This is a genomic window from Lacisediminihabitans sp. H27-G8 (assembly GCF_046156175.1).
In the GTDB taxonomy this organism is placed as follows: Bacteria; Actinomycetota; Actinomycetes; order Actinomycetales; family Microbacteriaceae; genus Lacisediminihabitans.
The window spans coordinates 1-230686 of the sequence record NZ_JAYLVL010000003.1 but is presented as its reverse complement, the minus strand read 5'-3'; the positions used below and the strand labels follow the sequence as shown (position 1 = coordinate 230686).

General features: G+C 66.6%; 211 protein-coding genes and 2 tRNA genes (1 of these 213 cut by a window edge). 153 read left to right on the top strand and 60 right to left on the bottom strand.

From position 1 onward, the window contains the following. A protein-coding gene (locus VLI63_RS10405; RefSeq protein WP_409156793.1) for an Ig-like domain-containing protein crosses the window boundary here: on the top strand, nt 1-1085 show its 3' end. Its footprint begins 4540 nt before the window's first position; 1085 of the gene's 5625 nt are visible here — the last part of the coding sequence; the start codon falls outside the window, past its left edge; the stop codon is at nt 1083-1085. Between the two features lie 94 nt (nt 1086-1179). Further along, nucleotides 1180-2889, top strand: coding sequence for a copper resistance CopC/CopD family protein (locus VLI63_RS10400; RefSeq protein ID WP_409156792.1), 1710 nt, complete (start codon nt 1180-1182; stop codon nt 2887-2889). A 50-nt stretch (nt 2890-2939) separates the two neighbouring features. On the opposite strand, the gene VLI63_RS10395 is transcribed toward VLI63_RS10400, so the two are convergent. Both VLI63_RS10395 and VLI63_RS10390 read right to left on the bottom strand, forming a co-directional pair. Continuing rightward, the gene (locus tag VLI63_RS10395) at nt 2940-4046 is read right to left on the bottom strand and encodes a sensor histidine kinase (protein ID WP_409156791.1); all 1107 of its coding nucleotides are present in this window, start codon (nt 4044-4046) and stop codon (nt 2940-2942) included. Next, the gene (locus VLI63_RS10390) at nt 4021-4683 is read right to left on the bottom strand and encodes a response regulator transcription factor (RefSeq protein ID WP_409157234.1); all 663 of its coding nucleotides are present in this window, start codon (nt 4681-4683) and stop codon (nt 4021-4023) included. The genes VLI63_RS10395 and VLI63_RS10390 overlap by 26 nt, the downstream gene beginning before the upstream one ends. A 242-nt stretch (nt 4684-4925) precedes the next feature. On the opposite strand from VLI63_RS10390, the gene VLI63_RS10385 reads away from it, so the two are divergent. Continuing rightward, nucleotides 4926-5099 (top strand): hypothetical protein, encoded by a 174-nt coding sequence (locus VLI63_RS10385; protein WP_354575132.1) that lies wholly within the window; start codon nt 4926-4928, stop codon nt 5097-5099. Nucleotides 5100-5196: 97 nt separating this feature from the next. Here VLI63_RS10385 and VLI63_RS10380 read toward each other — a convergent pair whose 3' ends face one another. Further along, nucleotides 5197-5991, bottom strand: coding sequence for a hypothetical protein (locus VLI63_RS10380; protein ID WP_409156790.1), 795 nt, complete (start codon nt 5989-5991; stop codon nt 5197-5199). Nucleotides 5992-7236: 1245 nt separating this feature from the next. On the opposite strand from VLI63_RS10380, the gene VLI63_RS10375 reads away from it, so the two are divergent. Both VLI63_RS10375 and VLI63_RS10370 read left to right on the top strand, forming a co-directional pair. Beyond that, nucleotides 7237-7590 carry a hypothetical protein gene (locus tag VLI63_RS10375; protein ID WP_409156789.1) on the top strand — a complete coding sequence of 118 codons (354 nt, stop codon included), beginning with the start codon at nt 7237-7239 and terminating at the stop codon, nt 7588-7590. 85 nt (nt 7591-7675) lie between these two features. Then, on the top strand, nt 7676-7921 hold the full coding sequence (locus tag VLI63_RS10370) for an antibiotic biosynthesis monooxygenase family protein (RefSeq protein ID WP_409156788.1): 246 nt from the start codon (nt 7676-7678) through the stop codon (nt 7919-7921). 123 nt (nt 7922-8044) lie between these two features. Here the strand turns inward: VLI63_RS10370 and VLI63_RS10365 are convergent, their stop codons facing one another. Further along, a complete protein-coding gene (locus tag VLI63_RS10365; RefSeq protein WP_409156787.1) occupies nt 8045-8701 on the bottom strand; it encodes a histidine phosphatase family protein in 657 nt (218 codons plus the stop codon). A 294-nt stretch (nt 8702-8995) separates the two neighbouring features. Beyond that, nucleotides 8996-9067: transfer RNA gene (locus VLI63_RS10360), tRNA-Arg, on the bottom strand. Between the two features lie 68 nt (nt 9068-9135). Here VLI63_RS10360 and VLI63_RS10355 point away from each other — a divergent pair. Both VLI63_RS10355 and VLI63_RS10350 read left to right on the top strand, forming a co-directional pair. Further along, on the top strand, nt 9136-9798 hold the full coding sequence (locus VLI63_RS10355; protein WP_409156786.1) for a pyridoxal 5'-phosphate synthase: 663 nt from the start codon (nt 9136-9138) through the stop codon (nt 9796-9798). 165 nt (nt 9799-9963) lie between these two features. Continuing rightward, nucleotides 9964-10758: a transglutaminase-like domain-containing protein gene (locus VLI63_RS10350; RefSeq protein WP_409156785.1), complete on the top strand. Its 795-nt coding sequence runs from the start codon at nt 9964-9966 to the stop codon at nt 10756-10758. A 3-nt stretch (nt 10759-10761) separates the two neighbouring features. Here the strand turns inward: VLI63_RS10350 and VLI63_RS10345 are convergent, their stop codons facing one another. After that, nucleotides 10762-11373 carry an arginyl-tRNA synthetase gene (locus VLI63_RS10345; protein ID WP_409156784.1) on the bottom strand — a complete coding sequence of 204 codons (612 nt, stop codon included), beginning with the start codon at nt 11371-11373 and terminating at the stop codon, nt 10762-10764. Nucleotides 11374-11483: 110 nt separating this feature from the next. Here VLI63_RS10345 and argS point away from each other — a divergent pair, with 110 nt between their 5' ends. The 9 genes from argS to prmC all read left to right on the top strand — a co-directional run bounded on the left by argS (nt 11484) and on the right by prmC (nt 23272). Then, nucleotides 11484-13145 carry an arginine--tRNA ligase gene (gene argS, locus VLI63_RS10340; protein ID WP_409156783.1) on the top strand — a complete coding sequence of 554 codons (1662 nt, stop codon included), beginning with the start codon at nt 11484-11486 and terminating at the stop codon, nt 13143-13145. 3 nt (nt 13146-13148) lie between these two features. After that, entirely contained in the window at nt 13149-14018 is an 870-nt protein-coding gene (locus VLI63_RS10335; RefSeq protein ID WP_409156782.1) for a DUF2993 domain-containing protein, read from the top strand. Then, nucleotides 14015-15430 carry a diaminopimelate decarboxylase gene (lysA, locus tag VLI63_RS10330; protein WP_409156781.1) on the top strand — a complete coding sequence of 472 codons (1416 nt, stop codon included), beginning with the start codon at nt 14015-14017 and terminating at the stop codon, nt 15428-15430. The genes VLI63_RS10335 and lysA overlap by 4 nt, the downstream gene beginning before the upstream one ends. Continuing rightward, nucleotides 15427-16746 carry a homoserine dehydrogenase gene (locus VLI63_RS10325; RefSeq protein WP_409156780.1) on the top strand — a complete coding sequence of 440 codons (1320 nt, stop codon included), beginning with the start codon at nt 15427-15429 and terminating at the stop codon, nt 16744-16746. Before lysA ends, VLI63_RS10325 begins: the two co-directional genes overlap by 4 nt. Then, a complete protein-coding gene (gene thrC / locus VLI63_RS10320) occupies nt 16746-17828 on the top strand; it encodes a threonine synthase (protein WP_409156779.1) in 1083 nt (360 codons plus the stop codon). Before VLI63_RS10325 ends, thrC begins: the two co-directional genes overlap by 1 nt. Next, nucleotides 17825-18793, top strand: a complete 969-nt coding sequence (gene thrB, locus VLI63_RS10315) for a homoserine kinase (protein WP_409156778.1) — start codon at nt 17825-17827, stop codon at nt 18791-18793. The genes thrC and thrB overlap by 4 nt, the downstream gene beginning before the upstream one ends. A 198-nt stretch (nt 18794-18991) precedes the next feature. After that, nucleotides 18992-21277, top strand: coding sequence for a transcription termination factor Rho (rho, locus tag VLI63_RS10310; protein ID WP_409156777.1), 2286 nt, complete (start codon nt 18992-18994; stop codon nt 21275-21277). A 5-nt stretch (nt 21278-21282) separates the two neighbouring features. After that, nucleotides 21283-22380 (top strand): peptide chain release factor 1, encoded by a 1098-nt coding sequence (prfA, locus tag VLI63_RS10305; RefSeq protein ID WP_409156776.1) that lies wholly within the window; start codon nt 21283-21285, stop codon nt 22378-22380. A gap of 19 nt (nt 22381-22399) precedes the next feature. After that, nucleotides 22400-23272 carry a peptide chain release factor N(5)-glutamine methyltransferase gene (gene prmC, locus VLI63_RS10300; RefSeq protein ID WP_409156775.1) on the top strand — a complete coding sequence of 291 codons (873 nt, stop codon included), beginning with the start codon at nt 22400-22402 and terminating at the stop codon, nt 23270-23272. 142 nt (nt 23273-23414) lie between these two features. On the opposite strand, the gene VLI63_RS10295 is transcribed toward prmC, so the two are convergent. The 3 genes from VLI63_RS10295 to VLI63_RS10285 are packed head-to-tail and all read right to left on the bottom strand — an operon-like array spanning nt 23415 to nt 24960. Next, nucleotides 23415-24047 (bottom strand): hypothetical protein, encoded by a 633-nt coding sequence (locus VLI63_RS10295; RefSeq protein ID WP_409156774.1) that lies wholly within the window; start codon nt 24045-24047, stop codon nt 23415-23417. 2 nt (nt 24048-24049) lie between these two features. Continuing rightward, nucleotides 24050-24664: an HAD-IA family hydrolase gene (locus tag VLI63_RS10290; protein WP_409156773.1), complete on the bottom strand. Its 615-nt coding sequence runs from the start codon at nt 24662-24664 to the stop codon at nt 24050-24052. Further along, nucleotides 24664-24960, bottom strand: coding sequence for a hypothetical protein (locus VLI63_RS10285; protein WP_409156772.1), 297 nt, complete (start codon nt 24958-24960; stop codon nt 24664-24666). The genes VLI63_RS10290 and VLI63_RS10285 overlap by 1 nt, the downstream gene beginning before the upstream one ends. Before the next feature lie 95 nt (nt 24961-25055). On the opposite strand from VLI63_RS10285, the gene VLI63_RS10280 reads away from it, so the two are divergent. From VLI63_RS10280 to VLI63_RS10220, 13 genes are all read left to right on the top strand, one after another. Further along, entirely contained in the window at nt 25056-25736 is a 681-nt protein-coding gene (locus VLI63_RS10280) for an L-threonylcarbamoyladenylate synthase (protein ID WP_409156771.1), read from the top strand. Further along, nucleotides 25733-26962 (top strand): MraY family glycosyltransferase, encoded by a 1230-nt coding sequence (locus tag VLI63_RS10275; RefSeq protein WP_409156770.1) that lies wholly within the window; start codon nt 25733-25735, stop codon nt 26960-26962. Before VLI63_RS10280 ends, VLI63_RS10275 begins: the two co-directional genes overlap by 4 nt. Continuing rightward, nucleotides 26959-27417 (top strand): hypothetical protein, encoded by a 459-nt coding sequence (locus tag VLI63_RS10270; protein WP_409156769.1) that lies wholly within the window; start codon nt 26959-26961, stop codon nt 27415-27417. The genes VLI63_RS10275 and VLI63_RS10270 overlap by 4 nt, the downstream gene beginning before the upstream one ends. Before the next feature lie 81 nt (nt 27418-27498). After that, a complete protein-coding gene (atpB, locus tag VLI63_RS10265; RefSeq protein ID WP_185204005.1) occupies nt 27499-28332 on the top strand; it encodes a F0F1 ATP synthase subunit A in 834 nt (277 codons plus the stop codon). A gap of 84 nt (nt 28333-28416) precedes the next feature. Then, a complete protein-coding gene (gene atpE / locus VLI63_RS10260; protein ID WP_147784898.1) occupies nt 28417-28656 on the top strand; it encodes an ATP synthase F0 subunit C in 240 nt (79 codons plus the stop codon). Nucleotides 28657-28658: 2 nt separating this feature from the next. After that, nucleotides 28659-29222 (top strand): F0F1 ATP synthase subunit B, encoded by a 564-nt coding sequence (locus tag VLI63_RS10255; protein ID WP_185203274.1) that lies wholly within the window; start codon nt 28659-28661, stop codon nt 29220-29222. A gap of 2 nt (nt 29223-29224) precedes the next feature. Then, the gene (locus tag VLI63_RS10250) at nt 29225-30019 is read left to right on the top strand and encodes a F0F1 ATP synthase subunit delta (RefSeq protein ID WP_409156768.1); all 795 of its coding nucleotides are present in this window, start codon (nt 29225-29227) and stop codon (nt 30017-30019) included. 66 nt (nt 30020-30085) lie between these two features. Beyond that, on the top strand, nt 30086-31723 hold the full coding sequence (gene atpA, locus VLI63_RS10245) for a F0F1 ATP synthase subunit alpha (RefSeq protein WP_409156767.1): 1638 nt from the start codon (nt 30086-30088) through the stop codon (nt 31721-31723). A 153-nt stretch (nt 31724-31876) separates the two neighbouring features. Next, nucleotides 31877-32776: a F0F1 ATP synthase subunit gamma gene (locus VLI63_RS10240; protein WP_409156766.1), complete on the top strand. Its 900-nt coding sequence runs from the start codon at nt 31877-31879 to the stop codon at nt 32774-32776. 43 nt (nt 32777-32819) lie between these two features. Further along, on the top strand, nt 32820-34280 hold the full coding sequence (atpD, locus tag VLI63_RS10235) for a F0F1 ATP synthase subunit beta (RefSeq protein ID WP_185203281.1): 1461 nt from the start codon (nt 32820-32822) through the stop codon (nt 34278-34280). A 2-nt stretch (nt 34281-34282) separates the two neighbouring features. Further along, complete coding sequence (locus VLI63_RS10230; RefSeq protein WP_409156765.1) at nt 34283-34567, top strand: F0F1 ATP synthase subunit epsilon; 285 nt, start codon at nt 34283-34285, stop codon at nt 34565-34567. Nucleotides 34568-34588: 21 nt separating this feature from the next. Further along, the gene (locus tag VLI63_RS10225; RefSeq protein WP_409156764.1) at nt 34589-35098 is read left to right on the top strand and encodes an AAA family ATPase; all 510 of its coding nucleotides are present in this window, start codon (nt 34589-34591) and stop codon (nt 35096-35098) included. Continuing rightward, nucleotides 35098-35844, top strand: coding sequence for a YaaA family protein (locus VLI63_RS10220; protein ID WP_409156763.1), 747 nt, complete (start codon nt 35098-35100; stop codon nt 35842-35844). Before VLI63_RS10225 ends, VLI63_RS10220 begins: the two co-directional genes overlap by 1 nt. A gap of 100 nt (nt 35845-35944) precedes the next feature. Here the strand turns inward: VLI63_RS10220 and VLI63_RS10215 are convergent, their stop codons facing one another. Both VLI63_RS10215 and VLI63_RS10210 read right to left on the bottom strand, forming a co-directional pair. Next, on the bottom strand, nt 35945-36541 hold the full coding sequence (locus VLI63_RS10215) for a DNA-3-methyladenine glycosylase I (RefSeq protein ID WP_409156762.1): 597 nt from the start codon (nt 36539-36541) through the stop codon (nt 35945-35947). After that, on the bottom strand, nt 36538-37074 hold the full coding sequence (locus VLI63_RS10210; RefSeq protein WP_409156761.1) for a methylated-DNA--[protein]-cysteine S-methyltransferase: 537 nt from the start codon (nt 37072-37074) through the stop codon (nt 36538-36540). Before VLI63_RS10210 ends, VLI63_RS10215 begins: the two co-directional genes overlap by 4 nt. A gap of 111 nt (nt 37075-37185) precedes the next feature. On the opposite strand from VLI63_RS10210, the gene VLI63_RS10205 reads away from it, so the two are divergent. Continuing rightward, nucleotides 37186-38157 carry an aldo/keto reductase gene (locus tag VLI63_RS10205; protein WP_409156760.1) on the top strand — a complete coding sequence of 324 codons (972 nt, stop codon included), beginning with the start codon at nt 37186-37188 and terminating at the stop codon, nt 38155-38157. Nucleotides 38158-38171: 14 nt separating this feature from the next. Here VLI63_RS10205 and VLI63_RS10200 read toward each other — a convergent pair whose 3' ends face one another. Beyond that, the gene (locus tag VLI63_RS10200; RefSeq protein ID WP_409156759.1) at nt 38172-39086 is read right to left on the bottom strand and encodes an NADP-dependent oxidoreductase; all 915 of its coding nucleotides are present in this window, start codon (nt 39084-39086) and stop codon (nt 38172-38174) included. A gap of 56 nt (nt 39087-39142) precedes the next feature. Here VLI63_RS10200 and VLI63_RS10195 point away from each other — a divergent pair, with 56 nt between their 5' ends. The 3 genes from VLI63_RS10195 to VLI63_RS10185 are packed head-to-tail and all read left to right on the top strand — an operon-like array spanning nt 39143 to nt 43439. Further along, nucleotides 39143-39727, top strand: a complete 585-nt coding sequence (locus VLI63_RS10195; RefSeq protein WP_409156758.1) for a TetR/AcrR family transcriptional regulator — start codon at nt 39143-39145, stop codon at nt 39725-39727. Nucleotides 39728-39729: 2 nt separating this feature from the next. Then, on the top strand, nt 39730-41463 hold the full coding sequence (locus VLI63_RS10190; RefSeq protein WP_409156757.1) for an ABC transporter ATP-binding protein: 1734 nt from the start codon (nt 39730-39732) through the stop codon (nt 41461-41463). Beyond that, nucleotides 41460-43439: an ABC transporter ATP-binding protein gene (locus VLI63_RS10185; protein WP_409156756.1), complete on the top strand. Its 1980-nt coding sequence runs from the start codon at nt 41460-41462 to the stop codon at nt 43437-43439. Before VLI63_RS10190 ends, VLI63_RS10185 begins: the two co-directional genes overlap by 4 nt. Here VLI63_RS10185 and VLI63_RS10180 read toward each other — a convergent pair. From VLI63_RS10180 to VLI63_RS10165, 4 genes are all read right to left on the bottom strand, one after another. Then, the gene (locus tag VLI63_RS10180; protein WP_409156755.1) at nt 43436-44494 is read right to left on the bottom strand and encodes a hypothetical protein; all 1059 of its coding nucleotides are present in this window, start codon (nt 44492-44494) and stop codon (nt 43436-43438) included. The two genes, VLI63_RS10185 and VLI63_RS10180, sit on opposite strands and share 4 nt — an antisense overlap. 144 nt (nt 44495-44638) lie before the next feature. Further along, nucleotides 44639-46030: an NAD(P)/FAD-dependent oxidoreductase gene (locus VLI63_RS10175; RefSeq protein ID WP_409156754.1), complete on the bottom strand. Its 1392-nt coding sequence runs from the start codon at nt 46028-46030 to the stop codon at nt 44639-44641. A 109-nt stretch (nt 46031-46139) separates the two neighbouring features. Next, complete coding sequence (locus VLI63_RS10170) at nt 46140-47570, bottom strand: aspartate aminotransferase family protein (RefSeq protein WP_409156753.1); 1431 nt, start codon at nt 47568-47570, stop codon at nt 46140-46142. A gap of 5 nt (nt 47571-47575) precedes the next feature. Further along, the gene (locus tag VLI63_RS10165) at nt 47576-48043 is read right to left on the bottom strand and encodes an Lrp/AsnC family transcriptional regulator (RefSeq protein ID WP_185203306.1); all 468 of its coding nucleotides are present in this window, start codon (nt 48041-48043) and stop codon (nt 47576-47578) included. A 123-nt stretch (nt 48044-48166) separates the two neighbouring features. Here VLI63_RS10165 and VLI63_RS10160 point away from each other — a divergent pair, with 123 nt between their 5' ends. The 10 genes from VLI63_RS10160 (at nt 48167) to VLI63_RS10115 (ending at nt 67656) form a co-directional block, all read left to right on the top strand. Next, nucleotides 48167-49603, top strand: a complete 1437-nt coding sequence (locus tag VLI63_RS10160; protein WP_409156752.1) for a gamma-aminobutyraldehyde dehydrogenase — start codon at nt 48167-48169, stop codon at nt 49601-49603. A gap of 53 nt (nt 49604-49656) precedes the next feature. Beyond that, on the top strand, nt 49657-50415 hold the full coding sequence (locus tag VLI63_RS10155) for an FHA domain-containing protein (protein WP_409156751.1): 759 nt from the start codon (nt 49657-49659) through the stop codon (nt 50413-50415). A gap of 38 nt (nt 50416-50453) precedes the next feature. Then, nucleotides 50454-51293 (top strand): PP2C family protein-serine/threonine phosphatase, encoded by an 840-nt coding sequence (locus VLI63_RS10150; protein WP_409156750.1) that lies wholly within the window; start codon nt 50454-50456, stop codon nt 51291-51293. Between the two features lie 170 nt (nt 51294-51463). Continuing rightward, nucleotides 51464-52909, top strand: a complete 1446-nt coding sequence (locus VLI63_RS10145) for a serine/threonine-protein kinase (protein ID WP_409156749.1) — start codon at nt 51464-51466, stop codon at nt 52907-52909. 10 nt (nt 52910-52919) lie between these two features. Then, a complete protein-coding gene (locus VLI63_RS10140) occupies nt 52920-58814 on the top strand; it encodes an Ig-like domain-containing protein (RefSeq protein WP_409156748.1) in 5895 nt (1964 codons plus the stop codon). A gap of 36 nt (nt 58815-58850) precedes the next feature. Continuing rightward, nucleotides 58851-59822, top strand: coding sequence for an AAA family ATPase (locus VLI63_RS10135; protein WP_409156747.1), 972 nt, complete (start codon nt 58851-58853; stop codon nt 59820-59822). A gap of 77 nt (nt 59823-59899) precedes the next feature. Further along, entirely contained in the window at nt 59900-61258 is a 1359-nt protein-coding gene (locus tag VLI63_RS10130; protein ID WP_409156746.1) for a DUF58 domain-containing protein, read from the top strand. After that, a complete protein-coding gene (locus tag VLI63_RS10125; RefSeq protein WP_409156745.1) occupies nt 61255-63657 on the top strand; it encodes a transglutaminase domain-containing protein in 2403 nt (800 codons plus the stop codon). The genes VLI63_RS10130 and VLI63_RS10125 overlap by 4 nt, the downstream gene beginning before the upstream one ends. A 48-nt stretch (nt 63658-63705) precedes the next feature. After that, nucleotides 63706-64665: a double zinc ribbon domain-containing protein gene (locus VLI63_RS10120; RefSeq protein ID WP_409156744.1), complete on the top strand. Its 960-nt coding sequence runs from the start codon at nt 63706-63708 to the stop codon at nt 64663-64665. A gap of 96 nt (nt 64666-64761) precedes the next feature. Next, nucleotides 64762-67656 (top strand): FtsK/SpoIIIE domain-containing protein, encoded by a 2895-nt coding sequence (locus tag VLI63_RS10115; protein ID WP_409156743.1) that lies wholly within the window; start codon nt 64762-64764, stop codon nt 67654-67656. 31 nt (nt 67657-67687) lie between these two features. Here VLI63_RS10115 and ald read toward each other — a convergent pair whose 3' ends face one another. Continuing rightward, nucleotides 67688-68803 carry an alanine dehydrogenase gene (ald, locus tag VLI63_RS10110; RefSeq protein ID WP_409156742.1) on the bottom strand — a complete coding sequence of 372 codons (1116 nt, stop codon included), beginning with the start codon at nt 68801-68803 and terminating at the stop codon, nt 67688-67690. A 324-nt stretch (nt 68804-69127) separates the two neighbouring features. Here ald and VLI63_RS10105 point away from each other — a divergent pair, with 324 nt between their 5' ends. The 5 genes from VLI63_RS10105 to VLI63_RS10085 are packed head-to-tail and all read left to right on the top strand — an operon-like array spanning nt 69128 to nt 74651. Then, the gene (locus VLI63_RS10105; RefSeq protein WP_409156741.1) at nt 69128-70315 is read left to right on the top strand and encodes a PotD/PotF family extracellular solute-binding protein; all 1188 of its coding nucleotides are present in this window, start codon (nt 69128-69130) and stop codon (nt 70313-70315) included. Then, complete coding sequence (locus tag VLI63_RS10100) at nt 70315-71514, top strand: ABC transporter ATP-binding protein (protein ID WP_409156740.1); 1200 nt, start codon at nt 70315-70317, stop codon at nt 71512-71514. The genes VLI63_RS10105 and VLI63_RS10100 overlap by 1 nt, the downstream gene beginning before the upstream one ends. 4 nt (nt 71515-71518) lie before the next feature. Beyond that, complete coding sequence (locus VLI63_RS10095; protein WP_409156739.1) at nt 71519-72430, top strand: ABC transporter permease; 912 nt, start codon at nt 71519-71521, stop codon at nt 72428-72430. Nucleotides 72431-72462: 32 nt separating this feature from the next. Further along, entirely contained in the window at nt 72463-73296 is an 834-nt protein-coding gene (locus VLI63_RS10090) for an ABC transporter permease (protein WP_409157233.1), read from the top strand. Beyond that, nucleotides 73296-74651, top strand: coding sequence for a transaminase (locus VLI63_RS10085; protein WP_409156738.1), 1356 nt, complete (start codon nt 73296-73298; stop codon nt 74649-74651). Before VLI63_RS10090 ends, VLI63_RS10085 begins: the two co-directional genes overlap by 1 nt. Nucleotides 74652-74899: 248 nt before the next feature. Here the strand turns inward: VLI63_RS10085 and VLI63_RS10080 are convergent, their stop codons facing one another. From VLI63_RS10080 to gabT, 3 genes are all read right to left on the bottom strand, one after another. Continuing rightward, nucleotides 74900-75796 (bottom strand): endonuclease domain-containing protein, encoded by an 897-nt coding sequence (locus tag VLI63_RS10080; protein WP_409156737.1) that lies wholly within the window; start codon nt 75794-75796, stop codon nt 74900-74902. A 260-nt stretch (nt 75797-76056) separates the two neighbouring features. Beyond that, nucleotides 76057-77028 (bottom strand): asparaginase, encoded by a 972-nt coding sequence (locus VLI63_RS10075; protein WP_409156736.1) that lies wholly within the window; start codon nt 77026-77028, stop codon nt 76057-76059. Continuing rightward, entirely contained in the window at nt 77025-78374 is a 1350-nt protein-coding gene (gene gabT, locus VLI63_RS10070) for a 4-aminobutyrate--2-oxoglutarate transaminase (RefSeq protein ID WP_409156735.1), read from the bottom strand. Before gabT ends, VLI63_RS10075 begins: the two co-directional genes overlap by 4 nt. Nucleotides 78375-78412: 38 nt before the next feature. Between gabT and VLI63_RS10065 the strand changes: the two genes are divergently transcribed. The 3 genes from VLI63_RS10065 (at nt 78413) to VLI63_RS10055 (ending at nt 81051) form a co-directional block, all read left to right on the top strand. Then, on the top strand, nt 78413-78886 hold the full coding sequence (locus tag VLI63_RS10065) for an OsmC family protein (protein ID WP_409156734.1): 474 nt from the start codon (nt 78413-78415) through the stop codon (nt 78884-78886). A gap of 67 nt (nt 78887-78953) precedes the next feature. After that, on the top strand, nt 78954-79931 hold the full coding sequence (locus VLI63_RS10060) for an FKBP-type peptidyl-prolyl cis-trans isomerase (RefSeq protein WP_409156733.1): 978 nt from the start codon (nt 78954-78956) through the stop codon (nt 79929-79931). Nucleotides 79932-79968: 37 nt separating this feature from the next. Further along, on the top strand, nt 79969-81051 hold the full coding sequence (locus VLI63_RS10055; protein WP_409156732.1) for a 1-deoxy-D-xylulose-5-phosphate reductoisomerase: 1083 nt from the start codon (nt 79969-79971) through the stop codon (nt 81049-81051). On the opposite strand, the gene VLI63_RS10050 is transcribed toward VLI63_RS10055, so the two are convergent. Then, complete coding sequence (locus tag VLI63_RS10050) at nt 81048-81425, bottom strand: hypothetical protein (protein WP_409156731.1); 378 nt, start codon at nt 81423-81425, stop codon at nt 81048-81050. The two genes, VLI63_RS10055 and VLI63_RS10050, sit on opposite strands and share 4 nt — an antisense overlap. A gap of 8 nt (nt 81426-81433) precedes the next feature. Beyond that, nucleotides 81434-82714, bottom strand: a complete 1281-nt coding sequence (locus tag VLI63_RS10045; RefSeq protein ID WP_409156730.1) for a serine/threonine-protein kinase — start codon at nt 82712-82714, stop codon at nt 81434-81436. A gap of 77 nt (nt 82715-82791) precedes the next feature. Between VLI63_RS10045 and VLI63_RS10040 the strand changes: the two genes are divergently transcribed. The 7 genes from VLI63_RS10040 (at nt 82792) to rbfA (ending at nt 92451) form a co-directional block, all read left to right on the top strand. Then, nucleotides 82792-84168, top strand: coding sequence for a M50 family metallopeptidase (locus VLI63_RS10040; protein ID WP_409156729.1), 1377 nt, complete (start codon nt 82792-82794; stop codon nt 84166-84168). A 44-nt stretch (nt 84169-84212) separates the two neighbouring features. Continuing rightward, on the top strand, nt 84213-85361 hold the full coding sequence (ispG, locus tag VLI63_RS10035; RefSeq protein ID WP_409156728.1) for a flavodoxin-dependent (E)-4-hydroxy-3-methylbut-2-enyl-diphosphate synthase: 1149 nt from the start codon (nt 84213-84215) through the stop codon (nt 85359-85361). 163 nt (nt 85362-85524) lie between these two features. Beyond that, nucleotides 85525-87315: a proline--tRNA ligase gene (locus VLI63_RS10030; RefSeq protein ID WP_409156727.1), complete on the top strand. Its 1791-nt coding sequence runs from the start codon at nt 85525-85527 to the stop codon at nt 87313-87315. Nucleotides 87316-87600: 285 nt separating this feature from the next. After that, the gene (gene nusA, locus VLI63_RS10025) at nt 87601-88596 is read left to right on the top strand and encodes a transcription termination factor NusA (protein ID WP_354575211.1); all 996 of its coding nucleotides are present in this window, start codon (nt 87601-87603) and stop codon (nt 88594-88596) included. After that, nucleotides 88523-89077, top strand: a complete 555-nt coding sequence (locus VLI63_RS10020; RefSeq protein ID WP_409156726.1) for a YlxR family protein — start codon at nt 88523-88525, stop codon at nt 89075-89077. Before nusA ends, VLI63_RS10020 begins: the two co-directional genes overlap by 74 nt. Before the next feature lie 107 nt (nt 89078-89184). Beyond that, entirely contained in the window at nt 89185-91878 is a 2694-nt protein-coding gene (infB, locus tag VLI63_RS10015; protein WP_409156725.1) for a translation initiation factor IF-2, read from the top strand. Between the two features lie 129 nt (nt 91879-92007). Then, nucleotides 92008-92451, top strand: coding sequence for a 30S ribosome-binding factor RbfA (gene rbfA, locus VLI63_RS10010; RefSeq protein ID WP_185203355.1), 444 nt, complete (start codon nt 92008-92010; stop codon nt 92449-92451). Between the two features lie 58 nt (nt 92452-92509). On the opposite strand, the gene VLI63_RS10005 is transcribed toward rbfA, so the two are convergent. Next, nucleotides 92510-93370, bottom strand: a complete 861-nt coding sequence (locus VLI63_RS10005; protein ID WP_409156724.1) for an Fpg/Nei family DNA glycosylase — start codon at nt 93368-93370, stop codon at nt 92510-92512. 32 nt (nt 93371-93402) lie between these two features. Continuing rightward, a complete protein-coding gene (locus VLI63_RS10000) occupies nt 93403-94272 on the bottom strand; it encodes an A/G-specific adenine glycosylase (protein ID WP_409156723.1) in 870 nt (289 codons plus the stop codon). 56 nt (nt 94273-94328) lie between these two features. Here VLI63_RS10000 and VLI63_RS09995 point away from each other — a divergent pair, with 56 nt between their 5' ends. Further along, entirely contained in the window at nt 94329-94988 is a 660-nt protein-coding gene (locus tag VLI63_RS09995) for a uridine kinase (protein ID WP_409156722.1), read from the top strand. A 37-nt stretch (nt 94989-95025) separates the two neighbouring features. Here the strand turns inward: VLI63_RS09995 and VLI63_RS09990 are convergent, their stop codons facing one another. Further along, nucleotides 95026-96021, bottom strand: a complete 996-nt coding sequence (locus VLI63_RS09990; RefSeq protein WP_409156721.1) for a ketopantoate reductase family protein — start codon at nt 96019-96021, stop codon at nt 95026-95028. A gap of 250 nt (nt 96022-96271) precedes the next feature. Here VLI63_RS09990 and VLI63_RS09985 point away from each other — a divergent pair, with 250 nt between their 5' ends. The 5 genes from VLI63_RS09985 to VLI63_RS09965 are packed head-to-tail and all read left to right on the top strand — an operon-like array spanning nt 96272 to nt 99647. Beyond that, nucleotides 96272-96916 carry a TetR/AcrR family transcriptional regulator gene (locus VLI63_RS09985; protein WP_409156720.1) on the top strand — a complete coding sequence of 215 codons (645 nt, stop codon included), beginning with the start codon at nt 96272-96274 and terminating at the stop codon, nt 96914-96916. Continuing rightward, nucleotides 96913-97842 carry a tRNA pseudouridine(55) synthase TruB gene (gene truB, locus VLI63_RS09980; RefSeq protein WP_409156719.1) on the top strand — a complete coding sequence of 310 codons (930 nt, stop codon included), beginning with the start codon at nt 96913-96915 and terminating at the stop codon, nt 97840-97842. Before VLI63_RS09985 ends, truB begins: the two co-directional genes overlap by 4 nt. Beyond that, a complete protein-coding gene (locus VLI63_RS09975; protein ID WP_409156718.1) occupies nt 97839-98207 on the top strand; it encodes a hypothetical protein in 369 nt (122 codons plus the stop codon). The genes truB and VLI63_RS09975 overlap by 4 nt, the downstream gene beginning before the upstream one ends. Nucleotides 98208-98217: 10 nt before the next feature. Further along, entirely contained in the window at nt 98218-98685 is a 468-nt protein-coding gene (locus VLI63_RS09970; protein WP_409156717.1) for a hypothetical protein, read from the top strand. Beyond that, a complete protein-coding gene (locus VLI63_RS09965; protein WP_409156716.1) occupies nt 98682-99647 on the top strand; it encodes a bifunctional riboflavin kinase/FAD synthetase in 966 nt (321 codons plus the stop codon). Before VLI63_RS09970 ends, VLI63_RS09965 begins: the two co-directional genes overlap by 4 nt. A gap of 28 nt (nt 99648-99675) precedes the next feature. On the opposite strand, the gene VLI63_RS09960 is transcribed toward VLI63_RS09965, so the two are convergent. Beyond that, nucleotides 99676-100608 carry an ROK family protein gene (locus tag VLI63_RS09960; protein ID WP_409156715.1) on the bottom strand — a complete coding sequence of 311 codons (933 nt, stop codon included), beginning with the start codon at nt 100606-100608 and terminating at the stop codon, nt 99676-99678. Then, nucleotides 100605-100943 (bottom strand): hypothetical protein, encoded by a 339-nt coding sequence (locus tag VLI63_RS09955; RefSeq protein WP_409156714.1) that lies wholly within the window; start codon nt 100941-100943, stop codon nt 100605-100607. The genes VLI63_RS09960 and VLI63_RS09955 overlap by 4 nt, the downstream gene beginning before the upstream one ends. A 42-nt stretch (nt 100944-100985) precedes the next feature. Between VLI63_RS09955 and VLI63_RS09950 the strand changes: the two genes are divergently transcribed. From VLI63_RS09950 to VLI63_RS09915, 8 genes are all read left to right on the top strand, one after another. Beyond that, a complete protein-coding gene (locus VLI63_RS09950) occupies nt 100986-101501 on the top strand; it encodes an SRPBCC family protein (RefSeq protein WP_409156713.1) in 516 nt (171 codons plus the stop codon). A 122-nt stretch (nt 101502-101623) separates the two neighbouring features. After that, the gene (locus VLI63_RS09945; RefSeq protein ID WP_409156712.1) at nt 101624-102595 is read left to right on the top strand and encodes a sugar-binding transcriptional regulator; all 972 of its coding nucleotides are present in this window, start codon (nt 101624-101626) and stop codon (nt 102593-102595) included. 3 nt (nt 102596-102598) lie between these two features. Continuing rightward, on the top strand, nt 102599-103618 hold the full coding sequence (gene deoC / locus VLI63_RS09940; RefSeq protein WP_409156711.1) for a deoxyribose-phosphate aldolase: 1020 nt from the start codon (nt 102599-102601) through the stop codon (nt 103616-103618). A 3-nt stretch (nt 103619-103621) separates the two neighbouring features. Continuing rightward, entirely contained in the window at nt 103622-105139 is a 1518-nt protein-coding gene (locus tag VLI63_RS09935; RefSeq protein ID WP_409156710.1) for an aldehyde dehydrogenase family protein, read from the top strand. After that, nucleotides 105136-106002, top strand: coding sequence for an aldehyde dehydrogenase family protein (locus tag VLI63_RS09930; protein ID WP_409156709.1), 867 nt, complete (start codon nt 105136-105138; stop codon nt 106000-106002). Before VLI63_RS09935 ends, VLI63_RS09930 begins: the two co-directional genes overlap by 4 nt. A 69-nt stretch (nt 106003-106071) precedes the next feature. Then, nucleotides 106072-106983, top strand: coding sequence for a CAP domain-containing protein (locus VLI63_RS09925; RefSeq protein ID WP_409156708.1), 912 nt, complete (start codon nt 106072-106074; stop codon nt 106981-106983). 72 nt (nt 106984-107055) lie between these two features. After that, nucleotides 107056-108564, top strand: a complete 1509-nt coding sequence (locus tag VLI63_RS09920; protein WP_409156707.1) for an SDR family oxidoreductase — start codon at nt 107056-107058, stop codon at nt 108562-108564. A 103-nt stretch (nt 108565-108667) separates the two neighbouring features. After that, nucleotides 108668-109261, top strand: coding sequence for a GDSL-type esterase/lipase family protein (locus tag VLI63_RS09915; RefSeq protein WP_409156706.1), 594 nt, complete (start codon nt 108668-108670; stop codon nt 109259-109261). Nucleotides 109262-109307: 46 nt separating this feature from the next. Here the strand turns inward: VLI63_RS09915 and VLI63_RS09910 are convergent, their stop codons facing one another. Then, on the bottom strand, nt 109308-110633 hold the full coding sequence (locus VLI63_RS09910) for a M20/M25/M40 family metallo-hydrolase (protein ID WP_409156705.1): 1326 nt from the start codon (nt 110631-110633) through the stop codon (nt 109308-109310). Nucleotides 110634-110691: 58 nt separating this feature from the next. On the opposite strand from VLI63_RS09910, the gene VLI63_RS09905 reads away from it, so the two are divergent. From VLI63_RS09905 to VLI63_RS09895, 3 genes are all read left to right on the top strand, one after another. Next, nucleotides 110692-111060, top strand: coding sequence for a DUF6804 family protein (locus tag VLI63_RS09905; protein WP_185203395.1), 369 nt, complete (start codon nt 110692-110694; stop codon nt 111058-111060). A gap of 156 nt (nt 111061-111216) precedes the next feature. Next, nucleotides 111217-111657 carry a hypothetical protein gene (locus tag VLI63_RS09900; protein WP_409156704.1) on the top strand — a complete coding sequence of 147 codons (441 nt, stop codon included), beginning with the start codon at nt 111217-111219 and terminating at the stop codon, nt 111655-111657. A 226-nt stretch (nt 111658-111883) separates the two neighbouring features. Continuing rightward, on the top strand, nt 111884-113443 hold the full coding sequence (locus VLI63_RS09895) for a stealth family protein (RefSeq protein WP_409157232.1): 1560 nt from the start codon (nt 111884-111886) through the stop codon (nt 113441-113443). A gap of 22 nt (nt 113444-113465) precedes the next feature. Here the strand turns inward: VLI63_RS09895 and VLI63_RS09890 are convergent, their stop codons facing one another. Then, nucleotides 113466-114428 (bottom strand): phosphodiesterase, encoded by a 963-nt coding sequence (locus tag VLI63_RS09890; RefSeq protein ID WP_409156703.1) that lies wholly within the window; start codon nt 114426-114428, stop codon nt 113466-113468. A gap of 366 nt (nt 114429-114794) precedes the next feature. Here VLI63_RS09890 and VLI63_RS09885 point away from each other — a divergent pair, with 366 nt between their 5' ends. Then, nucleotides 114795-117002 carry a DEAD/DEAH box helicase gene (locus VLI63_RS09885; RefSeq protein ID WP_409156702.1) on the top strand — a complete coding sequence of 736 codons (2208 nt, stop codon included), beginning with the start codon at nt 114795-114797 and terminating at the stop codon, nt 117000-117002. Nucleotides 117003-117049: 47 nt separating this feature from the next. Here the strand turns inward: VLI63_RS09885 and VLI63_RS09880 are convergent, their stop codons facing one another. Continuing rightward, nucleotides 117050-118459 carry a maltokinase N-terminal cap-like domain-containing protein gene (locus tag VLI63_RS09880; protein WP_409156701.1) on the bottom strand — a complete coding sequence of 470 codons (1410 nt, stop codon included), beginning with the start codon at nt 118457-118459 and terminating at the stop codon, nt 117050-117052. 351 nt (nt 118460-118810) lie between these two features. Between VLI63_RS09880 and VLI63_RS09875 the strand changes: the two genes are divergently transcribed. Next, the gene (locus tag VLI63_RS09875) at nt 118811-119215 is read left to right on the top strand and encodes a hypothetical protein (RefSeq protein ID WP_409156700.1); all 405 of its coding nucleotides are present in this window, start codon (nt 118811-118813) and stop codon (nt 119213-119215) included. 45 nt (nt 119216-119260) lie between these two features. Here the strand turns inward: VLI63_RS09875 and VLI63_RS09870 are convergent, their stop codons facing one another. The 4 genes from VLI63_RS09870 to VLI63_RS09855 form a co-directional block, all read right to left on the bottom strand. Next, entirely contained in the window at nt 119261-120151 is an 891-nt protein-coding gene (locus tag VLI63_RS09870) for an aminodeoxychorismate lyase (RefSeq protein WP_409156699.1), read from the bottom strand. A gap of 16 nt (nt 120152-120167) precedes the next feature. Then, nucleotides 120168-121643, bottom strand: coding sequence for an MFS transporter (locus VLI63_RS09865; protein WP_409156698.1), 1476 nt, complete (start codon nt 121641-121643; stop codon nt 120168-120170). Nucleotides 121644-121712: 69 nt separating this feature from the next. Next, complete coding sequence (locus VLI63_RS09860; RefSeq protein ID WP_409156697.1) at nt 121713-123011, bottom strand: DUF2510 domain-containing protein; 1299 nt, start codon at nt 123009-123011, stop codon at nt 121713-121715. Nucleotides 123012-123107: 96 nt separating this feature from the next. Continuing rightward, a complete protein-coding gene (locus VLI63_RS09855; protein ID WP_409156696.1) occupies nt 123108-124460 on the bottom strand; it encodes a DUF2510 domain-containing protein in 1353 nt (450 codons plus the stop codon). Nucleotides 124461-124891: 431 nt separating this feature from the next. Here VLI63_RS09855 and VLI63_RS09850 point away from each other — a divergent pair, with 431 nt between their 5' ends. After that, the gene (locus tag VLI63_RS09850; protein ID WP_409157231.1) at nt 124892-126358 is read left to right on the top strand and encodes an aspartate ammonia-lyase; all 1467 of its coding nucleotides are present in this window, start codon (nt 124892-124894) and stop codon (nt 126356-126358) included. Between the two features lie 59 nt (nt 126359-126417). Here the strand turns inward: VLI63_RS09850 and VLI63_RS09845 are convergent, their stop codons facing one another. After that, nucleotides 126418-127893 carry an AlkA N-terminal domain-containing protein gene (locus tag VLI63_RS09845; protein ID WP_409156695.1) on the bottom strand — a complete coding sequence of 492 codons (1476 nt, stop codon included), beginning with the start codon at nt 127891-127893 and terminating at the stop codon, nt 126418-126420. A 92-nt stretch (nt 127894-127985) separates the two neighbouring features. On the opposite strand from VLI63_RS09845, the gene VLI63_RS09840 reads away from it, so the two are divergent. The 5 genes from VLI63_RS09840 (at nt 127986) to VLI63_RS09820 (ending at nt 134276) form a co-directional block, all read left to right on the top strand. Beyond that, entirely contained in the window at nt 127986-128909 is a 924-nt protein-coding gene (locus tag VLI63_RS09840; protein WP_409156694.1) for a ribokinase, read from the top strand. Further along, on the top strand, nt 128906-130267 hold the full coding sequence (locus tag VLI63_RS09835; protein WP_409156693.1) for an FAD-binding oxidoreductase: 1362 nt from the start codon (nt 128906-128908) through the stop codon (nt 130265-130267). Before VLI63_RS09840 ends, VLI63_RS09835 begins: the two co-directional genes overlap by 4 nt. 77 nt (nt 130268-130344) lie before the next feature. Further along, entirely contained in the window at nt 130345-130737 is a 393-nt protein-coding gene (locus tag VLI63_RS09830) for a hypothetical protein (protein WP_409156692.1), read from the top strand. Next, complete coding sequence (locus VLI63_RS09825) at nt 130730-131929, top strand: PrsW family intramembrane metalloprotease (protein WP_409156691.1); 1200 nt, start codon at nt 130730-130732, stop codon at nt 131927-131929. The genes VLI63_RS09830 and VLI63_RS09825 overlap by 8 nt, the downstream gene beginning before the upstream one ends. Nucleotides 131930-132011: 82 nt before the next feature. Beyond that, nucleotides 132012-134276, top strand: a complete 2265-nt coding sequence (locus VLI63_RS09820) for a HelD family protein (protein ID WP_409156690.1) — start codon at nt 132012-132014, stop codon at nt 134274-134276. 78 nt (nt 134277-134354) lie between these two features. Here VLI63_RS09820 and VLI63_RS09815 read toward each other — a convergent pair whose 3' ends face one another. After that, a complete protein-coding gene (locus tag VLI63_RS09815) occupies nt 134355-135683 on the bottom strand; it encodes an MFS transporter (protein WP_409156689.1) in 1329 nt (442 codons plus the stop codon). A gap of 40 nt (nt 135684-135723) precedes the next feature. Here VLI63_RS09815 and VLI63_RS09810 point away from each other — a divergent pair, with 40 nt between their 5' ends. Both VLI63_RS09810 and VLI63_RS09805 read left to right on the top strand, forming a co-directional pair. Continuing rightward, the gene (locus VLI63_RS09810; protein WP_409156688.1) at nt 135724-136884 is read left to right on the top strand and encodes an acyl-CoA dehydrogenase family protein; all 1161 of its coding nucleotides are present in this window, start codon (nt 135724-135726) and stop codon (nt 136882-136884) included. 210 nt (nt 136885-137094) lie between these two features. Next, nucleotides 137095-137745, top strand: coding sequence for an alpha/beta hydrolase (locus tag VLI63_RS09805; protein WP_409156687.1), 651 nt, complete (start codon nt 137095-137097; stop codon nt 137743-137745). Nucleotides 137746-138056: 311 nt separating this feature from the next. Here the strand turns inward: VLI63_RS09805 and VLI63_RS09800 are convergent, their stop codons facing one another. Both VLI63_RS09800 and VLI63_RS09795 read right to left on the bottom strand, forming a co-directional pair. Next, nucleotides 138057-139379: an aspartate aminotransferase family protein gene (locus tag VLI63_RS09800; protein WP_409156686.1), complete on the bottom strand. Its 1323-nt coding sequence runs from the start codon at nt 139377-139379 to the stop codon at nt 138057-138059. Nucleotides 139380-139388: 9 nt separating this feature from the next. Beyond that, nucleotides 139389-140450 carry a phosphotransferase gene (locus tag VLI63_RS09795; protein WP_409156685.1) on the bottom strand — a complete coding sequence of 354 codons (1062 nt, stop codon included), beginning with the start codon at nt 140448-140450 and terminating at the stop codon, nt 139389-139391. A gap of 254 nt (nt 140451-140704) precedes the next feature. Between VLI63_RS09795 and VLI63_RS09790 the strand changes: the two genes are divergently transcribed. Next, on the top strand, nt 140705-141607 hold the full coding sequence (locus VLI63_RS09790) for a nuclease-related domain-containing protein (protein WP_409156684.1): 903 nt from the start codon (nt 140705-140707) through the stop codon (nt 141605-141607). A 186-nt stretch (nt 141608-141793) separates the two neighbouring features. On the opposite strand, the gene VLI63_RS09785 is transcribed toward VLI63_RS09790, so the two are convergent. Further along, nucleotides 141794-142573, bottom strand: coding sequence for an SDR family NAD(P)-dependent oxidoreductase (locus VLI63_RS09785; RefSeq protein ID WP_409156683.1), 780 nt, complete (start codon nt 142571-142573; stop codon nt 141794-141796). A 76-nt stretch (nt 142574-142649) separates the two neighbouring features. Here VLI63_RS09785 and VLI63_RS09780 point away from each other — a divergent pair, with 76 nt between their 5' ends. Then, on the top strand, nt 142650-143447 hold the full coding sequence (locus tag VLI63_RS09780) for a dienelactone hydrolase family protein (RefSeq protein ID WP_409156682.1): 798 nt from the start codon (nt 142650-142652) through the stop codon (nt 143445-143447). 12 nt (nt 143448-143459) lie between these two features. On the opposite strand, the gene VLI63_RS09775 is transcribed toward VLI63_RS09780, so the two are convergent. Further along, nucleotides 143460-144641: a MarP family serine protease gene (locus VLI63_RS09775; RefSeq protein ID WP_409156681.1), complete on the bottom strand. Its 1182-nt coding sequence runs from the start codon at nt 144639-144641 to the stop codon at nt 143460-143462. Nucleotides 144642-144769: 128 nt separating this feature from the next. Between VLI63_RS09775 and VLI63_RS09770 the strand changes: the two genes are divergently transcribed. Beyond that, nucleotides 144770-146221, top strand: coding sequence for a phytoene desaturase family protein (locus VLI63_RS09770; protein ID WP_409156680.1), 1452 nt, complete (start codon nt 144770-144772; stop codon nt 146219-146221). A 109-nt stretch (nt 146222-146330) separates the two neighbouring features. On the opposite strand, the gene VLI63_RS09765 is transcribed toward VLI63_RS09770, so the two are convergent. Next, a complete protein-coding gene (locus tag VLI63_RS09765; protein ID WP_409156679.1) occupies nt 146331-147014 on the bottom strand; it encodes an RNase H family protein in 684 nt (227 codons plus the stop codon). A 424-nt stretch (nt 147015-147438) separates the two neighbouring features. On the opposite strand from VLI63_RS09765, the gene VLI63_RS09760 reads away from it, so the two are divergent. From VLI63_RS09760 to VLI63_RS09750, 3 genes are read left to right on the top strand one after another with little or no spacing between them, the layout of a single operon-like run. Next, nucleotides 147439-149136: a glycosyltransferase gene (locus tag VLI63_RS09760; RefSeq protein ID WP_409156678.1), complete on the top strand. Its 1698-nt coding sequence runs from the start codon at nt 147439-147441 to the stop codon at nt 149134-149136. Continuing rightward, complete coding sequence (locus VLI63_RS09755; RefSeq protein WP_409156677.1) at nt 149133-149864, top strand: HlyD family efflux transporter periplasmic adaptor subunit; 732 nt, start codon at nt 149133-149135, stop codon at nt 149862-149864. Before VLI63_RS09760 ends, VLI63_RS09755 begins: the two co-directional genes overlap by 4 nt. A gap of 25 nt (nt 149865-149889) precedes the next feature. Beyond that, the gene (locus VLI63_RS09750) at nt 149890-151935 is read left to right on the top strand and encodes a glycosyl hydrolase (RefSeq protein ID WP_409156676.1); all 2046 of its coding nucleotides are present in this window, start codon (nt 149890-149892) and stop codon (nt 151933-151935) included. Here VLI63_RS09750 and VLI63_RS09745 read toward each other — a convergent pair. Beyond that, nucleotides 151919-152713, bottom strand: a complete 795-nt coding sequence (locus VLI63_RS09745) for a lysophospholipid acyltransferase family protein (protein WP_409156675.1) — start codon at nt 152711-152713, stop codon at nt 151919-151921. The genes VLI63_RS09750 and VLI63_RS09745 overlap by 17 nt on opposite strands. A gap of 169 nt (nt 152714-152882) precedes the next feature. On the opposite strand from VLI63_RS09745, the gene VLI63_RS09740 reads away from it, so the two are divergent. The 6 genes from VLI63_RS09740 (at nt 152883) to VLI63_RS09715 (ending at nt 157769) form a co-directional block, all read left to right on the top strand. Continuing rightward, nucleotides 152883-153548 carry an NERD domain-containing protein gene (locus VLI63_RS09740; protein WP_409156674.1) on the top strand — a complete coding sequence of 222 codons (666 nt, stop codon included), beginning with the start codon at nt 152883-152885 and terminating at the stop codon, nt 153546-153548. A 107-nt stretch (nt 153549-153655) separates the two neighbouring features. Then, complete coding sequence (locus tag VLI63_RS09735; protein ID WP_409156673.1) at nt 153656-154807, top strand: nuclease-related domain-containing protein; 1152 nt, start codon at nt 153656-153658, stop codon at nt 154805-154807. Between the two features lie 39 nt (nt 154808-154846). Then, complete coding sequence (locus VLI63_RS09730) at nt 154847-155359, top strand: SOUL family heme-binding protein (RefSeq protein ID WP_409156672.1); 513 nt, start codon at nt 154847-154849, stop codon at nt 155357-155359. Nucleotides 155360-155388: 29 nt separating this feature from the next. Then, nucleotides 155389-156768: an MFS transporter gene (locus VLI63_RS09725; protein ID WP_409156671.1), complete on the top strand. Its 1380-nt coding sequence runs from the start codon at nt 155389-155391 to the stop codon at nt 156766-156768. Nucleotides 156769-156879: 111 nt separating this feature from the next. Continuing rightward, nucleotides 156880-157149, top strand: coding sequence for a 30S ribosomal protein S15 (rpsO, locus tag VLI63_RS09720; protein ID WP_147783080.1), 270 nt, complete (start codon nt 156880-156882; stop codon nt 157147-157149). Nucleotides 157150-157325: 176 nt separating this feature from the next. Continuing rightward, nucleotides 157326-157769 carry a hypothetical protein gene (locus tag VLI63_RS09715; protein WP_409156670.1) on the top strand — a complete coding sequence of 148 codons (444 nt, stop codon included), beginning with the start codon at nt 157326-157328 and terminating at the stop codon, nt 157767-157769. A 54-nt stretch (nt 157770-157823) separates the two neighbouring features. On the opposite strand, the gene VLI63_RS09710 is transcribed toward VLI63_RS09715, so the two are convergent. Next, nucleotides 157824-159215, bottom strand: coding sequence for a cation:dicarboxylate symporter family transporter (locus VLI63_RS09710; protein ID WP_409156669.1), 1392 nt, complete (start codon nt 159213-159215; stop codon nt 157824-157826). A gap of 123 nt (nt 159216-159338) precedes the next feature. Here VLI63_RS09710 and VLI63_RS09705 point away from each other — a divergent pair, with 123 nt between their 5' ends. The 8 genes from VLI63_RS09705 (at nt 159339) to VLI63_RS09670 (ending at nt 165654) form a co-directional block, all read left to right on the top strand. Beyond that, nucleotides 159339-160958: an ATP-binding protein gene (locus VLI63_RS09705; protein WP_409156668.1), complete on the top strand. Its 1620-nt coding sequence runs from the start codon at nt 159339-159341 to the stop codon at nt 160956-160958. Then, on the top strand, nt 160955-161641 hold the full coding sequence (locus VLI63_RS09700; protein WP_409156667.1) for a response regulator: 687 nt from the start codon (nt 160955-160957) through the stop codon (nt 161639-161641). The genes VLI63_RS09705 and VLI63_RS09700 overlap by 4 nt, the downstream gene beginning before the upstream one ends. A gap of 53 nt (nt 161642-161694) precedes the next feature. After that, a complete protein-coding gene (locus tag VLI63_RS09695; protein ID WP_409156666.1) occupies nt 161695-162123 on the top strand; it encodes a hypothetical protein in 429 nt (142 codons plus the stop codon). Nucleotides 162124-162319: 196 nt separating this feature from the next. Next, nucleotides 162320-163003, top strand: a complete 684-nt coding sequence (locus tag VLI63_RS09690; protein ID WP_409156665.1) for a hypothetical protein — start codon at nt 162320-162322, stop codon at nt 163001-163003. 56 nt (nt 163004-163059) lie between these two features. After that, nucleotides 163060-163698: a hypothetical protein gene (locus VLI63_RS09685; RefSeq protein WP_409156664.1), complete on the top strand. Its 639-nt coding sequence runs from the start codon at nt 163060-163062 to the stop codon at nt 163696-163698. After that, nucleotides 163695-164360 (top strand): hypothetical protein, encoded by a 666-nt coding sequence (locus VLI63_RS09680; protein WP_409156663.1) that lies wholly within the window; start codon nt 163695-163697, stop codon nt 164358-164360. Before VLI63_RS09685 ends, VLI63_RS09680 begins: the two co-directional genes overlap by 4 nt. 122 nt (nt 164361-164482) lie before the next feature. Further along, nucleotides 164483-165136, top strand: a complete 654-nt coding sequence (locus VLI63_RS09675) for a hypothetical protein (RefSeq protein ID WP_409156662.1) — start codon at nt 164483-164485, stop codon at nt 165134-165136. An 83-nt stretch (nt 165137-165219) separates the two neighbouring features. Further along, nucleotides 165220-165654: a VanZ family protein gene (locus VLI63_RS09670; protein ID WP_409156661.1), complete on the top strand. Its 435-nt coding sequence runs from the start codon at nt 165220-165222 to the stop codon at nt 165652-165654. A gap of 6 nt (nt 165655-165660) precedes the next feature. Here VLI63_RS09670 and VLI63_RS09665 read toward each other — a convergent pair whose 3' ends face one another. Further along, nucleotides 165661-166701, bottom strand: a complete 1041-nt coding sequence (locus VLI63_RS09665; RefSeq protein WP_409156660.1) for a glycoside hydrolase family 6 protein — start codon at nt 166699-166701, stop codon at nt 165661-165663. 447 nt (nt 166702-167148) lie between these two features. Here VLI63_RS09665 and VLI63_RS09660 point away from each other — a divergent pair, with 447 nt between their 5' ends. Continuing rightward, nucleotides 167149-169461, top strand: a complete 2313-nt coding sequence (locus VLI63_RS09660) for a polyribonucleotide nucleotidyltransferase (RefSeq protein ID WP_409156659.1) — start codon at nt 167149-167151, stop codon at nt 169459-169461. Between the two features lie 132 nt (nt 169462-169593). On the opposite strand, the gene VLI63_RS09655 is transcribed toward VLI63_RS09660, so the two are convergent. Further along, nucleotides 169594-170556 (bottom strand): NAD-dependent epimerase/dehydratase family protein, encoded by a 963-nt coding sequence (locus tag VLI63_RS09655; protein WP_409156658.1) that lies wholly within the window; start codon nt 170554-170556, stop codon nt 169594-169596. A 333-nt stretch (nt 170557-170889) separates the two neighbouring features. Continuing rightward, the gene (locus VLI63_RS09650) at nt 170890-171393 is read right to left on the bottom strand and encodes a YbhB/YbcL family Raf kinase inhibitor-like protein (RefSeq protein ID WP_409156657.1); all 504 of its coding nucleotides are present in this window, start codon (nt 171391-171393) and stop codon (nt 170890-170892) included. Between the two features lie 530 nt (nt 171394-171923). Here VLI63_RS09650 and VLI63_RS09645 point away from each other — a divergent pair. Next, nucleotides 171924-172853 (top strand): aldo/keto reductase, encoded by a 930-nt coding sequence (locus VLI63_RS09645; RefSeq protein WP_409156656.1) that lies wholly within the window; start codon nt 171924-171926, stop codon nt 172851-172853. Nucleotides 172854-172969: 116 nt separating this feature from the next. Here the strand turns inward: VLI63_RS09645 and VLI63_RS09640 are convergent, their stop codons facing one another. After that, entirely contained in the window at nt 172970-173596 is a 627-nt protein-coding gene (locus tag VLI63_RS09640; protein ID WP_409156655.1) for a TetR/AcrR family transcriptional regulator, read from the bottom strand. Nucleotides 173597-173903: 307 nt separating this feature from the next. On the opposite strand from VLI63_RS09640, the gene VLI63_RS09635 reads away from it, so the two are divergent. Together VLI63_RS09635 and VLI63_RS09630 are read left to right on the top strand one after the other, a co-directional pair. Further along, a complete protein-coding gene (locus tag VLI63_RS09635; RefSeq protein ID WP_409156654.1) occupies nt 173904-175259 on the top strand; it encodes a M16 family metallopeptidase in 1356 nt (451 codons plus the stop codon). A gap of 39 nt (nt 175260-175298) precedes the next feature. Further along, the gene (locus VLI63_RS09630) at nt 175299-175901 is read left to right on the top strand and encodes a histidine phosphatase family protein (RefSeq protein WP_185203492.1); all 603 of its coding nucleotides are present in this window, start codon (nt 175299-175301) and stop codon (nt 175899-175901) included. Between the two features lie 65 nt (nt 175902-175966). Here the strand turns inward: VLI63_RS09630 and VLI63_RS09625 are convergent, their stop codons facing one another. Together VLI63_RS09625 and VLI63_RS09620 are read right to left on the bottom strand one after the other, a co-directional pair. Continuing rightward, the gene (locus tag VLI63_RS09625) at nt 175967-176785 is read right to left on the bottom strand and encodes a hypothetical protein (RefSeq protein ID WP_409156653.1); all 819 of its coding nucleotides are present in this window, start codon (nt 176783-176785) and stop codon (nt 175967-175969) included. A gap of 106 nt (nt 176786-176891) precedes the next feature. Then, complete coding sequence (locus VLI63_RS09620) at nt 176892-177368, bottom strand: GNAT family N-acetyltransferase (protein ID WP_409156652.1); 477 nt, start codon at nt 177366-177368, stop codon at nt 176892-176894. Between the two features lie 39 nt (nt 177369-177407). Here VLI63_RS09620 and dapB point away from each other — a divergent pair, with 39 nt between their 5' ends. Both dapB and VLI63_RS09610 read left to right on the top strand, forming a co-directional pair. Further along, nucleotides 177408-178187, top strand: a complete 780-nt coding sequence (gene dapB, locus VLI63_RS09615) for a 4-hydroxy-tetrahydrodipicolinate reductase (protein ID WP_409156651.1) — start codon at nt 177408-177410, stop codon at nt 178185-178187. Further along, on the top strand, nt 178184-178627 hold the full coding sequence (locus tag VLI63_RS09610) for a tetratricopeptide repeat protein (protein WP_409156650.1): 444 nt from the start codon (nt 178184-178186) through the stop codon (nt 178625-178627). The genes dapB and VLI63_RS09610 overlap by 4 nt, the downstream gene beginning before the upstream one ends. Before the next feature lie 18 nt (nt 178628-178645). On the opposite strand, the gene VLI63_RS09605 is transcribed toward VLI63_RS09610, so the two are convergent. Genes VLI63_RS09605 through VLI63_RS09590 form a run of 4 tightly spaced genes read right to left on the bottom strand, consistent with a single transcriptional unit; the run spans nt 178646 to nt 181055 of the window. After that, nucleotides 178646-179611 carry a TIGR01777 family oxidoreductase gene (locus tag VLI63_RS09605; RefSeq protein ID WP_409156649.1) on the bottom strand — a complete coding sequence of 322 codons (966 nt, stop codon included), beginning with the start codon at nt 179609-179611 and terminating at the stop codon, nt 178646-178648. Then, nucleotides 179611-180036 carry an OsmC family peroxiredoxin gene (locus VLI63_RS09600; RefSeq protein ID WP_409156648.1) on the bottom strand — a complete coding sequence of 142 codons (426 nt, stop codon included), beginning with the start codon at nt 180034-180036 and terminating at the stop codon, nt 179611-179613. Before VLI63_RS09600 ends, VLI63_RS09605 begins: the two co-directional genes overlap by 1 nt. 9 nt (nt 180037-180045) lie before the next feature. Then, a complete protein-coding gene (locus VLI63_RS09595) occupies nt 180046-180594 on the bottom strand; it encodes a DUF4395 domain-containing protein (RefSeq protein WP_409156647.1) in 549 nt (182 codons plus the stop codon). Between the two features lie 26 nt (nt 180595-180620). After that, complete coding sequence (locus VLI63_RS09590) at nt 180621-181055, bottom strand: TlpA family protein disulfide reductase (protein WP_409156646.1); 435 nt, start codon at nt 181053-181055, stop codon at nt 180621-180623. Between the two features lie 717 nt (nt 181056-181772). Between VLI63_RS09590 and VLI63_RS09585 the strand changes: the two genes are divergently transcribed. The 12 genes from VLI63_RS09585 to VLI63_RS09530 all read left to right on the top strand — a co-directional run bounded on the left by VLI63_RS09585 (nt 181773) and on the right by VLI63_RS09530 (nt 193237). Beyond that, nucleotides 181773-182249, top strand: a complete 477-nt coding sequence (locus VLI63_RS09585) for an endonuclease domain-containing protein (protein WP_409156645.1) — start codon at nt 181773-181775, stop codon at nt 182247-182249. Continuing rightward, nucleotides 182250-182405, top strand: a complete 156-nt coding sequence (locus VLI63_RS09580) for a hypothetical protein (RefSeq protein WP_409156644.1) — start codon at nt 182250-182252, stop codon at nt 182403-182405. Nucleotides 182406-182408: 3 nt separating this feature from the next. Next, entirely contained in the window at nt 182409-183386 is a 978-nt protein-coding gene (dapA, locus tag VLI63_RS09575) for a 4-hydroxy-tetrahydrodipicolinate synthase (RefSeq protein WP_409156643.1), read from the top strand. 54 nt (nt 183387-183440) lie between these two features. Beyond that, nucleotides 183441-185117, top strand: a complete 1677-nt coding sequence (locus VLI63_RS09570) for a ribonuclease J (protein WP_409156642.1) — start codon at nt 183441-183443, stop codon at nt 185115-185117. A gap of 234 nt (nt 185118-185351) precedes the next feature. Then, entirely contained in the window at nt 185352-186359 is a 1008-nt protein-coding gene (locus VLI63_RS09565) for a hypothetical protein (protein WP_409156641.1), read from the top strand. After that, nucleotides 186356-187081, top strand: a complete 726-nt coding sequence (locus VLI63_RS09560) for an ABC transporter ATP-binding protein (RefSeq protein ID WP_409156640.1) — start codon at nt 186356-186358, stop codon at nt 187079-187081. The genes VLI63_RS09565 and VLI63_RS09560 overlap by 4 nt, the downstream gene beginning before the upstream one ends. Continuing rightward, a complete protein-coding gene (locus tag VLI63_RS09555) occupies nt 187078-188304 on the top strand; it encodes an ABC transporter permease (RefSeq protein WP_409156639.1) in 1227 nt (408 codons plus the stop codon). Before VLI63_RS09560 ends, VLI63_RS09555 begins: the two co-directional genes overlap by 4 nt. A gap of 108 nt (nt 188305-188412) precedes the next feature. Next, nucleotides 188413-191142 (top strand): DNA translocase FtsK, encoded by a 2730-nt coding sequence (locus VLI63_RS09550; protein ID WP_409156638.1) that lies wholly within the window; start codon nt 188413-188415, stop codon nt 191140-191142. Between the two features lie 5 nt (nt 191143-191147). Further along, nucleotides 191148-191810 (top strand): CDP-diacylglycerol--glycerol-3-phosphate 3-phosphatidyltransferase, encoded by a 663-nt coding sequence (gene pgsA / locus VLI63_RS09545; protein ID WP_409156637.1) that lies wholly within the window; start codon nt 191148-191150, stop codon nt 191808-191810. A 3-nt stretch (nt 191811-191813) separates the two neighbouring features. Then, a complete protein-coding gene (locus tag VLI63_RS09540; RefSeq protein ID WP_409156636.1) occupies nt 191814-192317 on the top strand; it encodes a CinA family protein in 504 nt (167 codons plus the stop codon). 201 nt (nt 192318-192518) lie between these two features. After that, complete coding sequence (locus VLI63_RS09535) at nt 192519-192827, top strand: helix-turn-helix domain-containing protein (RefSeq protein ID WP_185203510.1); 309 nt, start codon at nt 192519-192521, stop codon at nt 192825-192827. A gap of 179 nt (nt 192828-193006) precedes the next feature. Then, nucleotides 193007-193237, top strand: a complete 231-nt coding sequence (locus VLI63_RS09530) for a DUF3046 domain-containing protein (protein ID WP_409156635.1) — start codon at nt 193007-193009, stop codon at nt 193235-193237. A gap of 9 nt (nt 193238-193246) precedes the next feature. Here the strand turns inward: VLI63_RS09530 and VLI63_RS09525 are convergent, their stop codons facing one another. Beyond that, nucleotides 193247-193933, bottom strand: a complete 687-nt coding sequence (locus VLI63_RS09525) for a phosphatase PAP2 family protein (RefSeq protein WP_409156634.1) — start codon at nt 193931-193933, stop codon at nt 193247-193249. Between the two features lie 321 nt (nt 193934-194254). Here VLI63_RS09525 and recA point away from each other — a divergent pair, with 321 nt between their 5' ends. From recA to dapF, 5 genes are all read left to right on the top strand, one after another. Beyond that, on the top strand, nt 194255-195448 hold the full coding sequence (gene recA / locus VLI63_RS09520) for a recombinase RecA (RefSeq protein ID WP_409156633.1): 1194 nt from the start codon (nt 194255-194257) through the stop codon (nt 195446-195448). A gap of 3 nt (nt 195449-195451) precedes the next feature. After that, nucleotides 195452-196210, top strand: coding sequence for a regulatory protein RecX (locus VLI63_RS09515; RefSeq protein ID WP_409156632.1), 759 nt, complete (start codon nt 195452-195454; stop codon nt 196208-196210). Nucleotides 196211-196296: 86 nt separating this feature from the next. Then, on the top strand, nt 196297-197853 hold the full coding sequence (gene miaB, locus VLI63_RS09510) for a tRNA (N6-isopentenyl adenosine(37)-C2)-methylthiotransferase MiaB (protein WP_409156631.1): 1557 nt from the start codon (nt 196297-196299) through the stop codon (nt 197851-197853). Between the two features lie 5 nt (nt 197854-197858). Beyond that, nucleotides 197859-198770, top strand: coding sequence for a tRNA (adenosine(37)-N6)-dimethylallyltransferase MiaA (gene miaA, locus VLI63_RS09505; protein WP_409156630.1), 912 nt, complete (start codon nt 197859-197861; stop codon nt 198768-198770). Next, the gene (gene dapF, locus VLI63_RS09500) at nt 198763-199638 is read left to right on the top strand and encodes a diaminopimelate epimerase (protein WP_409156629.1); all 876 of its coding nucleotides are present in this window, start codon (nt 198763-198765) and stop codon (nt 199636-199638) included. Before miaA ends, dapF begins: the two co-directional genes overlap by 8 nt. On the opposite strand, the gene VLI63_RS09495 is transcribed toward dapF, so the two are convergent. Then, complete coding sequence (locus VLI63_RS09495; protein ID WP_409157230.1) at nt 199628-199984, bottom strand: DUF664 domain-containing protein; 357 nt, start codon at nt 199982-199984, stop codon at nt 199628-199630. The genes dapF and VLI63_RS09495 overlap by 11 nt on opposite strands. 25 nt (nt 199985-200009) lie before the next feature. Further along, a complete protein-coding gene (locus tag VLI63_RS09490; RefSeq protein WP_409156628.1) occupies nt 200010-200618 on the bottom strand; it encodes a class I SAM-dependent methyltransferase in 609 nt (202 codons plus the stop codon). Nucleotides 200619-200660: 42 nt separating this feature from the next. On the opposite strand from VLI63_RS09490, the gene hflX reads away from it, so the two are divergent. From hflX to VLI63_RS09470, 4 genes are all read left to right on the top strand, one after another. Then, on the top strand, nt 200661-202190 hold the full coding sequence (hflX, locus tag VLI63_RS09485) for a GTPase HflX (protein ID WP_354575304.1): 1530 nt from the start codon (nt 200661-200663) through the stop codon (nt 202188-202190). Between the two features lie 202 nt (nt 202191-202392). Then, nucleotides 202393-203391 (top strand): methylenetetrahydrofolate reductase, encoded by a 999-nt coding sequence (locus VLI63_RS09480; protein ID WP_409156627.1) that lies wholly within the window; start codon nt 202393-202395, stop codon nt 203389-203391. Next, nucleotides 203388-205703, top strand: a complete 2316-nt coding sequence (gene metE, locus VLI63_RS09475) for a 5-methyltetrahydropteroyltriglutamate--homocysteine S-methyltransferase (protein ID WP_409156626.1) — start codon at nt 203388-203390, stop codon at nt 205701-205703. The genes VLI63_RS09480 and metE overlap by 4 nt, the downstream gene beginning before the upstream one ends. Before the next feature lie 94 nt (nt 205704-205797). Next, complete coding sequence (locus tag VLI63_RS09470; RefSeq protein ID WP_409156625.1) at nt 205798-206592, top strand: DUF4184 family protein; 795 nt, start codon at nt 205798-205800, stop codon at nt 206590-206592. Nucleotides 206593-206776: 184 nt separating this feature from the next. Here VLI63_RS09470 and lexA read toward each other — a convergent pair whose 3' ends face one another. Continuing rightward, nucleotides 206777-207496, bottom strand: a complete 720-nt coding sequence (gene lexA / locus VLI63_RS09465) for a transcriptional repressor LexA (protein WP_409157229.1) — start codon at nt 207494-207496, stop codon at nt 206777-206779. Nucleotides 207497-208029: 533 nt separating this feature from the next. Between lexA and VLI63_RS09460 the strand changes: the two genes are divergently transcribed. The 20 genes from VLI63_RS09460 (at nt 208030) to VLI63_RS09365 (ending at nt 225076) form a co-directional block, all read left to right on the top strand. After that, nucleotides 208030-208386, top strand: a complete 357-nt coding sequence (locus tag VLI63_RS09460) for a LysM peptidoglycan-binding domain-containing protein (RefSeq protein ID WP_409156624.1) — start codon at nt 208030-208032, stop codon at nt 208384-208386. Between the two features lie 150 nt (nt 208387-208536). Beyond that, complete coding sequence (locus VLI63_RS09455; RefSeq protein ID WP_409156623.1) at nt 208537-209652, top strand: histidinol-phosphate transaminase; 1116 nt, start codon at nt 208537-208539, stop codon at nt 209650-209652. Beyond that, nucleotides 209649-210254: an imidazoleglycerol-phosphate dehydratase HisB gene (hisB, locus tag VLI63_RS09450; RefSeq protein WP_409156622.1), complete on the top strand. Its 606-nt coding sequence runs from the start codon at nt 209649-209651 to the stop codon at nt 210252-210254. Before VLI63_RS09455 ends, hisB begins: the two co-directional genes overlap by 4 nt. 2 nt (nt 210255-210256) lie before the next feature. Then, nucleotides 210257-210889 carry an imidazole glycerol phosphate synthase subunit HisH gene (gene hisH / locus VLI63_RS09445; protein ID WP_409156621.1) on the top strand — a complete coding sequence of 211 codons (633 nt, stop codon included), beginning with the start codon at nt 210257-210259 and terminating at the stop codon, nt 210887-210889. A 65-nt stretch (nt 210890-210954) separates the two neighbouring features. After that, nucleotides 210955-211704 (top strand): bifunctional 1-(5-phosphoribosyl)-5-((5-phosphoribosylamino)methylideneamino)imidazole-4-carboxamide isomerase/phosphoribosylanthranilate isomerase PriA, encoded by a 750-nt coding sequence (priA, locus tag VLI63_RS09440; RefSeq protein WP_409156620.1) that lies wholly within the window; start codon nt 210955-210957, stop codon nt 211702-211704. Between the two features lie 25 nt (nt 211705-211729). Next, complete coding sequence (locus VLI63_RS09435; RefSeq protein WP_409157228.1) at nt 211730-212464, top strand: SseB family protein; 735 nt, start codon at nt 211730-211732, stop codon at nt 212462-212464. Nucleotides 212465-212512: 48 nt separating this feature from the next. Continuing rightward, complete coding sequence (locus VLI63_RS09430) at nt 212513-214216, top strand: CTP synthase (RefSeq protein WP_409157227.1); 1704 nt, start codon at nt 212513-212515, stop codon at nt 214214-214216. A 2-nt stretch (nt 214217-214218) separates the two neighbouring features. Then, nucleotides 214219-214863, top strand: a complete 645-nt coding sequence (locus VLI63_RS09425) for an NUDIX domain-containing protein (RefSeq protein ID WP_409157226.1) — start codon at nt 214219-214221, stop codon at nt 214861-214863. Beyond that, nucleotides 214820-215788 (top strand): site-specific tyrosine recombinase XerD, encoded by a 969-nt coding sequence (gene xerD, locus VLI63_RS09420; RefSeq protein WP_409156619.1) that lies wholly within the window; start codon nt 214820-214822, stop codon nt 215786-215788. Before VLI63_RS09425 ends, xerD begins: the two co-directional genes overlap by 44 nt. Before the next feature lie 1027 nt (nt 215789-216815). Continuing rightward, nucleotides 216816-217706: a ParA family protein gene (locus tag VLI63_RS09415; protein WP_409156618.1), complete on the top strand. Its 891-nt coding sequence runs from the start codon at nt 216816-216818 to the stop codon at nt 217704-217706. Continuing rightward, nucleotides 217690-218511 (top strand): segregation and condensation protein A, encoded by an 822-nt coding sequence (locus VLI63_RS09410; protein WP_409156617.1) that lies wholly within the window; start codon nt 217690-217692, stop codon nt 218509-218511. Before VLI63_RS09415 ends, VLI63_RS09410 begins: the two co-directional genes overlap by 17 nt. Beyond that, entirely contained in the window at nt 218501-219109 is a 609-nt protein-coding gene (locus tag VLI63_RS09405) for an SMC-Scp complex subunit ScpB (RefSeq protein ID WP_409156616.1), read from the top strand. The genes VLI63_RS09410 and VLI63_RS09405 overlap by 11 nt, the downstream gene beginning before the upstream one ends. Continuing rightward, nucleotides 219099-219902 carry a pseudouridine synthase gene (locus VLI63_RS09400; RefSeq protein WP_409156615.1) on the top strand — a complete coding sequence of 268 codons (804 nt, stop codon included), beginning with the start codon at nt 219099-219101 and terminating at the stop codon, nt 219900-219902. Before VLI63_RS09405 ends, VLI63_RS09400 begins: the two co-directional genes overlap by 11 nt. Further along, nucleotides 219902-220264 carry a chorismate mutase gene (gene aroH, locus VLI63_RS09395; protein ID WP_409156614.1) on the top strand — a complete coding sequence of 121 codons (363 nt, stop codon included), beginning with the start codon at nt 219902-219904 and terminating at the stop codon, nt 220262-220264. Before VLI63_RS09400 ends, aroH begins: the two co-directional genes overlap by 1 nt. A gap of 33 nt (nt 220265-220297) precedes the next feature. Continuing rightward, a complete protein-coding gene (locus VLI63_RS09390) occupies nt 220298-221389 on the top strand; it encodes a prephenate dehydrogenase (RefSeq protein WP_409156613.1) in 1092 nt (363 codons plus the stop codon). Continuing rightward, complete coding sequence (cmk, locus tag VLI63_RS09385) at nt 221386-222057, top strand: (d)CMP kinase (protein WP_409156612.1); 672 nt, start codon at nt 221386-221388, stop codon at nt 222055-222057. The genes VLI63_RS09390 and cmk overlap by 4 nt, the downstream gene beginning before the upstream one ends. Nucleotides 222058-222089: 32 nt before the next feature. Next, nucleotides 222090-223613 carry a ribosome biogenesis GTPase Der gene (gene der, locus VLI63_RS09380; protein ID WP_409156611.1) on the top strand — a complete coding sequence of 508 codons (1524 nt, stop codon included), beginning with the start codon at nt 222090-222092 and terminating at the stop codon, nt 223611-223613. Nucleotides 223614-223762: 149 nt separating this feature from the next. Continuing rightward, entirely contained in the window at nt 223763-224251 is a 489-nt protein-coding gene (locus VLI63_RS09375; RefSeq protein ID WP_409156610.1) for an NUDIX domain-containing protein, read from the top strand. 125 nt (nt 224252-224376) lie between these two features. Next, the gene (locus VLI63_RS09370; RefSeq protein ID WP_409156609.1) at nt 224377-224922 is read left to right on the top strand and encodes an MOSC domain-containing protein; all 546 of its coding nucleotides are present in this window, start codon (nt 224377-224379) and stop codon (nt 224920-224922) included. 80 nt (nt 224923-225002) lie between these two features. Then, nucleotides 225003-225076 (top strand) — tRNA-Pro (locus VLI63_RS09365). Nucleotides 225077-225309: 233 nt separating this feature from the next. Here the strand turns inward: VLI63_RS09365 and VLI63_RS09360 are convergent. The 3 genes from VLI63_RS09360 to VLI63_RS09350 all read right to left on the bottom strand — a co-directional run bounded on the left by VLI63_RS09360 (nt 225310) and on the right by VLI63_RS09350 (nt 228936). Beyond that, nucleotides 225310-227223, bottom strand: a complete 1914-nt coding sequence (locus VLI63_RS09360; RefSeq protein ID WP_409156608.1) for a hypothetical protein — start codon at nt 227221-227223, stop codon at nt 225310-225312. A gap of 2 nt (nt 227224-227225) precedes the next feature. After that, nucleotides 227226-228218, bottom strand: coding sequence for a hypothetical protein (locus VLI63_RS09355; RefSeq protein WP_409156607.1), 993 nt, complete (start codon nt 228216-228218; stop codon nt 227226-227228). Between the two features lie 100 nt (nt 228219-228318). After that, nucleotides 228319-228936, bottom strand: a complete 618-nt coding sequence (locus VLI63_RS09350; protein WP_409156606.1) for a hypothetical protein — start codon at nt 228934-228936, stop codon at nt 228319-228321. A gap of 779 nt (nt 228937-229715) precedes the next feature. Between VLI63_RS09350 and VLI63_RS09345 the strand changes: the two genes are divergently transcribed. Then, complete coding sequence (locus tag VLI63_RS09345) at nt 229716-230306, top strand: hypothetical protein (RefSeq protein ID WP_409156605.1); 591 nt, start codon at nt 229716-229718, stop codon at nt 230304-230306. Nucleotides 230307-230686: the final 380 nt, after the last annotated feature.

Sequence of the window (230686 nt, the reverse complement as noted above, 5' to 3'; positions counted from 1 at the left end):
CGCTGGCGAACGTCACCACCTACACGGACATAACCGCGGGGACCGGGCAATATGCCTACCGGGTCACGGCGTGGAACGCGGCGGGGAATACGGTGTCCGCACCGGTGCTCACCGCAGCCACTTCGCCGCAGGTGACAGCTCGGAACCCCCTGCCCGGGGCGACCGGGGTGGCGACGAGCATCCGTCCGACAGTGACGTTCAACGAAGCCGTCACCGGCGTCAGCAACGCCACATTCACGCTCAAGCAGGGCGCCACCGCCGTTCCGGCGACGGTGACCTACAGCGCGGCGACCCGGACGGCTACGCTCACCCCAACGAGGGCTCTGACCGCTGACAAGCCCTACACGCTCTCGCTGACTACGGCCATCAAAAACGTGTCCGGAGGCTCGGTCGCGGCGACGAACTGGAGCTTCCTCACCGGACCCAGCCCGACGGTCACCACCACCAACCCTGCCGCCGGAGCCACCGGTGTCAGTCTGGGTACGACCACATCGAGGACTCCGCTGAGTGCAACGTTCAGCGAGACCGTCACCGGCCTGCCCACCACCGGTATCAGCACACCGAACTTCATCCTGAAGCTGGGGACGGCAACCATCGCCTCGAAAGTGACGTACAACACCTTCACCCGCGTTGCGACGCTGACCCCGGACGCGCCGCTGGTCGCAGACAGTAGTTACACCCTGTCGCTGAGCAATGCGGTCACGGACGTGGCAGGCAACCCCCTCACCGCTAAAACGTGGACCTTCATCACCGGTCCCGCCCCCGTGGTCACGTCTCGGACCCCCGCGGTGAACGCCACGAGGGTCAGCCGCACGGCGAACATCACCGCGACATTCAGCGAGGCGGTAACCGGCCTTCCCGCTACGGCTGCGGCGAGTGGGAACTTCACCATCACGCGAACGTCGAACGGCGTCGCCTTCCCGGCGGCCGTCAGCTACTCCGGCATCACGCGCGTGGCGACGCTCAACCCGACTGGCACTCTGCGGGCCAATACCCAATACACCGTCACCCTCAGCAGCGGAATAAAGGACACCGCTGGCAACCTACTGGCTCCCGTGACCTGGAATTTCACGACGGGCAACTAGCGCCTCCCAACCGCACACCGCCGCCCGGAAGTCGGGACCGGCGGCGGTGTGCCCGGCACACGGCCGCACCGTTACGGCGGACTAGGAGGGGATCATGTCCGGAATGAGTTCCCGCGCTGCGCGGGTGGAGCAACGCCGAGCACGGGGACCGCTGGTCCGTCGGCTGCTCGGCCTGCTCGTGGCAGCTGTGACTCTCGTGCTGATTCTGCCTTCGTCCCCTGCCTGGGCGCACGCCGAATTATTGACCACGACGCCGGCTGACGGTGCGGTTCTCGCCGATGCACCGAGCTCAGTGGAATTCGTGTTCGATGAGCCGGTATTTCTTGTTCCCGACGGCTTCCAGCTCTACGGCGGTGGCGCTGGCCACCGTACGGTTCCTGCCGAGGCTGTGGATGCGACAGTGCGGGTGACGCTGCCGAAGGGCCTGGCCGAGGGAAGCTATGTGTTGGGCTGGCGAGTGATTTCCGACGACTCCCACCCAGAGTCCGGCGTGCTGTCGTTCGCTGTGGGTCATGCCGACGCATCGGTCCCGACGGTCGTCGAGCGGGACACCCGACCGGTGGATATCCTCTACGGCGTGCTCACCGCTCTCGGCTATCTGGGCCTCTTCTGCCTTGCCGGTCTCACGGTTTTCGACCTCTGGGTCGCCCGCACCATCGCGCCGGGACGTCGGTTGCCCCGTCTGGCCGCGATTGTCGCCCTCAGCGCGTACCTGATCCTCGTTCCCCTCACCTCGGTTCGGGAGCGGGGCTTGAGCCTGGGTTCGCTTCTCGATCCGGCGGTCGTCACCACCGGGTGGTCCGGGGGCGCCGCGGTCGTCCTGGTCCTCGCGGCCTCGGGGGTCGTGCTGATGCTGCTCCGAAGGCGACTGTCCCGCCGGGCGGCCTTCTGGGCCGGGATGGCGGGGGCAGCGGCCGCGCTCGCCTCGGTGCTGCCTGTGGGCCATACCCGCACATTCGAACCCCTCTGGCTCGTGATGACCGCCGACATCATCCATGCCGCGACCGCGGCAGTGTGGCTGGGCGGTCTCGTGGCGTTGATTGTGCATCTCGCCCGTGCTCGACGCCGGGACGGCGACCCTGCGGAAGCCGCGCTCGTACTGGGCCGGTTCTCTACGCTGGCCGGTGGCCTCGTCGTGTTGCTGGGTATTACTGGTGCCGTCCTGGCCGTGGTGATCGTCGGCTCTGTTCCTGCTCTCGTCGGCACCGCCTATGGTCGGTTGCTGCTCATAAAGATCGGTGTCGTGGCGGTGATCGGTCTCCTTGCGGCGTGGAACCGGTTCGGTCTCGTCCCTCGCCTGGCGCGAGAGAGAATCACGGGGAGGGCCTGGCGCCGGCTGGCAGTGACGATCCGGCTCGAGCTGCTGGGGCTGGTGCTGGTCGTGGGGCTCGCCACTGCCCTGACGCTGCAGAACCCGCGGGCGACCGACGTGCCGGCTGTGCCGGTATCGGCCGCGACAGACGTGCTGACATCGGCGGGGATTCCTGTTGCGGCAGACCTCGGCACCGGCCATGTGACCGGCCGGTTCGGCCCAGGCAAGCCGGGGATCAATGTCATCGTGTTCGACCTCACCGATGCTGGTGGTGTTCCCATAGTGCCGATCGATCTGCCGGAGGTGAGTGTGTCCGAGCCGACCCAGAGTCTCGGGCCGCTGCCCGCGACGGTCGAACCAGGTAAAACACCGGGCAGCTACCGTGCCGTGGTCGTGCTGCCCGCTGCCGGGCAGTGGAAGATCACCGCCGCCGTCCGGGTGAACGAGTTGGAGCGGCCTGCGGCCGTCATCGATGTGGTCGTAGTGCGCTGACACACACCGGTCGGACTGCGGGGGCGGGTCACAGGGAGGTGTTCGTCGCGTCAGCCGAGGACATCGACGAATTCACCCCGGGGATCGCGGTCAGCCGTGTCGAAGGCGGGCTCTCCGAGGGGGAGAGCAGGCGACTCCGTTAGGGGGAGTCGAAGCGTGAATGTCGTGCCGCGACCCAGCGAGCTGTCAACCGAAACGGTGCCGCCGCGGGCTTCGGTGGCCGCTTTGACGATGGCGAGTCCCAGCCCGCTGCCGCCCCGCTCGCCCGCGGTCGATGCCGTCCTGAAGATCTCGAATACCGAGTCGATGTCTCCCACGGGAATACCCGCGCCGGTATCCCGGACTGTCAGTACCAGCGAGCGGTCCGAAGCATCCGCCGTCATTGCGATCGTGTCTCCCGTGCTGGTGAACTTGACCGCGTTCTCGAGGAGGCAGTCCAGCACAGCCTCGAGTCGCTCGCTATCACCCTGCACCACCCCGACAGCACTCTGTGCACTCCAGTTCCGGTCGGCAGTGACCGACCACCGGCGCAGGACGTCGGCCAGCATTCGGTCCACATCCACCGCCTTCGTGGCCGACGGCTCCACGACCCGCACCAGGGTGAGCAGGTTGGTCGCCAAGGCCGAGGCTTTGACGAGTTCCGCCACCACCAGCTGGGCATCCTCCCGCACGATCGGTTCGGCCGACTGGTCGGCGATGAGTTGCGCATAGCCCCTGGCGATGGTCAGGCGGGTGCGTACCTCGTGCGAACCGAACCGGGCGGCCGTCTCGCGCTGTTCACTGCGGTGTCGGTCTGCCTCCTGCAACGCCCGCAGCCCTTCCTGCGCTGCCCATTGCCGGTTCACATGCCACATGAGAAGCGCCAGAATGGCGCCCATCAGGATGGTCTCGGTGCATTCTTCCCATCTGATGATCCCGGCCATCGCATGACGGACGAGCGCGATCCCGGTCACGGCCGAGATGATGGCGAACACGACCCGGGTCGCGCGCCGCGGCCACGGGCACAGCCCGTAGAGCAGCGCAAAACTGGCCCAAACGAGGTGATACGGGATCGTCTCGTTGCCGGGCAGCGCAAACGTCAGGTAGCAATTCACCCCCGCGAAGACGGCCCACGCGGCTGCGAGGAGAACCTTAAGCCGAAATCCGATACCCGACATTGCGCACCGTTTCAATCTTGTCGTTGGACAGTTTCCATCGAAGCCGGCGCACGCACACGTCGATGACGTTCGTGCCGGTGTCGAATTTCGTTCCCCAGACACGCTCGAGCAGCTCGGCTCTGGTACACGGCTCGGGCGCTCGCTGGAGGAGTAATGACAGCAGCACGAACTCTCGCTGCGTCAAAGGGATGCGGCGATTGTCCACAACCAGCTCCCGTTGCAGCACATCGATCTCGATGCCCGCGCTGCGTAGGTACCGAGTGGCCCTCGCGATCGACGCCTGCGTCGATACCGGGGTTCGGATGCGGGTGCTGACCCGGGCCAACAGCTCGGCGTTGTCGAAGGGTTTGGCCAGAAAATCGACCGCACCACCTTCCAAGACACCCACCCTCGTCTCAATCTGGGTCATCGACGACAGCACGAGGATCCGACTCGACGGGCGGAATCGCATGACTTCGGCGAGGACGTCCTCGCCTCGTCCATCCGGGAGGATGAGGTCGAGGATGATCAGCTCCGGGTCGACGGCGCGGATCGCGGCAAGTGCACCCGCGGCCGTGCCGACAACGGTGACCGAGTAATCGGACCCACCGAGGATTCGTTCGAGGAGGCGGGCCAACACGGGCTCATCCTCGACCACCACGATGCGATTCACAGCGGCATCCGTCTCCACCCGAGCATTTTGGGCAGCGGCAGGGACGCCACTGGGTGAGCAGATCACAGCAGTTCAGTTCTTCTGCGCCCCAGAGTCGGGTTATCTGGGACTTGTGAGAAATATACCGGTTTGGTCCCCCTAATGGGGGACTGCTCTGGCCCCCAAAAGGGGCACATATCGCCATCGTGAAAACGTGTTTTCCTGAGCGCATTGGATAGGCTCGGAGCATGGCTGAGTTCATCGAAGACTGTGACGTTTATGCTGCCTCCTCCTATGCCGTCGCCGTGTCACACGGGCATCGCGTGAAGCAGAAGATCGATCTCAAGGCGCGGGTCGATACGGCAACCGGCGAGGTCACGTTTTACGTGCCTCTGGACAAGATCGACACATTGCGCGACTGACCGCCACGGTCGCTGTTCGGAGCAGCGGGTGATCGTCTGCGGTCAGTCGTCGTCGGCCGGGAGGACCTCTAGAGACCCTAATGGCACGATCCCTTTTCTAGAAGATCATGTCCATATATCGGAACCCCTGGGTCCAGGAATAGCAGGCGTCGTAAACGTAGTAGATGGCAAGTCCGGCGATGATTGCGACTCCGACGCCTCCGGCGATTGCTCCAAACCCTCCTCCGACGATGAGATTTCCTGCCCAGGAGGCACCGAGAATGGTGCTTGCCAGAGTGACACCGGCTTCCTGGTTTCCATGTTTGATGTAGCTGTATCCGCTCTGGAACTGCTCCGAGCGTGCGTCTGTCGCTGCGACGTCCTTGTCTCGCCAGTAGTTGCTGTCGCCGTCGTACCAAAATATTCGGTAGCGCAGTTCGCCTCCGGAAGTGCGGTATTTGACGAACTGCGCTCCTCGCGTGGCCTCGCGATACAACTCGGAGGCTCCTGACGGAAGATCGTAGGGCTGGAACGACGACAGCCTGCGGCGGTCTTGTTCGCCCATGGCCGTCGTCTGATCGGTGAGGAATTTGCCGCCTCCGTCCCAAACCTTCACGTCGTTGCCTGATTTCACGCAGATGTATTCGACGTATGGCTTCAGCCTCTTGATGTCATCGACCGAGTAGTACTCGCCATAAAACATCCGCGAGCGGCGCGTGCCGGAGGCATCGCCCGGTAGATGAAAAGTGGCCAACGTTCGCGGTGCGTTGAAGCCGGCAAAGATGGGCTTTGTCAGCAGGCTTACTCCTACCGCATTGGTGGGCAGCCCTTGGTAGGTCGATGCGCTCGCTTGCTGCGGAGAACTGACGACGCTGGCGCCGACAACCGCCGCACCCACCGCCATCGCGGGCATCAGATGGAGCACTGTGCGCCTGGGGATGTTAGGCGAAGCGAATTCTTCACGGGGTTGGGACATGTTCTCGACTCCTCTGTCTTCCTTGACATCGAACCGCCCGATCAGTGCCTCGAATCTCGTTCAATATTCGCGACCTCGCGAGCGTAGCCCGGTATATCGGACCTAAACAAACAAAAAAGCTGTTTGAATGGGTTTATATAAGCTTGATTGTGTCCGCTTGTCAAGCATTTTTGCACTAGAAGTTCTAGTGCCCACGTTCGCGAATGTGCCTTTTTGGGGGAGCGATGTCAGTTGCCCATGACCATTCCACGCTGTACAAGCGGATTCCCTGGCACCTTCAGATTGCGCCCCGACCTTCCGACTGCCTTCTCTGAAAACGGGCCATCCCGACTCGCGGTCAGAGGCCAGCCTCGCTGAAGTTTGGTCGGCTCGCGTTGCGTCTTCGTTCGCGGGAGGTTGAGAGATACTTCCGAGCCTGAATCGGATACCATCCCAAAACCATGGCGGTGCCCGTAGGAGAGCTTCCGGGAGTAAATCGCTCATCACGCCTTTGTTCGTCGCGGCCCTCGTTCCAACCAGCCCCGGAGTTGTTCGAGTCGTCGCATCTTGGTCAGGCGGATGATGCGGAGCTCCCGACCGGGTCCCCAGAAAACGATGATTGGGGTCCACCTCCGACTGTTCGCGTTGGTTCGCCAACTGAGAGATGGAAAGCCGGCCATATCGGTGTTCGCAGAGGTGATGGCACTTTTGGCGATCGTCTGTGTGTGGAGGAGCCCAAAAACTAAGACCTCTGACTCGGTGCACCGCACACCCATCCGGTACCCGCGGATCATCAAAATCATCCCGACGGTGCCAAGCGCAAAAACAGCCCACAGGGCCATGTGGGAAAGCTGCGATGCGGCGACCACAACAACACCCAGACCAGGAACAGCATTGGCGAAGCGGTTTGCAATGTGTGGATACAGCGGCATGGCCCCAGCATGGCTCATCAGCCGCACGGATAGCCTCGTTATCACCGCGTGCTGCTCGCCGAAGTCGGACTCAACTTTCGGGTCGTTTCTTCGCAGTGTGTCTGGTTGGGCGCTCACTTCGACGCCCGCAGAGCGGCCAAGCGTTTCACCCCGCAAGACGGAAGTTGACCGCGACAACTCGAGACAACGATTGCCGGGCTCGCGGTCGCGTCACTGGGCAACGCTCGTTGGTCTTGCTGCGACGAACGCAGTTCCCGCTAGCATCCGAAGCATGGAGCTGATCCGCGCAGGGTACTGGAAGTCCGACACAGATGATCGCTGGCCCGATCCACGGAGCATGGTTGATCCTGAGCTCCCCGAGGCCGAGCGAGAGGAAGTCGTGAGCTACTTGCGAAGGGGATTCATAGTTCGCTTGTGGATGGGATACAGCGCTTGCCGAATCTGCGGTGCAGGCAACGGTGACCTCGACGTGACAGACGGTGTTTACATGTGGCCGGACGGGTTGGCCCACTATGTCGACGCACACAACGTTCGACTCCCTACTCGGTTCACCGATCACATCAAGACGAGACTCGACGAATTAGAGAACCCCATCATCGACGATTCTTGGTGGCGCTCGCTCTGACCCATTCAATGGACAAACCGCAAATGGGACACTGGCCAAGTGATTACTGAACACGCCGTACTGCCCGTGATCCCGGGTCGAGAAGATGAATTTCGAGCGCGCCTTTGCCGAGGCGAGACCCATCATCACGTCAATGCCGGGGTGCCGGAGTTTATCGCTGTCACGTTCGATCGAATCGCCGAGCAGCTACCTGTTGCTTGTTGCGTGGGAGCAGTTAGCGGACCACACGATTGGCTTCAGGAAATCCACTCGATATGAAGAATGGCGCGCCCTTCTCCACCATTTCGATGAGCCGTTTCCCTTGGTCGAGCACTACCAAGCCGTTCCTTAACCGGAATTTTGCCGCGACAGGTCGACACAATGATCGCCGGGCTTGCGGCCGTATCACTTAGGAACCTCAACTGGGTCAAACAGGTCGACAGGCGTTTCCGGGATGGCTCACTTCATCGAGGCCTCAGGACTCCGAGGGGACCATGGGCAGCTCGGCTCCGTAGTTCCAGGAAAGGATGGCCGGCTGCTCGCGGTAGAAGCTGAGCACGGACACTGATCCAGCGTCCAGAGTGATCTGGGCCGCGAAACGGGGGGCCATCCGCAGAAACACGGCCGTCAGGATGCGCAGGAAGTGGCCGTGCGCGATCAGGGCGACATCTCCCTCCGCCATCGCGGGCAGCACTCGAGTGAGCACGCGCGAGGCGCGCGCGGCGACCTCTTCCACGGTCTCGCCGGGCGTCTGCCCCCGAATCACGCCGTGGGTGAAAGCACTCCAGTTGTAGCCGAGCTCGCTGCGGATGTCGCGCGAGGTACGCCCTTCGTATCCGCCGTAGTCCCATTCCACGAGGAGCGGATCGACCTCGGCATGCAGGCCCGCCAGTTCGGCGGTCCGCTGCGCGCGTTGCAGAGGCGAGCTCAGGACCAGTGAGAAGTCGTAGCCAGCGACCAACCGACCTGCGCCGCGGGCAAGCTCCTCACCTCGAGCAGTGAGCGGAACATCCGTGAGTCCGGTGTGGCGTCCTTCCTTGGACCACTCCGTCTCCCCATGGCGCAACAAGACCAACTTCCCCGAAGGGTTGTCGGGAGCGGGGCGTTCGGGCAGCGGATCGTTTGTGAGCACCCTCCAACCGTAATCGTGATGGCTCGCATATGGCCGAGACATCGAACCGGCCTACAGAAAAGCGATCCATTGAGAGCGCCCCCAAGCGGGACGGTGAACGCCAATCGGCAGGCAACACAGCGGAACCGTGGGTCCAGATTGGCCGCCGGGTCCGTAAGACCCGCCCGCGAGAGATTCGCGGTGAGGAACGTCAATCGCGAAAGGGGAGTCGTTTAGCGACCGAAGCAGAAGCATCCGCAGGCCGGCTTGTCCGTTTTAGGCGGCAAAATCCGAAACGACTTGGCAAGCGACAGGTGCCCCCAGGCAGATTCGAACTGCCGCCCCTGCCTCCGGAGGGCAGTGCTCTATCCCCTGAGCTATGGGGGCTCAAGTGCAGGTCTACGTTACCAGCCCTCTGCCAGCCGCACTGTCGGGGTGAAACGTAGGCTGCACCCATGACCGATGCTTCCTGGCGAGACCGACTGCGCGCGCTGACCGTCTTCAGCGGACAATTGCCGACCTTCGATACGGATGCCGCCCCCGCAGACCCGTCCGAGCTGCTCACGGAGTGGCTGGGCTTCGCGCTCGACGCTGGGGTGTCGCAACCCCACGCGATGACCATTGCGACCGTGAGCGCAGAGGGCGAACCATCCGCCCGCACGCTGTTGCTCAAGGATGTGACGCCCGAGGGCCTCTGGTTCGCCACCCTGTCCTCGAGCCCGAAGGGCCACGACCTCGAAGCTCACCCGCGCGCAGCGCTGCTGCTGTATTGGCGAGAGCAGGGCCGGCAGATCCGAGTGGTGGGGGATGTGGAGCCCGGGTCGCGCGAACTGGCGCGAATCGACTTCCTGAAGCGCCACCCCAACGCGCGGGCGATCGCCGCGGGCGGGCAACAGAGCCAACCACTGCCGGCCACGGAAGCCGAGTACGAGGCCGCGGTGGGTGCGGCTCGAGAGCGGATCGACGCCGATCCGGACTATGTGCCCGACGAATGGCAGGCCTACCTCGTGAGGCCGGTCGAGTTCGAGTTCTGGCAGGCCGCCCGTGAGCGCGACCAGCTGCGGCTGCGGTATCGCCTGGGCGTCGATGGCTGGACGCGCGACCTCCTCTGGCCCTGAGCGTGCGGGGCCGCACGCCGGCTCGCCGGAACGGGCGATCGGGGACACTCCGGGTCGGCGCATCGGTGCGGACTGTCCGTGATGGCCCGGAAGCGCGCCCGGCGAGCCGAGCCAGGGCAGGGCTCGCGACATCCCGCGGTAACACTCCTCTGGCAGGATCGTCGCATGCTTCGTAACGTCGCCGCCCACCTCGAACTCGACATCGCCGGTCGCACCAACATGGTGCTGAGCCTCGCCGTCGCCCAGGGAGCCGCCCTCGCCTCCGAGCGACTCGACATCAGCCTCGATGGCGTGACCCTCACCCCGGGCGAACTCGTCGATCGCCACGGCTCGCGCCTGCACCAGCTCATCAGCGACAAGGGTCGTATGACCATCGACTATGCGGCGGAGGTGACCGGACAGTCTCTGCCGGCATCGGCCGACGATCTCGACACCATCATCTACCTGCGGCCGAGCCGCTACTGCGAGTCGGACACGCTGCTGCCCACCGCGTCCTCCGAATTCCGCGGCCTCAGCGGGCTCGAACTGCTCACCGCCGTCAGCTCCTGGGTGCATGACCGCTTGTACTACGTTCCGGGATCGAGTCGCGTAACGGATGGCGCGGTGGGCACCCTTCTCGCCCGCCAGGGCGTCTGTCGCGACTACGCCCACCTCGTGATCGCGCTGCTGCGGGCTATCGACGTGCCCGCTCGCATGGCGGCGGTCTACGCTCCAGGGCTCAGTCCGATGGACTTTCATGCGGTCGCGGAAGCCTTCGTCGACGGCAACTGGCACGTGGTGGACGCCACGGGGCTCGCACCGCGCCAGAGCCTGCTGCGCATCTCCACCGGCCGGGATGCGGCGGACATCGCCTTCCTCACCAACCACTGGGCCAATCTCACCCTGCTCGACCTGCAGGTTCTGGCGATCGTGGACGAGCTGCCGGGCGATGACTTCCAGCAGCAGGTGCAGCTGCGCTGAAAACTACTTCAGCGCCCCGAGGGCGGCCGTGACCAGAGCGTTCGCGTCGGCGGCGGCTCCGAAGTAGACGGATGTCGCGACCAGCCAATACGAACCGGTGAAGACGTCGACCCGCCCGGTTCCGCCGCTCGTCGAGAAGTAGGCGGCATCACCGAGCCCCGACGCCGCAGTGCCTTTCGCTGCAGTCGCCTTCAGCGACGCGAGCTCGGGGGCGGCGGGCCGGGCCACCGCGATGGCGAAGGTGTCGCCGCTGGTCTGGTTGAGCCAGCTGCAGGCCGTGCCCTTGTCGGCGACCGCGCTCGCACCCGCAGTTCCGGCCTTCGGCGAGAAGGAGCGGTCCAGTCCGAAGTTGGGGTTGAAGTCGTAGACGGCCTGCGCGGAGACGAGGGTGTTGCACGGAATGTTCGTCGGCGTAGCGCTTGCGGTCGTCGACGGGCTCGACGTTGGTGACGGGCCGACAGACGGTGAAGCGCTCGGTGTGGAGGACGTGCTCGGCCTCGGACCGGTCGTGGACTTCGGCTCCGGGACGCAACCGGAGAGGCCGAGGGCCACGGTCGCGGCAAGCGCGGCCACGATGATGGTCGATCGCAGTCGAGTCTCGACGATGCTGTTCATAGTGTGAGAAGCCCCCCGGTAAGCGTGCCTCTATCTTCACCCAGTCTCATTCCTCGCACCGCGGGGCGCGCCAGCAAGCTGCCCGATGGCGCCCGATAGAATCGTTGCTCGTGACTCCCGCCGAACTCTCCGCCCAGCTGCTCGCCATCGTCACTGGCGCGCTCCAGCGACGGGGAGCGGATGCCTCGAGCCTGTCCCTCGACGATGTGAAGGTCGAGCGGCCCAAGAATCGTGACCACGGCGACTGGGCGTCCAACATCGCCATGAAGCTCGCGAAGCAGGTCGGTACCAACCCCCGCGAGCTCGCCCTGGAGCTCGCCGAGGGCATCCTCTCGATCCCTGGCGTCTCGGCCGTGGATGTCGCGGGCCCCGGTTTCATCAACATCAGCCTCGACGCCGCTGCGGCCGGTGCTCTCGCGAAGGCGATCGTCGAGCAGGGATCCAACTACGGCAACGGCACTCTCTACGAGGGCGTGACGATCAACCTGGAGTTCGTGTCGGCGAACCCCACCGGACCGATCCACCTCGGCGGAGTCCGTTGGGCGGCGGTGGGCGACAGCCTCGCCCGTATCTTCACTGCCGAGGGCGGAATCGTCACCCGCGAGTACTACTTCAACGACCACGGTGGCCAGATCGACAGGTTCGCCCGCAGCCTGCTGGCGAGTTACCTCGCCGAGCCCACGCCCGAAGACGGCTACGGCGGGCAGTACATCTCTGACATCGCCGCCCGGGTCGTCGAGATCGCTCCCGACGGACTCGCCACACTTCCTCGGGACGACCAGCAGGAGACCTTCCGCGCGATCGGCGTCGACCTCATGTTCGGCGACATCAAAGCGAGTCTTCACGACTTCGGCGTCGACTTCGACGTCTACTTCCACGAGAACACGCTGCACGAGAATGGCGACGTCGAGAAGGCGATCGCGCGGCTGAACGACCTCGGTCATATCTATGAGTCCGAGGGAGCGACCTGGCTCCGCACCACCGAATTCGGCGACGACAAAGACCGGGTGGTCATCAAGAGCGACGGCGAGGGTGCCTATATCTCGGGCGACCTCGCCTACTACCTCAACAAGCGCGAGCGGGGTTTCGAACGCAACCTGATCATGCTCGGAGCGGACCATCACGGCTACGTGCAGCGTCTCATGGCGATGACGGCGGCGTTCGGCGACCTTCCGCGGGTGAATCTCGAGATCCTGATCGGCCAGATGGTCAATCTGCTCAAGGACGGCACTCCGCAACGCATGAGCAAGCGTGCCGGAACTGTGGTGGTGCTCGAAGACCTCGTCGAAGCCGTGGGAGTGGATGCGGCGCGCTATGCGCTCGTGCGTTCCTCCAGCGACTCGCAGCTCGACATCGATCTCGACCTGCTGACCAAGCGCACCAACGACAATCCGGTCTTCTACGTGCAGTACGCGCATGCCCGCACCCAGTCGGTCGCCCGAAACGCCGCCGACAGCGGGGTAGACCGCAGCGCCTTCGATGCATCCCTGCTGACGCACGAGACGGAGAGCAGCCTGCTCGGTGTGCTCGCCGAATTCCCGCGCGTGGTCACCCAGGCTGCCGAGTTGCGGGAGCCGCACCGGGTCGCCCGCTACGCGGAGGAGCTCGCCGGCGCCTACCACCGCTGGTATGACAACTGCCGGGTGACGCCCCTGGGGGATGAACCGGTCAGCGATCTGCATCGCACTCGCCTGTGGCTCAACGACGCCACCGGTACGGTGTTGCGCAATGCTCTCGGGCTTCTGGGCGTCTCGGCGCCGGAGCGGATGTAGCCGATGGCGTCACAGGACGGCGAGCAGTACGACTGGAACCTCGGCCGGTCGGGGCGTGAGTACCCGGAAGACAGCGCCGCGAATGAACCGGATCCTTTCCCCTTCGTCGAGACGGAGATCGTGCGTCGGCGTGGGCGCGGTTGGATCGGGCTCGGCGTCTTTCTCGTGATCCTCGTCGTGATCGTCGTCGCTCTGGACGCGGGGGCGCGGTGGTACGCCGGCAACCTGATCGAGGCCAAGGCGCGAAGCTCTCTCTCCATCGCCGACTCGACACCGGTCACGGTCGACATCGCCGGCGCGTCAGTGCTCTACCAGGCGGCAATCGGCAAATTCGAGCGGGTGGATGTCGCGATCGCCAAGCTCGGTGTCGGCGACGTCAGTGGCAAGGCCACCCTCACGGCCACCGGGGTGCCCCTCAGCCAGTCGAAGCCGCTCGAGAGTGCTCGCCTGGCTGTCGTCACCTCACCGGAGGAACTGAAGAAGTTGCTCGCGGGGTTCACCACCCTGCCGGTCACTTCGGTCAAGATCGGGTCCGGAGCCGTGCAGATCGGCACTTCCGTCACCGCCCTCGGCGTAACAGTGCCGGTAGCGATCGCTTTCGTGCCCAAAGCGGTCGACGGCCAACTGGAGTTGACCCCGAAGTCTCTGGTGGTGAACGGTGCGACAGTCACGCCCGATGGCCTGCGATCCACTTTCGGGCCGCTCGCCGACCCGGTGCTCGCGACCCAGAAGATCTGCGTTGCCCGGTATCTGCCGAAGCAGCTTCCCCTCGACTCCGTGATCGTGAAGGGCTCTTCCCTCGAACTCGCGGTGGCGGGTAAAGCCGTCACCCTCGACCGCGCCCTCCTCACCACCAAGGGGGTGTGCGCATGACCGCCAATCCACTGGCGCCCGCGTGGCTCCGACCTCCCGCCGATGCGAATGTGCTGCCCGCGACCGTGTGGTCGCAGAACGCCGGGCGCGCGGCATCCGGGGTGCTCGAGGTGGCCGGGGTCACGGCAACCGCTCTCGCCGACGAGTTCGGAACGCCGCTCTACGTGGTCGATGAGGCCGACGTGCGCGCCCGCGCCGCCGAAGCCCGCGACTGCTTCGATCGCGAATTCGCGGCGGTCGGATCGGCCGCGAAGGTCTACTACGCGGGTAAGGCGTTCCTCTCCACCGAGATCGCCCGGTGGGTGACCGAAGCGGGGCTGTACATCGACATCTGCAGTGGGGGAGAGCTCGCGGTGGCTCTCACTGCCGGGGTCGATCCCTCCCGGCTCGGCTTCCACGGCAATAACAAGTCCCTCGCCGAGATCGACCGCGCCGTCGGTGTCGGTGTCGGTGTGCTGGTGGTCGACAGCCTCGTCGAGATCGAGCGCATCGCGGATGCCGCAGCTCGCCACTCCCGCGTTCAGAGTGTTCGGCTGCGTCTCAACAGCGGGGTGCACGCCCACACCCACGAGTACCTCGCCACGGCCCGGGAGGACCAGAAGTTCGGCATCACGCTCGCCGATGCCGCTGACGCGGTCGCTCGCATCCGTTCGCACGATTCCTTGCTCTTCCTCGGGCTGCACTCGCATATCGGCTCGCAGATCTTCGAGTCCGAGGGCTTCGTCGAGTCCGCGAAGCGACTGCTCGCCCTGCATGCCGAGCTGCTTTCCGGCGGCCCGATCCCCGAATTGAACCTCGGTGGGGGATTCGGCATCGCCTACACCTCGGTCGACACCGCCCTTCCCATGCCCGAGATCGCTGCGCGATTTGCGGGCATCGTGGCCTCCGAATGCGCGCGGCTCGACATCCCCGTGCCGCTCGTCGCCGTCGAACCGGGCCGCTCGATCGTCGGGCCGTCGACCTTCACCCTGTACGAGGTCGGAACCATCAAAGACGTCGAGGTGACCGTGGGAGAGACGACCGCCATCCGCAAATACGTGAGCGTCGACGGTGGCATGAGCGACAACATCCGCACCGCCCTCTATGCCGCGGACTACTCGGTTCGGCTGGCGAATCGTGTCTCTGATGCGCAGCCTGCCCTCGTGCGCATCGCCGGCAAGCACTGTGAGAGCGGCGACATCGTGGTGCTCGCCGACTACCTGCCGGCAGACGTCACGCCCGGAGACCTGATCGCCGTTCCTGCCACCGGTGCCTACCACTGGGCGATGGCCAGCAACTACAACTACCTCGCCCGCCCCGCCGTCGTCGCCGTGCGCGACGGAGCGGCTCGCGTGATCGTGCGCGGCGAGACCGAGGCCGACCTGCTGTCGCGTGATGCCGGGATACGCCCCAACCCGAACGGAGCACCATGATCGAGTACCGCAACCTGAGAGTGGCCCTCCTCGGCGCCGGATCGGTCGGCGCCCAAGTAGCGGCGCTGCTGCTCGAGCACGGCCCGGAACTCGCCAATCGCGCGGGCGCCGGACTGGAACTCGTGGGTGTCGCGGTGCGCGACCTCGACGCGACCCGCACGGCGGAGATCCCCAAGGAACTGCTCACGACGGATGCCGAGTCGCTCATCCTCGGCGCGGACATCGTGATCGAGCTCATGGGCGGTCTCGAGCCGGCCCGCACGCTCATCCTCCAGGCTCTCAATTCCGGGGCGGATGTGATCACGGGCAACAAGGCGCTGCTCGCGACCCACGGGCCGGAGCTCTTCGAGGCCGCGGAGCAGGTCGGCGCGCAACTCTATTACGAGGCGGCCGTCGCCGGCGCGATCCCGATCATCCGTCCGCTGCGCGACAGCCTCGCCGGCGATCGCATCAAGCGCATCCTCGGCATCGTGAACGGCACGACCAACTTCATCCTGGATCGCATGGACACGGCGGGGGAGTCCCTCGAAACGGCCCTCTCCACCGCGACCGAGCTCGGCTATGCCGAGAAGTCCGATCCCTCCGCCGACATCGAGGGCTACGACGCCGCCCAGAAGACTGCGATCCTCGCAAGCCTCGCGTTCCACACCACGGTTCCCCTCGAGTCCGTTTACCGCGAGGGAATCACCGCCGTCACACTCGAGCAGGTCGTGGCGGCGAAGAAGGCCGGGTATGTGGTCAAGCTGCTGGCGATCTGTGAGCGACTGACGGACGCCGACGGCGTGGAGGGTGTGTCTGCTCGCGTCTATCCCGCGCTGGTTCCGCGCGATCATCCGCTCGCCGCCGTCCATGGTGCCAAGAACGCGGTTTTCATCGAGGCGGAGGCCGCGGGCGATCTCATGTTCTACGGAGCCGGTGCCGGTGGCATCGAGACTGCCTCCGCCGTGCTCGGCGACCTCGTCTCTGCGGCTCGACGTCACGTGATCGGCGGCCCGGGGGTTGCGGAGTCGACGCACGCCAACCTGCCGATCCTGCCGATCTCCCGGGTGATCACCCGCTACCAGATCACCCTCAGCGTCGTGGATGCTCCGGGAGTGCTCGCCGCCGTCGCGGCACTCTTCAGCGAGCATGGGGTGTCGGTCGAAACGCTCACCCAGTCCGTCTACGGTGGCGTAATCACCTCCACGCCCACCGCTACCCTTGTGATAGGCACCCACGAGGCCTCCGAAGCCGATCTCGCGGCGACCGTTCTCGAACTCGAATCGAGCGATGTCGTCGTGCGGGTCACGTCCGTACTGAGAGTAGAAGGTTCATAATGGCCCACCAGTGGCGCGGAGTCCTCCGCGAGTACGCAGACCGTCTGAACATTTCGGACGCCACTCCGATCATCACGCTCGGCGAGGGTGGCACTCCGCTCATCCCGGCTCCCGCCCTGTCGGCTCGCACCGGCGCCAACGTCTGGGTCAAGTACGAGGGCATGAACCCCACCGGGTCGTTCAAGGACCGCGGCATGACGATGGCCGTCTCGAAGGCCGTCGAGGCCGGCGCCAAGGCCGTCATCTGCGCCTCCACGGGCAACACCTCCGCCTCTGCAGCCGCCTACGCGACCCATGCGGGCATCAAGGCCGCAGTGCTCGTGCCGGAGGGCAAGATCGCGATGGGCAAGCTCGCCCAGGCGGTCGCGCACAACGCCGAGCTGCTGCAGATCCGCGGCAACTTCGACGACTGTCTCGACATCGCGCGCGACCTCGCCGCGAACTACCCCGTGCACCTCGTCAATTCGGTGAACAACGACCGTATCGAGGGCCAGAAGACCGCGGCCTTCGAGGTTGTGGAGGTGCTCGGTGACGCGCCCGACATCCACATCGTGCCCGTCGGCAACGCCGGCAACTACACCGCGTACTCCCGGGGCTACGGCGAATCCCTCGCCCGCGGCGACTCGACGAAGCATCCGCGCATGTTCGGCTTCCAGGCATCGGGCAGCGCTCCGATCGTTCTCGGCAAGATCGTCAAGAATCCCGACACCATCGCCAGCGCGATCCGCATCGGCAACCCGGCGTCCTGGGAGCTGGCGCTCACCGCGCGAGAGCTGACCAACGGCTATTTCGGAGCGATCTCCGACACGCACATCCTCGAGGCATACCGCATCCTCTCTGCCGAGGTCGGCATCTTCGTGGAGCCCGCCTCGGCGATCAGCGTCGCCGGCCTGCTGGAGCGCGCCGCGGCCGGAGAGATCCCGAAGGGATCCACTGTCGTGCTCACGGTCACCGGCCACGGCCTCAAGGACCCGCAGTGGGCTCTCAAGAGCGCTGACGGGTCGGATGTCACCCCCACGGTCGTCGCGAATGACACCGACGAGGTGGCCGGCGTGCTCGGTCTCGCCAAAGTCAGCGTGTGAACGCAGCCGATTCATCGTCGGCCTCGGTCGAGGAGTTCGCCGGAAGGTCGGTGACCGTGCGCGTCCCCGCGACCACGGCCAATCTCGGACCGGGGTTCGACACCCTCGGCCTGGCGCTGTCGCTCTACGACGAACTCACCGTCACGGTGCGGGATGCGCCGGGGGCGACGGTGGAGGTCATCGGGGTCGGGGCGGGCGAGGTGCCCACCGACGAGTCCAACCTCGTGGTCACCGCCATCGCCTATACCTTCGCGGCCTACTCGCAACCGCTGCCGGGTCTCGACCTCGTGGCGCGCAACAACATCCCGCACGGCCGGGGACTCGGGTCATCCGGGGCCGCGATCGTCTCGGGCATCATGGCGGCTAAGGGCCTGCTCGACGGCATCGTCGACATCGACTCCGGCGCCCTGCTCGCCCTCGCGACCGCTCTCGAGGGGCATCCCGACAACGTCGCACCCGCACTCTTCGGTGGTCTCACCATTGCCTGGACCACGGATGCCGGCCCGCAGCACAAGAAGCTCATCGTGCACCGCGGCGTCTCCCCGCTCATCGCGGTGCCGGAGTCGACCATGTCGACCGAGCTCGCCCGAAGCCTGCGACCGGCCTCGGTGCCCCACGAAGACGCGATCTTCAATGTCTCGCGTTCGGCCCTGCTGATCGCCGCCCTGATCCAGAGTCCCGAATTGCTGCTCGCGGCCACGGAGGACAAACTGCACCAGAGTTACCGCGCCGCCGCGATGCCGGAGACCGAATCGCTCATCCTCGAACTCCGCTCCCACGGGCTTCCGGCCGTGGTCTCCGGTGCCGGTCCGTCGATCCTCGTGCTGTGCAGCGACCCCGCCCAGCGGCTCGTCGCCGCCGAGCTGATCGCCGCACGATCCGGCTCGCCGTGGCAGTCGCTCCTGCTGGCCATCGACTTCAAAGGTGCTACAGTGTCAATGCATCCGGTAGAAAATTCGGGCTAACCGAAACCCCCGGACAGCACACTCACCAGACAACACATTCACAGGCGTCAGCTTCGTTATTCACCAGTGCCTTCCCGCGCAGTTGCGAACATTCGTACAGGCGCTACCCGAAGCGAAAGCGCCGAACGTCAAACCCTCCCGCAAGGCTCAGTCGCACCTGTCAGGTGCGGACCTTGTTCGGGGAAAGGAACCCTCTTAGTGACTGACCTCACTGTCCGTGCCGCAGGTACAGACTCCATCGCCCTCGCCAAACTCCGCCTTCCCGAGCTCCAGGCTCTCGCGGCCGAGCTCGGCCTCAGTGGCTCGTCCAAACTTCGTAAAGGAGAACTCGTGGATGCCATCTCCGAGATCCAGAACAACAAAGCACGCCCCGTCGCTTCCGAGCCGGTCGCTGACGCACCGGTAGGTGACGCAGTGGTCACCGACGCGCCTGTCGCTGATGCGCCGGTTGCCAAGAAGCGGGCGTCGCGCCGCGCCAGCACCTCGATTGTGGATGCTGCCGCCGCCGAAGCGCCCGTCATCGAGTCGACACAGCACGAGCCGCGCCGTGCGGCGGCAGCCCGCTCCGCCGGGAAGGCGGAGCCGAAGTCGGTCACCCGCCACGTGAACCGTGCGGAAAACGGTCTCGACCGCATCCCCGGCCAGGAGGCCGAGCGGGCCGCCGTCGCGGACTCGCAGCAGACCGGTGGCCTCGACCGCATCCCCGGCCAGGAAGCCGAGCGCATCGCGCTGGCCGACGCCGCTCTTTCCGCCGGTCTCGACCGCATCCCCGGCCAGGAGGCCGAGCGGGCCGCCGTCGCGGACTCGCAGCAGGCCGATGGCCTCGACCGCATTCCCGGCCAGGAAGCCGAAGCGGAGGCGCAGGCCGATGACGCCCAGCCCACCCGCAACTCGCGCAACCGCAACCGCAACCGCGGCGGAGATCGCCAGCAGGGCGACCGCCAGCAGGGCGATGCCTCGGCCCAGGGCCAGAACGGCCAGAACGGCCAGAACGGCCAGAACGGCCAGAACGGCCAGGCTGCCCAGAACAACCAGAACCAGAACCAGAACGGCCAGAACGGTGAGCAGTCCGAGGGACAGCGCGCCAATGGTCGCAATGCGAACAACCGCAACCAGCAGAACAACCAGGGTGGTGGCCAGCAGAACGGCAACTCCCGCCAGCAGGGCAACGACCGCCAGCAGCAGAACAACAACGACCGCAGCGGCAACAACGACCGCAACCAGCAGCAGCTGCTCGAGGACGACGACCGCGGCGGCCGCAACCGCTACCGTGACCGTAAGCGCCGCGGCGCCGGCGGCAATGACGACTTCGAGCCCGAGATCACCGAGGATGACGTGCTCATCCCGGTCGCCGGCATCCTCGACGTGCTCGACAACTATGCCTTCGTGCGCACGAGCGGCTACCTGCCGGGCAACAACGACGTCTACGTCTCCCTCGGACAGGTGAAGAAGTACAACCTGCGCAAGGGTGATGCCGTGGTCGGAGCCATCCGCCAGCCGCGCGAGAACGACAACTCCGGTCGCCAGAAGTACAACGCGATCGTGAAGATCGACTCGATCAACGGACTGCCCATCGAGCAGGCCGCCGACCGTGTCGAGTTCGGCAAGCTGACCCCGCTCTACCCCTCGGAGCGCCTGCGCCTCGAGACCGAGTCGGGCAAGCTCACCACTCGCATCATCGACCTCGTGTCCCCGATCGGGAAGGGCCAGCGCGGCCTCATCGTCTCGCCGCCCAAGGCAGGCAAGACGCTCGTGCTGCAGGCCATCGCCAACGCCATCGCCAAGAACAACCCCGAGGTGCACCTCATGGTCGTGCTGGTCGACGAGCGTCCGGAAGAGGTCACCGACATGCAGCGCACGGTCAAGGGTGAGGTCATCGCCTCCACCTTCGATCGCCCCGCAGAAGACCACACCACGGTCGCCGAACTCGCCATCGAGCGTGCCAAGCGTCTCGTCGAGCTCGGTCACGACGTCGTCGTGCTGCTCGACTCGATCACCCGCCTCGGCCGCGCCTACAACCTGGCCGCTCCGGCCTCCGGGCGCATCCTGTCCGGTGGTGTCGACTCCTCGGCTCTCTACCCGCCGAAGCGTTTCTTCGGTGCCGCTCGGAATATCGAGGACGGCGGATCGCTCACGATCCTCGCCACCGCGCTCGTCGAGACCGGATCCAAGATGGACGAGGTCATCTTCGAAGAGTTCAAGGGCACCGGGAACATGGAGCTGAGGCTTTCACGTCAGCTCGCTGACAAGCGCATCTTCCCGGCCGTCGACGTGAACGCCTCTGGCACCCGGCGCGAGGAGATGCTCATGGGCGTCGACGAGACGAAGATCAACTGGAAGCTCCGTCGGGCACTCGCCGGACTCGAGACCCAGCAGGCCCTCGAGCTCGTACTCACGCAGCTGAAGGACACCTCGTCGAACGTCGAGTTCCTCATGAAGATCCAGAAGTCGCTTCCGGGCGCATCCGGGTCGAAAGAGGACTAGTACCGATGGCAGACTCTGGTGTCTTCGAGTCGGTGAAGACCCTCTTGGTCGAGCATGCGGACCTTCAGGAACAGCTTGCCGACCCCGAACTCCACTCCAACCCGGCCAAGTCGAAGAAGGTCAATCGGCGCTACGCCGAGCTCAGCCGCATCGTCGACGCCTACAACCGGTGGATGGCGCTCACTGACGACTTCGAGGCTGCCACCGAGATGGCGGCAGACGACGAATCCTTCGCAGCGGAGCTTCCGAACATCAAGTCGGAGCTCGACGTGATGGAGGAGCGCCTGCGCCGACTGCTCATTCCGCGGGATCCCAACGACGGTCGTGACGTGATCATGGAGATCAAGATGGGAGAGGGCGGCGCAGAGTCCGCGCTCTTCGCCGGCGATCTGCTGCGCATGTACCTGCACTATGCGGAGTCCAAGAAGTGGAAGACCGAGATCATCGAGCAGACCTCGAGCGACCTCGGCGGCATCAAGGACGTGCAGCTCGCCATCAAGGGCAACTCGACCGACCCTGCCGAGGGCGTCTGGGCGCACCTCAAGTACGAGGGCGGGGTGCACCGCGTGCAGCGCGTGCCCGCGACCGAGTCGCAGGGGCGCATCCACACCTCTGCAGCGGGCGTGCTCGTGTTCCCAGAGGTGGATGAGCCGGAAGAGGTCGAGATCAGCCAGAACGATCTCAAGATCGACGTCTACCGGTCGAGCGGCCCGGGCGGCCAGTCGGTGAACACCACCGACTCCGCCGTGCGCATCACCCACCTTCCCACCGGCATCGTCGTGGCCATGCAGAACGAGAAATCGCAGCTGCAGAACCGTGAGGCCGGCATGCGCGTGCTGCGGGCCCGCGTGCTCGCACGTCAGCAGGAGGAGATCGACGCCGCGGCTTCAGTCGTGCGCAAGAGCCAGATCCGCACGATGGACCGGTCAGAGCGCATCCGCACGTACAACTTCCCCGAGAACCGTATCGCCGACCACCGCACGGGCTACAAGGCCTACAACCTCGATGCCGTGATGAACGGTGCTCTCGAGCCGGTCATCCAGAGCGATATCGAAGCGGATGAAGAGTCGCGTCTCGAGGCCCTGGCCGGAGACGCCGACTAGTCTCGCCTCGCCCCGCGCCATGACCACTCCGGAAGTCCCCACAGTCTCGACGACGCTCCTCCGCGCCGTCGAACTGCTCACCCGGGCGGGTGTTCCCTCTCCCGACGTCGATGCCGAGCTGTTGCTCGGTTTCGTGCTCGGGATGAGTCGTGGTGAGGTGCAGGCGAAGGCCATCACCGGCACGGCCATCTCGGTCGCGGATGCGGCGACGATCTCCGCCTTCGTGGAGCGTCGAGCGGCTCGAGAACCGCTCCAGCACATCACCGGCAGGGCACCGTTCCGGTCGCTCGAGCTCGCGGTGGGGCCCGGCGTGTTCGTGCCGCGGCCCGAGACCGAGCAGGTGGCGCAGTTCGCGATCGACGCCCTCCGCGCGGCCGCGACTCCAGAGCCGATCGGTATCGACCTCGGCACCGGCAGTGGCGCGATCGCGCTTGCTCTCGCCACCGAGGTGCCCCACGCCCGGGTCTATGGCGTGGAGAATTCACCCGAGGCATTCATCTGGACGCGGCAGAATTTCCGCGAGAGCGGCGCAGAGAACGCTCGCGCCGTGTTCGTGGACCTCGCCGCGGCCCTGCCGGAGCTCGACGGCACCGTATCGGTGGTCATCTCGAACCCTCCCTACATTCCCCTCGGCGCGATCCCGCGCGACCCGGAGGTGCGTCTCTTCGATCCCGAGCACGCGCTCTATGGCGGTAAGGACGGGCTGGATGTCGTGCGTCAGGTCTCACACACCGCCCGGCGCCTGCTGCACCAGGGCGGCACCCTCGTGCTGGAGCACGGCGAGCTTCAGGCGGCCGCGATTTCGGGCATCCTCGCCGCCGATGGCTGGCGCGCGATCGCCTCGCACCCGGACTTCCTCGGGCGGGACCGCTCGACGACCGCCCTGCGCTGAGGCGCGAGTCTCCGCCGGGGCATCGCCTCCCGAGCAGCAACTCCGTCAGGGCGGGCCAGTGCGGACACTCCGGGCTGGCACGCCAGCCCGTACAGACCGCACTCGCCCGGTTTCGGGAGAAAGGCGCTGCCCTGCGATGGAGCTACTCTTCCGACGCCTCCAGGGCCGCAGTGCACTCCGCGATTGCCTCGGCGGCCCACGTGCGCTGGTCTTCCGTGCCCACGAGGTCGGCCCAGCGGGATGCCTCGGTGAAAGACTCGAGCGCCGCGGAGGGGTCGCCGGCCTCAAGCCGATACCAGCCGAGATTGCTGTGCAGCGAAACGAGCCAGCGGCGGGTGCGTGGATCGGGTGACTCCTCGGCGACGGCCGCGGCCTGCGCGGTCCAGTCCTCCGCGCCGTCCGGGTCGACGATCGCGAGCATGTGCAGCGCATCCACCCGCAGGAAGAGCAGGTCGGCGCGGTGGGCGATCGACGCGGCCTGGCGGAACAGCCCGGCCGCGGCATCCGGATGCCCGGAGCCGTTCATGAGGCGGCCAGACTCGAGAAGCACCCGCACTCCCACCACCGGAGCTCCGTCATCGAGCTCGATGAGCAGCGCCGCGGCCTCGTCGAATCGTCCCTCGAGGCCGATGGCTCGGGCAAGCTGGGTCGTCAGCTCGGCACGTTCGGTGTCATCCCAGGGGCCGCCCCGCTCCAGTTCGACCCGGAAGCGCGACTCGGACTGCGCCGGATCGTCGAACAGCCACAGTTCGTCGAGCGTCGCCTGTTCGAGCATGGTCAGTCCCTCCGTGCCTCCGCGAACGCTTCGATCGCGGCGAGGAGTGCAGGAGCATCGGTGAAATGGTGGGCCGTGATTCCGATACTCGCAGCTCCGTCGATATTCTCCCGCATGTCGTCGGCGAAGAAGGTGTCCTGGGCGTCGATCGAGTAGCGGGCGAGCACGCTCCGGAACACCTCCGGTTCGGGCTTGCGTGCTCCGTAATCCGAGGAGGTATAGAGGTGATCGCCGAACACCGAAACGAGCTCGGGGGCGAGTTCCCGCAGGTATTTGCCGGTCAGGGGGCCGTTGTTCGTCAGCAGGGTGACCTGCCCCAGCTCGGCGGCCCTCCGCACGGCGGCGATCGAATCGCGCCAGGGTTCCATCGCGGAACCGCGAATCCGCACCCAATCGGCTTCGGACACCTCGAACCCGATCGCGTCGTTGAACGCGGCAAGGTAGACCTCCGCAGAGGCGAAACCACCCGCCTCCGCCGCGATCTCGCCCTCCTCATGCCACCAGCGTTCCCGCAACTGCTCGAGGGAGAGGCCGGTGAGTTCGGTCATGCCAGCCATCCGCCGTTGCCAGTCGTAGCCGTACAGCACTTCGTCCATGTCGAAGATGAAGAGCAGCATCAGGTGTTCCGGCTGGCGAAACGGGAGATGGCCTGGTCGAGTGCAGCGCTCTGCGGCACCCCATCCAGATAGACGAGCTGATGGGCGTGGATGCCGACGGCGCGCGTATCCTCTACGTTCTCCGCCGAGTCGTCGACGAAGAAGCTGTCTTCCGCTCGCGCTCCATAGCCTCCGGCCCACCACGTCTTGGCGAGGTGGTACTGGCTCACTCCGGTGACGAGGCTGAGCGACGGCAGCCGGAAATGGAAGTCGTAGGCATACAGGGTCTTGTCGAAATCGAAGAGATACAGGTCCACAGGGCTCCTACCGGTCACCCGATTGTCTCAGGCTGCGCTGGAGGTGATGTCAACGCAGAAGCCATCGAACAGCTGGAAGTAGGATGTCTAGCGATATGGCGACGATCTATAACTGCTCGGAGCAGGACGAACTTCTCACCGGAATGCGGCTCGCACGGGTCGCCATCGGCCGGGGGGAACTCGTGGTGTTCCCCACCGACACCGTCTACGGCCTCGCCGTCGACGCCTTCAACACCTATGGGGTGCAGCGTCTTCTCGATGCCAAGGGACGCACCAGGCAGTCGCCCCCGCCGGTGCTCATCCCGGGCATCCCGACCCTCGACGCTCTCGCCGAGACGGTACCGCCGGAGGTCCGTGCCCTCGTGGCGGAGTTCTGGCCGGGTGGCCTCACGGTGATCCTTCCCGCCAACCCCTCTCTCGACTGGGACCTGGGCGAGACCGGGGGAACCGTCGCGCTCCGGATGCCGAACAACCGCCTCGCGCTCGAACTGCTGTCGGAGACCGGTCCGCTCGCCGTGTCCTCTGCCAACCTCACCGGGGAGATCGCGGCGCGCACCGCCCAGGATGCGGAGCGGATGCTGGGCGACAGCGTCGAGGTCTACCTGGACGGCGGAGAGGTCGGCCTCGACTACGAAGCGGCCGGACTGGGATCGACTATCGTCGACGCGACCGGCCTGATCGACGGTGGCGCCCTCAAGATCGTTCGCCACGGGGTGATCACCGAGGCCCGGATCGAAGCCGTTCTCGAGAAGTTCAGCGCCGAGAACGCGCCGTGAGATTCATCATCTACGTCGCCGCCGGCGGTCTCTCCGCCGTGGTGACGTTCGTGCTCGCGACAGCGGTCGCGAGGCTGGGCATGAAATACCGGCTCTATCCCGCCATCCGCGACCGGGACGTACACAAGCGCCCGACACCGCGCCTCGGGGGTATCGCCATGTTCATCGGTATCCTCACCGCCTTCGGGGTGGCGTCCCAGCTGCCCCAGTTCCACCTCATCTTCGCCAAACCGGGTCCGATCTTCGCGATCCTCGGATCGGCGCTCATCATCGTACTCATCGGTGTCGCCGACGACATCTGGGATCTCGACTGGGTCACCAAACTCGCCGGGCAGATCATCGCCGCCGGGCTCCTCGCCTGGCAGGGCGTGCAGCTGACCACGCTCCCGATCGTCGGGGGCGTTGTCGTTCTCTCCTCCTACACAGGGCTGATCATCACGGTCTTCGCGATCGTGCTCGTGATGAACGCCATCAACTTCATCGACGGGCTGGACGGCCTGGTCGCCGGAGTCGCGATCATCGCCAACGGTGCCTTCTTCATCTACAGCTACATCCTCGTGACCCGCAGTGCGGCAGCGGAATACTTCAATCTCGCGCTGCTCATCTCGGCGGTTCTGATCGGAGCCTGCGTCGGCTTCCTTCCGCTGAACTGGCACCCGGCCAAGCTGTTCATGGGGGATGCCGGGGCGCTCCTCGTCGGCCTGCTGATGGCGACTTCCGCGATCTCCGTCACCGGTCAGGTCGATCTCGCCGCACTGCAGTTCACCAAGCAGCTCGTGCCCGCGTTCATCCCGATCCTGCTTCCCCTCGCCATCCTGATCATTCCGCTGCTCGACTTCGCTCTCGCGATCTTCCGCCGCCTTCGGGCGGGAAAGTCGCCCTTCAGCGCCGACCGCAAGCACCTCCATCACCGGTTGCTGGATATGGGCCATTCAGACATCCATGCGGTGTTGATCTTCTACTCCTGGACCGCAGTGGTGTCGATCGGATGCCTGCTCTTCATGTTCTTCGACGCCATCTGGGGCGTGCTGTTCATCATCGTCGGCCTCGTCATCTGCACAGCCTTCACTCTGGCGCCCCTCACCCGCCGCAAGTCCGTCGAGGCCTCCGTTCAACTCGCCAGTGCAGACAACGACGCCGAGGCGGCCGCATCCCGGTTCGACCCCCTCGATGAGGCGGCCTATGACGCTGCACCCACCGACACCCCCACGAAGGAAGCATCATGAGCGCGATTCCCATCCTCAAGCGGATCCTGGCCTACGGCGGTATCCTCGCGCTCGCCATCGCGGTGGTCGGTTCGGTCGTCGGACTCATCTTCGCCGGGGGAATCGGCCTCGTCAGCGCGCTCATCGGCACGGTGATGGCCGTCGTCTTTCTCGGCATCACGACAGCGAGCATCGTCCTTGCCACGAAGGTCGCGAAGGGCGACCTGCTGAGCGTCGCCTTCTTCGGGATCGTGATGGGTGCGTGGCTCGTCAAACTGATCGTCTTCATCGTGTTGATCGTTCTTCTCAAGGACCAGCCGTGGATCCAGACCCAGGTACTGTTCCTCACCGTGGTGGTCGCCGTGATCGGGACCCTCGTCGTGGATGTGGTGGTTATCGCGCGCTCGCGAATGCCCTATGTCAGCGACGTCAGCCTGCCCACGGATGCCGCCGCAACCGCCGACCGACAGCAGTAGAGGTTCGGCTGGCCCCATTCTCTTGATAGAGTTATGACGAACGCCCCCCTTCTTCTCGCCGCGTGACTACACGCCCCGATTCTGGAGTTAGCGCTGCTACCCCACGCACTTAATCTCATCCTCCCACTCGCCAGCGAAGGCGACGGCGGCGGTAGCTTCGTCGGGCCCAGTATCGGTGAGTTCTTCCCGCCGATCATCGCGTTCGCGGGTACCCCCTTCGAGCTCAACCGGGTCATGCTCGTGCGCATCATCACCACGGTCATCGTCATCGTGGTCTTCTCGCTGTTGACGCGATCGCTCAAGGTCGTTCCGACTCGCTGGCAGAGCGTGCTCGAATTCGGCACCGACTTCGTGCGCGTCGGCATCGCCGAAGACCTGCTCGGCAAGAAGGACGGTCGCCGGTTCCTTCCGCTGCTCATGACCTTCTTCTTCATGATCCTGGCGATGAACTTCACCGGGGTTGTGCCCTTCGTCAACATCGCCGGCACCTCGGTGATCGGTGTGCCGCTGCTGCTCGCTGCCATCGCCTACTTCACCTGGATAATCGCCGGACTGAGGAAGCACCCCGGGAAGTTCCTGCGCAACGCGCTGTTCCCGCCCGGTGTGCCGTGGCCGCTGTACATCATCGTTACTCCGATCGAACTGATCTCGACCTTCATCGTTCGACCGGTCACCCACACCCTTCGACTCCTGATGAACATGATCGTCGGCCATCTGCTGCTCGTTCTGTTCTTCCTCGCCACCTCGTTCTTCTTCTTCGAGGCGAACGGACTGTACAAGCTCTTCGGCATCGGAACGATCGCTTTCGGGCTGGCCTTCACGGTGCTCGAACTCCTGGTCATCGTGCTGCAGGCCTATGTCTTCACCATCCTGACGGCCGTCTATCTCCAGCTCGCGCTGGCAGATGAGCACTGACCCAACCTGACTGACCAGTAACGACCTAGCACGACGCGAGTCGGGCAACCGCCCCTCGCACCATCACGGAAGGAAACACACAACGTGGACACCACTACCGTCGCCGCACTCAGCGGAAACATCGCGACGATCGGCTATGGCCTCGCAGCAATCGGCCCGGCAATCGGAGTCGGAATCGTCGTCGGAAAGACGATCGAGTCCGTCGCGCGCCAGCCTGAGCTCCAGGGTCGCCTGACCGTGCTGATGTACATCGGTATCGCCTTCACCGAGGCACTCGCCTTCATCGGTATCGCAACGTACTTCATCTTCACCACCGGACAGTAGTCATGAAACCCCTTCTTCTCGCGGCGGCTGCGGAGGCGGATCACAATCCGCTCATTCCGAGTCTTCCGGACATCATCTGGTCGGCACTCTGCTTCATCGTGCTGTTCATCTTCTTCTGGAAGAAGATCCTGCCGAACGTGCAGAAGACGCTCGACGCACGCGCCGAGCTCATCGAAGGTGGCATCAAGAAGGCCGAGAACGCCCAGGCCGAAGCGGCAGCAGCTCTCGAGAAGTACAACGAGCAGCTGGCAGAAGCACGCGCAGAGGCCGCGAAGATCCGCGACCAGGCCCGTCAGGATGGCACCAAGATCCTGAACGAGCTCAAGGAGCAGGCATCCGCGGATGCGGCCCGCATCACGGTCAACGCGCAGGCGACGATCGAAGCGGAGCGCCAGTCTGCGCTCGTCTCCCTCCGCTCCGAGGTCGGATCCCTCGCGATCGACCTCGCCTCCGGCGTCATCGGGCAGAGCCTGTCCGACGACAAGAACGCGGCGAACCTGGTCGACCAGTTCCTCGCAGATCTCGAGAAGTCAGAAGCGGCAGCCAAGCCGGAGTCGGTGAACTGAGCATGGGATCAGCGACCAGGGAAGCTCTCGCCGCCTCACGGGCGGAACTTTCGTCCATGGGCTCGGCCGACCTGGCCACTGCCGATGAACTGTTCTCGGCCGGCCGGATCATCGGCGGCTCGGCGCAGCTCATCTCGATGCTCACGGACACGGCGACGGGTGCTGCGGACAAGCAGTCCATCCTCGCGGCGGTGTTCGGCACCAACCTCAGTCCGGTGACCCTTCGGCTGCTCGGCACGGCGGTCTCGCACCGCTGGTCCGACTCGGAGGACCTGCTCGCGGGTATCGAAGAACTCGGGCTGCGCGCGGCGGCGGACTCTGCGCCGGCGACCGTGAACATCGATGCGGAGCTGTTCGCATTCGGCACGGCGGTCTCGTCGAACTCCGAGCTCGAACTCGCGGTGAGCAGCAAGCTCGGAACCCCGGAGTCGAAGGTGGCGCTCGTCGAGGCACTTCTCGCGAAGAAGGTCTCCGCTCAGACACTCGCGATCGTCCGCCACCTGATGCAGCAGCCCCGTGGCCGTCGTATCGGCGAGTTGCTGCGCACCGCAGCATCCATCGTCGCTGACCAGTCCGGACTCGCGGTCGCCATCATCACCAGCGCGACTCCGATTCGGGCGGTGCAGCTCGAGCGACTGCAGAAGGGTCTCGCCGTCAAGTTCGGCCGAGCGCTCAAGTTCAACCTGGTCGTCGATCCAGCCCTCATCGGCGGGCTCCGCGTGCAGGTCGGCGACACGGTCATCGACGACAGCGTCGCATCGAAGATCAAGGATCTCCGGCTCCAGCTCGCCGGATAGCGAACCCTCTCCCCACACAGACCCCCCGAAGCCGTTGGGCTTCGCGAAGACAAGGAAACAACGGAAATGGCAGACCTCACGATCAGCCCGGATGAGATCCGCGACGCGCTCAAGGACTTCGTCAAGGCCTACGACCCCGCGTCCGCCTCGACGACAGAGGTCGGTTACGTCATCGACGCAGCCGATGGGATCGCCCACGTGCAGGGTCTTCCCGGCGTCATGGCGAACGAGCTCATCAAGTTCGCCGACGGCACCCTCGGCCTCGCCCAGAACCTGGACGAGAACGAGATCGGTGTCATCGTGCTCGGCGAGTTCGGCGGCATCGTCGAGGGCCTCGAGGTCACCCGCACCGGAGAGGTGCTCTCCGTCCCCGTCGGTGATGCCTACCTCGGTCGCGTCGTCGACCCCCTCGGCGCCCCGATCGACGGTCTCGGCGAGATCAAGGGCGAGAGCCGTCGTGCCCTCGAGCTCCAGGCTCCCGGCGTCATGCAGCGCAAGAGCGTCCACGAGCCGATGCAGACCGGCATCAAGGCCATCGACGCCATGATCCCGATCGGTCGCGGCCAGCGCCAGCTCATCATCGGCGACCGCCAGACCGGTAAGACGGCCATCGCGATCGACACGATCATCAACCAGAAGGCCAACTGGGAGTCGGGCGACACCACAAAGCAGGTTCGCTGCATCTACGTCGCCATCGGGCAGAAGGGCTCGACCATCGCTTCGGTGAAGGGCGCGCTCGAGGATGCCGGAGCCATGGAGTACACCACGATCGTGGCGTCCCCGGCCTCAGACCCCGCCGGCTTCAAGTACCTCGCCCCCTACACCGGCTCGGCCATCGGCCAGCACTGGATGTACGGCGGCAAGCACGTGCTGATCATCTTCGACGACCTCTCCAAGCAGGCCGAGGCCTACCGCGCCGTATCGCTGCTTCTGCGTCGTCCCCCGGGGCGCGAGGCGTACCCCGGCGACGTGTTCTACCTGCACTCCCGTCTGCTCGAGCGTTGCGCCAAGCTCTCCGATGAGCTCGGCGCGGGATCCATGACCGGTCTTCCGATCATCGAGACCAAGGCCAACGACGTCTCGGCATACATCCCGACCAACGTGATCTCGATCACCGACGGACAGATCTTCCTGCAGTCCGACCTCTTCAACGCCAACCAGCGCCCCGCGGTCGACGTGGGAATCTCGGTCTCGCGAGTCGGTGGTGATGCCCAGGTCAAGTCGATCAAGAAGGTCTCCGGCACGCTGAAGCTCGAGCTCGCGCAGTACCGCTCGCTCGAGGCCTTCGCGATGTTCGCATCCGACCTCGACCCGACCAGCCGCCGCCAGCTCGCCCGTGGAGCGCGCCTCACCGAGCTTCTGCGCCAGCCGCAGTACTCGCCGTACCCCGTCGAGGAGCAGGTCGTCTCGATCTGGGCCGGAACCAACGGCAAGCTCGACGAGGTGGCTGTCGAAGACGTGCTGCGCTTCGAACGCGAGCTGCTCGATTACCTGGGTCGCAACACCGAGGTGCTGTCGAAGCTGAAGGCCACGAACGTGCTGGATGACGACACCGTCAAGGCTCTCGACGAGGGCGTGGACAAGTTCAAGCTCGAGTTCCAGACCGGCGAGGGCAAGCCGCTCGCATCGGTCGGCCACGAGGAGTTCGAGGCAATCGAGCCCGAGAACATCGCCCAGGAGCAGATCGTCAAGCAGAAGCGCTAAGTCCGGTGATCGGGTAGGGCCCCGGGCTCGCATCGAGATCACGGTCTCGATACGAACGGGTCTCGACACGTACGGGTCTCGATACGGGCGCTGAGAGCCCCACTCGACCACCACTACACAAACTGAAGTAAGACGAGAAGAAAGTAATAGGACATGGGAGCGCAACTTCGGGTCTACCGGCAGAAGATCAAGTCTGCCCAGACGACCAAGAAGATCACTCGAGCCATGGAGCTGATCTCGGCCTCACGCATCCAGAAGGCGCAGGCGAGGGTCGCGGCATCCGGACCATATTCGCGTGCTGTCACTCGTGCCGTGTCGGCTGTGGCCACCTTCTCCAACGTCGATCACCTCCTCACCACCGAGCCGGAGAAGGTCGAGCGCGCCGCTGTCGTGCTCTTCACCTCCGACCGGGGACTCGCGGGTGCGTTCAGCACGAATGTCGTGCGCGAATCGAACGAGCTCGTCACCCTGCTGCAGAGCCAGGGCAAAGAGGTTGTCTACTACCTCGTCGGGCGCAAGGCGGCGGCGTACTTCGCTTTCCGCAAGCGGCCCGCTGAGCAGATCTGGACGGGCGGCACCGAGAAGCCCGAATTCGAGACCGCGCAGAAGATCGGCGAGACTCTTGTCGCCAAGTTCATCCAGCCGGCGAGCGAGGGCGGGGTCGACGAGATCCACATCGTCTACAACCGCTTCGTCAGCGTGGTGACCCAGGTGCCCGAGGTCGTGAGACTGCTGCCACTCGAGGTCGTAGAGGGGGTCGAAGCTCCCGAAGACAACGAGGTGCTGCCGCTCTACTCGTTCGAGCCAGAGGTCGATGATGTGCTGGATGCCCTGCTTCCGGTGTATATCGAGAGCCGCATCTTCAACGCGATGCTGCAGTCCGCCGCATCCGAGCACGCGGCCCGCCAGCGGGCGATGAAGTCGGCGAGCGACAATGCCGACAAGCTCATCACCACCTTCACCCGCCTGGCGAACAACGCGCGCCAGTCCGAGATCACCCAGCAGATTTCCGAGATCGTCGGCGGCGCCGATGCACTCTCGCCCAAGAAGTAAGCGCTGAAGCGCTCAGAAGAAGCCCAGGAGAATCGAGAAGCACATGACTATCACAGCCCCTGCTGACCAGGCCACGGCTCAGCCCGCCGGAATCGGACGCATCGCCCGCGTCACCGGTCCCGTCGTCGACATCGAGTTTCCCCACGATGCCATCCCCGGCATCTACAACGCCCTGAAGACCACGGTCACCATCGGCGAGGACTCCAACGAGATCACCCTCGAGGTGGCACAGCACCTCGGCGACGACCTCGTGCGTGCCATCGCTCTGAAGCCCACCGACGGCCTCGTTCGTGGCCAGGAGGTGCGCGACACCGGCGGACCGATCACGGTTCCCGTCGGAGACGCCACCAAGGGCAAGGTCTTCAACGTCATCGGCGAGGTGCTCAACGGTGAGCCCGGCGAGACCTACGAGTGGGCCGACCGCTGGTCGATCCACCGCGAGCCACCGCCCTTCGACCAGCTCGAGTCGAAGACCGAACTCTTCGAGACCGGCATCAAGGTCATCGACCTGCTCACCCCCTATGTGCTCGGCGGAAAGATCGGCCTCTTCGGAGGTGCCGGTGTCGGCAAGACCGTGCTCATCCAGGAGATGATCCAGCGCGTCGCGCAGGATCACGGTGGAGTTTCGGTGTTCGCCGGTGTCGGCGAGCGCACCCGTGAGGGCAACGACCTCATCGCCGAGATGGAAGAGGCGGGCGTCTTCGACAAGACCGCCCTCGTCTTCGGCCAGATGGATGAGCCGCCGGGGACGCGTCTTCGCGTCGCCCTTTCGGCACTCACCATGGCGGAGTACTTCCGCGATGTGCAGAACCAGGATGTGTTGCTCTTCATCGACAACATCTTCCGGTTCACCCAGGCCGGTTCCGAGGTCTCGACGCTGCTCGGTCGTATGCCGTCCGCGGTGGGATACCAGCCGAACCTCGCCGACGAGATGGGCATCCTGCAGGAGCGCATCACCTCGACCCGTGGACACTCGATCACCTCACTGCAGGCGATCTACGTGCCGGCGGATGACTACACCGACCCCGCTCCGGCGACCACCTTCGCGCACCTCGATGCGACGACCGAACTCAGCCGCGAGATCGCGTCGCAGGGCCTCTACCCGGCCGTCGACCCGCTCACCTCGACCAGCCGCATCCTCGACCCCCGGTACCTGGGTGCAGACCACTACCGCGTGGCGACCAACGTCAAGGCGATCCTGCAGAAGAACAAAGAACTCCAGGAGATCATCGCGATCCTGGGTGTCGACGAGCTCTCCGAGGAAGACAAGATCACCGTCTCCCGTGCCCGCCGCATCCAGCAGTTCCTCTCGCAGAACACCTACATGGCGAAGAAGTTCACCGGTGTCGAGGGATCGACCGTGCCGCTCAAGGACACCATCGAGTCGTTCGACGCGATCGTGAAGGGTGACTTCGACCACGTGGCCACCCAGGCCTTCTTCAACGTCGGTGGCATCAACGACGTCGAAGAGCAGTGGGCGAAGATCCAGAAGGAGAACGGCTAATAATGGCCGAGACTGATGCTCGTCAACTGCAGGTGAGTGTCGTGTCGGCCGACCACGAGGTCTGGACCGGCACGGCAACGATGGTGGTCGCACGAACCACCGAGGGAGAGATCGGTATCCTCCCCGGCCATGAGCCGCTGTTGGCGATTCTCAGCGCCGGAGAGGTCCGGATCACCACAGGCTCGGGATCTGCTGCGGTGCGGGCGAATGCCGAGGATGGTTTCCTCTCGGTGGAGCACGACACCGTCACGATCGTCGCCCGCAACGCCGCGCTCGTCCAGGGCTGACTTCTTCCGATGCTGATCGCGATGGCTGGGCTGCCGGCGGCGGGCAAGAGCACCATCGCCGAGATTCTCGGCGGAAGGCTCTCCGCGTCGGTGGTCTCGGTCGATCCGATCGAGTCGGCGATTCTCGAGGCGGGGATCGACAGCGACCAGCCGACGGGACTCGCCGCCTACCTGGTGGCGGAGACCATCGCCGCACTCGTTCTCGAGTCCGGCCACAGTGTGATCGTCGACGCCGTCAACGGAGTCGACCCGGCCCGGGAGCAGTGGGTGCAGCTGGCCAAGTCCCGCGACGAGACGCTTCGCTTCATCGAAGTCATCTGTTCCGATCCCGAACTGCACCGCGAACGCCTGGAAGCTCGCGGGCGTCGTTTTCCGCACGTGAACGAGCCGAGCTGGCATGCCGTCGAGCAGAGTCTCGACGAGTATCTGCCCTGGGCCGGTGCCAGTGCCGCGGTGCCGCGGATCACGCTGGATTCGGCGCAACCCCTCGGTGTGAACGTGGATTCCGCACTCGCGTTCATCACCGGCTAGTGCTGTTGCTACTGCCCCCTTCCGAGACGAAACGCGACGGGGGTGACGACGACGCGCGGCTCGACCTGTCGCGGCTGAGTCATCCCTCCCTGACCGCACAGCGGCGCTCCGCCCTCGCCGCGACGCGCGCGCTGTCGAGCAATCGTGCCGCGATGGCTGCCGCTCTGAAGCTCGGTGCCAGCCAGCAGTTCGAGGTGACTCGCAATCGGCAGTTGCGATCCTCGCCCACCACTCCCGCCCTCGACCGCTATACCGGCGTGCTGTATGACGCCCTCGACGCCGGCACGCTTTCGACCGCCGGCCGGGCCTTCGCCCGGGATCATGTGCTCATCCACTCCGCTCTGTTCGGGCTGCTCGGTGCCGACGATCCGATTCCCGCCTACCGGCTGTCCCACGATTCGAAGCTGCCGGACCTTCAGCTGAAGAAGCTGTGGCGTGAGCGCATCTCCGCGGTGCTCGCCGCCACCGACGGAGTGATCCTCGACCTGCGATCGGAGAGCTATGTCGAACTCGGACCGGCTCCGCTGGGGTCCACGAGCGCCGTCGTGCGTGTCGTCTCCGACTCCGGTTCCGGTCCACGACGAGCCCTCAACCACTTCAACAAGAAGGGCAAGGGCGAGTTCGTGCGCATCCTCTGCGAGGCGGCCATCGACCACTCGAGCATCGATTCGCTGCTGGAATGGTCAGCCGGCGCGGGCATCCGCCTCGAGCGCGGCGCGGAGGGCGAGCTGGACCTCGTCGTCTGACCGGGCTCCTTTGACCAGAAGCGTCTGACCGGATTTCTGACCGGGCACCTTTGACAGGGACCGTCTGACCGGGCTCCTCCGACCAGGAAGCTCGCGCGCGTCAGTCCGCGCGCCAGCATCCCTCGACGTGATCGTCGACCATGCCGGATGACTGCATCAGGGCGTACATGGTGGTCGGCCCTACGAATCGAAGCCCGATCGCCCGCAGTCCCGCGCTCATCGCGGTGGACTCCGCGGTCACCGCGGGGATATCCCCGAAGCTCGCCGGCCGGGACCGGGCGCCACGGGACGGAGCGAAGCCCCACAGCAGTCGGTCGAAGGCGCCGGGGTCATCCTGCACGAGCTGGCGCACGATGACCGCGTTGGAGATCGTGGCCTCGATCTTCGCGCGGTTTCGGATGATGCCGGGATCGAGCACGAGGCGCTCGACATCCTGCTCGGTGAACTCGGCCACTCGATCGATGTCGAAGTCGCGGAACGCGACTCGGAAGGTCTGCCTCCGACGCAGGATGGTGATCCAGGACAAACCGGCCTGGAACCCCTCGAGGCTCACTTTCTCGAAGAGCGGCCGATCGCCCCTGAGCTCGACTCCCCATTCCTCATCGTGATAACGGCGATACTCCTCGTCGCCGGCACTCCACGCGCAACGACTCAGCCCGTCCTCCCCGAGCAGGACGGCGCTCCTCGGCTCGCTCATCCCCGGTGGCCGATGCCCTCGTGGTCGAGCAACCAGACCTTGGTCGGGATGCCGTTGCCGCCGCTGTAGCCGGTGATGCGACTGTTGGCGGCGAGCACCCGATGACAGGGGACCAGGATGGGCACCGGATTGGCTCCGACCGCGCCGCCGACCGCCCGGCCGGCCGAGGCGCGGCCGGTGAACAGCCCGAGGTCCCCGTAGGAGATCACCTCGCCGAACTTCAGCTGCGCCAGTCGTGCCCACACCGAGCGCTGGAAATCCGTGCCGCTGAGGGCGATCGGCACGTCGAAGGACGTGCGTGTGCCGGCGAAGTATTCGGAGAGCTGAGTCGCGGCTCGGTCGAGCACCGCATCGCTGTGCTCCTCCTGCTCGTCATGAGGCAGTACCCCGCCGCGTTCGATGGTCAATGAGACGACGGCGACACCGTTTCCGACCAGTTCTATGCGGCCGATGGGACTGTCGAGCCGACGCAGCGGGAGCGATGGAGCAACCGTGGCAGCAGCAGTGGCGGTTGCGGGGGAGAGGGTGGTCATGATTCGACTGTAGTTGCGGCATCCGTCAGTCCTCTCGCGGGAATCGGACATCGGTTCGCAATGGCGAAGCGCTCTGGGATGTGTAGGAGAGGACCGGCCTAGGCTGGTCATATGGCTGCAATCGACTATCGCGCACTCGGCGACTCCGGGCTCATCGTCTCCACCATCGGCCTCGGCTGCAACAACTTCGGTCGGGCGAATACGGCAAGCGAGTCCCAGGAGGGCACCGATGCCGTGATAAACGCGGCGATCGACGCCGGCGTCACCTTCTTCGACACCGCCGACATCTATGGCTCGGAGCGGGGACTCAGCGAGACCCGCATGGGCCATTCGCTCAAGGCTCGTCGGCACGAGATCGTGCTCGCCACGAAGTTCGGGATGGACATGGCCGGCACCAACGGGCCGGACTGGGGAGCACGCGGCTCGCGTCGCTACGTGCGACTGGCGGTGGAAGCATCCTTGCGCCGGCTCCAGACCGACTGGATCGACCTCTATCAGCTGCACGTGCCCGACCCCCAGACACCGATCGAAGAGACCCTTTCGGTGCTCGACGACCTCATCATGGAGGGAAAGGTGCGCTACATCGGGCACTCGAACCTCACCGGCTGGCAGATCGCGGATGCCGAGTACCGTGCGATCCTCGGCGGTCATCCGAAGTTCATCTCGGCTCAGAATGAGTATTCGCTGCTCGTGAGGGACGTCGAAGACGAGGTGCTGCCCGCGGTCAACCACTACGGGCTCGGCTTCCTGCCGTTCTTCCCGCTCTACAACGGCCTGTTCACCGGCAAGTTCAGCCGGTCCGGCGGGCCGGCGGACAGCCGGATCGTGAACCTGCGGCCACACCTGCTCGAGAGCGCCCCCTGGAACACGCTGGAGCGGTACGAGGCCTTCTGCACGGAGCGGGGCATCACGATGCTGGCCGCCACCCTTGCCTGGCTGCTGGCTCAGCCCGGCCTCAGCAGCGTGATCGCGGGGGCGACGAAGCCCGAGCAGATCATCCAGAACGCCGAGGCAGCCACCGAGTGGACGCCGTCGAGCGACGAGATCGCGGAGATCTCGACCATGTTCACCGACCCGACCTAGAGGGAGGCGGTCGTTCAGGGCAGGGTGAGCACGATCTTGCCGCGGAGGTGGCGGGATTCGAGCTGCTCGTAGGCTCCGCGCACCTCGGCGAGCGGGTAGGTTGCCGCGAGCGGGAGCAGGATGGTGCCATCGGCAACGAGCCGAGCAAGTCGGCCGAGGTCTTCGGACTTCTTGCCGCCCCCACCGATGTTCGAGATTCCGTATTCGGCCGCACCCTCGAAGTAGACGATCGAGTTGATGCGTTTCGGATCCACCCCGAGCTCGATGGCGACCTCCACGGTCTCCTGGCCCGCGTTGTCGATCACCGCGTCGATCCCCTGGGGCGCGGCCGCGCGCAGGCGGTCGATCATCCCCGGCCCGTAGGCCACCGGGATGATGCCGAGGCCGCGCAGATAGTCGTGATTGTCTGCGCCGGCCGTGCCGATGACGATCGCCCCCTCGGCAATCGCGAGCTGCGCGGCGAAGAGCCCCACGCCACCGGCCGCAGCGCTCACCAGCACGGTCTCCCCGCGCTGGGGCGCGACCGCTCGAGTGGACCGCTCTGCCGTGTTGCCCACGAGGCCGAGCCCGCCGGCGATCGCCCAGCCGAGGCCGGAGGGCTTGGGCGCGACATGACCGACGGGCACCACCACGAAGTCGGCCTGCGCGGTGAAATTGCTCCAGCCGAGCACCTCGTCGCCCACGGCGGCGGTCGAGACCCCGTCGCCCAGTTCGTCGATCACGCCAGCGAACTCGGAGCCCTGGCCGCTCGGCAGCACCCGGTGGGGGAGGAGGTCGGGGGACCGGCGCACCTTGGAGTCGAAGTTGTTGAGACCGGCCGCGCGCACGGCCACGCGCACCTCGCCGGCGCCCGCGTGCGGCTCAGCGACCTCGACGATGTCGAGGACTTCCGGTCCGCCGTAGCGGCTGTACTGAACGATTCGCGACATGCTCCGATTCTACGATCCGTATTGTGAGTGAGCACTCACTCCGATATTCTGAGCGGATGACGCTACTCAGGAGTTCCCGCGCGAGCCCATTGTCGGTGGACGACCGCCGAGCGATGATCGTGGATGCCGTCATCCCGCTGCTGCTCGAATACGGACGCGATGTCACGACGAAGCAGATCGCCGAGAGTGCGGGCATCGCCGAGGGCACCCTGTTCCGGGCCTTCGGCGACAAGGAGTCGATCATCGCGGCAGCCGTCGAGAAGTTCCTCGACCCGGAGCCCCTGCGCATGATGCTGCGAGGGATCGATCCGGAGGATCCGCTCGAGCGCCAGGTGCACGACCTGATCTTCCACCTGCGCACTCGCTTCGAGGGCATCTTCGGCATCATGGCGGCGGTCGGGATGCACGGTCGACCTCCCGGCTCCGACGGTCGCGCCGAACTCGCCGAACTCGTGACCGCTGTGCTGTCCGAGCGTCCCGGCGTGCTGCGGGTCGAGGCGAGCCGGGCGGCCTCTCTCATCCGCCTTCTCGCCCTCGCCTCCTCGATCCCCCCGTTCACCGAATCTGCACCCTTCACCACCGATGAGCTGACCGACCTCGTGCTCCACGGCATTCTCCAGCCCGACCCAGGAAGAGACTGACCATGCTCCTTCGCCTCCTGCGCCAATACCTGCGCCCACACAGCCGACTGCTCGCCGGGGTCGTCTTCTTCCAGCTCCTCCAGTCGATCGCCTCGCTCTACCTCCCGACTCTCAACGCCGAGATCATCGACAAGGGCGTCGCGACCGGAAACACCGGCTACATCCTCGGCACGGGGGCTGTGATGCTCGGCATCACTGTTCTCCAGGTGGCGTGTGCGATCACGGCCGTCTACTTCGGAGCACGGGTGGCCATGGGGCTCGGGCGCGACCTGAGGGCCGCGGTGTTCCATCAGGTCGGCGGCTTCTCCGAACGTGAGGTGACGACCTTCGGGGCTGCCTCCCTGATCACCCGGTCGACCAACGACGTGCAGCAGGTGCAGATGCTGGTGCTGATGACGTGCACGATGCTCGTCTCCGCGCCCATCCTCGCCATCGGCGGTATCGTGCTCGCTCTCCAGCAGGACCTCCAGCTCTCCTGGCTCATGGCCGTCAGCATCCCGGTTCTCGTCATCGCGATCGGTCTCGTGATCTCCCGCATGGTGCCGCAGTTCCGCCTGATGCAGAAGCGCATCGACACGATCAACCGGGTGCTTCGCGAGCAGCTTTCGGGCATCAGAGTCGTTCGCGCGTTCGTGCGGGAGGATGTCGAGACCGAGCGATTCCGCCGTGCCAACGATGATGTGACCGCCACCGCGTACCGGGTCGGGCGCCTCACCTCGTTGATGTTCCCCATCGTCATGCTCGTGCTCAACGTATCGAGCGTCGCGGTGATCTGGTTCGGAGCCTTCCGCATCGACGACGGATCGATGCAGATCGGCACGCTCACCGCGTTTCTCCAGTACCTCATGCAGATCCTCATGGCGGTGATGATGGCCACCTTCATGGCCATCATGATTCCGCGTGCCTCGGTGAGCGCAGACCGCATCGGGGAGGTGCTCGGCACGGATTCGACGGTCGTTCCTCCATCCGATCCGGTCACGCAGTTGCGCGAACACGGTACCGTCGAGCTTCGAGATGTCGGTTTCGCCTACCCGGGCGCGGAGCAGCCGGTGCTCACCGACATCCGCTTCTCGGTGCCGGTCGGGTGCACGACCGCGATCATCGGCAGCACCGGGGCGGGTAAGACCACGCTCATCAACCTGCTGCCGCGCCTCTTCGACGCGACCTCTGGCACCGTTCTGGTCGATGGTGTGGATGTCGCGCAGCTCGACCCCGACCTGCTCTGGAGCCGCATCGGGCTGGTGCCGCAGAAGCCATACCTCTTCTCCGGCACCGTGGCGAGCAACCTGCGCTACGGCAAGCCGGATGCCACCGATGAGGAGCTGTGGGCCGCGCTGGCGATTGCGCAGGCCAGCGATTTCGTGCGCGAGATGCCCGAGGGCCTCGACTCGGTGATCGCTCAGGGCGGCACGAATGTCTCCGGCGGACAACGCCAACGGATCGCGATAGCGCGGGCCCTGGTGAAGCGTCCGGAGATCTACATCTTCGACGACTCCTTCTCCGCTCTCGACCAGGCGACGGATGCCCGGCTGCGCCAGGCGCTCGCGCGCTCGCTTCCGGAGGCGACCATGGTGATCGTCGCCCAGCGCATCTCGACCATCATCGATGCCGACCAGATCGTCGTGCTCGACGACGGAAGGGTGGTGGGGCTCGGAACCCATGAGGAGCTTCTCGAGTCCTCGCCGACCTACCTCGAGATAGTGCAATCGCAACTGACCGTGGAGGCGGCAGCATGAGCGACTCGAAAGACACGCGCACCCCCAACCGGCCCCCGATGGGCCGCGGCCCCGGTGGCGGCGGGCACTTCGGCGGAGTGGGTATGCCGGTCGAGAAATCGCTGAACTTCGGTCCCTCGGCCAAGCGGCTCGTCGGCAGACTTCGCCCTGAGCTCATGCGTATCACGGTGGTCACCGTCCTCACCGTCGTCAGCGTGTTCCTCACCGTCCTCGGGCCGCGACTGCTCGGAGAGGCGATCAACCTGGTCTTCGACGGCTTCATCTCTGCGAAGCTGCCGGCCGGGTCGACCAAAGCCGACATCATCGCCGGTCTGCGCGCCTCTGGAAACACCGCCCAGGCGGACCTGCTGAGCGGCATGGATCTCACCCCCGGCGTCGGAATCGACTTCAGCGCGATCAGCCGCATCCTCATGATGCTGCTCGCCTTCTACCTGCTCGCGGCGGTGTTCGGATACCTGCAGGGTCTGGTGCTCAACGGAGTGGTGCAGCGCACGGTCTATCGCCTACGCTCCGAGGTGGAGGAGAAGATCAACAGCCTGCCGCTCTCCTACTTCGACCGGATGCAGCGGGGTGAGCTTCTCAGCCGGGTGACCAACGACATCGACAACATCTCACAGAGTCTCCAGCAGACTCTGAGCCAGCTGCTCACGTCGCTGCTGACCGTGGTGGGCGTGCTGGTGATGATGTTCCTGCTCTCGCCGGTGCTCGCCCTGATCGCCCTCGTCACGATCCCCCTCACCCTGGGCATCACCAAGGTGATCGCGGGGCGGTCGCAGAAGCTCTTCGTCGCCCAGTGGAAGCACACCGGGGAGCTGAACGGGCAGATCGAGGAGACCTTCACCGGGCACTCCCTCGTGAAGGTGTTCGGCCGCCAGCGCGAGGTTGAGCAGCGCTTCGATACGAAGAACGAGGAGCTGTTCACGGCGAGTTTCGGCGCTCAGTTCGTCAGCGGCATCATCATGCCAGCCATGATGTTCGTCGGCAACCTGGTCTACGTGGCGATCGCCGTGGTCGGCGGACTGTTCGTGGCCGCCGGCAGCATGGGACTCGGTGACGTGACGGCGTTCATCCAATACTCCCGGCAGTTCACCCAGCCGCTCACGCAGCTCGGCAGCATGGCGAACCTGCTGCAGTCCGGTGTCGCCTCCGCCGAGCGGGTCTTCGAGCTGCTGGATGCCGAGGAGCAGTCCGCCGATCCCGCTGTCGCTAAGACCCCCGGCCCGGCAACCCCCGGCCGGCTCGTCTTCGAAGAAGTGTCTTTCCGGTACACGGCCGACAAACCGCTCATCGAGCACCTCTCGCTCACCGCCGAACCCGGTCAGACGGTCGCCATCGTCGGCCCCACCGGTGCGGGAAAGACCACCCTCGTCAACCTGATGATGCGTTTCTACGAGCTCGATGGCGGTCGCATCACCCTCGACGGGGTCGACACCGCGGTGATGACCCGCGACGACCTTCGGTCGCGCATGGGGATGGTGCTGCAGGACACCTGGCTGTTCGGCGGCACGATTCGCGACAACATCGCCTACGGAAAGCCGGGGGCGAGCGAGGAGGAGATCCTTGCGGCGGCCCGGTCCACCTATGTCGACCGTTTCGTGCACTCCCTTCCTGACGGCTACGACACGGTTCTGGATGATGAGGCCTCGAATGTGAGCGCGGGAGAGAAGCAGTTGCTCACGATCGCCCGGGCCTTCCTCGCCCGGCCGAGCGTGCTCATCCTCGACGAGGCCACGAGCTCGGTCGACACCCGAACGGAACTGCTGGTGCAACAGGCGATGAGCGCCCTGCGCACCGATCGCACGAGCTTCGTCATCGCCCATCGGCTCTCCACGATCCGGGACGCTGACCTGATCCTGGTGATGGAGGCCGGAAGCATCGTGGAGCAGGGCACGCATTCCGAGCTGCTCGCCAGCGAGGGCGCATATTTCCGGCTCTACAACTCCCAGTTCGCCGAGCCCGCGGTCGAAGAGGTCTAGCCGCCGGAGCCGTCTGCGGGAACGGGCGTCGAGAGGGTGGTGCCCGGACCCTGGTTGAGCGCGGTGTTCAGTCCCGCCGTCTGCTGGGAGAGTGCCTTCAGCTCGTCACGGTCGGCGTTGTATTCCGCCGTCTTCGCGAGAACATCCGCGTACTGCGCGTCGAGGGCGACCTGACGCGAATGGAGAGCGGCTTCGGCGAGGTCGATCTGGCGGTTGGAGGTGAAGTCGGTCCGCGCATTGAAGCGACGGATATCGGCGTTCAGCTGGGCATAGCCGCTCGTGTACGCGGCATACTCTGCATCGATCGTGGAGCGGAGGGAGTCGAGCGAAGACGACAGAGCGATGGACCGATTCTCGAGATCGGTGAAAACGGCGTCGGTCTTGACCTGGAGGGCGACGATCGCCTGCCGGTTACCGAGCCACTTCGCGTAGTGCGCCTCGAGCTCGGGGGAGATCGAGGAGATCTCGGTACCGATGATCGAGTGCAGCTCGTTGTCGCGTTCGCCCGGTTCGTTCTTCGCGTAGTAGGCGAGACGAGCCTGGAAGTCGGCGTTTCCCGCGAGCTTCGCCGCCTCGTGTTCGAGCAGCGGAACGAGCTGCTGCTGCTCGGCGGTGTTGAGGCGATCCCAGACCGCGTGGAGCATTTCGTGGGCGGCGACGACGTCGGTGAGGCCGAGCAGACGGTGGTCAGTCACCGCGAAGAGGTGGATCGACCGGTTTCGGGGCAGGTAACAGCCCAGGATGCCGCTTCCCTCCTGGTTGCTCGCGCAACTCGAAGCGAAGGTCGTGGATGATTCGATCACCGGCTTGCTGGCGAGAAACTGGAATCGACCCTCCTCGGTGAGGTGCGACGACGCGATGAGTGCGGTGACTTCTGCCGAGGGGTGGAAGGTCCAGACCGTGTACTGGTCGAGCAGGCGCTGGAAACCGAGAAAGGCCAACACGCCGGCGGCCACGAGTATCAGGGCCAGCACGGTGGGAAGCACGCGCCTGAGACGCGACCGGCGACGCGGTGTCGAGGGCAGGGCGTAGGTGTCCTGGTCGAACAGCGTCATGATCCCCCGATCGCCTGCCCGGGGGCGGCTGAATTCTCCGGCCGGCTTCGAGAATATTACCAGCGCTGTCGCCCGCGGGTCAGTGCCCTGATCGAGGGGTGGCCCTGCCCAGTGCCCTCCTCAGTGCCCTCCACAGTGCCCAGTTCAGTGGCCGGTGAGGGGAGCCATCAGGCGGGCGGCCAGCGACGCGCGGCCGGTCATCCGCTCCTCGGCATCGGCGACGTTCATCGCGGTGGTTCCGAGGTTCGCGCCGATGAAGCGAAGGGGTTCCGGCTCCCACAGGGGAGAGTGGTGATTCACCCAGGGGAGTCGTGAGATCGGCGTGTCACGTTTCAGGATGAGGTCGGTGAGGGTGCGTCCGGCGAGGTTGGTGGTGCTGAGCCCGTCACCGACGTAGCCGCCCGCGGTGGCGATGCCGGTCGAGGGCTCGAAGCTCGCCCCGGCGTGCCAGTCGCGGGGCACACCGAGCGGCCCGCCCCAGCGGTGCGTGATCGCCGCCTGACGGGCGACGGGGAAGATGTCGCCGAGCGTCCGCTCGAGATGATCGAACACTCCGGGTACCCGGTCGTACTCCGCGCGGATGCTGCTGCCCCAGTGGTACCGGGCACCCCGGCCTCCGAAGGCGAACCGGTTGTCTGCCGTGCGCTGACCGTAGACGAGAAGGTGTCGGAAGTCCGCGAAGGTCTGGCCGTGCTCGATGCCGATCTCGTCCCACAGCTCGTCGCTGAGCGGCTCGGTGGCGATCATGAGGGAATAGAGCGGCAACACCCGGCGATGGGTTTGCGGCAGGGATGCCGCATAGCCCTCTAGCGCGATGACGATGGCCGCGGCATCCACGGTCCCATGTTCCGTGATCACTTGCCCGGACCGCCAGGAGAGCACCTCGGTCTCTTCGTAGATCGTGACCCCGAGCCCCTCGACCGTCCTCGCGAGCCCGCGAACCAGTTTCGCCGGGTGAAGTCGCGCACAGGCCGGATCGAAGGTCGAGCCGAGCGCGCCTGTCGCCCCGCGCGGCGAGTGGGCGGCATCTCTCAACTCGAGTTCATCCACTCCCCACGTCGCCGCCTCGGCGACCTCGTTTCGTGCTGCGACGAGCTGGGCGGCACCGCGCGCGAGGCTCACCGTCCCGCCCTTGACGAAGTCGCAGTCGATGCCTTCCGCCGAGGTCACCCGCCCGACTTCGTCGACGGTGTCGATCATCGCCTGGCGCATCGCCAGGGCCGCGGCGCGACCGTGACGGCGCTCTAGTGACGCGGTCGATGCGGGAAACAGGGCGGAGCACCATCCGCCATTGCGTCCGGATGCTCCGAATCCCGCGATGTGCTTCTCGAGAACCGCGATGCGGAGGCTCGGATCCGCGGAAGCGAGGTAGTAGGCGGTCCAGAGTCCGGTGAGCCCGCCTCCCACGATGGCCACGTCCACCCCGAGATCCCCGGGCAGCGCGGGGCGGGGCCGGAGATCATCCGCTCCCGCCTCGCCACTGTCGACGGTCGACAGGGAGTCGAACCAGAAACTCAGCGCGCGAAAGTCAGCCATCGCTCATCACCAGGTCTTTCTCCGTGCCTCGATCGTTCCCCGTGTGCATGTCGAACGCGGAAATGACAAGGGGGAACCGCCCAGGGCCTGCGGGCTGCGCGGAACGGGGCTACAGCCGGGTCCACGCCTCGGTGAGCACACTTCGCAGGGTCTGCTCGATCTCGTCGAACTCCGGCTGGCCGATGGTGAGCGGTGGAGCCAGCTGGATCACGGGGTCTCCGCGGTCGTCCGCGCGGCAGTAGAGCCCGGCGTCGAAGAGCGCCTTGGACAGGAAGCCGCGAAGCAGGCGCTCCGACTCGTCGTCGTTGAAGGTCTCCTTGGTGGCCTTGTCCTTCACCAGCTCGATTCCGAAGAAGTACCCGGCACCGCGCACGTCGCCGACGATCGGCAGGTCGTTCAGCTTCTCGAGAGTCGCCCGGAAGGCGGGGGAGTTGAGCCGCACATTCTCGTTCAGCTTCTCCTCTTCGAAGATGTCGAGGTTCGCCAGCGCGACGGCCGCGGATACCGGATGACCGCCGAAGGTGTAGCCGTGATAGAACGACGTGTTGCCGTGCTTGAACGGCTCGTAGATGCGGTCGCTGATGATGGTTGCGCCGATCGGCGAGTACCCGCTGGTCATGCCCTTCGCGCAGGTGATCATGTCGGGAACATAGTCGTAGGCGTCGCAGGCGAAGAACTCGCCGATGCGGCCGAATGCGCAGATGACCTCATCGGAGACCAGGAGCACGTCGTACTGGTCGCAGATCTCCCGCACGCGCTTGAAGTAGCCGGGAGGCGGGGGGAAGCATCCGCCCGAGTTCTGCACGGGCTCGAGGAAGACGGCGGCCACGGTCTCTGGGCCTTCGAAGAGGATCATCTCTTCGATGCGGTTGGCAGCCCACAGGCCGAAGGTCTCGAGGTCTTCGGTGGGAGCGCCCATCTCGGCGGCACGATAGAAGTTCGTGTTCGGCACGCGGAAACCACCGGGGGTCACCGGCTCGAACATCTCCTTCATGGCCGGGATGCCCGTGATCGCGAGAGCGCCCTGGGGGGTGCCGTGATAAGCGACGTTGCGCGAGATCACCTTGTGCTTCGTGGGGCGACCCTGAAGCTTCCAGTAGTACTTGGCGAGTTTGAAGGCCGTCTCGACGGCCTCGCCACCACCGGTGGAGAAGAACACTCGGTTGAGGTCGCCCGGAGCGTAGTTCGCGAGGCGGTCCGCGAGCTCGATGGCGCTCGGATGCGCGTAGGACCAGAGCGGGAAGAAGGCGAGTTCCTCTGCCTGCTTCGCCGCGACCTCGGCGAGACGACGGCGTCCGTGGCCGGCGTTCACCACGAACAGGCCGCTCAGGCCGTCGAAGTACTTCTTGCCGGTGGAGTCCCAGATGTGGTGACCCTCGCCCTTGACGATGATCGGAACCCCCGGGCCGTCTTCCATGACGGACTGGCGGGAGAAGTGCATCCAGAGATGGTCCTTCGCCTTCTGCTGCAGTTCGGCCTCGCTGAATTTCGAGGAGCCGACAGTCGAAGGAATGCTGTGTGTGATGGTGTCGATTGTCATTTTTCTTATCTCGTTCCCCAGTTGTAAAACTGCTTCTGCAGTCTCAAGTACACGAAAGTCTCGGTGGACTGCACGCCGGGGATCCCGCGGATCTCCTTGTTGAGCAGTTCGATCAGGTCTTCGTCGTTCTCACAGACGACCTCGGCCAAGAGGTCGAAGCTGCCGGCCGTGAGCACGACGTAGTCGACGGCGGTGATGCGGCCGAGGGTCTCCGCGACCGTGGTGGTGTCTCCGGTCACGCGGATCCCGATCATCGCCTGGCGATAGAAGCCGAGCTGCATCGGGTCGGTGACGGCCACGACCTGCATGACGCCGGAATCGGTGAGCTTCTGCACGCGCTGGCGCACCGCAGCTTCACTGAGCCCGACCGCCTTGCCGATCTCGGCATAGCTGCGTCGGCCGTCGGCCTGCAACTGCTCGATGATCGCCTTGGACACCTCGTCAAGGTGCATCGGCTTCGGTTTGGGACTCATGCCCTGATTCTGTCAGTGCGATGGTCTTGTGACAAGTGAATCCGCATCTCGAAGGGTGTTTTGCTGCGGAATCGGTAGTCGGCGTGCATGGTGCCGGCCACGGTCGCTCGCTATGTTGGGACTATGACGACCCCCCGGCTTCGAAACTTCATCGACGGCGACTACGTGGAGGCGACCGGTGAGTCGACGTTCGACCTGATCGATCCGGCGACCGAGCAGGTGTACGGCACATCCCCGATCTCCAGCGCAGCGGATGTCGACTCCGCCTACCGCGCCGCATCGGCGGCATTCGAGGAGTGGGGGGACACGACGCCGAGCGAACGACAACTCGCCCTGTTCCGTATCGCCGACGCGATGGAAGCGAACGCGGAGAAGTTCGCCGACCTCGAGTCGAAAGACACCGGCAAGCCCCGCGCGACGCTCGTGACCGATGAGATCATGCTCTCGGTCGACCAGATCCGCTTCTTCGCCGGGGAAGCCCGACACCTGAGTGGCATGGCCTCCGGGGAGTACCTCAAGGACCATACGTCGCAGATCCGCCGGGAGCCGATCGGCGTGATCGGCCAGGTCACCCCGTGGAACTATCCGCTCAACATGGCGGTGTGGAAGTTCGCTCCCGCGCTCGCGGCAGGCAACACCACGGTGCTGAAGCCCTCGGACACGACCCCATCGGCCACCCTCTTCCTCGCCGAGATCGCAGCGGAGTTCCTGCCCCGAGGGGTCCTCAATGTCATCACCGGCGACCGGACCACCGGGGGAGCGATGATCGATCACAAGACACCGCAGATGGTGTCGATCACCGGATCGGTGCGCGCAGGCATGGAGGTCGCGAGGGCCGCCGCCCTGGATCTCAAGCGCGTGCACCTCGAACTCGGGGGCAAAGCGCCGGTCATCGTGTTCGACGACGCCGACATCGAATCCGCGGTGGAGGGAATCGTCGGCGCCGGGTATTTCAACGCAGGCCAGGACTGCACGGCCGCGACCCGCGTGCTGGTGCAGGCGGGCATCCATGACGAATTCGTCGCCGCTCTGGCCGCCTATGCCCGCCAGAACGCGAAGACGGGGCTGCCCGGCGACCCCGAGGCATTCTTCGGCCCGGTGAACAACGCCAACCAACTCGCCCAGGTCGAGGGATTCATCGACCGCTTGCCCGACAACGCGACGATCGAGCTCGGCGGGCGTCGGCAGGGTGCCACGGGATACTTCCATGAGGCCACCATCGTCTCGGGACTGAATCAGACGGATGACGCGGTGCAGAACGAGATCTTCGGGCCGGTCATCACCGTGCAGAAGTTCACCGACGAGGCTCAGGCCCTCGAGTGGGCGAACGGCGTGCAATACGGCCTGGCCTCGAGCGTGTGGACGCAGAATCACGGTCGTGCGATGCGCTGTGCCAAGCGCCTCGACTTCGGCTGCGTGTGGATCAACACCCACATCCCGATCGTCGCGGAGATGCCCCACGGCGGCTTCAAGCACTCGGGCTACGGCAAGGACCTCTCCAGCTACGGATTCGAGGACTACACCCGGATCAAGCACGTCATGAGCTACATCGGTCGCTGACGCCACGGGCCGAAACTGCGCACACTTTCCGCCCGCGGGACAGAATAGACAGCATGCAGCCGGATGACGTCGATCACACCGTCGTCCGGACGCGCCCGGAAATCGGTTCCGCGCGGGGGAGCGGGCGCAGCGGAGAGCCGGAGGATATCGAGGCGGACACGGTCATTCGCGGGCCGGCCGCGGTGCCGACCGGCCTTTCACCGGGGCGACCTGTGTCGGAAGAGCCGCCCGCGGTCGTTGAACCAGAGGCCGGCGTCGAGCCCCCTGTGCTCGTCGAGCCGCTTGAGCTCGTCGAGCCGCTTGAGCTCGTCGAGCCCCTTGCGCTCGTCGAACCTCCCGCCCAACCTTCCGCGCCAGGGGAACCTCCCGCGCTCGTCGAGCCCCCGCTCGGGCATCCCGTCGTCGAGCGCTCCGTGCGTACTCGCGAGGGGCTCCCGACCGATCCAGAGGGCCTCACGGTGCCCTGGTACCGCATCCGGGTCAACCGCCACGAGCCGATCCCGCTCGATGCTCCCGCGCTGATCGGCAGGAAGCCGGTGGCCCCGCGTATCGCCATCGGCGGAGTGCCACGCCTCGTGCGAGTGCCTTCGCCGGGAAGAGAGGTCTCGAGCACCCACCTGGAACTGCGGCAGCAGGGGGCATCCGTCATCGTCACCGACCTCCGATCGACCAACGGAACCGTGGTGTCCATCCCCGGAACCTCGTCACAAAAACTGCGCCAGGGCGAGTCGCTCGTTGTCTCGGCGGGGACAGTAGTGGATATTGGAGACGGCAACACCGTCGAGATCCTTCCCATCGAACGCCTGGTCTGACGGATGGACCTCCCCCCAATGACCCGCGAAAGGCTCCAGTGACCGAGATCGGCACGAGCAGCGAGCGGTTCACCGTGCAGATCCCGGAGCATCCGGATGCCCGGCTCGTTCTCGCCTGGGGAGCGGCAACCGACACCGGCCGCCGCCGCGCCCACAACGAAGACAGCTTTCTCGCACGCGTGCCGATCTTCGCGGTCGCCGATGGCATGGGCGGCCATTCCGCCGGAGACATCGCCAGCGCCGCCGTGGTCTCACGGCTCTCCGAAGCGGTCACCGAACCATTCACGGATGCCGACACGATCGAGCGTGGGCTGCGGGCCGCGACCGTCGACATCGGACTGGCGGCCGATGAGAAAGAACTGGGAGTCGGCACCACCGTTACCGGGGTCGCCCTCTCGTTGCAGGACGATGAGCCGTTCTGGACTGTCTTCAATGTGGGGGACTCGCGGGTCTACCTCTACGAACGCGACGCTCTCGTGCAGGTGACCGTCGATCACTCCGTGGTGCAGGAGCTCGTCGACGCGGGCATCATCCGGGCCGAAGACGCAGAAGCGCACCCCGACAGCAACGTGATAACCCGTGCCGTCGGATTCAACGTGGAAGCCGTCCCGGACTACTGGGTCGTCCCCGTGCGTGAGGGAGACCGACTGCTGCTGTGTTCGGACGGCCTCACGAAGGAACTGGATGCCGAAGCGATCCGCCGTCACCTCGCGGCAGACGGTTCCGCCGAGGCGACGGCGATCGCCCTCGTCGATGCCGCGCTGGAGGGCGGTGGTCGAGACAACATCACCACCATCGTGATCGACGTGCTCGAAAGCTCCGGTCTCGGCGAGTTCGAGAACACCATCCCGCGCACCTCGCCGACTCCGATCCAGTGACCACCCCCAAAGTTCCAGTGACCACCCCCAAAGGGGGGACAAAAACAGGCTCTTGACCAGCAGATTTGTCCAACTGGCCCGAATCGAGGCGTGTCTACAATAGGACACCGGGACTCTCCCGGGCACAGAGCACCGACCGGCCTTCAGCCAGCGTCGTCGAAGGAGGAGAGATGGCACGACGATTGCCCTCCCCGCCTCCCGTGCTGCCCGGATTCTCGACCATCCACGTGCTCGGTTCGGGTGGATTCGCCGATGTCTTCCTCTACGAACAGAACATGCCGCGCCGCCAGGTCGCCGTCAAGGTGATGCTGAGTGAGGTCGTCAACGACCAGGTGCGACAGATGTTCCAGGCCGAGGCGAATCTCATGGCGCAACTGAGTTCGCACCCCTCCATCCTCACGGTCTACCAGGCGAGCGTCTCCTCCGACGGGCGGCCGTACCTCGTGATGGAGCTGTGTTCATCGGCTTTGAGCGAGCGGTACCGGCGCGAGCGGATTCCGGTGCCGGAGGTGCTGCGCATCGCGGTGAAGATCGGAAGCGCGATCGAGACCGCGCACCGGGCGGGCGTGCTGCATCGCGACATCAAACCGTCCAACATCCTCCTCACCGCCTACGGGCATCCGGTGCTCTCGGACTTCGGAATCGCGTCGACCCTCAGCGAGGCAGACACTCACGAATCCGTCGGTCTCTCGATTCCGTGGTCAGCGCCGGAGGTGCTGATGGACGAGACACCCGGAAGCATCGCCTCCGAGGTCTGGTCCTTCGCCGCGACCGTCTATTCGCTGCTCGCCGGGCGATCGCCATTCGAGGTCCCGGGAGAATCGAACAAGTCCGCCGACCTCATCTCCCGCATCAACCGGGCGCGGCCCCAGCCGATCGGCCGGTCCGACGTGCCGCCGAGCCTGGAGAGGGTGCTCGCCCAGGCGATGGCCCGCAAGCCGGAGAACCGGCCGGCGAGCGTACTCGAGCTCGTGCGCGAACTGCAGGCGATCGAGACGGAACTGGGGGTTCCCCAGACGCCGATCGAGGTGGCGATGGACGACTGGGCTCTCGCGACGGTCTCCGACCTCGAGGATCGCACGCGCATCCGCGGTGTCGGGGGAGTGGTGCCCTCGGCGCGCGGACGGCGTCGTCGCCGGTCGGCCAGCGCAACCTACGCCCCGGTCGGAACGATGATGCGCCAGACCGCCGGCGCCCAGAACAGTCGTCAGAAGGGCGTGGCCCAGAGCAGCGGTACGCGTCCGGTCGAGCGCGCCCGAGGCATGCGCGTGCTCGCGTGGGGACTCATCGTGAGTGCCGTACTCGTGATCGGTCTCGGGGCGACCGCGACATTCGTGCTCATCCGCGCCAACTCGGACAGCATTCCCCAGGTGACGAACATCGCCGCGAAGGCGGGCACGGACTCGATCAAGTTCAGCTGGACCGATCCGGGGCTCAAGACCGACGACTCGTACCAGGTGACCACGAGCGATGGTCGATCGGCGCTGCAGACCTCTTCAGACTATTTCGCGCAGGATGCCAAGGCCGGGGATCGGGTCTGCATCACGGTAGCGGTGAACCGCCAGGGGAAGACGGGGCCTCCGAGTGCGGAGAAGTGCGTCGACTTCGGAAGGTGACGACAGCGCAATGACTCTCAGGGATTGGCTTGCGGGCCACCGTTCACTCGTCGCCACCGCGACGAGCGGCACGGTGATCGCCGCGCTGGTCGCGACCGTCGCGATCGTCTCCTCCGGGTACACGGCGCAGCGCCTAGACCTCAACGACGGCTCCGTGTGGGTGGCCAACGGGAGTTCGCAGGTGATCGGACGCGCGAATACCCAGGTGCTCGCACTCAACACGGTTGTGGCCTCGAGCGGGGCTGACATCCAGACGATCCAGCGCGGGTCCACGGTGCTGCTCTTCGACCGCACCGACAGCAAAGTGGATATCGTCGATCCCGCCACGTCGAAGGTGCTGGACAGCGTGCCGCTGCCGCCACAGGATCCCCAGCTGTCGCTCGCGGGAGACAACATCGTGATCGCCGCCGGCGGCACGGGCCAGGTCTGGATCGTGCCGCTCGCCCAGCTCCCCACTTTCGACGCCCAGTCGCCGGCCACTCTCAGCCTCGGCGCGAACGCCGTGACGAGTGTGACGCCCGAGGGAATGCTGTTCGGCTATTCAGCCGACACCCGGCAGGTCTACCAGCTGGACGCCGCCCACGCCGACACCGTCGCCGAGTCGACGCGTGCCCGCTTAGGGGGCGCGAGACGGGATGTCTCGGTCACCTCGGTCGGCGGACGGTGGGTGCTGTTCGACTCGGTAAGCCGCACCATCCTGACGGCAGACGGCACCATCGACCTCTCGAGGCAGATCTCTTCCGGAGCGAATGCCGTGCTCCAGCAGGCCTCCAGCGGGGGTGATTCTGTGCTGATCGCCTCGTCGACGGGACTTCTGAAGGTGCCTCTCGGCGGGGGGAACACGGTGACCCTCACGACGAGCGACGGGGGGATCCCCGCGGCTCCCCGCGTGATGGGGGGCTGCACCTTCGCCGCGTGGTCGATCGGTTCGGCGTGGCGGCAGTGTGGCAGTTCCTCCGCCGTCACCCTGTCACTCGACTCGATGCCGGCATCCGCCTCCGAACTGGCCTTCGTCTCCAATGCGGACCGGCTGGTGCTGAGCGATCCGCGCGGTGGCGGCGTGTGGGCGGTGCAGCAGGCAGGAGAGCTCATCGACAACTGGGCCGACCTCATCACCGTGCGGAAGGATCAGCAACAGGTCGAGCAGAACAACGAGGACACCCCGCCCGATTTCGAGAAGACCCAGGTGCCGCCGGTGGCCGTGGACGACTCCTTCGGCGCACGGCCCGGGCGCACGAGCGTGCTGCCTGTGCTTCTCAACGACTACGACGCCAACGGTGACGTGCTGGTGATCTCGGATGTGACGGCGCTCGACGAATCGATCGGTCACCTCGACCTCATCAACGACAGCCAGCAGGTGCAGATCACCCTCGCACCGTCGGCCACCGGAACGGTGACCTTCGGCTATTCGATCAGCGACGGCCGGGGTGGCACCGCGAGCGCCACCGTGAAGGTGGCCGTGCGGCTGCCTTCGGAGAACTCCCCGCCGTTCCAGGTGAAGCAGACCAAGGCCCTCGTCGCGGCCGGTGGTCGAGTGACGCAGGACGTGCTCGGAGACTGGGTGGACCCGGACGGTGACGCCTTCTACCTCACTTCGGCCGCGACGGCGGCACCGGAAACGGTGACCTACAAGCCGGAGGGCACGGTCGTCTTCACCGACGGCGGTTCGGGCCCGGGCCTGAGGTCGGTTCCGCTCGTGGTCTCCGATGGCAAGCTGAGTGGCACCGGTTCACTCTCGGTCACGGTGAAGGCCATCGGTTCGGTGCCGATCATCGCCGATTCCTACGTGAAGCTGGCCTATGCCGGCCAGGAGATCACCCTCTCTCCACTCGATCATGTGCGAGGGGGCTCCGGAACACTGCGGCTCGCCAGCGTGCCGGCGAAGAGCGGGGTGACCATCACCCCGAGTCTCGAGGCAGGCACCTTCCGCTTCCTGAGTGACCAGGTGGGCACGCACTACATCGACTACGTGGTCAACGACGGCGACCAGACCGCCAACGGCATCGTGCGTATCGACGTCGCAGCACCGCCGGACGCGAACACCAAACCCATCACGATTCCGAAGAACATCTTCGTGCAGTCCCTGAGCACCCAGACCATCGATGTCGCATCCAGCGACAAGGACCCCGCGGGAGGGGTGCTGCTGGTGACGGGCGTGTACAACCTCGCCCCGAACTCCGGAGTGACGGCGGAAGTGATCGAGCAGCGCTCCATCCGCGTCACTCTCACCGCGCCGCTCGAGTCCGGAACGGTGACCTTCAACTACCGCATCACCAACGGACTCGCCGAGGCCGAGGGCGTGGTGAACGTCGTGGAGATTCCCCGCCCCACCCGCTCCCAGCCACCGATCGCCAACGACGACAGTGTGACGGTGCGGGTCGGGGATGCCATCGACATCCCGGTGCTCGACAATGACGTCCAACCGGATGGGGAACAACTCACGCTCAACCCGCTGCTGTCGACGACGCTCGGGGGCAACTCCGGGCTGCTGTTCGCCTCCGGCAATGTGCTCCGCTACCTCGCGCCGCAGAAGACCGGAGATTTCACCGCGGTGTATGCGGTCTCCGATCCGAATGGGCAGAGCGCGCAGGCGCAGGTGAAGATCTCGGTGCGCGAGGCGGTCCAGGCGACCAACAATCCACCGGTGCCACAGACCGTGACCGCCCGAGTGATCGCGGGCGAGACCGTTCGAATCTCCATCCCCCTCACCGGTATCGACCCGGACGGGGACTCCGTTCAGCTGCTCGGCCAGGCCACGAACCCCACCAAGGGATCGGTCACCGAGGTGGGAACCGACTACGTCGACTTCCTCGCCGGTGACTACTCCGCCGGCACCGACACCTTCACCTACACCGTCATCGACGCCCTCGGCGCCCGGGCGACCGGCCTCGTGCGAGTGGGAATCAGCCCGAAGGTCCCGGGTGCTCGCAACCCCGTCGCCGTGTCCGACGAGGTGCGCATCCGGCCAGGGGGCACAGTTTCTGTGCAGCCGCTCCTGAACGACTCGGACCCCGATGGGGGCACCCTCACCATCATGAAGGTCGAGCCGAACTCGAAGGACATCGTCGCCCGCATCGAGGGCGACATCGTGAAGGTGACACCGCCGACAAAGCCGGGCACCTATGGTCTCGTTTACACGATCGAGAACCGCTTCGGCGGCACCAGTGCCGCGTTCATCACGGTCATCGTGAGCACGGATGCCCCGCGCTCCTTCCCCGTGGTGCATGACACCGTGCTCACCCTGTCCGATGTGCTCGGGCGAGACTCGCTCGACGTCAACGTGCTGAAGAATGTCTTCTTCGCCGACGGCAACGTCTCGACGCTCGGGGTCTCGGTGCTGCCCGGCTACTCGAGCGATGCGACGGTGACGCCGACGAAGCGCATCCAGGTGACCGTCAAGAACAAGAGCCAGATCATCCCCTTCTCCGTCGCGAACCCCGACGACGCGAGCGTTGTCTCCTACGCCTTCGTGTGGGTGCCCGGACTGAATGACGCCCTGCCCCAGCTGAACCGCAAGGCGCCCCCGCTCACGATCGCGAGCGAGTCGACGCTCTCGATCGACCTCAACGACTATGTGCTCGCGATCGGTGGCAAGCAGGTGCGCCTCACGGACTCGACCAGCGTGCAGGCCACCCACTCCGACGGGTCGAACCTGGTGGTCAACGATCACACCCTGCAATTCACCTCCGCCGATAAATACTTCGGGCCGGCATCGATCTCCTTCGAGGTGACCGACGGGACCTCTGCGACCGATCCGACCGGTCGGAAGGCCACCCTGGTGCTGCCGATCAAGGTCACCCCGCGGCAGAACCAGCCGCCCGTCTTCGTCGGTGGAGTCATCGACTTCGAGCCGGGCGCGTCGAAAGAACTCGACCTGCTGAAGCTCACCAACTACCCCTACCCGAAAGCACTGCCCGAGCTCGCCTACTCCGTGCTCAGCCCATTGCCGGATAGCTCCTTCACCTACACGCTCACCGGACAGAAACTTGTAATTCGTGCCAGTGAGAGTGCGGTCAAGGGGACTTCGACGGCGATCCTGCTGGGGGTGAAAGACAACACCTCGACCGGGCTGCAGGGTCAGATCGAGCTCAATGTCGTGGCATCCAGTCGCCCGCTCGCGCGACCGGCGCCGGACTCGGTGCTCGCGCCGCGGGGGCAGACGACCACGGTTGACGTGTTGGCCAACGACGAGGCCACCAACCCGTTCCCGGGAAAGCCGCTCAAGGTGCTCGCCATCCGCGGTCTCGACGGTGGTTCGGTGCCGGCCGGACTCACCATCTCCCCGAGCGCAGACAATCGGAAGCTCACGATCACGGCGTCGTCCTCGGCGCAGCCGGTCGACACCAACCTGCAGTACGAGGTGGCCGATGCGACCGGGGATCCAGACCGTTATGTCTGGGGCTCGATCACGGTCTCGGTGCAGGACAAGCCCGATCCGGTGACCGCGCTCAAGGTCACCTCTTTCGGGGACCGCGTACTGACCGTGCGCTGGAGCCCCGGGGTGTCGAACAACTCTCCCATCACCGGCTACGACATCCTCGTGACCTCGGCATCAGGGGCGGTGTCCACGACCTCCTGCGCCGTCGCGGTGTGCGACATCTCCACGCCGGGCAACGGCCCGGCGAACGGGGTGCGGGTGGCGGTCAAGGCCATCAATGCGATCGGATCCTCGGATGCGACGGACCTCGGGGCGACCGTCTGGTCGGACATCATCCCTCCCGCTCCGACCGGCCTTGCCGCGAATCCCCTCGATGGCGGTCTGCAGATCACCTGGAACGCCGTGACAACTCCCTCCGGGGGAAGTCCGGTGAACAACTACCGCCTGGTGGTCGGCGGCGTGACCACGGATGTCAATCCCTCGGCCTGCAGCGGCGGATCGTGTTCCGCCGACGTTTCCGGGCTGACCAACGGCCAGAACGTCTCCGTGTCCCTGAGCGCGCGTAACTCGGCTCTCGCCGCCCTGGCGACCTGGAACTCCGCAAGCACGAGCGGCACCCCCGCCGGCAAGCCCCTCTCCGTCTCCTCGCCGACGGCCACCGCGACCGACAGCTCGATCGCGCTCGCCTGGGGCGGCGCGTTCACCGACAACGGGCGAGAGATCATCGCCTATCGGGCTATCGCCTATACCGGTGCGCGCCCCACCTGCGCGGCGCCCACCCCTTCGGGGTCGACCACCCAGTCGGCGGGCACCTCGACGGCCGCAACGTTCTCCGGGCTCTCGCGTGAGTCGAGCTACTCGCTGGTAGTGCTCGCGGACAACAGCATCGGCTGCACCTCCAGCCCGGCGGTCTCGGCGCACACCACCCCGGGGATCGTCACCGCGATCTCTACGAGCGGCCCGAACAAGAGCGGCGCGACCTACGATTACGCTCTCACCGGAGCCTCCATCGGCTCGCCACTCTCGAGCGACTACAGCTTCTATTACCGGCTGCAGGGCGACTCGGTGCCCGCGACCGAGTACGGGCCCGTCTCGTTCGGAGCCCTCCTCACGGCGGAGGGCCAGCAGTACGGCCACGCGATCTCTGTCCAGCTTCGGGCGTGCCGCAATTTCCCGGATGCCGGGGCGGTCTGCCAGCAGAACTGGTCGGCGTCCTTCGCGGTCGGTACTCCCGTCGATCCGCGGATCGGCCCGGTCACCTTCACGCCCGTCGTGAATCCGGTGAACCCGAACGATCCGAGCGGCACCTTCACCTGGCCCAGCTGGACCTCCGCACCCTATGAGGGCATCCAGTATTCCTGTGGCAACGGGGCGGGGGACACCCTCTTCCCGGGAGACACGAGCCAGGGCGGCCAGTGCGTCGCGCTCGTGTCACCCGGACAGGACCCCGTGCTGACGATCGTGGTGATCGCCAATGGCGGCAGCACCTACACGATCCAGTACGACAGTAACGGTAATGTCCGATAACGTGCGGAGACCCCCGCTGAACCGAGAGGCACCCGCATGACGATGACACCTGAGCAGGCGACCTGGTTCTCCGACATCTTCAATCGGCTCGTCGCCAATGTCGATCAGGTACTTCTCGGCAAGACCTTCGTCATCAAGCTGTCATTCACCGCGCTGCTGAGCGAGGGACACCTGCTGCTAGAGGACTTTCCCGGAACGGGCAAGACCTCCCTCGCGCGCGCCATGGCGCAGAGCGTGAAAGGCTCGACCAGCCGCATCCAGTTCACCCCCGACCTGCTCCCCGGCGACATCACCGGGGTGAGCATCTACGACCAGGGTGCCGGCGAGTTCGAGTTCCACCGCGGACCGATCTTCGCCAACATCGTGCTCGCGGATGAGATCAACCGGGCGAGCCCGAAGACCCAGGCCGCACTGCTCGAAGTGATGGAGGAGGGCCGCGTCACGGTTGACGGTATCTCCCACGATGTCGGGGCTCCCTTCATGGTGATCGCCACCCAGAACCCCATCGAGCAGGCCGGTACCTATCGGCTGCCGGAGGCCCAGCTCGACCGGTTCATCATGAAGGCATCGATCGGCTACCCCGACCATGCCTCGACGGTGCGCATCCTCGAGGGCGCCGGGGTCAAGGCTCACGAGACGATCCTGCCTCCCATCGCCACCGACGAGGTCATCGTGGAGATGGGTGCCCTCGCGCGCACCGTCCATGTGGACGCGACGATCAACGACTATGTCTCGCGGCTCGTCGATGCGACCCGATCGGCGACCGAGGTGCGGCTCGGAGCGAGCGTTCGTGGAGCGCTCGCGCTCATCCGCACCTCCAAGACCCTCGCGGCGGCGAATGGGCGTCACTATGTGATCCCGGATGACGTGAAGGCCCTCGCCGAGCCCGTGCTCGCACACCGGCTCGTGCTCGACCCCGAAGCAGAGTTCGACGGGGTGACCGCGTCGAGCATCGTCAGCCAGCTGCTGATCGAGACCCCGCCACCGAGCGACAGGCAAGCGGTGTGAGCGATCGGGGGCAGGTGCGGCAGGCATCCAGCAGTCGGCCGATGCGGGGGCAGTCCGGCCACGTATCGCGATCCTCCGTGTCGTCTTCCCAGTTCGATTCCTCCCACAGCACTGCCACGGCCGGCCTCACCAACGCCCGCACTCGCATCGTCGGTAACCGCACCGGATTCCTCGCCGACGCGATCATCACCCTCGTGCGCTTTTTCCGCGCCATCGGCGAGGTGCTCTCCGCTTGGTTCCGGCGCGTCTCCTCGGTCGTCACCCCTCTCGGCTGGTCGATGCTCTTCCTGGTGCCCGCCGCTTTCGTCTTCGGTTACGGGCTCGGCTGGGTGGAACTGGTCGCCGTGGCCTTCGCCGGTACCGTGCTCATCCTCATCGCCGCCGCCTACCTCATCGGCCGCAATGCTTTCGCCATCGAACTGACCGTCGGCCACAGCCGGGTCGTGGTGGGTGATCGGGCCACCGGCCTGATCACCGTCACGAATCCGACCAGGCGCCGCCTCATCGGGGTGAAGGTCGAGGTGCCCGTCGGACGCGGACTCGCGGAGATCGCCATGCCCGGGTTGCCCCGGGGCGCCGCGTTCCGCCACGAATTCCTCGTTCCGACTACCCATCGCGGTGTCCTCGCCATCGGTCCGGTGCGCACGGTGCGCGCAGACCCCGTGGGCCTGGTTCGCCGCGAACTCGTCTGGACGACCGCCAAAGAGCTGTTCATCCACCCGCGGACCATCGGCATCCCCTCCACCAGCACCGGGTTCGTTCGTGACCTCGAGGGGAATCCCACCAGGGACCTGTCGAACAGCGACGTGTCTTTCCATGCGCTGCGCGAATACGTGCCGGGAGACGAGCGACGCTACATCCACTGGAAGAGCACCGCGAAGACGGGCACCTACATGGTTCGCCAGTTCGAGGAGACCCGTCGAAGTCACCTCGTGATCGCCCTCAGCCTCGCGAGCGCCAATTACGCCACCGATGAGGAGTTCGAGATGGCGGTGAGCGTGGCGGGCTCCCTCGGTGCGCGTGCGATCCGGGATGCCCGCAACGTCGCCGTCGTCGTCAGTGAGAAGACACCAGAATTCGCCAAGCGCAAAGTGCTCGCGGTGCGGCATCTCAACACGCTGACCCGCACTCGACTGCTAGACGACCTCGCCGTGGTCGAGCATGCCGAATCCGCGCTCGGCATCATGGATGTCGCCCGGGTCGCCGCCGATGAGGTCACCGGGATCTCTGTCGCCTTCCTGGTCTGCGGATCGCTCGCCACCCCGACCGAACTGCGCGCGGCCTCGACGAAGTTCCCTCCGGGAGTGGAGGTGGTCGCCGTCGTGTGCGACCCAGAGACCATCCCCGGACTCCGTCGGGTCGCCGGGCTGAGCGTGCTGACCATCGGCTATCTCGAAGACCTCCAGAAGTCCCTCGCGAGGGCGGCGGCCGCGTGAGTACCGGATCCGATAGCATCCGCCGCATCGACAGCAAACGCCGGTCGCGGGTGGAGAAGCGGCGTCCGGGGCGGCGCCGGTCGTCCGGTCGCGTGCGCCTGCCCTTCGCGTTCACGGCGATCACAATCATGATGCTGTGGTTCACCACGCTCGTGGCCTCTGCGGCTCTCTGGCCGATCTACCAGTCCCTGCAACTGGTCGCCGTGGTCGGAGCGACCATTCTCATCGGATCGGCCATCGCCGTCTCCGGGGCCCTGTACCGCTGGTCGACGCTCACCATCACTCTCGTCACGATCGGTGTCTATCTCCTGGTGGGAGTGCCTCTCGCCATCCCCGACCGTGCGCTCTACGGCGTCCTCCCCACAGCCCAGGGCGAGATCGAGTTGCTGCAGGCCACCGCGCTGAGCTGGAAACAGCTTCTCACCATCACCCTTCCCGTCGGGTCATACGAGTCCCTGCTGGTGCCGGCGTTCATCCTCGTGCTCATCACGACCGTCGTCGGTCTCTCGGTCGGCCTCCGCGCGCGCTGGGGAGAACTCGGGGTGCTTGCGCCCGTTGCGCTCTTCATCACGGCGATCGTGTTCGGCGCGGCCACCGCCACCTGGCCCCTCGAACTCTCACTCGGTCTGCTCGCGACATCGCTGGCGTGGCTCGTCTGGCGGCGATGGTACCGACGCAGGGCCTCCATCCGACTCCTCGCGGCCCAGGCCCTAGACAGCGATGGCCGACCGCTCGAGACAGCCAGCGACACCACCTTCGCCGGCTTTCGAACCATCATGAGTGCGGGGCTCATCGTGCTGCTTGCGGCCGGTGCCTCGGTCGCTGCCACGCTCTACCTTCCCCCTACGGTTCAGCGTCACGTGTTGCGCACGGCTATCGTGAAACCCTTCGATCCTCGGGTCTACGCGAGCCCCTTGAGCGGCTTCCGGCACTACGAGGAGACCGTCGAGGCGAACACGACGATGCTCACCGTCACTGGCCTGCCGATCGGCGGTCGCATCCGTATCGCCACGCTCGACACTTACGACGGGATCGTCTACTCGGTAGGCAGTTCCCAGGTCTCCAGCGAATCGGGTTCCTTCACGCGGGTGCCCTCCACTTTCGACCAGTCCGGCACTGTCGGCGATCCGGTATCCGTGCGCGTGATGGTCGGCGACTACTCCGGCATCTGGCTTCCCACCGTCGGCAAGTTCAAGAGTGTGAACTTCGAGGGAGCGGATGCCCCGGAGCTGCGGAATTCCTTCTTCTACAACAACAACAGCGGCACCGCCGCGGTCGTCAGACCCCTCGCCACCGGGGACAGCTATTCGCTGACAGCGGTGCAGCCCCGCCAGCCCTCGGCCGAGCAACTCGTGGCACTTCGCCCGGGAGGCGCCGCTGTGCCACCGACCCCGCAGATCCCGGACCAGCTCTCGTCGACACTGGATGACTGGACGCGCACCGAGACCGCTCCGGGAGCGCGCCTCGCGGCGATGATCACCGCAATGAAGCAGACCGGCTACATCAGCCACGGCGTCGACCCCGAGCAGCCAGCCAGCCGCTCAGGCCACGCCGCGGACCGGATCACCCAGTTGCTCACCGACCAGCGCATGATCGGCGACCAGGAGCAGTACGCCGTCACCGCAGCGCTGATGGCCCGCCAGCTGGGCTTTCCGGCGCGGGTAGTCTTCGGCTTTGTGCCCGAGGTCAACACCCAGGGCCCGACCCAGGTCCTCGGAAAGAACATCTCCGCCTGGATCGAGGTGGACACTGCCCAGTATGGGTGGGTGACGGTGGATCCGACGCCGCCGGTCCGTGACATTCCCGCGGAACTGCCGAAGGATCCGACGACCATCGCCCGCCCCCAGTCGCCCGTGCAGCCTCCCATCGAGGACCCGACCCGACCCACCGCCCAGCAGCCCCCGGAGAGTACCCAGGACTCCTCGGCGAAGGACAATCCGCTGCTCGCCGTGCTTCTCGTCGTGCTCCAGGTGCTCGGCTGGGTTGTGCTCGGCGCGGCGATCATCCTCGCCCCGTTCCTCGCGATCGTGGTCGCGAAGCTGAGGCGGCGTATGCTGCGGCGGCGCGCCCCGACCGCAATCCAGCGGATCAGCGGAGGGTGGCAGGAGTTCGAGGATGCGGTGATCGATCGCGGTCTCGAACCGCCGGTTTCCCCCACTCGCACTGAGGTCGCATCGACGGTCGGGGGAGTGCAGTCGCTGGTGCTCGCGGCCGTCGCCGACCGTGCGGTGTTCTCTCCGGACCAGCCGCGGGACGAAGAGGCAGACCAGGTCTGGCGCGCGGTGGAGGACCTGCGGGCATCCATGAATGACGGTCGCACGCGTTGGCAGCGCATCCGGGCGGCGATCTCGCTGCGATCGCTCGGTGGATATAGTGTCAAGAGACTGTTCAGGCGATAGTCGGATGGTCGCGGCGGGATGGCAACAATGGGGGAGGGTCCGGGAAAGATGACGTGTACCTTCTGCGGAACCCCGTTGCCTCCGGGGGCCCTCTTCTGCGGCGAATGCGGCCGCGCGGTCGTCGGCGTCCCGCTCGTCTCGGCAACGCTCGCGGCGGCGCCTCCGCCTTCCGTCGAGCATCGACAGACCGTCGACTACCCACACTCTCCGGCGATGCCGACCGTGCAGAATCCAGTTCCACCGCTGGTCGTGCCGAGGTCGGATGGCGCGGCCACGGTCGTCTGCGAGCAGTGCGGTTCGCCGATGTCGGAAGACGACATCTTCTGCGGTGAGTGCGGCTTCGTCTCGCGGGCCGCCAGCGAGGACTTCGGGCGCTCTCGCGACACCGCCATCATCAATCTCAGCCCTCCGAACACCCCGGTCTCGCGGCCGCGTCCGGTGCCTGTCGTGGACCACCTGCCCGACTTCGAAAGGGCTCCGGACGTCGCGCCGCCGGCGATCTTCGTCGATCCCGCCGTTGCTTCACCCGCTGCGACACCGGGCCAGGACGCCCTCGTGATGCCCCCGCAGCCGCCTCGAGTCACGCCGCCGACGACGGAGAAGAGAGCAGAACGAACAGACGCGCCGTTCGACGATTCGGCGGATCTCGAGGCCACCCGCATCTCGCGTCCCGGTCGGGCGGGAGAGCGATTCGTGCTGCAGTTCAGCACGGGCGAGAGTTTCACGGTCTACGGCAGCGGGCTCATCGGCCGCAACCCGCGCTCGGAGCCCGGCGAGTATTTCGACCAACTCGTGCGAGTGCTCGACCCGAGTAGATCGGTGTCGAAGGTCCACCTGGAATTCGGCCAGGATGCCGGACGATTCTGGATCATGGACCGCTACTCCGGAAACGGCACTATCGTGCGCGAACCCGAGTCCGAAGCGGTGCGCTGTCAGCCGGAGAAGCGCTTCCGCATCGCTCGCGGCACTCGCGTGGACATCGGTGAGCAGTTCTTCATCGTGAGCTGATCCTTCTCCTCCTCGGCCGGCCGCCAGAAGCGAGCACCGTCCCGAGATCGTCCGGTCTCGCGCGGGTAGACACCTCCGTGATGCTGGGCTTGCAGGATGACCGTTTCCCCGACTCCGCGTTCGACCTCGGCTCGGCCGGGCGAGGTTTTGCGCCCGCTGCCCGCTCCCCGAGAGCCTGAACAGGCCAGGGCGCAGGGTTTTCCCCTCGTCGCCGTTCTCGCCCCGGTCATCGGCTCCGTGATCATCTGGGCGCTCACCCGGTCTCCGTTCGCCCTGGTCTTCGCCCTCCTCGGCCCGCTCGTGGCGGTGGCCAGCGTCGCGGACGCCCGGCTGCAGTCCCGACGCATGGCGCGGCGGGAATCAGCGCGGTTCGCCGAGGAGGTCGCGGCCACGCACACCGCGATCGACAGGCGCCACGCGCGGGAGCGAGAACGATTGCTGCGCGGGGCACCCGGTGCGGTCGGGATCACCTCGCGGGCATCCCACGACCCAGAACGATGGCGCGTCTCCGCGAGCGCGGGGGTACCCGTGCGTCTCGGCCTCGGCAGGGCGCACAGTTCGGTGCACCTCGACGGGACGGCCGTGGCTGCCGTGCGGGACGACGATCCGGTGCAGACCGCGATCGACCATCTGCAGGATCTCGCCTCGATTGTGGAGGGCGTGCCGATCGTGGTCGACGCACGGCTCGGGATCGGTGTGTGCGGGCCGGTCGCGCTGGCGCAGTCCGTCGCTCGCGGCATCCTGCTTCAGCTGGGTGACCGTCTCGCGCCGGACCTCGGTCTGTTCTCGGCCGGACCGGCAGCTCTCGACTGGATGGAGTCGTTGCCGCATCGGGCGGCGGTGGCACCGGGTCTGTCTGGCGGCGTCATCCGCTGGAGCTGTGAGGGCGAGTCCGGCGTGCTTGCCGTCGCTCCGCGGGTGGAGGAGCTTCCCCGGGAGTGCAGGGTGGTGGTGCGGGTCGTCGCCGGTCGCCGTGCACGGGTGGTGCGGTCTCCGGATGACGCGGGGCTCGACCCGCCGGTCGATCTGGTCGTCGAGCTCGTCTCGGCGGAGCAAGCCATCCAACTCGGCGCTTTCCTCGCCGACGCGGCCCACATCCTCTCCCGGCGAGCTCCGCAATCGGATCGGCTCATCGAGCGGGACTTCGACTCCCTTCCGCCTCCCGAGGGCCCATTCGGCGATCACGGCACCCTCGCCTGCGTGTTCGCCTGGCGCGCCGACGGGGGAGGGATGACGGTGGACCTCGTGGCGCAGGGGCCGCACGCGGTCGTCGGAGGCACGACGGGAAGTGGAAAGAGTGAACTGCTCATCAGCTGGGTACTGGCGATGGCGCGTGTCCACTCGCCCTCGATCGTCACCTTCCTTCTGGTCGACTTCAAGGGTGGCGCGACATTCGCCGCACTGGGCGAGCTCCCGCATGTGGTCGGCATCGTCACCGACCTCGACGAGAGAACCGCCCACCGTGCGATGCTGAGCCTGCGGGCGGAGATCAGGTTCCGCGAGCGCTCCATCGCCGATGCGGGCGCCCGGTCGGTGGATGACCCCGGCGTCGACCTGCCCCGGCTCGTGATCGTGGTCGATGAATTCGCCGCGATGGCCACCGACTACCCCGAGCTGCACGACCTATTCGCCGACCTGGCAGCGCGGGGGAGGTCCCTCGGGCTGCATCTCGTCCTGTGCACCCAACGACCTGCCGTCGCCATCCGGGATGGGGTGCTCGCCAACGCGACCCTGCGCCTCTCGCTCAGGGTGAACAACCGCGCCGACAGCCTCGCCGTGCTCGGCACCGGGCAGGCCGCGGAGCTCTCGGGCGAGAATCCCGGGCGGGCCTTCGTCTCGATTGCCAGCGGATCCGCGCAGGAGGTGCGAGTCGCCCGCGCCACGGAGGCCGACATCGCCCGGGTGATCGGCCAGAACCCTCATCGCGCGATGGCGATCCGCCGGCCGTGGTGCGACGACCTCGCCTCCTCCATCCCCCTCGCTGCGCTCGAGCGCGACGGCGCGGGCATTCCCTTCGCCATGGTCGACCTGCCAGAGCAGCAGCGCCAGGAGACCGCACGGTACGACCCCACCTGTCACGGCAGCCTGCTCGTGATCGGAGGTCAGGGCTCGGGAAAGAGCGAATTGTTCGCGACCCTTGCCGCCGCATCCGGCGTAGAGCGACTGCCATCGAACCCGGACGCGGCCTGGGATGCCGTCGAGGCGGCGAGCGAGCGCATTCGAGCCGCAGCGAGGGGGCCGCGACTGCTGCTCGCCGACGACCTCGACGCGCTCATCGGCAGATTCGGGGAGGAATATCAGCCCGCCTTCGTCGACCGCCTGGTCGGGCTCGCGCGCGACGGATCTGCGGTGGGCCTGCAACTCGGCCTGGCGGTGCGCCGCGTTCCTCCGGCCCTTCAGACACTCGCGTCACTCTGCGACGAGCGGATCGTCCTCCGGCTCGCGTCGCGGCAGGACCACCTGATGGCCGGTGGCACCTCACCCGGGTATGTCGCGAATGCCCCGCCCGGAGCGGGCGAGTGGCGCGGGTCCCGCATCCAGGTCGCCCGTTCCGAGCCGGCGGCAGGCGAACGCGCGGTCCCTGGGCCGGGGGAGTCCTCACTTGTCGGTTTCGATCTCGCGGGCCTCTCCTCCGTGGCGATCGTGACGACTCGGGTTGCCGAGTTCGCGCGACGTCTTCGCGGGATCCGGCCGCCGCTCGGCGAGGTAGTGCTTCTCTCCTCACCGACACGGCCTGGCGGTCTCGATGTGGTCGATCCGCGGGCGCCGTCGATCCTCATCGGTGATCCAGACACCTGGCAGGGCAACTGGGCACTTCTCGGCGCCGCCCGTTCTCAGGGACTCGTGGTGGTGGACCGCTGCAGCGTCGCCGAATTTCGGGCGATCAGCGGTCGTCGGGCCCTGCCGCCGCCGATCCGCCCGGGCGCAGACCAGTGCTGGGCTCTGCAGCCGGATGGATCGGTGCGGCGGATGCGCGCGCCATCCGCCTGAGCCTCGGCCGGGCGCGCGAGCTGATCGGGCGCTAGGCCAGCACGCTCGCGAGGGTGCGGAAGCCGAGTCCGTGGGCGGCAGCGACCGGCTCGCTGATGATCTCGCCCGCATGGGTGTTGAGCCCGAGGGCGAGGGACGGATCGGCGCGCAGCGCCTCGATCCAGCCGTTGTTCGCGATGGCGCGAACGTAGGGCAGCGTCGCGTTGGTGAGCGCATAGGTCGAGGTGTTCGGCACGGCGCCCGGCATGTTGGCGACGCAGTAGAACAGCGAGCCGTGCACCGTGAAGGTGGGATCGGCGTGGGTGGTCGCGTGGGAATCGGCGAAGCATCCACCCTGGTCGACGGCGATGTCCACGAGCACGCTGCCCGGCTTCATCCGCGACACGAGTTCGTTGCTCACGAGCTTGGGAGCCTTTGCGCCCGGTACGAGCACGGATCCGATGACCATGTCCGCATCCACACAGGCCCGGTCGATCTCGAACGAGTTGGAGGCGATGGTCTTGACGCGTCCGGCGTAGAGAGCATCGAGTTCGCGCAGCCGCTGGAGGTTCGTGTCGAGCACCGTGACCTCGGCACCGAGCCCGACCGCCACCGACAGCGCGTTGGTGCCGGCGACGCCGCCGCCGAGCACGACGATCCGGGCCGGATGGGTGCCGGGGACTCCCGGCACCAGCAGGCCGGGGCCGCCATTGGGCTTGAGCATCGCGTTGGCGCCGACGATGGGGGCGAGTCGACCGGCGACCTCGCTCATCGGGGCGAGCAGTGGGAGCGCACGGGAGGGGAGCTGCACGGTCTCGTAGGCGATGCCGGTCACGCCGCGAGCGAGCAGTTCGTCGGTGAGGCGACGCTCGGCTGCGAGGTGGAGGTAGGTGAAGAGCAGCAGGTCGTCACGGAAGTAGCCGTATTCGCTCTCGACGGGCTCCTTCACCTTGAGCAGCAGGTCTGCTGCGGCCCACGTCGACGCCGCATCCGGGCTGATGGAAGCGCCGGCATCGACATAGGCCTCGTCCGGAATGGATGACCCGACGCCGGCTCCGCTCTGCACGAGCACCTCGTGGCCGTGAGCCACCAGGTCATGCACTCCCGCGGGGGTGATCGCCACCCGGAACTCGTTGTTCTTGACCTCTGACGGAACGGCGACTCTCATGACACTCCTGGGTGATTGTCGGTGCGATGGTGCCACGACGGTGTGGCGACGGGCGACCGGATCATCGGTCCCGCACCCCTCAGCGTAGCGTCGAGAGACGCGTGATTCCGCAACGAAATTATGCGTCGAGGTACTGATTTCGTGAAGATTGTGTTTCAAGATGGTGGTTTTGCTCCCTTATGAGTGCGCTCGGGCGGTCGGCTGTGCGAGTATCGACCAACGCGGCTCGACCACTGTGGTTCGCCTTGTGGTCCGCCGGTGTCCCGTTTGCATACGTCGTGAAGGAGTCGCATCTCAATGACCAGGTCACTACCAACGGATCCGATGGTCCAACGTCTGATCCGCGAGGCGCGCACCGCCTCACTCTCCCGTCGCAACGTCCTCACCGGGGCAGGCATCGGCGCCGCAGCACTCTCCCTCGCCGCCTGTTCGACCGGAGGGCCGGCTGCAAAGCCCACCGCCGCGGCAGACAAGTCGAGCAGTGACAAGAAGATCAAGTGGGACAACTGGGCGGCGTACCTCGACGAGGATGCGGACGGCAAGACCCACCCGACGCTCGATGCCTTCGAGAAGCAGTCCGGCATCTCCGTGAAGTACGACGTCGCGGTCGACGACAACAACACCTACTACGGCAAGGTGAAGGACCAGCTCGCCCTCGGCCAGGACATCGGAGCCGACCTCGTCTGCCTCACCGACTGGATGGTCAGCCGCCTCATTAACTTCGGTTACGTGCAGAACTTCGACCTCTCGAAGATCCCGAATGCCAAGAATCTGACCCCGTCACTTCAGGACGTGGACTTCGACCCCGGACGCAAGAAATCCCTGCCCTGGCAGGGTGGCTTCGCCGGGATCTGCTGGAACAAGGACAAGGTGCCGGGCGGTCTCAAGTCGGTCGACGACCTCTGGGACAAGTCGCTCAAGGGTCGAGTCGGAGTGCTCTCGGAGATGCGCGACACGATCGGCCTCATCATGATGCAGGCCGGGGTCGACATCTCATCGAAGTGGGCCGACTCGAAGTTCGACGACGCCATCGACGTGTTCCGCAAGCAGGTCAACGATGGCCAGATCCGCAATATCAAGGGCAATGCCTACCTCGAAGACCTCAAGAGTGAGGACACGCTCGCCGCGATCTGCTGGTCGGGCGACATCACGGTGATCAATGCCGAGGCCGGTGACAAGTGGGAGTTCGCCATCCCCGAGGCCGGCGGAACGCTGTGGAACGACAACTTCGTGATCCCCATCGGGTCGCAGAAGAAGTCCGCCTCGGAGGAACTCATCAACTACTACTACCAGCCGGAGGTCGCCGCAGAGGTCGCGGCCTGGGTCAACTACATCACCCCGGTTGTCGGCGCGAAGGAGGCGATGCAGGCCATCGACCCCACGCTGGCCGACAACCAGCTGATCTTCCCCGACGAGAAGACGCTCTCGAACACCAAGGTCTTCCGCACTCTCACCGGAGCAGAGGAAAGCAAATTCGGCGCCGCGTTCCAGGCCGTCCTCTTGGGCTCCTGATGGCGACGGGTGCATTTGCGGAATCCGGCGCCGACCTCGAGCTCGTCGGCATCCAGAAGCGGTTCCCCGGCTTCACGGCCATCGAGGAGATGAATCTGGTCATCCCGGCCGGATCCTTCTTCGCGCTGCTCGGCCCATCCGGCTGTGGCAAGACCACCACGCTCCGTCTCGTCGCGGGCCTCGAGGAGGCCACCGCCGGTCGCATCCTCATCGGCGGGAAGGATGTCACCGACACCAAACCGTTCCAGCGCCCGGTGAACACGGTCTTCCAGAGCTATGCGCTCTTCCCGCACATGTCGATCATCGACAACGTGGCCTTCGGACTCCGCCGCCGCAAGATCGCGGATGCCTCCACCAAGGCTCATGAGGCGCTGAGGCTGGTCGAGCTCGACCATCTCGCGGCACGTCGCCCCGCGCAACTCTCCGGCGGCCAGCAGCAGCGAGTGGCCCTCGCCCGAGCGATCGTCAACCGCCCGGCCCTCCTGTTGCTCGATGAGCCGCTCGGAGCCCTCGACCTCAAACTGCGCCGCCAGATGCAGCTCGAACTCAAATCCATCCAGGAAGAGGTCGGCCTCACCTTCCTCCACGTCACCCACGACCAGGAGGAGGCCATGACCATGGCCGATACCGTCGCGGTGATGAACAAGGGACGCATCGAGCAGCTCGGATCACCGGAGGTGCTCTACGAGCTTCCGCGCACGGCATTCGTGGCCAACTTCCTCGGCCAGTCGAACCTCTTCGGCGGCCCAGTCGCCGGCACGACGGCAGACAGCATCTCTGTCGACATCGAAGGCTGCAAGATCGTCGTGCCGAAGTCACGCGCCCAACGGCACTCCGGAATCGTGACCGTCGGGGTTCGTCCGGAGAAGCTCAGCCTCCATCTCAGCGAGCCGGCGGAGTCGGCAGGCACCAACATCCTCGGTCCCGGTCGCGTGATCGACGTCTCGTTCAGCGGCGTGAGCACGCAGTACATCATCGCCATCCCCGGTCTCGGATCGGTCGTGGTGTTCGTGCAGAACACCGGAGCCGGACCGGTCGTCACCGAGGGTGCAGAGTCCTGGGTCTCGTGGAAGGTCGAGCACGGCTTCGGCCTCGAAGACGAAGCCCCGGCGACACCGCGGTTCGCGGCCGACACGGATACCGCATCGATCGCCGTGCAGAAGAAGCGGGCGCTCATGTCGGAGCTCGAGGAAGCCTGAGGCCATGGCATTCTCCGCATTCGCCACCGGCACCGCGCAGGAACAGGCTCCGCGCCGCAAGAGTCGCATCGCCCTGTTTCTGCTGCTCCCGGGCATCCTCTACCTGGTGCTGTTCTTCCTGGTGCCGCTGGTGTCGCTCGTCATCACGTCGTTGCAGGCTCCCTCTGCGCTCGGCGATATCGGGGCGTACCAGACCGCCTTCGACTGGCAGAACTACGTCACCTCCATCACGCAGTACGGCGGCCAGATCGTGCGGTCGTTCTTCTACGCGGTGCTCGCCACGGTCTTCGCGCTGCTGTTCAGCTATCCGCTCGCCTACTTCATCGGGGTGAAGGCGCGCCGCTGGCCGCTCCTTCAGAACCTGATGCTCGTGCTGGTGATCGCCCCGTTCTTCATCAGCTTCCTCTTGCGCACTCTGGCCTGGAAGTCGCTCCTCTCGGATGAGTCGGGCTTCGTCACCGGCCTCAAGGCGTTGTCGCTGCTAGCCCCGGATGCTCACGTCACCGGCACCCCGGTGGCTGTCGTCTTCGGGCTCACCTACAACTTCATCCCCTTCATGACGCTGCCGCTGTACGCGGCGCTCGAACGGCTCGACACCCGCTATCTCGAAGCGGGAAGCGATCTCTACGCGCATCCGTTCACCGTCTTCCGCACCGTGACGATTCCGCTGTCGATGCCGGGCATCGTCTCCGGGGTGCTGCTCACCTTCATCCCGGCGGCAGGCGACTATGTGAACGCCAGTCGGGAGTTCCTCGGCGGCACCGGCACCTCGATGATCGGAAACGTGATCGAGAGCAACTTCCTCGTGCTGCTCAATTACCCCGCCGCGGCATCGCTGTCGATCATCCTCATGGTCGTGATCCTGGCGATCGTCACCGTCTATGTGCGTCGGAGTGGAACGGAGGACCTGCTGTGACCCTTCAGGAATCGCGGGCGATCGCGGCGGCAATTGATGCCCCGCCCGCCCCGCGCGGACCTCGCGTTCGCTTCAGCCTAGGCAGTTGGTTGCTTCCGGTCTACACGGCGCTCGCGCTCGTGTTCCTCCTCATCCCCATCGCCTATACCTTCATCTTCTCGTTCAACGACTCGATCAAGTCGAACATCTCCTGGCGGGGGTTCACGCTCAACAACTGGACCCATGTCTGCGATGCGCAGGATGTCTGCGCGGCGTTCAGCAACAGCATCCTGATCGGCGTGACCGCGACGGTGATCGCCACGACCCTCGGCACCATGATCGCAATCGCCCTCGTGCGCTACCGGTTCCGCTTCCGTTCGGCGATCAGCCTGCTGCTGTTTCTGCCGATGGCCACCCCCGAGGTCGTTCTCGGGGCAGGCCTCGCGGCAGAGTTTCTCGGCGCCGGCGTGGAAAAGGGGCTGGTCACGATCATCATCGCCCACACGATGTTCTGCATCAGCTTCGTGGTGGTGACGGTGAAAGCGCGTGTGTCCAGTCTCGATCCTGCGCTCGAGGAGGCGGGTCGCGACCTGTACGGATCTCCGGCCCAGGTGTTCTGGCGCATCACGTTCCCGTTGCTGCTCCCGGGCATCGTCGCGGCGGCGCTGCTGTCCTTCGCCCTCAGCTTCGACGACTTCATCATCACCAACTTCAACTCCGGATCGGCGACGACCTTCCCCAAGTTCGTCTACATCGCGGCGGCCCGCGGCATCCCGGCGGAAGCGAACGTGATCGCTTCGGCGGTATTCCTCATCGCGATCGTTCTCGTGGTGTCGCAACAGGTGAGTGCTGCGGCCCGCCGAAAGCGACTGGCCAAGGTCGGTTGATGCCCTACGAAGATCGCGCTCGGCTCGCCGGGCTCTGGCAGGCCGAGATCGACCTGTTCCGCGCCCAGCGTCCGCGTTCGGCGCAACTCTTCGCCGAGGCCACGCCCCACTTGCCGGACGGCGTGCCGATGCTCTGGATGGCCAAGTGGCCGGGTCCCTGGCCCGTGTACGTGCAGAGCGCTTCCGGTTCGCACTTTCTCGACGTGGACGGCATCGACCACGTCGACCTGTGTCTCGGCGACACGGGCGCGATGTGCGGCCATGCGCCCCCGGCCGCCGTGGCCGCGATCTCCGCGCAACTCGCCAAGGGCTCGACCTTCATGCTTCCTACGGCGGATGCGGCGGCTGCGGCCGCACTCCTCGCCGAGCGTTTCGGGGTGCCCGCCTGGCAGTTCAGCCTCTCCGCGACCGACGCCAACCGCAGCCTCATCCGCTATGCCCGCCAGGTGACCGGCCGTCCGAAGATCGTGGTGCACGACTACTGCTATCACGGCACCGTCGACGAGGCCTATGCCACCCTCGACGACTCGGGGGCGGTCGTCGAACGACGGGGCACTATCGGGGCACCGGTGCCGCCGAGCCTCACGACGGCGGTTGTTCCCTTCAATGACATCGAGGCCCTCGAGGTCGTGCTCGCAACCGGCGAGATCGCCGCAATGCTGATGGAGCCGGCTCTCACCAACATCGGAATCGTGCTGCCCGACCCGGGTTATCACGCGGCCGTGCGTGAGCTCTGCACCCGCTTCGGCGTGATCCTGATCATCGACGAGACCCACACCCTGTCCGCCGGGCCCGGGGGGATGATCTCCCGAGACGGCCTCGACCCGGACGCCGTGGTCGTGGGCAAGAGCATCGGTGGAGGCATTCCCGCGGGGGCATATGGAATGACGGCATCCTTCTCGGCTCTCGTGCGCGAGTCACTGGAGCTGGAAGACATCGACGTCGGGGGAGTGGGAGGCACCCTCGCGGGCAATGCTCTCTCTCTCGCGGGCATCCGTGCCACCCTGTCGCAGGTGTTGACCGCCGATGCCTTCCCGGCAATGATCGATCGCGCCACCGAATGGACGGTCGGCGTGCAGTCGGCTCTCGACGAATTCCACGTGCCCTGGCAGGTCACACAACTCGGCGCCCGGGCGGAATACAGCTTCCGGCAGACAGCGCCCCACGATGGTGCGGAGGCCGCGGATGCTGACGACTTCGAGCTGCAACAGTACCTCCACCTGCACGCCCTCAACCGCGGCATCCTCATCACGCCGTTCCACAACATGGCGCTGATGGCCCCGAGCACTACAGCGGCCGACGTCGAGCGGCATACCGTGGCATTCCGCGAGGCTGTAGTGAGCCTGTTCGCCTGAGCGCGCGCCGTGCCCTGAGCGCGCCGGGGCATGCGCGCGCCGTGCCCTGCGCCTGGCCCTGCGTCGTGCGCGGCGCGCGCCGGGCCATGCGCCGGGCCGGGCCATGCGCCGGACCGGAGAGCGCGCCGGGATCGCTGCCCCAGTCGCTTCCCCAGACTTCCGCCCCAGTCTCTGCCCTCGAGTTGCACTCTTTTGCGGCCTCGCGGGCGCTCTCACCCGCAGAAGAGTGCAAGTCGACCCCGCTGAGGTCAGCGATGTGCGAGCAGCCGACGGATGCGCACCACGAGCTCGGCCGGATCTTTCAGGTCGTCGGCGTTCAACTCCATCACCCTCCAACCATGGGCCTCCAGCTTCGATCGACGGGTCATGTCCGCCCGCCACTGCCCCTTCGTCGTGCGGTGGTAGTCCCCCTGGTACTCGAGCACCAGACGAAGGCCTTCGAAGATGAAATCGGTGCGGGCGAGGAACTCTCCGAACTGCCCTGTCACTTCACGATTGATCTGCGGCGGCGGGAATCCGGCGTCCTCGAGAATCAGACGCAGCCGTGATTCCGGCGGCGATTCGGCGCGCTCGTTGAGACGCCGAACCGCTCGGTCGAGCGCCCGGGAGCCACGCCGGCCGCCTCGCAATCGGATCGCTTCCTCGAGGGCGACCCTGGTGGTGAAAGGCCTTCGCCAGTGGATGAGGAAGTCGCCCGCGGCGACGAGATCCTGGAACTCGAGCTGGTCAGCAAGGTCCGTCCACGTGCGCACGGCGGATGTAACCCGAAGCTCCGACAACACGTTGACATCGGAGGGGGTCACTGCCAGCCGATGCCCGACCAGCCCGCGCGCGGAGAGCGCGCGCGATGGTGACGGGACCCCCACGTGAAGCTGGTCGTCGTGCTCGAGGTCCCACGGGAGCGGGATGCCGTGAATCAGCGCGGCGGTCGAATGGCTGAAGAATGCGCGTTCGGGAATCCTCAACTGCAGTAGCGCGCACCTCTCGCGGAGGCCAGTCGGTGGGCTGGCGGCGCGGACACCCCAGACGCTGTGATCGAGGTCCCCAGCACGCAGTCGACTCGGCGTGATTCCGAAGTCCCGTGCGACGCCGACAGTGAATCCGTGCGGAGGAAGCCCAGGCGGAAGGGCAGAGGCGCGGGTCATCCGTGGAGGGTGCCAGTTCGCGCTCCTCCGCGCGCGAATCGTCCACAGGAGCCCGAACGCGCGCGATTCCCCGCGAGTCCCCGCGCGATTCTCCCCGCGAGTTGCACTCTTATGCGACCTAATGCCGAAGTGCACCCACAAAAGAGTGCAACTCGGCGAGGAAAGGCCCCGCGCGAGGGCGCAGGGCGATCGCGCTTAGCCGGACGCTGGCACGCGAGGGCGCAGGGCGATCGCGCTAAGCCAGACGCCGACACGCGACGTCAGATGCCGCGCACGACCTCCGACACGCGGATGGTTCCGACCGGCAGTCCTCCGCCGAGCACCTTCTCGGTGGTCAGCGCGCCCACCCGGTCGGCGTCCTCAAGCGAAATGGCACCGACCGAGGCGAGCATTCCGAGGGCGACGGCAGAGGTCGCGCGAGCGCTGCCGTCCAGCATCTTGAGCGCCACGGCCGTGCCGTCGGGGGTACCGATCACGATGACGCCCTCGGCACCGCCCTTGGTGAGCAGGCCGAGCTGTTCGATCACGACGGTGTTGGCACGACCCGGCCCATCGATGGCCCAGGGCTCGGCCAGGACCGCCGCCGTGAGGAGCGCAGCGGAGGGATCGCGTGATGACGAGACTCGCCCGACAGCGGTCGCGAGTCCGCGAAGCGTGGTCGCGAACACCGGTGCGCCACAGCCGTCGACACCGACGTGCCCGACTGGTTCACCGGTGAATTCCTCCACCGTTGCGCGGATCCGCTGCTGCAACGGATGCTCCGGATCGAGGTAGCTCGCGGTGTCCCAGCCGTTCTCCACACAGGCCAGCAGGAAAGCGGCGTGCTTTCCGGAACAGTTCATCGTGACGCGCGCGGGGGCGGATGCCGCCGACCGCGATGCACTGTCGAGCGGCCAGTCGACGGGACACTGGAGTGCCTCCTCGTCGAGACCGGCTCGCTCGAGAATCGACCGGACCACGTCCACGTGGGCTGCCGTGCCCGCATGACTGGCCGTGGAGAGCACGAGTTGCGCGCCAGCGAGGGAGACCCCCGAGCGGAGCACAGCGATGGCTTGGAAGAACTTGAGCGACGAGCGGCCGAAGACGATGGCATCCACGTCTCCGAGTGCGCGCAGCACAGAGCCGTCCGGCGAGACGACCACCGCCGCGCCGAGGTGGCGCGATTCGTCCAGCCCTGATCGCGAGAGGATCGCCAGTTCGACGACACCGGTGGGGTCGAGAGGGTGGCTCACAGGGCCGAGAGGGCGTCGTCGAGCACCTGGAGGGCCTCGTTCAGCAGCTCAGTCGAGATCGCGAGCGAGGGAAGGAAGCGGATGATGTTGCCGTAGGTTCCGGCGCTCAGCAGCAGAACGCCATTCTGGGCCGCGAACGCGGTGATCGCGGAGACCGCGGCCGCGTTGGGGGTGTGGGTGCCCGGCTCGACCAGTTCGATCGCGATCATCGCTCCGATGCCTCGCACGTCTCCGATCACCGGATGGCGCTTCTGCATCTCGAGCAGGGCTGGCTTGAGCACGCCCTCGATGCGCGCCCCCTCGGCGAGGAGGTTCTTCGACTCGATCTCGTCGAAGACGGCGATGGCGGCTGCCGCGGCGACCGGGTTGCCCGCGAAGGTGCCGCCGAGGCCACCGGGATGGGAGGCATCCATGATGTCTGCTCTGCCGGTCACCCCGGCGATCGGAAGTCCGCCCGCGATGCCCTTGGCGCTCAGCACCATGTCGGGAATCACACCGAAGTGTTCGATGGCGAAGTACTTGCCCGTGCGCGCCATGCCGCTCTGGATCTCGTCGGCGACGAAAACGATGCCGTTGGCGGTGCACCACTCGCGAAGAGCGCTGAAGTACCCCTCCGCGGCGACGACGAAACCGCCCTCACCCTGGATCGGCTCGACGACCAGGCAGGCGAGATCGCTTGCACCGACGGACTTCTCGAGGTACGAGATGGTGCGGGCCGCGGCATCCGCTCCGCTCAGTCCGTCGTGGAAGGGGTAGGAGTTCGGGGCGTGGTGCACGTCGCTCGCGAAGGGTCCGAAGCCGAGCTTGTATGGCATCGCCTTGAAGGTCATGGCCATGGTGAGGTTGGTGCGGCCATGATAGGCGTGGTCGAGCACGGCGACGCCGGTGCGGCCGGTGAACTTGCGGGCGATCTTCACGGCGTTCTCCACGGCCTCCGCGCCGGAGTTGAGCAGCACCGTCTTCTTGGCGAAATCGCCGGGGGTGTGCTCGGCCAGCAGTTCCGCAACGCGCACATAGCCCTCATACGGGGTCACGGTGAACATCACGTGGGTGAAAGCCGCGAGCTGGGCCGATGCCGCGGCCACGACGGCCGCATCGGTGTGGCCGATCGTCATCACGCCGATACCGGCACCGAGGTCGATGAACTGGTTGCCGTCGACATCCACCACTATCGCACCGTGGGCGCGATCGATGAAGACGGGGATGGCGGATGCGACGCCCACCGGGATCACCGCGAGGCGTCGCGCCTGCAGCGCCTGCGAACGCGGCCCCGGAATCGCCGTGACGATGCGGCGCTCCGGAACGATTTCGGCGGAATCGAGGGTGGGGGCGAGGGTGTCGGTCATCTGAAAATCCTACCGCCGGAGGGCGTAGCGTTCAGAGGGTGAACCACGAACATCACTTCGCCGTGTCCCTCGAATGGACCGGAAACCGCGGTACCGGAACGAGCGGCTACAAGGCGTACGGGCGCGATCACGTCGTGCGGGCCGCGGGCAAGCACGAGATCAGCGGGTCATCCGATCGGGTCTTCCACGGCGACGCCGATCGCTGGAATCCCGAGGAGATGCTCATCGCCGCCCTCAGCCAGTGTCACCTGCTCAGCTACCTCCACGTCGCGGCGAGCAACGGCGTGATCGTGACGGACTACACGGATGCCGCGACAGGCATCATGGAGCAGACGGCGGACGGCGGCGGGCACTTCACCTCTGTGACTCTTCGCCCGGTCGTGACGATCGCGACGAGTGATCGAGAGCTCGCCCGCTCCCTGCACCACGAGGCGAGCCTCAAGTGTTTCATCGCCAGTTCGATGAACTTTCCGGTGGAACACGAGCCGCTGGTGGTGTTCCGGGCCGAATAGGGCGGCGAATCCGCGACATTCAGTGTTTGGTCAGCTTGATCACGGGGTGTGCCCCCACACTTGATCGGTGAAGAAAACACTCTCGGTGAAGAAATCCCTGTCGGTCTTGGCCATCGCCGCGCTCGCCTTCTCTCTGGCAGCTTGCAGCTCGTCCACCTCGGCAGACGGTTGCACCCCGACGGCATCCGGCTCCAACTCGAGCAAGGTGAAGGTCACCGGCAAGTTCGGATCCGCGCCGACCGTGAAGTTCACCAAGGGCCTCAGCACCAAGAAGACCGAACGCTCTGTCGTTATCGACGGCAAGGGTGCCGTCGCCAAGGCGAACGGCACCGTCGAGGTGGACTACACCGCCTACGATGCCGCATCCGGCAAGAAGATCGACGCCACGACCTACAAAAAGGGATCGACCACGTCGTTCCAGCTGAAGGACTCCAGCATCCTGCCCGGCATGATCAAGGGCCTCCAGTGCTCGCCCGCGGGCAGCCGCGTCGTCGCGGTGATCCCCCCGGCGGATGCCTTCAAGGCGGCCGGCTCGGAGGGTCTCGGCGTCAAGGGCACCGACTCCCTGGTCTTCGTCTTCGACGTGGTGAAGGTGGCAGCCCCGGTGAAGGTGCTCCCCAAGGCCAACGGTGCCGTCCAGAAGCCGGTGGCCGGCCTCCCGACGGTGAAGCTCGCCTCCAACGGCGAGCCGACCATCACCGTGCCGAAGGCTGATGCGCCGACCGACCTGAAGATCGCGGATCTCAAGAAGGGCACCGGCACAACGGTCAAGTCCGGAGACACCGTCACCGTCCACTACACGGGCGTCATCTGGGCGACGGGCAAGGTGTTCGATTCCAGCTGGACCCGCGGCACGCCAGCGAGCTTCGCCACGACTGGCGTCATCCCCGGCTTCGGTAAGGCTCTCGTCGGCCAGAAGGTCGGATCCCAGGTCATCGCCGTCATCCCGCCGGCTGACGGATACGGCACCGGCGGGCAGTCTGCGGCCGGCATCAGCGGCACGGACACCCTCGTATTCGTCGTGGACATCCTCGCCACCTCCTGACGTCGGCGGACCAACTTGGAACGGCTAGCGTAGCCACATGCGTCGCGTCATCATCCTCGGTTCCACGGGCTCGATCGGAGTGCAGGCGCTCGAGGTGATCGCCGCCAATCGCGACCGCTTCGAGATAGTCGGCCTCGCCGCGGGGTCCCGACGCGCCGCGGTGGAAGCCCAGGCGGCCGCGTTCGGCGTCGAGCACGTCGCCCTCGGTGAGATCGAGGCCGAGCAGCTGGTGCGATCCGTCGAGGCGGATGTCGTGCTGAACGGCATCACCGGATCCGTGGGGCTCGGCTCCACCCTCGCCGCACTGGAGGTGGGTGCGACCCTCGCGCTCGCCAACAAAGAGAGCCTGATCGTCGGTGGCGAACTGGTGATGGATGCCGCAGCCCCCGGACAACTGGTGCCGGTCGACTCCGAGCACTCGGCGATCGCGCAGGCTCTGATGAGCGGAACCGCGGCCGAAGTGCGTCGTCTCGTGCTCACGGCATCCGGTGGGCCGTTCCGGGGTCGCACCCGCGAGTCGTTACGGGATGTCTCGCCGCGGGAGGCGCTCGCGCACCCGACCTGGGACATGGGGCTCGTGGTCACCACCAACTCGTCGACCCTGGTGAACAAGGGACTCGAGATCATCGAGGCGCACTACCTGTTCGACGTGCCCTACGACCGCATCGACGTGACCGTGCATCCGCAGTCCATCGTGCACTCGATGGTGGAGTTCGTCGACGGATCGACCATCGCCCAGTGCTCGCCGCCGGACATGAGGCTGCCGATCTCCCTCGGCCTCGACTGGCCGAACCGGGTCGCCGGAGTGGGTGTGCCGCTCGACTGGACGACCTCGAGCACGTGGACCTTCGAGCCTCTCGACGCCGAAGCCTTCCCGGCCGTCGAGCTGGCCAAGCGGGTGGGACGAGAGGGGGGCACCTACCCCGCCGTCTTCAACGCGGCCAACGAACAGGCTGTCCTCGCCTTCCACGCGGGACGGATCGGCTACCTCGACATCGTCGACACGGTCGCCGCAGTCGTGGATGCGCACTCGTCATCCGGTTCCCTCACCCGCGAGTCCCTCGCCGAGGCCGAACTCACGGCCCGTGCGGATGCCGACCGGCGCATCGCTCTTCGCTAACGATCCTTGCCGCTGTTGCCCTTACCCGGCTTCTCGGTCTTGCCGGGTTTCTGGTCGGTCTGGGCGGCGACTGCCGCCTCCAGGTCGGCGCGCACGAGCGCCAGGGATGCCGTGATGCTCTCGAAGCGGGCACTGGTCACCTCGCCCCGGGCGCGCGCATCAGCCAGGGTTGCGGCCAGTTCGTCCAGTCGCGCGATCGCGGCGGTCGGGTCGCCGGCGGCGGATGCCGAACTCACCGCCAGCACGGCGGACTGCAGGCGCGACGCGACGGCAGAGGGGTAGGCAGAGGCCCTGGGGGTCTGAACCGGTGCGCCGGTGCCGACACACCCGGTGAGCGCGACCGCGATTGCCAGCGCGCCGGTCGCCAGCGCCATCGCGCGCCTCACGGTGCCACACTCTGCTGCAGTTGGCGGAGGTGCTCGCCCAGCGTTCCCGGCACGACCGGGTACGCGACGCTCGATGCGCTCGGCTTCGGAGACGGCGAGGTGCTGGATGCCGCGGGGCCGGTCGAACCGGGGCGGGAGAGCCCAACGGCGAGCACGATCACCACGAGCACGACAGCAGCCGTGCCGCCGATGAGTGCGAAACGCCGCCCCGCGCCGGAGCCGACCCCAGCACGGCTCTCGGCCGGCTCACCGAGCACGACGGTGGGGGCAGCCTCTTCCGCCGCGCCGAGGAGCAGCGTCGGCGCGGGTTGCTCCGGGGCGGGCATCAGTTTGGTCGGCTCCCACAGTTGGGTCGAGCGTTCGGTCGAGGTCTCGCTCTGCAGGGGCACGGTCTCCTCGAGACCGATCTCGCGATCGGTAGTGGAGTGGTGCAGCAGGGCGGCAGCCACGCTCGCAGCATCCGGGCGGTTCCCGGGCTCGCGCTGAGTCATCGCGCTGAGGAGATCGCGCCAGGAGCCATCGAGTGTCGGCGGGATCTCGGGATCGCGGGAAAGCCGCGCGACGACGGACTCGATCGCGGTGCCGGGGAACGCCCGTTGCCCGGTCAGGCACTCGAGCAGCACCAAGCCGAGGGAGTACACGTCGCTGGCGGTTCCGACCGTCGCGCCCTCCGCCTGCTCCGGACTCAGGTAGGTGGCGGTTCCGATCACGGTGCCGGTCGCCGTCATCCGTGCGTCATCGAGCAGTCGGGCGATGCCGAAGTCGGCGAGCTTCGCGAGCGGCGCACCCGGCGCGGCGTGGTCTCGGGGGAGAAGGATGTTGCCGGGCTTCACATCTCGGTGAACGACACCCCGGCCGTGGATGTAGGAGAGGGCACCGGCGACATCGCAGCCGATGCGGGCGATCAATGCCGGGTCGGGGGTGCCGTCGAGGAGCCGGGTGCGCAGGTCTACCCCGTCCACGAATTCGAGCACGAGGAAGGCACGCCCGTGGTCACCAACGCCACCCTCCGCGACAGCGTCGAAGAGGGTCACGAGGCCCGGGGAATTCAGCGAGGCGAGCAGCTGAACCTCATCGCGTTGTCGGCGCACGTCGTCGGCATCCGCCAGCTCGGAGCGGAAGACCTTGAGCGCCACAGTGCGACCGAGGGACTCGTCCCTGGCGCGATAGACGGTGGCCATCCCCCCGACGCCGACCGTCGATTCGATGCGGAACCGGTCTCCGACCAGGTCGCCCGGAGCGAGCCCGGAGGGGGAACTGTTCGAATCGGTGCTCATCACCCCATTGTGCGTCATAGGAAATCCCCGGCAGCCCCACCGACGACCTCCAGCCTCGGACGGATACGCTGTGCAGCGTGGAAACCGTCCTGCTCTATATCCTCGGCATCGTCGTGGTCGTGATCGGCATCGCCCTGTCGATCGGTCTTCACGAGATCGGTCATCTCGTGCCGGCAAAGCTCTTCGGGGTCAAGGTCGCGCAATACATGATCGGGTTCGGGCCGACCATCTTCTCCCGCAAGAAGGGGGAGACCGAGTACGGGGTGAAGGCCATCCCGCTCGGCGGTTACATCTCCATGGCGGGGATGTATCCGCCAGCGAAGAAGGGCGGTCGCCCCCGCACCTCCGGCACCGACGCGTCTTTCCTCGAGGAGGAGTACGAGGCCTCCGGCCGCACATCGAGCACCGGATTCTTCCAGACTCTCGTGCAGGATGCCCGCACCGCGAGCGCCGATACGATCACCGCCGGCGACGAGGACCGCGTCTTCTACAAGCTCCCGATCTACAAACGGGTGATCATCATGCTCGGCGGACCGTTCATGAACCTCGTGATCGCCGTCGTGCTGTTCGCCGTGGTGTTGAGCGGATTCGGCACCCAGCAGCTGGCCGTCGGCAGTGTCTCCGCCTGTGTGCTTCCGGCATCCAGCACCGCGGACACCTGCTCCCCGAGCGATCCGGATGCACCGGGATCGGCGGCCGGCCTCAAGCCCGGTGACCAGATCATCAGGATCGCCTCGATCGACTACCCGACCTGGGACCAGGTGACCGGAGTCATCCGCACCTCCGCGGGCAAGAACGTCGACATCACGGTGAATCGTGCCGGACAGACCCGGGTTCTCACTGCCGTGCCCCTCCTCACCGTGCGAAACGTGCTGACCACAAAGGGCGCGGTCGTGAAGGACGCGAACGGCAAGGCCGTCACAGAGAAGGTCGGGTTCCTCGGCATCGGACCGGATGTCGTGCTCGCCCGCCAGCCGCTCAGTCGCGTCCTGCCCACCCTCGGCACCAACATCGGCGCCGACGTGCATCTGATCCTCAACCTCCCGCAGCGCCTGGTCGATGTGGCGAAGGCGGCCTTCGGTACCGACGCCCGAGACCCGAACGGCCCCGTGAGCGTCGTCGGTGTCGGTCGGATCGCCGGTGAGGTTACCGCGACGCAGACCTCCCCGCTCGCCGAGCGCTTCTCGTTCCTGCTCGGCCTCATCGCCTCGCTCAATGTGGCGCTGCTGGTCTTCAACCTGGTTCCGCTGCTTCCGCTCGACGGCGGTCACGTGGCGGGAGCCCTGTGGGAAGGCATCCGCCGGGCTTTCGCCAAGCTCTTCAAGCGCTCCGACCCGGGGCCCGTCGACATCGCCAAGATGGTGCCGGTGACCTTCGCCGTCGTTCTGGTGCTCGGTGCGATGAGCGTGCTGTTGATCTACGCCGACATCGTCAAGCCGATCGCGCTGCAGTAGGAGCATTCAGAAGTCGCTCACGCGGCTCGCGTACAATTCTTGGCGTGCCAGCAATCAACTTGGGTATGCCCCTCGCCCCTCCCGTATTGGCCCCGCGTCGCAAGACCCGCCAGATCTCCGTCGGCAAGGTGAAAGTCGGCGGTGACGCACAGGTGAGCGTTCAGTCGATGACCACGACGCAGACCACCAACATCAACGCCACCCTGCAGCAGATCGCCGAGCTCACCGCGACCGGCTGCGACATCGTGCGTGTGGCCGTGCCGCACCAGGATGACGCGGATGTGCTGCACATCATCGCCGGCAAGAGCCAGATCCCGGTGATCGCCGACATCCACTTCCAGCCGCGCTACGTCTTCACCGCCATCGACGCCGGTGTCGGCGCCGTTCGGGTCAATCCCGGCAACATCCGCAAGTTCGACGACCAGGTCGGCAAGATCGCGGCGGCCGCAAAGGCGGCCGGTGTGAGCATCCGCATCGGGGTGAACGCGGGTTCCCTCGAGCCGAGCATCCTGCAGAAGTACGGCAAGGCCACCGCGGAGGCGCTCGTGGAGAGCGCGGTGTGGGAGGCTTCGCTGTTCGAAGAGCACGACTTCCACGACTTCAAGATCTCCGTCAAGCACAACGACCCCGTCGTCATGGTGAAGGCCTACCGGCAGCTCGCCGAGCGCGGCGACTGGCCACTCCACCTCGGTGTGACCGAGGCGGGCCCGGAATTCCAGGGCACGATCAAGTCGGCGACCGCCTTTGGAATCCTTCTCGGGGAGGGAATCGGGGACACCATCCGGGTCTCGCTTTCGGCTCCTCCGGTCACGGAGATCAAGGTGGGCCTGCAGATCCTGCAGTCGCTCAACCTGCGCGAGCGCAAGCTCGAGATCGTCTCCTGCCCGAGCTGTGGACGCGCCCAGGTGGATGTCTACCAGCTCGCCAACGACGTCACCGCCGGCCTCGAGAAGATGACGGTGCCCCTTCGCGTGGCCGTGATGGGCTGTGTCGTGAACGGACCGGGGGAGGCCCGCGAGGCCGACCTCGGTGTCGCGAGCGGCAACGGACGCGGCCAGATCTTCGTCAAGGGCGAGGTCATCAAGACGGTGCCGGAGTCGGAGATCGTGCAGACGCTCATCGAGGAGGCCAATCGCCTCGCGGCCGAGATGCCTCCGGGGGCCGTCGGGTCGCCCGAGGTCGTCACCGTCTAGGTTTCCGGCCACTCAGGGTCATCCCCGCAGAGCACGCTCTGGTGGACGTGGACCCCGTTCGGGTCGGGGTCCACCTCCAGAGAAGTCATCCGGAATGGACGTCCTTTCGGATTGGTCTTTGCTCGAAATCTTTCGTCGCGGGCGCGGCGGCTAAAGTGTCCACGTGCCCACACGACTCTCCCAACTCTTTGTCCGAACCCTCCGCGAAGACCCCTCCGATGCCGAGGTGACGAGCCACCGCCTGCTCGTGCGCGCCGGCTACATTCGCCGCCAGGGGCCCGGGATCTTCGCCTGGCTTCCGCTCGGACTCCGGGTCAAGCGCCGAATCGAAGCGATCATCCGCGAGGAGATGGACCAGATCGGCGCCCAGGAAGTTCACTTCCCGGGGTTGCTTCCCCGCGAGGCCTATGAGGTCACCGGGCGCTGGACCGAGTACGGCGATGGCATCTTCCGGCTGAAGGACCGCAAGGGGGCCGACTATCTGCTTGCTCCGACTCACGAAGAGGTCTTCACCCTTCTCGTGAAGGACCTGTACTCCTCGTACAAGGACCTTCCGCTGTCGATCTACCAGATCCAGGACAAGTACCGCGACGAGGCGCGACCGCGTGCCGGGCTGCTGCGTGGCCGCGAGTTCACCATGAAAGACGCCTACTCCTTCGACTACACCGACGAAGGGCTCGACAAGTCCTACCAGGACCAGCGCGACGCCTATGAGCGCATCTTCGCTCGACTCGGCCTCGAGTATGTGATCGTGCAGGCGGATGCCGGAGCCATGGGGGGATCTCGAAGCGAGGAATTCCTCCACCCCACCCCGGTGGGCGAAGACACCTTCGTTCGGTCCGACGGCGGCTATGCCGCCAATGTCGAGGCGTTCCACACCGACGCACCGGCGGCGCGGTCCTTCGACAACCTGACCCCGGCCGAAGTGCTCGACACCCCGGACACCCCCACGATCCAGACCCTGGTGGATGTCGCGAACGCCAAGCATCCGCGCCCGGATGGTCGCGCCTGGACCGCCGCCGACACCCTCAAGAACATCGTGCTGGCCCTGACCGCGCTCGACGGCACCCGGGAACTCGTGGTCGTCGGCCTTCCCGGCGACCGGGAGGTCGACCTCAAGCGCGCCGAGGTGGCATTCGCTCCCTCAGCGGTCGAGGCCGCCAACGAGGGCGACTTTGCGCGCCTCGACAAGCTGGAGGGTCGCGCTGGACTGGTGAAGGGCTACATCGGCCCCTGGAGCGCCGCGGGAGCGGTACTCGGCGAGGAGTCGACCACGGGCATCCGCTTCGTCACGGATCCGCGCGTCTCCAGCGGGTCGGGCTGGATCACCGGGGCCAACGAACACGGAAAGCACGTCTTCGGCCTGGTGGCCGGGCGAGACTTCGTCTCCGACGGCACCGTCGAGGTCGCGGAAGTCGTCGCGGGCGATCCGGCTCCGGATGGTTCGGGGCCGGTCGAACTGGCGCGCGGCATGGAGATCGGTCACGTGTTCCAGCTCGGGCGCAAGTATGCGGAGGCCCTCGGCCTCAAGGTGCTCGACCCCAACGGCAAGCTGGTGACGGTGACCATGGGCTCCTACGGCATCGGTGTCACGCGCATCCTCGCGGTCATCGCTGAGGCCAACAACGACGGCCGTGGACTCATCTGGCCGCGCAATGTCGCGCCCTTCGACCTGCACGTGGTCGCCGCGACCAAAGAGGTGGAGGTGCTCGATGCCGCCGTCTCCCTCGCGGAGGACCTCGAGAAGCGCGGCTACGACGTGCTCGTCGACGAGCGCCCCAAGGTCTCACCCGGGGTCAAGTTCGGCGATGCCGAGCTCATCGGGGTTCCGCTCATCGTCATCGTCGGCAAGGGTTTCGCCGAGGGCATGGTCGAGCTGTGGGACCGCCGCACCGGCGTGAAGACCCCGGTTGCGCTGGCCGACGTTGTCGAGGCGGTCGCCGCGCTCGATTGAGCACCGATTGCGCCGAGCCCGCCAACGGGCTCCCACGGACTGCCCGGGGGCAGCGACGGCGTCGTTCAGCGGATGCGGCGGCACTTTCGCCCACTCGCGGGGAACGCGATAAGCGATACGGGTGGGCAGACCGTGCTGCGGCAGCGGCGCGGACGGGGGGATGCCGCGTCCGGCGGATGCCCGTGTGCCGGACCGCCTCGCGGCGCACCCTGCTAACTTAGAGAAAGACTTCGTGTGCGCGATCGCGGCGCACGAACTGACAATCGAAAATAGTGGAGGCCCTCAGTGGACATCGACCTGAGCGTGCTGCGTCTCATGGAGCGCGAGCGCGAAATTCCCTTCGACGAACTCGTCGTGATCATCGAGCAGGCCATTCTCACGGCGTACCTCAAGCACATCGAGACGCCGGAGACCAAGGACGGCAACGCGCACGCGCGAGTGTCGCTCGACCGCAAGTCCGGGCACGTGAGCATCTTCGTGCCCGAGCTGAACGACGAGGGCGAAGTGATCGGCGAGGCCGAGGATGTGCCGGAGGACTTCGGCCGCATCGGCGCCTTCGCCGCCAAGCAGGTCATCAACCAGCGCCTGCGCGACATCGGTGACGACAAGGTGCTCGGCGAGTTCAAGGGCCGTGAGGGCGACATCATCGCCGGAGTCATCCAGCAGGGTCCCAACCCGCGCATGATCCACGTGGACCTCGGCACGATCGAAGCCATCCTCCCGCCGGAGGAGCAGGTGCCCGGTGAGGTCTACGCGCACGGTTCGCGCATCCGCGTCTATGTCACGAGCGTGAGCCGCGGGCTCAAGGGTCCTCAGATCACGGTCTCGCGCACGCATCCGTCCCTCGTTCGCAAGTTGTTCGCGCTCGAGGTGCCGGAGATCGCCAGCGGGGTCGTGGAGATCGTCTCGCTCGCCCGCGAAGCCGGCCACCGCACCAAGATCGCGGTGAAGGCCAACGAGCCCGGGGTCAACGCCAAGGGAGCGTGCATCGGCGAACTCGGGCAGCGTGTTCGCGCGGTCACGGCGGAACTCAACAACGAGAAGATCGACATCGTCGACTACAACGAAGACCTGGCGACCTTCGTCGGCAACGCGCTGTCCCCGGCGAAGGTCACCTCCTCGTACGTGATCGACGCGTCGACGAAGGCAGTGCGGGCCCTCGTGCCGGACTACCAGCTCTCCCTCGCCATCGGCAAGGAGGGCCAGAATGCCCGTCTCGCCGCAAAGCTCACCGGCGCCCGCATCGACATCCAGCCCGACTCGATCCTCGACCAGGACTGATCTCGTTTGGTGCGGTGGGGGCGGATGCCTCGGCTCGCGATTCCGGACCATTGCGGTCTTCCGGGGCCTGCGTGCCGGACCGGGTTGTCCGCAGGCGCCCGGCCAGCGGCGCGCCGGGGGAGCGTCGCGGAATATCCGTTCGAACTGCTCGCCGAATCGCGCGCCTCGGCACGCTGTTGCAGAAGGGGATAAGATGAATCCCGTTAGAACCTGTCTCGGCTGCCGCGAACGTGCTGACAGATCCCTCCTCGTGAGGGTAGTTGCACGCGATGGTGAAGCCGTTGTGGATGTTTCCGCAACACTTCCCGGTCGAGGCGCCTGGGTGCATCCGACAACCCGCTGTGCTGAAACCGCGGTCGCTCGCAAGGCGATTGCGCGGGGACTGCGAGCGGATGGTGCACTCGGCACAACGGGATTCCTGGCAGAAATTGCCGGTCTCCACATGAATGACACAGTCGGCGTTCCATCCGGAACGCCCTAACGAACAGGCTGATTGACCAATGGACAACTAATGAGCGGCTCGAAATGAGACCCGTCCACAATTAAGGCCCTCTCCTCATCGGGAGTCGGCCCGACAAGGAGAACACTGTGGCAAAACCACGCGTGCACGAGATCGCAGCAGAACTCGGCATTGACAGCAAGAAGGCCCTTGAGAAACTCAAGGAAATGGGCGAGTTCGTCAAAGGACCGTCCTCCAGCATCGAACCTCCGGTAGCCCGCAAGCTGCGTGCCGCCCTCGAGGCCGATGGCATCAAGGCACCAGAGAAGGCGGCAGCACCGGCTGCGCCTGCCGCTCCGGCGCGCCCAGCACCCGCCCCCACCCCCGTCGCCGAAGCCCCCGCGGCTCCGGCACCGAGCCCCGCGCCTGCGGCTCCTGCCGCACCGGTGGCCGAGACTCCGGCAGCCGCACCGGCCGCCCCAGCCGCTCCCGCGGCCGAGGGATCCAGCATCCCGCGCCCCGGAACGGCTCGACCGGGCAACAACCCCTTCGCGAGCACCCAGGGGATGCAGCGTCCCGGCGCGCCCCGCCCGGGTAACAACCCCTATGCGTCGACGCAGGGCATGAACACCCGTCCGGCGGCCTCGCCGACCGGCATCCCTCGTCCTTCCGCTCCCCGCCCCGGCGCCCCGCGTCCCGGTGGACCGGGCCAGGCGGCTCAGCGTCCCGGTGGATTCGGACAGCGTCCGGCCGGTGCCGGTGGATTCCGTCCCGGTGGAGCCGGTGGGGCACGTCCCGCCGGTGCCGGTGGATTCCGTCCCGGTGGCGCTCCCGCGGGAGCCCCCGGCTCGAACTTCGGCCCGAACCGCCCCGCCGGCGGTGGCGGCCGTGGTCGCGGACCCGGCGGTGGCACCGCTGGTGCCTTCGGTCGCGGTGGCGGCAAGAGCAAGGCACGCAAGTCGAAGCGCACGAAGAGGGCGGAATTCGAACTTCGCGAAGCCCCGTCGCTCGGTGGCGTCAGCGTTCCCCGTGGCGATGGCAAGACCTCCATCCGCCTTCGTCGCGGCGCGTCGATCACCGACTTCGCCGACAAGATCGACACGAGCCCCGGCAACCTGGTGACCGTGCTGTTCCACCTGGGGCAGATGGCCACCGCCACCGAGTCCCTCGACGAGGCGACCTTCGACATCCTCGGTGAGGAGCTCGGTTTCAAGATCGAGATGGTCTCTCCGGAGGACGAGGATCGCGAACTGCTCAGCGGCTTCGACATCGACCTCGACCAGGAGCTGGACGACGAGACCGACGACGACCTCGAGGCGCGCCCGCCCGTGGTCACCGTCATGGGTCACGTCGACCACGGAAAGACGCGCCTTCTCGACGCGATCCGCAATGCCAACGTCGTCGCCGGTGAGGCGGGTGGGATCACCCAGCACATCGGTGCCTACCAGGTCATGACGGAGCACGAGGGCATCGAACGCGCCATCACCTTCATCGACACCCCGGGTCACGAGGCGTTCACCGCCATGCGCGCCCGCGGTGCGCAGGTCACGGACATCGCGATCCTCGTGGTCGCGGCGGACGACGGCATCATGCCGCAGACCATCGAGGCCCTCAACCACGCTCAGGCCGCCAACGTGCCGATCGTGGTCGCGGTCAACAAGATCGACAAGGACGGGGCCAACCCCGCCAAGGTGCGCCAGCAGCTCACCGAGTTCGGCCTGGTCGCCGAGGAGTACGGCGGGGACACGATGTTCATCGACGTCTCTGCCCTCAACAAGATCGGCATCCCCGAGCTTCTCGAGGCAGTACTGCTCACCGCGGATGCCGGACTCGACATGCGCGCGAACCCCAACAAGGACGCGCGCGGAGTCGCCATCGAGGCCAAGCTCGACAAGGGACGTGGTGCGGTCGCGACCGTGCTCATCCAGTCGGGAACCCTCGAGGTCGGAGACGCGATCGTCGCCGGAACGGCCTACGGCCGTGTTCGCGCGATGTTCGACGAGAACGGCACGGCAGTCGAGTTCGCCACGCCCGCTCGCCCGGTCTCGGTGCTTGGACTCACCTCCGTTCCCCGCGCCGGTGACACCTTCCTCGTCACGGACGATGACCGCACGGCACGCCAGATCGCCGAGAAGCGCGAAGCAGCAGAGCGCAACGCGCTGCTCGCCCGCAGCCGCAAGCGCATCAGCCTCGAGGACTTCACCAAGGCCCTCGAAGACGGCAAGGTCGAATCGCTCAACCTCATCATCAAGGGTGACGTCTCCGGTGCCGTCGAGGCGCTGGAGGAATCGCTGCTCAAGATCGAGGTGGACGACAGCGTGCAGCTGCGCATCATCCACCGCGGTGTCGGTGCGATCACCGAGAGCGATGTCAACCTGGCGACGATCGACAACGCGATCATCATCGGATTCAACGTGCGCCCCGACACGAAGGCGCGCGAGCGCTCGGCTCGTGAGGGTGTCGACGTGCGCTTCTACTCGGTCATCTACGCGGCCCTCGAGGACGTGGAGAACGCCCTCAAGGGAATGCTCAAGCCCGAGTTCGAAGAGGTGCAGTCCGGTGTCGCCGAGATCCGCGAGATCTTCCGCTCCTCCAAGTTCGGAAACGTCGCCGGTGTCATCGTGCGCAGTGGAACCATCACTCGAAACGCGAAGGCTCGCGTCATCCGCGATGGTGTCGTCGTCGGAGACAACCTCGCCATCGAGTCGCTGCGTCGATTCAAGGACGACGTCACCGAGGTGCGCACGGACTTCGAGGCCGGTATCGGTCTCGGCAAGTTCAACGACATCCAGATCGGCGACGAGATCGAGACGATCGAGCTCAAAGAGAAGATCCGCGTCTAGCTCGTTATCGGCCTCCGGAGGAGGCAACCAGGACAGAGGCGGAGCTCCGCAAGCTCCGCAAGCCTCTTTACCTGGTCGCCTCCTCCGGCGGCCTCCAGCTGTGACGCTTTAAGAAAAGGGATGAAGGAAATGGCTGACCCGGCTCGCGCCGCCAAGATGGCGGACCGCATCAAGGTGATCATCGCGAAGACTCTCGAGCGTGGGCTCAAGGATCCGCGGTTGGGATTCGTGACGATCACCGATGTCAAGGTGACCGGCGACCTGCAGCACGCCTCGATCTTCTACACGGTCTACGGCACCGACGAGGAGCGTGCGGATTCCGCGATCGCCCTGAAGTCGGCAACGGGGATGCTGCGCAGCGAGGTCGGCAAGAACATCACCGCGAGGCTCACGCCCTCGCTCGAGTTCATCGCCGACGCCGTGCCGGAGAACGCCAAGCACATCGAGGCGCTGCTCGCCGAAGCGGCCAGCCGCGACAGCGAGATCGGCGGGCTGCGCAGTACCGCGAAGTACGCCGGCGACGAGGATCCCTACGTCAAGCCGCGGGTTATCGCGGACGACGACGAAGACTGATCGTCCGACCTGCGGGTTCGGTGGTCGATCAGGCCCTCCAGGGCCGTATCGATACCGACTACTTCAGCAGGCGCGACAGCACCCGGTCTGCTAGAGGCTTGCCGCCGGTCTGGCAGGTCGGGCAGTACTGGAACGTCGAGTCGGCGAAGATCACCTGACGCACGGTGTCGCCGCAGACCGGGCACGGCAGCCCGGTGCGCCCGTGCACCTGCAGCCCCGACTTCTTCTCCTTCTTCAGCTCCGAAGCGGAGAGCCCGTCGGCGCGGGCGATCGCGCCGCGCAGCGTGGACTGCAGCGCCGTGAAGAGCCGCGATGTCTCATCGGCGGACATCGACGCCGGTTTGAACGGCGACATCTTCGCCGTATGCAGGATCTCGTCTGAGTAGGCGTTGCCGATGCCCGCGATCAGGGACTGGCTGCGAAGCACGCCCTTGATCTGCGCCCGGCTGGCACCGGCGAGGATCTGCGCGAAGGTCTCGAGCGTGAAGGCGGGATCGAGCGGATCGGGTCCCAGTCGCGCGATGCCGGGCACCTCTGCCGGGTCTCGCACGATCCAGATGGCCAGCCTCTTCTTCGTGCCGAACTCGGTGATGTCGAGACCAGAACCGTCATCGAGCACGAGCCTCGCGGCCACGGGCCCCTTGCCGAGGCGAGACGGAGGCGGCGGCGGATCCTCGCGCCAGCGGATCCAGCCGAGCAGAGCGAGATGCATGACGAGGTGGAGGTCACCCACCTCGAGGTCGAGGTATTTGCCGTGCCTGCTGACACCCCGCACGACCTCGCCAGAGACGGCCGTCGCGGGCGGGTCGAAGGTCTTCATCGCCGCGAACGACAGGGCCTGGAAGCGGTCGACGGTGCGCCCATCCAGGCGGGCGGCCAGATCCGCGACCATCGCATGGATCTCGGGGAGCTCGGGCACAGCTCAAGTCAACTCCGCAAAGACGACCGCGTCTACTGGGGCAGTTCATAGCCGTCGAGGGGTGACCCCACCACCAGCCCGTCAGCGAGAAGGCCGGCGAGCGCCCGGGCACGCTGTGCATCATCCGCCCAGACCGCGTCGATCTCCGCTGCCCGCACCGGCACATCCGAGGCCCGCAGCTCGGCGAGGATCAGACCCCTGACCTGCCGATCGGAACCGTCGAACTTCTTCTGCACCTGCTTTCGCGGGCCCTGGTATTCCGGATAGCCGGCCGCTCGCCAGGCACACACCGCGACAAGGGGGCACTCCTCGCACCGGGGCGCGCGAGCGGTGCAGACGATCGCGCCGAGTTCCATCGCCCCGGCATTGAAGGTCCGTGCGCCCTCGTCGTCTGCCGGCAGCAGTGCGTCCATGGCGGCGAGGTCCCGCTTCGCCGACGGGGGACCGGCATCGGCATTGCCATCGATCGCCCGGGCGATCACCCGGCGCACATTGGTGTCGACCACGGGATGCCGGTCTCCGAAGGCGAAGACCGCCACCGCTCGCGCCGTGTAGTCGCCGATTCCGGGCAGCGCGAGGAGCTCTGCGACATCCCGAGGCACGATGCCGCCGTGACGTTCGGTGATGGCCACCGCCGCGGCGTGGAGATACAGGGCACGGCGAGGATAGCCGAGCCGGTTCCAGGCCCGCACCGCCTCGCCGGAAGGCACTGCCGAGAGCGACGCGGGGTCGGGCCAGCGCTGCAACCACTCCTCCAGCCGCGGAATCACCCGCGCCACCGGCGTCTGCTGCAGCATGATCTCGCTCACCAGGGTGCCCCAGGCGCTGAACCCAGCGCGGCGCCAGGGAAGATCCCGCTGGTTGGCGACGAACCACTCGTTGACGGCCGGCGCGATGCTCACCCCTCCACTCTACGAAGCAAAGCTCGTGATGAGCGCCGCAGCGTAGGCTAGCGGCCATGGCCAGATGGCAGCCCGAAAAAAAGGATGTGCTCGACGCACTCGCCGCCGAGATCGTCTCCCTCTACGCGGGTGGACGCGTCGTCGTCGCTGTCGATGGGATGGATGGCGCGGGCACAGTCCCCTTCGCCGACGACCTCGCCGTCGCACTCACCGCCACGGGACGCTCGGTATTCCGGGCATCCATCGACGACTTCCACCGCTCCCAGGCCGAACGTCATGCGCGCGGTGCCGATTCACCCGAGGGCTATTACCGGGACTCCTTCGACTATTCGACCTTCCGGCGCGTGCTGCTCGAGCCGTTCCGTATGGGGGGCAGCACGGCCTTCGTGACGGCGGCATTCGATCGGGTGCGGGACCTCGCTGTGCAGTCGAAGTGGCGCACCGGCCCGAAGGACGCCATCCTTGTGGTCGACGGCGTCTTCCTCAACCGACCGGAGCTCGCCGGGCTCTGGAACTACTCGATCTGGCTCGACGTTCCCCGCGAGCTCGCGGAGGAGCGCATGCTCGACCGTGACGGTCCCACCGAGAACGTCGAACGGTATCGCGGGGGCCAGGAGCTCTATCTCTCAGAGACCAGCCCGCGGACCGCGGCGTCGGGCATCATCGACAACCGGGATTTCGAGCATCCGAGACGGGTCTTCGCCGACTCCTGTTAGAGCACGGCGGCCGCCCGGAGATTCCGGGCACCACCCGCTACCGTGCGAGCGGCCCCTTCATCCTTTCGACGACGGTGGCCACCGGGAGGAACTCCACGGCACGCTCTACTTCGTGCACCATGGTCACGAGCTCTGCGCTCACCGGCACCGGCACTCCCAGGGCTTCCCCGCGACGCACAACGGCTCCGTTGAGATAGTCGATCTCTGTGGGCTGGCCGCGACGGATGCTCTGGAGCGTCGATCCCGGGTTCGGTCGCGATCCCATCCGCCGCTTCATCAGCAGGGGCAGCAGTTGCGCGATGACGGTCGGAACCCGAGCGAATGCCGTGAGCCGTGGGTGGGAGAGTCCCTGAAGGGGAGCGAATTCGATGTCGGCCGCCCGCGCGACCCGCACGGCTTCGCGCATCGTCTCGGTCATGATCGTGCGCAGCTGACGATTGCCGATGACCTCCTGCACGCTCAGGCCGGTGGCGGCTGACAACCCATTGACATGGTTGACGACGAGCTTCGTCCACTGCGCGCCCTCGAAATTGTCGGTGAGTTCGACCGGCATCACAGCACCGAGGATCTTCGACGCGTAGAGCGCCGGCAGCACGGGGCCGCCGAGGAACGTCGGACCGGTCGTGGTGATGGTGATCGTGCCGGGAGAGAGGTAGGACGCGGCGTAGAGCGCCAGCCCGCCGACGATGTCCGATCGGGGAGCCGCTCGTTTCGCGGTCGTGATGGCCTCGAGGCCGTTCTGCACGACGACAACGGGGATGCCGGTGAGCAGTTCGGCGTTCGCACGCAGCGCGACCGCTGCATCCTGCGCCTTGGTGGTGAGGAATGCGATCTCCGGGGAGATCGTGAGGGCCTCGACGGCGTCGACGCGCACCGTGAAGTCGCCCCAGCCGCCGGTGAGCCGTAGTCCCGTGCTGGCGAGCGCGGCGAGTTGTTCGCCCCGTGCGACGACCTGGACCTCGTGCCCTGCCCGCGCGAGAAGACCGGCGATGGTGCCGCCGATTGCGCCGGCCCCGATCACCGCTACCCTCATGCCCCGATCCTAGCGATCGGCGCGACCGCGGTTCACCGGGGCGGAATCGACGCGCGCCGGGAGGGGAGGAAGAGGGCGACCAGGCCGACCCGAGCAGCACTGCCGCGCCGACGGTGACGGCCGGATCGCGGCATCCACGGAGCCGGTGGGTGTGGGCTGGCCACCCGCTCCGGTGTCAGAGGTCCTCCGGATTAAGGAATCGAGGGATTACTCAAGAGGACACTAGTTATCGGCTGATAACATGTGAAGAGTGAGCTTCCCAGATACCGACACGGATGCGCCCCTGACCAGAATGCGGTCGGGCGAGCGTCGCGAACTGATCCTCGACGCGGCGATGCGGGTGTTCGGCGACCATGGATATGTCGGCACCACGACCGCCGAGATCGCGCGGGCGGCCGCGGTCAGCCAGCCCTACGTGGTGAAGATGTTCGGCACCAAGGAGAAGCTGTTCGTCGAGGTGTTGCATCGCGCGCTGGACACACTGCTTGCCGCCTTTCGGGCGGCGCTCGCCGAGGACTCCGAGGTGCCGATGTCGCGCCGGATCGGCCTCGCCTATGTGGGACTCGCGGCGCATCGCGGGCTCCTGCTCTCGCTCATGCACGCTTTCGTGCTCGGCGGGAATTCCGCGGTCGGCCCGGTGGCCCGCGAGGGCTTTCTCCGGGTCTACCGGTTTCTGCGCGACGAAGCGGGCTTCACTGTCGACGAATCGCAGAACTTCCTCTCGGGTGGCATGCTGATCAATACGATGATCGGACTGCGGATGACTGACGAATTCGATCGCGACCCGAGCGCGCGAGAGCTCCTGACGGCGGCCTTCCCCGAGAAACTCGACCTGATGCGGAGTCTCACGATGCCTGCTGCCGATTCCGCTTCCGCCGGGGAGTCTTCCGCGTGACCGAGGCGCTCGGTCGCAGCGGCATCCTGCTCATCGACAAGCCCGCGGGAATCACCAGTCATGACGTCGTGGCGCGCACCCGCAAGCGGGCGGGCACCCGCAAGGTGGGTCATGCCGGCACCCTCGACCCGATGGCCACCGGCCTCCTCATGCTCGGCATCAACAACTCGACCCGACTGCTCACCTACCTGGTCGGCCTCGACAAGGAGTACTTCGCCACCATCCGTCTCGGGGCGGCAACCAACACCGACGACGCGGAGGGGGAGCAGACCGAGGTGGCCGAGCCCGGGACGGTCGCCAACCTCACCGAGGAGACGATCTCCGCCGCGCTCAGGCCGCTCACTGGTGCGATCAGCCAGGTGCCGAGCAGTGTGAGCGCCATCCGGGTCGACGGCAAACGGGCTTACACCCTCGTGCGCGAGGGGGAGACGGTGGAGCTGGCGCCGCGCTCCGTGACAGTCTCTGCCCTCGAGGTGCTCGACTCGCGCCGGCACGACGGCTACTACGATCTCGACGTGAGGGTGCGCTGCAGTTCGGGCACCTACATCCGCGCGATAGCCCGAGACCTCGGTGCCGCGCTCGGGGTCGGTGGTCACCTGACCGCGTTGCGGCGAAGCATGATCGGCCCATTCGCCGTCACGGATGCCGCGGAGCTCGAGTCGCTCGATGTGGCCGCGTCACTGCTCTCGCCGGCCACCATCGCGACCGCACTGTTCCCGGTTCTCGCGCTCGACTCCGACCAGGCGGTGGACCTCGGCCACGGCAAGAGACTGGTCGTCGATCGTCCGGAGGGTCCGCAAGGGCCCGTCGCGGCGATCGCGCCGGACGGACGACTGGTGGGCCTGCTGGAGTTCGCCAACGGCGTGGGCAAACCGATCGTGAACTTCCCACCGGACATCCTCACCGCCACGGTGGTGACGCCATGATCGAGTGGTTCACCTGGCTGCAGGTCTGGGTCGCCATCGCCGCTGGCCTGTTCTGCCTCGTGCTCGGCCTGCTCGGCCGACAGCCCAACGACTACTCGCTCGGCGCGACAGCGCTCGTGGAGGTGCTTCTCATCGTCCAGCTGGTCGTGGCGATCGTGGCCCCGTTCGTCGGGAATCCGCCGCGCGGCAGCCTGCCGGAGTTCTACATCTACCTCGTGTCGGCCCTTCTGCTGCCCCCTCTCGCCGCATTCTGGGCGCTGCTGGAGCGCAATCGCTGGGCGACGGTCGTGCTCGGCGTGGTCTGCCTCGCCGTCGCGGTGATGGTCTATCGCATGTATCAAATCTGGGTCTTCCAAGTGGCCTAATCTTGAGGTGATGTCTGCCAACTCCTCTCCCCGCCCGCCGCGGACCAAAACACTCGGAATCGGACGGGTGCTCGTGGCCGTCTACGGCATCCTCGCTCTCGCCGCGACGGGTCGCTCGGTCTTCCAGATCATCGACCGCTTCTCCGAGGCACCGCTCGCGTTCTCGCTCTCGGCGCTCTCGGCGGTCGTGTACATCCTCGCGACGATCGCGCTCGTCGCCCCGGGCGCCGCGTGGTACCGCGTCGCGCGCCTCACCATCGGGTTCGAGCTCATCGGGGTGCTCGTGGTCGGTACCATCAGCCTCGTCGCCCCCGGCCTGCTCGGCCTCCACAGCATCAATCCCTTCGGGCGCGAGGCCACGGTCTGGTCTGCCTACGGACTCGGCTATCTGCTCATCCCGCTCGTACTCCCAGTGCTCGGCCTGCTCTATCTGCGCAGCCAGCGCCCGACGGCCGTCGAGGCGGATGTGCGGGCATGAAGTTCTTTGCCTCCCTCGCTGACGTTCCCCACGACTTCGGGCCTTCCGCCGTCACCATCGGAAAGTTCGACGGGGTCCACTCCGGGCACCGAAGCGTGATCGCACGGCTGCGTCTCGAAGCCGCCGAAGAGGGACTCGTGTCGACGGTGCTCACCTTCGACCGGCATCCGCTCGCCCTGCTGAGCCCGGATGCCCGCCCCGAATCTCTCACGAGCAACGACCAGAAGCGTGCGATTCTGGAGACCACCGGCATCGACGCCCTGGTCATGATCGAATTCACCCACGACTTCAGCCTCAAGGAGCCGCAGGACTTCGTGACGGATGTGCTCGTCGGCACGCTTCACGCGAAGCTGGTGTTCATCGGTCCGGACTTCAAGTTCGGACATCGCGGACTCGGCAGCATCGAGTTGCTCGAACGGCTCGGTCTCGAGCATGGGTTCGAGGTGAGGATGATCGAGGCAGTGCGTCCCCTCGGTGACCGGGTGATCTCCTCCACCTGGATTCGCGACCTGCTTGCCGAAGGCCGGGTCGCCGAGGCGGCGTCCCTGCTCGAGAGGCTGCCGACGGTGCGCGGGATCGTGGTGCCGGGGGAGCGTCGAGGTCGCGAGCTCGGGTATCCCACCGCCAATCTCGCCCGATCCGTCGAGGGCTACGTGCCGGCGGACGGGGTCTATGCCGCCTACGCGACCGTCGACGGCCGGACCATGCCCGCCGCCGTGTCCATCGGCAACAATCCCACGTTCGTCGGGGTGCCCGACAAGCAGATCGAGGCCCACCTGCTCGACGAGGACCTCGATCTCTACGGCAAGACCGTGGAGATCGCATTCGTCGACTACATCCGTGGCATGGAGAAGTTCGCGAGCGTGGGGGAGCTGGTCACCCAGATGACCCACGACGAGGCTCGGGTGCGCCAGTTGCTCGGGATGCCGGAGCGCACCACTCCGATCGGCCCGAGAACGTAGCTGTCCGTCCCGAGCTGGCGGGAACCGTTCAGCCCACGACCTCTGGGCGGTGCACGAGCGCTGCGGCCCCGATGAGCGGACCGTCGCTCGAGAGCCCGGAGGGCACGACCTTCACCTTGGTCACGAAGCCGAACTGCCAGCGTGACGCGATGGCCGTGCGCATGTGATCGAACAGCACCGGCGTCACTTGCGAGAAGCCGCCGCCGATCGCCACGATCTCGAGGTCGACGAGGGAGGTCGCGGAGGCGATCACCTGTCCGATGGCGCGGCCCGAGCGTTCGATGGCGGCGGCGGCGATCGGATCGCCGGCCCGGAAACTCGCTCCGAGTTCTTCACCTGTTGTGCCCGTCCAACCCTGGCGGCGCGCCCACGCGACGGTCTTCGGACCCGAAGCGATGGCTTCGACGCATCCGATCCCGCCGCAGAGGCAGGGGTCGTCGAAGCCGGCGACCTCGACGTGGCCGATGTGGCCGGCGTTGCCGGTGGGGCCGGAGACCGTGTTGCCGTGCAGGATGAGGCCGCCGCCGATGCCGGTCGAGACGATCATCCCCATCACGTTGTCGTAGCCGCGACCCGCGCCCACCCAGTGTTCCGCGAGCGCGATGCAGATGCCGTCCATGCGCAGCAGTACGGGGATGTCGGGAAGGGCGGCCGCGACCTGGTCGCGCAGGGGGTACTCGCGCCACACTCCGAGGTTGAGGGGGGAGACGCGCCCCTCGAGCTCGTTCACCGGCCCCGCGGATCCGATCCCCGCGCCCACGAGAGTCGCACCGACAGGAAGGGCCGCTGCCGCGAGACCGACGACCTCATCGACGGAGAGCGCGAGCTCCGCGGAATCCCGCTCCGGCCCGGTCGGCGCGCGAAAGCGGCTGCCCGGGAGCACGACGCCATCGGGATCGACGAGGGCGGCTTCGACCTTGGTTCCCCCGACATCCACGGCGAGGGCGAAGATCGCGCTCACGCGGCGACCCGTGACGCGATGAAGAGCACGAGATAGTAGAAGGCGAACATCGCGACTATGCCGACCAGTGGCCAGTAGAACGCCCAGCGCCCCCGCACCTCGAAGAGGATGAACAGGGCGGTGCCGGCGAACCAGGACCCCACGGCGAGGATCTTCGTGAAGATGCCGAACACCGGGAGCAGAAACTGGTCCGCGTAGTAACTGGCCAGCGCCAGCATGAAGATGAGGCCCACAAGGCTGAACGCGATGGCGACGACGATGTCGAGGATCACGATGGCTCGCGGCCGGGATCTGCCCGTCGCGGCCGCAGGGATATTCGGCGTCTTCGTCGTCATGGCACCAGCTTATGGGACGGCTCCCGGCGTAAAGTTGTCGGCGTGCCCGCCGCCGAACTGATCTTTCAGCGCGTGATCGACCTGCCGCCGGTCGTCGTCTGGGACGCCCTGGTCGACCCGGATCTGCTTGCCGGTTGGCTCGGTGAGGTGCGGATGCTCCCCGCGGCTCGCGCCGAAGGGGCGGACGGGGGAGCCCCCGCCTTCGAGCTCCTCTGGCCAGGCTCCGGTGCGGGCAAGTCGACCACAGCCACAGTGTCGGCGCTCGAGGCACCCCGGAGGCTTCGGGTCGACACCGATAACCGCGGACGGATCGAATTCAGGCTCGACAGCATTCCCGGCGGCTTGCGGGGATCGAGCACCCAACTCGAACTCCGGGTCGACTCGGGCATCGAGCCCGCGTTCGCCACCGCGGTGCGCTCCGAATGGCAGACCAGCCTCGACCGCCTCGAGAGACTGCTCCATGGGCATCCGGTCGACTGGGCGAAGGTCTCATCGCACTCTGATGGCACAACAGGGGTCGGCGGCACGACGGCCCGTTCGGTGAATTCCCCGGGCTGACACGCTGCTCGGGTGAGCACTCATCGCCGGAGGCGTGCTCACATGAGCAATTGCTGCGCAGATGTTGAAGGACATCGCCCCAGGGCATAACGTGGGGGGAGCGAGACTGACGGGAGCGCGGCATGACGACATCGACCGAGATGCTCTCCGTGCGCGCGGCCGAGCTCTACTACGAGGAGAGCAAGACCCAGGACGAGATCGGCTCCCTTCTCGGACTCACCCGCTGGAAGGTGGGCAGGCTGCTCACCCAGGCCAGGGAACTGGGAATCGTGCGGATCGAGATCGTTCATCCCCGGGCGCGCAAACTGTCGATGGAGCGCGAGCTGCGCGATCGCTTCTCCCTGGCGGATGCGGTGGTCGTGCCGTCGCCCTCTGACGGGTCGAGCGTGGCCGATCGCGTCGCGGAAGCGGCAGCGGACTACCTGCGGGCCCTGCGGCCGGTGCCGGGGACGCTCGGAGTGAGCTGGGGGCGCACGGTCGACTCGATTGCCGATCATCTCCCGCAGGGATGGGCCCGCGGCGTCGACGTCGTGCAGATCAACGGGGGCGTGAGCCTCAATCGTCGCTCGGGCACCGCCGCGTCGACCGCCGTCTCGATCGCGCGTTCCGGGGGCGGGCACGCCACCCTGTTGCCGAGCCCGGCGATCCTCGAGCATCGCGACACCCGACTCGCAATCGAAGCAGACCGTACTGTCGCGGGAGTGCTCGAGCGTGCCGCCGGGGCATCCGCCTATCTCTACAGCGCCGGTGTCGCCGACGCGAGCTCTGTACTGGTCGACAGCGGCTACCTCAGCCGCGAAGACATCGCGATGCTGGTGGCCCGGGGCGCGGTGGGCGACGTCGTCGGACGCTACATCGACGGGGATGGCAACATCGTCGACCACGAACTCGACGGGCGCACTGTGGGCGTCTCGCTCGAACAGTTGAGGGCTGCGGCCGTCGCGATCGCGGTAATTTCGGGTGAGTCGAAGCACGCTATCGCCCGCGCCGTCGTCTCGAGCTCGCTGTGCTCCGTTCTCATCACCGACGAGGCGACGGCGAGAGCCGTGCTCGATCAGGAAGATTCCGGCACCACGATCCAGGAAAGAAGCTGAACCATGACGATCCACCAGGCGGCACCTCTCGTCGCCGTGCCTCTCGCGCCGGCCGAACGCGCGATCCAGCTCATCGGCGGTGACCTCACCGAGAAGAGCCTCCGACTTCATCTCGAAGGACTGACCGGGGTGGATGCCGTCGGCCTCGAAGCCCGCGCAGCCTCGCTCGGTACCCGTTCGATCAAGACCACCTCGAAGGCCTGGGCGCTCGACCGCATCATCGAGCTCATCGACCTCACGACGCTCGAAGGGTCGGATACCCCGGGCAAGGTGCAGTCGCTCGTCGCCAAGGCGATGATCCCGGATTCCTCCGATCTGACGACGCCGAGGGTGGCTGCGGTCTGCGTCTACGGCGACATGGTGCCCTACGCGGTCGAGGCCCTCGGATCCGCCGGGGGAGAGGCGGGCATCCACGTCGCCGCCGTTGCGACGGCCTTCCCGAGCGGGCGCGCCTCCCTTCCGGTGAAGATCGCCGACACCAAGGATGCCGTGCGCTTCGGTGCCGACGAGATCGACATGGTGATCGACCGTGGGGCGTTCCTCTCCGGCCGCTATGGACTCGTCTTCGACCAGATCGTGGCGGTGAAGGAAGCCTGCCGCCGCGAGGACGGTTCCTTCGCGCACCTCAAAGTGATCCTCGAGACCGGCGAACTCACCACCTATGACAATGTGCGCCGGGCATCCTGGCTCGCGATCCTGGCCGGAGGGGACTTCATCAAGACCTCCACCGGCAAGGTGGCTCCCGCCGCGACTCTTCCCGTCACGCTCCTCATGCTTCAGGTGGTGAACGACTGGTATCGGCTCACCGGCGAGAGGATCGGCGTCAAACCGGCCGGAGGCATCCGAACCTCGAAGGACGCGATCAAGTATCTGGTGACCGTCGCCGAGACCGTCGGTGAGGAGTGGCTGCAGCCGCACCTCTTCCGGTTCGGGGCTTCGAGCCTGCTCAACGACGTGCTGCTTCAGCGCCAGAAACTCAACTCCGGCCACTACAGCGGCCCCGACTACGTAACGGTGGACTAGACCATGACCTTTCTCGACTACGCTCCGGCGCCCGAATCGACAGCGATCCTCAACCTCCGCGAGAGCTACGGCCTCTTCATCGACGGCGAATTCTCCGACGGGCACGGGGAGTCATTCCACACGATCTCCCCGGCGACCGAGCAGAAGATCGCCCGGATCGCCACCGCGGATGTCTCGGACGTCGACCGCGCCGTCGCGGCCGCCCGTCGCGCCTACAGCCGCACGTGGTCGAAGCTCTCGGGCGCCGACCGCGGCAAGTACCTGTTCCGGATCGCGCGTCTCGTGCAGGAGCGGGCGCGCGAACTCGCCGTCGCGGAGAGCCTCGACAACGGCAAGCCGATCCGGGAGTCTCGCGATGTGGACGTGCCTCTCGTCGCCGCGTGGTTCTTCTACTACGCCGGCTGGGCCGACAAGCTCGACTACGCCGGCCTCGGCCCGAATCCCCGCTCGCTCGGCGTGGCCGCACAGGTGATCCCGTGGAACTTTCCGCTCCTGATGCTGGCGTGGAAGATCGCCCCGGCGCTTGCGGCCGGCAACACCGTCGTGATCAAGCCCGCCGAAACCACCCCGCTCACCGCGCTCATCTTCGCGGAGATCCTGCAGCAGGCCGATCTGCCGGCCGGCGTCGTGAACATCATCACGGGAGCAGGGGACACCGGTTCCCTGCTGGTGAATCATCCGGATGTCAACAAGGTCGCCTTCACCGGATCTACCGCGGTCGGTCGCGCCATCGCCCGTTCCACCGCCGGCTCTGGCAAGAAGCTGACCCTGGAGCTCGGCGGCAAGGCGGCGAACATCGTGTTCGACGACGCGCCGATGGACCAGGCGATCGAAGGCATCGTCAACGGGATCTTCTTCAACCAGGGCCACGTCTGCTGCGCCGGATCGCGCCTCCTCGTGCAGGAGAACGTGAAGGACGAGGTGGTCGACCGGCTCAAGGCCCGGCTGTCGACGCTGCGGCTCGGCGACCCGCTCGACAAGAACACCGACATCGGCGCGATCAATTCCCGTGCCCAACTCGACCGCATCCGCGAACTCTCCGACATCGGGGAACAGGAGGGCGCCGAGCGGTGGAGCGCGGACTGCGAGATTCCGAAGAACGGATTCTGGTTCGCGCCGACCATCTTCACCAACGTGTCCACGAGCCACCGCATCGCCCGGGAAGAGGTCTTCGGACCGGTGCTCAGCGTTCTGAGCTTCCGCACCCCGGCAGAGGCGATCTCGAAGGCGAACAACACGCCCTATGGACTCTCGGCCGGCATCTGGAGCTCTAACGGCAGCCGGGTGCTCGGTGTCGCCGACAAGTTGCGGGCCGGAGTGGTCTGGGCGAACACCTTCAACCAGTTCGATCCGGCCAGCCCCTTCGGCGGCTACAAGGAGTCGGGCTACGGCCGGGAGGGCGGTCGCCACGGTCTCGCGGCGTACCTGGAGTCGACCGGTTGGGATTCCCCCGGTGGTCGAGCAGCGAGCCCCCGTGAGCGTATCGAGACCTCCTCGAGCAAGAAAGCAGCAAGCAAATGACCCGCCTCGCCGTACCCAAGACCTACAAGCTGTACATCGGCGGCAAGTTCCCGCGCAGCGAGTCCGGGCGGGTCTACGAGATCACCACCGCGAAGGGTCAGTTCCTCGCCAATGCGGCTCGGGCATCCAGGAAGGATGCCAGGGATGCCGTAGTCGCGGCCCGCGCCGCGCACTCCGGCTGGGCCGGTGCAACCGGCTACAACCGCGGTCAGGTGCTCTACCGCATCGCCGAGTTGCTCGAGGGTCGTCGTGCCCAATTCGTGGACGAGTTGCGCCAGAGCGAAGGCCTCTCCGAATCAGCGGCCCAGAAGCAGGTCGATACCGCCATCGATGTGTGGGTCTGGTACGCCGGCTGGGCGGACAAGTACGTGCAGGTGGCCGGCAACGGCAACCCGGTGAGCGGACCGTACTTCAACATCTCCACCCCGGAGCCGACGGGGGTGGTGGCGATCATCGCCCCGCAGGAGTCGAGCCTGCTCGGGCTGGTCAGTGTCATCGCGCCTGCCCTCGTCAGCGGCAATACGGTGGTGGTGGTCGCGAGCGAACGAGCTCCTCTCTCCGCGATCAGCCTGAGTGAGGTGCTCGCCACGAGCGATGTTCCCGGGGGAGTGGTCAATGTGTTGACCGGGTCGGCCGCCGAGATCGCTCCGTGGCTCGCGAGTCACGCCGACGTCAATGCGATCGACCTCGCGGGTGCCGGCGACCTCGCCGGAGAGCTCAGTTGGATCGACCTCCAGATCGCCGGTGCCGAAACACTGAAGCGGGTGCTCCCCCCCGAGAGCGGCGTGCCCGCGCCATCCGTCGAGCGCATCACCTTCTTCACGGAGACGAAGACGGTCTGGCACACGAAGGGGATCATCTAGCGGCGACGAGGACTGTCTGCCCCCGGTTTGGGGGCGCTTCCGGCAGGGGGGCGCGTCTAGGCTGGGCTGATGGTGCATCGGGGGATAGCGGCTGTTCGGCGCGTGGGGGCGACCCTCGCCGTCGCCATTATCGTGGGATTCGCTCTCACCTCGATTGGCGTGAGCAGCGCATCGGCCTCCGAAGCCGACACGATCGCCTCCCTGGTGAACCAGGCCAGGGCGAGCGCGGGACTTCCCGGCCTCATCCATAATCCGGCGATGGATGCCGTGGCGCAGCAGTGGGCGAACCAGATGGGTGCCGCCAATTCGATGACCCACAACCCCGACTACAGCACCCAGATTCCGTCCGGCTGGAGTCGTGCCGGCGAGAATGTGGCGATGGGCCAGCCCACCCCCTCGGCCATGCACACGGCGTGGATGAACTCACCCGGTCACCGGGCCAATATTCTGGGTGACTTCACCGACATCGGGATCGCCTTCGTTACCGTGAACGGCACCACCTGGGGTGCGGAGGACTTCGGCAAATACGCCGGACACGCGGGTGCACCTGCCCCCGCTCCCGCGGCGGCTCCGGCCCCGGCCCCGGCGGCTCCCGCGCCCGTGGCAAAGGCAGCAGCAGCGCCGGCTCCGGCCGCCGCGCCGGCTCCCGCACCGGTGGCGGCGCCCGTGGTTAACGCTCCGGTTGCCGCCGCACCGGCCACCGCCACCCCGACCACTGCGTCCACACCCGTTCCGGCATCGACTCCCTCGGTCGCTTCCACTCCGCGGGCCACCGCGAGTGCGAAAGCGACCGAGCGACGCGTGCAGCCTTCGGCGTCGGGGAGTTCCGAGTCATTCCTGCTCAGTGCGTCCGATTCCGCGGTCCAGAAGCCGTTCCCGATCGGTTATGTCATCGGGGGCATCCTCGTGATCCTCGGCATCGGCGGCGGCATCTACGGTCAGCGGATGCGAATCCGCGGCCGCAAACCGCCAGACACCTAGCGCGCGCCGACAGGCCAGTCAACCCGCCAGTGTTTTCTGCGGTTTTCCAGCCAGTCTCCCTAGGGTTGTGCCATGGCTGAAGCAGCGCAGACCGGCAAGAGAGTACTCGTCACCGGTGCGACCGGGTACATCGGAGGTCGCCTCGTGCCGCGACTTCTCGAGGCGGGATATCGCGTGCGGGTGTTTGTGCGCAGTCCTCTGAAACTCACCGACGTGCCGTGGATCGACGATGTCGAGATCGCGACCGGTGACCTCGCCGATGCGCGCAGTGTCGCCAAGGCCCTCGAAGGTATCGACGTGCTCTACTACCTCGTCCACTCGATGGGGGCGAAGGGGGACTTCGAGCAGATCGAACGTTCCGCAGCGACCACCGTCGCAACGGCGGCGAAGGCGGCGGGTGTCTCGCGCATCGTCTACCTCGGCGGCTTGCATCCCGACGGCGAACTCTCCCCCCACCTGCGCTCGCGCGCGGAGGTGGGCCGCATCCTGCTCGACTCCGGAGTGCCGACGGCGGCGCTCCAGGCCGGCGTCGTGATCGGCTCCGGCTCGACATCGTTCGAGATGGTTCGCCATCTCACCGACGTTCTCCCGTACATGCCGGCGCCGAAATGGGTGCGCAACTTCATCCAGCCGATCGCGATCCGTGACGTGCTCTACTACCTCGTTGAGTGCGCCGAACTGCCGGACGACGTCAACCGCAGCTTCGACATCGGCGGGCCGAATGTGCTGCGCTACGGTCAGATGATGAACGGCTACGCGCTCGAGGCCGGACTGAAGCAGCGCCCGATCGCCTCCCTACCGGTGCTCACGCCGTGGTTGGCTTCGCAATGGGTCAACCTGGTCACCCCGATCCCGCGGGCTCTCGCCGTGCCGATCATCGCCTCGCTGCAGTACGACTGCGTGGTGCACGAACACGACATCGAGAACTTCATCCCCGATCCCGAGGGTGGACTCACGCCCTATCGGCGATCGGTGCGGCTCGCGCTCGGCAAGATGAGGGATGGCGCGGTCGAGACGAGCTGGCAGGATTCCGCCGTGCGGGGTGCGCCGAGCGACCGCCTTCCGAGCGACCCGGAGTGGACCGGTCACACGGTCTACACCGACCTGCGCGAACTCCACTCGACCGCGCCGTCCGACCAGGTCTGGAGGGTGATCGAGGGCATCGGTGGCGACAACGGCTGGTACTCCTTCCCCCTGGCGTGGGCTGTTCGCGGCTGGATGGACAAGGTGGTCGGGGGAGTGGGTCTCCGACGAGGGCGACGAAACGCGGCCCATCTCAACGCGGGGGATGCCCTCGACTTCTGGCGGGTCGAAGAATTGGACCGCGGCCGTTTCCTGAGGTTGCGAGCCGAGATGAAGGTGCCCGGCGGCGCCTGGCTCGAACTGAGCGTGACACCCAACGCGGAGAGCGGCGGATCCAACTATCGCCAGCGGGCGGTGTTCTTTCCGCAGGGGCTCGGCGGGCGGCTCTACTGGTTCAGTATCCTGCCGTTCCACGGCGTGATCTTCGCCGGTATGGCGAGCAAAATCACCCAGACCGCCGAAGCGCAAGTGCTCGCCGATGCGCGTGTCGTTCGGTGACGGAACACGCCGAACTGGTTGCTTCCCTAGCGTTTCCCAGCACTGGCAGGGATGATGGAAGGGCACCTGCCGGTGATCCGGCGCGACCTTGGGAGGTCACACAATGACTGCAGACACCGTAGTTTTTCTCGGCGACAGCCTCACACAGGGCGGCGATTGGGCCGGATGGTTTCCCGATCTGACCGCGGTGAACCTCGGGATCGGCGGCAACACGACCGATGATGTGCTCGGTCGACTTGACTCCGTGGTGGAGCTCGACCCCGACGAAATCGTGCTGCTGATCGGCACCAACGACCTGGGGATGCGACGCAACGTCGAGAGCCTCGTTCGCAACATCCAGTCCATTCTCGTGCAGCTGCGCCGCGACCTTCCCGGGTCGAGGATGCTCGTGCAGTCGATCATGCCGCGGGGGCGCGAGTTCTCCGATCGCATCCACGACGCGAACATCCACCTGCGCCAGTTCTCGGCGACCGTGCACGCGCAGTTCCTCGACCTCTGGCCGGCGATGGCCCTCGACGACGGCGAACTGAACCCAGCGTTCTCGGACGACCGGCTGCACCTCAACGACGCGGGCTACGAGGCCTGGCTGTCCGAGCTGCGCCCCGCGCTCGTGCGGCTGCGCGACCTGCCGCCCATGACCAGCCCGATTCGAGCCATCATGCTCGACGACTACGCGCGTCCCACACCGCAAGGCTGAACCAGAGCCACCCGGGCGGTCGTCGCGGGCGGCCAGCGCCGGAGAGTCAGAGTCGGCCGATCAGCCGCGTGTAGAAGTCGACGCCGCGCAGCAGCGTCGACACGTGCATCCGCTCGTCGATCGCGTGCAGCGTGCCGCGTTCCTCCGTCGACATCTCGAAGGGGCTGAAGCGGTAGACGAATTCGCTGATCCGCGCGAAGTAACGGCTGTCGCTCGCGGCCATCATCACGTACGGGGTGACGATCGTGCCCGGATAGGCCTGTTCGATGGTCGATCGCACGAGTTGCCAGGCGGCACCGCTGGTCGGTGACACCGGGGAGGGCTCGTTGGGGTGCAGAACGTCGAGGCGCACCAGTGGGTCGTCGATCGACCGCCGCACGTGCTCGACGGCATCCGCCACCGAGGAGTCGATGGCCACCCGGATGTTCACGGTGGCCACCGCGCGTTCGGCGAGCGCATTGGCTGCCTGGCTCGCCTGCAGCATCGTCACGGCCTGCGTGGTGCGGATCATCGCGCTCGTCTCCGGCCCGAGACGTCCGAACAGCACGAGCAGCAGCGGTTTGGTCAGCCAGAGATTCGTGAAGATCCAGCGGAGGGGCGAGGAGGCGTGGGCGCCGAGCGTGCGGATCATCTCGATGGTGGTCGGCGTGAATCCGGCGCGGAATGGCCGGTTGTTGAGGCGGACGATGGCCGCGGCGAGACGCGCGGTCGCCGAGATTCGCGGCGGGGTTGAGGCATGGCCGCCGTGCTGCTCGACGGTGAGGGTGAGGCTGAGGATGCCCTTCTCGCTCACGCCGACCACCGCGATCGGGCCGGTCACGCCGGGGAAGATGTCTTCCACAACGGCACCGCCTTCGTCGATCACGAGGGAGGGACGGATGCCGCGGGACTCGAGGAGCTCAACGATCGCGCGAGCTCCGCTGCCCTCGGTCTCCTCGTCGTGGCCGAAACTCAGGTAGATGTCGGCTTCCGGCTGGTGTCCGGCGGTGACCTGAGCCTCGACACCTTCCAGGATGCAGGCGAGCGAGCCTTTGTCGTCGAGGGTGCCCCGCCCCCAGATCAGCTGATCGACGCCCGATCCGACCAGTTCCGCGGCGAAGGGCGGATGGGTCCAGCCTTCGTCCGTCGCCGAGACGACGTCATAGTGCGCCATGAGCACCGTCGGTGGAGCGTCGGTGCGCCCCTCCCAGCGATACAACAGCGAGTGTCCGTTCACCAGTTCCCGGCTGAGCGCGGAATGGGTTGCCGGGTAGAGCTCGGGAAGAAGGGCGATGAGGGCGTCGAACGGCGCCCAGTCGGTGTCAGCCGGGTCGAGCCTCGAGATCGTCGCGAGTCGCACGAGGGCCTGGAGGTTGGCGACGGGATCTGGCATGGGTCCATCCTGCAACACGGGGCACGTTCGCGCGGGTCGCCTGCGAGAGAATGGACCAATGACCTCGTACCCGACACCCGAATTCCGGCGTCCGGCCCTGGCCCCGGGCATCCTCGGGGCGATCGTGCTGATCGCGGGGCTCGCGCTCCTCGACAACCCCGGCGGGTATCTCTTCATCAAGTTCGGGGTCGCGATTCTCGCGCTGATCATGTGCGTCTTCGCCTGGCAATCCGGGCAGTGGTGGTGGATCATCGGGCTCGCCGCCATCGCTGTGGCCTGGAATCCGATCTGGCCATTCGCCCTCAGCGGGCAGATCTGGGTCGCATCGCAGTTCGTGGCGGCGCTGCTGTTCGTCGCCACCGGGCTCCAGGTGAAGGTGGTCAATCCCGAGGATCGCAACCGGTCGAAGGCTGGAGCCCGACGCTGAGTCGTTCTCCTCTCGGCACATGGGCTCTCTCAGCCCACCCATAGCTCCCTGGGGGCTGCCTGGAGGGCGACATCGTGGAGACGCATAGTCGTGGCGTCCACAGTGGAGCTCCGGGTGAAAAGTATCGTTCACCCCAGAACCCGTCAGGAGAACGTCATGGTCGACACGAGCCCGCAGAGCCAGAACCCCGAGCACGAGACTCCGAAGGGCGGCGCGCCGGCGGCCGAGAGCACTACCGCTCCGATTGATCACCCGGGGGCCGAGACTGTGCCGCCGTCCGCCGCGCCTGTGGCTGCGGCGGCACCCCGGTCGAAACGAGGACTCATTCTGGCCGGCACCATCGTGGCGGCGGTCATCGTGGTCGGCGGAATCTTCGGCGGCGGCGTGCTCGTCGGCACCTCTGTCGGCGCGACCCACGGGATCATCGACGCCCGGCAGGGTCCCGGGGGCTTAGACCACCGGGGAGACCGGGGTGATGGCCCGGCAACCGGGGTCGCGCCCGGCACCGGCACGAAGGCGACACCGCCCTCGGGCACTCGCCCTGACGGCGGCCAGCGTGGAGGATCCGACGGAACTCGGGGCCCATCGAACGGCTAGGGCCCCGCTCCACTGGTCAGGTGGCACGGCATCGGGGCCCGGCTCGATCCCCGCGCGCTCCGCACGCGCTAAAATGGGCGAGGCTGGAGATCCGCGCCTCACGACGGCAGCGGATCGGGCTCGAACGATTGGGCTCACAGTGACCGAAAAGACGACGAACCAGGGTCTTCCGCACGTTCCGGCGCACCTCGCGGCGCAGGCCAGGGCGGAGACATCCGGGCTTCCGATGGGCGAATCGGCCCTGCCCCCGCTCACGCTCCGATCCGACCTGGTGCTCGCCAAGGGGCGACTCGCGCTGCTCAACACCGGCGCGACGCCGCAGGAGGCGATGGTCGAAGACCTGCTCTTCGTGCGCTCGGTGCTGGATGTCGCCGGTATCGACTTCCTGCTGGTGCGCGGCAACGACAGCCGCCCCGTGCTCGCGGTCGACTGGCGGGACCGAAAGGTGCTGTGCACCGCACTCGCCCGAGCCTGTGTCGACGAACCCTTCTACTCCAAACCGGCGGACGGATCCCGCGGCGAGACCGTGTTGCTCGCCGATGGCCGGCTCGCCAAGGACTCGAAGACGCGGGCCGTCGTCCTGTTCCGTCCGCGCATCACCGCCGAGGGGGCCCTGCGCTACGGAGCGGCCACCGGGGTGCGCCTCGAGCTGTGGAAGTCCACGGCGGATGCCTACCTCGCGCCGGACGAGAACGCCCTGATGCGCGTGACGCTGCCGCGCGAGGAAGCAGTGCGCGGCACGGTCGCCCTCTACGGACAGGACTGGCCGACCCTCGAGGGGATGTTCTCCCCCCAGGCCCAGGACATCGACTTCGACATCGATCTGGTCTTCTCCTGGGTGGACGGCGCCGCGATCGAGTGGCAGCGAGCCCGTGCCCGTCGGATGAAGGCCTACGTGGTCGGCGAGGGGGACGACTCGCACGCGCGTTTCCGCCAGCTCGACGAACTGAAGTACGCCCTGCGCTCCGTCTACCTCTTCGCGCCCTGGGTGCGAAACATCTACATCGTCACGGATTCCCCGCGACCGGAATGGCTCGCAGAGCATCCGCGGGTCACGATCGTGCCGAGTGAGGAATTCTTCGCCGACCCCTCGGTGCTCCCCACCCACAACTCCCAGGCTGTCGAGAGCCAGCTGCACAACATCCCGGGCCTCAGCGAGCACTTCCTCTATTCCAACGACGACATGTTCTTCGGCCGCGCGGTCTCGCCCGACATGTTCTTCTCACCGGGCGGGGTGACCAAGTTCATCGAGGCCACCACGCGCATCGGCATGGGGGAGTCCAATCTGGCTCGCAGCGGCTTCGAGAACGCCGCGAGGGTCAACCGGCGTCTCATCCAGGAGCGGTTCGGGCGCACGATCACTCGTCATCTCGAACACACCCCGACTCCGCTGCGCAAATCGGTCATGCAGCAGCTGGAGGCCGAATTTCCCGAAGATTTCCGGCGTACCGCGGCGAGCACCTTCCGCTCGGCGACGGACATCTCGGTCACCAACTCGCTCTACCACTACTACGCCTGGGTCACCGGTCGGGCCGTCGCCCAGACGGATGCCACGGTGAGGTACGTCGACACGACGATGCGTGCGGGGCTCGCCGAGATGACGACACTGCTCAAGAAGCGCAACATCGACATGTTCTGTCTCAATGACGGCAGTTTTCCAGAGTTGACGGCGGAGGAGCGCGCGGCGGCGGTCCGCTCGTTCCTCGACTCGTATTACCCGATCGCGGCGCCGTGGGAGCGGCCGGTCGTCGACGCGGACGGACCGGAAGTCGAGCCGCAGTCCTAGCTCGGCCTACCGCAGGTTCGGGTCAGACGACGGCCAATTCGCGCGTCGGTGGGTGAAGCTCTTCGTCGGTGATCGGTGCCTCAACCGGTGCCGGACGCGTGCGGCTCGCGGGGAACTCGACACCGTGGCGGGCGAGGATCAGGGCGGTCTCTGCCGCATCGACATAGGACACTGCGGCATCCTGGCCGAGGGGAACCACCGAGTGGAGCACGGTGTTCTCGTAGACGTGCACGAGGTTGAATGCCTGCGCGCCGTCGCGGCCGCGGGTGCCTCCCACCGGCACATTGAGGTCCTGAGTATAGCAGGTGGCAGAGGCGACCGAGACGGGTATCCCGGCGAAGGTCGAGTTGGTGGAGTAGTGGAGGTGACCGGCGATGATGCTGCGCACGTCCGATCCCTGAAGCACCTCGGCCAACCCGGCCTGGTCGCGCAACTCGACCAGCACGGCGAGATCCAGCACGCTCGGGATGGGCGGGTGGTGCATTGCAAGGATGGTGCCGTGAGGCGCGGGGGAGGCGAGCTCCTCGGCGAGCCAGTTGAGCTGGGCGTCGGTCACCTCACCATGGTGGTGGCCAGGAACGGTCGAGTCGAGGGCGATGATGCGCAGTCCACCGACCCAGTGCACCCGGTCCACCGGAGCCGAGGACGGATGCTGCCCGAGAAGGGTCTCGCGGAAGGCACCGCGGTCGTCGTGATTGCCCATCACCCAGACCACCTGTGCGCCATAGCGGAGCGCGGCCAGCTCGACGATCGCCTTCAGCTCCTCGTAGGCCACCGGATCACCGACATCCGCGAGGTCCCCGGTGATGATGATCGCCTCTGGGGTGGCCCCGGAGGCATCGAGTTCGCAGAAGAGCTGGCGCAGGTGGGTCTCGCTGTCGACCGAGCCTCCGTAGAGCCCCGCACCGCCGGCCACGAAATGGGTATCGCTCAGGTGGACGATGAAGTGGTCGGGCCGTGGATATTGGGCCGTGTAACCGGACATGCGCCAATCCCATCACTCCAAGCTGGCCGGCTGGTGAACAAACTGCGGCGATCCCTACCCCAAATCGGGGGAGAGTCGTACACGGATGGGACTGGGGACGGCCTAAACTGAGTGCAGCACCCGTTCATCCCGCGTGTGGCCTCGGCCCCGGGTACCTGAGACTTCTCGGCACCCGATGGCCCGATTCACCACTGTCTGACTCTTCACCGGTCCGACTGAGTTGCCCGCTTCGGGCGGCTCCACTCGGGATTGCTCGGTCACCATTGGCACGTTCGCGTGCGGCCAGCCGGTCCCTGAATTCGAGGGACACCTCCCCAGGGGGAGATCGGTCGACGCGCAGACGGTGCTCAGAGACGCAGGAGAAGCATGGCTCGGTCCGGCCAGGGACAGTCCGCCCAGAACCAGAGCGCCCAGAATACGGGTGGCTCGGGCAAATCGACTCGCCGTTCCTCGGCGAAGAAGCCGGCGCAGCAAAAGTCGCAGCAGCGCCGCTCGCGGGGGACCGACGACGCCGGCGTCATCCCGGTTCTGGCCCGCGCCGTGCGCGAGGTCGAGGGGGCCGCCGAGCGCGGCAAGGTCGGACCATCCAACCGCACCAAGTTCCAGGTGATCGCCCTGCTGATGCGCGAAGAGCGTGCGCGCGCCAAGGCCGACCGTGAGGTGACCGATGCCGAGCGTACCGAGGTGCTGAAGCGTCTCGACGGCGTCGCCACGATTCTCGCCAAGACCGCCGCACGGGACACCTCGCTCATCCAGCTGCTCGCCGAAGAGACCGCCGTCACGGATGCCGCGCGCACGCTGCGTCGGGACATGCTGATCGCGGCGGGAACCGAGCTCTCGCCCGACGAACTGATCATCGTGAAAGAGCCGGATCCCGTGGCGCCGGCGGCCGAACGGCAGGTGGTGCCGCAGTCGGTGATCGCCCGTCAGCTCTCCAACCCCTTCCTCGCCCCCGACTTCAGCCAGAGCGTGAAGGTCGCGCCGGTCACGCACCGACTGGCCAACTGGGAGCTGCTCGAGCCCCTCTTCCGGGCATTCGAATACGGCTCCGGTGGACAGGTCGCGAGCATGGACCTCCCCGACCCGACTGCCGCCGACCTGAGGGTGCCAGCGGGTCTCGAGCTCTTCCACCACCAGGCAGAGTTCATCGCGAGCGCCCGCGAGGGTCACCGCAGCTATCTTCTCGCCGACGAGCCCGGACTCGGCAAGACCGCGCAGGCACTGCTCGCCGCGCAGGTCTCGGGTTCCTATCCGCTGCTCGTGGTCGTGCCCAACGTCGTGAAGATGAACTGGGCGCGGGAGGTTGAACTCTGGACACCGCAACGCTCCGCAACGGTCATTCACGGTTCGGGTGAGAACCTCGACGCCTTCGCCGATGTGGTGATCGTGAACTACGACGTGCTCGACCGGCACATGGGCTGGCTCGGCACGCTCGGATTCAAGGGCATGGTGGTGGACGAGGCCCACTTCATCAAGAATCGCGAATCGCAGCGCTCGAAGAACGTGCTCGCTCTCGCCAAGAGCGTCCGCGCCCGCTCGCCGCGCGCGCTGATGATCGCCCTCACCGGGACCCCGCTCATCAACACGATCGAGGACTTCCGGGCGATCTGGCAGTTCCTCGGCTGGATCGACGGCGAGAAACCGACGGCACGGCTGATGCAGGAGCTCGAGGAGAACGGCCTCACCCCGGCTGATTTCGGCTTCTTCGCCGAGGCCCGCCAGACGGTGATCGACATGGGGATCGTGCGCCGCAAGAAGATCGATGTGGCCGCGGACCTGCCTTCCAAGCGCATCGCCGACCTCCCGGTGGAACTCGACGACGACCTCGGCCGGTCGATCCGCCAGGCCGAGCGCGAACTCGGGCTCCGGCTGCTGTCGCGCTACCGCGCCCTGCTCAAGGCACGCAGCGAGACTGCGGACATCCCCTATCCGGAACTCGTGCGGATGGTCGCGAAAGCCGAGCTCGAGGAATCGAAGGCCGCGAAGACCGGCGAGAACGTCTTCACCATGGTGCGGAAGATCGGACAGGCGAAGGCGGTGCTCGCCGCGGACTACACCGCCCAGCTCGCGCGCTCCGTCGGCAAGGTCGTGTTCTTCGCGAAGCACATCGACGTGATGGACATCGCAGAAGAGACCCTGGCAAAGCGCGGGCTCACCACGGTGTCGATCCGCGGAGACCAGACTGCCGCTTTCCGCCAGAAACAGGTGGATGCCTTCAACAACGATCCAGCGGTCTCCGTCGTCGTCGCCTCCCTCACCGCCGCCGGCGTCGGCCTGAACCTGCAGGCAGCGTCGAACGTCGTGCTCGCGGAACTGAGCTGGACGAGCGCCGAGCAGACCCAGGCGATCGACCGGGTTCACCGAATCGGCCAGGCCGAGCCGGTGACCGCCTGGCGGATCATCGCCTCGCAGACCATCGATGCCAAGATCGCCGAGCTGATCGACAGCAAGGCCGGCCTCGCCGCCCGCGCTCTCGACGGAGACGACTCCGACGTCACGGGGGAGTCCAGTGTGCAGCTCGACGCCCTCGTCGCCCTCCTGGAAGACGCGATCGCCGCGGCAGACCGCACCTGACCCGAGTCACGGACGTGTGCGGATTCTGAGCCGCGACGGCCGAACCGTCAGGGCGTTGCCGAGCGTTCGATGAGGCGTGTGATCGCGAGGGTGGGGATGGCGAGCCAGCCCGGGCGGTTTCTGGCTTCGTAGACGGCTTCGTAGAGCGCCTTGTCAATCTCGAAGGCGTCGAGTACGGCCCGGTGTTCGCGCAGGTCCCTGCCGGACCGTTCGATGTAGCCGTCGACGAAGGCCCGTCGGCAGGCGGATGCCCAGGCCGCCGCGGATTCGCCCGGATGGGAGAGGGCGAAGGATCCGGCGACGTAGTCGAAGGATCGCAGCATGCCCGCGACGTCCCTCAGCGGGATGTCCGGGAGCGAACGCTCGCTCATCGGGCGCATCGGTTCACCCTCGAAGTCCAGCACGACCCAGCCGCGACCGGGGACCGCGAGCACCTGACCGAGGTGGAAGTCGCCGTGGATGCGCTGAAGGGCCGGCCAGGGGCTGGCTGCGGCCTCGTGATACACCTGCTCGAGGGCCGGGCGGTATTCCGACAGACCGGGCACCTCCGCGGCCGCGAGCTCGAAGCGATAGCGCATGCTCGCGACCGTCGTGGCGATGTCCGAGGGGGTAGTGGCCCGGGAGGGCAGCGCCGAATGCAGGGTCTCGTGCATCTCCGCCGTCGTCACGCCGAGGGCGCGGGCACGCTCGGTGAAGTCTTCGCCGACCTCGGCCGCGCGCACGGCCACTCTCCAGGCGTCTTCGACCCCTGGCAGGAATTCCTGCGCGAACGCGAGGTGGCCGGTAGCGATCCCCTCTGCCATCCCGCTGTCGGTCCAGAGGCCGGTGACATGCCCGATAGACCGTGGAGCGACGGTGCTCCCCGCGGCGCCGAGCGCTTCGGTGAGCGTCACATCCGGATTCTCGCCGTGATGGATGGCTCGAAAGAGTTTGCAGATGATCGGGGTGGACGACGTGCCGTCAGGGCTCGCCACCTGGAAGATGATGGAGGTGTTCGACTGCTCACCGCCCAACACGCGGGAAGAGACGAACTGCACCGGGGCGGAGTCGGGCGTGTGCTGCCCACGGGCGACGAGCGGGCCGCCGCTGTTGGCGGCCGCCGGGCCATCGGTCTCGTGAGCCTCACCGTCATCGAGGATCATGCGCAGCAGTGCCTCTGCGAATGCCGGGTCGTGAGGGCCGTCGTAGATGTAGCGTCGACCGTTCTCCACATCGAAGGAGGCCACCAGCGCGTTCTCGGCACCCTCGAGCGGTTCGCTGCGCTCCGTGAGCGGCACCTGGTAGAGCAGGGGATGCTCGGCGTGATCGAGCACGAGGTAGACGCGGATCACCGCTGCACCGTTCGGGGCGGCGAGCCCGAATCCGCCGATGACCTGCAGCTGTGGTGCGCGCGACTTGCCGGCGTACCAGCGCTGCCTCGTCATCCAGGATTCGAGATAGTCGGGAACGCCGGCCACGGGCACCTCCAGCGTTTGGGGGCGCTGAGCGCCGACGATAGGACTCTCCTTACCCTACGCAGCGCAGAGCGGATCGGGCACCCCTTGACACGCGATGGCACCGTAGTGCCCCCTGTTCGGGTGAACCCCGCTCTGGGGGGAGACACGCGTCTCATCAGCCAATATTGTTCTAGATAGCACCACCGGGGGACACCTGGGTGGCGGCGACTTCGCGAGAGTCGCAAGGCGGGATACGGGGGTATGCCCGATCTTCGGCCCTCGCAGATACGAAGTCGTCGCCCCCATGGACCCGTCCCGGGGAGCAGGCTGAAGACCCGCCGTTCGCCCAACTCGCTGCCTCATAATGAGCACATGATCTCCGTATCCCTCGCTCATGATCTCCGCTCCGCCGGGGTGCGCTGGCGCCCCGTCTCCGGGGACTCCTTCGTGATCACCCGTGAAGGCTTCGAGAGTGATGTCTTCGTCGTGAGCGATATGACCATCGAGTCCCACGAGTTCGAGACCGGCACGATTCTCGGCTTCAACGGCACCACCGAGTGGGCCCTGGACTCGGTCGCCATCGAGGATGCCCTGTGGCTGCCGCGCGAAGACCAGTTGCGCGAGCTGCTCGGCGGCACCTTCGACTCGCTGGCGCGCTCAGCCTCGGGGTACACCGTTGCCGTCGTCGTCACCGGGGAACGCACCGAATGGGAAGCCGCCGAGCCGGCCGACGCCTATGCCGCTGCACTCCTGCGGCTGGTGCGCGCCGCGGTCTGAGACGGGAATCCCGGGCGAGAGTCGGCGGAGCGGATCGCGGGAGGTCTACTCGCGCACCGCGAGCAGGAAGGCGTTCATCCCCGCGGTCAACTCCCGGTCGACGGGAAGGTCGAGCCCGTCGAGGCGATTCACCGGTGCGGCCAGCCGAACGCTCGAGGCCAGCCACACGGCATCCGCCGTTCTGAGGTCGGCGGGTGAGGGCTGTGCGAGACCCGTCTGCAGCCCCTGATTCGCGGCGTACCGGAAGATGTTCGACTGGGTCGTGCCGTCGAGGATGCCGAGCCTCGGCCCCGGGGTGAGGATGCGGTTGCCCAGCCGGTAGACCACGGTCGACGTCGGCCCCTCGAGCACGTAGCCGTCGCTCGAAACGAAGATGACGTCGTCGGCGTCGCGCCGGGCGGCCTCCCGCATCACCGCGCGGTTCACGGCGTAGCTGAGCGTCTTCGCCCCGGCCAGAAGCCACGGGGAGGTGTTCTCCACGTCGTGCCGGTATCCGCGATCGAGCGTGACCACGGAGATCCCGTCGCCTCGCGCGGCGGTGTGGTCTGGAGAGGCGCTCGCGAACGCCCAGCCGGTGGGGCGGTCGTCGCCCTCGATCCCTCTGCTCAGCACGATCTTCACGGAAGCTTCTTCGACCGGGTCGATCGCGGCGATCGCGGCGGTGATCGCGTCACGCCAGGCCGCGACATCCGGTGCCGGCAGCTCGAGCAGTCGCGCCGATTCCCCGAACCGCCGGAGGTGGTGTGCGAGCGCCTGCGGTGCGCCCTGGCCGACGCCGATCGTCTCGAAAATGCCATCGCCACGGGTCGCGGCGAGGTCCAGCGCACTGAGCACCGGATCGAGCGGGTCGAACTCCGTGAGATCCGGTGCGCCGACACGGTGCGGAGGGGCCGACGCCGACGGCCGGTTGAGCAGGATCAGGGCAGAGGAGGGCACTGTGCCATTCTGCCGCTCAGCGCTCGGGGAGGGTGATAGGCATGCTGGCGGTGTTGCCGTATTCGCGGCCGCGGCGGGGAATGAAGAATGCCACGATCGCACCGACGAGGGCCACGCTGCTTCCGATCGTGAAGATGATGCGGAAGGCCTCGCTCGTCGGGATCGCCGTACCGCCGGAGATGACCAGGTGCGAGGAGATGATGAGGCCGACCACGGTGGCGGCGATCGTCGATCCGAGGGTGCGCATCACCGAATTGAGACCGTTGGCCGCTGCCGTCTCGGTGGGGGGCACGACCCGCATGATGAGCGTGGGCATCGCCGAATAGGCGAAGCCGACGCCGAAGCCGACGATCGTGGACACGAGGATGACGTGCCAGATCTCGCTGTGCAGCCAGATGGCGACGGCGAAGGCCACGGTGATGATCAGGCCGCCGAGGATGAGACTGGTGCGAGGACCGCGGGCGGTGGACAGCCGGGCGGCAACGGGGGACATCGCGAACATCACCAGTCCGAGAGGCATCAGGCAGAGGCTCGACACGATGAGCGTCTGGCCGAGCCCGACCCCGGTGCTGGTCGGAGCTTCGAGCAGCACGGGCAGCGCCGCGGTCGTGATGAAGAAGGCGAAGCCCACCGAGATCGAGGCGAGGTTGGTGAGCAACACCGGCCGTCGGGCCGCCACCCGCAGGTCCACGAGTGCATCTGTGGTGCGCAGTTCGACCACTCCCCACACCAGCAGCACGACGACACCTCCGATCAGCAGGCCGAGCGTCGTCGGGCTGGTCCATCCCCATTCGCCGCCCTTGGAGATGGCGAGCAGGATACCGACGAGACCGATGCCGAATCCGACCGCGCCGAGGAAGTCGAACCGCCCGCCCGCCCGCAGCGTCGATACCGGCACGATGGAGCCGACAAGCACGATCGCGACGATCGCGAGGGCGGTGGCCAGCCAGAACAGGTAGTGGTAGTCGAAGTTCTGGGCGATCAGGGCGGCTACCGGAAGTCCGACGGCGCCGCCGACGCCGAGCGTCGCGCTGACCAGGGCGACGGCGCCGCCGAGGTTGCGGGGGTGGATGACGTCCCGCAGGATGCTGATCCCCAGGGCGATCACCCCCAGCCCGACGCCTTGGAACTCCCGCCCGACGATCATCGGAATCAGCGTGTTGGAGAGCGCGGAGATGATGGATCCGCCGGCCATGAGCATCAGGAGCACCATGACGACGCGGCGCTTCCCGTACATGTCGCCGAGGCGTCCGCTGATCGGCGTGGAGATCGCGGCGGCGAGGAGCGTGGAGGTCAGGACCCACGTGGCATCCGCCGTCGTCGTGTCGAGGAAGTCTGGCAGGCGCGGGATGATCGGCGTGACGAGAGTCTGCATGAACGCCGCGATGAGGCCGGTGAGAGCCAGAGTGGTGGTGATCGCCCGGTCGCTCGGCCGCTTGGTCAGGCGTGCACGCTCGGCGGTCGTGAGGGAACGGTCCGGGGAAGGGGGCATCGTTTCACCCTAATCCTCACCGGGCTATCCTCCCGCCTCGATGAGCGAGGAAGGCGGACCCGAAGAGAGTCAGCGCGAGAGCGTGTAGATGCCCCAGTCCTCCACGTGCCAGTCGATCCACCCGTTGGTGCGCTGCAACGAGACCGCGATCGTGAATGGATCGTTCTTCGCATTCGTCGCAGAACAGGTGAAGCTCTGGCCGATGATGACCGGCAGGTTCTTCGCGCAGTCCACGACGATGTCCGCACCGATGATGGATGCGTCGGAGGCGATGGATTGTTCGGCTTGGGTGGCGAAGACGTTGGGCAGTGCGGAGATGATGAGGCCGGGCACGACGAGGACGGATCCGATTTGGAGGATGCCGAGGGCGGCCCAGACGAGGACGGGGGCGAATCCGAGGGGGCCGACTTTGGAGAGGCTCATGGAGCGGGCGAGGAGGTAGACGGGGGCGGTGAGCAGGGCCCAGGCCCAGCTGGCGCGGTGTTCGTATCCGGCGCGTCCGAGGGCGGCGCGGTCGGCGATGGCGAGGATGACGACGGCGAGGTAGGAGATGCCCCAGATTGCGGGGGTGACCCACATGTTGAGGCTGGAGCCGAAGCCGAGGAGGAGCAGGAGGCTGAAGACGAGGAGGAGCAGGGGGACGAGGGCGATGATCCAGACCGGCGCGGTGTAGATCGGCAACCTCGACGCAGAACGGCGACCATCATCTCTGTAGCGCGCTTCCAGGCTTTCGGGCCCGTCGAATCCGGCGCGGTCTTCCGGTGCGCTCTCGGCGGTCACCGGCGTTCCGAAGACAGAGCCCTCGGTCGCGCCGAATGCGGTGCGGGGCACGAACACTTCCCGGGCGCCGGCGTCGGAGTGCGCCCAGTCATCCACCGGCTCATCATCGACCGGCTCATCGTCGACCAGATCCTGGATCGGAGCAACGGCGATCGGGGCGTCAGCTGCCGCGGGCTCGGGGCTGCTCTCTGCGGGGGCGAAGACGGCGGAATCCCCGGTGCCCACCGCAGCGGGTTCCTCGACGGTCGAGTCGGAAACCGGGGCATCGATCTCCCGCAGGGTCACGCTGGCGGGCGCCCGGCGATCCGCGCCATCCCGCACGTCGTCTTCGTCGGTGCCGAGTGCCGACTGTTGCTCGTCGCGCTCCCGCTGTTCGCGTTGCTGCCGGCGGGTGGGGAGTTCCTCGTCGGCGTAGGCGAGACGGGTCGGAACCTGCATCACCAGCGGGGGGCGGGCCTCTGTGGTGAGTTCGGTCCAAGCGTGATTGTTCCACCAGCGAAGCTGGGGCAGACCCATGGGGTCCGGATACCAGCCGGCCGGCACTGTCACATCGTCCTCGAACATCTGCCCTCTCGCAGTCGGCTTCATGGCCAGATTAGTGGGAATTCGGTCTTCGGGGCATCCCGCAGTATTTTCTCGGTGCACGCGGGACCGACAACGTGTGCTCTATCCCCGCACACGAGCTCAGGTCGTCGGTGCTCCATGCAGGTATCCCCAGTCGCTGACGTGCCAATCGATCCATCCGTTGGTGCGTTGCAGCACCACGGTGAGGTCGTAGTGATCTTTGCCGCTGGTCGCCACGCAGTCGAAGGTCTGGCCCACGAGCACCGGAAGCGCAGGCGAGCATGTCACCGCGAGGTCGACTCCGATGATGGATGCGTCGGAGGCGATGGATTGTTCGGCTTGGGTGGCGAAGACGTTGGGCAGTGCGGAGATGATGAGGCCGGGCACGACGAGGACGGATCCGATTTGGAGGATGCCGAGGGCGGCCCAGACGAGGACGGGGGCGAATCCGAGGGGGCCGACTTTGGAGAGGCTCATGGAGCGGGCGAGGAGGTAGACGGGGGCGGTGAGCAGGGCCCAGGCCCAGCTGGCGCGGTGTTCGTATCCGGCGTGTCCGAGGGCGGCGCGGTCGGCGATGGCGAGGATGACGACGGCGAGGTAGGAGATGCCCCAGATTGCGGGGGTGACCCACATGTTGAGGCTGGAGCCGAAGCCGAGGAGGAGCAGGAGGCTGAAGACGAGGAGGAGCAGGGGGACGAGGGCGATGATCCAGACCGGCGCGGTGTAGATCGGCAACCTCGACGCGGACCGACGACCATCGAAGGAATCGGTGTACGCCTCCCGGTCTTCTTCCGGTCGCGAGTCGGGGGTTGCCCGCTCCCGCTGGGGGGTGGACTCCTCGCGGGCGGGTTCGGCCGAACGAGGCTGGAACAGCGCCTCGAAAGACTCGGAATGGGTGGGGGCGGAAGGCTTCGGCGTGAAGTCGAGAGGCTGGGCATCGATCGAGTCGTAATCGATCGAGTCGTAGTCGATGGTGTCGACGTTCTCTATCGGTCCCGTCGGACGCCCGGCAGCGGGTCTCGTGTCCGCAGAGGGGGTCGGAATCGAAGGAGAAGCGCGATCACCCGGGTCGGCAGCGTCGTCATCGTCCTCTGTGTGATCGAAGGCTGCCGTTCCGGAGCCGGAGCCGGCGTCGTCATCTAGATCGAGATCAGCCTCGGCGGATGCCGGGGGATCGATCTCCCGCAGCGTCACGGTGAGCGGAGAGTGGGCTGCCGCCGCATCCCTCGCATCGCCCTCGTCGGTGGCGAGGGTGGCGTATTCTTCGTCGCGTTCGCGCTGCTCGCGCTGCTGGCGGCGGGTCGGCAGTTCGTCATCCGCATAGGCGAGGCGAGTGGCGGTCTGCACCACCAGTGGCGGGCGGGCCTCTGTGGTGAGTTCGGTCCAGGCGTGATTGTTCCACCAGCGAAGCTGGGGCAGACCCATGGGGTCCGGATACCAGCCGGCCGGCACTGTCACGTCGTCCTCGAACATCTGCCCTCCTGAAGTCGGCTCTTTTACCTGGGAACTATGGATACCCAGTACGGGCGCTCCGGGGTAACGCTAAACATTCGGGTGTGCTAAACCTATCGCCCGGAACAGCATCTGACCGGGGGTTTCTGGCCGTCTGCTGGCCCCAGTTGGGGGCGCAGTCCAGGCCATTCGCGGGGTCCTGCCACAGACCATCCATCCCCTTCACGAATCGCTAAGCTCGTCTCGGCGGTATTGCCACAATCGAGCCGCCAGCGCGATATCCAGCGCGGTGCTGGACCGCGGACCGCATCGGACAACGGCGCGGTGAAAAGCCACGAGGCAATGGAGCCACAGTGAATGCAGGGAATGTGTTGAGCGACCAATTCGTCGAACAGGGTGCGGAGAAGACGAGGCGAGACGATTCCGTCGCCGATCTGCCGGCCATCCCGGGAATGGACGGACCGCCCGGCACACGCATTCGCACGCGGATCGAAAGCGACTCCCTCGGCAGCATGGAGATTCCCGCAGATGCCTATTGGGGCATCCACACCGCCCGGGCGCTCGAGAACTTCCCCATCACGCGTCGGCCCATTTCGGTCTACCGCGACCTGATCCGCGCCCTCGCCCAGGTGAAGCAGGCGGCGGCCCGTGCCAATAAGGAACTCGGCGTGCTGGATGCCGAGAAGGCCGATCTGATCGAGCGCGTCTGCGAGGAGATCGTCGGCGGGGCGCTCCACGACGAGTTCGCGGTGGGTGTGATCCAGGGCGGTGCAGGCACCTCAACGAACATGAACACCAACGAGGTGATCGCCAACCGCGGCCTCGAGATCCTCGGCTACGAGTTCGGCGACTACTCGCATTTCCACCCGATCGATGATGTGAACCGCAGCCAGTCGACCAACGACGTGTATCCGACCGCGATCAAACTCGCGATGGTCTTCGGGGTGCAGCGCCTGCTGGAGGAGCACCGCCTGCTCACGCATTCCTTCGCCCGCAAGGGAGTGGAGTTCGCGGACGTGCTCAAGGTGGGACGCACCCAGATGCAGGATGCCGTACCGATGACCCTCGGCCAGGAGTTCAGCGGCTTCGCCCACACCCTCGCCGAAGACTACGACCGTCTCGGCGAGATCATCCCGTGGCTCAACGAGATCAACATGGGTGCGACCGCCATCGGCACTGGGATCACCGCCGATCCGCGTTACGCGGAAGCGGTCTGCCGCCACCTGGTGGAGATCACCGGAATCCCGATGGAGACCGCGGCGGACCTGATCGAGGCGACCTCGGACGCCGGCATCTTCATGACGCTGAGCGGCACCCTCAAGCGCGCGGCCGTGAAGCTGTCGAAGATCTGCAACGACCTCCGACTGCTCTCGAGCGGACCGCAGGCCGGTCTCGGCGAGATCAACCTGCCGCCGCGGCAGGCCGGATCGTCGATCATGCCCGGCAAGGTCAACCCGGTGATTCCGGAGGTGGTGAACCAGGTCGCCTTCAGCGTGATCGGAGCGGATGCCACGGTCACCGCCGCCGCGGAAGGCGGTCAACTGCAGCTGAATGCGTTCGAACCGGTGATCGCCCACAGCATCCTGCAGTCCCTGGCCTGGATGACGAACGCCTGCTACACGCTGCGAGTGAACTGCGTCGATGGCATCAGCGCCAACATCTCTCGGCTTGCGGCGCAGGTGGAGTCTTCTGTTGGCGTGGTGACCGCACTCACTCCGTACATCGGCTACGCGGCATCCGCCTCCCTCGCCCACACCGCACTCACCACGAACGCTTCGATTGCGGACCTCGTGGTCTCGGCCGGGCTCATGTCGGCTGAGCAGGTGGCCCATGTGCTCTCGCCGGGGCGCCTCAGCGGCCTCGTGCCGATGACCGGCGTGATCACTGTGGTGCCTCACGTGGAGACCGACACCGAGTAGCGCCCGGTGGTCGAGTAACGCCCGCTGGGCGCGTATCGAGAACCGATCCTCGATCGCTGTCAGCGCCCCGCGGCACCCCAGAGGTGCATTCCCGCATAGCTCCGCCACGGTGCCCACCGCTGGCCGTGCACGGCCAGCGCGCGTGCCGTCGCGGGCAGGCGGAGGCGCGCGGCACTGGCGAGCATCACGAGATCGCTCGACAGCAGCACATCCGGGTTACCGAGCACGCGCATGGCGAGGTATCCGGCCGTCCACGGACCGATGCCCGGCAGTGCGGTGAGACGGGCGGTGAACTCGTCGACGGGCGTCCCGAGGTCGAGCTCGAGCGAGCCGTCCGCGATCGCCCGCGCGGCGCCGAGGATGCTCGCCACTCTCGTCGCGGGCCCTCGCAGGAATTCGGCACCGTGCTCCGCGATCTCGAGGGCGGTCGGAAACAGTCCGGGAGTCGCGGAGAGCTCCCGGGAGAGCCGTCCCAACACCGTGCGGGCAGCAGCGACGGAGATCTGTTGCCCGATCATCGTGCGGAACAGTGTCTCGTCGCTGTCGAGACTGCCGGGAAGTCGAAGCCCCGGACGCACCTGCACCAGCGGCGCGAAAGCGGGGTCTGCGGAGAGCGATTCGTCGATCGCGGCGGAATCGGCATCCAGGTCGAGCAGGCGTCGAACCCGGGCGACCAGGGTCGACAGGTCGGCGATGTTCTCGAGCCGCGCCGTGCACTGCACCGCGTCGGCGCCGTCGAGACGCAGCTCGAGGTGGGCGACGCCGCGCGGAAGTCGAACGGCACGAGCGAAGGAGTGCGCATCCACCGTCTCGATGCCGGCGATAGCGTGAGCATCGAAGAAGGCCAGGAGTCCCGCACCGTCGAACGGTGCTCGTGCGGGGAGGCGCAGCGAGATCTGGGTGGCTGTCTCGTCAGACGCCCGTGCTCGAGCCGAGGTCTGGGGCGCACCGAGCCGCAGCGCGGTCGGCGTGAGCTCATAGACGGCCTGCACGGTCTCATTGAACTGGCGGATGCTCGAGAAGCCGGCCGCGAAAGCCACGTCGGCGATCGGCAGGTCGGTGCTGACGAGGAGGGTGCGGGCGGTCTGGGCGCGATGAGCGCGCGCAAGGGCCAGCGGCCCAGCCCCGAGCTCGGTGACGAGCACGCGACCGAGATGGCGGGGGGTATACCCGAGCCGGTGGGCCAGTCCGGGCACGCCATGACGCTCCACGATGCCGTCGGCGATGAGGCGCATGGCTCGCGAGGCGACATCATCGCGGAGGTTCCACTCCGGGGAGCCGGGCACCGCGTCGGGAAGGCACCGTTTGCAGGCCCGCAGGCCCGCCTCGTGCGCGGCGGCGGCCGTGCGGTAGAAGCTGACGTTGGACGGTTTCGGCGTCATCGCCGGGCAGCTCGGTCGGCAGTAGATCCCGGTGGAGTGCACGCCCGTGATGAACTGCCCGTCGAAGCGGGAATCCCGAGACGACATGGCGCGATACCGTTCGGCGAAGCCCGGGTCGGAGCTGGTCACGCGGGCGGAGGTTTCGATGCTCACTCCCCAACCCTCCCATCGGCCACCGACCTCGGCTAGCGGAAATCGGACATCGCCCGAAACGTCTACGCTGGCCAGATGAGCGGCATGGCTTCATGAACGAATCGACGATCACCCGCAGTGCCGTCACGATCCTCGGCAGCGCGAATCTCGACATCGTGTTCGGTGTGGACCGCATTCCGTCCCCGGGGGAGACACTGCTCGCCGAATCGGCCGAGCGGTATCCGGGGGGCAAGGGACTCAACCAAGCGGTGGCCGCCGCGCGGTCCGGGGCATCCACGAGCTTCATCGGAGCGCTCGGCACTGATGACGCGGGCGAGTTGCTCGCCGCCACGATGGCGGACGCGGTGATCGACGGTGCCCGGGTGCGGCGGGAGACCGCGCCGACCGGGCAGGCCTTCATCGTCGTGGATCAGTCCGGGGAGAACACGATCATCGTGGCCTCAGGCGCGAACGCGAGTGTCACAGCGCTCGAGCCCCAAGACATCGAGCTGCTGTCGAGAACCCATGTGTTGCTCATGCAGCTGGAGCTGCCCTTCTCGGTCGTCACCGAAGCGGCGGCGGCCGCCCGCGAGCTCGGCTGCGTGGTGATGCTCAATGCCGCGCCCGCCCACAGCCTCTCGGAGGCGGTGTTCGGCTTCCTCGATGTGCTCATCGTCAACGAGCACGAGGCCTGTCTCGTCGGGGGCTCGGATGATCTCGCCGAGGCATCCGGCCGGCTCGCGGCCCGCGTGCCGCGGCTCATCGTGACCCTCGGTTCGGCGGGGTCAGCGCTCTACCAGCACGGCGCCGAAGTCGCTCGTATCGCCGCCCCCCGGGTCACGGCGGTGGATGCGACCGGAGCGGGCGATACCTTCTGCGGCGCATTCGCCGCCGCGATCGCCGAGGGGCAGGGCTTCGAAGCGGCAGCACGCTTCGCCACGGCGGCCGCCGCGCTCTCGGTGCAGACGATCGGCGCGGTGCCCTCGGTGCCGATGAGGGCGCGGATTGACGAAGCGTTGATCGCGAGTGCACCATGACCTTCCTCGACGAACTCCGCGCGGGCCTCGGGGACGCGGTGTCGACGGATGCCGCGGTGCTGGGTTCCCTCACCGCCGACAAGTCCGGCCACGACTCCCGAAGCACGCCACTTGCGCTCGTCACGGCGCGGTCGATCGACGACGTGCAGTCCACGCTCCGTCTCGCCTCACGATTCGGCGTGGGGGTCGTGCCCCGGGGCGCGGGCACGGGTCTGGCCGGCGGGGCGATCGCGAGCGCCGGCGAGGTCGTGCTCTCGACGCTCTCGATGAACCGCATCCTCGAGGTCTCGGTCGCCGACGAACTGGCCGTGGTGCAGCCGGGCATCCTCAACGGTGATTTGAACGCCGCGCTCGCGGGCTACGGCCTCTGGTTCACCCCCGATCCAGCGAGCCGCGCCATCTCCACGGTCGGCGGAAACATCGCCACGAACGCGGGCGGCCTGCTCTGTGCCAAGTACGGCGTCACGCGCGAGTCCGTCCTCGCCCTGAAGGTGGTGCTCGCCGATGGACGGTTGCTGAGCCTCGGGCACCGCAGCGTCAAGGGCGTCACTGGCCTCGATCTCACCGCGCTGATGATCGGTTCGGAAGGAACCCTCGGGGTCATCGTCGAGGCGACCGTCCGGCTGCGGCCGCTGCCGACAGCACCGGTCGCGACGATTGGCGCATGGTTCGGGGATGTGGTCACCGCCGCCGCCGCGTGCGCCGCGATCACTGCCGCCGGCATCCGTCCCGCCGCCCTCGAGCTGATGGATGCTGCCGCCCTCCGTGCCATCGACGCCCACCTCGGCGTGTACCTGTCCGAGCGCGGCAACACCTTCCTGATCCTGCAGACGGATGGCGCGGGGAGCGCCGCCGAGGCGGCGGACGCCCTCGAGATCATCCGTCGCGGCGGAGGGGATGCCGAGCTCACGGCCGATCCTGCCGAGGGGGAGGAGCTGTTCGCGATCCGACGCGCATTCCATCCCGCTCTCGAAGCCCAGGGGACAGTGCTGATCGAGGATGTCGCGGTCCCGCGCAGCGCGCTGCCGCAGATCTTCGCCGAGATCGCCGCGATCGGTGACCGCTATGGCATCAGTATCCCGACAGTCGCCCATGCCGGTGACGGCAACCTCCATCCCAACTTCGTCTACACCCCGACGGCGGATGGCTCCGTGCCCGAGGTGATCTGGACGGCGGCCGGCGAGCTCTTCGGCGCCGCGCTGCGCCTCGGCGGCACCCTCACCGGCGAGCACGGGGTCGGCATCCTGAAGCGTGCCTGGCTGCGGGACGAACTCGGCGACGACCAGTTCGAGCTCCAACGCCAGGTGAAGGCCGTCTTCGATCCGATGGGGCTGCTGAATCCCGGCAAGGTCTACTAGGGAACTCGCGCCGGCGATCATGGCGCCGTGCGCCTTGGCTTCCCGCGCCGTCGGTCGCCGTCTTCTAGGCTGAGCGCATGCATTTCCTGCCACTCACCCGCGCCGACGACCTCGGTTGGCACGCCCTCCGCGATGAGATCGCTCCCTGGATCGGGGAGCGGGCCGTCACGCTCTTCTCTTACGCGATCTCCGATGAATACGGGTCTGCGGTGACGACGCGGTACTTCCGCGACATCCTCACGGCGGCGGGAGACGATCCGAATCACCCCCAGGTCACCGAGACGGAGCAGCTCATCATCGACTGGGGCCGGCTCATCGTGTCGAGCCCGCGGGACATCCCGGACGCGTTTTACGCCCGCCTCGAGGGCGCGTTCACGCCAGAGCGCCGTCTGGCGCTGCTCTCCTTCGCCGCCCGGGTCGTGGCCATCAACCTCGTGAACACTGTCGGGCGGGTTCCCGTCGATGACTAGCCCGTACCCCGGGCAGGCGCCCGCGGTCGCGCCGAGCACGGATCCGGTGTCGCAAACGGATCGGACGGGGGTCACCCGGCCGGTGCGTCGCAGCACCGGCACGATCCTGCTTGCGGCGCTCGGATTCGTCGTGCTCACAATCGTGATCCTGCTCGTGGCCTGGTATCTCCTGGTGGTGCTCGGCCCGACGGCGCTGCTCGTGGCGCTGGTGCTCGCGGCGATCCCGCTCGTGGGGGTCCTGTTCTTCATCCGCTGGATCGATCGGTGGGAACCGGAACCGCGGGGGGCGCTGCTATTCGCGCTGCTGTGGGGCGCCGGCGCATCCGTGCTGATCGCCCTCGCCTTCTCCGGCGTCACCCAGCACTACGAGGCACTCGCGGGCCTCACCGGATCCGGAGTCGCCACCTTCTTCGAGACCGTCGTGCAGGCTCCCGTCATCGAGGAATTCGCCAAGGGGCTGGGCATCCTGCTGATCCTGTGGGTGATGCGCCGCACCTTCGACGGGCCGGTGGATGGGGTCGTCTACGCGGCGACCATCGCCATCGGGTTCGCGTTCACCGAGAACCTGCAGTATTTCGGTCTCGCCATCAACCAGGACGGCGGACTGGGCACCGATGTCGCCCAGACCTTCCTGCTTCGCGCCATCCTCTCGCCGTTCGCACACGTGATGTTCACCGCGTGCACGGGGGTGCTGCTCGGTCTGGCCGCCCGGCGCACCGGTCGCCTCGGAGCGATCGGATACTTCCTGCTCGGACTCGTGCCGGCGGTGCTGCTTCACGCGTTCTGGAACAGCGCGAGCTATTGGGCCACCGACTGGTTCCGCTACTACTTCGTCGTGCAGGTGCCACTGTTCGTGCTGGCGATCGCCGGTGTCACCCGACTGCGTCGTCACGAACAGCGTCTCACTCACGTGCGGCTCGCCGAGTACGCGGCAGTCGGATGGTTCACCGAGTCCGAAGTCAACTTGCTGACAACCGGTGCCGGGCGGCAGCGCGCGATCAACTGGGCGAACCGCCATGGGCTCGGTCACCCGTACCGCCGTTTCGTGCGGGATGCCACCCAGCTGGCCTTCGCGCGGGAGCGGCTGGTCAACGGTCGCCAGGGAATCGGAGCGAGCCTCGACGAGGCTTCGCTCCTCGCAGCCATCGTGGAAGACCGTCGTGCACTTGGCGCGCTGCCGCCGCTGCACTAGCACCGCCCCGGTAAGTTCCCTGCGCGCGGACGCGTAAACTTGACTGCCGCATTTCAGCGCGGCGTTCGAGGGGAATTTTCCAGTGGTCGACCGTGAACTCCAGCATGAGCAGCAGTACGTAGCAAGCCTGTACGCGCGTCTCGACGCGCTCCAGCGGGAAGCGGAGCAGCAGCTCGATGCGGTGCGCCTTCTCGACGTCGGCGGCAATCACCAGGGTCGCTCAGAGCGTGACACTTTCGCGCGCATCTACGAAGACCGCATCCTGCAGCTCCGTGAGGTCGACGAGCGCCTGGCCTTCGGGCGCCTCGAGTTCGAACCCGAGGCTGCCGGGGGAGCGGACGACGGCACGGATGGCTCGGTGTTCCGCTACATCGGCCGCATCGGCCTGCGTGACGAAGACCTCCAACCCCTCCTGCTCGACTGGCGGGTGCCGCAGGCGAGTGCGTTCTACCAGGCCACCGCCGCGACGCCGCTCGGTGCTCGAGCTCGCCGGCACCTGCTCTCCAAGGGACGGAACATCATCCGGATCGAAGACGAAATCTTCGACTCCGAGCTGCTCGAGAGCGCGAACTCGGAGCTGCAGGGCGAGGGTGCCCTCCTCGCGGCGCTCACCGCGCAGCGCACCGGACGCATGTCTGACATCGTCGCCACGATCCAGGGCGAACAGGACCGCATCATCCGCTCCGAGCTCAAGGGAGTGCTCGTGGTGCAGGGCGGACCGGGCACAGGAAAGACCGCGGTGGCCCTTCATCGCGCGGCCTACCTGCTCTATTCGCACCGTGATCGGCTGCGAAATTCCGGAGTGCTCATCGTCGGGCCATCCCGTTCGTTCCTGCAGTACATCGAGGCGGTGCTTCCCTCCCTCGGCGAAACCGGGGTGGTGCTCGCGAGTGTCGGCCAGCTCTACCCCGATGTCGAGGCGACGCGGGAGGATGCCCCCGCCACCGCCGCGATCAAGGGACGGGCGGCGATGGCCGGGGTGATCGCGCGCGCGGTGCGCTCACGACAGCGGGTGCCCTCCGCCCCGCAGGATCTCGATGTGAACGGCGATCGGGTGACCCTGGATCCCCGCCTCATCGCCAGCGCGATCGGACGGGCTCGCGAGAGCAACAAGTCCCACAACGAGGCGCGGGTGGTCTTCGTGAAGAACGCCCTCGGTGCGCTCTCCCGCCAGTGGCTCACCCAGCTGCAGGACGCCGGCAACTCCATGGATGACACCGACCTTCCGATGCTTCGTGAAGACCTGCGATCGGCCGAAGACGTGCGCGTCGCGCTGAACACCGCTTGGTTGCCGTTGACCCCGCAGAAACTCCTGCAGGACCTCTACGCCCGACCGCAGTGGCTCGCCGAGCTGACCCCGGGATGGAGCGAGTCCGAGCGGGCGCTGCTCCACCGCGATCGGGATGCCGAGTTCACGATCGCCGACATTCCGCTGCTCGACGAGGCAGCGGAGCACCTGGGCGAATACAGCGTGGCCGATGCCGCCCAGAAGCGCGAAGCCAAACAGCAGCGCAAGCGCGACATCGAGAACGCGGAACACGCGATCGAGAACATGCAGGTCGGTGGACTCGTCAACGCCAAGTCCCTCGCCGACAACTTCGCCGAGCTCGGTGATCGGGCGACCACGGCCGAGAGGGCTGCCGCAGATCGCAGCTGGACCTACGGTCACGTGGTTGTAGACGAAGCCCAGGAGCTGTCGCCGATGCAGTGGCGTTTGCTGCTGCGGAGGGGTCCCCAGCGCTCGTTCACCATCGTCGGCGACATCGCGCAGGCCGCTGCTGCCGCCGCGGCATCCAACTGGAAGGATGCCCTGGAGCCCCTCCTCGCGGATTCTCCGGAGTCCGATCGGTGGCGGCTCGAAGAGCTCACGGTCAACTACCGCACGCCGAGCCAGATCGCCGCTGCCGCGGAGTCGATGGCCATCGCCAACGGTCTGCACGTGACCGAGTCGCGCGCGGTCCGCTCGAGCGAATGGCCGATCACCGTCGTCGCGGATGCCGTGGAAGCGGTGCGGATCGATCGCGCCGCCGACGGGGCTGGCGGAACTCTCGCCGTGATCGTGCTCGAGCCGGGGATCCGTGAGCTGACGGATCGCCTGGTGGCCGAGTTCGGCGATGCGGTGGGACTCGGTTCGATCGGACTGGTCCGCGATATCGCCGTGATCACCCCGCAGGAGGCGAAGGGACTCGAATTCGACTCGGTCGTGGTCGTGGATCCGGCTGCGATCCTCGGGGCATCAGAGCGCGGGGCCGGAGCGCTCTACGTGGCAATGACCCGAGCGACCCAACGGCTCACGCTGGTCGCCGAGGGGGAGCTGCCCGCCGGCATCGTGCCGTCGCTCGGGTAGCGAGCGCCGTCCGTGCCGTCGCTCGAGTAGCGAGCGCCGGCGAGGGTATCGAGACCCTCCGGCACCCGCAGCCGGCGCTCAGGCAGACGGCGCCAGCGCGTCGTACCGCAGGAAGCCCTGCTGGAGCCGCGTGAGAAAGACGATGAGCACGATGATCGCGATCCCGCCCAGAAGCGGAGGGAGCCAGATCGCTCCGATGGCCGCGATGATACCGACGTAGATGTCGCCGACCCGTGGCCCTCCCGTGACGACGACGGTGAAGACGCCCTGCAGTCGTCCCCGCATGTTATCCGGCACCGCGACCTGCAGCATGGTCTGGCGGAAGATGCTGCTCACATTGTCGGCCGCCCCCGCCCCGGCGAGCATCACGCTCGCGATGGCGATGGCCGCCAGGTTCGCCCGGGTGGGCGAGACCGGTCCGAAGCCGCCGAGGGACATGGCGAGCAGCACCGCTCCGAATCCCGCGATGAAAGCGCCGTAGACGACGATCGAGGTGCGGATGGCACGACCGTGCCAGCGCGCCCCGCCGATGCGCCCGGAGAGGAGGCTGCAGAGCAGGGCGCCGACCGCGCCGGCGGCCGTGAGCACTCCCACCGTCACCGCTCCACCGCCGAGCACGAGCGCGCCGACCGCCGGGAACAGCACGCGGGGCTGCCCGAAGGTCATCGCGACGATGTCGACGATGAACGTCATCTGGATGTTCGGGGCCGACCGCAGAAAGTCGACCCCGTACTTCAGGGATTCCAGTCCCGGCCGCTGCACCGCCCCCTCGGGAGCGAGCTTCGGTAATGAGACGATTCCGGCGAACGCGCTGAGGAACAGCACGACGTCGGTGGTGTAGGTCCACCCGAACCCGACCGTCGCCACGAGCACTCCCGCGAGGGCCGGACCGAGGGTCACCATGACTCCGATACTCATTCCGGTGAGCGCGGATGCCGCGGGCATCAGTCGCGCGGGAAGCAGCCGCGGCAACACGGCAGACCGCACCGTGTTCATCACCGTTGCCGCGACGGCATTGAGGGTCGTGAGCAGGTAGAACGGCCAGACGATCTCCACACCGGTCCAGGCGATGAGGGCCAGGGCGATGGTCGATCCCCACGCGACGATCGCGGCGAGCAGCAGGATGAGCCGACGATCGAACGCGTCGGCGAGCATCCCGCCATAGAGCCCGGCGAAGATCATGGGAACCAGGGCGAATGCGCCGACCAGCGAGACCGCGAAGGTGGACTGTGTCAGCTGGTAGATATGCAGGCCAACGGCGACGATGGTCATCTGGCTGCCGATCCCCGAGATCGCGTTGCCGGCCCAGAGCTTTCGGAAGGCTGCGCTCTCCCGCAGCGGGGACAGGTCGATGAGGTGCGAGCGTCTCGTGACGTGCTCGGTGGGGGCCTCGGGATCAGTGCTCACTCACACCATTCTCACCCGACGACGGTGGGATGCTTGACGGGTGACGCCTCCGACCGATTCCGTGCTCACCGACGAGCTGCTCGCCCGCATCCACGAACGGGCACCCGGGTACGACCGTGACAATGCCTTCTTCACCGAGGACCTCGCCGAGCTCGCCGAAGCCGGCTATCTTCGTTCACTGGTTCCGCGGGATCTCGGCGGTCTCGGCCTGAGCCTGCAGCAGATGGCTCACGAGCAGGTGAGGCTCGCGAAGGCAGCTCCGGCCACGGCGCTCGCCGTGAACATGCACCTGGTTTGGACCGGTGTCGCGAAGACTCTTCACGACCGCGGGGATGACAGCCTCGACTTCGTACTGCGGGATGTCGCGGCGGGTGAGATCTACGCCTTCGCGATCAGCGAAGCAGGCAACGATCTCGTATTGTTCGACAGCACGACGGATGCCCGCCCGCTGTCCGACGGCGGCTACGCGTTCACCGGCACCAAGATCTTCACGAGCCTCTCACCGGCGTGGACCCGCCTCGGCCTCTTCGGACTGGACACAGTCTCGGTGGATGCCCCGAAACTGGTCCACGCGGTGGTCACCAGGGAGACGCCGGGCATCACCGTCGCCCAGGACTGGAACACCCTGGGAATGCGGGCGAGCCAGAGCAACACCACCCACCTCGATTCGGTGGCCGCTGCATCCGACCGTGTCTTCCGCCGCCTCGATCCGGGGCCGAGTCGGGACGCCCTGATTTTCGCGATCTTCGCCAACTTCGAGATCCTCATCTCCGCCGTCTACGTGGGTATCGGCGAGCGCGCCCTGGAGCTCGCCGTCGAATCCGCGCACGCCAGGGGGTCACGGCGCACCGGGCTCAGTCGCGACCAGGATCCGAACGTGCGCTGGAAGATCGCGGACGCCGCTCTCGCCCAGGACGCGCTGCTTCCGCAGCTCGACGCGCTGGCTTCAGACCTCGACGACGGCGTCGATCGCGGCGCACGGTGGTTCCGCGACCTCGTCGGACTCAAGTCCCGTTCGACCCGGTCGGCCCGCTATGTGGTCGATCAAGCGGTCGCGGTCGCGGGCGGCGCCGCATTCTCGGCGACCAGTGAACTCTCCCGGCTGTACCGGGATGTGCTCGCGGGAGGGTTTCACCCGAGCAACGAAGACTCGGTGCACTCGACGGTCGCGACCGCACTGCTCGGCCCGATCGACGATTGAGCGCACCGAGAACTGCCGGCCGCACCGAGATCTGCCGTTGTGACCGCCGGGGAGACGGCTAAACACAACTGTCCCCCCGACAGCGTGCCGGGCTCGGGTCGTGGACCCGCCGACGGGCGCCGGATCAGCAGCGCCACTACCTATCCCATCACGATTCGGCCCGGCCGTGGCAGGTGGGCCGGATGAGGCGGTGTCGCCTACCCTGAGTTCATGACGTCTTCGATCGCTCTCGACCCCTCCGCAGTGGTCTGGTCTGTTCCCGAGTCGTCGCTTGCCGACGAACTCGCGACACGTCCGCTGCTTGTGCTGATGCACGGCCGCGGCTCTCACGAACAGGATCTCGTCGCCCTGGCGCCGCTGCTGCCGCCGCGATTCGTACTCGCGTCCCTCCGCGCGCCGCTCGAGCTCGCGCCCGGGTCTTATTCGTGGTTTCCCGTTGGCGAACCCGGGCTGCCGAGCATCGTCGCCGCGGATTCGGCGGTCGCCGCGCTTCTGGCCTGGCTCGATTCGGTGCCGGTTGCGACATCCGTCTCACTGCTGGGCTTCTCCCAGGGCGGTGCCATGGCCATTCACGCTCTGAGGCACGACCCCCGACGATTCGCGGCAATCGTGAACCTCGCCGGATTCGCCATCGCGGGTGATGCGCCGGCTGACGGGTCACTCGAGACGTTGCGGCCTGCGGTGTTCTGGGGAAGCGACCCGGCGGATCCCGTGATTCCTGCCGATGCGATCGCCCGGACCGCGCAGTGGCTGCCTTCCCATTCGACGCTGACCGTGCGCCACTATGACGGGATCGGACACTCGATCTCGCGCGAAGAGCTGACCGAGGTGAACGAGTTCCTGCTGGCCTCCAGCCACTGAGCCTCCAGCCACTGAGCCTCCAGCCACTGAGCCTCCAGCCACTGAGCCTCCAGCCACTGAGCCTCCAGCCACTGAGTCTCAGCCACTGAGTCTCAGCCACTGAGTCGGCGCCCGATGGGCCCGAATACCGGTGCCTCACACAGCCGCCCCGCACAGCCGCCCCGCACAGGTGCCCCACACAGACTCGTCGCCCGGTGCGGCACTTGGTGCGGCTCTTCCGGGCGACGGGTTGTTCTGATAACATGATGCTCCCGTCGGGGGCGTGAGCGCAATACCCCCGTTTGAAAACTGTGCGGTGATGGGCCGGATTCTCAGATGGCCCGGGCAGAACGCGCCACTCGCAACGCACTGTCCAGTTCGGTGAGAAACCGGTCCGCGTCGGCGGTGCTGAAGCACAGCGGAGGCCGCACCTTGAGTGTGTTTCGAGCCGCTCCGGATGCCCCGATCAAGACACCGCGACGACGGAGCTCATTGACCACCACCAGGGTGCTGTGCTCGTCGGGCGCTCCGTCTCGAACGAGATCTACGCCGAGGAAGAGGCCGACCCCCCGCACGGCTCCGATGGAGTCGTGGAAGTCGGCGAGCATCCCGAGGCCGGCGGCGAGGTATTCGCCGACCATCCGCGCATTCTCGATGAGACCTTCCTCGCGGATGATATCGAGCACCGCCCGTGCGGCGGCGATGGAAATCGGTGTTCCGGCGAAGGTCGAGAAATACCGGCCGCGCGCGGCGAACTCATCCACCAGCTCGCGGCGGGCGATGACGGCACCGATCGGCATACCGTTTCCCATCGGCTTGCCCACGGTGACGAGGTCGGGAACGACAGCCCCGAGGGCCGAATCGTGACGGGTGAAACCCCACAGGTCGTGGCCGAGCCGACCGAAGCCGGATTGCACCTCGTCGGCGATATAGAGCCCGTCCGCGTCGTGCACGATGTCGCTGACTCGGCCGAGGAATGGCGCGCTCCCCGGTTGCACGCCATCCGAAGCGAAGATCGAATCCGCCACCAGTGCGGCGAAGCCGTGCTCGGAAGCCGCGAGCTCTGCGGCCGCTGCGGTTACGGCATCCGCGAACGCTGCTCCATCGCCGGTCGGCGGGTCGACCAGGCGAACCCAGGGGGCGATGCTCTCCTCGCCGCCGAGCGACGGAGAGATCAGCGCCGTCGCCGAAGTGACACCGTGATAGGCGTTGCGGGTGACGATCACGCCCTGCTTGCCGGTCACGGTCTTGGCGATCCGCAGCGCAAGGTCGTTCGCCTCCGACCCGGTGCAGGTGTAGAGCACGTTGGCGAGCGCCCGGGGAAGCGTGCCGAGCAACTCTTCGGAGTACTCGACGAGGCGGCGATCGAGGTAGCGGGTGTTCGTGTTGACGAGAGCTGCCTGGGTTGCGATGGCTTCGACCACGCGCGGATGCGAATGGCCCACCGACGGCACGTTGTTGTACACATCGAGATACTCGGTGCCCGCGGCATCCCAGAGTCTCGTTCCGAGGCCGCGCACGATCTCGACGGGGTCGTCGTAGAACAGTCGGTAGGCCGCCCCGAGGCTGCGATTGCGGCGCTCCACCAGCAGGCGGGTCGGTTCGCTGAGTTCATCGAGACGGTCATTGCTGAAGTAGGTGCTCGGACCAGGCATGGTCCGACCCTAGTGGCCGAGAGCGCCGCGGGGCGGGGGAGAGTCGCTCAGCCGCAGGAATTGTCGCCAGGTCCTCTCGAGATTCCGTGCCGTGTACGCGGCGTTCTCGGATCGGGTCGCCGACATCCACGACCCCAGCAGCAAGCGCTGGGCGAGGCGACCGCGCACGAGGTGCGGGAGGAGGGCTACCTCGTCGACGGAGAGCTCTGACACGTCTCGATATCCCGCCGCGAGAGCCAAGGCGGCAGTCCAGGGGTCGCCACTTCGCGCCGAAGGCGGAATCGCATACGACATCGCTATGGCGAGATCGGCACACCGGTGGGTGCGCACCACATCCCCGAAATCGAGGATGCCGGTGACGAAGCCTCGCGCGTCCGGGTCCACGATGAGGTTGCCCCCGTGGAAATCGTTGTGCACGGCCTGCCGTGGCGTGAGCCGAAGGCTCGGAAGCGTGTTCACCGTGAAGTCGGCGAGGAGGCGGCCAACCGCCGTGCGCTGTTCGTCGTTCGGCAGCATCGGCACCAGTTCGGCCACATGGTCGAGGTTGGCGAGATCCCAGGCCAGCCAGCGACTTGCCGCCGGGTGGTCGAAGCCGGCGAGCGCAAGGGCGACGCGAGCCAGCATCCGTCCCACTGCTCGCCACTGTGCCGTGGATGTCGGGGTGTCACTCAGCAACCGACCGGGGAGGTAACGGATCAGCCGTGTCGCGCGATCATCGAGCCCTGCCCCGTCCCGAGGACTGGTGCCGGGCAGGGGTGCGATGAAGCGCTGGAGGGGGAGCGTAGCGTCGCGCCTCGCGGCATGCGCGATGGCCGCGACCGGGAGGTCGAGCTCGGCAGGGTCGTCACCGGGAGGCGCGATCTTCAGGACGAAACCGATCGGTTCCCCCACCACCCAGAGTCGAAAGGTTTCGTCCCGCTCTGTCGCAAGCCGGTGCACTCGGGTGGGGGTCATCCCGTACTGGCGCTGTACGAGAGCGACAACCCGGTCGTCCGTGCTGCGTTCGAATGGACGGGCCAGCCCCGAGGAGAGCCGCTCGACCAGGGGCGTCGTGCGATCGTGATCGGGCATGAGCAGAGTCTGCCCGAGAAGGGGCTCGCTCGGGGATGAACCGAAGGTCCTTCCGTGTCCCGTTCGGGGATGACCCCTTCTGGGGAGTTCGGCCGGCCCGGCTCGTCGTTAGCCTCGACACAGTGGCACGACGATCTGAGCGTCCAGCAGTCTCGATGCGAGTGCCACGCGCGACCCGCTCCCGGCGGTCGACCCGAAATCTACAGTTGGAGCACGGCATCGTAATCACAGGGGACGAAGGGTCGATCCCGTCGGTGCAGTCCGCGCCGGCTGGCGAGTCGATGCGTGCCGGGCATCCGGTGCAGCCGTCGCAGCGGATGCCCCCACTCTCTGCCCTTCGCGAGTGCCTGTCCTTCCAGGCCGATGAACCCCCTCAGTCTTTCCTCTCCCGCCTCTTCGGGGTGCACCCGATCGCTCGTGAGGCACGACGCAGTTTCAGCGGTGCACTGGCGGAGCTGGCTGTGATGGAGTCCCTCTCGGCCCTCGGCAGCGAGTGGACGGTTGTGCATTCCGTTCCGGTAGCCGGGCACAAGCAGGACGATCACCGCCTGGTCGAGCACCGGGTGATCGACCACCTGGTCATCGGTCCTGCCGGGATCTTCACACTCTCGGTCGAGAGCCATGCGGGACAGGCACTCTGGGTCGGGGAGCGCACGTTCATCGCGGACGGCGAACGTCTCGATCACCTCGCCAAGGCCGACGAGACCGGCCGCGCGGTGACTCGACTGCTGGGAAGCGCGCTCGCCGCGGCCGGCGTCGCGCTGGAGATCGTCGTGACCCCCTGTGTCGTCGTCGATGCGCCCGCGACGCTTGAGGTACGCCAGCGACCCGGCCGCATTCAGGTGGTGACCGCACGTTCTTTTTCCGCGTGGCTCACCGGTCTGCCACGACTGATCTCTCCGACAGTCCTCGAAGAGGTGGTGGCCGTCGCGGTTGCGGCCTCCAGCTGGCCGAGCAGTCCGCTCGACCACCTCGACACCGAGGCCGACGCTCACGAGCGGAGAGCCGAGTTCGAGAGGCTTCGCCTTCGGGTCTCGTCGGCTCGTCTTCGTCGGCTCCTCTGGACGGGCCTCGGCGTGGTCGTGAGCTATGGCGCGGTGATCGTCAACCTCGGCGGTCTGACCGCGCTCGAACTGACGAGCGCGCTCGGTAGGTAGGCCCACGCCGGGCGTGCCGGCCGTGCAGCGACCCGGAGGACGGACGACGAGCACGAGCGCTCGGTCTGAATGAGCGGCATCACTCATCCGCCCACCGGGGATGTGGTGGGCTGTGCGGCGCGATGATGCTCAGCGATGGAGAGAGCGGCGGCATCCGCGTCCTGCAGCAGGGGAGCGGGGGCCGAATCAGCGTCCCCTGAGCGCCCCCGCCGCCACGATCCGCTTCGGCAGCAGGCCGGAGAGCAACACCACGATCTTGTAGCGGATGGTCGGGATCGACACCGCCTTGCCCCGAGCGACATCCCGCAGCGCCAGCCGCACGAGCGTCGGAGCGTCGAGCCAGAGGAATGCCGGCACCCCGTCCTTCACCACGTTCATGCGGTCGTGGAACTCGGTGTGCACGAACCCGGGGGCGACTGCTGTGACGTTCACCCCCCGGCGCCGATACGTGAGGTTGGCCCAGCGGCTGAAGCTCAGGATCCACGCCTTCGACGCGCCATAGGTGCCGCGCGGCGTGTAGCCGGCCACGCTGGCGATGTTCACGATCGTGCCGGAGCCCGATCCGAGCATCTGGCCGAGCGCGGCGTGGGAGAGGCGCATCGGTGCGGTCACCAGCAGGTCGAGAAGTCGCTGTTCATCATCCGCGGGGTTTTCGTCGAAGGGCTTCAGCAAGCCGAAGCCCGCGTTGTTCACCAGCATCGTCACGCGATCGGCGCCGGATGCTGTGAGCCGGGCTTCCACGGTGGCCAGTGCGACGCGATCCACCAGATCTGCGGGCAGTACCTCGACCGACACCCCGTAGGCGGCACGCAGTTCGACGGCACGCTCCTGCAGGCGGGCCTCGTCGCGGGCGACGAGCACGAGGTCGTGCCCGGAGGCCGCGAGCTGTCGGGCGAACTCGGCGCCGATTCCGGCCGTCGCCCCGGTGACGAGTGCGCGAGCGGTGGACGAGTGCGGCGTAGACATCCGTCAACGCTAGCCGCTGCGGAGGCGCGGGGTCGGCAACCAGAAGACTCTCGATCAGGGGTGGCAAAATCACAGGATGAATTCCGAAACCATCACCCTGCCCATCCCCGCCGCCACCATCGCGGCCCAGGCCTCCGCCGGCGAGCGGGGAGTCACCGCCACCGAGTTCTCCGCCTACGTCGTGCACCCCGAGGGTGCTCCGAAAGGTGCCCTTGTGGTCATCCACGAGGTCTGGGGGCTTGTCGAGCACATCACCGGCATCGCTGACCGATTTGCGGCCGAGGGCTATCTCGTGATCGCACCGGACCTCATGTCATCGATCGGCATCGAAGCGCAGGTTGGTCTCGAGCTCAATGCGATCATGAACAGCACCGTTGAGAAGGTGCGCTCCGAGGGCCAGCCCCGACTGCGCGCCGCCTTCGCCGGCATGAACGCTCCGGAGTTCGGCGCCTGGGCGTTGGCCGCGCTCGGCGAGTCTGTGGACTACCTCGAACAGCAGCCGGGGATCGAGGGCCGTCTCGCGGTCACCGGGTTCTGCTTCGGCGGCAGCTACAGCTTCGCGCTCGCGGCAGCGGACAGTCGCATCCGCGCTGCGGTGCCGTTCTACGGCGCTCCGCCGGAGATCGCAACGGTCGCCCACATCGCTGGACCGGTACTCGCGTTCTACGGGCGGACCGACACGAACCTCATCGACTCGCTTCCCGAGGTCACCGCGGCGATGCAGTCTGCAGGCATCGACTTCACCTCACACGTCTACGAGAACGCCGGGCACGCGTTCTTCAACGACACGAACGCCTTCATGTACCGGGCGGATGCCGCGGCGGATTCCTGGCAGCGCACCCTGGCGTTCCTGGACGGGGCCCTCGCCGGCTGACCGCCTCGCGGCCTAACCGCGCGTGCAGGTTCCGGATGACACGGCGGCGCTCAGGCCCTGCGCCTGAGCGACCACCGGAGCCAACTTATTCGTCGTCATGGCGAATCCGAGGTGACTGGTGGTCGCCGAGCGCGCGAAGATCACTCCGGTGACGCTTCCGGCGGCATCGAGCACCGGCCCTCCGGAATTGCCTTCCTGCACGTCGGCGGCGAGGTAGTAGACCTCGCGGGGGCTCGGGTTGGCGCCGTAGATGTCGGGCGATTCGATGGTGGCGACGTTCTGCACGGCCGCAGGACTGGAGAGGAACGGGCCACCGAGCGGATAGCCGTCGAACACCGCGGTGGCGCCTGTCGTGAGGTCCGCACCGAGAGGAAGTGGCGGGGTCGGGAGACCGTTGACGGCGATGACGGCGAGATCCTGCACCGCATCGAAGTACACGACCCGGCCGGTGTAGGTTCCCCCCGCAGGCGTGAGCACGACTGGTTCGGTGACGCCGGCAACGACGTGGGCGTTGGTGACGACCCGTCCCGTAGAGGAGACGAAGCCGCTGCCGGACTGGTTCTGCCCGCACTGGTAGGCGTTGCCGGTGATCTTGACGACGGATCGCGCGGAAGCCCGTTGGGCGGCGGTCTCCCCGGAGGCCGGCACTGCGAGCGGTGTACCCGTTCCGAGCGACTCGAAGAGGCGGGGCAGCCCGTCGAGGGCGAAGACGGAGCGCACCTTCGCCTCGAGAGCTTTCACCGGATCGGGTGTGACCCGGTCGATCGCGGAAACGACAGTCGATGACCCGATCGCCTGGGAGACGACAGGCACGCCGAGGGACCCGATCCCGAAGGCGAGCATGGAAACGACGAGCGCCGCGCCGATGAGGGTGATCGCGGCACCGAAGACCCGGTCGATTGCCCGGAGCGGAGTCTTGTCGACCCGGCGGCGGATGACTCTGCCGAGGGCGGATCCGGCGGCCTGACCGAGCGCGATGAGCGCGACGATCACGACCAGGATCACCGGCAGCCGAAACTGCGGCGCGGTGACCCACCCGGTGACGAGCGGTATCGCGAAGAAGGAGGCGACGGCTCCCGCGATGATTCCCGCGAAGCTGCCCAGGCTGAGGATGAAACCGCGGCGGAATCCGAAGACCGCGTAGGCGATGAGCAGAAGCACCAGCAGCAGGTCGAGCACCACGGAGCCGGTCATGCCGCTGTCCCTTCGCCACCCACGCCGTCTGCCCGGGCAACGCCCAGTGTGCCATGGCTGCCTGTACACCCATCGCCGCCGCTGTCGAGTCCTGAGGGCGAAGCCGCCGATTGTGACAGGGTGGGGGAATGGATGACTGTGATGCGATCGTCGTCGGAGCGGGCCCCAACGGTCTCGCCGCCGCCGTCGTGCTGGCCCGCGCCGGACTCTCCGTTCGGGTCTACGAACGGGAGAAGACCATCGGCGGGGGAGCGCGCACCGAGGAGCTGACTCTCCCGGGTGTACTTCACGACGTCTGCTCGGCGGTCCATCCGCAGGCGCTCTCGTCTGCCTTCTTCCGCGCCTTCGAGCTCGACAAGCGGGTCGATTTCGTGATCCCCGAGATCTCCTACGCGAATCCCCTCGACAACGGGCGCTCCGGCATCGCCTGGCGCGACCTCGACCGCACCGCGGATGACCTCGGCGTCGATGGTGCCGCGTGGAAGAACCTGCTCGAACCGCTGGTGCGGCGGGCGGACGAGGTCGCCCAGTTCGCCGGGTCCCAGGTACTGCAGCTGCCGCGTCATCCGCTCACTCTCGCCATGCTTGGCCTGCGGATCCTCGAGCAGGGCACCCGCGGTTGGGACCTGCGGTTCCGGGAGGATCTCGCCCCGGCGATGCTCACCGGCGTGAACGCGCACGCGATCCGACCGGTCCCGAGCCTCGCGACGGCGGCGGCCGGCCTGGTGCTCGCCACCACCGGGCATGCGCGCGGCTGGCCGATCCCGATCGGCGGAAGCCAATCGATCGTAAACGCCCTGGCGGCCGACCTTCTCGCTCACGGGGGAGAGATCGTCACGGACACCGAAGTGACCTCGCTCGCCGAGCTCCCGAAGGCGAAGGTGGTGCTGTTCGACCTGACCCCGCGTGCCCTGGCCCGCATCGCGGGCGACCGCCTTCCCGTGAGTTACCGTCGCGCGCTCGAGCGCTTCCGGTACGGCAACGCGGTCGCCAAAGTGGACTTCGCGCTCTCCGCGCCCGTGCCGTGGTCGGATCCCCGTCTCGCCGAGGCGGCGACCCTCCACGTCGGCGGCACCCGCGAGGAGGTGGGAATCTCCGAGGCGGATGTCGCGGCCGGTCGTCATCCGGCAGATCCCTATGTGCTCGTGTCGCAACCGACACCCTTCGATCCCTCCCGTGCTCCGAAGGGAACCCATGTGCTGTGGACCTACACGCACGTTCCGCGCGGGTCGACCGAAGACCGGGCCGGGGCGATCATTTCGAAGATCGAGCGCTATGCGCCGGGGTTCCGAGACACGATCATCGCGTCGTCGAGCCGGACCGCTCTCGAGGTCGAGCGACACAACCCCAACTACATCGGTGGGGACATCGCCGGCGGAGATGTGACCATCGCGCAGTTGCTCGCCCGTCCGGTGCTGTCCCCGACCCCCTGGCGCACTGCGGCGCGCGGCATCTACCTGTGCTCGTCGTCCACTCCGCCCGGTCCCGCCGTGCACGGCCTCGGCGGCTACTACGCCGCGATGACGGCACTCCGGGACGAGTTCGGCGTCACCCGCCGTCCGTATCTCGGCCTCGCATGACCTTTCGGCCCGGCATGACCTTTCGGCCTGGCATGACCTTTCGGCCCGGCATGACCGCGGCTGCTCCGACCGGGGGAGCGGCCGCGGCTGTACTGGCAGCCCTGCTGCACTAGATCAGGTCGCGCAACACCTGTTCCGGGCGCACCCCGCGAGTTCGTGCCCGCGCCGACAGCCGATCGAATTCGGCGGCGCTGAGGGTCACGACCACGTCGACCGTCTCCGTCGCGGCGGGCTCATCGAAGTCGAACAGCACCGCGGGAGGCGGGACTTCCGGTGCCTCCGCCGGCGCCAGTCGAGTGTCTGACGGGCGCGTGACCGCACGCTCTCCCGGGCGCACGAAGCCGGGTCCGGCGGGGATCGCGGTGCCGCGCTGGTAGGCCTCCGAGACCGCGCGAGCCCGAGAATCCGCCGCCTCATTCAGCGGATGGTTGGCGTGACCCTTCACCCATTCGAATCGGTAGCGTCGACCGGGCAGCTCGGCGTCGATCTCCTGCAGCAACTCGACGTTCATCACCGGTTTGCCGTCGGCCTTGCGCCAGCCCTTTCGCTTCCAGCCGGGCATCCACTTGGTCACGCAGTTGATCACATACTGGCTGTCGCAGAGGATCAGCAACTCGTCATCCAGGTGAGCGGTCGCGCGGAAGAACTGGAGCACCGCCGTCAGCTCGGCCTGGTTGTTGGTGGCATGTTTCCAGCCGCCGGCGGCCCAGCACGAGTCATCCACATACCAGGCCCAGCCGGCCGGGCCGGGGTTTCCGAGGGCGGAGCCGTCGGCAGCGGCACGGATCGTCATTCTGGCTCCCAGCGGTGTGGATGTCTGGCGGTGAGGAGTCCCGAAAGACGCCCTCGGATGTCGCACACCAGTCTGCCCCACGGTCGGCAGCCGGGTTTCACCGAGGTTTCAGAAAGGTGAACATTGCGACCCGAATTCGGCGTGTGGTCGCAGAAGCACGGGGCATCCGATATTCTTGAATTGCAATACCCGATATACCGCGTACGACTTGTCTGTCCCTAGTCCGGATCCGTATCGCGTCCCATGGCTTCACCGCTACCCCGGTGAAGCCAGTGTGCCGTCAACGACGCCGTTGCGATTTCCGCCAGCGTCAGAGGCCCTCTCTTTCGCGCTCCCGGCGACGATTGCAGCGTCGCGCTCGGCCATACCCACAGCCCCACCCGTACTTCAGCAGTTCATGAGTCCTCACCCGAAAGAGTGCACAATGACAACGCTCAATTCTCCTCGTCAACGCCTGGTCGCGCCGCCGGACTATGTCGAACCCGAACCGGTCGAACGCTCCGTCGAGACGACGAAGTCGCAGTCTCCGTCGCTCGTCATGCTCGTCCTGATCGCGACGGTCGGCATCCTCGCTTACGCCTGGTTCCTGCTCAACCCCGCGAGCCGGGGCGACTGGTTGCCCTACTCGATGGTGATCCTCGCCGAGTCGATTCTCATCGCCCAGGCACTGCTCTCCATGTGGACCATCCTCTCCGGGTCGCAGGATCCCCGGGACTTCGCCTTCCACAATGCCAGGGCTGCGCTCTTCCACGATGCCGAGCCCATCGGCCGGGGCAGCATGCGGGTCTACGACCGCCGCCGCATGTACCTCGACGGCGAACGGGTCTCGGTCGACGTCTTCATCACCACCTACGGCGAGCCACTCGCGGTCATCCGCGAAACCGTCACGGCCGCTCTCGCCATCCGCGGCTCCCACGTGACCTGGGTGCTCGACGACGGTCGATCCGATGAGGTGCGGGATCTCGCCGAGTCGCTCGGTGCGCGCTACGTGCGGCGGCTCACCTCCGGCGGAGCCAAGGCCGGAAACGTCAACCACGCCCTCGCCATCAGTTCCGGCCAGTTCTTCGCCATCTTCGATGCGGACTTCGTTGCCGACCCCGAATTCCTCGTCGAGACCGTGCCCTTCTTCGCGAATGCGAATGTCGCCTTCGTGCAGACTCCGCAGACCTACGGCAACCTGCACAACGTGATCTCCCGTGGCGCCGGCTATATGCAGTCGGTGTTCTACCGGTTCATCCAGCCGGGCCGCAACCGCTTCAATGCGGCATTCTGCGTCGGCACCAACGTGATCTTCCGCCGCACTGCGATCGATGATGTCGGTGGCCTCTACACGGACTCGAAGTCCGAAGACGTCTGGACCTCCCTCATGCTGCACGAGCGGGGCTGGAACACGGTCTTCATCCCCATGACCCTCGCCGTCGGCCATGCGCCCGACACGGTCGAGGCCTACACGAAGCAGCAGTTGCGGTGGGCGACCGGCGGTTTCGAGATCCTGTTCCGCCGCAACCCGCTCGCCCGGGGCCGCAAGCTCACCCTCGACCAGCGACTGCAGTACCTCGTGACGGCGTCCTTCTACCTCACCGGGATCTGCCCACTGCTGCTCCTGCTGGTGCCGCCGCTCGAGATCTACTTCGACCTGAGGCCGATGAATCTCTCCACCACGGTCTTCACCTGGTTGCTCTACTACAGCGGCTTCTACGTGATGCAGATCGTGCTCGCGTTCTACACGATGGGATCCTTCCGCTGGGAGACCCTGATGCTCGCGACAGCGTCGTTCCCGATCTATGTCGCCGCGTTGGTGAACGTGCTCGTCGGCAAGGAACAGAAGTGGAGCGCCACCGGCGACCGAACCAAGGTCAGCTCGCCGTTCAACTTCATGATCCCCCAGGTGCTCTTCTTCATCTTTCTCGCCCTGACCTCCGTCGTCGCGATCTACCGCGACCTCGACAACGGATTTCTCACCCTCGCCACGGCATGGAACGTCACCAACACGGTGATCCTCGGCAGCTTCGTGATCGCCGCGATGGGTGAGAGCCGATCGGCGAAGGTGGCCGCTCGGGCCGCGCGCCGGGTCGAGACTGCCAACACGACCATCCGCTCTCCGAAGGAGGTCTCCGCATGACCTGGGCCAGCCGTCTCAAACTCTTCACCGGAATCATCGGTGTGCTCGTCATCGCCGCCGGCCTCACCCTGGTGTTCAACCAGCGGCAGTCCCAGACCACCAGCACGTCCGCCTCCCTCGAAGCCGAGCGCTATCCCGTCGGCATCGACTACGGCGGCACCGTCATCACGAGCCTCGTGAAAGACGGAGACCGGGTCACGAAGGGCGAGACGCTCTTCACCCTGCAGAGTCCCTCCCTGCAGGCCGACCTGGCCAAAGGGCTGCTCAAACCCGAGACCATCACCTACACGGTGACCGATGACGGCATCATCACGCTCACGGCGGCCGTTGCGGGAACGGTGGCGGAGGTGACGACGGAAGCCGGATCCTTCGTGCAAGCCGGCCAGGTGCTCGCGACCATCGACCGGGCGGGCTCCCTCTTCGTCACCGCCGAATTCCGGCTCACGGGTCGCGAGTATTCGCGGGTGGAAGACGGCGCCGCGGTCAAGATCCTGCTGCCCAATCAGACCGTCATCGAGGGCACCGTCGAGTCCATCGATGTCGAGACCGTGCAGGGTGATGCCCAGACCACGGTGAAGGTGTCGAGCGATGGACTCGTGGATGGCGCCTACAACGGGCTCGTGAAACGGGGCACGCCGGTGTCGGCCTCTCTCGCCCTGCGTGACGACGGGATCCTCTCGGGGGTCAGCGACGGCTTCTTCGCCTTCATCCACAAGATCGGACTCTGACCGGTCGGGCCGGCGGGAACCGGGCATGAGAGCCAGGGGCTCCGCAGCTGTGGGGTTCGTCGCCGCCCTCCTCGCCATGGCGGCGCTGGTGAGCGGATGCACACCGACGGGTCCGTCGTCGACATCGTCGGCTGTTCCGACGGGACCGAGCTCCACGGTCTTTCCCACCTCGAGTATCGCGCCCCTCGTCGCCGCGGTGCCCGAGCGCACGATGAAGGCTCTCCCGCACGCGCGTCTGGACGCGGGACTCCTGCCGCCGACCAATCGCTGGTTCAGCGGGCTGGTCTTCGGCACCCCGTCGATGCCCGTCTTCCCGCTTCCCCTGGGATTCCAGCTCTCCGCGGGAGGCTTCGCCTTCGGGGTCCCCACCGTTTCGACGCAGCCCGCCGTCATCACGGGTGGCTTCGCGCCGATCATCAGCGCCGACCTCGGCGCCGACTCCCAGGTCGTCACGGCCTACGACACCGCATCCGTCACCATCGAGCAGCGAGACGGAAGTACCCGACTCGGGCATACCGTCATCGCGGAGGGCTCACCGTTCGTGAGCTTCACCGCGGAGAAGACGATGTCGGTCACGTTCGGGCAGCCGTTCACGAAGGCCGCGGGAACCGGTGCCTGGACGACCGAGATCGGGGGAGTCACCTACGGTCTGGTCTCCGCGGGGGCCCTCGCCGAGGGGGGCGGATCGCTGCGGCTCTCCCACGGGCAGTCGGCGACCTGGTTCGTTCTGTCGACGGGCGGATCGGTGGCCGACTTCGTCACCGCGGCCCGGCATCCGGTCACCGGCACGACGCTGACGTGGGCATCGGGCGGCTCGAAGGCCACCACGGCCCTCTCTTATGCCACGGTCGGCGATGCCCCGACGATCGTTGCCGCGATGCCCCACCAGGCCGCGGCCCTCGCCCCGGGCACCTCCTGCGCCGCCGGCACCTATCCGAGCATCTATGGAACGCTCAGCGCATGCACTGTCACGACCCTCGGCTGGATGACTCCCGCCATCGCTCCGCGCGGCTCGCTCGACCTCTCGAAGCTCAGTGCATCGCAGAAGGCCAGGCTGGCCGCCCAGGTGACCGCGGACGTCGTCTCGACCCGTGACGAACCAGCCGACACCTACTACGGCGGCAAGTGGCTCTACCGCCTGGTCAATCTGCTCGAGATCGCCAAACAGGTGGGGGCGGATGATGCGGCCGCCGCCATCACGACGAAGCTCGTCGCCGCCATCGACGACTGGACCGACCCGAAGGGCTGCAGCACCCGAGACTCCCACTGCTTCGTCTACGACGCCTCGGCGAAGGGGATCGTCGGCCTGCAGCCCTCGTTCGGCTCCGACGAGTTCAACGATCACCACTTCCACTACGGATACTTCTTCTACGCGGCCGGAGTGCTCGCGGCCGACAATCCAGAACTCGCCGCCCGCTGGGCTCCCGTCATCAACCTCCTCGCCGCAGACCTCGCCACCACGGCGAAGAGCAGCTACTTCCCCGTGCAGCGGGTGTTCGACGCCTATGCGGGCCACTCCTGGGCGAGCGGAACCTCGATCTTCGGTGACGGCAACAATCAGGAGTCCAGCTCTGAGGCCGTCTCCGCCTGGAACGGCCTGGCGCTCTGGGCCGCCGCCAGCTCGCAGTCCGCGCTCGAGACCGAAGCCCGGTGGATGCTGTCGGCCGAGGTCGCCTCCTCCAAGGCCTACTGGACCGATTTCCCCCTCGATGCGAGTGTCTACCGGGGTTTCGACCACACCGTCACATCACTCGTCTGGGGAGGCAAGCGCGACTACGCCACCTTCTTCAGCGCCGATCCGAGCACGAAGCTGGGCATCGTGGTGTTGCCGATGAGCCCCGTGGCCGACTATCTGGGCGGCGACCCGGGGCGAATCGCCGCGAATCTGGCCGACTCCGTGCCCAACGGCTACGACGTGGTCTTCGGTGACTTCCTGCTGATGTACCGGGCACTCGAGGGGCCGGATGCCGCGGCATCCGCTCTCGAGGCGACGTCGGTGCTCAACGAGGACCGCATCGACGACGGCAACAGCCGCTCCTACCTGCTGGCCTGGATCATGGTGCACCTGTAGCGGTCGGTCTTGCCTGTTCCCGCCTCCGTGCGCGTTCGGCATCGGATGCCGCGGCTTCGGCGGGCGTCGGTGCGGTGCCTCCCCGGGATCGCGGCTGCCACCACTGCCCCGCGCCGTCGACGGGATAGTCGGACTGCAGCGAATCCACCATCGACTGCATGGTCTTCCGCAGGCCTTCCGTGACGGACTGGGTATCGTCGCCGGACCCGACGGTGATCGGCGTACCGAAGGCGAAGGAGATTTCGACCCCGAAACGTTCCCGGAAAGCCACTGGGTGGTTCTTGGTCATCAGGCGCTGGCCGCCCCAGACGGCGACCGGGATCACCGGCACTCCGGCCTCGGCGGCGAGCCGTACGGCGCCGGTCTTGAGCTCGCGCACCTCGAATGATGCACTGACCCCCGCCTCGGGAAACACCCCGATGAGTTCGCCGGCCCGCAGCGCGGCAACGGCCTCGGCATAGGCCTCCGCGCCGCGTTCCATGTCGACCGGGATGTGGTGCATTCCCCGCAGCAGCCAACCGATGCCGGGCTTGTCGAATGCGCGTTTGGTGGCGAGAAAACGGATGCGCCTCCGGTTGTGCATCCAGGTCGCCCACTCGATGAGCGCGAATTCGAGATAACCGAAGTGGGTCATAGCCAGCACGGCGCCGCCGGTGTCCGGAAGATTGTCGAGCCCGTTCTCACGGCGGCGAAGACGCCAGAACCCGAAGAGACCGCGCCCAAGCGTGATCGCGGAGCGATAGATCGGCTCCGGACGGGCACGGCGGGCAGAAGGCATGCGGCAAGCGTAGAGCCGAATGCTGCGTGTTCGCGGTGTCACTGGCCGAACATGCGCCGCCGGGAATACGCCACGAGAGCCACCCCCGTTCAGGCGTGCCCTTTACTGGGGACTGTCGACCGTTCGAGCCCCCCGGTTAGCGTGAGGTCATCCAAACCTGGGGGAAGCAGTGACAGATCTTGTAGCGCGCAGAGGGGCCGAATCGAGGCGGCACGGTCGCGCGCAAGATCTCACAACCGAGTCGGCGCAGCGCGCCGGGTTCAGCTTCCGTGGTCTGTTCGGTCGCGGGGGCGCACCGGACACCACACGGGGTTGGCGCTCAGAGGCACCCACCGAGTTCGAACTCGGGCGCCAACTGATGTCGCTCGACGAGCGGTTCACCGTGCTCCGGGCATTCGATGTCTTCGGCGAGCTCGATGCCGACTTCGTCGTCGTCGGGCCGGCAGGGATCTTCCTCATCACCACGCGCTCACGAAGTGGCGCGAAGGTCTGGGTCGACGAAGACATGCTCTGGCTGAATGGACGGCCGACCGACCAGGTGCGCGATGCTCGCCGCGCTGCCGACCGGGCATCCGCTCGGCTGAGCGCAATCATGGGCCAGTCCGTTCGAGCGACTCCGGTCATCGCGGTCATGGACCCTCTCTCACTGTCGTTCGGCGGCGACCCTGCGCGTCGCGTCGTCACCCTGCCCGCTGACCTGGTGGCGCAGTGGCTCTCCGAGTGTTCCCGAACGCTCTCGGATAGCGCTGTCGCCTCCCTTTCACTGGTCGCGGAAGAACGCGCCACGTGGGGTTCGCTGCCGAACGGCTCCGGCCTGCTGTCACGGGTGCGCTGAGCGCACTGACTGCGGCGCTGGCACCCTTTCTGGGGCTGCCCGTTCTGGGGCTGCACAGCCTTTCGCGTCGCGTCTAGCCTGAAGAGCATCAGAGCTTGGGGGAGCCGATGGACAACAGGGATGCGGGCGGAACACAACGCACCGCGACTGCGCTGAAGACCGACACATCGGGCACGTTCTCGCCCCCGGTCGACGAGTCCCCGTTCTCCGGCCCCATCACCACCGGTCCGATCCACCCCGGATTCTCGCTCAGCGGTGCTTTCGGCAGCGAACCCTTCGACGCCTCCGCACACCTCGCGGCGCCGGCCGTGGAAACGAGAGTGGATTTCGACCCGCTTCTCGTCAAACCGGACACTACGGCGATTCCGACGACTGCGGCAGGTGCTTCTGCCGCTCCGTCATCTGCGGCATCATCCATCCCGGCGGAATCGGGCCCCTGGTCCATCGAGCCGAACCTGCGGGCGCGCGGCCCGGCCTACGCCGTGCTCCAGGAATGCCTCGTGCGGCAGGAGTCGGCGACGGCGCGGGGGCGACTCGCCCGGGCGCTCGGCAACAACCCACTGCATCCGGATGCCCGCAGCTGGTACAGCGGCGCACTCGGCGAAATCGTAGTCGCCAACGCACTCGCCCAGCTCGGCGAGGCGTGGACGGTACTGCACTCTGTGCCCGTCGGCTCCGGCGCTCCCGACATCGACCACGTGGTCCTCGGCCCCGCAGGCATCTTCACGATCACCACCCACAACCACTCGGGCAAGAAGATCTGGATCGGCGGCAGCACGTTCCTCGTCAACGGCTACAAGCAGGAGCACATGCGCACCTCGGCACATGAGGCCGAGAGGGCAGCCCGGCTGCTCAGCAGCGTGACCGGGCGCCCGGTCACCGTGACCCCGCTCATCGTGGTGGTGAATCCGGCATCGATCGCGACCGGCCGCAAGCGCCCGCGAGTCGCCGTCGTGTCCAGCAACACGCTCCTGCGCTGGCTGCTGAAACGTCCCCGGGTGATGTCGGAGCGCGCCGTCGCCCACTTCTCCATGTTCGCCGAGGAGCGCAGCACCTGGCAGCAGGAGCCGGTGGCAGTGGATGACACCTCCGATCAGCTCGCCCGCTTCGAACTGCTCCGGCTCGAAGTGGATGCCGCCCGCCAGCGTTCCCGCCTGTGGTTGCTCACCCTCGGGGTGGCGGCCATCCTCATCACGCCCGTCGCCATCGCCGAGATCGTGCGCCTGGTGCTCTCGTTCATGGTCGTTCCCGCAGTCTGAGGAGGACGCACGCACCCTGGGCGGCGTACGGTTCATTCCATGACCGAACAGCAGCCCTTCGAGATCGAGCGCACTTTCGACGAGTTCGAACTGAGGCGTTATCCCGAGCATGTTCTCGTGCAGGTGACCGTGGATGGCGATTTCCTGCGTGCCGGCAATCTCGGATTCCGCCCGCTGATCAGCTACATCAGCGGTCGGAACGCCCAGGCCCTTCGCATCCCGATGACGGCCCCCGTGACGCAGGAGCCGCTCGGCGACCATAGCCACACCGTGAGTTTCGTGCTGCCAGAGGGCACCGACCCGTCGACAGTTCCCGTGCCGACGGATGCCGCCGTCGCGACGGTCACCGTCCCGGCCAGCCGCGTAGCCGCCCGCCGTTTCGGCGGGGGATGGACCGATGCCCGTTTCGAGCAGAACGGCGAGATGTTGCTCGCTGCTGTGGAGGGCGCCGGACTGGTGCCGGAAGGCAACCTCTACTTCGCGCGTTACGACCCACCGTGGAAGCCCGGCTTCCTCAAACACAACGAGGCACTGGTGCGGGTGCACGGGTAGGCGTCGTCCACGCGCTAGGTTCGGGAGTCATGGGGCACAACCGGCAGAGGAACATCGCTCTGCTGGTGGCGGGCACGTTCTTCATGGAGAACCTCGACGGCACGATCCTCACCACCGCGGCGCCGAGCATCGGTCGGTCCTTCGGAGTGCCGTCGGTGGCGATCGGCATCACGATCACGGCCTACCTGCTGACGCTCGCCGTCCTCATCCCGCTGAGTGGATGGGTCACCCGGCGCCTCGGTTCGCGTCGGGTCTTCCTCTCCGCGATCGTGATCTTCACCCTCGCCTCGGTGCTCTGCGCGCTCAGCACCAGCCTGCCCGAACTCACCGTCATGAGGGTGCTGCAGGGTGTCGGGGGAGCGATGATGGTGCCGGTCGGGCGCCTCGCCGTGCTTCGCGTCACCGACCGGGCCGATCTCATCCGCGCGATCGCGCTGCTCACCTGGCCGGCACTTGTCGCGCCCGTCGTCGCACCCCTCGCCGGCGGCATCATCACGACCTACGCCACCTGGCACTGGATCTTCCTCATCAACGTGCCGCTCGGCATCGTCGCCTTCGTCGCGGCACTGCGGCTGATTCCGTCCGAGGAGCGAGAGACTCCGCCACCGCTGGACTGGCTTGGCCTTGCGCTCACCTGCACCGGGCTGGGCTCGCTGGTCTACCTCGGATCGCTGCTGGCCGAGCGTGACCCCGGTGTGCTCGCGACGATCGGCTGGGCGGTGGTCGGAGCCGGCCTGATCGGGCTCGCCATCGCGCACCAGCTGCGCGCGCGGCATCCGCTGCTCGACCTTCGGCCGCTGCGCATCGAGACGTTCCGCCTCGCCCACGCGGGCGGATCGCTGTTCCGACTGACCGTGAACGCGGTGCCGTTCCTTTTGCCGCTCCTCTTTCAGGATGTCTTCGGCTACTCGCCGCTACTCTCTGGCGCGCTGGTGCTCTTCGTGTTCGTGGGCAACATCGCGATCAAGCCGGCGACGAGCGCACTGCTCCGCCGCTTCGGATTCCGGGCGGTGATCATGGCGGCCAGTGCCGCGGCGGCCCTGACCATGGTCCTGATGGCGCTGCTGTCGAACGCGACTCCACTGTGGCTCGTGATTGTGCTTCTCACTGCCAGCGGAGTGGCCCGCTCCACCGGGTTCACCGCCTACAACACGATCGCCTTCGCCGATGTCGAGCGGGTCGAGATGACGGATGCGAACACCCTCGCTTCCACGCTGCAACAGGTCGCCGCCGGCTTCGGTATCGCCGTCGGGGCAGTGGCACTGAGGCTGGGGGACTCCTTCGCGAGCGGATCGGGCAGTTTCGCGTTCGCCTTCGCGGTACTCGCGGCTCTCACGGCCCTCGCGACGGTGGAGGCACTCCTCCTGTCCAGGAGCGCCGGGGAGAACATCAGGCCCGCTCGGCGGTGATGGGGTGTCATCGGAGTGCTAAACTTGCAAGGTTGCCGTCCAACGGCCGCGGATAAAGAGAGCTCGCACACTCAGTGACGGGCACCGCGCAACGAGTGAGAGGGGCCATCTATGCCATTAGCACCAGATGCCAAGAAGACGATTATCGACGAGTACGCCACCCATCCTGGTGATACCGGTAGCCCCGAGGTGCAGGTCGCGATGCTGACCGCCCGCATCAAGGATCTCACCGAGCACCTGAAAGAGCACAAGCACGACCACCACTCCCGTCGTGGCCTGCTGCTGCTCGTTGGCCAGCGTCGTCGCCTGCTGGGCTACCTGCAGGACATCGACATCTCGCGCTACCGCACGCTGATCGAGCGTCTCGGACTGCGTCGCTAGTTTCGTTTCTTGGTCGAAAGCCCGTCCTGTTCGCAGGGCGGGCTTTTCGCTGTTCGCGTCCGCTCCAAAGCCGCCCTTCGCTGTCAGTTGGCTGGGAAGCAGCTAGAAGGAATCATCCGATGCCTTTTTGTGTTTACTAGTTAAGTAACAGCACAGAAAGGTCGCCCATGGGAAGAGTGAACGAAGAAGTAGAAGCCGAGAACGGCACCGTTCTCAAATACCAGCACCATGCAAACGGTCGTGGTTTCGTCTCACCGAAAGCGCGAGTACAACCGAGCACCTTTGTGGCGGCGACGGCCTACATCGAGGCGGATGCCCGCATCGGCGACAGCGGCACGATCGGCTCCGGCAGCTGGATCGACCAGGGGGTAATCCTCGGTGAGCGCGTCTTCATCGGACAAAACGTGCATATCGGCCGCGACAGTGTCGTCGGTAACGATGTGCGACTCGGCAGTCACTCGCGCATCGGCGCGAATGTGCGGATCGCCGGGGGAATGCGTATCGACGCAGACGCCCAGGTGCCGGATTCCTCGGTGCTCGGCACCCCGCGCGAATCGGCGATGCCGGTGAAGCGCCCGGCCGGGCAGGTCAGCAGCTATGTCTCGGACCGCGCCGCCTAGACCCGCTTGATCGACAGAAGAGGCCGTCCCCACGGGGTCGGCCTCTTCTTTCTGTCAGCGGGTCTTCACCGACTCGCGTTCGGGGCCCTCGACGATCACGGTGATCGCCGCGGTCGTCGGCACGGTGTCCGTTCCGTGGCCGTCAGTCTCCGCCAGCATCGACTCCTGGTACGGGCGCTCACCAGACAAGACGGCACGCACCTGGGCTTTATCGATCTGGCGGGTCCAGCGGCCGATGAGGAGAGTGGCCACCGCGTTCCCGGTGAAGTTCGTCACCGCACGGGCTTCGGACATGAAGCGGTCGATGCCCACGATCACTCCCACCCCGTTGACCAGGTCCGGTCGGTAGGTCTGAAGCCCACCAGCCAGGGTCGCCAGTCCCGCACCGGTGACGCCGGCGGCGCCCTTCGAGGCGATGATCATGAAGGCGAGAAGGCCGATCTGCGCCCCGATCTCCAAGGGCTTGCCCATCGCGTTGGCGATGAAGAGCGAGGCCATCGTGAGATAGATCGCTGTGCCGTCGAGGTTGAATGAATAGCCGGTGGGCACCGTGATGCCCACCACCGACTTGGACACACCGAGGTGTTCCATCTTGGAGATGAGGCGGGGCAGTGCAGCCTCTGACGATGAGGTACCAACGATGAGCAGGTATTCGCGGCCGAGGTACTTCATCAGGCTGAAGATGTTCACCCCGGTGACCAGCCGCAGCAGGGTGCCGAGGATCACGATGATGAAGACCGCACAGGTGATGTAGAACCCGACGAGCAGCGTCGCGAGGCTGAGCAGTGCGCCCGCGCCGGTGTTGCCGACCACCGCGGCGATCGCTCCGAATGCGCCGATCGGGGCGAGCCAGAGCACCATGCTCAGGATGCGGAACACCAGCGCCTGCAGCTTCTTCACCGCTTCCAGGATGCTGGTGCCCTTCTCCCCGAGGCCCTGGAGCGCAAAGCCGACGAGCAGTGCGACGAGCAGCACCTGGAGAATGCTGCCGGAGGTGAACGACGAGAAGAGGGTCGCCGGAATGATGCCGAGGATGAAGTCCGTGCCGCTGACCGGCTCGCCGACGGCCTGGTAGGTCGAGGTGGCGATGTTGAGCCCGGTTCCGGGGTGGAGCAGGTTGCCGACCACCAGCCCGATCCCGAGCGCGAAGGTGGACATGATCAGGAAGTAGCCGATCGCGAGTCCACCGATCTTGCCGACGGTCGCCGCCTTCGCGATCGACCCGACGCCGATCACGATCGTGCAGAAGATCACCGGGGCGATCATCATCTTGATCAGCGCGACGAACCCCTTGCCGACCGGGTCGAGGGTCTTGGCGAATTCGGGGGCGGCGAGCCCGAGGATCGCACCCGCGGCCACCGCCACGATCACCGCGATGTAGAGGTAGTGGTTGCGGTCGATGCGGCGAAGCATCCCGCGCTTTGTCGTGCCCGGCGTCACTGCCATGGGGTGTCCTTTGTCTCGGAACGTCATTGTGCCCGGCCTACGGATGAGGCGTGCCAGCAGCCTGTTCGATCGAGCGCGGCGGCACTACTTGTGGTCATACTGATCACGAGGAGGGTGGGATTCATGGCACGACCAGAAGAACGGTGGAGCATCGCGAGCAGGGTCTTCGCGGTGCAGCTGGTCGCCGTGATCGTGCTGAGCGGATGCCTCACGCTCGCCCTCTGGCTGGTGTCCCGCCAGTCCGCTGACGACACCGCGGCGCGGCTCAGCCTCGGCATCTCCACGACGCTCGCCCGTGACCCTTTCGTCATCGCCGAGGTTCAGTCTCCCGACCCTTCAGCGAAGCTGGAGCCCTATGCGCTCCGCATCGTGGGCTCGACCGGGGTCGACTTCGTGACGATCATGGATACCTCCGGCATCCGCTACACGCACCCCGACCGTTCGCAGATCGGCGGTCGATTCCTCGGCACGATCGACAGGGCGCTCGAGGGTAAGAGTCTCACCGAGACCTATACCGGCACTCTCGGTCCCTCGGTGCGGGCGGTCGTACCCGTCATGCAGGGGGGAAGGGTGATCGCCATCGTCTCGGCCGGTGTCACCGTGCAGAGGGTCCTCGCCTCGCTCGCTCCGCGCATTCCCTTCGTGATCGGCGCGGCGGTGCTGCTGGTCGCCCTCGGCACCGCCGGCGCATTCATCGCTCGCCGATCGCTCAGCCGGGTGACCGGATCGATGCGACCAGGGGAGCTGTCTCGAATGGTGGGTTATTACGAATCAGTGCTGCACTCGGTGCGGGAGGGCCTGATCCTCACCGATGACCGGGGACGGGTGGTGCTCTACAACGACGAGGCGGCTGACCTGCTCGGCCTCCCGCCGAGCGTGAACGATCGACCCCCATCGACGGTGTCGGAGCTCGGATTGCCGCCCACGATCGCGGCCCTGATCGAGAGCCGGGATCGCATCGTGGAAGAGTCGCATCTCGCCGGGGATCGGGTGCTCCTCGTCAATCAGGAGCCGGCGAGCCCCACGGGCTCCCGCCCAGGTGCTCCGCTCGGAAGCCTCACCACACTCCGTGACCTCACCGAAGTGCAGCGGCTCTCGGGAGAGCTCGAATCAGTGCGCACCCTCAGTGAAGCGCTGCGCTCCCAGACCCACGAGTACGCCAATCGCCTGCACACCGTCGTGTCGCTCATCGAGCTCGGCCGCACCCGGGAGGCTATCGAGTTGATCGCCCAGGAGACCGAGACCAGCCAGTCCCTCGCCGACGATATGGTCGGCGCCTCCTCCGAGCCGGCGCTCGCCGCCTTGCTCCTCGGCAAGGTCGCCCAGGCTGCAGAGCGCGGCGTGCAACTTCGCCTGGCACTGGAAGACGAGCTCGCGGCATCCGTCCTCACGACGTCCGAACTGGTATCGGTCGTCGGCAACCTCGTGGACAACGCCGTGGATGCCGCGAGCGGCAGCGCCACCCCGACGGTCTGGGTGCGTCTCGCCACCGATACCGACCGCGGCGTCTTCGAACTCGTGGTGACCGACAGCGGTGGCGGCATCGATCCGGAATCCGTCGGGAAGATCTTCACCCGCGGGTTCACCACCAAACCGGCTGACCTGTCCGGTCGGGGGTTCGGTCTCGCTGTCGTCCGAGACATCCTCTCCCGCCGCGGCGGCCGCGTCTCGATGGAGTCCACCGGCGCGGAGGGCACCCGGTTCGTGGCCGAGTGGCCGACCGTCGGCGCGGTGGCCCGGTGATCCGCACCCTGGTCGTGGAAGACGACCCGCTCACCGCCGAGGCGCACGCCGAGTATCTCGGTCGGCTCGAGGGCTTCGAGCTTGCGGGCATCGCGCGCACCGCGGCGGCGGCCCAGGCGGCGATCCGCGCGCCCGAGGATCACGGCGGAATCGACCTCGTGCTCCTCGACATGAACCTGCCCGACGGCCACGGCCTCGAACTCGCCCGTCGCATCCGGTCGTCGGGTATCGCGGTCGACATCATCGCCATCACCGCCGTGCGGGAGACGGATGTGGTGCGCACGGCCATCAACGTCGGCATCGTGCAGTACCTGATCAAACCGTTCTCCTTCGCCGTCTTCCGTGATCGCCTCCAGTCCTACCTCGCCTATCGCCGCCAGCTCGAATTCTCCGGCTCGTCGACCACTCAAGCGGACATCGACGGGATGCTCGCCTCCCTTCGGCCTTCGGCTCCCGCCTCCCTGCCCAAAGGCCTCGCGGCATCCACCCTTGCGGTCGTCATCGGCTATCTGAAGGAAGCCCAGGTGCCGGTGTCGGCGGTGCAGGCAGCGGCCGCGCTCGACCTCTCCCGGGTCACGGCCCGGCGCTATCTCGAGCACCTCGCCGACGAACAGCGAGCCACTCGCACACCGAGATACGGCGCCCCGGGTCGACCGGAATTCGAGTACCGCTGGGTGAGCTGACCCGGCGGCTCCGTCGGAGTCGCATCCCAGCCGATGCTCGATAGCATTCACGCATGGCTTTCTGGAATCGTGCGCCCGTCGACCGGTCCCTCCCCAAGGATGATCGTGGCTCTGGCTCCTTCGACGACTACAAATACGACCTGCTTCCCAGCAACGCTCGCACGACCGTGCGCCTCGCGAACAGCGCCCCGTGCCAGGAAGAGATTCAGCGCATCGTCGACAGTGGTGAGTCTGAGCTCGAGACCGCCATTTCGCGCCGGAGCATCGAGGAAGAGCGCACCGATGCTCCGATGGACATCCGACTCTTCTCGGGCTCCCGGGTGACCGGTGTGGTCGGCACGATCCCTCGCGGGCTGGAACCTGTGATCGACGAGGCTCTCGGTCGCCTCGACCGTGCGGGCAAGAAGGCGCGCATCCCGGCATCCGTGCAGAAGACGAAGAACGGATGGCGCGTCGATCTGCTCATCGGCCAGACGCGCTGACGGCCAGACGCGCTGACCCCGCCGAGGCATAAAGAAGGCCGGATCGGGTCCCACCCCGTCCGGCCTTCTTGTATTTCCCCCCAGTGAACGAACAGAAATAATCCCCCGATGACTTCTGCCCTCTTTCTACAAGTGATTCGTGGCTCTCGCGGTTTCGGTTTGCTCCACTTCGAAAATTGTCGTGGGAAAATAGTTCATGGCCATCTCTTCGAGAAGCGGTCGGGCATCGGCGCTCACCGAGGGGCGCGGCAGCGGCCGCGTCATGCGCTGTGTCGCCGTGGTCGTGGTCGCCTTCGGCATCCTCTCCGGCTGTTCACCGTCCGCGGCCGTGGCCGAGCTCACGCCGGCAGAGCGATCAGTCATCCGCGAGAAACTGCTGGCGCAGAATTGGAAGCTCGTGACCGCGCGGTTCCCGTTCGCGACTCGTCCAGAGGTGAACGTCGTCTACACGACGGATGACGGCAGTTGGCCGGGATCGATGGTGGGCTGCTTGCGCGCGGCCGGGTTCACCGTCTACGTCGACGGACGCTATTTCCAGTTCGGCAGCACCGCAGGGCGATCCACCGAGGACTTCGCCATCGGCACCTACCTCTGCAGTTCCCGCTATCCCCGGGTCGACGATGTCATGCGGTACCTCGACCGCGATCGGCTCGAAGCACTTTTCCACTACCTCGTCGGAACGGTGCGACCCTGCCTGTTGCTCTCGGGCGTGCCGTCGGAGCCTCCTCCCTCCCTGTCGGTGTATCTGAGGGGAGTCGACGCGCGCACCAGCTGGAACCCCTATCGGCTGGCCTGGAGCAGCCCCGTTCCGGCCTCACGGCTTGCCTTCCTCGAGCAGCTCTGTCCCTCGCGGCCCGCCTGGTTGGACGTGGCCGAGTGATAAGGCGCGATTCGGTCGCCCGACCAATCACCAGATTGCGCTGGCACACTCACGCCATGGTCCGACTCCGCCCGGTTGCGCTGACTGCTGCGGTGCTCGTGGCCGCCGCCGCACTCAGCGGGTGCGCGCCGACGGACGGTGATTCGGGTGCCGCTCCGCTGACGGATCGGCAGCGCGCCAGCATCCGCACCACGATCCTCGACGCGAAGTGGTCTCAGGTCGCCGCGGAGTACCCCGAGGCCATCCGCCCGAAAGTGACGATGGCGCCGACAGTTCCCGACCACGACTGGCCGGCAGCCATGGTCGCGTGCCTGAAATCCAGCGGAATCGTGGCCTACGTCACCAACGGCGTTCCTACCTTCGGCAGCGCGGGCCAGACCCCGCTCGAGGTGGCGGTGCGGTACTACGGGTGCGAAGGGGCGCATCCCTCTGAATCGCAGGTCGCGTCGTATTTCACCCCCGCACAATCGGTGGCTCTCTACGACTACTACCTGCAGGTGGTGCGCCCCTGCCTGCTCACGGCGGGGGCCCCTTCGCCGGCCTCACCCGACAGATCTGCGGCGGAGGGCCTCGCCGGTCTGGCCGGTTGGAACCCGTACCAGGTCATCTGGACGAGCAGTATGCCCACCACGACCCTCGCCTACCTCCAGCGCCGGTGCCCGCCGACGCCGTCCTGGCTCAACCTGGAGCCGTGACGCCGATGGGTCGCCGCACAGTCGCCGTCATCGCGGCCGGGCTCACCGCTCTCATGCTCGCGGGATGCGCGGCGGCGCCGCCCACCGATCCACTCGGCCCCCAACGGAGGCAGCAGATCCGCCAGGCCATCCTCGATGCGCACTGGGCGGATGTGGTCAGGGACTACCCCGATGCACTGCGACCGGAGGTGCCCACCGTGCGCCCGGTTCCCGACAACGATCATTCTGCGGTGTTCTTCGGCTGTATGCGGGAGAGCGGAGTGCCGGCATCTCCCAGCGACAACGGCTTTCGCTACAACTCGAGTCTCGGCCAGTCGCTGCTCGAGTTCAATTCGGTGCGGTACGTCTGCGAGTCGAGCGCTCCGAGCGAGTCGGAGGTGGTGTCCTACCTCAGCGGAAGTTCCCGTGCAGCGCTGTTCGACTACCAGCGCAAGATCGTGAGGCCGTGTCTCCTTGCCGCCGGCGCGCGGTCGTCTGCACCGCCCGACGGAGGGCCGGCCTATTACCTCTCCGCCGCGCTGGCCGCGTGGAGTCCCTTCGCTGAGGTGCTCGCGTCCAAACCTCGCGCCGACACCGTCGCCTACCTCGAGAAGCGGTGCCCTCCGCTTCCCGCCTGGCTGGACCTCACGGATACCCTTCCCGCCGCCCACACGCCGGGCTGATCGCCGCGGGATGGCGGGCGAGTCCCGGCTCGGGTGGGTTCCCGGAGGCCGCGTCCGCGCCCTGATCCGATTCGGATCGACCCGCGTTATCACTCCCAGCCCACGGTGCGAGAATTTCGGGCATGCACAGGCTCCCGGCATCCGCTCGGAAGCTTGCCGTCGCCATCGCCGTGTGTGTCGCGCTGACGGTGTCCTCGTGTGCCTCGCCGCCGGCGGTCGTGCCCCTCACGACCGCTCAGCGCACCGAGCGCCTCCAGCAGGGTTTCGACCGGTACTGGAGGACCATCGCCGACCGGTATCCCGGTGCCGTGCGGCCCGAGGTGTCCATCCTGCAGATCCAGGAAGGAGGGAACCTCGCGGCGGTGCTGCGCGCCTGCCTCAGGCGGCAGGGTGCGACCGGGGTGTCGGTCTCCGCGGATGGCACGATCGGGGTGGATCGCTCCGCCACGGTGTTGACGACCGCCCAGCTCGAGAACCAGGACATCGCGCTCTTCACCTGCACTGTCGAATACCCCAGGCGAGATCTCTACGACTCGTTCCTGAGCGATTCGCAGCTCGGCGCGCTGTGGGACTACTACGTGGGATTCCTGCAACCCTGCCTCAGTCTCTCCGGCCATGCCGTCTCGGATGCGCCCACTCGCGCGCGATTCATCTCGACGTTCTACACGGCGAAACGCTGGAACCCCTATCTCGGAGTCTCGTTCGTCACTGCGCGGCCCGGAGATCGCGACATCCTGCAGCGCTGCCCCTCCAGCCCGGGCTGGATCAGGAACTGAGGGTCCCGCCCCCGCCTCACTCGCGCTTGCAGTCGGACGCCCAGAACGGCCGAACGCTCAGGATCGCCGGGCATGATGAACCGATGTTCCGACGTCACCCCATCCTCAGTCTCGCGACCGTTGCGTACCTCGCGATCGTCGGATGGATCACGCTCGGCCCGCAGCCCATCAACACGGGCAACGGCTACTGGCTCTGGAGGGCCCTGCGCTTCTTTTCCAACCACGACTCGACCCGCTGGCTCACCTACGACCGCGTTGAGTTCCTCGCAAACGTCGCGATGTTCGTGCCGATCGGCATCTTCTTCGTCCTGTTGTTCGGGCGCCGGCTCTGGTTCATGAGCGTGATCAGCGGAGTCCTGCTCACCGTCGCCATCGAGTTCGCGCAGCGATTCATCCCCGGCCGGGTCAGCGACGTGCGCGACCTCGTGGCCAACAGCCTCGGCACGGTCGTTGGCGTGCTCGTCGCCCTGGTGCTCACCCAGGCGAAAGCCCGGCGACTGCGCACCCAGCGCGCCTGACCGCCGCTAGCCGCCCGAGCCGTTCCGCACCAGGTCGAGCGCATACTGCTCCCACCACACTCCGGCCTTCGGGCCGCCGTTGCACGTGCCGTCGCTGTCGCCCGGATGCTTCACCCAGAGCAGCGCGTCGAGACTCGTCGTGCCGGCACTCACGTGGGGATCCTGGCCGAGCGCGGCACCGGAGGGGTTGCACCAGGTGCCCTTCCACCCGTTGCCGTTGCGGGAGACATCCACGACGAAGTGTTTCTTGCCGATGAGCGCGGAGAGTGATTCCGCGTAGGCGCGCTCCTGGTCGACCCGGTAGAAGTTGGAGACGTTGGTGAAGAACCCGCGGGTATCGGCCACGCCCGCCGCCTCGAGGAGGCCGGCCATCGTCTCCGTCTTCACCCAGTGCGAGTTGCCCGCATCGAGGTAGACGGTGAGCCCGGCATTCACGAGGTCGTGCACGGCACTACGGATCACGGCGGGCCGGGAACCGACTTCGGCGGCGCACTTCTTCTCGGTGAGCATGGCAAGCGAGTCGGGTTCGACCAGAATCACGGCGTTCGAACCGCGCAGCGCGGTGGCGATGGCGCGATTCCAGGTGGCGTAGGCGCTGGCGGAGAGCCCCCCGGCCGAGAGTCCGCCACAGTCGCGATTCGGGATCGCGTAGGTCACGAAGACGAGGGTGCGCCCGGCCGTTTTCGCCGAGGAGACGTAGCCGGCGAGCAGGGGGCCGAGCTGGGCCGCACTGTACTGGTCGCCGAGCCAGACCGCGGTGGGCTGCGAGCTGATCTTCGCGATGGCTGCCGCATCCGCATCCCGGGAAGACTTCAGCCGGGCGGTCGCGCTGCTGGCGTGATTGTGCGGATCGACGAAGAGGCCGCCAGCGAAGACCTGAGTACTCGTGAGCGAACTCTCGGCGTCACGGATGCCCGGGGCGGCCGCGGTGACGGACGGGGAGGGAAGCGGGGGAGGGGATGCTGTGCACCCGGCCGTCGCCAGCATCAGGAGTGCGGAGAGCGCCAGTCCGCCGAAACGGAGCCTGGTTCGCTGCGCGGGCGTCATCCCCGTGCTTCGTGTCTCACTGTCGGTCACGAGTGTGGCCCCCGCCCTGTCGTCGCTCTAGTTTCGCACGCCGCGGATTTACGCCGGTGCGGCAGCTGTGCGGGCATCCGCCGCGCCGGGAGTCCGCCATGCCCTAGGTGCGAACAGGGGCGGCTGGTAAGGTATACGAGGTTGTCTGGATCGGTCTGTCGCGTGCGGCAGTCGCCCGGCGGCCACTGGAGCAGGCTGGCACGAAGCTGGTCAGTAGTGGTGAACTCCTGAGTCTCGACGGATTCAGTGCTTTTCTACTGTTGGCCAGAGCTGTGTGTCGCTGTGGACTACCCGCAGACGACACCATCGCCAAAGCGCCGCAACTATGTCGTGCGCCCCTTTCTGCTGAGACTCCTGCTCCCCGATGAGTCGCGACCCACACGGGGTTACGACATAAAACAAAGGAGACACCCCCCTATGGAGGGTCCAGAAATCAAATTCGCCGAAACCGTCATCGATAATGGCAAGTTCGGCACGCGGACGGTCCGTTTCGAGACCGGTCGCCTCGCGCAGCAGGCACAGGGTGCCGTCGCCGCGTACCTCGATGAAGAAACCATGATCCTGTCCGCCACCTCGGCGGGCAAGCACCCCCGCGACGGCTTCGACTTCTTCCCGCTCACGGTGGATGTCGAAGAGCGTTCCTACGCTGCCGGCAAGATCCCCGGCTCGTTCTTCCGTCGTGAAGGACGTCCGTCGACCGAGGCCATCCTCGTCTGCCGCCTGATCGACCGCCCGCTGCGTCCGACCTTCGTCGAAGGCCTGCGCAACGAGGTCCAGATCGTGATCACCGTCCTCGCCATCGCGCCGGACGAGTTCTACGACGCCCTGGCGATCAACGCGGCCTCCGCGTCGACCCAGATCTCCGGCCTGCCGTTCTACGGACCGGTCGCGGGCATCCGCCTCGCCCTCATCCCCGGCTCGAATGGGGCAGACCAGTGGGTCGCCTTCCCCAAGTATTCGCAGCTCGAAGAGGCCGTCTTCGACCTCACCGTCGCCGGCCGTCTCACCACGGACAACGACGGTAACGAAGACGTCGCGATCATGATGGTCGAAGCCGAAGCCACAGAAGGCAGCTGGGACCTCATCAAGGGTGGAGCCATCAAGCCGGACGAGACCGTCGTGGCCCAGGGCCTCGAGGCATCGAAGCCCTTCCTCAAGCAGCTCATCAAGGCGCAGCTCGAGCTGGCCGCACAGGCTGCGAAGCCGATCGCGGACTACCCGGTCTTCCCGCCCTACGAGCAGGCCACCTACGACGCCGTCGCCGGATTCACCTACGACGAGCTCAAGGGCATCTACCAGATCGCCGACAAGGTCGAGCGGCAGAACGCGGATGACGCCCTCAAGGACCGCGCAAAGGGTCACGTCGACGGTCTCATCGAGTCCGGCAACCTTCCCGAGTCCGCTCGCGGCCAGGTCGGAGCCGCCTACAAGTCGGTCACCAAGAAGATCGTCCGCGGCCGCATCCTCACCGACGGTGTGCGCATCGACGGCCGTGGCCTCTCGGACATCCGTGCCCTTGACGCCGAGGTGCAGGTCATCCCGCGCGTTCACGGTTCGGCGATCTTCCAGCGCGGCGAGACCCAGATCCTGGGTGTCACCACGCTGAACATGCTCAAGATGGAGCAGCAGATCGACTCCCTCGCCCCGGTGAAGAAGAAGCGTTACCTGCACCACTACAACTTCCCGCCCTACTCGACCGGTGAGACCGGCCGCGTCGGGTCGCCGAAGCGTCGCGAGATCGGGCACGGCTTCCTCGCCGAGCGCGCCCTCGTGCCGGTGCTGCCGCCCCGCGAGGAGTTCCCCTACGCGATCCGCCAGGTCTCCGAGGCGCTGTCGTCCAACGGCTCCACCTCCATGGGCTCGGTCTGCGCCTCGACTCTGTCGCTGCTGAACGCCGGAGTGCCGCTGCGCGCACCGGTCGCCGGTATCGCGATGGGACTCGTCTCCGACGAGGTCGACGGCCAGACCCGCTACGCGGCTCTCACCGACATCCTCGGTGCGGAAGACGCTCTCGGCGACATGGACTTCAAGGTGGCCGGAACGAGCGAGTTCATCACCGCGATCCAGCTCGACACCAAGCTCGCCGGACTCCCGTCATCCGTGCTCGATGGCGCGCTGAAGCAGGCCAAGGAGGCTCGCACCGCGATCCTCTCCGTGCTGAACGCGGCGATCGACGCCCCGGACGAGATGGCCCCGACCGCGCCCCGCGTGATCTCGGTGCAGATCCCGATCGACAAGATCGGCGAGCTGATCGGCCCGAAGGGCAAGACGATCAACCAGATCCAGGATGACACCGGAGCCGACATCTCGATCGAGGATGACGGAACCGTCTACATCGGCGCTGTCGATGGTCCTTCCGCCGAGGCGGCTCGCGCGGCGGTCAACGCCATCGCGAACCCGCTGAACCCCGAGGTCGGCGAGCGGTTCCTCGGAACCGTCGTCAAGATCGCGACCTTCGGCGCCTTCGTGTCGCTCACCCCCGGCAAGGACGGACTGCTGCACATCAGCGAAGTCCGCAAGCTCGCCGGTGGAAAGCGCGTCGAGAACGTCGAAGACGTGCTCGCGGTCGGCCAGAAGATCCAGGTGGAGATCACCAAGATCGACGACCGCGGAAAGCTGTCGCTCGCTCCGGTCGAGGCTGACGAAGCCGAGGCCGCAGACACCCAGGGCAGCGATGCCGGCGCCGAAAACGTCGACACCTCGTCCGAGGGTGGATCGACCGAGGTCTAGCCCCTCGCTGGTCGAGTAGGCCGTCCGCGGCCGTATCGAGACCGAAGCCCGCCCCGACATCACTGTCGGGGCGGGCTTTTCTCGTCTGTGCTACTCGGACCGAGAGCTACTCCCCGCCTCAGGCAGCGACTGCTACCCAGCGAGCCCCAGAATCTCGATCTCTTCGTCCAGAGTGAGCCCAGCGCGTCGTGGGCGATCGAGCCCTCGAACCATTTCGTCATCCAGCACCCGGGAGATCGTCTCTCCGAGCGGACGGATGGCGCCACCGGCCGCCAAGAAGGCGGCGTTGCTGCGCGTGGCGAAGCCGGAGTCGGAGAGGGGCAGCCACAGGGGCAGGGACCGTGGTCCAGACCAGTACCGCACGTCCTGGGCGAGCAGTCGGGCATCATCGATGGTCGCGAATCGGCCGGTGAATCCCACGATATCTGTCGCCTCGGACAGGAACCCGGCCAGTGAATGGCTCTGGCCGACAGCGTTCACAGTGCCGACCACCCGGTTGTGACCGGCGGTCACGATCCAGGCGGCCAGATCGTCGACGTCGATTGCCTGCACGAAACGGCCCGTAGCGGCCGGAACGAGGGCTCGACCTCCGCGGCTCAGCCGGGCCATCCAGTACCCGAAGCGGTCGCTCGGGTCTCCGGGGCCCGCGATCAGTCCAGGCCGCACGATGAGCAGCTTCTCACACACCCGGGCCGTCGTGGCACGTTCCGCGGCGACCTTCGCATCGGCGTATTCGGTGAGGTCGGTGGGGTCGACCAGCTCGGCCATCTCATCCGCTCCGGGCTCGTCGTTGCGCCGATATACCGACACAGTCGATATCAGGGTCCAGTGCCGCGCACGGTGGGCGAGCGCGTGGAGTGCGGACTCGACGAGGTCCGGTTCATACGACAGTTCAATGACCTCGTCCCACTCCCCGTCGAGTCGGTCGTAGGCACCCGGGGCGCTCCGGTCGGCCCGGATGAACCGGACCCCTTCCGGCACAGCGCCGGATCTACCGCGGGCGAAGCAGGACACCTCAGCGCCACTCGAACTGGCTTTCCGAGCGATTTCTCGCCCGAGCCATGCCGTACCGCCCAACACCAGCACACGTCGCATGCTGACCAGTAAACAGCACCGGCACTGGGCTGGCGCCAGTGTTCGCCGAGGGCTGGGCCGCCCATTCTCTCGCCCTCACCATCCACTCGGGAGCCGATGCGGGCTGCAGCGGCGCCACGTCGCAACGATTCCCGAGTCGGTGAGGGTGTAGGTCTGAAACGCGTGCCCAGCCGCGGGGAACGCGCGCCCAGCCGACCTGCGTAACTCCTGCAGCATCGAGCCGCGACCGTCGGAAAAGCTCCCCAACGCTGGACCCGACCTGAAGTGCAGGAGTCACGCACGGGGATGACGGATTCCGAGACCGTCGAGGTGCGAGCTGCTGGACCTCCGGAGTCAGTCGGCGGGGGTCTCCGCCGTGCCCATCAGCTGCGCCCGGCCGACGATGTGGCCGCGCAGCATGAACCCCAGCACCGCGGGCGTCGCGCCGGCGGGGATGTCGAGGTGCTCGACATCCAGGGCGCTCACCGTGAAGAAATATCGGTGCTCACCGTCCCCGGGCGGGGGAGCGGCGCCGGTGAACTCCTCTGCGCCGAGTTCATTGGCCATCACGACGGCCTGCTGCGGCAGGGAGCCACCCGCGGCGAGTTCGGTGGTCGAGGCCGGGATGTCGCGCACGGCCCAGTGCCAGAATCCGCTCCCGGTGGGCGCGTCGGGGTCGTAGACGGTGAGCGCATAGCTCTTCGTGCTGTCGGGAGCGCCACTCCAGCGGAGGGATGGCGAGCGGTTGCCGCTGTCGCCTCGCACCCACTCGGGCAATCTGTCGCCCTCTGCGAAATCGGAGCTCTCGAGCACGAAGCTCGGCACCTCGGGCAGTCGCCAGTTGGGGTCGTTCGTCATTGTGGTGTCCTTTCCATTGGCGAAGGGCCGCCCGCCGATAGTGACGGCGGAGACGGCCCTTCTGTCGCCGGTTTGAGTCCTGGCGAGACTGTGTCGTCACCACCGTACGCTGTGGACGGAGGCTACTCAGGAGTGGTTGGCTCCTGCACGATTCGAATGTAGACATCGCACCTCGGTGCCACCAGTGGGCGACCCGAAAAACAGATGTCCATCGAGTGAATTCACAGGCGGGCACATCCGGTCTCGAGCAGGTAACAATTCGGCCGACGCGGGCCAGATTTAACACCGTCGACCTTGATTTGTCACCATCGACATCTATTGTCGAGATCACGGGGGCGTCGTTCGAATCCGCGCGCGGTGCTCCTGCGTCCGATGTCGCGAACGTGAGGCGAGAGAGAGTTCAAGGGATGGTCATGGTGCAGCTATTGCCGCCCGACTCGGTCCCGTCAGTCCCGGCCACATCGTCACCGATAACATCGGCACCGGCCACATCGGCACCGGCCACATCGGCAGATCTCCCGACACTCGAGGTGTCCCTGCCGATCCGGCGGCCGCTGGGGCAGTCCGCACTGAGAGTCTTCCCGCTCGCGATCGGCGGCAACGTCTTCGGGTGGACCGCTGACGGCGGCGCCACCAACGACATCCTCGATACCTATTTCGATCACGGCGGCAACTTCATCGACACTGCCGATTCCTATGCTGCCGGGCGAAGCGAGATCATGATCGGCAACTGGATGCGTGATCGCCGACTTCGTTCGGGCATCGTCGTCGCGACGAAGGTCGGCAAGAGCGCGGACAATCCGGGTGTCACAGCGAAGGCGATCAGCCGATCGGTCAATGCGTCACTCGAGCGACTTCAGACCGACTACATCGACCTGCTCTATCTGCATGTCGACGACGCGGAGGTGCCGTTCGAAGAGACGCTCCTCGCGGTGGACGACCTGATCCGGGCGGGCAAAGTGCGCCACTTCGGCGCGTCCGACCACTCGAGCAACCGTCTGGTCGAAGCGCGGGTGATCGCCGCGCAGCTCGGAGTCGCTCCGATGCTCGCGGTGCAGAACCACTACAACCTGATGCACCGCACAGGTTTCGAGGGCGACCTCGCGCGCGTCGCGTCCCAGCAACGCCTCGCGGTCATGCCCCGGTTCGCTCTCGCGAGCGGATTCCTCACCGGCAAGTACCGCACCAAGGCCGATCTCGGCAAGAACAACCGCGGCACCGAGCTGGCCAATCATCTCTCCAAGCGCGGTCAACGGGTGCTCGCGGTGCTCGACCAGGTCGCGCGGGAGCAATCGTCCAGCGTGGCGACCATCGCTCTCGCGTGGTTGCTTTCGAAGCCCGGCATCGTCGCCCCGGTGGCGAGCGCGAGCCATCCGGAACAGGTGCTCGAGCTCGTGGCTGCCGCGAAGGTGCAGCTCGGCCGACACCAGGTCGCTGCACTCGACAGGGTCTCCGCCTGACCCGTTTGCGCTCGAGAGGTTCGCACCTGGCAAACCTTCACCGATCAAATCTGCACGCGACAGATCCGCGCCTGATCACACTCAGACTGATCGAGCGCCGGGGCGACCGGCCGTGACTAAGCCGTGGTGCGTTCGAGAACGCGGTTGACGACCCGCACGTAGGCGGTCGTCGCGGCGATGGGGTCTCCCGCGTAGCCGCCGGTCATCACGCCGTCGCGAGCGAGAACGAGTTCGTCTCCACCGTCACCGGGCAGCGGATGTCCCAGCTGCTTGAGCAGGTCGCTGAGCGTCTCTGCGTACCACTCACGGTGATCGGAGACGATCACGCGAACGGCGTGACGTGAGTCGGTGAACTCCGTCGCCGCGTTGATGAAGGCGCACCCGCGAAAACCGGGGGAGATGACATCGGCGACGGTCAGGTCGATGAGGGCACGAAGAGCCGACTGCGGATCACCCTTCTCGCGGATGAGCTCCTCCACCTGCTCCTGAGCCAGGCTGTGTCGCTGGGTGATGTACTCCACGATGAGCCGGTCTTTCGACCCGTAATGCTTGTAGAAGGTGGCCTTCGTCACGCCGGATTCGCTGATCAGACGGTCGATTCCCACACTGCGGATGCCGTCGTCGTAGAAGAGCCGGTTGGCCGTCTCGAGGATGCGGCGTTTCGCCGGGGCCACCGAGGCGTGGTGTGTGCCGGAGCCCCAGGGGGCACGCTGGCCGATCGGATGCGTATCAACAATCGGCACAGCGTGGCTCCCTTGGGCTAGTCGGCTAGGTGTCCTCGAAGCCGTTCGGCAGCTAACCGGACGTTGGGGGGATGTCCGGTGTTGTTGCCCCGCAAATTTCGGGTTTGCGGTTCTTTAGTAAATACGGTCACTCTGCTCGGGTGCAGGGTATCGAGAAACCTTCGGGTGGTTTGCTCGACGTCAAAACAGTAACACGGAGTTGAGGACAGACAACTCTGTTTGTCCTCTTTATTCCGCTCGTTCTATCCCCCAATACGGGGGTCAGTCCTTCAGCTTGAGCGCGGTGTGGTGACGTAGGCTCGGTTCAATGACCGGTGCTGTCCCGCTTCCCCTCGACCTCGCTGAACTCAGCATCGATTCCTCGGGAGACTCGCTCGTGCGACGCAGCGTGCTGCCGAGCGGCGTGCGTATTCTCACCGAGCACGTCCCCGGAGCCCGCAGCGCCACCGTCGGTTACTGGGTCGCGGTGGGTTCCCGGGACGAGCTGCCACAGACCTTCGGCAGCACCCACTTTCTGGAGCACCTGCTCTTCAAGGGCACTGCGGCGCGCTCCGCACTCGACATCGCGGTGAGCTTCGACGCGGTCGGTGGCGAACACAACGCCATGACCGCGAAGGAGTACACCTGTTACTACGCGAAAGTGCAGGACCGGGACCTGCCGATGGCCGTCGAGGTGCTGTCGGACATGGTCACCTCTTCTCTCATCGATGCAGAGGAGTTCGAAACCGAACGCGACGTGATCCTCGAAGAACTCGCCATGGCCGACGACGATCCCTCGGATGTCACGAGTGAGCGATTCTTCGAGGCTGTGCTGGGAGACCATCCGCTCGGCCGTCCCATCGGGGGGAGCCCGGAGACGATCCGTGCGGCCACCCGAGACTCGGTGTGGAACCACTACCGAGCGAACTACCGCGCTCGCGACCTCGTGATCACCGTCGCCGGGGCCGTCGACCACGATGAACTCGTCACCAGCGTGCAGCGTGCCCTGACCGCGGCTGGCTGGCACCTGGAGACCGAAGAGGCGCCGGTGCCGCGCAGGGACGCCACTCTCGGCGTCATCCAGCGTGGAAGCCCCCTGGTGGTCGTGCAGCGACCGATCGAGCAGGCGAACATCCTCATGGGAGTCTCCGGCATCCCGGCCTCCGATGACCGCAGATCCACCATGGCCGTTCTCAATTCGATTCTCGGTGGCGGCATGTCGTCGCGACTGTTCCAGGAGATCCGCGAGAAGCGCGGCCTGGCCTATTCCGTCTACTCCTTCTCACCCAGCTATTCGGATGCCGGAGTCTTCGGCCTCTACGCCGGCTGTTCTCCGGCAAAGGCCGGACAGGTCGCCGAGCTTCTTCTCGGCGAGTTCCGTCGCCTCGGCACCGGCGGCGTCACCGACGACGAGATGCGCCGCGCCGTCGGCCAGCTGAGCGGAGCATCCGCTCTGGCGCTCGAAGACTCCGACACCCGGATGTCACGTCTCGGCCGCTCGGAGATCACCCTGGGCGAATACGCGGATCTCGACGAATCACTTCGTCGACTCGCGCTCGTGACCCCCGACGACGTGCGAGAGCTCGCGGTCGAGCTTGCTGCGAGGCCGCTGTCCATCGCCGCGGTCGGCTCCGTCGAGGCCTCTGTGTTCGATGGCATCGTCGACCAGCCCCAATCCGACTGACCTCAGCTTCATCCCTTTCGACCGGTAAGAGGAACAACGATGTCCCACTTCATCTATCTCGTGCGCCATGGCGAGCAGCAGGACGCCGAACACGGCATGCCCGATGGCCCGCTGTCCGGCCGCGGAATCCGCCAGGCCAAACTCCTCGCCGACCGGCTGAGCGGTGTGCCATTCACCGGCGCCTGGCATTCACCCCTGCAGCGCGCGGAAGAGACCGCCACCATCATGACGGCCAGTATGCCGAGCCTCGACTCCAAGCCGTCAGCCCTGCTCTTCGACTGCATTCCCTCCGGGCCGACTCCCGACATGCCCCACGCCTTCGACTCCTTCTTCGGCTCGGTGACCCGCGACCAGATCGACGCCGGCGAGGCACAGATGGCGGATGCCGTCAGCGAATGGCTCACTCCGGCGAGGGAGGATCGCCACGACCTCCTCATCACCCACAACTTCGTCATCGCCTGGTTCGTGCGCGAGGTGTTCGACGCGCCGGCCTGGCGCTGGATGGGACTCAACCAGGCCAACTGCGGACTCACCATCATCCGGGTGCGTTCCGCCAAGCCGCCCGTGCTGATCACGCACAACGACCTCGGTCACCTGCCGGCGGAGTTGCGCACCGGCTTGCCAGAGGGGCAGCCCTTCTAGAGCACCTTCCGATACCGGTTCGTGGCGTTGGGATTCTCGTTGTAGGGCGGGATGTCGCTGCAGAATCACTGAATGATCTGCGCCGCCTCCACCAACCGGGTCTCGATCCGCGACAACGTCTCTCGAAGATTCGTCGCCTGCTCCTCGGGCCCCGCCCTCCTCAACCGACGAACTTCCTCGTGGTCGATCGACCTGACGAGTAGAGCAATACTCGCCAACTCGCGCGCGGCGTCAGGGTTGGTGATTATTCGTGTGCGGAGGTCCGGGAACGCGTCGAACGCGCGACGGGCAAACTCTGTCACGCGCTCGCGTTCCGTTACCTCGAAAGGTCGGCGGTGAATCTCCCACCTGAGCACGTCGAGTGTCCGGGCCTCGTGACAGTACCGACCCATTTCGGTGTGCTGCGCGATGATCGTGGAAGGAGTCGACTCCTCCGGCCACATTTCGACCAGATACTGTTCGAATACGGTCTCCTCCCCGTGAGCGCAGTCCATGTCGGAGATCGCGAACCGAACTCGGTACCATCGGTCGGTCTCGACGGGCAATGCGGCCTCGTCGCCCCGCGCCTCCCATCCCGTCACACGGACTTCACCCGAGGCAAAGAGCGATACCTCCACAACGTCACGCCAACTCTCGTCAAGACTGGCAGGCCGCGCGGAATGGATCCGCACAGCGACGGGAAGCTGTCCACTATGGCGAGCAGAAGTGAGGAGAAGCGACTGTGGACCAAAAAAATAGGCGATGGAGGTCCCCAGTTCTGTGTCGTACAGCCCGAGGTTCGCTGCTCCTCCCGGTTCGGTCGATGACGGATCGTCGACCTGGAGATAGAACTGCGAGTAGTCCGCATCGACGGAACAGGTCAGATCGATAGTCGAGTAATCCACACTGTCATCCTCTCAAGACGAGGCTGCCTTCGCATCACGCATTCGCGGCTCGCCGACGAACGCGATCGTCAGGAATTTCTGCCTAAAGCTCTGGGGTGGGGCTTTCCTAGAGCACCTTCCGATACCAGTTCGTGGCGTTGGGATTCTCGTTGTAGGGCGGGATGTCGCTGTAGCCGCTCGACCGGTAGAGGCCTCCGGCCGCCGCAAGGCTCGCGTTGGTGTCCAGGACGAGCTCCGTGGCACCGAAGGCACGTGCTCTCGACTCGAGTTCGGCGAGTAGTGCCCGACCGAGACCCCGACCTCGGGCATTCGGGCGCAGGTAGAGGTGTTTCACCTCGTAGCGGAGTCCGTCGACGCCCACGGACTCGAGCAGCCTGATTCCGCCGCATCCGAGCGGAGAATCGCTCTCATCGAGTGCGATGAGGAACACTCCCCGCGGTTCGATGAAGTCCTCGGTCACCGGGAAGGTGGTGCGATAAAGGCCCTGGGTGGCGGGGAATCCGGCGGCTCGGCCGGCGAAGTATTCGGTCAGCAGTTCGTGGGCGGCCGGCTCGTCGACCCGCGATTCTCTCCAGCGCAGCATCCGACCAGCCTATGGGGGCGGGCTTGGTAGATTTGAGCCATGACAAAAACCGTCGCCATCGCCGGCGCGACCGGGCGCATGGGGCAGCTCATCACGCGCCTGATCGGCGACTCCGCAGACTTCGAGCTCGTCGCCAGTCTCGATTCGCGCTCCGCTCTCGACGATATGCTCGTGGCCGATCTGGTGGTGGATGTCACGGTGCCGGCCGTCAGCCAGGGCATCGTGGATTTCGCGGTCGGACACGGCAAGAGCGTGCTGGTCGGAACGAGCGGCTGGTCGGCGACCCGGATCGTCTCGCTCGAGAATCGCCTCATCGCCGAGGGGACCGGCGCCGCGGTCATCATCATTCCCAACTTCTCCATCGGATCAGTGCTCGCCACATCGTTCGCGGCGATGGCAGCCCGCTTCTACGACTCGATCGAGATCATCGAGTCGCACCACGCCACAAAGGTGGACTCCCCCTCCGGCACCGCTGTGCGCACCGCTGAGCTGATCGGAAACGCCCGTTCCGCCCTCGGGCCGGTGATCGCTCCGCATGCCGACCAGCGCGCCAGAGGCCAGCAGGTGTCGAGCGTGCCGATCCATTCACTGCGGATGCAGGGCATCGTGGCGAAACAGGACGTGATCTTCGGCGGCACGGGGGAGACCCTGACCCTGAGCCACGAGACGCTCGACCCGAGCTCGTACGAGTCGGGCATCATGCTCGCCCTTCGCGCCCTCGGATCCGCTACCGGTGTCGTCGTGGGACTCGACCGCCTCATCAACCTCGGTTCCGCCGATCCGGAGCCGCCGGCGGGCATCCCGAGCGATCTCGAATGAAGGGTCGAATCGCGGCGATCGTGATGTCCGCACTCCTGGTGCTCTACCTGGTCTTGGTACTTCAGCTCGCGATCCGCCTCATCGCCGTCGACAACGGCATCTCGAAGACCTTGGGGATCGCACTGCTGGTGCTTCCGCTGATCGGCGCCTGGGGCCTCGTGGCCGAGATCCTGTTCGGCGTCCGCACCCAGCGCCTGGTGCGCGAACTGGATGCGGCGGGCGAGCTGCCCGTCGACTCCCTGCCCAAACGCACCAGCGGTCGACCGGAGCGTGCCGCCGCGGACGCCGAGTTCCCCCGGTACAAGGCAGCTGTCGAAGCCGACCCCGGCAGTTGGAAGGCCTGGTTCCGGCTCGGGCTCTCCTACGACGCGAGCGGGGATCGCAGCCGTGCCCGCCGATCGCTCAGGCGCGCGATCGCCCTGGAGCGCTCGACCCGCTGATCGCCCGGGTTCTCGCCGCTAGGGCAGGAACGCGTCGATCGCCTGCTCGACGGTCTCGTCCCGAAACACGAAACCGTCAGCGATCAGCTTCGACGGCAGGATCTGCTGGCTGCTGAGCAGCAGCGCCGGTCCGGCATCCTGCAGCGCGAGATCGATCACCCAGGACGGCGCGACAAAGGGATACCAACGGTGCATCCGCTTCGCCACGTGGTGGGAGATGCGATCGGAGGTCGCCGGGGTGGGGCCGACGAGGTTTACCGGGCCGCTGAGTTTCGATGTGAGCAGGTAGCGGATGGCGGCCGCCTCGTCGTAGAGGCTGATCCAGGGCCAGATGTCGCCGCCGGTGCCGAGACGGGTACCGAGGCCGAGGCGCGTGAGCGCCATCACGGGCACCAGCGATCCGCCGTTGCCGATCACCACTCCGGTGCGGAAGGTCACCAAGCGGGTCTTCGCCGGCCGCAGCTGCGCGGCCTGTTCCCACGCCTCGACGACGTCGCCGAGGAATCCCGGCCCGCGCTTGGACTCTTCGGTGAGGCGCTCGCCCGGCCGGTCACCGTAGATTCCGACCGCAGATCCGCTGAGGAACACCTTCGGCGGGGTCGTCGCGCGCGCCATGGCCTCGACGAGCGTGCGGGTGGCCTGCACCCGAGAATCCAGAATCTGCTTCTTGTAACCGCGGGTCCAGGGCAGCCGACCGATGGATGCCCCGGAGAGGTTGATCACCGCGTCGACTCCGTCCATCACGCTCGCGTCGAGCATGTGGGCACTGGGAGCCCAGTTGATCTCCTGGGGGGACTTCGGCTGCCGGCGGACCAGCGAGAGCACCTCGTGCCCGTCATCCTGCAACTGCCGGGTGAGTTCGGCGCCGATGAATCCGCTCGCACCCGAGATGAGGATGCGCATGGGCTTGCGCACCGGGGCCCTTGGCGCTCTGGCCTTACGAGGGGAGGGGGCGGCGGCCGAGGGCAGGTCAGTTGTGGGCACTATGCGAGATTAGCTTCGAGTGTGATCGGGATGCCCGCCAACGCGCGCGAAACCGGGCAAGTCTCCTTCGCCCTGGCCGCGATCCGCGCGAAATCCTGTTCGCTGATGCCCGCCACCTTTGCGCTGACCAGCAGGTGACTTCCCGTTATCCCGGCGCCGGGATCGAAAGTGACCGCCGCGGTCACCTGGAGGCTCTGCGGCGGGGTGCCGAAACCGGCGAGCGCGTTGGCGAAGGCCATCGCGAAGCATGCCGAGTGTGCAGCGCCCAGCAGTTCCTCCGGATTGGTGTGGGCGGCCTCACCGTTGGCTCTGGCGGCCCAGGTCACGGGGAAGTCCGCCGCGGCCGATGAGTCGAGCCTCGTCCTGCCCGATCCGCTCGTCAGGTCACCGTTCCAGAGCGTCGTCGCCTCGCTGGTCACTGCCATGGCTTCAGACTACGCGCGGGGGTCGGCCTTTGGCCCAGTCAGCCCGACCCGAACGAGAAGCAGATAGAGCTGGCATCCGAAGCAGTAGTCGAATACCGAGTTGAGAAATGCCGCGATGAAGGCCGCCGCCGCGAAGATCACCAGCCCGAAGGGCACACCGGCGAGGTGCAGCACGACTCCGACCAAGGTCACGACGAGGCCGACCCCCTGCGAGAACGTCGGCGGCTTCGGGTCTTCGAGGTGGGTCGGTGCACCGAGCCGGGGGCGAACCAGGGCGCGGAACAGCCAGCCGTACGGGTGGCGGGAAACACCGGCGAAGGCGCCAAAGGCGAAGAGCGCGGTGATGATCGCGAAGAGGATGAACGCGGGTTGGCCGGCACGTTCGCCAACCGTCGCAGCGGGAACAGCGGACGAGGCGAGGGCGAGGGCGATCACCACGAGCAGGAGCACGGCGGTGATGCCCGCGCTGAAGCGCGGTCCGCGGGGATCGATGCCCGTGGTGCCGGGCTTCGCAACTAGTGCCTGCTTCGATGCGGAAAGTGGTTTCGTGGCGCTCATGGGCACCCTTTCGTTCGGGGTTTCGCTCAGGCGGCTTCGAGGATTCGGCCGAGTTCGGCGCGCACGTCCGCGATGCGGGGTGCGCCACCGATCCGCGCACGCACGGCGCCGTTCGCATCGAGGATGAAGGTGGTGGGGGACTGAAGCAGGTTGAAGCGGTCCGCGAGATCGGGACGCGTGGTGACATCGACATCCACGTGGGTGATGCCGGGCAGTTCGGCCGTCAGCGCACCGAGAAGCGAGTTGGTGGTGCGACATGGCGAACAGAACTCGGTGGAGAACTGCAGCAGCGTCGCTCCCGAGCCCGCCACGGCATCCGCCGAGAGTTCTGAGACGTGAATGCGCTCGTCGCTTCGGGTGACTGTACGGATGCGTCCGGTGGTCGAGCGCCAGACGAGGCCGATCACTGTGGAGGCCGCAACGAGGGCGACCAGAACGACGGCGATTCCGAGGGGGTTCATAGTGCGTTCCACGCTATCCGCGCGGCCTTCGCGATGCCGCTGTGTGACGCGGGGTTACACGGTTCTGTTCTGCGTCTCGCGTTGGTGGGAGCTGCGGCGGCCGGCCACGACGGCTGCGGTGGCCGGATACGGCGCCCAGAGCGGATCTCGGCGCTTTCCCTCGGCGTGTCTCATCCCTCAAACGGCGAGTCGCCCGTTTGGTCCGCTCTCAGCAGGAGATGTCGCCTCCTCCACAGCGCTCGACAGCCACATCGTCTCCACCGGGAGGACCGGAATTCCCCGCGTCGCCGGGACCGCGATCATCATCGGCTCATGTCATCGCTCGAATCTTCTCTCCGATCCCTCGGTGGCGTCGCCCACGTCCGGACCCTCGGCGAAATCGGAATACCGCATTCACAGGTCGAGCGCGCGGCTGCCATCGGGAGGGTCGTGCGAGTGCGGCCCGGCGTCTATGCCGCTCTCGACGCCCATACAGAACTAGTTCGAGCGGCCCGGGTCGGTGGTCGGCTCGCGGGAGCCTCGGCGGCGCGGGCGATGAGACTGTGGGTTCCGCCGGACCGCGGGCTCATAGTGGAAGTATCCCGGGGTGCAACTCACCTGCGGGATCCCGATGATCCCCATCGAGCGCTAGACCGAAATCGCGGGGACGTGCGGATCCTGTGGACCGGCGCGCCGCGGCCTTTGCGCCATTCAATCGGTGTCGCTTCGATCGCGGACATGATGAGGCAACTCGTCGACACCGAACCGGACGAATACGTCGTCGCGATCCTGGATTCGCTTCTGCGCCGCACAGAGACCTCACGTTTCGACCTCGAGGCCGCCGCGATCGGGCTGTCCGCAAGGGGACGTTCGCTGCTTTCGCTCGTCGACGATCGCGCAGATTCGGGGTCGGAGAGCGTGGTCAGGGTGCTTCTGGCTCAAGCGGGGTGCGCGGCGACTCCCCAGGTGCGCATCCCCTTCACGGATCTCGACCGGATAGATCTCCTTGTCGGCGATCGACTGGTCATCGAGTGCGACAGCGAGCAGCACCACGGCGGTCGCGAGCAACGTCTTCGGGACCTTCGGCGGGATGCCGCTCTCGCCTGCCTCGGATTCCTTGTGCTGAGGTTCGACTGGCGGCAGATCCTCTTCGAGCCAGCCTCCGTGGTCTCTGCTGTTCTCAGGTACGTCGAGCTCGGTTTGCATAGATTCTGAGTGGAATCGAACTGGCGGCGCGTCACTGCGGCCAAGGGCGGACTTCCCGGCGGCGCGCTGTGCCAGGCGGTCGACACGCCGTTCCTCGCGGCGAAGATCCGCCCTGGGCGACAGCAGTCCATCGCGAGCTGCACCCGCGAGCGCGATACCCTGTAACTCGTGTCCACGTCTCACAATCCCTTCGGCCAGGTGCTCGTCGCGCTGGTGACCCCTTTCACCGCAGAGGGCGAGGTCGACTGGGCGGGCGTGGAGAAGCACATCGACGATGTGATCAACGCCGGCGCCGACGGCATCGTCGTCACGGGCACCACAGGGGAGACATCCACTCTCACCGACCCGGAAAAGCTCAAGCTCGTCGAGGTGGGCAAATCAGTCGCGGCCGGCCGGGCGAAGATCATCACCGGCGGCGGATCCAACGAGACCGCCCACGCGATCGAGCTGTACAAGCACAGCGAGAAGGCCGGCGCCGACGCCGTCATGATCGTGACCCCGTACTACAACAAGCCGACTCAGGCCGGTGTCCTTACCCATTTCCGCATGATCGCGGATGCGACCGACCTGCCGGTGATCCTGTATGACATCCCCGGGCGCACGGGCATCCCGATCCGTTACGAAACGATCCTGCGCGCGGCGAAACATCCCAACATCAAGGCGATCAAGGATGCGAAGGGCGACTTCAGCGAGGTCAGCCGGGTGCTGAACCAGACCGACCTTCTCTACTTCTCCGGCGATGACGCCAACGTGCTTCCGCACCTTGCGATCGGCGCGACCGGTCTCATCGGGGTCACGGCGAATATCGCCGCCGCACCGTACCGGGTGATCGTGGATGCGGTGAACGCGGGCGACCTCGCCACCGCCACCGCAGCGCATCAGCAGCTCGAGCCCCTCGTGCGCGCAGTGATGACCCACGTGCCCGGCACCGTCGCCGCAAAATACATCCTGCACGGCCTCGGCCGCATCGACAGCCCGCGTGTGCGGCTGCCGCTCGTGGGCCCTGAGGACTTCGAGGCCGCCCAAATCGAAGACGAGATCGCTCTCGTCGGCGAGATCCCCGGGGTCGACCTCTCGAACTTCCGCCCGGACCGCAATGCGGCCGCAGGCGGAGCCTTGCCCAAAGTCGCCGGGACCACGCGATAACAGCCTGAAGAAGGGGGCTAAAGACCCCGAAGATCACCGAACAATTTGGATCCCATGAACTCACCGGTATACGAACCACGTCCTCTCGCACCCGCAACGCTGCGCGTCATCCCCATCGGCGGTCTCGGGGAGATCGGCCGCAACATGACCTCGTATGAGATCGACGGCAAGATCCTCATCGTCGACTGCGGTGTGCTCTTCCCAGAGGAGAACCAGCCGGGGGTCGACCTGATCCTGCCCGACTTCAGTCCCATCAGAGACCGGCTCGACGACGTACTCGGTGTCGTGCTCACGCACGGCCATGAGGACCACATCGGTGCGGTGCCCTACCTGCTCAAGCTGCGTCAGGACATCCCCCTCATCGGTTCGACGCTCACGCTCGCGCTGATCGAGGCGAAGCTCAAGGAACACCGCATCACCCCGTACACGCTCACCGTCGCGGAGGGTCAGTCCGAGAAGATCGGCCCGTTCGACCTAGAGTTCATCGCGGTGAACCACTCGATTCCGGATGCGCTCGCCGTGGCCATCAAGACCGCCGCCGGAGTCGTGCTCCACACGGGTGACTTCAAGATGGACCAGCTTCCCCTCGACGACCGCATCACCGACCTGCGCGCCTTCGCTCGCCTCGGTGAGATCGGCGTCGACCTTTTCCTCCCCGATTCCACCAACGCGGATGTCCCCGGCTTCACCGCCCCGGAGCGCGACATCGGGCCCGTGCTCGAGTCCGTCATCTCGAAGGCGCCGCGCCGCGTGATCGTGGCGAGCTTCTCCAGTCACGTCCATCGTGTGCAGCAGGTGCTGGACGCCGCCCACGCCAACGGCCGCCGTGTCGCGTTCATGGGTCGTTCGATGGTGCGCAACATGACCATCGCCGCCGACCTCGGCTACCTCAAGGTGCCGGCCGGCGTGCTCATCGACGCCAAGAAGGCCGCGGACCTTCCCGACAACAAGATCGTCTACATGTCGACCGGGTCGCAGGGCGAGCCGATGGCCGTTCTTGCGCGCATGGCCAACCTCGAACACCAGATCGAGGTGGGCAAGGGCGACACGATCATCCTCGCCTCGAGCCTCATCCCCGGCAACGAGAACGCCGTCTACCGCGTGATCAACGGCCTCACGAAGCTCGGCGCGAACGTCGTGCACAAGGGCAACGCCAAGGTGCACGTCTCCGGGCATGCCTCGGCCGGCGAGCTGCTCTACGTCTACAACATCCTGAAGCCCAAGAACGTGCTTCCGGTCCACGGCGAGTACCGCCACCTGGTCTCCAACCAGCAGCTGGCGATCGCCACGGGCATCCCCGAGGCGAATACGATCATCGGCGAGGACGGTATCGTGATCGACCTCAAGGACGGCGAGGCGACAGTCGTCGGCCAGCTGGACCTCGGCTTCGTGTACGTCGACGGATCCTCGGTGGGCGAGATCACGGATGCCGACCTCAAGGACCGCAGAATCCTGGCCGAGGAGGGCTTCGTCTCCATCTTCGTGGCGATCGACGCGCAGACCGGTCGGGTCATCGTCGGGCCGGAGATCCAGGCCCGCGGTTTCGCCGAGGACGAAGCGGTCTTCGACGCGGTGAAGCCGCTCATCGTCAAGGCGCTTTCGGATGCCGCCGCGAACGGCACGCGCGACACGCACGCCTTCAGCCAGGTGATCCGCCGCACGGTGGGCCGCTGGGTGAACTCGTCACACCGCCGTCGTCCGATGATCGTGCCCGTGGTGATCGAGGCCTGACTCCGCGCTGGTCGAGACCCGACACCGGGCGGGTCGAGGCCTAACGCCGTGCTGGTCGAGTAGCGAGCGCCAGCGAGCGTATCGAAACCCGACGCGAGGTCTCGACGCGGCCGCAGGCGGCCTACTCGACCAGCGCACCTCTGGCGGTCGAGACCTCATCCTCACGACTGATCTTTACTCACCCCACTTCCTCTAGGGTGATGGTGGAACTGTCGGTCGAACACTGGGGTTGCTGTGGGAATTGCGCGCAAATGGGTCTTCCCGATCATTCGGATCATCATCTTTCTCGCCATCGCGGCGGCCCTCGTGAAGATGGCGTTCTTCTCCGGGGCCATCACCGCGACGGATCCCACCGTGCCGACCGCCCAGATCGAAGAGCCGGTCGCCACCGTCGAGATCGGCACGATCACCAACGACGTCACTCTCAAGGCAACCGTGTCGGCGGATGCCGCGGTGCCGGTGAAGGCGACGTTGGCGGGTGAAGTGAAGAAGGTGCTCGTGGCGCCGGGCGAGGCCGTCGTCGCGGCGACTCCGATGCTCACTATCCGCTCAGAAGTGCCCTCCGCCGATGGCACAACGGTGGTGTTGAAGACCGTCACGGTCACGGCGGGCTCGGTCGGCATCCTCTCGTCGTTTCCGATGATCGTCGGCCAGGTGGTGGCCGTCGGAGACGTGATCGGGCAGGTGGCCCCGCCCACATTCAGCGTTGGCGGGTCACTCTCGCCCGAGCAGCAGTACCGGCTGCTCAACCGCCCGACGGAAGCCCAAGTGGCGATCACGGGGGGCCCGGCGCCGTTCACCTGTACCGGTCTCACGATCTCGTCGGCCCTCGCTGGGGCGACGGCCGACACCTCGACCGCCGACAGCGGCGCGGGCGCTGCGTCGACGGGCGGCACCACCATCCGTTGCGCCGTGCCCGCCGCAGTCACCGTCTTCAGCGGCCTCGCTGCCAAACTCACCATCTCGGGAGGCGTTGCGAAGGATGTGCTGGTGGTGCCGATCACGGCCGTCGAGGGCAGTGCCCAAAGCGGCGTGGTCTACACCCAGAAGACCGATGGCTCGACCGAGAAGCATCCGGTCAGCATCGGGTTGACCGACGGCACCAACGTCGAGATCACCGCGGGACTCGCCAAGGGCGACCTGATCCTGCAGTTCGTGCCCGGTGCCTCACAGTCCCCGGATTGCGCCGATCCTCGGTTCGCCGGTTCGCCGGAGTGCCAGGGCGTTGGAGTGGGCGGGTGAGCCTGCTTCGGCTCGACGAAGTAACACGTTCGGTGCAGCTTCCGGATGACGAGACGCTCGAGATCCTCAAGGGGGTCACCCTCGATGTGGCGGTCGGCGACCACGTGTCGATCGTTGGACGCAGCGGATCGGGCAAGTCGACACTGCTCAACCTGCTCGGGCTTCTCGACAGTCCCACGTCGGGGAGCATCTGGTTCGACGACCGGCTCACGAGCGAGCTGTCGGGCAACGCGCGCGACCGGGCTCGGGGGGCCGACATCGGCTTCATCTTCCAGCAGTTCAACCTGCTCGGCGGCCGCACTGCCCTCGAGAACGTGATGACGCCGATGCTCTACGCGAGCGGCAGGCAATTTTGGCGTCGACGCCAGATCGCGACCGAGATGCTCGAGAGAGTCGGGCTCGGTGCCCGTCTGAACTCGATGCCGGAGAAGCTCTCCGGCGGGGAGCAGCAGCGCGCGGCGATCGCCCGGGCGCTGATCCGGCGTCCGAGGCTGATCCTCGCCGACGAGCCGACCGGTGCCCTCGACATCGAGACGGGGGCGAGCGTCATGGGGTTGCTCGACGACGTGGCCGAGTCGTCCGGTGCCGCCCTGATCACCATTACCCACGACGTGAATGTCGCCGCCCTCGCCCGCCGGCACTATCGACTCGATAGCGGACTGCTGTCACCGATCGACGTGGCGAGGGTGCTCTCGCTCTCGGTGCCCGAGGTCACCCTGTGAGCGGGTCGAACCGCCAGTCACCCCTCGCCGCTCTGGTCGGATCGTTCTCCGAGGCGTGGGCGGAGGTGCGGATCCATCGCACCCGGGTGCTGCTCAGCCTCATCGGGGTCGCGGTCGCCGTGACGGCGATCACGTCCGTCGTCGGCCTTGGAGCGATTGTCGAACAGTCGCTTCAGGTGTCGAACGAGCGCAACGGCGGCCGCCCGGCCGCCCTCGGGATAGCGGCCTATTCGAACAGCGGTGCGGCCTTCGACGCGACAGAATTCGAGACGACGCTCGATTCGGCGATCGACCGTTACAAGATCCGATATCACACCGGTTCGCTGAACGGACAGCTCTCTGTGCAGTTCGTGGGCGGGGCATCGATCGTCAACACCATGGCGATCGACGTCGACTACGGCACCATGCACCGGGTGTCGGTGAAAAAAGGCAGTTGGTTCGTCGATGCGGATGTCGATCGCCTCGCACCGGGCCTCGTGGTTAATGGTCCATTCTGGGCGCTGATGGGGTCACCCGATCTCCGGACCCACCCGACGGTACGCCTGCTCGGAGCGCATCCGGTCACCGCGGTGGTCATCGGCGTGAATGCTGCGCAGGACGGTGACATGCCCGGCATGATGATGCTGACGGATGCCTTCCGTGCGGTCGCCAATCCGGCGGACTATGCCGGCCAGGTGCAGTTCGAAGCCTGGGTGCCTCCGTCGATGGCCAAGAAGCTGAGTTCGCGTCTCCGGTCGGAACTCTCCGCGTCAGTTCCCGCCGGGGTGGATGTGCAGGTGAATCGACAGGACTATGCCGCCTACGGTGACGATCCACTCGGTCCGATCAGAATCGCTGTCGGGGGAGTGGCCGGCCTCGTGCTGTTTCTCGGCGCACTCGGGCTGGTGAACATCTCCCTCGTGACCGTGCGCCAGAGGATCCGAGAGATCGGCATCCGTCGGAGTTTCGGCGCAACCGCTGGGCGAGTGTTCTTCGCGGTGATGATGGAGAGCGTGGTCGCGACCGCCGCCGCGGGTGTGGTCGGCGTGGGAGTGGCCGTCGCGATCGTGGAGAATCCCTGGGTACAGGAGAAGCTGTCACAGGGGCTCACCGAGCTTCCCTCCTTCCCGATCGGTGCCGCCCTGTTCGGGCTGGGGGCGGCGACGATCGTCGGCGCGCTCGCGGGTCTGCTGCCCGCGATCGCGGCCGTGCGCTTCAAAGTGATCGACGCCATCCGCTACTGACCGCTGCGAGGTCTCGACACGGCCGCGGGCGGCCTACTCGACCAGCACACCCGCGCCAGCGAGTGTGTCGAGACCGGGCTTTCGTCACCCCGGCCTTACCTTAGAAACATGGCTACGAGCACCAGGTCGACCCCGCGCGCGCGCTCCACTACGCGCGCCTCGACCCGCCCAACGGGTAAGGGCACCACGCGCAAACTGCCGGTGATGAAGACGGCCCCGTCAGACCAGCCCGGGCTGATCACCGTCGCGTGGCTCGCGCTTGCTCATGCCGTGGGAGGCGCTGCCAGAGTGCTCGGCCGCGAGACCCTTGCCAAGGACGAGCGCCGCGATGGCGTGCCGTTCTTCATTTTCCTGCTCGCCGTTGTCGGTGCGGTCGTCGAGTGGTTCAACCCCGCTGATCCGATCGCCGTCGCGCTCGACTCCTACACCTTCGGCGGGTTGTTCGGCCGGGTCGCGTTCGCACTCCCGGTGATCATGCTGCTGTTCGCGGTCTGGCTGTTCCGGCACCCGTCGTCGGTCCACGACAACGGACGCATCGGTATCGGCCTCGCGCTGATGCTCACGTCGATCAGCGCAATCTGCCACATCTTCGGTGGCGCACCGCAGCCCTCCGGCGGTGTCGAGCCGCTCGCCCGTGCCGGCGGAGTCGTCGGTTGGGTTCTCGCCGGTCCGCTGCTCGCCGTGGGAACGGCCTGGCTCGCGGTTCCCCTCGTCTCGCTGCTGCTGCTGCTCTCGCTCTTCATCATCACGAAGACTCCGCCGAATCGCACCGGTGCGCGCCTGCGGGAGCTCTACGCCTACCTGTTCGGCGCCCAGGTCGCTGAGCCGACCCCGACCAGGGTGCTGCAGAAGGGCCTCACCGCCGATACCGGCGACTTCGGATCGCTCGGCGATCTCGACCTCGAGGGAGAGGACTCCGGATCGCTGCCCTGGTGGCGTCGCAACAAGAAGCGCGAGGACGAGCCGGCGTTCGACAGCCCGGTCATCCCGAAGGACTCCAGCCCCAAGGACCAGGGAGCGACGGAAGTCATCGATCGCACGCGGCGCGATGAGGAGTTCGGTGCTGGGCTTCTCGATGAACTCGTCGAGGCCGAAGCGGCGGTCAAGCGTTTCACCGGCGAGGTAGCTCCGGTCACCGGCATCCGCGACGACGGTCCGTTGGTTGCCGACCTGCTTCCGGGATTCGCGGCGACGGCCTCGGCGAAGGGAGACCTCGGCGAGTTCGCGGCGCCCAAACCGAGCGCCCCGACCGCGCCGTACCGTCTGCCCGCCGCATCCAGCCTCGTGCCGGGCACGCCGCCCAAGTCGCGCTCCGAGGCCAACGACGTGATCGTCGCCTCGATCACCGAGGTGCTCAAGCAGTTCCAGGTGGATGCCCGTGTCACCGGTTTCAGCCGTGGGCCGACGGTCACCCGGTATGAGATCGAGCTCGGGCCCGGTGTCAAGGTGGAGCGCGTCACGGCGCTCACCAAGAACCTGTCCTATGCCGTCGCGAGCAACGAGGTTCGCATCCTGTCGCCGATCCCCGGCAAGAGTGCCATCGGCGTCGAGATCCCGAATGCCGACCGTGAGATCGTGTCCCTCGGCGACGTGTTGCGCTCCAAAGCCAGCACCTCGAGCGTGCATCCCATGACGATCGGTCTGGGAAAGGATGTCGAGGGCGGATTCGTCGTCGCCAACCTGGCGAAGATGCCCCATCTGCTCGTCGCCGGCTCCACCGGCTCCGGCAAGTCGAGTTTCGTCAACTCGATGATCACTTCGCTCCTAATGCGTGCGACGCCCGCCCAGGTGCGCATGGTGCTCATCGACCCGAAGCGGGTGGAGCTCGCGCCCTACGCCGGCATCCCGCACCTCATCACGCCCATCATCACGAACCCCAAGAAGGCGGCGGAAGCACTGGCCTGGGTCGTGAAGGAGATGGACATGCGCTACGACGACCTGGCCAGCTTCGGCTTCCGTCACATCGACGACTTCAACGCCGCGGTGATCGCCGACGAGATCGTGCTTCCGGCCGGCAGCGAGCGCTCCCTCAAGCCCTACCCCTACCTGTTGGTCGTCGTCGACGAGCTCGCCGACCTCATGATGGTGGCGCCGCGGGATGTCGAGGACTCGATCGTGCGCATCACCCAGCTCGCGCGGGCATCCGGCATCCACCTCGTGCTTGCCACTCAGCGGCCTTCGGTCGACGTCGTCACGGGACTCATCAAGGCCAACGTGCCGTCTCGGCTGGCCTTCGCCGTGTCGAGCATGACCGACTCGCGCGTGATCCTCGACCAGCCCGGAGCCGACAAGCTGATCGGGCAGGGCGACGCGCTGTTCCTTCCGATGGGAGCCTCGAAGGCCATCAGGGTGCAGGGGGCGTGGGTGACCGAGAGCGAGGTCAACGCCGTCGTGCAGCACGTGACGCGCCAGGCTCGACCCGACTATCGCAACGACGTCGCGGTCTCCGCCGAGAAGAAGCAGATCGACGGCGATATCGGCGACGACCTCGAGGTGCTCCTCGCAGCAGCGGAGCTCGTGGTGAGCACGCAGTTCGGCTCGACCTCGATGCTTCAGCGCAAGCTCCGGGTGGGTTTCGCGAAGGCCGGGCGACTGATGGACCTGCTCGAGTCGCGGGAGATCGTGGGGCCGTCGGAGGGATCGAAGGCCCGCGACGTGCTCGTCGCGCCTGAGCAACTGCCGGGAGTTCTCGCGAAGTTGCGCGGGGAAGACGGGCCGGCCACCTCGGCAACGGACGACCGATACTCGGCCGATCCGGTGGGTGACTCGACGAGCGGATACGATGAGGTGCACGTGAACGCGGACGAAGACGCCTGGAATCTGACCGGCAGGGAGTGAGAATCATGGCATCGCCAGAATCTCCTGAACAGTCCGATCCGGTCGTTCCCGTCAAGCGTCCGAACCCGATGCGCGGTCGGGTCGCCCGCGCAGGGGACACCCCGGCGAGCACCGGCAACATCGCCAATATCGTCACCGTGGTGCGCATCTTCATGGCACCGGTATTCATCTGGCTCCTGCTGACGGACGGCGGCGACCTCGGCTACCTGAGGTACATCGCCGCCGGACTCTTCGTGCTCGCGATCGTCACGGACACCGTCGACGGAATTCTCGCCCGTCGCCAGAACCTGGTCACTGACTTCGGCAAGATCCTCGACCCGATCGCCGACAAAGTGCTCATCGGCGGCGCTCTGGTCGCGCTGTCGATCCTCGGCGAACTGTGGTGGTGGGTCACGATCGTGATCCTGGTCCGCGAATTCGGCATCACGATCTTCCGGTTCGCCGTGATCCGCACCCGGGTCATCCCCGCCGTCGCCAGCGGCAAGCTCAAGACCGTGCTCCAAGCGGTGGGTATCTCCCTGTTGCTCTTCCCCTTCTGGACAGCCGTGGGCGACTGGGAGCACTGGGCGGGCTGGATCGTCATGGGGGTCGCGCTCGTGCTGACCGTGGTCTCCGGTGTCGACTTCGTCGTGAAGTACCGCCAGCAGAACCGCGTCGCAACGGCCTGAGGCATGACCGGGCAGCGCACTGCGGATGTCGCGGCAGAGGTCGTCGCCATCCTGATCGAGCGCGGCCTCACCATCGCCGTCGCAGAGTCGCTCACCGGGGGACTTCTCGTCTCGGCGCTCGTAGACGTGCCCGGGGCGTCCGCCACGGTGTTCGGTGGGGTCGTCGCCTACAACACCGCGATCAAGCACAGCGTGCTCGGTGTCGACGCGGATCTTCTCGCCGAAAACGGCCCGGTGGATCCCGAGGTCGCCCGGCAGATGGCAGACCGGGTGAGGACCGTTCTCGCAGTGGATGGTGCGGCGGCAGACATCGGATTGTCGACAACCGGGGTCGCCGGCCCCGGGCCCCAAGACGGGCAGCCGGCGGGCACCGTCTACCTCGGATTCGCGATCGGCGAGGATGTGAGTTCGCTGAGACTCGAACTGGGGGGAGACCGTGGGGCTATCCGAGACGAGACTGTCTCCGAATCACTTACACGGTTGAGAATCGCCCTCGAAACCCGGTGAACAGCTCCGGGAATCTTTCTCGTTTCGATCTCGTTACATCACAGTGATTCACAAGCGTCATACAGATGTAGCTGGTTAGTGTTTTACCTACCGGTGGTTTAGTGTTACTGATCCGCTGGGCCGGAATTACCCGGCAGCATCCGTGGTTATCGTTCGTGTAGTCGTTTTTACGACGCAGTCGTTTTAGAGGAGGAGGGTCCAATGGTTCTAGTTCGTCAAGAAATCGGTGACGTGCTCCGGGACTTCCGCCTGCAGAAGGGCCGTACCCTTCGACAGGTCGCGAGCAAAGCAAGTGTTGCTCTCGGCTACCTCAGCGAGGTGGAGCGTGGCCAAAAAGAGGCCAGCTCCGAAATCCTCGCTTCGGTCGCGGATGCACTCGAGACACCGATCTCAGTCATCATGCGCGAGGTGGGCGACCGCCTTGCAGTAATCGAGGGAATCAACATCATCCCCGACACCGTCCCCGACGACCTCGTCGCGGATTTCGACGCGGGACTCGTCACGCGCTAAGGCTTACCGAACCGGCACGGTGTGGTCGGTTTGTGGAACGAATGCCCGGCTCTCCTGAGCCGGGCATTCGTCTTTCAGTGGGTCTCCATCCGCGCGCTGGCCGGGCTTCTCGCCTCCCGGTGAACCCTGGTCGAGTAGCGTGCGCAGCGACCGTATCGAGACCCCGATACGCTTAACGGATGCGCCTCAGCCAGTTCTGGACCGCCGTTTCCGACGAGTTCGGCGCGGCCCTCGGTCGCGCCCTCGTGCACGATCTCGTGCTCGGCGAACTCGGCGATCTCACTGCGGAACAGGCCCTCGCAAAGGGACTCGACATCCGCGGCACCTGGCTCGCGCTCTGCCGCGCCACCGACGTTCCGGAGGCCCGACGCCACGGTGTCGGCAACCGGGAGCCGAAAGCGGGGGCCTGAGCCGACAGGCTAGTCCGCGCGGCGACTCACCAGGGAGCGGATGCCTCCCGCGGCTGCCCAGACGGCGAGTCCGATCGCGATCCCCAGGGCGGTGCCGCCGACGGTGTCGGTGAACCAGTGCACGTTCAAGTACAGGCGGCTGTATCCCATTGCCACGACGTAGACCACCCCGAAGACGGTGAACCAGCGGTGACGCACCAAGAGTGCGAACACCACGATCAGGGATGCGGCGACCGCGGAATGGCCCGAGGGATAAGCCGACAGGCTGACGGCGATTTCCCGATGAGGCGGGCGCGGCCTTTCGAATGTCGCCTTGAGGGCTTCGACGGCCCACTGGGCGATCGGGCGTAGCGGCAGCACCACCAGGGCAGCCCAGACTCCCCGGGTCAACAGCAGCGCGGCCGCGGCTATCGCGGGAACAACGAACAGGGCGATGCTGCCCCCTCCGAGCTGGTTGAGAGCGAGGGAGGGACCCTCGAGCCACGGGGCTCGGAAGCCCGCGATCGCCCGATAGAGCACCTCGTCCACCGTGGTGGGGCGTCCTGAGAGCGCGGCGGAGATGATCGCCCCACCCGCCACGCAGAGGGCGAGAGCCACGACGGCGACGAGGATCCCGATCCCGCGTTGCGGAGCGGTGCCCCAGGCTCTCTCGATGCGGATCGCGCGGGAGGAGCCTCTTCCTGGGGTGGGTGACATGGTCCCATTCTCGCCGAAGCCGCCTCGGGGAGTGGGGGAGTCCATCGATCGGCTTCGAATCCACGCGACACGCCGGAGCGGAACATTCGAACATGTCTTCGGTGTGGCGTAGTCTCCTTCACAGCGGCCGAAATCCGCGAATTGTTCACCGTATGCCCCAGGCCAGACAGCAATGTCCCCGGTCTCGCGTACCGTTCGATTCGTTGGACGAAGCCACCAACAACAGCCTTGTCGCAGGTCGTGAACACCTTGCAGGATCGGTGCTCTCGACGAAACGGCAGCCTATAGGCGCATCACCTCGACGCTAGAAGGAGCACCACAATGCCATCAGTTGCAGATCGCGAAAAGTCCCTGGAGACCGCCCTCGCCCAGATCGACCGCCAGTTCGGCAAGGGCTCCGTCATGCGCCTCGGCAGTGATGAGCGAGCTCCCGTCGCGGTGATCCCGACCGGTTCCATCGCGCTGGACGTCGCCCTCGGCATCGGCGGGCTCCCGCGCGGTCGCATCGTGGAGATCTACGGCCCGGAATCCTCGGGAAAGACCACGCTCACCCTCCACGCCATCGCCAATGCGCAGAAGGCCGGCGGAATCGCTGCCTTCATCGATGCGGAGCACGCCCTCGACCCCGAATACGCCAAGGCGCTCGGGGTGGACATCGATGCTCTTCTCGTCTCGCAGCCCGACACGGGGGAGCAGGCGCTCGAGATCGCGGACATGCTCATCCGATCCGGCTCGATCGACCTCGTCGTGATCGACTCCGTGGCGGCGCTGGTGCCCCGCGCCGAGATCGAGGGCGAGATGGGCGATTCGCACGTCGGTCTCCAGGCGCGGCTCATGTCGCAGGCCCTCCGCAAGCTCACCGGTGGGCTCAGCCAGACCAACACCACGATGATCTTCATCAATCAGCTGCGCGAGAAGATCGGTGTGTTCTTCGGCTCGCCCGAGACGACCGCGGGAGGCAAGGCGCTCAAGTTCTACGCGTCCGTGCGCCTCGACATCCGCCGCATCGAGACCCTCAAGGAGGGAACGGATGCCGTCGGTAACCGCACCCGGGTCAAGGTGGTGAAGAACAAGATGGCTCCGCCGTTCAAGCAGGCCGAGTTCGACATCCTCTACGGCACCGGCATCTCCCGCGAGGGAAGCCTCATCGACTTCGGTGTCGAGCACGAGATCGTCCGCAAGTCCGGGGCCTGGTACACCTACGACGGTGACCAGCTCGGGCAGGGCAAGGAGAACTCGCGCAAATACCTGATCGAGCACGCGGCCACCGCGAACGAGATCGAGCAGAAGATCAAGGCGAAGCTCGGCATCATCGTCGACGCGAAGGCGGCCGCGGCAGCCGCGTCGCAGGCGAAAGCGGACGCGAACGCAGAACTGGCTGCTGCAAAGTCGGCCGGAACGCTGACGGCGGCGTCCACCCCGGCGAAGGGAGCCCGCGCCAGCGCCGCGGAAGCCAAGGCCGCAGCCAATGCGAGTTTCGCGGCGGCCGAGAGCCGCACCGCGATCGGCGCGTAGACCGTGGCCTCCGGTGACGGCCCGAAGCTCGCCCGGGTGACCTACCTGCCCGGGGTGACTCCTGCCTCGACGCAGCAGGGGCCGTCATCGGAGAGCGACCCGACAGAGAACGCCGCGAATGCGGCCCTTCCCGACTTCGTCTCCTTCTTCGGAGGGAAGGCGCACGGGGAGTCCGAGGATTCCACCGACTCCGAGGATTCCACCGATTCCGAGGATTCCACCGACTCCGAAGTTCTGGCAACCTCCGCCGAGCCGGAATCCGCGACACGGAGCAACACCCGCCGAGAGGTGCGTGCCGAGAATGTGAGCATGCATGCTCTCACCCGTCGCGGTATGTCGCGCTGGGAGCTCGAGAAGACCCTTCTCTCCCGCGAACTAGACGAAGACGTCGTCGAGGCCGAGCTCGACCGTCTCGAGGGAGTCGGCCTCATCGACGATGCGGCGCTTGCCGAGACATTCGTGCGCACGCAACACGATCGCAAGGGTTTGGGGCGCGGTGCGATCACCGCCGAGTTGCGTCGCCGCCACGTGGACCAGGAGCACATCGACGCCGCGCTGGAACGGGTCGACGACGACGACGAGCAAGACCGGGCCACCGAGCTGGCGATCAAACGTGCCGGGCAGTTGAGTTCCTACGATCTCGAAACCGCCAAGCGCCGGCTGCACGGGTTCCTGTCCCGCAAGGGTTATTCGTCGGGCGTCGTGCGCGCGGCGATCGATGAGGCGCTGTCGGCTCGCTCGAGCGGCGTGCGATTCCGTTAGGGGCTTCACCGATGGCCGGCCGGCAGGCTCGCTGAGCGGATGCGCGCGCGGCGACGGTTAGGGGCAACGGTTAAGATTGGGGGATCATGACCCTCACCGCTCCTGCCGGCACCACCCCTGCCGCAACTGATTCCCCGCGCACCTACGAGGTGCGCACCTTCGGCTGCCAGATGAACGTGCACGACTCCGAACGACTGAGTGGTTCGCTTGAGGCGGCGGGTTATGTGCGCGCGGAGGGCGGCATCGCGGATGTCGTGGTGATCAACACCTGCGCGGTGCGGGAGAACGCCGACAACAAGCTGTACGGAAACCTCGGCTATCTCGCCTCGGTCAAGCAGAAGCACGAGGGGATGCAGATCGCCGTCGGCGGCTGCCTGGCCCAGAAGGACAAGAACGTCATCCTCGAGAAGGCGCCCTGGGTCGACGTGGTGTTCGGCACCCACAACATGGGATCGCTGCCCACCCTTCTCGAGCGGGCACGCCACAACGGTGAGGCGCAGTTGGAGATCCTCGAGTCGCTCGACGTCTTCCCCTCGACCCTTCCGACCAAGCGGGAGTCGACCTATTCCGGCTGGGTGTCGATCTCGGTCGGCTGTAACAACACCTGCACGTTCTGCATCGTCCCCGCTCTGCGTGGCAAGGAGAAAGACCGCCGGCCCGGCGACATCCTCTCCGAGATCCAGGCGATCGTGGATGACGGGGCCATCGAGGTCACCCTTCTCGGCCAGAACGTCAATTCCTACGGGGTCGAGTTCGGAGATCGGCAGGCGTTCGGCAAGCTCCTCCGTTCGGCCGGCGAAATCCGCGGGCTCGAGCGCATCCGTTTCACCAGTCCGCATCCGGCTGCCTTCACCGACGACGTGATCGACGCGATGGCGGAGACCGGCGCCGTCATGCCGCAGTTGCACATGCCGCTCCAGTCCGGGTCGGACCGGATCCTCAAGTCGATGCGCCGCAGCTACCGGTCCGACAAGTTCCTGGGCATCCTCGACCGGGTGCGGGCCCGCATCCCGAACGCGGCGATCTCCACCGACATCATCGTCGGCTTCCCCGGCGAGACCGAAGAAGACTTCCAGGAGACCCTCCGCGTGGTCGAGCTCGCCCGGTTCGCCACCGCCTTCACGTTCCAGTATTCGATCCGTCCTGGCACGCCAGCGGCGACCATGGACGAGCAAGTGCCGAAGGCCGTGGTGCAAGAGCGTTACGAGCGACTGGTGGCACTGCAAGACCGCATCTCCTGGGAAGAGAACCAGAAGCTGATCGGCACGGAGGTGCGGGTCCTGGTCGGCGCCGAGGGATCCAAGGATGCCGACACCCACCGGCTGTCCGGCCGCGCCGAAGACAGCCGCCTCGTGCACTTCGAAGTCCCGCCTCACAGCGAGCTTCCGCGCCCGGGGGATGTCGTCACCGTGTGTGTCTCCGAAGCGAAGCCGTTCTATCTGCTCGCCGACTCCGCCGACGGTGCCCCCCTGCTGATCCGGCGAACGAGCGCCGGGGACGCCTGGGATCGGGCCGAGGCCGACTCGTGCGCGATCCCCTCTGCGGGGGCTGCCGCATCCTCTCCGGCACGGGTTTCGCTCGGACTGCCGACATTGCGGATCGCCACGTCACCGATCTACGACCTGCACGACGGGCAGCGCTAGCGGCAATGCTCGTCGTCATCGTCGGTGCGACCGGCACCGGCAAGTCGGCCCTGTCGCTCGACCTCGCGGACAGGTTCTGTTCCGAGGGCCAGGCGGCCGAGATCGTCAATGCCGATGCCATGCAGCTCTATCGAGGCATGGATATCGGCACGGCCAAGCTCCCGGTCGACGAGCGTCGCGGCATCCCGCACCACCTGTTCGATGTGCTCGACCCCCGCGACGAGGCCAGCGTCTCGGCGTTCCAGGCGGATGCCCGAGGCACGATAGCGGGCATCCTCGATCGCGGTGCCGTTCCGATCCTGGTCGGCGGGTCCGGGCTCTACGTCTCTTCGGTCGTCTACGACTTCCAGTTTCCCCCCACCGACCCGGTGGTTCGCGAGCGGCTGGAGCATGAACTCCTCGACAGAGGTCCTGGCCTGCTCTACCGCGATCTCCGTGCGGTCGACGAGGATGCAGCGGCGGCGATCGGTCCGCACAACGGCCGGCGTCTGGTGCGTGCTCTCGAGGTCGTGGAGCTCACCGGCCGGCCATTCGGATCGGGCCTGCCCGCCGAGTCCGACTACTGGATGCCGACAACCTCGCTCGGACTCACCACTCCGCGGGACATCCTGGTGCCGCGGCTGGACGACCGGGTGGCCGGGATGTGGAGCGACGGGCTCGTCGACGAGGCGCGAGCGCTCGAAACCATCGGGCTCGGCGTGACGGCGTCTCGTGCCATCGGTTATGCCCAGGCCCTCGGGCAGATCAGGGGAGACCTCACGGAGGCAGAGGCTATCGAGCAGACCAGGGTGCTCACGCGCAAATACGCCCGACGTCAGGTGGGATGGTTTCGGCGGTACCCCCAGACGGTCTGGCTGGACTCGGACGACCCTGACCGGGTGTCGTCCGCCCGCCGGATACTCTTGGACCATGCCTGACCTGCATTTCACCAAGGGCCACGGAACCGGCAACGACTTCGTCTTCTTCGCCGATCCCGACGGCCTCATCGATCTCACACCCGCACAGATCGCCGCGATCGCCGACCGCCACTTCGGCGTGGGAGGCGACGGCGTCATCCGAGCGGTGCGTTCCCAGAACCTGCCTGCGGGTGCTGCTGCCCTCGCCGAGGACGATGCCGCGGAGTGGTTCATGGACTATCACAACGCCGACGGATCGGTGTCGGAGATGTGTGGCAATGGCATCCGCGTCTTCGCAAAGTTCCTGATCCAGAACGGGCTGGCGACGCTGGGACAGGGGGAGACCCTTCCCATCGGCACACGGAGCGGTGTGCGCGACCTGCAGCGGAACAGTTCCGGATTCCAGGTCGACCTGGGGCGCTGGTCGCTCGAGGGTGGCGAACCGCTCGTGCGCGCGAAGAACCTGTCTGTGGCGCGCCCGGGTCTCGGAATCAACATCGGCAACCCCCACGTCGTCGTCGCGTTGTCGAGCGATGAGGAGCTCGAGAGCGCCGACCTGACCTTCATCCCCGTGCTCGACCCGGAGGCGACCGAGGGCGCGAACGTCGAGTTCGTCGTGCCGATGGACCCGCTGGTGAAAGACGGCGTCGGACGCATCCGTATGCGCGTGCACGAGCGCGGCAGCGGTGAAACCCTCTCCTGTGGCACCGGCGCGGCTGCGGCGGCCCTCGCGACCCGGCACTGGGCCGGGGCCGGTGCTCCGAACCAGTGGCGCGTCGAGGTGCCGGGCGGCACCCTCGGCGTGCGGATGTGGGCCGCGGAAGACGGCGAGCACGTCTCGTTGAGTGGACCCGCCGAGCTCGTCTTCGAGGGCGACCTCACCTACTGACCCACGCCGAGGGGCTGGGGCCTTGCGGTCGATGAAGCGCGGCCCGGTTCAGTGGCGGCGGCAATATGGCGTCGCGGAGGGAGGCAGGCGCCCTCCCGCGAAGGAGTCTCTCCCGCTGCGAGCGGCAGTTTCTCCCGCCGCGAGCGCGTGACTTGTGTCCGGATGACTCGCTGGCCGCCCTGAACCGGTGGCGTTCCACGCCAGTGCGGTGTCGAACCACCCCCGAGACCGTCCCGGGGGAGGGGAACGGCCTCTTCGCCCCCTCCGCGTCGTCGAGGTCGCGAGCCTTCAGAGCCACCGTGGCTCGCTGGTACGGGAGAAACTCTCGAAGGTCTTCCGGTCGGATCCATCGTGTGGAGGATCCGTGCGGGTCACTTGCGGCGGACCCTCAGCACCCGATAGCCCTTGTTGGTCGCCGCGCGCGAGACGGCGAAGTCCGCGGGGAGCCAGCCTTCGAGCCAGCGATGCAAGGAATCGGATCCGAGGTTGCGCTGCACGACGAGCCAGGCATCGGACTCCGGGTCGAGCCGTGGCAGCCAGAACTCCAGCATCCCGTGGAGTTCGTTCTTTCCGACTCGGATCGGCGGATTCGAGCGGATAGACAGGAAACTCAGGTCCGCGGGAACATCTTCCGGGGTCACGGCGTTGATATTGGTGACGCCGACGGCTTCGGCGTTGCGGCGCACGAGGTCGAGGGCGCGGGAGTTCACATCCACAGCCCACACGGTGGCGTGAGGCGATTGCAGGGCGAGAGTGAGGGCGATCGGTCCCCACCCGCAGCCGAGGTCGAGCAGATTTCCTCCGGGAGGCGCCGGGGGCGTGTTGGCGAGGAGCACCTGGGTTCCGGCGTCGATGCGTTCGGGGCTGAAGATGCCGTTGGAGGTGGTCAGTTCGAAAGTCTGATCGGCCAGCGGAACGCGGATCTGGCGGAACTTGAGCTCACTCTCGGGCATTTCGGAGAAGTAATGCTCAGAGGCCATGCAGAGAAACCTATCGAAATACGAGGAGCTAGGGTTAACCAGATGATTGAACCTGAGACAGACGCACGCGAGGATGACGACGCCGTCAGCCGCGTGCTGGCGAAAGCCGCGAGCAAGTCGGCCGGGTACACACTGTTCGGGTCCGGCAACGCCCAGGCCCTCCAGAGCCGCGGGGTCGAGTCGGATTCCGACGGGGACCAGTTCGACCGCGAAGACCGCCAGGCCCTCCGTCGAGTGGCCGGTCTGTCCACCGAGCTCGAAGACGTCACAGAGGTCGAATACCGGCAGCTGCGTATCGAACGCGTCGTGCTCATCGGCATCTACAGCCAGGGCAACACCGAAGAGGCCGAGAACTCGATGCGCGAGCTCTTCGCGCTTGCCGAGACGGCCGGGGCCACCGTGCTCGACGGGCTCCTCCAGCGGCGGGCGACCCCCGATCCCAGTACCTTCTTCGGCAAGGGAAAGGCGATCGAGCTCCGGGATGTGGTCGCCAGCGTCGGCGCCGACACCGTGATCGTCGACAGCGAGCTCGCCCCCAGCCAGCGCCGAGCGCTCGAGGACGTCGTGAAGGTGAAGGTCATCGACCGCACGGCGGTGATCCTCGACATCTTCAGCCAGCACGCCAAGAGCCGGGAGGGCAAGGCCCAGGTCGAGCTCGCCCAGCTCGAATACCTGCTTCCCCGACTCCGAGGCTGGGGCGAGTCGATGTCACGCCAGGCCGGTGGCCAGGTAGGCGCCGGCAACGGAATGGGAAGCCGCGGTCCGGGTGAGACGAAGATCGAGCTCGATCGTCGCCGCATCCACACCCGTATGTCCCGGCTGAAGAAGCAGATCCTCGCCTTCAAGCCTGCCCGCGAGGCGAAGCGCGCGAACCGCAACCGCAACTCCGTGCCATCCGTCGCCATCGCCGGCTATACCAATGCCGGAAAGTCTTCGCTTCTGAATCGCATCACGCGAGCGGGAGCGCTCGTGGAGAACGCCCTGTTCGCCACCCTCGACACCGCGGTGCGCAAGAACGAGACCGAGGAGGGCCAGGCCTACACCCTCACCGACACTGTCGGTTTCGTGCGCAACCTGCCCCACCAGCTGGTCGAGGCGTTCCGCTCCACCTTCGAGGAGATCGCCGATTCGGATGTGATCCTTCATGTCGTCGACGGATCGCACCCGGACCCCGGCAGCCAACTGGCGACCGTACGGGACGTGATCGGCGAGGTCGAGGCGCGGCATATCCCCGAGATCGTGGTCTTCAACAAGAGCGACCTCATCGACGACAGCCAGCGGCTCGTGCTGCGGGGGCTCGAACCGAAAGCGATCTTCGCCTCCGCTCGCACCGGCGAGGGCATCGAGGAGATCCTCGCCGCGATCGCGCGCACCCTGCCCGCCCCGTCGATCGAACTCGACCTTCTCGTGCCCTACGACCGGGGGGACGTCATTTCGTCGCTTCACGACCACGCCCGGATCGTCTCGACCGAGTATGAAGAGGGCGGAACGCGGATTTCGGTGCTCGTCACCGAGGAGCATGCGGCCGCGCTGCGCCCGTTCGCGACACCGGTTCCCGCCGTCGTCGTCTGATTGCGTAACACTTCTGCCGGCAGCAGCTCTGCTTGCTAGTCTGGCTGGACTGAGGTTCGCGAGTGTTGCGAGCCGAGGAGCGACAGCCGAGCCCGGCACCCGCCCACAGGAGCCGATCGGCTCCGCATCCCACCAGAACGGCGATGCAGTGGGCCTAGTGGTCCACTCGACAGCCGGCGCTATGCACCGAGGACCAAGACCCGTGCCCGCTCCCGACAGCCCCGGCGAAAACAGCCTGCCGAGCGCGCGCATCCCGTTCTCGTTCGAGCTGTTTCCGCCCCGTAACGAGGCGGCGGCGCACACTCTCTGGGACACGATCCAGCAATTGGCCGCGGTGGGTCCCGACTTCATGTCGGTCACCTACGGGGCCAACGGCTCATCCCGCGAGAGTTCGCTCGAGGTGCTGCGGTACATCCGGGAGCAGACCTCCGTGCATCCCCTCGCCCACCTGACCTGCGTCGGGTCATCGCACTACGAAGCGAACCGTCTGGTGCGCGAGTTCCTCGATGCCGGCATCACGAGCTTCCTCGCCCTCCGCGGCGATCCCCCGCGCGGTGCGGTCGAGGGCGACCAGTTCCTCGGCGACCTCGGCAGTGCTTCCGAACTCGTGCAGCTCATCCACCGGGTGCAGACGGAGCGGGCGCAGTATGCGACTCTGCCGTCGCGGAGCGCTTCCGGCGGCGGCGCGATCCCCTCGACCCGCCAGAAGGTGCGGGTGGCCGTGGCCGCCTTCCCCAACGGGCATCCGCGGTCGAAGCGGTCGAACCAGGACATCGACACCCTGCTCGCCAAGCAGGTCTCCGGCGCGACCGTCGCGATCACGCAGCTGTTCTTCCACGCCGAGGACTACCTCGGCTTCGTCGATGAGGCCCGCACCGCGGGGGTCACGATCCCGATCCTGCCGGGCGTGATGCCCGCCACGGCCCCCACCCGGCTCGAGCGAATTCTCGAACTCACCGGTGAGCGTCGTCCCGAAGAGCTGTCGCGGCGCCTGCACGCCAGCGATTCCGCGGACGAACAGGCCGAGATCGGAATCGAGCACGCCGTCTCGCTCTCGCTCGAGATCCTCGCGGGAGGAGCGCCGGGCCTCCACCTCTACACTTTCAACCAGCACCGGGCCGTACTGTCCGTTCTCAACGGAGTCGGTCTCATCGCCGGGCTGACCTCACCAGAATCACCCAACCACAAGGAATCCGTATGACGACCCCCTCATTCCCCACCGGCAGCATCCTGGGCTACCCCCGGATCGGCCGTCGCCGCGAGCTCAAGAAGGCCGTCGAGTCATTCTGGGCCGGCCGCATCACGGCCGATGAGCTCGAGGCGACCGCCGCCGAGTTGCGGGCTGTCACCCGTGAGCGCCTGGTCTCCCTCGGTCTCGGCAAGTCCGATTCTTCGATCCCCGAGGCCTTCTCCTTCTACGACCAGATGCTGGATGCCGCGGTCGCCGTCGGCGCCGTGCCCACTCGTTTCGCCTCACTCGTCGCCGCCGACGGCACCGTCGACCTCGCCGGATATTTCACCATCGCCCGTGGCGAAGGCAACAACACCCCCGCCGAGATGACCAAGTGGTTCGACTCCAACTACCACTACCTCGTGCCGGAGATCGGTCCGGAGACCGACTTCCACCTCGCCTCCGACCGCTTGGTTCGCGAGGTCGCAGAGGCCACCACCAGCGGCTTCCGCACCCGCCCCGTCATCGTCGGCCCGGTCACCTTCCTGCTGCTCAGCAAGGCGAGTGAGGACGCTCCGGAGGGCTACCAGCCCCTCGATCGCCTCGACGACCTCCTGCCGGTCTACGCCGAACTGCTCGCCGCTCTGACCGCCGTCGGTGCCGAGTGGGTGCAGCTGGACGAGCCCGCGCTCGTCAGCGAGAGCATCGAGGTTCCCCGCGCCGAGGTGCTGGCCGCCACCAAGCGTGCCTATGACGCCCTCGGTGCCCTGGACGTGCGCCCGCAGATCTTCGTCGCCGCGCCCTACGGCAGCCTCGACGACGCGCTCCCGGTGCTCGACTCGACCTCGATCGAGGCCATCGGGCTCGACCTCGTGAAGGGGTCCATCCCGGAGGACTTCCACACCGAGAAGACGCTGGTCGGTGGCGTGATCGACGGTCACAACATCTGGCGCGGAGACCTCGCCGCCGCTTTCGACACCCTCGAGTCGTTGAAGGCGCTATCGCCCAACGTGGCCGTCACATCGTCCACGAGCCTCTTCCACACCCCGCACGACGTCGCGGACGAGCCATTTCTCGACGACCGCCTGAAGAGCTGGCTCGCCTTCGCGGACCAGAAGGTGGCGCAGATCGCGGTCCTCGCGGCGGGACTCGCGGGCGGTGCATCCGCTATCCAGGGAGACCTCGATGCCGCTTCGGCCGCTCTTGCCGACCGCCGGATCGCCCCCGGAGTTCGCGACGGAGACGTGCGTGCGCGAGCGGCCGCTCTCACGGAGGCCGACTTCGGGCGCGGCGACTACTCCGAGCGCCTTGCCGCGCAGGATGCCGCCCTCAACCTGCCGTTCCTTCCCACGACGACGATCGGATCGTTTCCGCAGACCGGCAACATCCGCAAGGCCCGCGCGGCCAATGCGAAGGGCGAGATCAGCGAGAACGAGTACATCGACTTCCTGAAGGCGGAGATCAAGAGCGTCGTCGATCTGCAGGAGGAGATCGGAATCGACGTGATCGTGCACGGCGAGCCCGAGCGCAACGACATGGTGCAGTACTTCGCCGAACACCTCGACGGCTTCGCGGTGACGCAGAACGGCTGGGTGCAGTCCTACGGCAGCCGCTGTACGCGTCCGTCGATCCTGTGGGGGGATGTCGCGCGCGAGGCGCCCATCACCGTGGAGTGGTCGTCGTACACGCAGAGTCTCACCGAGAAGCCGGTCAAGGGCATGCTCACCGGCCCGGTCACCATCCTGGCCTGGAGCTTCGTGCGCGACGATCAGCCGCTGGGGGAGACGGCCAATCAGGTCGCGCTCGCGCTCCGCGACGAGATCGAAGACCTCGAGGAGGCAGGCATCGGAATCATCCAGGTGGATGAGCCCGCGCTGCGCGAGCTGCTGCCTCTCAAGAAGGCAGACCAGGCCGCCTACCTCGACTGGTCCGTGCGATCCTTCCGCCTGGCGACAGCGGGGGTCGAGGCCAAGACCCAGATCCACACCCACCTCTGCTACTCCGAGTTCGGTGTGGTCATCGACGCCATCAACAACCTGGATGCCGATGTGACGTCCATCGAGGCCGCCCGGTCGAAGATGGAGGTCGTTCCCGACATCCAGCGCAGCGGCTTCGGTCGCGGCATCGGCCCGGGCGTGTACGACATCCACTCCCCGCGCGTGCCCTCGATCGAGGAGGTCACCGACCTCATCGAGATCGCACTCGGATCGATCCCCAACCGCCAGGTATGGGTGAACCCCGACTGCGGCTTGAAGACCCGCGGCTACGACGAGACCGTGGCATCCCTCACCAACGTCGTCGCCGCAACGCGTGCCGTGCGTGAGCGGGTGAGCGCGCAGTAGCAGGTCGCTGTGCTGCCCTGAGTGACCCGCGTGCCCGGACAATCGGGTGTGCGTGTCGCTCAGGGCAATGCGGGGCCGCGGCTAGGGTGAGCGGATGCCGTTCACTCCGAGTCACATCGCCGCGATTCTGCCGTTCGTGCGGTCGCCACTCGCTCCGGCGGCGTTGGTGATCGGCAGCATGGTGCCGGATCTGCCGTACTTTCTGCCGCTCGGTATCCCGAGGGGGCTGACGCACTCGATTCCCGGGGTGCCGCTGGCCGATCTGCCGATGGGGATCGTTGTTCTGGTGCTGTGGATATTCGTCTTCCGAGCACCCATCGGTGACTTCGCTCCCGACTGGGTGCGCGCCCGCTTGCGGCCGCCCGAGGGACCTCCCCGACTACCGAGGTTCAGCCGGGTCGCGATGATCCTGGTGTCGTTGCTGGTGGGAATCGCCACCCATCTCGCGTGGGATTCCTTCACCCATCCGGACGGCTGGGTGGTGCTGCACGTGGCTGGGTTTCGCGCGCAACTCGGACCGTTCGCAGCCTATCGCTGGGCGCAATACGCAAGCAGCGTCGGCGGGCTCGTCATTGTCGCGATCTGGGCCGTTGGCTGGGTGCGGCGCATGCCATCGGTAGGCACGCGAGCATCCGGCACCGATTCCACGCGGTTGGACTCGCGAGTGAGGATCGCAGTGTGGGTGACCATCGGAGTGGTGCTGGCGGCGGTCGCTCTCGCGATCTGGATTGGCGGAGTCGCCGCCGGTGCCGACCTCTTCGATCGCACCGTGCTCTATCGCACCGCCACTATCTCTATCGCGTTCAGCGGGTTGCTGGCTGTTCTTGCCTGCCTCGGGTGGTACGTCTTACCGAAGGGGGCGCGCAGCGCGGCCCGGATGGTGCAGTGATCCCTACCCAGGCACCGACGTGCAGCGATACCGGTTCGTCGACGACGCTCTGGGTCAGCGAGCTGGCCTGACCGGGCCGCCGTTGGCGGGGTGGCGCATCGACTGATTTGTCCACTCGCCACTCGAGCAGCACAGCACGGCGCCGAGCTCATACTTCACCAGAGCAATGGCGCCGCGTTCTCGCTTATACCGATCGAAGCACCGCGACGACCTTGCCGAGCAGCTCGGCGTAGTCACCGAGGATCGGCGCGAACGCGCTGTTGCGCGGAAGCAGCCAGGTGTGGCCATCACGCTGCTGGAAGACCTTGACGGTCGCCTCTTCGTCGAGCATGGCCGCGACGATGTCTCCGTTCTCCGCAGACTTCTGCTGGCGCACCACGATCCAGTCGCCGTCGCAGATGGCCGCGTCGATCATGGAATCCCCGACGACTTTGAGCATGAAGAGCTCGCCCTTGCCCACGAGCTGGCGGGGGAGAGGGAAGACCTCGTCCACCATCTCCTCTGCGGTGATGGGGATACCGGCAGCGATGCGACCGACGAGCGGCACCATCGCCGCGTCACCGATCGGCGTCGGGTTGTCGGAGACGACAGCGCCTTCCTCCTGCTGGATGTCGATGAGCACCTCGAGCGCGCGCGGCCGGTTGGGGTCGCGGCGCAGGTAGCCACTGAGCTCGAGTTGGTTGAGCTGGTGGGTGACACTCGACAACGACGACAGGCCGACCGCATCCCCGATCTCCCGCATGCTCGGCGGATAGCCTCTCGACGCCACAGCGCGCTGGATGAAGTCGAGGATCGCGAGCTGCTTATCGCTCAGGCTCTTACGTCGGCGGGTCCCCGGCTTCTCCTGCACAGGTCCGGCCTCGCGCGGTCCGCGCCCGGCCCCGCGGCTGTCGCCTGAATCCATCTCGCTCATGTCACTCCTGCTGTCTGGGCATTCGTCTGTCTGGGTGCTGCTCTGTCTGGGTGCTGCTCTGTCTGGGTGCTGCTCTGTCTGGCTAGTCGTCGAATCCGGCGCGGATGACGCACCATTTCGGCAATGTCAGTGGTCGCTGGTTGTCTCATCCCCAGACAATCGAAACTGTATCCGCGTTTCACCCTCGAAACAAACACCTGTTCGAGTGTGTTGCGGCTCAATTTCGGGAAATGTCGAAGACAACGCTTGAATTCCGTAGAAATCGAATGTATGTTCGGAACAAAGCTTCGTATCCGGCACTCCCGGCCGAGTGTCGGATACGAAAACCCTGTAAGCGCTCCGTTCCAGTAAGCGCTCCGAGGTAGGCAGAGGAAGGCACGACGATGACCACAGCACTCCTGATCACATCTCCGCTGGCCACATCAAGGCTGGCCACATCAAGGCTGGCCACATCACCGCTGGCCACATCACCGCTGGCCACACCGCTACTGAGCAGGCCAGCAGGCCCCAGCAGCGCGGCACGGATGAGCGTGGCCCGGCCGGCGACGAACGGCACGCCGCTGCAGCACACCCCGCGACTGCGCATCACGCGCCGCGGGTATGCGCTGCTGACGATCCTGGTCGCCGCACCCCTCGTTATCGCCGCCTTCGGTCTCGCCCTCAACGGTGGCGGTGCCTCAGCTGGTGTGGATGCCTCGTCGGTCACCTTCGCGCATGTCACCGTGCAACCGGGCGAGAGCCTCTGGCAGCTGGCGGGAGAGATCGCCCCGTCATCGGACCCCCGGGACGTCGTGTCCGACATCGTGCAGCTCAACCAGCTGGGCAGCACAGAGGTGCAGCCAGGCCAGAGCCTTGCCGTACCGCTCAAGTACTCACACTGAAACTGATCGCACTGAAACTAATCGCACGGAAACTGCTCGTACGAAACTGTTCGCGCTGAAACTGATCAGACCGAGCCGCCCGTCCACTGGGCACGATCGCCGGGGTTCCCGCCTCGCTTCCGGACACCTAGCGCCCTCTAGCATTGATACGTGGTTTCCCTAGACGATCTGCCCATCCGTGACGACCTCCGTGGCCTCACGCCCTACGGTGCACCCCAGGAGCAGGTGCGAATCCGACTCAATGTCAACGAGAACACCCATCCGATCCCCGAGGCAGTCGCCACGGATATCGTGACCGCGCTGGCCGCGGCCGTTCTCGGCGTGAACCGGTATCCCGATCGCGAGTTCACGGAACTGCGCGACAGCCTTGCCGGTTACCTCGGATCCGGCCTGACCCGAGACAACATCTGGGCGGCGAACGGCTCCAATGAGGTGCTGCAGCAGATCCTGCAGGCGTTCGGAGGCCCGGGCCGCAGTGTGCTGGGATTCCCTCCCACCTACTCGATGCATTCGATCATCGCGTCGGGCACGGGCACCACGTGGATTGCAGGCGAGCGGGACGATGCCTTCGAGATCTCGCCGCAGACCGCAGTCGAGTGGATCGAGAAGACGACACCGGACATCGTGTTCTTCTGCTCGCCGAACAATCCGACCGGCACACCGCTCTCCCTCGAGACGATCGTCGCGGCCTACGACGCGACCGACGGCATCGTCGTGGTCGACGAGGCCTACGCCGAGTTCGCGCCGACGGGCCTGCCGACCGCCCTGAGTCTGCTCGAGGGTCGCGAGCGACTCATCGTCTCGCGCACGATGAGCAAGGCATTCGCCTTCGCGGGGGCCCGACTCGGCTACCTCGCCGCCGATCCCGCGATCACGGATGCACTTCGACTCGTGCGACTTCCGTACCACCTCTCGGCCCTCACCCAGGCGGCGGCGATCGCCGCCCTCGCTCACAGTGGCGAGATGCTCGCGATGGTCGATGACATCAAGGCGCAGCGCGATCGCCTGCTCGAGGAACTGCCCAGGCTGGGCTACCCGGTCTGGCGCAGCTGGGCCAACTTCGTGCTGTTCGGGGGAGTCGAAGACCCCCACGCGGTATTCGAGGCGCTGCTCGAACAAGACATCATCATCCGCGACATCGGCATCCCGAATCACCTGCGGGTGACGGCGGGCACGGCGGCGGAGACCACCGCCTTCCTCCACGCTCTCGCTGCGCTCGACACTGCGGGTAACGGTTCGAACGCGCTCGGTAGGATTGGTTCATGAGTCCCCAGCGCGTCGCGCACCTCCAGCGCGAGACGAGCGAGTCGAGCATCGACCTGTCACTCGATCTCGACGGCACCGGCGTATCCGATATCCAAACCTCGGTGCCCTTCTACGATCACCTGCTCACCGCGTTCTCCAAGCACTCGCTCATCGACCTGAAGGTGCGCGCGAGCGGTGACACCGAGATCGACGTGCACCACACCGTCGAGGACATCGGGATCGTGCTCGGCAAAGCGATCAAGGATGCACTCGGCGACAAGTCGGGAATCGCCCGCTACGGCGACGCGCTCGTGCCGCTCGACGAGGCGCTCGTGCAGGCCGTCGTGGATGTCTCGGGGCGACCCTACCTCGTGCACACCGGCGAGCCCGCCGGGTTCGAGTTCCACCTCATCGGAGGACACTTCACCGGCTCCATGGTGCGCCACGTCTTCGAGGCGATCTCCTTCAATGCCGGCCTCACCGTGCACATCACCGTGCTGGGCGGCCGCGATCCGCACCACATCGCGGAGGCCGAGTTCAAGGCATTCGCGCGCGCCCTGCGCACGGCCGTTGAGCCGGATGCCCGGGTCACGGGCATCCCCTCCACCAAGGGCGCGCTCTGACCATGAGTCGCCCCTCCGTCGTCGTGCTCGACTACGGCAGCGGCAACGTGCACTCTGCCGCGAAAGCTCTCGAGGCTGCGGGAGCCGATGTCGACCTCACGGCCGACCGGTCCCGGGTGCTTGCTGCCGACGGGCTCCTCGTGCCCGGGGTCGGCGCGTTCTCCGCGGTCATGGCTGCGCTCGACTCGGTTCACGGCGGAGATCTCGTGGACCTCCGGTTGGCCGGAGGTAAGCCCGTGCTCGGTATCTGTGTGGGAATGCAGGTTCTGTTCGGTCGGGGAGTGGAGCGCGGGGAGGAGACCGAGGGCCTCGACCAGTGGCCAGGGGTCATCACAGAGCTCGACGCCCCGATCCTTCCGCACATGGGGTGGAACACCCTCGAAGCGCCGAGCGACTCCGTGCTCTTCGAAGGAATCGCCGATGAGCGCTTCTATTTCGTGCACTCTTACGCCGCGACCGAGTGGACTCTCGACGTGATGCCGCCCTTCCCCGAGCCGAAGCTCACCTGGGCCGAGCATGGCACCCGTTTTCTCGCCGCGGTGGAGAACGGACCGCTCAGCGCCACCCAGTTCCACCCCGAGAAGTCGGGGGAGCCGGGCATCCGGTTGCTCGCGAATTGGCTCGAAACCCTGTAACGCCCCGAAACACTGCACAGTCCCAGCCGTCTCAGCCCCCAGCCGTCCCGAAGAGAAAAGATCCGATGAGCGCCCTCGACTGCACCCCCAAACTCGTGCTGCTGCCCGCGATCGACGTCGCCGATGGCCAAGCGGTGCGCCTGACCCAGGGTGAGGCCGGCAGCGAGACGAGCTACGGCGACCCGGTGGATGCCGCGGCGGACTGGACCTCGCAGGGGGCCGAGTGGATCCACCTGGTGGACCTCGATGCCGCCTTCGGTCGGGGCAACAACCACGATGCCATCCGTTCGGTGATCAAGCGGGTCGGCGGGGACGCCCTCATCGAGCTGTCTGGCGGAATCCGTGATGACGCCAGCCTCGAAGCTGCCCTCGACACCGGGGCGAAGCGCATCAACCTCGGCACGGCGGCGCTGGAGAATCCGGACTGGGCGGCGACGGTGATCGCCAAGTTCGGCGAGCTGATCGCGGTGGGGCTCGACGTGCGCGGCACGACCCTCGCGGCGCGCGGCTGGACGAAGGACGGCGGTGACCTGTTCGAGGTGCTCGACCGACTGGAGGCGGCGGGCTGCGCGCGGTATGTCGTGACGGATGTGACCAAGGACGGCACACTGCAGGGTCCGAACCTCGAGCTGTTGCGCTCGGTCGCCGAGCGCACCGACCGGCCCGTCGTCGCATCCGGCGGCATCTCGAACCTCGATGACATCGCCGCGCTCCGCGCACTCGTGCCGCTCGGAGTCGAGGGGGCGATCGTGGGCAAGGCGCTCTACGCCAAGGCCTTCACCCTCGCCGAGGCCCTCGCGGTCGCGTCCGACTGAGCATCCGGTGTCCGATTCCGCCGGGATGCCCTGGGAGGGGCGCCGCTTCGAGCATGGCGCCTCCTCGGATGACGACGGCTCGGCGCCTGCCGCGCTTTCACTCGCGCTCGCACAGTTCGCGGCCGGAGAGATCGGATCCGCCGGGGTCGTCGACGCCGTTCGCGGCTCGCGCCTGCTGATTCCGCTGGTGGCGCAACTCGGCGAATCGGCGATCGGCGATCACGAGCACCCCGTCGACAAGAGTGCCGAGTTGTCGATCGTGACCGTCGCTGGCCCCGACGGGCGCAACGTGATGCCCGTCTTCAGCTCGGTGGAGGCGATGCGACGCTGGAAACCGTTGGCGCGTCCCGTGCCGGCCGATGCCGTGCGCGTGGCCCTCGCCGCCGCGAGTGAAGGCACAGAACTCGTGGTGCTCGACCCGACCTCGCCGACCGAGTTCGTGATCCGACGCCCGGCGCTCTGGGCGATCGCGCAGTCCCAGCCCTGGTCCCCGAGCCATCTCGATGCCGGAGTGCTCGACGAGTTCCGCCTCTCGATCGAGAGGGAACCCGCCGTGGCATCCCTCAGTCTCGAACCCGGAGACCCGGATGCCCGGCTCGCCGGTCCCGAACTGGTGGTGAACCTCGCCCTGGTGCCCGGTCTCGACCGGGTCGAGCTGGATGCCGTGCTTGCGCGACTGCAGGCCCGCTGGAGTGCGAGCGAAGCGATCGCCGCCGGGGTCGACTCGCTCGCGGTGCGACTCGGCACGGCAGGGGCGTGAGAATGCCGGAACTGGGGCGAGCCCCGCACCGTTTTCGACGCCGAGCCACTGATAAGCTGTAACCCCGTGGTGAACAAACAAAACGCGGACACAACCAAGCACATTTTCGTCACTGGTGGAGTCGTTTCGAGTCTCGGTAAGGGACTCACGGCAGCCAGTCTCGGAAACCTCCTCACGGCCCGCGGACTCCGCGTCGTCATGCAGAAGCTCGACCCGTATCTCAACGTGGATCCGGGCACCATGAACCCCTTCCAGCACGGCGAGGTCTTCGTGACCGACGACGGGGCCGAGACCGACCTCGACATCGGCCACTACGAGCGCTTCCTCGACATCAATCTCAATCAGGCCGCGAATGTCACCACGGGCCAGATCTACTCCACCGTCATCGCGAAGGAACGCCGCGGCGAATATCTTGGCGACACTGTGCAGGTGATTCCGCACATCACCGACGAGATCAAGCGGCGGATGCGCCTGCAGGCCGAGGTCGCCGCGGACGGGTCCCGGCCGGATGTCATCATCACGGAGGTCGGCGGCACCGTAGGCGACATCGAATCCCAACCCTTCATCGAAGCCGCCCGCCAGGTGCGCCACGAACTGGGCCGAAGCAATGTGTTCTTCGTGCACGTCTCCCTCGTGCCGTACCTCGGTGCCTCCGGGGAGCAGAAGACCAAGCCGACCCAGCATTCCGTCGCGGCCCTGCGCTCCATCGGAATCCAGCCGGATGCCCTCGTGCTTCGCTCCGACCGCCCGGTCTCCGAGTCCAATAAGCGCAAGATCGCGCTCATGTGTGACGTGGACGAGCAGGCTGTGGTCAACGCCATCGACGTGCCCTCGATCTACGACATCCCGACCATGCTCCACGACCAGGGACTCGACGCCTACATCATCGACCACTTCGGGCTCGAGGCTGCAGAGGTGGACTGGTCGGGCTGGAAAGACCTGCTGGCCGCGGTGCACCAGCCGAAGCACGAGGTCACGATCGGTCTCGTCGGCAAATACATCGACCTTCCCGACGCCTATCTCTCCGTGACCGAGGCACTTCGGGCCGGTGGTTTCGCCCAGCAGACGAAGGTCCTCGTGCGCTGGATCCCGTCGGACGAGTGCGAGACGCCGGACGGCGCGGCGCGACTGCTCTCGGATGTCGACGGCATCTGCGTGCCGGGAGGCTTCGGCGTCCGCGGCATCGAAGGCAAGCTCGGCGCGCTCAAATTCGCACGAGAGAACGGCATTCCTGTGCTGGGGCTCTGCCTCGGACTCCAGTGCATGGTGATCGAGTACGCGCGCAATGTCGTGGGTCTCACCGGGGCATCCTCTTCGGAGTTCGACCCGGAGACCGAATTCCCGGTGATCGCGACCATGGCCGAGCAGGTGGAGATCATCGCCGGGGGAGACCTCGGCGGCACGATGCGTCTCGGCCTCTACCCCGCCGATCTCACCGAGGGATCGATCGTCGCCGGGGTCTACGGATCGAACCGCGTGGAGGAGCGCCACCGACACCGCTACGAGGTCAACAACGCCTACCGCGCCGAGATCGCCGCGGCGGGACTCGACTTCTCCGGCGTCTCGCCCGACGGCCACCTGGTGGAATTCGTGGAGCTGCCGCGAGACGTCCACCCCTACTACGTCGGCACCCAGGCGCATCCGGAGCTGCGATCGCGACCCGACCGCGCACATCCGCTCTTCCAGGGTCTCGTCGCCGCGGCGCTCGAGCGGCAGGAGGCCACGCGCCTGTTCACCGTGCAGGACGCGTGAGCATGTCACAGCCGCTCTCCGACGAGGTGTTCCCCGTCAGCGTGGTGTCGAGCGAGGTGGTCTACGGGGGCATCGTCTGGGACATCCGGCGGGATGTCTTCGAATACGGAGACGAGGTCGCGGTGCAGACCATCAGCCGCGAATACGTGGACCACACCGGCGCAGTCGCTATCCTCGCCCTCGATGACCAGGATCGGGTGCTCCTGATCAAGCAGTACCGGCAGCCCGTCGGTGCGCGCGAGTGGGAGATCCCCGCCGGGCTGCTCGACATCGACGGCGAATCTCCCGTGCTGGGTGCGCAGCGCGAACTCGCCGAGGAAGCGGATGTCGTCGCGAGCGAGTGGCACCTGTTGAGTGACTTCTACTCCACGCCCGGCGGCAGCAACGAGGCGATCCGCATCTACCTCGCCCGCGGATTGACCGACGCCCACAGCGCGTTCGAGCGCACCGACGAGGAGTCTGACATCGAGAAGCGGTGGGTACCGCTCGATGAGGTCGTCGCCGCCGTTCTCGGCCGAACGATCGGCAACTCGATCCTCTCCATCGCCGTGCTCACGGCCCACGTCTCACGAGCGGCAGGGTGGGTCAGTCTCGGGGCTGCCGATGCACCGTGGCCGCGCCATCCGAAGTTCCGCAGCCGTGACTGACGATTCGCCTTTCGAACGTGCTGTCGACAGGTACCTGCGACATGTCTCGATCGAGCGTGGCCTGTCGTTGAACACCGTGGCCGCCTACCGTCGTGATCTTTCGGCGTACGGTCGTCAGCTTGCTGACACTGGTGTGATCGCGCCGGATCAGATCACTGTTGCACACGTCTCGGCCTTCGCGCTCCACCTGCGCACCCGTTCCGAGAATCCGCTCACGGCATCCTCGATGGCGCGGATGCTGTCCTCGGTGCGCAGCCTGCACCGCTTCCTGCTGGAGGAGGGTCTGGTGACGGTGGATGTCGCCGCCGACGTCACCCCGCCGAAACTCGCGAGCCGGCTCCCGAAGGCGATCACCATCGAGCAGGTGACGGCGGTGCTCGATGCCGCCTCGGGGGATGACCTCCAGTCGCTGCGCGACCGCGCCCTCCTGGAGCTGCTCTATGCAACGGGCGCTCGCATCTCCGAGGCCGTCGACCTGAACGTGGACGACGTGATCGGCACGGAAGGGCACAGCGTCGACGTCGTCCGACTGTTCGGCAAGGGGGGAAAGCAGCGGATCGTGCCGCTCGGGTCCTACGCTCAGGCCGCCATCGACGCGTACCTGGTGAGAGCGCGGCCACAGCTCTCCACCCGGGGCAAGTCGACCCCGGCCCTCTTTCTCGGCATCCGCGGTCAGCGGGTGTCGCGGCAGAACGCGTGGCTGATCATCCGCGCGCGGGCGGAGCAGGCGAAGCTCGGTTTCGAGATCTCGCCCCACACCTTCCGACACTCGTTCGCGACGCACCTGCTCGCCGGCGGCGCCGATGTGCGCGTCGTGCAGGAGCTGCTCGGGCATTCCTCTGTCGCCACCACGCAGATCTACACCCTGGTGACGGCGGACACCCTGCGCGACATGTACACGACGGCGCATCCGCGAGCTCGCTGAGCCCGGCGGACATGGCGTGCGCGCTCCCCAGCGCGCCTCAACCGTCGCAACATGATGCCCCGGGGCCCCTGGCGGTTCTCCCGGTGCCCCTGACGGTTCTCCCGGTGCCGCTGACCGTTCTCCCGGTGCCGCTGACGGTTCTTCCGGTGCCGCTGACGGTTCTTCCGGTGCCGCTGACGGTCCTTCCGCTGCCGCTGACGGTCCTTCCGCTGCCGCGACCGGGCGTGCCTGGCCGAGAAGGCCAGGTCCGCCGCCTACCCGTCACAAACTGCTGGCCCACTGCTGCGCGAGAGCGTTTCGTGACGGATCGGCGGATCCCGCCTGTCCAGCGCCAGGGTCGTCCAGCGCACGGGATCCCCATCGCCAGGTATGCCGAGTGAGAACCCGGCGGAAATCGCCCGTTCCGCCCTCCACCCGTCACAAACTGCTGGCCCACTGCTGCGCGAGAGCGTTTCGTGACGGATCGGCGGATCTCGCCTGTCCAGCGCCAGGGTCGTCCAGCGCACGGGATCCCCATCGCCAGGTATGCCGAGTGAGAACCCGGCGGAAATCGCCCGTTCCGCCGCCCACCCGTCACAAACTGATGGCCCGGGTCCGAGAGGGAGCAGTTCGTGACGGTTCACTTGTCACACCAAGGGGGCGCCCTGTCGAACCCGCCCGGTCGACCGCCGAACTGTCACAAACTGCTTGCGCGCTGCCACGAGTGGCGCAGTTCGCGACGGATCAGCGGGTGCCGCCCGCCAGGTGTCGTGGTCGGCCGTGTAGCGCGGCGACGACAACATCGACGCGGCACATGCCGCTCCCCGCACCATCCGCCACAAAGTGCGCTTTCGGCTCCGCGAACGAGCACTTTCTGACGGATCGGCGCGTGCTGCCCCGCAAGCGCCGACTGCGACCGACGGCGACGCCACCAATGCCCCCTACCCCGGCACACCGCGCGTGGCGAGTCTGACGGGGCGGCGCACACGCCATCGATAGAATCGTCCTAATCGGCAGCGGCCGGTGATCAACGGTAAGGAATGTCGGGATGACAGCGAAGCGGGACAAATCGGCTGAGGAACTCCCCGGTTTCGATCGCGTCGCCACCGGCCCGACCGGTCGCCCGCTCACCGTCTTCGCGGAGCCTCCGGTTCTGGCGTCCAACGGTCCCGCGCGAATCATCGCCCTCTGCAATCAGAAGGGCGGTGTCGGTAAGACAACGACCGCCATCAGCCTCGGCGCCGCGCTGGCCGGCTATGGCCGCCGGGTGCTCGCCATCGACTTCGATCCGCAGGGGGCCCTGTCGGCCGGCCTCGGCGTGGCCTCCCACGAGGGCTCGAACATCTACGACCTCATGCTCGGAACCGTGAAGGATGCCCATCAGGCCATCCGCACGACGTCCACCCCGGGCCTCGACGTCATCCCGGCCAACATCGACCTCTCCGCGGCCGAGGTGCACCTCGTGAACGAGGTGGCGCGTGAGCAGATCCTGGCGCGAGTGCTCCGCCAGGTGAGCGGGGAGTACGACGTGATCCTCATCGACTGCCAGCCCTCGCTCGGTTTGCTCACTGTCAATGCCCTGACAGCCGCCCACGGTGTGCTCATCCCGCTCGAGTGCGAGTTCTTCGCCCTTCGCGGGGTGGCGCTGCTGGTCGAGACCATCGACAAGGTCAAGGACCGCCTCAATCCCGCCCTGCAGCTCGACGGCATTCTGGCGACCATGTACGACTCCCGCACCCTGCACTCGCGTGAGGTGCTCGAGCGGGTCGTCGAGACCTTCGGAGACCGCGTCTTCGAGACCGTGATCGGGCGCACCGTGAAGTTCCCGGATGCGAGCGTCTCCGGCACCCCGATCACTCAGTTCGCTCCCGATCACGCGGCAGCCGGGGCCTACCGCCAGTTGGCCAGAGAGTTGATCGCCCGTGGCGCGGTCGCCTGACGCGACGGTCGAGCATCCGGAGGCCACCGGCTTCTCGGTGAGCCTCAGCAACTTCAACGGTCCGTTCGATCTGTTGCTGTCGCTGATCGGCAAACACGAGTTGGACATCACCGAGATCTCCCTCAGCATCGTCACGGGCGAGTTCATCGCCTACCTCAAGCAGCTCGACACCGCGACGGAACTCGACCAGGCAAGCGAGTTCCTGGTCGTCGCCGCGACCCTGCTCGACCTCAAGGTGGCGGGGCTGCTCCCACAGGGCGAGTTGGTGGATGCCGAGGACGTGGCGCTGCTCGAAGCTCGCGACCTGCTGTTCGCGCGCCTGCTGCAGTATCGGGCCTTCAAGGAGGCGACGACCTGGTTCTCCGCCCAGCTCGACGCCGAATCGACCCGGCATGTGCGCACGGTTCGACTGGAGGAGAAGTTCCGCAAGCAGACGCCGGAGCTCGTCTGGACCCTCAGCCTCGAGGACTTCGCCGCTATTGCCGCGCTGGCGTTCGCGCCGCGCGAGCTGCCGACAGTCGGTCTCGACCACCTGCACGCGCCGCTGGTGAGCATCCGGGAGCAGGCGGCTCACGTCGTCGCGCTGCTGCGCCGCGGCGAGCCGATGACGTTTCGCCAGCTGATCGCCGGTGTCGAGCAGAAGGGCGTGATCGTGGCGCGCTTTCTCGCGATTCTCGAGCTGTACCGCGGGGCCTCACTCGCCTTCGAGCAGCTGGAACCGCTCGGCGAACTCACCGTACGCTGGACCGCCGAACACTGGTCGGAAGAGAACCTCGCGAGCCTGGGATCAGACTATGGAAATTGACCTGATGGATGAGACCCCCGAGACGGCGACCCCGCCGGTGAACGTCGAGCGAAGCCTCGAGGCGATCCTCATGATCGCCGACGAACCGCAGACGCTCGTCTCCCTCGCTACCGCTCTCGGCGTGCCCGTCGCTGCCGTGAGGCAGTCGATCGAGCGACTCGTCGCCGACTTCGATGGCCACGGTGAGGGTGAGGCCGGGGGCATCCGTCGCGGGTTCGAGCTTCGAGAGGTGGGGGGCGGATGGCGCATCTACGTGCGCGGCGAGTATGACGATGTCGTGCGCGACTTCGTGCTCACGCAGAACCCCACGCGCCTGTCGCAGGCCGCTCTGGAGACGCTCGCCGTGATCGCCTACAAGCAGCCGATCAGCCGGGGCGCCATCGCGTCGATCCGGGCCGTGAATGTGGATTCCGTCGTGCGCACGCTGCTGGGTCGCGGCCTCATCACCGAGGCCTTCACCGACAGCGAGACCGGCGCCATCCACTACGCGACCACCGATCTCACCCTCGCCCAGCTGGGCATCAACTCGATCGACGAGCTGCCGGCGATCTCGCCCCTGCTCTCCGACGGATCGGACGGTTTCTCCGATGGTTTCTGACCTGCCCTCCGGCGCAGCCTCCGATGACGGTGTGCGCCTGCAGAAGCTCATGGCCGCCGCCGGTGTCGCCTCCCGTCGCGTCTCGGAGAACATGATCGAGGCCGGGCGCGTCGAGGTGAACGGCGAGGTGGTCACCGAACTCGGCCGCCGGGTGCTCGGCACGGATCTCGTCTCGGTCGACGGGGTCGCCATCCAACTGGACACCTCGCGCCGCTACCTCATGCTCAACAAGCCCGTCGGCATCGTCTCCTCGCTTCAGGATGACCGCGGCCGCCCCGACCTCCAGCGCTTCGTGTCGCGTTTCGACGAGCGGCTCTTCAACGTGGGCAGGCTGGACGCGCAGACCTCCGGATTGCTCATCCTCACCAACGATGGCGAGCTCGCCCACGTGCTCGCGCATCCGTCGTTCGGGGTGATGAAGACCTACATCGCCAAGGTGGAGGGCCGGGTGTCGCCCCAGACCGTCGCGAAGCTCACCAGCGGCATCGACCTCGAAGACGGGCCGATCGCGGCCGACAAGGCCCGCATCGTCGGCCAGGCGGGCGCCCGCGAGACGATGGTGGAGATCACTCTGCACTCCGGGCGCAACCGCATCGTGCGACGGATGCTCGAGGAGGTCGGCCACCCGGTGATCGATCTGGTGCGACGCCAGTTCGGTCCGCTGCACCTCGGGTCGCTCGGGGCCGGCGACATCCGTGACCTCACCAAGGCCGAGCTCGGCGCGCTGCTCACGATCTCGCGCGACGCGACCTCCGGCAGCCCCGGAGACGCCGACGCCGAGGAGACGGACTGATGGCGGTACGCGCCGTTCGCGGAGCCATCCAGCTCGATCGGGACGACCGTGCCGAGGTGATGCACGCCACCGCCGAGCTGCTGTCGAAGACCCTGCACGCCAACGAGATCGACACCGACGCCCTGATCTCGGTGATGTTCACCGCGACGCCCGACATCACGAGCGAGTTCCCCGCCCTCGCGGCGCGGGAACTCGGGCTCGGCGACGTGCCCCTGATGTGCGCGGTGGAGATGGATGTCGTTGGCTCGATGCCGCTCGTCATCCGGCTGATGGCCCTGGTGGAGTCGGACACCCCGCGCAAATACATCGTCCACACCTACCTGCGGGGAGCGGTCGCGCTGCGGCTCGACCTCGCCCAATAAACCCCTCGCCTCTAGAGCAACGGAAACCAGACCATGAACGGAAGCCGCATGATCGGCCAGGTGCGCGTCGTCGGCACCGGACTCCTCGGCGCGAGCGTCGGCCTCGGGCTCCGTGCCCTCGGCGTCGACGTGATCGTGCACGACTCCTCGCCAGCGAACCTGAGCCTCGCCATCGACTACGGGGCGGGCCGTGCCGCCCGCGACACCGATAATCCGCGTCTGGTGGTCGTGGCGGTGCCCCCGGATGTCACGGCACGGGTGATCGCCGATGAGCTCGCCGCGTTCCCCGATGCCCTGGTCACCGATGTCTCGAGCGTGAAGGTGGCGGTGCTGGCCGGGGTGCGGGACTCCGGAGCTGACGTGAACCGCTATGTGGGATCGCATCCCCTTGCCGGTCGCGAGCGGGGTGGGCCGATCTCGGCCAGGGGCGATCTGTTCCTCGGACGCCCCTGGGTCATCACCCCGCACGACGGGATGCCGGCCGCGCAGGTGGGGGTCATCGAAGACCTCGTGCTCGATCTCGGCGCGGTTCCCGTGATCATGACGGCCGAGCAGCACGACACCAGTGTCGCCCTCGTCTCCCACGTGCCCCAGGTGATCGCCTCCCTGCTGGCCCGGCGCCTCAGTGGCGGCACCGAATCCGCCCTCTCCCTCTCCGGGCAGGGGTTGCGTGACACCACCCGCATCGCCTCGAGCGATGCCGAGCTGTGGGTGCAGATACTCGGAGCGAACGCCGCCGCGGTCACGGCAGTGCTGCGGGAGTACCGCGCAGACCTCGACCGGGCCATCGACACGCTCGACGCCCCGCAGCTGCCCGGCGCCCGTCGCGCCCTCGCGGAGCTTCTCGCGGGCGGCAACACCGGGGTGGCGCGCATCCCCGGAAAACACGGCCAGGATCGGCGCTTCAACCAGATCATCGTCATGGTCGATGACAAGCCGGGTGAGTTGGCGCGCCTGCTGACAGAGATCGGAGACATCGGAGTGAACATGGAAGACCTGAGGCTGGAGCACTCACCGGGCCAGCAGATCGGGCTCGCCGAGATCTCCGTCGTGCCCGAAGCCGAGTCGGGACTCGTCGCCGACCTCGAGGCACGCGGGTGGCGCATCGCCCAGGTGAACGCGTGAGCGGCGGGCGCGTGGTCGTGGCCATCGATGGTCCGGCCGGAAGCGGCAAGTCGAGCGTGAGCCGGGCATCCGCTCGCGCCCTCGGTTTCGACTACCAGGACAGCGGCGCCGCCTACCGGGCGCTCGCGTGGTTCGCGCTCGAGAACGGCGTCGACACCGCGGATGCCGACGCCGTGATCGCGTCGCTGCCCGCGTTCGCCTACGAGATCGGCATCGATCCCGACGACTATTTTGTGCGAGTCGGGGGAGTGGATGTCACGGACGCCATCCGTGACCCCCGCATCTCAGCAGTGGTGAGCCAGGTCGCGCGGGTTCCCGTGGTGCGCGCCTACCTCGTGGACCTGTTCCGAGGGGTCATCGATCGCAGCGAACGGCCCGGCATCATCACCGAGGGACGCGACATCACGACCGTGGTCTGCCCGGACGCCGACACCCGGATACTGCTCACGGCCTCCGAAGAAGCTAGAATGGCGAGGCGTTCCGCTGAGTTACCGACGGAGTCGGCTGCGGCCGTTGCCGAAAAGCTCAGTTCTCGAGATGCCCAGGACTCCCGGGTTGTCGACTTCATGAACGCCGCCGAGGGTGTGACCACCCTCGATTCAACAGATCTCGACTTCGACCAGACCGTGCAGGCGGTCGTAGCACTTGTCGGTCGAGTAGGCCGCTAGGCCGTGTCGAGACCACAGACCAGGAAATCCCCATGCCAGACAACAACGACCAAGAGCACGACGAATACGGCGATCTCGACCCGAAGCTGAGCGAGAAGCTCGCGGTGCTCGACGAGTCCGACGCGCTCATGCGAGCCAATGCGCTGCGTGCGGGCCTCGAGGACTACGACCTCGACGAGGAAGACCGCGACATCCTCGACTCCGCGTCGGATGATCCGGATGCCATCACCTACCTTCCGGCGCTTCCCGTGCTCGCGATCGTCGGCCGCCCCAACGTGGGCAAGTCGGCGCTGGTCAACCGCATCCTCGGGCGTCGTGAGGCCGTGGTGCAGGACACCCCGGGCGTCACCCGTGACCGCGTCACCTACAAGGGCGAGTGGGCCGGACGCAAGTTCACCCTCGTCGACACCGGTGGCTGGGAGCCCGATGCCAAGGGCATCAACGCCTCCGTCGCCGCCCAGGCCGAGATCGCTATCGACCTCGCCGACGCCGTGCTCTTCGTCGTCGACGCCACCGTCGGCGCCACCAGCACCGACGAGCACGTCGTGCGCATGCTCCGCTCCACCAGCAAGCCCGTGATCCTCGCCGCCAACAAGGTGGACGACGCGCGCCAGGAGCCGGAGGCCGCCGGCCTCTGGAGCCTCGGCCTCGGCGAACCGTGGCCGGTCTCCGCGCTCCACGGTCGTGGGGTCGCCGACTTGCTCGACCACGTTCTCACGATCCTTCCCGAGGTCTCGGCCGTCGCCAAGGAAGAGGTCGGCGGACCGCGCCGCGTCGCGATCCTCGGTCGCCCGAACGTCGGAAAGTCCAGCCTGCTCAACAAGGCCGTCGGCGAAGAGCGTGTCGTCGTCAACGAGCTCGCCGGAACAACGCGCGACCCGGTCGACGAGCAGGTCGAACTCGGCGGAAAGGTGTGGCGCTTCGTCGACACCGCCGGCATCCGTCGTCGCATGAATCTCGCCCAGGGCGCCGACTTCTACGCCTCGCTGCGCACAAGCGCCGCCCTCGAGAAGGCCGAAGTGGCCGTCGTCGTGCTCGATGTGAGCGACGTGATCAGCGAGCAGGACGTGCGCATCATCGACCTCGTGCTCGAATCCGGTCGCGCCCTGGTGCTCGCTTTCAACAAGTGGGACCTGATGGATGACGACCGCCGTCGGTACCTCGAGCGCGAGATCGAGCAGGACCTCGCGCACGTGGCCTGGGCCCCCCGTGTCAACATCTCCGCGAAGACCGGTCGTCACCTCGAGAAGCTGGTTCCCGCGCTCGAACTCGCGCTCGCCTCGTGGGACACCCGCATCGCCACCGGCAAGTTCAACGCCCTCGTCGCCGAGCTCGCGGCAGAACATCCGCACCCCGTTCGTGGCGGAAAGCAGCCGCGAATCCTGTTCGGAACCCAGGCCGCGACGCGTCCGCCGACGTTCGTGCTGTTCACCACCGGATTCCTCGATCCGGGCTACCGTCGCTTCATCACGCGCCGCCTGCGCGAGATCTTCGGCTTCGAGGGCAGCCCGATCAACGTGAACATGCGTGTGCGCGAGCGCCGCAAGCGCACCTAGCCCCGTCCGCTGGTCGAGTAGCGCCTTCTGCTGGTCGGGTAGGGAGCGCCAGCGACGTGGGCGCACACGACGCAGTCCGAACGATCCCGCTTTTGGATCGGGCGGCGGCTTCGTGGGGAGCGAGACCTTCGGTAGTGCAGACTTAACCTGTGTCCGATCGCCCCCCGCCCCTCCCACCGGGCCACATCCGCGACCCTGGTGACGCCTGGGTCTACGGGCCCGATGGCGCGAAGTTCTGGGGACGTTTCGGGGCCGCCGGTCTCCTGGTGTGGCATCCGTCGGTCGGAATCCTGTTGCAGCACCGCGTCGGCTGGAGCCACTTCGGTGGCACCTGGGGCCTTCCCGGTGGCGCGCGCAAGCAGGGTGAGAGCGCCGTCGACGGAGCGCTTCGCGAGGCCGCCGAGGAGGCGACCGTGCCGGCTGAGCTGCTGCGCATCATCCATACCTCGGTGCTCGACCTCGGCTACTGGTCGTACACGACCGTTGTGGCCGAGGCGCTGGAGATCTTCGAGCCGGTGATCGCGGACGCCGAGAGCGCCGAGCTGCGCTGGGTGCCGCTCACCGAGGTCGACGTGCTGCCCCTCCACCCGGGCTTCGGCGCCGCCTGGTCCGATCTCCGTACCTACCTCGCGGAGTAACCCTCGCTGCTGGTCGAGTAGGGAACGCCAGCGACTGTGGGCCAACGCCGCCGGTTCCGAACGATTCGCCAGAATCGGGCGGCCGTGCCGGTGGGGAGCGAGACCGCCCTGAGTAAACTCCCCTCATGCCAACCCTCCTCGCCGCCTGTGTCGTCAGCGCCCTGCGTCCCGACGCCGGCAGCGTCGGCATCACCGCCATCGACAAGCACCCCACCGTCGGCCCGATCAAGGTTGGCCGCCTCGGCCTCTACGCCGACGTGCAGGCCGACCGTAAGAACCACGGGGGTCACGACAAGGCTCTCTATGTCTACGCGCAGGAGGATGCGGAGTTCTGGGCCGCAGAGCTCGGCCGCGTGTTGACACCAGGCTGGTTCGGCGAGAACCTGCGCGTATCGGGCCTCGACGTCTCCAATGCCCGGGTCGGCGAACGCTGGAGGATCGGCGGCACCGTCGAGGTCGAGGTGACCATGCCGCGCTCTCCCTGCGCCACTTTCGCCCGCTGGGTCGGGGGAGCGGATGAGCGGGGCTGGGTCAAGTGCTTCGCCACCGAAGGCCGCCTCGGGGCCTACCTGCGCGTCATCCGCACCGGTCCGATTGCGGCCGGGGACGAGATCGAAGTGCTCGCGTCGCCGGCCGATGCCCCGACCATCCTCGAAGTCTTCCGCTCCTGAGTCGCTGCCCGTTCGAGCGACCATCTCCGTCGCGCTAGTATGGACAGGTTGTCTTCGACAGGTTCGCCTTCGATCGACATCGGGCTGTAGCGCAGCTTGGTAGCGCACCTGACTGGGGGTCAGGGGGTCGCAGGTTCAAATCCTGTCAGCCCGACTAAAGGTCTGTTCTAAGAACTGTTCTAAGAACTGCCTGAAAGTGAAACGCTCCTGAGGATTCTCGGGAGCGTTTCGTCTTTTATGGCTCTGTCGCCGGTGTGAATCTGACTGTGGGAGCACCGATTGGTGCGTTGGTGCGTTAACTGACGAACGCGCCCTGTTTTGGGCGCGTTGGATTCTTCGGTCTGCGGTGGTGGGTGCCTGACGGCGGAGTTAGATAAAGTGCGTGCCCTAGGTTCGGAGCGGTGATTCCAGCTCGCCGCGTTCTTGGATGTCCAGAATTGAATCGCGGGCGGTGGTCTTTGTATAGAGGTTGTCCCAGACGCGGTCTCGGCGTCTGACGATAGGGTCCGCTCGAACGCGGTCTGGCTCGGCTTCGGCTTCGACTTCATCGCGCAGGAACTTCGCGATGGTGCGCAGGTTGAAGTTGAGGATCATGACTGTCACCAGGATTTGTCCGGCGGCGAATCCCCGAACCCTGCGGCGTCCGGAGGAGGCGACGAGCTCCTTGCCTTCGTCCTTGAAGCCGCTGTGCAGAGACTCGATCGATTGGCGGGCGTGGTCGTGGAACTCGTCCCATTCCTCGCTCATGAAGGGGAAGGCTTGCTTCTGCCGCAGGGTGTCTTCCTTGGTGAATGACACGGAATGTTGCTTGCAGATGCGGTCGAGAAACTCGGGAATATCTGCCTGGTCGACGCCGGGGCGTTCCACGTGGGCGGCCTTCTTCGAGAGCTCGCGGAGCGGGCAGGTGACGGTGGGGCTGTCCCCGAGTGCCGGGCAGCGCAGCGGTTGTTTGCCGGATGCGTCGGGGCGCTCTTTCGCGTGGAGTTCAAAGGCGCGACGCTCGGCAATTCTCGCGAGATAGGTCTGCACGTCGATGATTCCGTCGTGTTTGTCTTTCGTCGCGCTCTTCAGGGCGGCGGGGGTGCCGGGGCAGTACACACCGCCCTCGATGAACTCGGCTCCGCCTTTGCCGCCTTGGACGCCGAGCCTGTCGACTCGATATTCCGTGGACGGTGTGAATCCCAGCTCGGACGTGGGTTGATGAAGTCTGTCCACGGTGGCGTTCGCGAAGTACTGTTTGTCGGCATCGATGATCCCGGGCTGAAGCCCCGTCTTCAGCGCGAATTTCATCAGGTTGACGGCCTCTTCGGACACCCCGACATTCGGCAGGCTCATCGACAGGGCGAGAGCGAGTTTCGGAAACCGTTTGACACCGCCAGGCTCCGAGTCCACCCGCACCATGGTGTTGAGGGTCCACGCCCACACCAGAGCAGGACCGCTTCCGCGCTTCCCTGGGCTCGTCGGGTCATTCGTCCCTGGTTTGAGATCGAGGCGGGCGTCATCGTCGTGTTTTGCGTACCAGCCGGCGAAGATATCGACCGGTCCGGGGCTGAGCTTTTCGACAGTTCGTGTGGATTCCTGGTGGATGCGATTTCCCAACGTTTTCTTCGAGTAGCCCTTCTTGTTGGGCGGCGAGATTGAGCTTTGGTCGATTGAGGCATCGATCTTCTTACTTGCGCGGCGAAGTCGGCGCGGCTGCTCGTTGTAGGTCATCAGCAGGAGCGCATTGGTGAATTCGTCCAGCCGAAGCTTCATCACCCTCTCGTGTTCCTCGTCATGGGCTGCGAGTACTTCGCCTACCTGCGTGTAGGTGAGTGCCGAGTGGCGCTTCATCGGAAACGGATCGATCAGGTCACTGATGCGATGGAAGGCGTTGTTGGTGTTCTTTTCCCAGCGTTGCCGTTCTTTGCGGGCATCCAGTCGGTTTCGGCCTGGTTCGGGCAGGTCAAGCATTGCCCGTCCCGCTGGGCTGATCCTGGTTTGGAATGTCACGGACAGTCCGCGCAAAAATAGGGAAGAGAACTCTTGCTCGAGCAGAATCAAGCCGACGAGGATCGCGTGAGCAGAGATGATTCGTGGGCGTCCGCCTTGGCTGTAATCGGGGCGGTCTTCTGCCTCCCACTTTGTGAGAAGTTCTAGGGCCCCGGATTTCTTCACCCTGTCTGAGGCGGCTTTCACCTGATCGTCTTCGAACATGAGATCCGCGCGGCCGGCCCGGTCGACTTCGAGGAGCGAGAATCCGCCGAATTTCTCCGAGTCGTATTCCTGGAGGTTGTCGACACAGTCGATGTCGGTCGCCATGATCAGACCGCCTCTTCGCCGGTGATGCGGGCGATGTAGGGGTCGAGACGATGCGTCTTGGCATATTTCAGGTAGGGCTGCAGAGACTGAGCAGAAGTGAACCCGGTGATTTCCAGCAGCACGCCGAGCGGCAGCCCCGCGTCGATCTGGGAGACGACCCAGCCGGAGTGCAGCTTGGCTGCGGACGGGCGGGGCGAGCACGGGTTGTCGCAAAGGAATCGTTGGAGCTCGTGCGGTGGGTACTCCTCCAGCCTGTAAGCCTGGAACAGGTTCCCGTCGGTGCGCGGGCCGACGCTGTGGGTGAGGGTGCGCACCCAGTTTGCGCGAATGCGAACGCGCCGCGGCCGCTCGCCAGTGACGTTCACGACCGCGCGGTCGCCCACCAGTTCAACATCTTCGACTTGGACTGCCATGAGTTCCAGGGCAGTCAGGCCTGCACCTCCGGCGAGGCTGAGGAGCGCCCGCGCATTTTGACGTTTCTGGGCAGTGGTGAGGGTGTTGGCCCACGAGTAGAGAGTCGCTTGCTCCGTTGCGGAGTAAGGGCGCACGCGCCCGCCATGAGGGGGAGTGGGCAGCCGGTGGATGTTATTGGCGGTGAGCGCCTCGGCGGTCGCGGCCAGCTGCCGGGCGGTGTCGAACCGGTACACGTCCGAGTGCTTCGCGAGCCGCTCGGACAGGTAGCGGCGGATGAGCGCGTCGCTGAACACATGACCGGCGGTCAGTTCGCACCCGGTAACTGTCCACACCCAAGCGACGTAGAGGGCGGTCATTGTCATTGACCGGCGGGCGTTGGAGTAGGTGCGAGGCTTCATGCTGATCACGCACTCGATGACAAATGGTCGAACCACATCCCAGGCCGTGGTTGGACGGTTCGGAGAGTAGCCGGAGAGAATCCGCCACAGATGATCTGGCAGCTGCTGGTCGATTTCTCGAAGAGCCTGAACTGCCGCGAAGGAGTAGGGAAGGTTGTCGTTGAGTCGGTGAATTTTTTGCATGAAGAGTATGTGTGCGGCTCATTTCGGGCCTCACCCACCCCTTCGCTGACTATCGGACTCCGCCGCCTCGACATTCTTCGTTTCCCCAGATCAGCGGCCGTTACGAGTTCCTTAAGGAGGTTTCGCGACCGGCTGCAGGAGGTATGAAGGGCACCAGTTTGTCGAGGGCGGCATAATTTCTCAGCCCGGAGATGTGTAGTAGCTCGGCAGCAGGCATTCCCTCGGCCAGATGTTGGAGGAGCCAGGTGGTTCGCATTCGGGATGGACGCACATCAAGGTGAGTGCGCGACCGGGTGAGGAAGTCGGTGACCTGTCCCGGGGAAGTTCCGGTGCGCCCGGGTCGGAACAACCAACAGTCGTCGTCCAAGTCGCTCACGACGGTGAGCAGGGTGGGGACCCATTCGTGACGGAATGGCACGACCCGGGGCCGGTCACTCCACACAACGACCGTCGCCGTCGCAGAACCGACGAGGCGCTCGTCGGTGTTGGTGCTGATATCGCTGACCCGCACGTCGAGTAGTTCGCGCGTGGCCAGCCCCGCGCCGAAGCCGAGGCAGAGCAGGGCCAGCGCACTGCGGCTCCGGGCGGGAGTGCCCTGGGCGTTCGCCCACGAGAAGAGTTCCACGATCTCTGTCTTCGGATATGCGGCCGTCGGGATCGAGCGGGGGATCGGGCGGTGGCGGCCACCGGCGTCTGCCGGGTTGAGGATCTCGGTCATCCTCCACAGCGTCGAACGCAACGTCGCCCGGCTACCTCGGGCCGCGCCCGGCATACCCAGGTGCACGAACTGCTCCACGAGCGAATTGCGGAACACTCGTTCCCGTTCCAGAGGTACACCTCGTGCCTGCCAGGCCCACAACACCATCGGGGTCGCCGCGGCGAACAGGTCCCGTTCGCTTCGCCCACAGCCCGCCGCGCTGTCGCGGACTGCTGCTTCAACAAACGGGCCTAGTGTCAGCCAATAGGGCAGCGCCACAATGGGCAGATAGGCGGGCCTGGCAGGGTCGGTTCCTGTCACAGTGCGCTCCGGTCGAGCCGGATGCGCGTGACCTCAGCGCTCGTTCGTTGAGTCCAACAGGCACCGCGAACATCCAGGTCAACGAGCACGATCAACGGTGCGCCCAGTCGGCACTCGCGGAGAAAGACCAGATCCAGGTCCTGCCCGTCCCTGCGCATCATGACCGAGCCTCCGGTGAAGGCCGGTTCCCGGCGGACGAGTCGTCGGTCGAGGTCGATCACGTATCTGGTGCCGGTTCGAGTCGTGATCCGAAATCTCCCAGCGAAGTCGTCTTCTAGTGCGTCAACCACGGCTCCTCCGAATAGCGATCATCACTCCACCAGCCCTAACTCGGCCCTGATCCCACGCTAAGCACTGACGTTCCCGCTATGTCGCCGAGTCATTGACAAATAACAGCGCACCAAAGGGTGCAGAGCCGAATTCCCCCGCGCATGTGTCTGTGGGAGCCGCGATCGACGTGGCCTCCAGAAGGGCACTCCATGCACGAATACCCCACCCCGGCACAGCTCCATCAGCGTGTCCTGGCACTCTGGCCGGCTGATTCGGAATGGGATGCGCGCTCGTCGCTTCGGAGTTCGGTCGAAGCCGCGGTCGTCACAGGTGTCGCCGAACTGCATCCGAAAGACGGTCGTCGCGCCGCGAACTGGATTGGCACCTTGCACCGGCATGAGCAGTTCTGGCGCGACCAAGAGCGCAGCCCTCGGGAAAAGACCCGCAACGCTTCCACGCTCCCGGACGAGGAACGGTGGCTGGGGGAGTGGAGCCGGTACCAGCGCCGCTCCACTCTATTGGTCCGTTATCAGATAATCAGGCTCGACGTATCACCGAGCTTCTCCTGGGATCCGCAACAGTCCGCCTGGATCGCCAACTACGAAGCCTGCAGCCGGCACAAGAGGATGAACGGCTCCCTGCCACGGCTGACTTCGGCGGATCGCGATCAGTTCGTGCTTGCCCGATGGCTCGACCGGCAACTGGGACAGTTGCGGGCAGGCGCCCTATCGCACCGCCGAGCTCGGTTGCTTCGTGAGTTGCTTGCGGATCGAAGCCAGACGCAGATCCGTGAGCGCTGACGGATTAGACCGACTCTTCGACAAGGAGTTCTCATTCGATTGGCAGCCTGCAGATCGCTGGATACCGTCACCTATGGTCAAGAATCATCCGTCCGACGGATACGACAAGCTCCCGACAGAGCGCGGCGCGCATCGGGTCGAGACAATCTCGGGCACGGTGCACATAACCGAACGTGCTGGCCGCATCACGTGGAAGCGTCTCCCGGGTCGAGGAAGCATGACCGCCGCTCATGACAACCGCACGGTTCCCCTGTGAATAGCCCTGGGTTTCGTTCCTAGGTGTTCTCTTGGGAAGCGGTCGCTTTCAAGAGTGATTCGGTTTCAGCGTAATACTCGGTTTCGGCTTCGATCGGGGTCCGGTAATCGAGCTCGGAGTGGAG

Bases quoted from the DNA above. Each gene is read 5' to 3' on its own strand.
- VLI63_RS09540 (WP_409156636.1), top strand. From the start codon at position 191,814: ATGACCGGGCAGCGCACTGCGGATGTCGCGGCAGAGGTCGTCGCCATC.
- dapB (WP_409156651.1), top strand. From the start codon at position 177,408: ATGACAAAAACCGTCGCCATCGCCGGCGCGACCGGGCGCATGGGGCAG.
- VLI63_RS10195 (WP_409156758.1), top strand. From the start codon at position 39,143: ATGACGCTACTCAGGAGTTCCCGCGCGAGCCCATTGTCGGTGGACGAC.
- prmC (WP_409156775.1), top strand. From the start codon at position 22,400: ATGACCACTCCGGAAGTCCCCACAGTCTCGACGACGCTCCTCCGCGCC.
- VLI63_RS09370 (WP_409156609.1), top strand. From the start codon at position 224,377: ATGCCAACCCTCCTCGCCGCCTGTGTCGTCAGCGCCCTGCGTCCCGAC.
- VLI63_RS10385 (WP_354575132.1), top strand. From the start codon at position 4,926: ATGGCTGAGTTCATCGAAGACTGTGACGTTTATGCTGCCTCCTCCTAT.
- rbfA (WP_185203355.1), top strand. From the start codon at position 92,008: ATGGCTGACCCGGCTCGCGCCGCCAAGATGGCGGACCGCATCAAGGTG.
- VLI63_RS09405 (WP_409156616.1), top strand. From the start codon at position 218,501: ATGGAAATTGACCTGATGGATGAGACCCCCGAGACGGCGACCCCGCCG.
- VLI63_RS09695 (WP_409156666.1), top strand. From the start codon at position 161,695: ATGGCTTTCTGGAATCGTGCGCCCGTCGACCGGTCCCTCCCCAAGGAT.
- VLI63_RS09925 (WP_409156708.1), top strand. From the start codon at position 106,072: ATGGTGCATCGGGGGATAGCGGCTGTTCGGCGCGTGGGGGCGACCCTC.
- VLI63_RS09730 (WP_409156672.1), top strand. From the start codon at position 154,847: ATGACCGAACAGCAGCCCTTCGAGATCGAGCGCACTTTCGACGAGTTC.
- VLI63_RS09855 (WP_409156696.1), bottom strand. From the start codon at position 124,460: ATGTTCGAGGACGACGTGACAGTGCCGGCCGGCTGGTATCCGGACCCC.
- atpD (WP_185203281.1), top strand. From the start codon at position 32,820: ATGACTATCACAGCCCCTGCTGACCAGGCCACGGCTCAGCCCGCCGGA.
- VLI63_RS10255 (WP_185203274.1), top strand. From the start codon at position 28,659: ATGAAACCCCTTCTTCTCGCGGCGGCTGCGGAGGCGGATCACAATCCG.
- VLI63_RS09655 (WP_409156658.1), bottom strand. From the start codon at position 170,556: ATGCGACGTGTGCTGGTGTTGGGCGGTACGGCATGGCTCGGGCGAGAA.
- VLI63_RS09490 (WP_409156628.1), bottom strand. From the start codon at position 200,618: ATGGCCTCTGAGCATTACTTCTCCGAAATGCCCGAGAGTGAGCTCAAG.
- VLI63_RS09735 (WP_409156673.1), top strand. From the start codon at position 153,656: ATGGACAACAGGGATGCGGGCGGAACACAACGCACCGCGACTGCGCTG.
- VLI63_RS09435 (WP_409157228.1), top strand. From the start codon at position 211,730: ATGCCCTGGGAGGGGCGCCGCTTCGAGCATGGCGCCTCCTCGGATGAC.
- VLI63_RS10135 (WP_409156747.1), top strand. From the start codon at position 58,851: ATGACGATGACACCTGAGCAGGCGACCTGGTTCTCCGACATCTTCAAT.
- VLI63_RS09670 (WP_409156661.1), top strand. From the start codon at position 165,220: ATGTTCCGACGTCACCCCATCCTCAGTCTCGCGACCGTTGCGTACCTC.
- VLI63_RS10370 (WP_409156788.1), top strand. From the start codon at position 7,676: ATGAATTTCGAGCGCGCCTTTGCCGAGGCGAGACCCATCATCACGTCA.
- VLI63_RS10165 (WP_185203306.1), bottom strand. From the start codon at position 48,043: ATGAGTCCCAAACCGAAGCCGATGCACCTTGACGAGGTGTCCAAGGCG.
- metE (WP_409156626.1), top strand. From the start codon at position 203,388: ATGACGACCCCCTCATTCCCCACCGGCAGCATCCTGGGCTACCCCCGG.
- aroH (WP_409156614.1), top strand. From the start codon at position 219,902: ATGGCGGTACGCGCCGTTCGCGGAGCCATCCAGCTCGATCGGGACGAC.
- VLI63_RS09760 (WP_409156678.1), top strand. From the start codon at position 147,439: ATGACAACGCTCAATTCTCCTCGTCAACGCCTGGTCGCGCCGCCGGAC.
- VLI63_RS09840 (WP_409156694.1), top strand. From the start codon at position 127,986: ATGAACGAATCGACGATCACCCGCAGTGCCGTCACGATCCTCGGCAGC.
- VLI63_RS10215 (WP_409156762.1), bottom strand. From the start codon at position 36,541: ATGAGCGAGCCGAGGAGCGCCGTCCTGCTCGGGGAGGACGGGCTGAGT.
- VLI63_RS10140 (WP_409156748.1), top strand. From the start codon at position 52,920: ATGACTCTCAGGGATTGGCTTGCGGGCCACCGTTCACTCGTCGCCACC.
- VLI63_RS10120 (WP_409156744.1), top strand. From the start codon at position 63,706: ATGACGTGTACCTTCTGCGGAACCCCGTTGCCTCCGGGGGCCCTCTTC.
- VLI63_RS09570 (WP_409156642.1), top strand. From the start codon at position 183,441: ATGAACTCACCGGTATACGAACCACGTCCTCTCGCACCCGCAACGCTG.
- VLI63_RS09460 (WP_409156624.1), top strand. From the start codon at position 208,030: ATGAGCGTGGCCCGGCCGGCGACGAACGGCACGCCGCTGCAGCACACC.
- VLI63_RS09595 (WP_409156647.1), bottom strand. From the start codon at position 180,594: ATGAGCGCCACGAAACCACTTTCCGCATCGAAGCAGGCACTAGTTGCG.
- rpsO (WP_147783080.1), top strand. From the start codon at position 156,880: ATGCCATTAGCACCAGATGCCAAGAAGACGATTATCGACGAGTACGCC.
- gabT (WP_409156735.1), bottom strand. From the start codon at position 78,374: ATGACCGACACCCTCGCCCCCACCCTCGATTCCGCCGAAATCGTTCCG.
- VLI63_RS09390 (WP_409156613.1), top strand. From the start codon at position 220,298: ATGAACGGAAGCCGCATGATCGGCCAGGTGCGCGTCGTCGGCACCGGA.
- VLI63_RS09975 (WP_409156718.1), top strand. From the start codon at position 97,839: ATGATCGAGTGGTTCACCTGGCTGCAGGTCTGGGTCGCCATCGCCGCT.
- VLI63_RS09835 (WP_409156693.1), top strand. From the start codon at position 128,906: ATGACCTTCCTCGACGAACTCCGCGCGGGCCTCGGGGACGCGGTGTCG.
- VLI63_RS09710 (WP_409156669.1), bottom strand. From the start codon at position 159,215: ATGGCAGTGACGCCGGGCACGACAAAGCGCGGGATGCTTCGCCGCATC.
- VLI63_RS09630 (WP_185203492.1), top strand. From the start codon at position 175,299: ATGTCCCACTTCATCTATCTCGTGCGCCATGGCGAGCAGCAGGACGCC.
- VLI63_RS10050 (WP_409156731.1), bottom strand. From the start codon at position 81,425: ATGGCGCTGGCGACCGGCGCGCTGGCAATCGCGGTCGCGCTCACCGGG.
- priA (WP_409156620.1), top strand. From the start codon at position 210,955: ATGAGCGCCCTCGACTGCACCCCCAAACTCGTGCTGCTGCCCGCGATC.
- VLI63_RS09775 (WP_409156681.1), bottom strand. From the start codon at position 144,641: ATGACCGGCTCCGTGGTGCTCGACCTGCTGCTGGTGCTTCTGCTCATC.
- VLI63_RS10105 (WP_409156741.1), top strand. From the start codon at position 69,128: ATGGTCCAACGTCTGATCCGCGAGGCGCGCACCGCCTCACTCTCCCGT.
- VLI63_RS09955 (WP_409156714.1), bottom strand. From the start codon at position 100,943: ATGACGACGAAGACGCCGAATATCCCTGCGGCCGCGACGGGCAGATCC.
- hflX (WP_354575304.1), top strand. From the start codon at position 200,661: ATGATTGAACCTGAGACAGACGCACGCGAGGATGACGACGCCGTCAGC.
- VLI63_RS09620 (WP_409156652.1), bottom strand. From the start codon at position 177,368: ATGCTGCGCTGGAGAGAATCGCGGGTCGACGAGCCGGCCGCCCACGAA.
- VLI63_RS10375 (WP_409156789.1), top strand. From the start codon at position 7,237: ATGGAGCTGATCCGCGCAGGGTACTGGAAGTCCGACACAGATGATCGC.
- VLI63_RS10095 (WP_409156739.1), top strand. From the start codon at position 71,519: ATGGCATTCTCCGCATTCGCCACCGGCACCGCGCAGGAACAGGCTCCG.
- VLI63_RS10180 (WP_409156755.1), bottom strand. From the start codon at position 44,494: ATGACGCTGTTCGACCAGGACACCTACGCCCTGCCCTCGACACCGCGT.
- VLI63_RS09990 (WP_409156721.1), bottom strand. From the start codon at position 96,021: ATGAGGGTAGCGGTGATCGGGGCCGGCGCAATCGGCGGCACCATCGCC.
- VLI63_RS09890 (WP_409156703.1), bottom strand. From the start codon at position 114,428: ATGTCCGGTTACACGGCCCAATATCCACGGCCCGACCACTTCATCGTC.
- VLI63_RS09780 (WP_409156682.1), top strand. From the start codon at position 142,650: ATGAATTCCGAAACCATCACCCTGCCCATCCCCGCCGCCACCATCGCG.
- VLI63_RS09690 (WP_409156665.1), top strand. From the start codon at position 162,320: ATGGCCATCTCTTCGAGAAGCGGTCGGGCATCGGCGCTCACCGAGGGG.
- VLI63_RS10225 (WP_409156764.1), top strand. From the start codon at position 34,589: ATGGCTGGGCTGCCGGCGGCGGGCAAGAGCACCATCGCCGAGATTCTC.
- VLI63_RS10080 (WP_409156737.1), bottom strand. From the start codon at position 75,796: ATGACCCGCGCCTCTGCCCTTCCGCCTGGGCTTCCTCCGCACGGATTC.
- VLI63_RS09795 (WP_409156685.1), bottom strand. From the start codon at position 140,450: ATGCCCGATCACGATCGCACGACGCCCCTGGTCGAGCGGCTCTCCTCG.
- VLI63_RS09830 (WP_409156692.1), top strand. From the start codon at position 130,345: ATGCATTTCCTGCCACTCACCCGCGCCGACGACCTCGGTTGGCACGCC.
- VLI63_RS10100 (WP_409156740.1), top strand. From the start codon at position 70,315: ATGGCGACGGGTGCATTTGCGGAATCCGGCGCCGACCTCGAGCTCGTC.
- VLI63_RS10045 (WP_409156730.1), bottom strand. From the start codon at position 82,714: ATGAGCACCGATTCGAACAGTTCCCCCTCCGGGCTCGCTCCGGGCGAC.
- miaB (WP_409156631.1), top strand. From the start codon at position 196,297: ATGACCCTCACCGCTCCTGCCGGCACCACCCCTGCCGCAACTGATTCC.
- VLI63_RS09785 (WP_409156683.1), bottom strand. From the start codon at position 142,573: ATGTCTACGCCGCACTCGTCCACCGCTCGCGCACTCGTCACCGGGGCG.
- VLI63_RS09725 (WP_409156671.1), top strand. From the start codon at position 155,389: ATGGGGCACAACCGGCAGAGGAACATCGCTCTGCTGGTGGCGGGCACG.
- VLI63_RS09470 (WP_409156625.1), top strand. From the start codon at position 205,798: ATGCCGTTCACTCCGAGTCACATCGCCGCGATTCTGCCGTTCGTGCGG.
- VLI63_RS09850 (WP_409157231.1), top strand. From the start codon at position 124,892: ATGGACGGACCGCCCGGCACACGCATTCGCACGCGGATCGAAAGCGAC.
- VLI63_RS10200 (WP_409156759.1), bottom strand. From the start codon at position 39,086: ATGTCGCGAATCGTTCAGTACAGCCGCTACGGCGGACCGGAAGTCCTC.
- VLI63_RS10295 (WP_409156774.1), bottom strand. From the start codon at position 24,047: ATGCTCGAACAGGCGACGCTCGACGAACTGTGGCTGTTCGACGATCCG.
- VLI63_RS09920 (WP_409156707.1), top strand. From the start codon at position 107,056: ATGGCTGAAGCAGCGCAGACCGGCAAGAGAGTACTCGTCACCGGTGCG.
- recA (WP_409156633.1), top strand. From the start codon at position 194,255: ATGCCATCAGTTGCAGATCGCGAAAAGTCCCTGGAGACCGCCCTCGCC.
- xerD (WP_409156619.1), top strand. From the start codon at position 214,820: ATGCACCGTGGCCGCGCCATCCGAAGTTCCGCAGCCGTGACTGACGAT.
- VLI63_RS10335 (WP_409156782.1), top strand. From the start codon at position 13,149: ATGGCGTCACAGGACGGCGAGCAGTACGACTGGAACCTCGGCCGGTCG.
- deoC (WP_409156711.1), top strand. From the start codon at position 102,599: ATGACGATCCACCAGGCGGCACCTCTCGTCGCCGTGCCTCTCGCGCCG.
- lexA (WP_409157229.1), bottom strand. From the start codon at position 207,496: ATGGATTCAGGCGACAGCCGCGGGGCCGGGCGCGGACCGCGCGAGGCC.
- VLI63_RS10380 (WP_409156790.1), bottom strand. From the start codon at position 5,991: ATGCCCGCGATGGCGGTGGGTGCGGCGGTTGTCGGCGCCAGCGTCGTC.
- VLI63_RS10160 (WP_409156752.1), top strand. From the start codon at position 48,167: ATGACGACCCCCCGGCTTCGAAACTTCATCGACGGCGACTACGTGGAG.
- VLI63_RS10055 (WP_409156732.1), top strand. From the start codon at position 79,969: ATGCGTCGCGTCATCATCCTCGGTTCCACGGGCTCGATCGGAGTGCAG.
- VLI63_RS10355 (WP_409156786.1), top strand. From the start codon at position 9,136: ATGACCGATGCTTCCTGGCGAGACCGACTGCGCGCGCTGACCGTCTTC.
- VLI63_RS09665 (WP_409156660.1), bottom strand. From the start codon at position 166,701: ATGACGCCCGCGCAGCGAACCAGGCTCCGTTTCGGCGGACTGGCGCTC.
- VLI63_RS10290 (WP_409156773.1), bottom strand. From the start codon at position 24,664: ATGCTGCTCTTCATCTTCGACATGGACGAAGTGCTGTACGGCTACGAC.
- lysA (WP_409156781.1), top strand. From the start codon at position 14,015: ATGACCGCCAATCCACTGGCGCCCGCGTGGCTCCGACCTCCCGCCGAT.
- VLI63_RS09930 (WP_409156709.1), top strand. From the start codon at position 105,136: ATGACCCGCCTCGCCGTACCCAAGACCTACAAGCTGTACATCGGCGGC.
- VLI63_RS09995 (WP_409156722.1), top strand. From the start codon at position 94,329: ATGGCCAGATGGCAGCCCGAAAAAAAGGATGTGCTCGACGCACTCGCC.
- VLI63_RS09675 (WP_409156662.1), top strand. From the start codon at position 164,483: ATGCACAGGCTCCCGGCATCCGCTCGGAAGCTTGCCGTCGCCATCGCC.
- VLI63_RS09425 (WP_409157226.1), top strand. From the start codon at position 214,219: ATGTCACAGCCGCTCTCCGACGAGGTGTTCCCCGTCAGCGTGGTGTCG.
- VLI63_RS09525 (WP_409156634.1), bottom strand. From the start codon at position 193,933: ATGTCACCCACCCCAGGAAGAGGCTCCTCCCGCGCGATCCGCATCGAG.
- VLI63_RS10175 (WP_409156754.1), bottom strand. From the start codon at position 46,030: ATGGCTGACTTTCGCGCGCTGAGTTTCTGGTTCGACTCCCTGTCGACC.
- VLI63_RS09970 (WP_409156717.1), top strand. From the start codon at position 98,218: ATGTCTGCCAACTCCTCTCCCCGCCCGCCGCGGACCAAAACACTCGGA.
- VLI63_RS10170 (WP_409156753.1), bottom strand. From the start codon at position 47,570: ATGACAATCGACACCATCACACACAGCATTCCTTCGACTGTCGGCTCC.
- VLI63_RS10345 (WP_409156784.1), bottom strand. From the start codon at position 11,373: ATGAACAGCATCGTCGAGACTCGACTGCGATCGACCATCATCGTGGCC.
- dapF (WP_409156629.1), top strand. From the start codon at position 198,763: ATGCCTGACCTGCATTTCACCAAGGGCCACGGAACCGGCAACGACTTC.
- VLI63_RS09825 (WP_409156691.1), top strand. From the start codon at position 130,730: ATGACTAGCCCGTACCCCGGGCAGGCGCCCGCGGTCGCGCCGAGCACG.
- VLI63_RS09965 (WP_409156716.1), top strand. From the start codon at position 98,682: ATGAAGTTCTTTGCCTCCCTCGCTGACGTTCCCCACGACTTCGGGCCT.
- VLI63_RS09805 (WP_409156687.1), top strand. From the start codon at position 137,095: ATGACGTCTTCGATCGCTCTCGACCCCTCCGCAGTGGTCTGGTCTGTT.
- VLI63_RS09535 (WP_185203510.1), top strand. From the start codon at position 192,519: ATGGTTCTAGTTCGTCAAGAAATCGGTGACGTGCTCCGGGACTTCCGC.
- VLI63_RS10155 (WP_409156751.1), top strand. From the start codon at position 49,657: ATGCAGCCGGATGACGTCGATCACACCGTCGTCCGGACGCGCCCGGAA.
- VLI63_RS09360 (WP_409156608.1), bottom strand. From the start codon at position 227,223: ATGGCGACCGACATCGACTGTGTCGACAACCTCCAGGAATACGACTCG.
- VLI63_RS09550 (WP_409156638.1), top strand. From the start codon at position 188,413: ATGGCTACGAGCACCAGGTCGACCCCGCGCGCGCGCTCCACTACGCGC.
- thrC (WP_409156779.1), top strand. From the start codon at position 16,746: ATGGCCCACCAGTGGCGCGGAGTCCTCCGCGAGTACGCAGACCGTCTG.
- VLI63_RS10240 (WP_409156766.1), top strand. From the start codon at position 31,877: ATGGGAGCGCAACTTCGGGTCTACCGGCAGAAGATCAAGTCTGCCCAG.
- VLI63_RS09895 (WP_409157232.1), top strand. From the start codon at position 111,884: ATGGGCGAATCGGCCCTGCCCCCGCTCACGCTCCGATCCGACCTGGTG.
- VLI63_RS10115 (WP_409156743.1), top strand. From the start codon at position 64,762: ATGACCGTTTCCCCGACTCCGCGTTCGACCTCGGCTCGGCCGGGCGAG.
- VLI63_RS10395 (WP_409156791.1), bottom strand. From the start codon at position 4,046: ATGTCGGGTATCGGATTTCGGCTTAAGGTTCTCCTCGCAGCCGCGTGG.
- ald (WP_409156742.1), bottom strand. From the start codon at position 68,803: ATGAGAGTCGCCGTTCCGTCAGAGGTCAAGAACAACGAGTTCCGGGTG.
- VLI63_RS09610 (WP_409156650.1), top strand. From the start codon at position 178,184: ATGAAGGGTCGAATCGCGGCGATCGTGATGTCCGCACTCCTGGTGCTC.
- VLI63_RS09865 (WP_409156698.1), bottom strand. From the start codon at position 121,643: ATGCCCCCTTCCCCGGACCGTTCCCTCACGACCGCCGAGCGTGCACGC.
- VLI63_RS10350 (WP_409156785.1), top strand. From the start codon at position 9,964: ATGCTTCGTAACGTCGCCGCCCACCTCGAACTCGACATCGCCGGTCGC.
- VLI63_RS09660 (WP_409156659.1), top strand. From the start codon at position 167,149: ATGGAGGGTCCAGAAATCAAATTCGCCGAAACCGTCATCGATAATGGC.
- VLI63_RS09345 (WP_409156605.1), top strand. From the start codon at position 229,716: ATGCACGAATACCCCACCCCGGCACAGCTCCATCAGCGTGTCCTGGCA.
- der (WP_409156611.1), top strand. From the start codon at position 222,090: ATGCCAGACAACAACGACCAAGAGCACGACGAATACGGCGATCTCGAC.
- VLI63_RS09685 (WP_409156664.1), top strand. From the start codon at position 163,060: ATGGTCCGACTCCGCCCGGTTGCGCTGACTGCTGCGGTGCTCGTGGCC.
- VLI63_RS09530 (WP_409156635.1), top strand. From the start codon at position 193,007: ATGCGCCTCAGCCAGTTCTGGACCGCCGTTTCCGACGAGTTCGGCGCG.
- VLI63_RS09945 (WP_409156712.1), top strand. From the start codon at position 101,624: ATGACGACATCGACCGAGATGCTCTCCGTGCGCGCGGCCGAGCTCTAC.
- VLI63_RS09705 (WP_409156668.1), top strand. From the start codon at position 159,339: ATGGCACGACCAGAAGAACGGTGGAGCATCGCGAGCAGGGTCTTCGCG.
- VLI63_RS09745 (WP_409156675.1), bottom strand. From the start codon at position 152,713: ATGCCTTCTGCCCGCCGTGCCCGTCCGGAGCCGATCTATCGCTCCGCG.
- VLI63_RS09885 (WP_409156702.1), top strand. From the start codon at position 114,795: ATGGCTCGGTCCGGCCAGGGACAGTCCGCCCAGAACCAGAGCGCCCAG.
- hisH (WP_409156621.1), top strand. From the start codon at position 210,257: ATGAGTCGCCCCTCCGTCGTCGTGCTCGACTACGGCAGCGGCAACGTG.
- VLI63_RS10250 (WP_409156768.1), top strand. From the start codon at position 29,225: ATGGGATCAGCGACCAGGGAAGCTCTCGCCGCCTCACGGGCGGAACTT.
- VLI63_RS09750 (WP_409156676.1), top strand. From the start codon at position 149,890: ATGAGAGCCAGGGGCTCCGCAGCTGTGGGGTTCGTCGCCGCCCTCCTC.
- VLI63_RS10085 (WP_409156738.1), top strand. From the start codon at position 73,296: ATGCCCTACGAAGATCGCGCTCGGCTCGCCGGGCTCTGGCAGGCCGAG.
- miaA (WP_409156630.1), top strand. From the start codon at position 197,859: ATGCTCGTCGTCATCGTCGGTGCGACCGGCACCGGCAAGTCGGCCCTG.
- VLI63_RS10325 (WP_409156780.1), top strand. From the start codon at position 15,427: ATGATCGAGTACCGCAACCTGAGAGTGGCCCTCCTCGGCGCCGGATCG.
- VLI63_RS10145 (WP_409156749.1), top strand. From the start codon at position 51,464: ATGGCACGACGATTGCCCTCCCCGCCTCCCGTGCTGCCCGGATTCTCG.
- VLI63_RS09770 (WP_409156680.1), top strand. From the start codon at position 144,770: ATGGATGACTGTGATGCGATCGTCGTCGGAGCGGGCCCCAACGGTCTC.
- VLI63_RS09355 (WP_409156607.1), bottom strand. From the start codon at position 228,218: ATGCAAAAAATTCACCGACTCAACGACAACCTTCCCTACTCCTTCGCG.
- VLI63_RS09905 (WP_185203395.1), top strand. From the start codon at position 110,692: ATGACCTCGTACCCGACACCCGAATTCCGGCGTCCGGCCCTGGCCCCG.
- VLI63_RS10190 (WP_409156757.1), top strand. From the start codon at position 39,730: ATGCTCCTTCGCCTCCTGCGCCAATACCTGCGCCCACACAGCCGACTG.
- prfA (WP_409156776.1), top strand. From the start codon at position 21,283: ATGGCAGACTCTGGTGTCTTCGAGTCGGTGAAGACCCTCTTGGTCGAG.
- VLI63_RS10185 (WP_409156756.1), top strand. From the start codon at position 41,460: ATGAGCGACTCGAAAGACACGCGCACCCCCAACCGGCCCCCGATGGGC.
- VLI63_RS10400 (WP_409156792.1), top strand. From the start codon at position 1,180: ATGTCCGGAATGAGTTCCCGCGCTGCGCGGGTGGAGCAACGCCGAGCA.
- atpA (WP_409156767.1), top strand. From the start codon at position 30,086: ATGGCAGACCTCACGATCAGCCCGGATGAGATCCGCGACGCGCTCAAG.
- VLI63_RS09900 (WP_409156704.1), top strand. From the start codon at position 111,217: ATGGTCGACACGAGCCCGCAGAGCCAGAACCCCGAGCACGAGACTCCG.
- VLI63_RS09800 (WP_409156686.1), bottom strand. From the start codon at position 139,379: ATGCCTGGTCCGAGCACCTACTTCAGCAATGACCGTCTCGATGAACTC.
- VLI63_RS10270 (WP_409156769.1), top strand. From the start codon at position 26,959: ATGAGCGCGATTCCCATCCTCAAGCGGATCCTGGCCTACGGCGGTATC.
- VLI63_RS09650 (WP_409156657.1), bottom strand. From the start codon at position 171,393: ATGACGAACGACCCCAACTGGCGACTGCCCGAGGTGCCGAGCTTCGTG.
- VLI63_RS09860 (WP_409156697.1), bottom strand. From the start codon at position 123,011: ATGAAGCCGACTGCGAGAGGGCAGATGTTCGAGGACGATGTGACAGTG.
- VLI63_RS09600 (WP_409156648.1), bottom strand. From the start codon at position 180,036: ATGGCAGTGACCAGCGAGGCGACGACGCTCTGGAACGGTGACCTGACG.
- VLI63_RS09755 (WP_409156677.1), top strand. From the start codon at position 149,133: ATGACCTGGGCCAGCCGTCTCAAACTCTTCACCGGAATCATCGGTGTG.
- VLI63_RS09875 (WP_409156700.1), top strand. From the start codon at position 118,811: ATGATCTCCGTATCCCTCGCTCATGATCTCCGCTCCGCCGGGGTGCGC.
- VLI63_RS10020 (WP_409156726.1), top strand. From the start codon at position 88,523: ATGCCCGTCTCGCCGCAAAGCTCACCGGCGCCCGCATCGACATCCAGC.
- VLI63_RS09585 (WP_409156645.1), top strand. From the start codon at position 181,773: ATGATGAGGCAACTCGTCGACACCGAACCGGACGAATACGTCGTCGCG.
- hisB (WP_409156622.1), top strand. From the start codon at position 209,649: ATGAGTCCCCAGCGCGTCGCGCACCTCCAGCGCGAGACGAGCGAGTCG.
- VLI63_RS10210 (WP_409156761.1), bottom strand. From the start codon at position 37,074: ATGACCACCCTCTCCCCCGCAACCGCCACTGCTGCTGCCACGGTTGCT.
- VLI63_RS09765 (WP_409156679.1), bottom strand. From the start codon at position 147,014: ATGACGATCCGTGCCGCTGCCGACGGCTCCGCCCTCGGAAACCCCGGC.
- VLI63_RS10205 (WP_409156760.1), top strand. From the start codon at position 37,186: ATGGCTGCAATCGACTATCGCGCACTCGGCGACTCCGGGCTCATCGTC.
- VLI63_RS09915 (WP_409156706.1), top strand. From the start codon at position 108,668: ATGACTGCAGACACCGTAGTTTTTCTCGGCGACAGCCTCACACAGGGC.
- VLI63_RS09935 (WP_409156710.1), top strand. From the start codon at position 103,622: ATGACCTTTCTCGACTACGCTCCGGCGCCCGAATCGACAGCGATCCTC.
- VLI63_RS09350 (WP_409156606.1), bottom strand. From the start codon at position 228,936: ATGACCGAGATCCTCAACCCGGCAGACGCCGGTGGCCGCCACCGCCCG.
- VLI63_RS10230 (WP_409156765.1), top strand. From the start codon at position 34,283: ATGGCCGAGACTGATGCTCGTCAACTGCAGGTGAGTGTCGTGTCGGCC.
- VLI63_RS09910 (WP_409156705.1), bottom strand. From the start codon at position 110,633: ATGCCAGATCCCGTCGCCAACCTCCAGGCCCTCGTGCGACTCGCGACG.
- pgsA (WP_409156637.1), top strand. From the start codon at position 191,148: ATGGCATCGCCAGAATCTCCTGAACAGTCCGATCCGGTCGTTCCCGTC.
- VLI63_RS09400 (WP_409156615.1), top strand. From the start codon at position 219,099: ATGGTTTCTGACCTGCCCTCCGGCGCAGCCTCCGATGACGGTGTGCGC.
- VLI63_RS09635 (WP_409156654.1), top strand. From the start codon at position 173,904: ATGACCGGTGCTGTCCCGCTTCCCCTCGACCTCGCTGAACTCAGCATC.
- VLI63_RS10280 (WP_409156771.1), top strand. From the start codon at position 25,056: ATGGCGACGATCTATAACTGCTCGGAGCAGGACGAACTTCTCACCGGA.
- VLI63_RS09415 (WP_409156618.1), top strand. From the start codon at position 216,816: ATGACAGCGAAGCGGGACAAATCGGCTGAGGAACTCCCCGGTTTCGAT.
- VLI63_RS09590 (WP_409156646.1), bottom strand. From the start codon at position 181,055: ATGAACCCCCTCGGAATCGCCGTCGTTCTGGTCGCCCTCGTTGCGGCC.